The following is a 226,433-nucleotide window of genomic DNA, read 5'->3' as shown; positions in this document are numbered from 1 at the left end:
GTTCCTCTACCAGTTCCCCATCTTTTCCTCGCTTGCCGCGCCGATGACGAGCGTGGAGGAATCCGTCGCCGTGTGGCGCGGTCTGGCCGTCTGTTCAAGATAGACGGCGGCGGGCACGCCGAACCCAGCATGGTGAAACGCTATCCCGGCCTGTTCTCCTGGTTCCCCAGCGCCCAGAATGCCGACATCGAGTCGGCTGAAGAGGCGTGGGCGTTCTTCAAGGACAAGCGGGCCGCCATGGGCGATTAGCTCCATTTCATGGACAGCGACGTCGTCGTCGAATGGCAGCGACCACGCCGAGGCCTATCCTGCGGGCGAATTGAAGCACGGCCCGCTGGCGCTGGCGCCCTCTTTGACCTACTCGATAGCGCAGCAGCGCTGAAACATGGACCTGCCCGCCCGCTCGCCTGACCGCCCGCGCCGCTGCGTCGATCACAAAATCGATAAAAATAGCTTGCTATTATTTAGTGCGCTATTTATACTTCTTCACATGGATCGCAACACAAGAAACAAGTAACAAACAAGTAGCGCACTATATATTAGCTAACTAAATAACTCGTTGACGAAAGGATTCACCATGAAAGCCATCAAAAACATCGCCCTCGCCCTGTCGATCATCGGTGCCGCCGCAGCCCCTGCTATGGCAGCGTCCGCAGCGCCAGCAGCCAGCGCCAAGCCGACCGTCATCCTGGTGCACGGCGCCTTTGCCGACGCAACCAGCTGGAACGGCGTCGCGGCCAAGTTGCGCGCAGACGGGTACAACGTGATCGGCGCAGCAAATCCGCTGCGCAGCGTAAAAGGTGATGCAAATGCGGTGGCCAACATCGTGCAAAGCGTGAAAGGTCCGGTTGTGCTGGTGGGCCACTCCTACGGCGGCGCCGTCATCTCGGCAGCAGCGAACGGCCATCCGAACGTCAAGAGCCTGGTGTACGTGGCCGCGTTTGCACCGGAGCAGGGCGAGACCGCGCTTGAGCTGTCCGGCCGCTATCCAGGCGGCACGCTGGGCGGCGCGCTGGCCGAGCCGGTGGCCTTGGCCGACGGCGGCAAAGACTTCTACATCCAGCAAGACAAGTTCCACAAGCAGTTCGCTGCCGACGTGCCGAAGGCACAGGCCGATCTGATGGCGGTTGCGCAGCGTCCCATCGCCGAGGCGGCCTTGACCGAAGCGGCGGGTGCGCCGGCCTGGAAGAACGTGCCGTCCTACTTCGTCTACGGCACTGCAGACAAGAACATTCCGGCTGCAGCACTGGGCTTCATGGCGGAACGCGCCAACTCGCGCAAAACCGTCGCGATTCCAGGCGCCTCCCACGTGGTGATGACCTCGCATCCAGCAGCGGTCGCTAAACTGATCGAAGAAGCGGCGCAGGTCAAGTAAGCGGTTTGGCTGAGGGATGCCGCCGAAGCGGCGGCCGCCCTCGGTGCAGGGCTTGCGGGTGTGCGCAAGTGCAAGCAAATGATAAAGCCGTCTTACCGATTGAGTTCGGTAAGACGGCTTTTTTTATCCACGGCTAGCCATTGCGGCCAGCCCTTAAAGGCGTTCCGTTACTTTGCGTTCTTCTTTGCGCGGCGGCGGACGGCGCCCATCAGGCCCAGACCGGCGATCAGCGTCGCCAGGGTTGCCGGCTCAGGTACTTCGCCGGTTGGCGTGTAGGTGTAGGTGACCAGCACGTTACCGGATGCGGCGGTATTGAACTGGGTCAGCAGGTTGCCGGCTCCGGTACCGCTCGAATTGCCGACGGCGTTCAGGCCGAGGTTGATGGTACCGCCACCCAGGGCCGAGAACAGCGAGAAATCGCTGGCACTGCTGCTGACGAAGAAGTTCGAGCCGTTGGCCGAAACAACGCCGGTGCTGCCGCCGGAGGTGCCGCTGAAGTTGATGACGCCGTCGAAGGCGCTGAAATTGAACACCTGGCTAAACAGCGGGTTGGTCACCACCAGCGTGCTGCCGTCTGGACGGGTCAGGCCCAGCAGCGCACCCAGGCTCAGGGTAACGTCGGAAGCGGCCGCGTCCTGGCTCTCCGCATTGCCCGAACCCTGGACCAAGCCGCTCAGGTCGAACTTGATCGAGGTCAGGGTGCCCAGGCTGGTGTCGAATTTGCCGAAACTGAGGGCGTCGGACCAGTTCGTGGTGGCGATGGATTTGCTGTTGGAGAAGCTGATGGTGGAGGCTTGGGCGCTGGTAAGCGGGGTCAGGGCGGCGGCGATCGCCAATGCGGCAAATATTTTTTTCAAGATAATTCTCTGGCTGAGTAGAAATTGTCGGGATGTGCTACGGCTGTATCGTTATGGAAGCGAAGTCGTCCGGAAATCTAATTCTTAACGAATACATCCGTTACCGAAGAGCACAATTCATGCCAGAATGAAATGTTTGAGTAAAAACAAAGACTTAACTCTATCGCAAGTTATATGACCTCTGCCGATGTAAAATTTGCCGACAGTGCCGCTCCCCCTTTGCCAGGTTTCAGGCAGCCCCAGTGCCGATCGGACCTGAATGGAATGATCCCCCGGGGTACTGCTTGCACATGAATTCCACGAAAGCGCGAACTTTGGGGCTCTGCAGGCGGCGGGACGTGTGCAGGACCCACAGCTCGACTTCGTCGCCCGCAATGCCCCACGACACCAGCTCGCCCTTTTCAAGCTGGCTGCCGATGATGGACTGCGGCAGCATTGCCGCCCCTGCGCCGGCAGCGATGGCGTCGCGCACCATCAGCAGCGATGACAGGCGCAGAACCGGTTGCGGCGCGATGGTGAACTGGCCATTGCGCACCGACCAGACATCGCCGTCGCGATAGCTTGGCGTGACGACGGCGGGTACCCGGAAAGGCTGGTCGCCACTGCCTGTCGGCATCCGGACCGATGGTGCGGCCGCAAGCACCAGGCGGTCTTTGGCAAAACACCTGCCAACCAGCGTGCTGTCCTTGCTGGGATTGATACGGATGGAAACATCGAAGTGCTCGTCAACCAGATTGACCAGACGATCTTCGGCCACGGCCTCGATCTGTACTTCCGGATAACTCGCCAAAAACCCTGCAGCAATCCGTCCGAGCGCCACTTGCGAAAACAGAAGCGGTGCCGCAACCCGCAGACGGCCTCGCGGCGTGGCAAGGCTGTCGCGCGCCGCCGCTACCGCTTCGGCAACTTCGTGCATCGGCCCCTCGGTCCTGCTTAGCAGCAGGCGGCCGGCTTCCGTCAGTTCCAGGCGCTGGGTACCCCGCTCGATGAGCCGGATGCCCAGTGCTTCCTCCAGGTCGGCGACACGCCGCGACAAGGTCGCCTTGGACCTGCCGCTGGCGCGGCTGGCCTTCCCAAAACCGCCGTGAGCGGCGACCAGTTGAAAGTCTTCAAGTGCATTCAGATCCATGGCGTCTCAATTTTGATACAGAGTATCTAGATTTTATAGTCTTTGAATTAGATTTGAAACACCCTATTGTTAGGTCCTACGCAACCCAAACCTTAAAGGTGTTTCTTATGAATACAGTTCGTGCACTTGTACTGGGCGAATATGGCGGCCCCGGCGCCCTCAAGATTTCGTCGATCGAAGCGCCGGTGGCGGGAACGGGCCAGGTGCTGGTCCGCGTCCACGCCGCGGGCGTCAATGGACTGGACTGGAAGGTCCGCGAAGGCAACGTGCGGGATGCGTTTCCGCTGCAATTGCCGGCCGTCCTCGGCATCGAGCTGGCCGGCGTCGTCGAAGCGGTGGGCGCGGGCGTCACCCGGCTGCGCAAGGGCGATCGCGTAATGGGCGCGCCCGGCGTATTGGGCGCCTACGCCGACCTGGTAGCGGTCAACGAGGCCAATCTCAGCCCGATGCCCGGCGCGCTGACTTTCGTGCAAGCGGCAGCGCTGCCCGTGGCCTCGGTGGCCGCCTGGCAAAGCCTGAATTTTGCCGGCCCTGTCCGTGCCGGGCAGCGCATCCTGATCCATGGCGCGGCCGGCGGACTGGGCGGCTTCGCGGTGCAGTACGCCCACCAGGCAGGCGCCGTGGTGTATGCCACCGCCCTGGACAGCCACGCCGGCTATGTCCGCAGCCTCGGTGCGGACCACGTCATCGCGTATGACAAGGAACGGTTCGAAAGCCTGGTGAGCGATATCGACCTGGTGCTCGACTACGTTGGCGGCGAGGTGCTGAGCCGCTCGTGGTCCGTGCTGGCCGAAGATGGCGCCATCGTCAGTACCGCATCGCCCGCCATCCTGGCGGGCACGCCTGCGGGACGGCGCGGTCTCTGGTTCATGAACACGCCCGATGCCGCGCGCCTGCAAGCGATCGCAGAGGACGTGGCGCACGGCCGCCTGCAGTCCAAGGTCGGCGCCGTCGTGCCATTTGAAGAACTGCCGGCGGCAATCGAACGCAACAGAACCCAGCCACAACTCGGCAAGACCGTAGTGGCATTTAATCCCTGAACCAAGGAGCAATGATCATGACCATACTCGTTACCGGATCCACCGGCACTGTCGGCCGCCAGGTTGTTGAACAACTCGTCAAACGCGGCGCCGATGTGCGCGCGCTCGTCCGCGATCCCTCGAAAGCCAACTTCCCGGCTGGCGTCGGCGCCGTCCAGGGCGACATGCTCGACGTCGACTCGCTGCGTAGCGCCTTCTCTGGCGTCTCGACGCTGTTCCTGCTCAACGCCGTGGTGCCAGACGAATTCACCCAGGCGCTGGTCGCGCTGAATACCGCCCGCGAAGCCGGCATCGAGCGGATCGTCTACCTGTCGGTGATGCATAGCGACCGCTACGTGAACGTGCCGCACTTTGCGGGCAAGTTCGCCGTCGAGCGCATGATCGAGCAGATGGGGCTGAATGCCACCATCCTGCGCCCCGCCTACTTCATGAGCAACGATCTCACGATCAAGGACGTGGTGACCGGATACGGCGTCTACCCCATGCCGATCGGCAGCAAGGGCCTTGCCATGGCCGACACGCGCGACATTGCCGAAGTCGCGGCGATTGAACTCATCCGTCGCGAACAGGCTTCGGCCCCCCTCCCGCTCGACAGGATCAACATCGTCGGCCCGGACACGCTCACCGGCGCGGACGTCGCCGCGATCTGGACGGAAGTCCTGGGCCGTCCGATCGCCTATCCGGGCGACGACACCGCCGGGTTCGAGAACAACCTGCGGCAGTTCATGCCGAGCTGGATGGCCTTCGACATGCGCCTGATGAGCGAGCGTTTTCTCACCGAGGGCATGGTCCCTGAAGCTGGCGATACCGCGCGCCTGACCGCGCTCCTGGGCCGTCCTCTCCGCTGCTATCGCGACTTCGTCGCGGATCTGACGCCCGCAGTGAATTGAGCGGGCCCCGGTCAAGCCTGAGCGGCGCGGAGGTAGTCCAGCATGGCCGCGCTGACCCAGGTGCCCGTCAGCAGCGCCGGCTCGCGCTCGTGGGCGATGCGGATCCTGCCCAGCGTGGCGGGGTCGCCGCCGGCACGCAGACGGAATAGCCTCATCCATTCACAGGCCAGCGTCCGCGATGACGCGTCCGTGGCAGCAACGCCGCTGGCCATGTGGCGGTGTACCGTTACGATCAGCCCCATCCACTCGCGGAGATGCTTGCCGCCGTGCTCGCGCATGTGCTGAACTTCGTCGGCATGCAGATACTTCGCATACAGCGCCAGGCGGTGCGCGCCGAACGCTGCGCCCACGTACTGCTTGAGCTCCGGCGTGATGCGCGTGAGCCGCTGCGCCGACGCTTGCGCGATCTGCCGGTTGAGCGCCTCGATCTGCTGCGCGACGATGTCTGCGAACGACGCATCCGGGCTGGCCAGGAAGGCGCCGATATCCGCCAGCGGCATGCCGAATTTGCGCAGCGCCAGGATCTGGTGCAGGCGCGCGGCGTCGTCCCGGTTGTAGAGGCGATGGCCGGAATCGGCGCGCCCCGATGGCCGCAGCAAACCGATGCTGTCGTAGTGGTGCAGCGCGCGCACCGTGAGGCCGCAGCGCGCCGCCAGTTCGGTGCGCATGTCGCGCCGGTCGACGATCATGTCGATGGCACCGCGCTCCAGCAGGAACTCGGGCCGCTGATAGCCTTCCGGCAGCGTGACGCCCAGCGTGCTTTTGATCACGCGCGCGCCGGTAAAGGCAATCAGCGCCTTCGGCTCGGCGATCACCAGGTCGCCCAGAAAACAGAACGAGGCCGAGATGCCGCCGGAGGTCGGATCGGTCAGCACCGACACGAACGGCAGCCCCTTCTCCGCCAGCCTGGCCAGCATGGCGGTGGTCTTCGCCATCTGCATCAGCGACAGCAAGCCTTCCTGCATGCGCGCGCCGCCGCTGGCGGTAATGCAGATAAAGGGCACATGCTGGTCGATCGCCGCTTGCACGCCGCGCACGAAGCGCTCTCCCACCACCGACCCCATCGAGCCGCCCATGAAGTCGAATTCAAAGCAGGCCGCCACCACCGGCACGGACAGCATCGTGCCGCCGATGACGATCATGGCGTCGGTCTCTCCGGTGGCTTCCATTGCCGATTTCAGGCGCTCGGTGTAGCTCCTGCTGCCTTTGAATTTGAGCGTATCGGCCGGCAGCACTTCCTGGCCGATTTCGTAGCGGCCGCCGGCGTCGAGCAAGGCGTCCAGCCGGGCGCGCGCGGCGATCCGCATGTGGTGGCTGCACTTGGGGCAGACGTGCAGGCTGGCTTCCAGGTCCGCGCGGTACAGCACCGCGTCGCACGCCGGGCATTTGAGCCACAGGCCCGCCGGCACCGCCTGGCGCGCGCTGCCGCTCTTGATGCGCGGCGGCAGCAGCTTTTCAATCCAACTCATAGGTTCGCTCGCATGGTTTGGTCATGCAGAGCATCCTAAATCCTCACCTTACGTCAGGTTCAAGCGGAATTTCACTCGCTTGCAGCCTTCGGCCTGTACTGCTTCTGGTATTGCTGGAAAGGGACGGATTCGCGCGTGCGCCGCACGGCGTTCCAGAGCTTGTCGATGGCCGCCCGGTTCTCGGCGTAGTAGGCGGGATGGACGTGCAAGTAGATCGGCGTTGCATCGAACGGCTTGGGCAGCACTTCGATGCGGTCGGCGAAAACCCGGTCGATCAGGGGCTGCGATTCGCCCTCCAGCGCCACCACCGCCTGCACCCTGCCGGCCACCAGCTTTTGCAGGTTCTGTTCGATGGTCTTGGCGCCCTCGTCCACCGTCACGCCGGTCTGGCGCAGTCGCTGGGAGACGGCCAGCCCCACCTGCAGGCCGATAGGACGCTGGTCCAGGCCAGTGAAGGCTGCGCCGTCCCACTGCACCTTGCCGCCCTTCTTCCGGTAGATAACGAACCGCACCACGCTCACCGCGCGGGACGGGTCCGCGACCGCGCCCGCCATCGGAAATGCGCCGTACGCCATGCGTTCCGGCAGGAAGGCCGACAGCAGCGCATCCACCTCCCCAGCCTTGAGCTGGGCAATGCAGCGCAAGCGGGGAGCAAAGCTATTCTCGATGGCGATGCCTTCCTCTTTGCCGGCCTGGCGCAGCAGCTCCTGGGCCTGGCCGCTGCCGTCCGGCATGGTGTGCGGCGGGAATGGGTGGTCGAGGGTGCACATGCGCACCTTGAGTGCGTGGGCATCGCAGGCGGCGGCAAGCAGCAGGGGCAGCAGGAGGCGGCGCATGGCTATCGGTTATTGAGTAATGACAACCATTACTCTACAGCATGGACGATGCCATGGACAAACCGTCGCGGCTGCCCCAGGCCAGCGACGGTTCCGTCGGCGCGCGCCGGCTTACATGCGCGGCACGCCGTCCCTGTTCACGGGAATGTACTCGCCCGGCGCGGAAGCCAGCTGGGTGCGGTGTTCCACGCCCCGGTGCACATAAGTCACGTCCCAGTACTGCGGCGTGGCGTTGGCCACGTTTTCGCAGCGCCGCACGTCCTGGCCGTAGGTGTTGCCGCCGCCGCGTCCGGCGTTCGCGCCGATGGCGCCGCCGGCCAGCGCGCCGCCCACGGTGGCGATGTCGCGGCCCGAACCGCCGCCCACCTGGTGGCCCAGCACGCCGCCCAGGATGGCGCCGGCCAGCATGCCGCCGGCGTTGGGCCGGTTGTCCTGTGTTTGCACCTGCTGGCGCTCAACCCAGCAGCGCTGCTCCGGCGGCCCCACGACGGCACGCACCGATGTCACGCGTGCCTCGTAGATGCGTTCGTTGGGACGCTGGCGGTATTCGTAGCTGGCGCGCGGCTGCGGTGCCGGGGCTTCGTTATCGAAGCGGCGGTTGCCGCGCACCTGGCGCACCGACGAAATGCTGTTGTCCAAGCCCATGCCGGCCAGCGAGTCGTAACTGCCGCGCTTCAGGATGCGGCATTCGCCACGGAAGCCGGCGTCCTCGCACACCTCCCAACGGCCTCTTTCCACCACCGCCGACGAGGCGCGGTCGTTGAAGCCGGCCCGGCGCAAGTCGTCCGCCGTGGTGGAGATGGAGACGGCGCGTCCGCGCCAGCCTTCGCCCTGGTACAGCGTGATCTGAGCCATTGCTTGTCCGCCAAGCAGCATGGTGCATGCCGCGAGCGTTGTTTTTAATGGGAATTTCATGATGGTCTCCAAGTCAGCAGGCTCAACAGCCCGATATCATCAAGCTACCCGATAACAAACAGTTGGTCTGTGCGGCAGCGCTCTCTTGTGTTTGCCGGTGCTGTTGTGTAAAAAGTAAGCATGAGCGCACCGAAATACACATCCGTCGAGGAATACCTGGCTGCGCTGGAGCCGGTCAAGGCCGCGACCATCCGGGCCGTCATCTGTTTCATCCTGGCGGAATTCCCGGAGCTGGAAGCGAAGATTTCCTGGAACGTGCCCAACATTCACCGCAAGGGCCAGTATGTCGCGGGCCTGGCCGCCTACAAGCACCACCTGACCTTTGCCCCCTGGAGCATCTGGGTCGTGGAAGATTTCAAAGACCGGCTGCGCGGTTTCGTGGTGTTCAAGAATTGCTTTCAAATCCCAATCGACTGGGAAATCGACAAGGACCTGGTGCGCGATCTGGTCCGCGCCAGGCTGGCGGAGCTTGGGTAGCTGTATTCAAAGCCGGGTTGCCGGCACCGCCTCCCGGTTTTCCTCTTGACATCGGCCCCGGCGAGCAGCACGACGCCGGCGCGCTATCATTACCGAAAACGACTGAATAACAGCCAGGAGCCATCATCATGCCCAGCACCCGATCGGACTACATCCCCGTCAGCTGCGAGTTCCACGACCGGCTGGAGGACCTTGCCACCCTGCGCAAGCAGGCCGCCGTCAGCTACCTCGACGAAGACGGCGCGCCGCAGCAGCGCAGCGCCGTCATCAAAGATGTATTCGCACGCGAAGGCGCAGACTACCTGACACTGAGTTCGGGCGAAACGCTGCGGCTGGACCGCCTGGTCGAAGTCGACGGCTACAAGCTGGCCGACTTCCCGCCGCACTGCGAGTTGTAGTTGCGGCACGCCGTATTCAGCTCCAATCGCTTGGCGCCTGCCGGCTTGTCGGAGTTTCTGCGCTGGTCGTCCGCGCACTTCGCGCACAGCCGGACGCATTTCAGCGCCGCTTCTCCCCTGCCTTGAACGGTTTGCATCTGGCCGCAGAGGGTGTTTCGCTCGACGGTGAAGAAGCGTCAAGAAAAGGCGCGCGCCGTTTTCTCGGATGGTCGAGTACGGGCCATTGGCTGCTGGAAGATCAATGATGGCTGCAGGTCCGGCCCGCGCGGGGCCGGACGCTGGCTGTTTGCCGAGTGTTACTTCCGCAGCGGACGGAAACCGGCCCGCACTTCCTGCGTGAACAGCGCCGGCTGCTCCCATGCCGCGAAGTGGCCACCCTTGTCGAGCTTGTTGTAGTACACCAGGTTCGGGTACGCGCTCTGGGCCCAGCTCTTCGGCGGCTGGTACAGCTCGTCCGGGAACACGCTTACGGCGGCCGGGATCTTCACGCCCTTGACGGCGAAGAAGGGATGCTTGTTTTCCCAGTAGAAGCGGGACGAGGACACCGCCGTGTTGGTCAGCCAGTACAGCGTGATGTTGTCCAGCACGTCGTCCCGCGTCAGGCCTTCCGTCTTGCCGTTGAACACCCGGCTGATCAGTTCCTGGCTGGGGCCGTCGTGGTCCAGCAGGAAGGCCGCCAGGCCGACCGGCGAGTCCGTCAGGCCGGTCAGGGTCTGGGGACGCGAGCCCATCAGGCGGGCGTAGGCCACGTGGTCGTACACATAGGTCAGCTGGTCGGTCGCGCTTTTTTCCTCGGCGCTCAGGCCGGCCGGGAGAGGGTTGCCGGCCCACAGCGCCTTGTCGATGTCTTTCGGCACCGCGCCGGCCATATTGGTGTGGATGCCGATCAGTCCCGGCGGCGCTTGCACCGCCATCAGGTCGGTCACGATGGCGCCCCAGTCGCCGCCCTGCGCCGCGTATTTCTTGTAGCCCAGGCGCGTCATCAGTTCAGCCCAGGCGCGCGCGGTGCGGTCCGGGCCCCAGCCGGTTTCGGTCGGCTTGCCCGAGTAGCCATGGCCCGGCAGCGACGGGATCACCAGGTCGAACGCGTCCTCCGCCTTGCCGCCGTGCGCAGTCGGGTTGACCAGCGGATCGATGATCTTCAGCTGCTCCACCACCGAGCCCGGCCAGCCGTGCGTGACGATCAGCGGCAGTGCATTCTTGTGCTTGGAGCGCACGTGGATGAAGTGGATGTCCACGCCGTCGATCTTGGTGACGAACTGCGGCAAGGCGTTCAGCCTGGCTTCCACCTTGCGCCAGTCGTAGCCGGTGGCCCAGTAGTCGGCCAGCGCCTGGACGGTGGCCAGCTTCACGCCTTGCGTCGAGTCCGTGACGGTTTCGCGGTCCGGCCAGCGCGTCGCCTTGATGCGCGCGCGCAGGTCGGCCAGTTGCGCTTCCGGCACGTCGATGCGGAAGGGACGGATCTGGCTGACGTCGGCGCTTGCGGCGGCTGGCGCCGCAGCAAGCGCCGCGCCGGCAAAGCCAGGCGCGAAGGTGAAGGCGGCGGCCACGGCGAGGCTGGCGGCGGTCTTGAAGAAGTTGCGGCGGATGCTCATGTTGTTCTCCTGATGGGCGGTGGGCGTCCTGGGCTTACGCGGTAATGACGTTCAGTGCTACGTCGATATTGCCCTTGGTGGCTTTCGAGTAGGGGCAGATGGCGTCGGCGCCGTGGGCGATGGCGGTGGCCACTTCCGGGTCGAGGCCGGGCACGATCAGGTTGATGCGGGCCTGGATGAAGTACTCGTTGCCGCCCAGGCCCAGATCCACGTCCAGCTCCACTGCCGTGTCGGCAGGCAGGGTCACGTTCATTTGCTTGGCGACGATGCCGACCGCGCCGCTGTAGCAGGCCGACCAGGCGCCGGCGAACAGCTGCTCGGCGGTCGGGTGGGCTTCCACGGCGTCGAAGCGGTAGTCGCGCACGCCAGGGGTGCCCGGCGCGGTCAGGTGGATGTCCAGCTTGCCTTCGTGGTTGCCGGAGAAGATGGCGGCGTCGGTGCCGGTGGTGCGGGTTTTGCCGGTGGTCAGGACTGTGGTGATTTTGCTCATGATAATTCCTTTAAATGTGGTTGTTCGATCTGGTTTGATTCGCATGCGTTTGCATCGCATGCGATATGTATGTCAAAGTTTTAGGCGGTCACAACGTTGATTGCCACGTCGATGTTGCCTTTGGTGGCTTTCGAGTAGGGGCAGATGGCATCGGCGGCATGGGCGATTTTGGCGGCCACGTCGGCATCCAGGCCGGGCACGATCAGGTTGATGCGGGCCTGGATGAAGTAGGCGGCGCCGCCCAGGCCCAGGTCCACTTCGATTTCCACTGCGGTGTCGGCCGGCAGCGCCACTTTCAGCTGCTTGGCCGAGATGCCCACAGCCGCGCTGTAGCAGGCCGACCAGGCGCCGGCGAACAGCTGCTCGGCGGTCGGGTGGGCTTCCACGGCGTTGAAGCGGTGTTCCGGGGCGCCTGGGTTGCCCGGCGTGGTCAGGTGGATGTCCAGCTTGCCTTCGTGGTTGCCGGAGAAGATGGCGGCGTCGGTGCCGGTGGTGCGGGTTTTGCCGGTGACCAGGACTTTGGTGATTTTGCTCATGATGTTTCCTCTTCAAATGTGAGTGAGATTTGTATCGTACTCGTTTAGATCGGATGCGATGTGTGTATCTTAGGCGGCGAAACAGCAGCTGTCAACAATTATTTTCGGACCCGATTAAAGCGTTTGCGATTTAAATGCGGGAGGTACGCGGTCAAACGCCTGTCACAATCGGGCGCTACGATGCAAGCCGGCTCAAGAACACGGGCCACTACCAGCGCCACTCGATGGCTGCTCTACCGGCGCCGGCGGTCGGGAAACATACCGGCACCATACATGCTCAAGCCGCGCAGCGGCATCTCCACGCGCGTCGCTGATGCGCACACACCCGTAAAATATTTTCGCGACAATGTCGATTCCCGGCGGCGCCGGCCGTCGTGCCTGTGAAAGCCACCGAAATCCATTGAACCACCTAACCTGGAGACATCATGAACAAGCAAATTTTCGTCAACCTGCCCGTCAAAGACCTGCCCCGCTCGAAAACCTTTTTCGCTGCCCTGGGCTACACCTTCAACCCGCAGTTCACCAACGACCAAGGGGCTTGCATGGTGATCTCGGAAAACATCTACACCATGCTGCTGACGGAAGAGTTCTTCAAGACTTTCATCAACCGTCCGCTGTCGTCGGCGCACGAATCGGCGCAGGTGATCAACTGCCTGTCCTGCGAAAGCCGGGAGGAAGTCGACGCCACTGTCGCCAAGGCCGTCGCCGCCGGCGGCGCCACGCTGCGCGAGCCGCAGGACATGGGCTTCATGTACAGCCACGGCTTCGCCGACCTGGACGGCCACCTGTGGGAACTGGTGTTTATGGACCCATCCGCCGTCCCGCCGCAAGCCTAAGCTTGCAAGCCTAAGCCCGCAGCGCGTCCGCCGCCCGCATGCGCATGGCCAGCCAGGCGTGGCGGGCCACGGCGGCGGCGGCGATGGCCAGCGTGGCGGCCAGCGCCAGCAGCATGGTCCAGCCGCCTATCGGCGCGTGCTCGACGTACCCGGCCAGGTAGTGCCGGATGGCGAATGCGGCCGGCGGCAGGCCGATCAGCGCGGCCAGCAGCGCCAGCACGCCCACTTCCCTCACCACCAGCGCGCCGATGGCGCCGCGGCCCGCGCCGTACAGCTTGCGCAGCACGATCTCGCGCGCGCGCCGCTGCACCGTGTGCGCCGACAGCACATAGGTGCCGAACGCGGCAATGGCGAGCGCGATGCCGGTGGCCAGCGCCAGCAGGCGGGCCATGCGCGCGTCGTCGGCGTAGTTGATGGCCAGGATGTCGGCGGCCGGGCGGGTTTTCAGCATCGCGTCCGGAAAGAATTTGGGCCACAGCGCGCGCACCGCCGGCTCCAGCGCTGCGGCGCCGTTGCCACCTTCTGCGCGCACGCTGAGGGTGATGCCGGCGGTCCACAATTCATACGCCACCGCGCGCGGCGCGGCGCGCAGCGAGTGGAACCGCAACTCGGGCGCGATGCCCACCACGCGCTTGTGGACCACCTTGTTGTCGAAGCCGCTGAACAGCAGGGTTTGCCCGATGGCGGCGGCCGGGTCCGCAAAGCCCAGTTCGCGCGCGGCGATGGCGTTCAGCACCAGCGGCACCGGGTCGTCTTCCTTGTCCAGCTTGGAATCGAACAGGCGGCCCGCCTGCGGCTGGATGCGGTACTGCTCGAAGAAGTTGGCGCTCACCGACTTCATTTCCATGGCGGCGCTGCGGCCGTCCAGCCGCTTCAGGTCGCGGAACCAGGACACGTTGCTGCGCCCTACCGCGTCCTCCGAAATGGCCACGCCGGCCACGCCCGGCTGCGCCTTCAGCGCCGCCACGAAGCTTTGCGCCGTGGCGCTCATGCGCACCGGTTCCGGCAGGTCGACGATCAGCAGCGGCGCCGGATCGAAGCCGGGCGAGGCGCGCATGGCGAACGCGGTTTGCCAGGCGATGGCCACGGCCACGCTGGCCAGGCCCATGGCGGCGGCCACTTGCAGCACGGTCAGCACGCGCCGCGTGCGCAGTCCGCCTGCGGACTCGGTGTCGCCACGGCCCGCCAGCACCTGGCTGGGCCGCACGCGCAGCGCGATCCAGGCCGGGTAGATTGCCGTCAGCACGCCGAGCAGGCCGCCCAGCAGCAGCGCGGCGCCCACGTAGCCCGGCGACAGCACGCTGTCGAGCTTGCGGTTCACCAGCCCGGAGAACAGCGGCTGCGCCAGCCATGCCAGCAGCAGTCCGATGACGGTGGCCAGCATGGCCACCAGCATGGACTCGGCCAGCAGCTGCAGCGCGATGCGGCGCGCGCCGGCGCCCAGCACTTTGCGCATCGCCACCTCGCGCTGGCGGCGCAGCACGCGCACCGCCGCCAGGTTCACGTAGTTGACGGCCGCCAGCGCCAGGATCAGCAGCGCCACGGCGCCCAGCCCGGCAATCGCCGCCGGATGGGCGCGCGGGCCGGACGCTGCGACGAAGTTCTGCGCCACGTCCGTATCGAAATAGGCGTCCTGCAGCGGCGCCAGCGCCACGTCCATCACCTTGCGCTGGCCCAGGCGCTGGCGCACTTCCGGCGGCTGGGCCTGCAGGCCGGGATTGCTGTCCACCGCGCGCTGCAGCGCGTCCGTGACGGCGGGGACGGATGCGCCGGGCTGTACGCGCACCAGCATCTTGCCCCACCAGCCGCGCGAGCCGGTGGCCAGTTCGTCGCGCACCTCCGCTTCCACCAGCACCGAGCGGATGCCGAGCAGGGTTTCGAAGGGGATGGTGCTGCTGGGGGGAGGCGTGCGCAGCACGGCGCCCACGCGCAGCAGCTTGCCTTCGGCCAGCATGGTCTTGCCGAGCGCGCTGGCGCTGCCGAACAGGCGCTGCGCGGCTTCCTCGGTGATGGCGAAGCTGTCCGGGCGCTCCAGCGCGGAGGCCAGGTCGCCCTGCACGGCCTGCAGGCCCAGCATGGCGCCGAAGCCGGGCAGCACGGTCAGGCTGTCGAGCTTGCGCAATTGGCCGTCGATGCGCACCGTCAGGCCCATGCTTTCCGCGCGCGAGGGCAGGTAGCCGGTGGCGGCGGCCACGCCCGGCGTGCCGGCGGCGGCGGCGCGCAGCAGCAGCGGCGCCTGGTCGAACCAGGGCGCCTTGGGATCGACGTTGAAGCGCTGCTTTACCACGTAGACCTGCTCCACGCCGGGGATGTGGCGGTTGTACTGCCAGGAGTGACGCACCAGGCCGAGCAGCAGCAGCGCGGCAGCCAGCCCGACGCCCAGCCCGGCGATGACGACGAAAGAGTAAGCCGGGTCTTGCAGCAAGGTGCGCCAGCCGATACGGAAGTCCCGCAGTGTCATGATGGGAAAGAAGTAGTTGATCCGGGCTCCAAACTGCAACATCCGTGCCACGCGGCGGCGGCGCGCGGCTTTGCGGGCTTGGCGCCTGCCGGCGTTCGGAAGCGGACGATGGTGGTGTGCGTTTCCGGACAGTTCGCAGGCGGCGCCGCTACGGCAGCGGCGTCAGCAGCGGCTGGCCGGCGAAGTGGGCCAGCAGGTTGTCGACCGCCAGCTGGCCCATGGCGTGGCGGGTTTCCACCGTGAGGCTGCCGATATGGGGCGTGAGCACCACGTTGTCCAGCGCGCGCAGTGCGGGAGGCACTTCCGGCTCGTTCTCGAACACGTCCAGCGCGGCCGCGCCCAGGGTGCGGGCCTGCAGCGCGGCAACCAGCGCCGCTTCATCCACCAGCGCGCCGCGCGCGATGTTCACCAGCGTGCCTTCCGGGCCGAGCGCGTCCAGCACGGCGGCGTTCACCGCGTGGCGGGTGGCGGCGTTGGCCGGGGCGCTCAGCACCAGGTAGTCGCTCTCCTGCGCCAGCGCCAGCAGCGATTCGGCGCGCGGCGGCTCAATGCCCTGCACCGTCACGCCCCGCACCGGGCGTGGCTGGAAGTAGTGGATCTGCATGCCGAGCGCGGCCAGCCGGCCGGCAATCGCCTGGCCGATACGGCCGAAGCCGAAGATGCCGGCCACCTTGCCGCGCACGCTGCGCGCCGGCGCCAGCGGCTTGCGCGCGCTCCAGTCGCCGTCCCGCACGTAGCGGTCCATGGCGGGCAGGCGGCGCGCGGCGGACAGCAGCAGCAGCACGGCCAGGTCGGCCACGTCGTCGGTCAGCACGCCGGGCGTGTTGGTCACCGGGATGCCGCGCGCGCGCAGCGCCTCCAGGTCGATCTTGTCGTAGCCCACGCTGTTCAGGCTGACGATTTCCAGCTGCGGCAGGCGCGCGGCCAGCGCGGCGCTCACGCCCAGCGGGCCGGTGGTGACGATGCCGCGCACCCGGGCCGCCACGCTGTCCACGTAAGCCTCCTGTTCGGCGGCGGGGGCGGACCACACGTGGTGGCACTGGAAATGCGCGTCGAGCTGCTGCATGACGGAGGCCGACGGGCTGGGGGCAAATACGAGTATGTCTGGTTTCATGGGGCTTTTCAAAGTCAGGACAGGCCGTACTTGGCCAGGATGCGGCGGCTGGCGCCGTCGGCCGCCATGGCGGCCATGGTGCGCTGGAACTGCTGTGCTTCGTCCGGGCTGAAGTCGAGCGAACCGGCCAGCCAGGCGGTGGTGCTGCGCACCGGTGCGCTGAGCTCGAAATCGGCCTGCTCGCCCCGGTTGCGCAGCGAGGTGCGGATGATGTTGCGCTCGCCGAAGGCGGCGTCGGCGATGCCGGTCAGCAGGAAGCGGTGCACTTCGTCGATCGAGGCCGCCTCCACCAGGTTGCCGTAGCCCATCTCGCGCAGCACGGCGGCCTGGCCGGCGCCGCGCAGCAGGGCAATGCGGCGGGTTTTCATCTGCTGCGGACTGCGCACCTTGAATGCACCCTTGCGCAGCGCCAGGAACACGTAGTGCTCGTCGTACAGCGGCGCCAGCCAGCGGTACTGGGCTTCGCGCTCGGGCAGCCGGGTCAGCGGAAAGATGGCGGTGGCCGGCATGGTGGCGGCCAGGAAGGTGGCGCGCCGCCACGGCACGAACTGCGTCTCCGGCGCCAGCTGCATGCGCTTGCACAGCTCGGCCACCAGCTCCATCAGCGCGCCGGGGCGCTCGCCGCCATGCTCCAGCACCAGCGGCGGCAGATGCGCGGTAACGATGCGTATGTGGCCGGAGGCTGCCGGGCTTGCTGCCGCTGCGGCCCAGGCGCGGGGCGCCATGCCCAGGGCGGCGGCGGCTGCAATCACAAGTCGTCTGTTCATGCGGATAGTTTCACATACTTCGGCTTTTGTAGTATATTTCGATAATCGTTGAAATATCGAATTGGAGCGGAAATGGACACCAAACAAGTCTTGGCGGCGTTGGCGGCGCTGGCGCAGGAATCGCGCCTGGCGGCATTCCGGCTGCTGGTGCAGGCAGGGCCGGACGGCTTGGCGGCCAGCAAGATCGCCGAGCACCTGGACCTGGCGCCCTCCTCGCTGTCCTTCCACCTGAAGGAGCTGGCGCATGCCGGCCTGATCGCGGCGCGCCAGGATGGCCGCTACATCATCTACAGCGCCAGTTTCGACACCATGAACGGCCTGCTGGCCTTCCTCACCGAAAACTGCTGCGGCGGCGTGCCTTGCGCGCCGGACGCCGCCGCCCCGGCCTGCTGCGTGCCGGCCACCACCACCAAGGAAGCGTAAATGAACGTCTTAGTACTATGCACCGGCAATTCCTGCCGCTCCATCCTCGGCGAAGCCACCTTCAACCACCTGGCCCCTGAAGGCTGGCACGCCGTGAGCGCCGGCAGCAAGCCGGCCGGCTACGTCCACCCGCGCTCGCTGGCGCTGCTGGCCCGCGAAGGCATCTCCACCGAGGGCTACCACAGCAAGTCCTGGGACAATCTGCCGGTCACGCCGGACATCGTCATCACCGTCTGCGGCAGCGCCGCCGGCGAGGAATGCCCGGCCTACCTGGGCCCGGTGCTGCGCGCGCACTGGGGCGTGGAAGACCCGGCCCACGCCACCGGCACCGAGGAGGAAATCGACGCCGCCTTCATGCACGCCTACCGCGTGCTGCGCGCGCGCATCGAAGCCTTCTTCGCGCTGCCGCTGGAACAGCTGAAAAACGATCCGGTCCGCCTGAAGGCGGAGCTGGCCAAGATCGGCGCCCTGCTGCCATGACCTTGGCCAAGCGCATCGTGGCCGAAGGCCTGGGCACGGCGCTGCTGCTGGCCGTGGTGGTCGGCTCGGGCATCATGGCCGAGCGCCTGGCCGGCGGCAACGTCGCCATCGCGCTGCTGGCCAACGCGCTGGCCACCGGCGCCGGGCTGGTGGCGCTGATCCTGATGTTCGGCCCCGTCTCCGGCGCGCACTTCAATCCCGTGGTCACGCTGTCGGCCGCCTGGCAGGGCCTGCATGCCCCGCGCGAAGTGCTGCCCTACCTCGCGGTGCAGACGGCGGGCGCCTTCGCCGGCGTGGCCGCCGCGCACGCCATGTTCGGGCTGGAGGCGTTCACCGCGTCGGTCCATGCGCGCACCGGCGCGGCCCAGTGGTGGAGCGAATGCGTGGCCACCTTCGGCCTGCTGGGCGTCATCATCGGCTGCACCCGCAGCCGGCCCGGCGTCACGCCGTTCGCGGTGGCCGCCTACATCACCGCCGCCTACTGGTTCACCGCGTCCACCTCGTTTGCCAACCCGGCCGTCACGCTGGCGCGCAGCGTGACCGACACCTTCGCCGGCATCCGTCCGCTGGACGCGCCCGGCTTCATCGCCGCGCAGCTGCTGGGCGCGGCCGCCGCCACCATCTTGTTCCGCTGGCTGTACGCGGAAAAATAAGGAGCTACCATGAGCATTCCCAACCTGCCCAACATCAAACCCGAGCTGCTGGACATGCCCACCCTCGCCAAGCTGGCGCCGGTGGGCGAGCTGGACCATCCGCCGCGCATCCTCATGCTGTACGGCTCGCTGCGCGAGCGTTCCTTCAGCCGCTTCCTGGTGTACGAGGCGGCCCGCATCCTGGAGCAGTTCGGCGCCGAGGTGAAGATTTTCGATCCGATGGAGTTGCCGATGGCGGGCAGCGTGCCCGAGACCCATCCCAAGGTGGTGGAACTGCGCGAGCTGAGTTTGTGGTCCGAGGGCCAGGTGTGGTGCAGCCCGGAGCGCCACGGCGCCGTCACGGCCGTGATGAAGAACCAGATCGACTGGATCCCGCTGGAACAGGGCGCGCTGCGCCCCAGCCAGGGACGCACCTTGGCGGTGATGCAGGTGTGCGGCGGCTCGCAGTCCTTCAACGTGGTCAACACGCTGCGCCTGCTGGGCCGCTGGATGCGCATGTTCACCATCCCCAACCAGTCCTCGGTGCCGATGGCCTACAAGGAATTCGACGAGGAAGGCCGCATGCGCCCGTCCGCGTACTACGAACGGGTGGTGGACGTGATGGAGGAATTGTTCAAGATGACGCTGCTGCTGCGCGGCCGCACCGGCTATCTGACGGACCGCTACAGCGAGCGCAATGAACGGGCGGTCAAGGCCATCGACCGCCAGATTCAAAAGATCTGATTAGGCTTGGCCGGCCTTGCGGCGGCGCGCGGCCGGCGGGCCGGAGTCGAACGACACGGTCAACGTGTATATCAATGACTTACAGGAAGTTAATGTATTATTTGGCATCAAATATTTTGCTAATGTAAAGTCTTCCGAAGCCTTTCAAAACCCATGACCGTCATCCGTTCCGCCACTGCCGCCGACGCGGCCGCCATCGCCGCCATCTACAACCACTACATCGCCACCACCACCATTTCCTTCGAAGAGCAGCCGGTATCGGCCGAGGAGATGGCGGGCCGCATCGGGACGGTGGGCGCCAAGCTGCCGTGGCTGGTGTACGAGCAGGACGGCGCCGTCATGGGTTACGCCTACGCCACCCCGTGGCGGGTGCGCAGCGCCTACCGCTTTTCGGTGGAAAGCAGCGTCTACGTGTCGCCGGAGCATCCGCGCAAGGGCGTGGGCACGCGCTTGTATCGCGAGCTGCTCGACCAGCTGCGCGCGCGCGGCCTGCACATGGTGATCGGGGGCATCGCCCAGCCGAACGAGGCCAGCGTGGCGCTGCACGAGTCCATGGGCTTCAGGAAGGTGGCGCACTTCGCCGAAGTCGGCATGAAGTTCGGCCGCTGGATCGATGTCGGCTACTGGGAGCTGAAACTGGCCTAGGCTGGTCCCGTTCAGCACAGCGCGGCCAGGCTGGCGAAGGACAGCACGTTTTCCGGCCGCAGCATCGCCAGCCATGCCCAGCCGCACACGGCTGCCAGCACGGCCCACAGCAGCAGGTTGTGCAGCGGCCTCATGCCGGCTCCAGCCCGGCCACGGCGCGGTCGTCGATAGGCCAGTGCAGCAGCGCCGCCGCCAGGCCGATGCCGACCGAGGCGGCCCACACCAGGTCATAGGAGCGGGTGGCGTCGAACACCGCGCCGCCCAGCCACACGCCGAGGAAGCCGCCCAGCTGGTGGCCCACGAATACCAGGCCGAACAGCGTGGAAATGTATTTCACGCCGAACACCTGCGACACCAGTCCGTTGGTCAGCGGCACCGTGCCCAGCCACGTCAGTCCCATCGCGAACGAGAACAGGTAGATGCTGGCCGTGCTGATGGGCGCGGCCACGAACAGCAGCATGGCCGCCGAGCGCGCGCAGTACAGCCAGGCCAGCAGGTGCTTGCGCCGGTAGACGTTGCCCAGCTTGCCGCAGAAATAGGTACCCGCCACGTTGGCCAGCGCCACGATGGCCAGCGCCATCACGCCCGTGTTGGCGGAAAAGCCCTTATCGAGCAGATACGCGGGAAAGTGCCCGGCGATGAAGGCGAGCTGGAAGCCGCAGGCGAAAAAGCCCAGGTTCAGCAGCCAGAAGCCCCGATGCGACAGGGCCTCGGCGATGGCGCGCCGCATGGACTGGCCGGGCGGCTGCGGCGCGCTGGCGGCGGCGCTGTCGTCCATGGGGAAAGCTAGCGGCGCGGCCAGCGCCAGCACGAAGGCCAGCACGGCCAGGGCCGCCATCCAGCCGGCGCCGGCGATCAGCCCTTGCGCGGCCGGCACCATGGCGAACTGGCCCACGCCGCCCACCGCGCCCGCCAGCCCCAGCGCCCAGCTGCGCCGCGCCGGCGGCACGATGCGGCTCAGCGCGCCGTACACGGTGCCGAAGGCGGTGCCGGACAAGGCCATGCCGATCAGCAGGCCGCCGGTGAGCGCCAGCTGCATGCTGCTGGCCGCGTGCGCCATCAGGTACAGGCCGAGCGCGTACAGCAGGCAGGCGCCGGCCAGCACCCGGCGCGAGCCGTAGCGGTCGGCGATCATGCCGGTGAAGGGCTGGGCGATGCCCCAGACCAGGTTCTGCAGGGCGATGGCGAGCGCGAACTCTTCCCTGCCCCACCCGCGCGCCGAGGTCATGGGCAGCATGAACAAGCCCTGCACGTGGCGCACGCCCAGCGCCAGGCCCATGATGATGCCGCCGCACAGCACCGCCGCCAACGGCGTCTTCAGGAATTTCATCGCGTTTCTCCTTGATTGTGCTGCAGTTTGTGCTGCAAGCATAGCCAGACGGGGCTGGGCGCGCCAACGGTAAATCGGCATGCGACCCATGCGCTGAACGCATGGATGGCATGCCGGGATAACGTTTGTCGCCACGCCGCCGCAGGGCAACAATGCAGGCATATTCAAACCAGGGAGAATGTCATGCAAATAACCTTGCACCCAAGGGAAGGCGCCGTCATGGCGCCCGGCTTGCCAGTGCGTATCAGTTGCCTGGCGGGCGTGCTATGGATTACCAGCGAGCGCGACAGCAATGACCGCGTACTGGCGGCGGGCCAGAGCGCCGACTTGCCGGCCACGCATCGCCAGTACCTGTCCAGCGTGGGGCGCCACGAGATGGTGTCGTTCGACGTGAGCGGCGCTGTGGCCAATATCAGCGTGAACAGGAGCGGTGCCGGTGCCGGCGCGGTCAGCCCGGCCCGCACTCTGCGCAAGGGCTGGCGCGCACAGCTGCCCGGTACGCTGCCCGGGGCGTTGCGGCGATGGCTGGATCGCGGCCGCACGTGGTGGAGCCAGGCGCGCCTGGCGAAGGCGTGACGGGCTTGCCCGATGTCCATGTCACGGCCTCTCCCGGCCTAAGCCGCAGACTAAGCCACGGCCTTACGCCACTGCCTCGCAAGCCTGCGCCAGCTCCTGCGCCGTCAGCGCCGCCTGCTGCACCAGCCAGTCGCGGAAGGTGGCCACTTCCGCGCGCTGCGGGCCGGGCGCCTCCATCAGCCAGTAGCGGTAGTCGTCCACTTGCAGGCGCCGGTCCATGCGCGCGGCCAGGCGGCCGTCCTTGAGCATGGGCAGCAGCAGCGGCAGCCGCCCCACCGCCACCCCGTGTCCGCCCAGCGCGGCGTGGATCAACTGGTCGTAGTGGTTGAAGTGCAGCCGCCCTTTCGGCTTGCGCTGTTCCAGCCCTTGCTCCTGCAGCCAGTATTCCCAGTGCAGCCACGGCCCAACCTTGTCGTCCAGGTCCAGCAGCACGTGCTGCAGCAGCGCTTCCGGCTTGCGGAAGGCGCTGGCGGCCACCGCTGGACTGGCCACCGGCGCCACCACTTCGTCGAACAGCAACTGGCCGCCCTGCGTCGCATGCGAGGCGGGGCTGTAGCGGATGGCAAGGTCGATGCCGTCGCGTTCCAGGTCCAGCACGCGGTTGCTGGTGGCCACGCGCACGTCGATGTGCGGATGCGCGCTCTGGAACTCACCCAGCCGGGGCAGCAGCCACAGCGACGCCACGCCCATGCTGGCCGATACCGTCACCGGCCGCACGCGCTGGTGCTGCTGCAGCGACTCGGCCAGATCGAGCAGCCGGTCCATCCACGGCGACGCCAGCTGGAACAGCTGCTCGCCCGCCGCCGTCAGCGCGATGCTGCGGTTGCTGCGCGTGAACAGCGGCGTGCCGAGGCGTTCTTCCAGCGCCTGGATCTGGCGGCTGACGGCCGACTGCGTCAGGCACAAATCGTCCGCCGCAGCGGTAATGCTCATGCGCCGCGCCGCCGCGACAAAGCCGCGCAGCGCGTCCAGCGGCGGCAGGGAAACGAGGCGGTTCTGCATGGCGGCTCCGGCAAGGTGGATGCATGATTCTAGCGCATGGATAAGCTGCGTGCCGCTACGCCGGCGGGAAGGCCTGGTCCACCTCGGGATACAAATTGGGAATCAGGAATTGCAGCGCGTCCAGGGGCAGCGCAAAACGCACCGGCCCCAGCGGCGTATCGCTCGCCAGCAATCCAGCCGACAGCAGGCGCGCCAGCAGCGAACGCGCCGTGCGTTCGCCCAGCCCTGTCATCTGGCTGAATTCGCGCCGTGTAAGCGGACCGGCGGCAAAGGCGTGGTACAGCGGCAGGATGGCTTGCGGGCGGTAGGCCTTGTCCTGTGCCGCGCGGAAGGCGATCAGCGCGGCGATGCGCTGCTTCATACCGTCGAGCGCCAGCATGCCCGCCATGAAGGCGGCCTGGTCCTCGCAGACGCCGAGGAAGAAGCCCGCCCATTCAGCAAGGCCTGCAGCTGTCAGGTTGCCTCTGCCATCGAGGTCGCCGCGCCGGGGTGCGTCGGCGTTTTGCAGGCGGGCGTAGTATTCCAGCCGGGCGCGCGCCAGGCCCCTGCTGGGCGACCACAGCCCTTGCGACAGGGGCAGCAAGGCGCAATGGCTTTGCAGCCGCGTCGCCCGGCCATTGCCGTCGCGGAAGGGATGGACCCAGGCGGCGCGGTGATGCAAGCAGGCGGTATCGATCAGCAACTGTTCCCGTTCATTGGAATGGCCGTAGACCTCGTCCATCCGCGCGAGAAAGCGCGGCAGCGACGGCGCCACCGGGGCCACATGCAGGCCTACCGCAACTGGCTCCTGGCGAAGCTGGCCCGGCGCCACTACATGGCCGTCGCCGGTGCGGCGGTCGGCTTCGGGCAGCCTGCTGTACAGCGCCGCGTGGCAGGCCAGCAGGAAGCGCGAATTCAGCGCAGCGGGGCCGCCGGCACAGTGCTGCTCCAGTTCGATTTCCGCGTCGATATGGGCCAGGGCAATACGCTGCAGCCGGGCAACATCCGGCTGGGCGGAGAAGTCCTGGCGCAGCGCACGTTCGATGTTGCGTGGATGGGTGCCGTGCCCTTCAATCTGATTGCTGTAGTAGGAATTCATGCTGCGCACCAGCTGGCGAATGGCGGAGCGGCTGGTTTCATGCGCACAGCCGCTGAGCCGGATGGATGCGTCGGCCAGGCGCGCCGCCTGCGCCCGCAAGCCTTCATCCCGCGAGGCGGGCAGCAGCGGCTCGAACTGGTGTGTGGCGGAATACATTTGCCGACTTCTTTTCCGGCTTGGTGTCTATCCAAGCATATGATGTAAAAGCCGTTTTTGCAAAGCCGAGCCCCTGCAGCGCGGGCTCGTTTGCCGACTTACAGCGGCGTTTCGTATTGCAGGCGGATGCCGGTGGTGGTGGGCGCGGCGGTGCTGCGCGCGGTGCTGCCGAAGGCGTCCGCGTAGTACTGGGCGCTGCGGCGGTCCGGGTGCAGCGCGTTGGCCACGGACAGGCGCAGCTGGCTGGCTTTGCCGGGCTTCCACAGTGCATACAGGTCCAGGGTGCGTACCGGGCCGGTGTCGCTGCTGAGCATTTGTGTGATACGGGCGGGGCCGCCGCCCAGGTAGTTGAAGTTGAAACCGCTGCTCCACGCCGTGGTTATCCGGTAGTCGAGGCCGAGGTTGGCCGTCAGCGGCGTCTGCTCGGCCAGGCGGTTGTGCGGACCCGGCACGCTGTCCAGGCGCGACCAGTTGCGGCTGGCGTTGGCGCGCAGGTCGATGCCGGGTGCGCCGGCGTACAGCGCGGCCAGCGGGAATTTGGCGTCGAACTCGATGCCGTACGATGCGGCGCGGCCGCCGTTGGCGAAGGTGCTGACCCAGGTGGCGCCGTCCTGGAACAGGCGCTGCACGGTCACGTCGCTGATGCGGCGCGCATAGGCGGACACGCTCGCCACGCCGCCTTTGCCGAAGTAGTTTTCGTAGCCCGCGTCCACGCCCCAGGCCAGTTCCGGCTGCAGCTTCGGATTGCCTTCCACGTCCGGGTTGGTGGGGCCGTTGCCATTGTTGATGGTGTAGCGGCGCGGCACCAGGTTGCGCGTCAGCGGCGCCTTGTAGGTGCGCGACAGGGCGAAGCGCAGCTGGTCGCGCTCGCGCTCCGGGAGCCGCCACAGCATTTGCAGCACCGGGCTCCACACGCTGGAGCGGCTGCGCACCTTGTCCATGGCGCGGCCCACGGTGCCGGTGTCCAGCCCTTCCCAGCGCAGCCCGAGATAGGCTTGCAGGCGCGGCGTCACGTCCCATTCGTCCTGCGCATACAGCGCCAGGCGCTTCACGTCCGCCGTGTAGTCCTGGTCCAGCGCGTACAGCGGCGCGCCTTGCGGCGTACTGTCCTGCTGCAGGCGCGTTTCGCGGCGGCGCGTGAAGCTGCCGTCCCAGCCGGCGCCGAAGCTGTGGCCGGGCCAAAAAGGCGCCAGGTACTTGCCGCTACTGGCGGCGCTGTTGTCGCCGGCGCTGGAAGTCACTTTGCGCACCAGCCGGGGCACGCTGTTCGCGTCCGCGCCGCGGAAGACGTAGTCGATGTCGCGCTGGTTGATGTTGACGCCCGCCTTGACGGTGAGCTTGCCGTCCCCGTCGATCCCGTGCGTCCAGCTGGCGTCGCTGCGCAGCGCGTCGTTGTGGATGCGGGAGCTGTAGTTGCTCACTGGCGAGCGCGTGGCGCCGCCTTGCAGCGTGGTCTCGCGCGAGCCGCCGTGGTTGTCGATGCGCGCCACGTCCAGCAGGCTCTGCCAGGACACGGTGTCGCCGCCGTCCAGCGCCCAGTTCAGGCGCGGCGCCAGGCTGGCCTTGGCGATGCTGCCGAGGTAGCGCTCGTCGAACACGCGGCGCGTGGCGGCCGCGCGCTCGCCACCGTCTGAACCTCCTGATCCCTCCGCGCCGGCCAGCGTTTCGCGTATCTGGGCGCCGTTGTCGTAGCCGGTGCGCGACAGCGTGCCGGCCAGGGAATACGAATAGGCGCCGTCGCGGCCGGACAGCTGCAAGGTGGCGCTGGGGTTCCAGCGCTGGTCATGCCCGGCTTGCAGCTTCAGGTCGCGCTGGGCGCGGCTGGCGCCTTTCCTCAGCACGATGTTGACGCTGCCCGCCACTGCCTGCGCGCTGAACTCCGCCGACGTGGTGCGCAGGATCTCGATGCGTTCGATCAGCTCCGGCGCCAGCGTGTCGACGGCAAAGCCCGGCGGCGCCGGATCGCCATTGATGAGGATTTGCGTGTAGCCCGCGCCCAGCCCGCGCATGCGCACCTCGCTGCCGGAGACGGACAGGCCGGGCAGCCGTTTCAGCACGCCGGACAAGGCGCTGTCGCCATACTGCAGCAGCTCTTCCCGGCCCACCACGATCTTGCCCGCCGTGTCGTTGCGGCGCAGGTTCTCCGCGCCGGGTCCGGTGACCTCCACCCGTGCCATCTCCGCAGGCGCGGTATCGGCCGCGCCGGATGCGCCGGCGTGAAGCGCGCCGGCCAGGGCGCAGAGTTGAAGGCGGCGGAACTTGTTCATGTACGGCGTCTGTGAGGTTAGTCGAGGCTGCGAGTGTAGTGACACCGCTGCCGGCGCGCCTCTGCCATGTGACGAAGCAGCCCAGGCGCGGGACGAATTCCGGGGCATCGCCGCCGTTTTGGCCATGGCTGCAGGTATACTCCCCGCCCATGAATTCCTACCTCCATGCCGCCCGCGTTCTGGCGATTAATGCCGCCCTGTGGACCGCGCTGTGCGCACTGGGCGCCCTCGGCAGCTATAGCGACGGCCTGCGCGAGGGCATGGTGCGCTCCTACATCGTGCCGCTTTGGAACTGGTGCAGCACGCACTTGCTGATGGCGGTGTTCAGCACGGGCATGTATCTGCTGTTTTCACGGCGCACTGCCCTGCTGGGCCACGCCCGCCGCATCGCTGCGGTGTACGCGCTGGTAGTGCTGTTGTTCCTGCCGCTGGAGCTGATGTATGTCGGCGCGGTCTACGCCTTGCGGGCCGGCGCCGAACTGTCGCTCCCGAATGTCGGGGCCGCCGTGCAGCGCCTGCACAATTTCGACCTGTTCATGGAACTGGCTTGGACCAGCTTCACCTTTATCGCCGTGGTCGCCGTGTGCACTTGGCAGCAGGGCCGCGCGCGCGAGCGGGCCTGGCGCCAGGCGCAGACCGATAACCTGTCGCTGCGGCTGGAGCTGGAGCAGCAGCGCTTGCTGGCGCTGCGCAGCCAGCTGGAGCCGCATTTCATCTTCAACGCCTTGAACGCCATCAGTGCGCTGGTGCGCTCGGACGACAAGCGCGTGGCGCTGACCGGCATCAGCCGCCTGAGCGACCTGCTGCGCTACGCGCTTGCCGCAAGTTCGCGCGACTGGGTCAGCGTGGCCGAGGAATTGCAGTTCGTGCGCGATTATCTTGATCTTCAGCGCCTGCGCTATGGCGAACGCCTGCGCGTCAGCATCGAGGGCGGCAACGGCCCGGTGCTGGCTGCCGACTGCCCGCCATTGCTGCTGCAGCCGCTGGTTGAGAACGCGCTGCGCCACGATCTCGATTGCCACGACGGCGCGAGCGATATCCGCCTGGAGCTGGTGCGCGAAGGCGACTTGCTGGTGATCCGCATCAGCAATCCGCTGGCCCATGCGGCGGCGCCCAATCCCGGCCTGGGTCTGGGATTGCGCAGCACGCAGGCACGTTTGCGGATGGCGAGCGGCGGCGCGGCGTCGCTGCATACGCGGCGGGACGCGGGCCGCTTCGTGGCCGAGGTGCGCATGCCGATGGAGCGGGCGGCGTGATGCGGGAGCGTGAGCAGATACGACGCGCGCTGATCGTCGACGACGAGGAACCGGGTCGCATCACCCTGCGCTACGCGCTGGCCGAGCACGCGCAGTGGCAAGTGGCGGGCGAATGCGCCAGCACCGCTGCCGCGCGCACCGCGCTGGCGGAGAACGATATCGACCTGGTGTTCCTGGACATCCAGATGCCGAACGAATCCGGCCTGGCGCTGGCGCGCGAACTGGCGCGGCAGCAGGAGCCGCCGCTGATCGTGTTCGTCACCGCCTACAACGCCTATGCCGTGGAGGCATTCGAAGTGCATGCGCTGGACTATCTGCTCAAGCCCTTCGACGACCAGCGCTTTGCGCAAGCGGTGGAGCGCGCGCAGGCCATGCTGGCGCAGCGGCAGCGCGCCAATTACGGCGCGGCCTTGCGGGCGTATGCGCAGGAGCAGGCGTTGCCGGAGCCCGCGCGGCCGCAGTACTGGCGCCAGCTCAGCGTGCGCTCGGTAGGCCGCATCGAATGCGTGCGGTTGGAGGATGTGCTGTGGATGGAGGCGGCCGGCAATTACGTCGAGCTGCGCATGGCTTCGCGCCGCGTGCTGCACCGGGTGGCGCTGGGCCGCCTGGAGCAGCACCTGGACCCGGCCTGCTACCTGCGCGTGCACCGCAGCGCCATCGTGCGCGTGGAGCAGATCGCCCGGCTGGAAGCCTGTGGCGACGGCGGCTACCAGGCGGTGCTGCGCTGCGGGGATATCGTCCCCGTCAGCGACCGCTACCTGGCAGCCGTCAAGGCGCGCCTGGGCCAGGATGCTCAGGTGGTATAGCGCGCGGCCGGCTTGCTGCGCGAGAGGTTCGGGCCCATCGCCAGGCGCGCGGCCTCGAACTTGTCCCAGTCGGCGCGGTCCGGCAGCGACGGTATCGTCACCACTTCGCCCAGGTCCAGGCCGGCCAGCGCCGCGTCCACCAGGTCGTTCACGTTCATCACGATCTCGCTGGGCAGATGCGCCACCGGCACGCCCGCATGGTCCCAGAACTCGGTGCCGGTGGCGCCCGGCAGCACGGCCTGCACGCGCACGCCCTTGGCGCCCAGTTCGTGCTGCAGCGACTGCGTGAAGGCCAGCACATAGGCCTTGCTGCCGCCATAGGTGCCGTTCAGGACTTCCGGCGCCACCGCCACGATGGAGGCAATGTTGATGATGCTGCCATGCCCCCGCGCGGCGAAGCCCGGCGCCACGGCGCGCGTGAGGCGGGTCAGCGCGTGCACGTTCAGGAAGATCATGCGGTCCAGGTCTTCCTGCTTCGAATCGACCAGCGGCGCGGTGGCGCCCAGGCCGGCGTTATTCACCAGCATGGTGATGCTGGCGTCGTTCGCCAGGCGCTGCTGCACCAGTGCCAGGCCGTCCTCCTGCGTCAGGTCGGCGGGCAGGATTTCCACTTTGCGGCCGGTGGCGGCGGTGACGCCGGCGGCGACGGCCTGCAGGCGTTCGCGGTTGCGCGCCACCAAAATCAGGTCGTAGCCGCGTTCGGCCAGGCGCTGGGCGTAGCGCGCGCCGATGCCGGTGGAGGCGCCGGTGATGAGGGCAATGCCGGGATGTGCTTTGGTGTTCATGGTTGCTGTCCTTGGTTTTGGGTTGACAAGGACAGTGTAGGCGTCTAAATTGAGTCCCGTAAGCCGTATATACCTCGTTTTGGGACATCATCATGACACGCAAGATAGGACTGCTGCTCTTCCCCCGCTTCCAGATCCTGGACCTGGCCGCTACCACCGTGTTCGAAGTGGCGAATGAATTGACGGCGGAAAGCTGCTACCGGGTGGTGCTGCTGTCCGAGCATGGCGGCGCGGTGACCAGTTCCTCCGGCGTTCCGGTGATGACGGAGCCTTTCGGCAGCCATGGGCACAGCTACGACACGGTGCTGGTGGCCGGCGCGATGGAGCAGATCGTGTCCACCTCCGGCTTCATCGATTTCCTGCGTTCGGCCAGCGCGCTGTCGCGCCGCACGGCGAGCATCTGCACCGGCGCCTTCTTCCTTGCCGAAGCGGGCCTGCTGGACGGGCGCCGCGCCACCACGCACTGGTGCCAGGCACGCGCGCTGCAGCACATGTACCCCAAGGTGAAAGTGGAGGAGGACCGCATCTTCATCCACGACGGCCGCGTGTGGACCTCGGCCGGCATGACGGCCTGCATCGACCTGTGCCTGGCGATGGTGGAGGCGGACCACGGCGTGGAGCTGGCGAAGGCGGTGGCGCGCAAGATGGTGGTGTACCACCGCCGCAGCGGCGGCCAGTCGCAGTTCTCGGCGCTGCTGGAGCTGGAGCCGAAGTCGGACCGCATCCAGGTGGCGCTCACCTACGCCAAGAGCAATCTGCGCAAGCCGCTGTCGGTGGACGAGCTGGCGGATGCGGCGAACCTGAGCCGGCGCCAGTTCAGCCGCACCTTCCGCATCGAAACCGGGCAGTCGCCGGCGCGCGCGGTGGAGGTGCTGCGGGTGGAGGCGGCGCGCGCGCTGATCGAGGCGGGCACGCTGTCCATCGACGTGGTGGCGCGCGAGACCGGCTTCGCGGACCCGGAACGCATGCGGCGCGCCTTCCTGCGCGCTTACGGCCAGCCGCCGCAGGCGATCAAGCGCGCCGCGCGGGAGCAGGCATGATGCTCGCGATGCCTTAGCGGTCGGTCCGCTCCAGCCAGTCGGCCGCTTCCCGCAGCGTGGCCTCCAGCACGCCGCGCACTTCAGCGAAGTGGGCCGGCAGCTCGCCGCTGCGTTGCTGCGAGATGGCGCTTTCCGCTTCCAGCGTGACGCGGATCAGGCGCTTGGCGCCCAGTACGCCGATGGCGCCGCGCAGGCCGTGCAATACCTTGGCGGCTTCGCCGGCGCGGCCTTCGGCCAGTGCGCGGTCGGCGTCGTCCATCGGCTGCATGCCGCCGGCCAGCGCGCCGCGCACCATCTTGAACATGACCTGGCGGCCTTTCGGGTCCTTGCCCATCACGCGCATCAGGCTGTCCATGCTGAACAGCGGCTCGGCATCCGCATCGGCTTCGGCGGGGGCCGCTGCCATTACCGCTGCCGATGCCGGCGCCGCAACGGGCGCCGGCACTGCGTCGCCGGCGCGCTTGCCCGGCAGGTGGCGCTGTATCACCGCCATCATTTCCTCCACCACCACCGGCTTCGGGATGAAGTCCGTGATGCCCGCTTCCACGCAGCGGTCGCGTTCCGAGGCCAGCACGCCGGCCGTCATGGCGATAACGGGCAAGGTCAGCTTGAACTCGCGGCGCAGCATGGCGGTGGCGCTGAAGCCGTCCAGCACCGGCATCTGCATGTCCATCAGCACGATGTCGTAGCGGCTGGCGTGCTCGCGCATGATGTCCACCGCCTGCTGGCCGTCGCCCACCACGTCCAGCGTGGCGCCCGCCAGTTCCAGTATGCCGCGCGCCACCGCCTGGTTCAGCAGATTGTCCTCCACCAGCAGGAAGTGCCGGCCTTTCAGCCGGCCGGCGATGCCCTCCGCCTGCGCGGCGCTCTCCTCGCCGCCCTTGGCCACCAGCGCCTGGTGCAGGGCGTCGAACAGGCTGGAGCTGGTGATGGGTTTGACCAGCACCACGTCCGCTTCCGGCGCGCTGGAGATTTCCTCCAGCTGGCTGCGCGCGAAGGCGTTCACCATCACCACGATGGGCTGCGCCTGCGGCCCGGCTTCCTGCCGTATGGCCGCGGCGATGGCCACGCCGTTCATGCCGGGCATGTGCCAGTCGGCCAGCACCACGTCGTACGGCTGGCCGTTGCGCTGCTGCGCGCGGAAGCGCGCAATGGCTTCGGCGCCGGACGCCACCTCGTCCGCCGCCCAGCCCCAGGCGCGTATCAGCTGGCCCACCAGCTTGCGCGTGGTGCCGTTGTCGTCCGCCACCAGCAGGCGCAGGGCGCCCAGCGCGGGCTGGCGCTGGGCCGCCGGCGGCAGTACGGTGAACGGGAGGGTGAACCAGAAGCGGCTGCCTTCGCCTTCCCGGCTGTGCACGGAGATTTTTCCGCCCATGAGTTCTATCAGGCGCCTGGTGATGGCCAGCCCCAGCCCGGTGCCGCCGAAGCGCCGCGTAATGCTCTCGTCCCCTTGCGAGAAGGCGCCGAACAGCTGGCCCAGTTGCGCTTCGCTGATGCCGATGCCGGTGTCGCTGACGTCGAAGCGCAGCATGGCGCGTTCGCCGTGCGCGCTTGCCGCCTGCTCCACGCCGACCCGCACCACCACCTCGCCCTGCTGCGTGAACTTGACGGCATTGCCGGCCAGGTTGACCAGGATCTGCTGCAGCCGCAGCGCGTCGCCGTGCAGCAGGCGCGGCACGTCCGGTTCCACTGCGATGGCCAGCTCCAGCTCCTTGTCGCCGGCGTTCATCGTCATGGTGGTGGCCAGGGTGCTCATCACCTCGTCCAGATCGAAATCGGTGGGCGCCAGCTCCATGCGGCGCGCTTCGATCTTGGAAAAGTCCAGCACGTCGTTCAGGATGGCCAGCAGGGTCCGGCCCGAGGACTGCACCATGGTGAGGAATTTGCGCTGCTGCGCCGTCAGCGGGGTGTTGCCGAGCAGGTAGGCCATGCCCAGCACGGCGTTCATCGGGGTGCGGATTTCATGGCTCATATTGGCCACGAAGTCGCTCTTGGCGCGGTTGGCCGCTTCGGCGCGGTCGCGCGCCTGCTCCAGCTCCGCCGCGCGCGCCTCCACCTCGAGCTGCAGGCGGTGCCGCTCGGTGATGTCGGCGATCATGGCCAGCACCTTGGCGCCTTCGCCGGTCTGGATCGCGCTCAGGTTGACCTCGACCGGGAAGCGGCTGCCGTCCTTGCGCTGGCCGAACAACTGGCGGCCTGCGCCCATGCGCACAGGCTCCGGCGTCAGCTGCGTGGCCGAGAAGCCTTCCCGCAAGCGCACATGCGCGGTGCGTTCCACCGACGGCAGCAGCGTTTCCACCGCTTGTCCCAGCACTTCGCCGCGCTGGTAGCCGAAGTAGCGCTCGGCCTGGCGGTTGAAGGTTTCGATGCGGCCGTCCGCGTCCACCACCACGAAGGCGTTCGGCGCCAGCTCGATCAGGTCCTGCAGGCGCGTGTCGGCCGCCAGGCGGTCCTGCATCAGCGCGTTGAAGGCTGTCGCCAGCGCGCCGATTTCATCCTCGTGCCTGACCGCGATCGGCTGGTAGTCGGCGGCGTTGCCGCGCATGCGCTCGATGGCGCTGCGCAGCTGCGCCAGCGGCGACATCAGCCGCATGGTGAGCCAGCCGATCAGGGCGGCGGCCGCCAGCGAGGCCAGGCAGCTCCACAGCGCCAGCCGCACCAGCATGCCCTCGAAGGGCTCGAACGCCTCCTCCACCGGCAGCGAGGCGGCCAGCACCCAGTCCACCGACTTGAGGGTCTTGAAGCTGTTCAGCGCGCGCAGGCCGCTGCTGTTGGTGCTGATGACGGTGCCCTCGAAGCCTTCGTGGAGGGCGCGCGTGGTGGCCGGGTTGGCGTTGGCCGGGCGCGGCTTCATCAGCCGGTCCAGGTCCGGGTACAGCACGTACAGCGGCACCTCGGCGCGGGTGACGGCGAAGTAGTAGCCGGTGCGGCCCACCTTGGCGGTGCGCAGGTGGCCCAGCACATTGTCTTTGTACAGGCGCAGCACGCCGATCAGCACCGCCTGCACCTCGCCCTTGCGGTCCAGGATGGGCGCGGCCATCTGCACGATGGGCTGCTTGCCGGTGCGGCCGATTACCGGCTCGGCGATCAGCGGCTGGCGCGTGGCCATCACGCGCTTGAAATAGGCACGGTCGCTGGCGTCCACGCCCACGCGGCCGGGCACCACCGGCAGGTCGGAGATCACCCGTCCCTGCGGATCCAGTACCAGCACGTCGTCGAACAGGGACAATACGGCGCGGTCGGCGTAGTAGGCGCGCAGCGCGGCGGGGTCGCCGGCAATCTCCAGCGGCTGGTTTTTGGCCGACAGGGCGATAATCCCCAGCAGCATATTGAGCTTGTCGTCCAGCTCTTCGGCGGTGCGGTTGATCAGGGCGGTTTGCTGGGAGAACAGCACGCGCGTGAAGTCGGCCTCCATGCGCTGCATCTGCACCGCCGTCACGAGCACCACCATCACCACGGACGTGATGCTGGTGGCCAGCGCAACCTTGACTTTGATGCCGAGAGGTTTCATGTCTACCTTGAGAGGGGAGGCTGGGGAATTCTCCTATCAAAGTGGTTTTTTAGCAAGGTGCGCGCGGCCGGGCGCCGCCCAGGTGTCGCCTTTCAGGCCGTCGTGGCTTTTCAGGAAAGGTTGTTGTTCAGTTTATCCAGCCCACTCGCCAGCTGCTCCACGTCCTGGTGGGTGATGGCGCAGGCGTGGGCGAACTGCTGGCTCACGCGCAGGCCGGCCGCCCGCAGTTCCCGGCCCTTGGCGGTCAGGGTCAGCACGCGGTTGCGTTCATCCTGCGGATCGCGCCCGCGCAGCAGATAGCCTTCCGCCTCCAGCCGCTTCACCAGCGGCGTGATGGAGCCCGAGTCCTGCTGCAGGCGTTGGGCGATGTCCTTGATGCCCAGGCCTTCCTGCTCCCATAGCACCACCATCACCAGGTACTGTGGATAAGTGAGATTCAGCTCGGCCAGCAGGGGCTTGTAGTGCTGCGTCATCTTCAGCGATGTCGAATACAGCTTGAAGCACAGGTGCTGGTCCAGCGTAGGGGGCTTGGGATTGTTATTTTTCGCGCTCATGACGCGTAGCCTACCAAAATATTTTTGAATCCGCGAATCCAAACCCGGTTTGCCCGCCTCTTGGTAGACGAGGGACGTCCTCATGATGCAATCTACTGCCAAGGAGAGCAAAATGTTCTATGTTAAAAATGTACCAAACGGCGAGCGCGTGCTGCGCGTGGTGGCTGGCCTGGTGGCGGCGGCTATCAGCCTGATAGCGGTGGGCGGCACGCTGGGCGTGCTGCTGGCGGCATCGGCGGGCGGCATCGTCGCCTCCGGCCTGTTCGGCTTCTGCCCCATGTGCGCCATGGTGGGCCGCCGTCTCGACAAAGCGAAAAAGAATGGCACTCTCTGATCATCACCTGCCGGTGCTGGACGCCGCCCACCGCGGCGATCCGGCGGCGCTGGCCCAGCTGCTGCGCCTGTGCCAGCCCGACATCCGGCGCTACGCCCAGCGTTCCTGCCTGATCAGCGACGTGGACGACGCGGTGCAGGAAGCGCTGCTGGTGCTGTCGCGCCGGCTGGAAGCGGTGCGCATGCTGGCGGCGTTTTCCGGCTGGCTGTTCAAGGTAGTGCAGCGGGAATGCCGCCGCCTCGGCCGCGCCGCGCTCAAGTACGATCCCTACGACGAGGAACGCGCCGAGCAATGGCTGGCCGCGCAGGATACGGCGGGGCTGCGCAGGGACCTGGTCAACACTTTGGAGTCGCTGCCGGCGGAGTACCGCGAGGTGATATTGCTGCGCGACTTCGCGGAGATGAGCATTGCGGAAATCTCGGCGGAGCTGGGTCTGAGCGTGCCCGCAGCCAAGAGCCGCCTGCACCGCGCGCGCCAGATGGCGCGCGAATACCTGATCGCCTGAGTGCGGATTAGGCATCCTGCGGCGGGCTATCGATTACACTGGGGGCATGACTATAGAGCTCCCATCCCTGACCATTCCCGGCATGACGGTGGACGTGCTGCGCGCCAGCTGCGCCACTTGCAGCATGCACCAGCTTTGCCTGCCGATGGGACTGGGCGCCGCCGACATGGACCGCCTGGACGAGATCATCGGCCGCCGCCGCAAGGTGCCGCGCGGCGGAACGCTGTTCCGCATCGGCGACCCGTTCACCAGCCTGTACGCGATCCGCCTGGGGCACTTCAAGACCTACCAGGTGAACCCGGACGGCGTGGAGCAGATCACCGGTTTCCAGATGGCGGGCGAGCTGCTCGGCATGGACGCCATCAGCACCGACCGCCACCATTGCAACGCCATGGCGCTGGAAGACAGCGAGGTGTGCGAGATCCCGTTTGTCAGCCTGCAGCAGCTGCTGGCCGACATGCCGACCCTGCTGCGCCATTTCCACCGGATGATGAGCCAGGAGATCACGCGCGAGCAGAGCGTGATGCTGTTGCTGGGGAATATGCAGGCCACGCAGCGCTTCGCCGCGTTCATCGTCAACCTGTCCTCGCGCTATGAAGCGCGCGGTTACTCGCCGGCGCAGTTCCAGCTGCGCATGTCGCGCGAGGAGATCGGCAATTACCTGGGGCTGACCATCGAGAGCATCAGCCGCTTGCTGTCCAAGTTCAAGAAGGAAGGGCTGCTCAAGGTCAGCAACCGCGAAATCGAGCTGCTCGATTTGACAAGGCTGAAGGCCATCACGGCCGGCATGGACCGCTGCGCCTGATTTGGCGGGTGCTCAGTCGGCCCGCACGCTCACTTCGCGCTGCGCGGGCCACTGCCAGCTGCCTTCCAGGCGCCAGTCGCGCTGTTCGTTCTCCAGCAGCACCTGCCAGCGGCTGCGCTCCAGCATCGGCAACGCAGCCTCGAAGCTGCCGTCGGCGGCGGGCGTCACTACCAGTTTGATATCCCGCTCCGGCTGCGTGGCGTGCGCCAGGTGCAGCAGCACGCGCTGCGGCACGCCGGCGCGGTCGCCAGTGCCGGCCGCGCCGGCAACGGAGCCGGTGAGCATGCCGCGCGCCACGTCGTAACGCAGCGCTGCCGACAGCCCCAGCGCGCTGGCCGCGCGGTCGCGCCGCAGATCCTGGTTGATGGCCTTGCCCCGCTTGTAGTAGTCGCCCACCACCAGCGAATCGGGCTGCGAGAAGGCCAGCCAGCCGGTGTACAGGCCGGCCAGCAGCACGATGAATGGCCCCAGCATCAGCAGCCATGGCCAGCGCTGCGACCACCACGGCTGGGGCGCGGCGGAGAAAGTAGTCGATTGCATCATGCTTCCCTCAATTTATCAAGTTATCGCGGCACGATGAATACCGCGTCTTCCTTCACCCGCAGCGCGGGATCGTCCAGCGCCGTCAGTTCAATGGCTATCCTGTTCGAGCCTTTGGCGCCGTCGCCATGGGCGGCGCGAAGGCGGATCGGCACCGCGCGCGTTTCGGTGCCCGCCAGCGCCACCTCGCTATCCGTCACCACCGCCAGCGACGGCAGGCCGGACACGCTGATGCGGTAGCGGTGGGCCTGCTCGGAGGTGTTCATGATCTGCAGGCGGTACACATTCTCTATCATGCCGTCCTCCACCTCGCGGCCCATGGCGCCGCGGTCGCGGATCACGTCCATCTTCAGCGGCGTGCGCAGCCACAGCGCCGTGCCGGCCGCGCCGACGATGAACAGCAGGATGGCGCCGTAAATCAGCACGCGCGGCCGCAGCGCATGCTGCCGTATCTGCTGCGGGGTGTAGCGCTCGGCCAGCGCATGGTCGGTGCTGTAGAGCACCAGGCCGCGCGGCTGCCCTATCTTGTCCATCACGCTGTTGCAGGCGTCCACGCAGGCGGCGCAGCCTATGCATTCGTACTGCAGGCCCTTGCGGATGTCGATGCCCACCGGGCACACCTGCACGCACATCGAGCAGTCGATGCAGGCGCCGCCCTTGTTTTTGCTGAGCGGGCCGCGCGGCTCGCCGCGCTTCGCGTCGTAGGTGATGATCAGCGTGTCGCGGTCGAACATCGAACTCTGGAAGCGGGCGTAGGGGCACATGTACTTGCACACCTGCTCGCGCAGCCAGCCCGCGTTGCCGTAAGTGGCCAGGCTGTAGAACAGTACCCAGAACCATTCCCACGGCCCAAAGGTCAAGGTCAGCGCTTCATGCGCCAGCGATTTGATGGGCGTGAAATAGCCCACGAAGGTATAGCCGGTCCACAGCGCCACCGCGCCCCAGGCCAGGTGCTTGCCGCCCTTGCGCCAGGCTTTGTTGAAGGTGGCGCCCTCCTTGGCCAGCCGCATGCGCGCGCTGCGCGTGCCTTCGAACTTGCGTTCTATCCACAGGAAGATCTCGGTGTACACCGTCTGCGGGCAGGCGAAGCCGCACCACACGCGCCCCGCGATGGCGGTGGCCAGGAACAGCATGTAGGCGCAGATGATCAGCAGCGCCGCCAGGTAGATGAAGTCCTGCGGCCACAGCACCAGGCCGAAGATGTAGAACTTGCGCGCCGCCAGGTCGAACAGCAAAGCCTGGCGGCCGTTCCACGTCAGCCACGGCGTGCCGTAAAAGGCCAATTGCGTGAGCCAGACGAAGACCCAGCGCAGGCTGGCATAGCGGCCCGTCGTCTCGCGAGGATAGATCTCCTCGCGGGCGGCGTACATCTTAATGACTTGTTCCGGCGCGTTCATGTTCACTGCCTTCGGCCTTGGCTACGGCGGGTTGGTTCGACAAGCCCCACACGTAGGCGGCCAGCACATGCACCTTGCCTTCGCCGAGGAAGTCCGCGAAGGCCGGCATGGTGTTGCTGCGGCCCTTGCGGATGGTTTCCATGATGGTCTCGGCGCTGCCGCCGTACAGCCAGATCTTGTCCGCCAGGTTGGGCGCGCCCAGCGCCTGGTTGCCGGTGCCGGCGCCGGTGTGGCAGCCCATGCACGCGTTGAACTTGTTCTTGCCGAAGACGACCTTGATCGGATCGGCCGCGCCGCCGGAAAGGCTCAGCACGTAGTGCGCCACGTTTTCCACGTCCTTGTCCGAACCCAGCGCCGCGCCCATGGGCGGCATCACGCCGTGGCGGCCGTTCATGATGGTGGTCTTGATGATGTCCGGCGCGCCGCCGTACAGCCAGTCCTTGTCGGCCAGGTTGGGGAAGCCCTTGTTGCCGCGCGCGTCCGAGCCGTGGCACTGCGCGCAGTAGGTCAGGAACAGGCGTTCGCCGATGGCCTGCGCCTTCGGATCTGCCGCCACCGCCTGCAGGTCCTGCTTCAGGTACTGGCTGAACAGCGGGCCGTACTGGGCCTCGGCCAGCTTCAGCTCCTTGGTGTACTGGCCGCTGGACTGCCATCCCAGCTTGCCGGCGTAGTCGCCCAGGCCGGGGTACAGGAACAGGTAGGCCAGGCCGAACACGATGGTGATGTAGAACAGCCACATCCACCAGCGCGGCATGGGCGTATTCAGTTCGGTCAGGTCCTCGTCCCAGATATGGCCGGTGGTGCCGACCGGCGCATTCACATCCTTCAATGCCTTGACCTTGTGCTTGGACTGCGACCAGAGCAGCACCGCGCAGCCGAACACGCCGAGCAGCGTAAGCGTGACGATGTAGTAGTTCCAGAAGCCGCTGGTGAAGTCAGACATGGTCGTTCTCCTCGTCGGCGAACGGCAGTTGCGCGGCTTGCGCAAAGCCGGCCTGGTTGCGGCGCGCGTAAGCCCACGCAACGATGCCCATGAAGGTGATGAACGAAACCACGGTCATCACGCGGCTGGCGTTGTCAAACAGGTTTTCCATGTCAGTTCCTCGTCTTGATCTGGGTGCCCAGGCCTTGCAGGTAGGCGATCAGGGCGTCTTCCTCGGTCTTGCCTTCCAGTTCGGCCGGCGCGGCGGCGATCTCGGCCTCCGAGTACGGGTCGCCCAGGCGCTGCAGCGCGCGCAGGCGCGGCACGACGTCGGCCGGCTTCAGGGCGGCCTTGGCCAGCCACGGGTAGTTCGGCATATTCGACTCCGGCACCACGTCGCGCGGATTGGCCAGGTGGGTTTTGTGCCACTCGTCGCTATAGCGTCCGCCCACCCGCGCCAGGTCCGGGCCGGTGCGCTTCGAACCCCACTGGAACGGGCGGTCGTAGACGAATTCACCGGCCACCGAGTAGTGGCCATAGCGCTCCGTCTCGGCGCGGAACGGGCGCACCATCTGCGAGTGGCAGTTGTAGCAGCCCTCGCGCACGTACACGTCGCGGCCCATCAGGCGCAGCGGGCTGTATGGCTTCAGGCCAGCCACCGGTTCGGTGGTCGATTTCTGGAAGAACAGCGGCACGATCTCCACCGCTCCGCCAACCGACACCACCAGCGTCACCAGTACGATCAGCAGCCAGGGGTTCTTCTCTATCCATTCATGTGAAAATTTCATTTCTCGGCTCCGTAATTCATGCGGCTTTCAGTTCAGGGATGCGGGCGGTGGCGGTGGCGCGGCCGCGCAGGGTCATCCAGGTGTTGTAGCCCATCAGGCACATGCCGCCCAGGTACAGCAGGCCGCCGCCGAAGCGCACCACGTAGTAGGGATAGGTGGCTTTCACGCTCTCGACGAAGGTGTAGGTCAGCGTGCCGTCGGGGTTCACCGCGCGCCACATCAGGCCCTGCATCACGCCGGCGATCCACATGGCGGCGATGTACAGCACGATGCCGATGGTGGCCACCCAGAAGTGCAGGTCGATCAGCTTGACGCTCCACATTTGCTTCTGGCCCGCGAGGCGCGGCAGCAGGTAGTAGATCGAACCCATGGTGATGAAGCCGACCCAGCCCAGCGCGCCGCCGTGCACGTGGGCGATGCCCCAGTCGGTGTAGTGCGACAGCGAGTTGACGGTCTTGATCGACATCATCGGGCCTTCGAAGGTGGCCATGCCGTAGAACGACAGCGAGACGATCATGAATTTCAGGATAGGGTCGGTGCGCAGCTTGTGCCATGCGCCCGACAGCGTCATCATGCCGTTGATCATGCCGCCCCACGACGGCGCCAGCAGGATCAGGGAGAACACCATGCCCAGCGACTGGGTCCAGTCGGGCAGCGCGGTGTAGTGCAGGTGGTGCGGGCCGGCCCACATATAGGTGAAGATCAGCGCCCAGAAGTGGACGATGGACAGGCGGTAGGAGTACACCGGGCGCTCGGCCTGTTTCGGGATGAAGTAGTACACCATGCCCAGGTAGCCGGCGGTGAGGATGAAGCCCACCGCGTTATGCCCGTACCACCACTGGATCATGGCGTCCTGCACGCCGGTGTACATCGAATAGGACTTGGTCAGCGTTGCCGGCATGCTCATGCCGTTCACCACGTGCAGCAGGGTCACCGCCAGGATGTAGCTGCCGAAGAACCAGTTGGCCACGTAGATGTGCTCCACCTTGCGCTTGATGATGGTGCCGAAGAACACCACGGCGTAGGCGATCCACACCAGCGCGATCAGGATGGTGATGGGCCATTCCAGCTCGGCGTATTCCTTGCCGCGCGTGAGGCCCATCGGCAGCGTCAGCACCGCGCTCAGGATCACGGCTTGCCAGCCCCAGAAGGTGAAGGCGGCCAGCTTGTCCGAGAACAGGCGCACCTGGCAGGTGCGCTGCACCACGTAGTAGGAAGTGGCGAACAGGCCGGAGATGCCGAACGCGAAAATCACGGCGTTGGTGTGCAGCGGGCGCAGGCGCCCGTAGGTGAGCCAGGCGATATCGAAGTTGAGGCTGGGCCAGGCCAGCTGCGCGGCGATGATGACGCCGACCAGCATGCCGACTATGCCCCAGACCACCGTGGCGATCGCGAACTGCTTCACGATCTTGTAGTTGTACTGTGCTTGATCCACTTTGTGTTCTCCCAAGAACGCTTTGATGATATAGGTCAAAGGTTACGTGGGCGGGCACTAAAAAACTTTGATGTGGATCAAAATTGGCCGAACCAGGAAACGCTAGGAGTCGTCGTCCTGCAGCACGCGTAGCGCGGGGCCGACAAGGTCGTCGAACTGGCCGTTGTCGGAGGCTTTGAAGAAGATCCAGATTGCGCCGAAAACCAGGGCGACGCTCAAGGGGACCAGCAGGTATAAGGCTTCCATCGATTTATCCTCTGCGCAAACGGAGCGCGTTGAGCACCACCACGGCGGAACTGAGCGCCATGCCGGCGCCGGACAGCCAGGGATTCAGGTAGCCCAGCGCGGCGGCCGGAATGGCGGTGACGTTGTACAGCGTGGCCCACGCCAGGTTCTGGCGGATGACGGCCATGGTGTGCGCGGCGGCGCGCGCGGTGTCCGCCACGGCGCCAAGCCGGCCGTTCATCAGCACCGTGTCCGCGTGCGCCTGCGCCAGCGCGGCGCCGCTGCCCATGGCAAAGGACACATCGGCTGCGCTGAGCACTGCTGCGTCGTTGATGCCGTCGCCCACCATCGCCACTACTGCGCCTTCCCGCTGCAAGTCCTGCACGAAGGCCAGCTTCTGCTGCGGCAGGAATTCGCCGCTGGCCGCGTGGATGCCGAGGCTGCGCGCCACCTGCTGCGTGAGCGCCTCATTGTCGCCGCTGAGCAGCACCAGCTGCTTGCCTTGCGCGCGGAAGTAGTCGACCGTGTCTTGCGCGTCCGGCCGCAGCGCGTCGCTGAGCAGGAAGCGCGCGATCCATCCGCCGCTGCAGCCCAGGTACACCGGCGTGCCCTGGCTGCCACTGCCTGCGGCGTCCTTGCCGCCGGCAGGCTGCGCCAGGCTGGCCGGTCCCGCGATGCCGGCGACGAAGACGGCGTTGCCGAGGCGGTAGCGCACGCCTTGCACCAGGCCTTCCAGGCCCTGGCCCTGCAGTTCCTGCACCTCGGCCGCGTTCCAGCGCGCCATGACGGCGGCTTCGCCCGCTGCGGCCAGTATCGCGCGGCCTATCGGGTGCGCGCTGCTGGCCTCCAGTGCGGCGGCCACTTGCAGGGCGGCGCTGGCGGCGGTCTGGCCCAGCGGATCGACGCGCTGCACCGTGGGCTTGCCCTGCGTGAGCGTGCCGGTCTTGTCGAATACGATATGGGTGGCGCGGTGCAGCGTTTCCAGCACTTGCGGCCGCACCACCAGGATGCCTTTGCCGAGCAGGCGGTCGGTGGCGGCGGCCAGCGCGGAAGGCGTGGCGAGCGACAGCGCGCAGGGGCAGGACACCACCAGCACGGCGATCGCCACCGGCCAGGCGCGCGCGGCGTCGTGCCAGCTCCACCAGGCGAAGGCCGCCAGTGCGAATAGCAGCAAGGCGGCCACGAAGCGCGAAGCCGCGCGGTCGGCCCACTGCGCGATCTGCGGCTTGTCCGCACCGGCGTTTTCGATCAGCTTGAGCAGGCCGGAGAGCGTGCTGTCGCTGGCGGGCTTGACTACGCGCGCCACCACGGCGCTGCCGGCGTTGATGGCGCCGCCGGGAACGCCGGCGCCTGCGGCCATATGCTGCGGGGCGCTTTCGCCGGTCAGCAGCGACAGGTCGGCCGATGTGTGACCCTCCACTATGCAGCAATCCGCGGCGAAGGTTTCGCCGGGTTTGACCAGGATCACGTGCCCGGCGCGCAGCGCGGCCGCCGGTACGGTGACGGTGGCGCGGTTGAGCGGCCAGTCCGGCATGTGCGAGGCGGACGCGGGCAGGCCGTGCTGCATGCGCTCCAGCGCGGCGCTGGCTTTGCGCCGCGCCGCCAGCTCCAGGTAGCGGCTGCACAGCAGCAGGAAGATGAACATGGTGACGGAGTCGTAGTACACGTCGCCGCGGCCGCGCCAGGTGGCGATGCAGCTGGCCGTGAACGCGGCGGCGATGCCCAGCGCCACCGGCACGTCCATGCCCAGCGCGCGGGCGCGCAGGCTGTTCCAGGCGCCCCGGAAGAAGGGCTGCGCGGAGTAGCACACGGCGGGCAGCGTGAGCAGCAGGCTGGCCCACTGCATCAGCGCCGCCATGCCGGCGTCCAGCGTGCCGTCGTCGGCCAGGTAGGCGGGGGCGACGTACATCATCACCTGCATCATGGACAGGCCCGCAACGAACAGCTGGCGGCCCAGCGCGCGGCCGGCCCGCTGCAGCTGCTTGCCGTGGCGGGCCGCGTCGTAGGGCCAGGCCTGGTAGCCGATGCCGTGCAGCGCGCCGAGGATGTCGGCGGGCCGGCACCGGTCCTTGTTCCAGCGCACTTGCAGGCGCTCGGTGGCCACGTTCATGCTGGCGCGCTGCACGCCGGGCAGTTGCAGCAGGCGGCGTTCGATCAGCCACACGCAGGCGGCGCAGCGGATGCCTTCCACCAGCAGGGTCGCTTCGGCGTCGGCAGGACTGCCGTCGCGCGCATGGAAGCGGGGATCGGCGTTGTCGTACAGGGCCAGTTCGGGCGGCGCCAGTTGCGCTTGCGCGGCGGTGGCGGCGTAGCCGGTGCGGTCCTTGTAGTAGGAGGACTGGCCGGCGTCGGCGATGGCTTGCGCGACGGCGGCGCAGCCGGGGCAGCACATGGCATGTTCGACGCCGTCGATGCGTGCGGACCAGCGTTCGCCGGCGCTGCGCGGCAGCGGCAGGCCGCAATGGTAGCAGTCTTGCTCATGCGCGCTCTTCGCCGCAGCCGCAGCCTGCGGTACGCTGCGCGGGCCTTGCGCGTTGCCGGAACTGGCGTCGTTGCGGGCTGCGGGGGCGGCGTGCTGGCGGTTGTTCACGGCCTCGCTCCGATGCAAAGCGCGTCGAGCCAGCCGTGGGCGGCTGCGGCGTCGGGCAGCCCGAGCGCTTGCAGCAGGGGCGCGGCGGCGCCGCTGGCGCGCAGCAGGCCGAGCAGGCCGAAGGCCAGCACCAGCAGGCCGCAGGCGGTCCGCGCGGATGGCCGTTGCAGCAGTTGCCGCACTTGCGCGCCCAGCGCGCCGAGGGTGGCCAGCATGGGCAGGGTGCCGAGGCCGAAGGCCAGCATGACGGCGGCGCCGCGCGCGGCCGAGCCGCTCAGCGCTGCGGTCAGCAGCACGCTGTAGACCATGGCGCAGGGCACCCAGCCCCACAGGCCGCCCAGGGCCAGCGCCTTGGCCGGGGTGTCCATCGGCAGCAGGGAGCGCAGCAATGGCTGCAAGCGCCTCCACAGCGCGCCGCCGGCAGCTTCCAGGCGGGCCAGGCCGCGCCACGCGTTCATCAGGTACAGGCCGAGCGCCACCAGCATCAGGTTGGCCAGCCAGAATGCCGCGCTTTGCCACAGCGCGATTTTTGCCAGGCTGGCCGCGCCGCCCGCCAGCCCGCCGGCAATGGCGCCCGCCAGCATATAGCTGCCGATGCGCCCCGCGTTGTAGGCCGCCATGCGCAGCGCCGCGTCGCCGGCCACGGCTGGCGCAATCCTGATCACGCGCGCGGCGGGGCCGGCTGCGGCCGGACGCGGGGGGACGGCGGACAGCGCGCCGACGATGCCGCCGCACATGCCGATGCAATGCACGCTGCCGGCCAGGCCAACCAGGAATACCGGCAGCAGATTCACCCCGTCCATGGCAGTCTCAGATCGTCTTCGAGTAGCGCAGCGGCTGCACGCCCGCCGTGGCGGCGCCGCCGTCCGGCGCGCGCGGCAGGCCGAGGTAGCGGTCGAACACCATGCAGATATTGCGCACCAGCAGGCGGCCTTTCAAGGTCACCGACAGCCACTCGCTGTCGATGGTGATCAGCCCGTCCTGCTCCAGCGCGCGCAGCTGCGCCAGTTCGTTGGCGAAGTAGTCGGCGAAGCGCAGCGGGTAGGCCATCTCGATGGAGGAGATCGACAGCTCGAAGCTGCACATCAGCTTTTGGATAATGATCCGCCGCAGCAGGTCGTCGGTATTGAGCTTGATGCCGCGCGCCACCGGCAGCACGCCCTGGTCCAGTTTCTCATAGTAGGCCTCCAGCGTTTTCTCGTTCTGGCTGTAGGTATTGCCCACCGAGCTGATGGCCGACACGCCCACCGCCACCAGGTCCGCTTCCGCATGCGTGGAATAGCCCTGGAAGTTGCGGTGCAGCCGGCCCTGGCGCTGGGCCACGGCCAGGTCGTCTTCCGGCTTGGCGAAATGGTCCATGCCGATGTACACGTAGCCGGCCGCCGTCAGGTCGCGGATGCACAGCGCCAGCATGTCCAGCTTGACATCGGCCGGCGGCAAGTCGGCGTCGAGGATGCGGCGCTGCGGCTTGAACAGGTGCGGCAGGTGCGCGTAGTTGTACAGCGCTATCCGGTCCGGCGCGGCCGCGATCACCTTCGCCATGGTCTGGCGCATGGTGTCCAGGGTCTGCTTCGGCAGGCCGTAGATCAGGTCGATGCTGATGGAGCGGAAACCGGCGTCGCGCGCGGCCTGCATCACGGCCAGCGTTTCCGCTTCCGGCTGGACGCGGTTGACCGCCTTCTGCACCTCGGGATCGAAGTCCTGCACGCCCAGGCTGACGCGGTTGAAGCCCTGCGTGTGCAGCGAATGGACCCGCTCGCGCGACACGGTGCGCGGATCGATCTCGATCGAATACTCGCCCTCCTCGTCCGGCGCGAACTCGAAGTTCCTGCGCAGGTGGGCCATCAGCTCGTCCATCTGGCGGTCGCTCAGATAGGTCGGCGTGCCGCCGCCGAAATGCAGCTGGCCAACCTGGTTCATGCCGGAGAACAGCTTGCCCTGCATGCCGATTTCCTGCTTCAGGTAGCTTAGGTAGGTGGCTGCCTTGCTGCGGTCCCTGGTGACGATCTTGTTGCAGCCGCAGTAGTAGCACACCGTGTCGCAGAATGGCACGTGCACGTACAGCGACAGCGGAGCGCGCCCGCCGCCGCGCATCTTCAGGCCCGCCACCGCTTCCAGGTAGTTGCCGTAGCCGAAGTCCGCGCTGAAGCGGTCGGCGGTCGGGTAGGAGGTGTAGCGCGGGCCGGAAGTGCTCAGGCGGCGGATGGTGGCGGCGTCGAATTGCATGCTGCCTCCGCGCTCACGCGGCCAGGCGCTTGGCGCCGGCGTTTTTACCGTTGCCGCCGCTGCGGATCGGGCTCACCTTGGCGCGTTGCGGCGGCAGCGCGCGCTTGCCGAACTTGAACAGGCTCACCGCCTGCGTCAGGCCGCCCGCTTCCACCGCCAGGCTGTTGGCCGCCGCCGCCGCTTCCTCCACCAGCGCCGCGTTCTGCTGCGTCACCTGGTCCATGTGGGCGATGGCCTGGTTCACCTGGTCCACGCCGATGCTCTGCTCGCGCGAGGCCACCGAGATTTCATGCATGATGGCCGTCACCTGCTTGACCGAGCCAACCACCTGTTCCATGGTGGCGCCGGCGCGGTGCACCTGCGTCATGCCGGCGCTGACCTTGCCGACCGAGACGTCGATCAGGTGTTTGATGTCCTTGGCCGCCACCGACGAGCGCTGCGCCAGGTTGCGCACCTCGCCCGCCACCACGGCGAAGCCGCGCCCCTGTTCGCCGGCGCGGGCCGCCTCGACGGCCGCGTTCAGCGCCAGGATGTTGGTCTGGAAGGCGATGCCCTCGATCAGGCCGATGATGTCGACGATCTTGCGCGAGGACGCGTTGATGTCGTCCATGGTGGCGATCACGTCGGCCACGATCTCGCCGCCTTCCACCGCCACGCTGGACGCGGCCAGCGCCAGTTCGTTGGCCTGCACCGAGTTGTCGGCGTTCTGCTTCACGGTCGAGGCGAATTCCTCGATGCTGGACGCGGTTTGCTCCAGGCTGGCCGCCTGCGCTTCGGTGCGGCCGGACAGGTCGGCGTTGCCGGCGGCGATCTGGCGCGTGGCCACGGCCATGGTTTCCACGTTCACGCGCACGTCGCGGATGGTGGCGATCAGGTTGCTGTTCATTTGCTGCAGGGCGCGCAGCAGCTGGCCCACCTCATCGGTGGCGTCGGTGTCGAAGGAGCCCGACAGGTCGCCCGCGGCGATGGCGCGCGCGCCGTCCAGCGCCTTGCCCAGCGGCTGCAGCACGCTGGTGCGCAGGGTGTACCACAGGAATACATTGGCCAGCAGGCCGATGAAGGTGGCGCCGAAGATGCTGTAGCGGGTCGGCGCCGAGGCGCCGTCGCCGAACAGGCTGGCCAGGCAGACGAACAGCAGCAGCGTGTTGACGCCGCTGGTGGCGGCCCAGATGCGGGTGGCCAGCGAGGAGTGGCCCAGGCGCGCCAGCCAGTTGCCCACGCCGGGGTGGATCAGCTGGCCGTTCTTGATGACGATGCCGGCCGCCTTGCCGCCTTCGCGGATCTGGCGGTAGGCCTGCTCGGCCGCCTGCACCTGCTCGGGCGCGGCCTTGGTGCGCACCGACATATAGCCCAGCGTCTGGCCGTTTTCGCGGATCGGCGTGATGTTGGCCTTGACCCAGTAGTAGTCGCCGTTCTTGCAGCGGTTCTTCACCAGCCCGGTCCACGGCGCGCCGCTGCGGATCGACGCCCACAGGTCGGCGAAGGCCTGCGGCGGCATGTCCGGATGGCGCACGATGTTCTGCGGCGCGCCGATCAGCTCCTGTTCGCTGAAACCGCTGACCTGCACGAAGTAGGGATTGACGTAGACGATGTTGCCATTCAAGTCGGTCTTCGAGACGATGGCCTGGTCTTCCGCAATCTCGACTTCATGGTTGGTGACGGGTAAATTGGTGCGCATCCTGTGTTCTCCTGCTGGCTGGTTTGCTTGCTCTATCGCAAGACATATGGCCAGTGTAAGGAGAGCGGCGGGCAATTTTATTGATGTAGATCAAAAATGCCCGGATTGCGCCCGCTTCATTTCCCGGGGAGCGACTTCAGCAAGTTGTCGCGCAAGGCCACCACGCTTTTCTGCATTTTCGGAAACTCCTGGGCCGACAGGCCGCAGGCCTGGAACAGGTTTTTTCCCTCGGCGGCCTGCTGGCGCAGGCGTTTCCCCGTCTCGGTCAGGCTGACGATCACCTGGCGCTCGTCGGCCGAGTCGCGCCGGCGCGTCAGATAGCCCATCGCTTCCAGTTTCTTCAAAATGGGCGTCAGCGTGTTCGATTCCAGGAACAGCTTCTCGCCCAGGCCGCTGACGGTCTGGTTGTCCTGCTCGGACAGGGCGATCACGGTGATGTACTGGGTATAGGTCAGGCCCAGCTCGTCCAGAATGGGCTTGTAGGCCTTGCCGAACGCCAGGTTGGCCGAATAGATGGCGAAGCACAGGTAGTCGGCCAGCGGCAGGCTGGCGGCGTTGGGCGTGGCGGATTCGGCGGGTGCGGAAGTGTCCATGCGGGACTCCTTTCAAAGAAGTCCCCATTATACATCGGATGCGATCTAATCGCAGCTGCCGGACATGGGGCGCGGCAAGCCGACCGCGTGGCCCTGCGCATAATCCACTCCCAGCCCACGCACCAGGCTGAGCGTTTCGTCGTCCTCCACGTACTCGGCCACGGTCAGCATGCCCATCACGTGGCCCACCTCGTTGATGGCTTTCACCAGCGCGCAATTGATGGCGTTGCTCTTGATGTCGCGGATGAACATGCCGTCGATCTTCAGGTAGTCCACCGGCAAGGCCTTCAGGTAGGCGAACGAGGACAGGCCGCTGCCGAAGTCGTCGAGCGAGAAGCGGCAGCCCAGCGCCTTCAGGCGCGACATGAACACCTGCGCCTTGGGCAGGTTGGCGATGGCGGCCGTTTCCGTGATTTCGAAGCAGATCCGGGCCGGATCGATGCCGAATTCGGCGAACTGCTCCAGGATGTAGTCGTGCAGGCCTTCGTCGTTGAGCGAGGTGCCGGACAGGTTCACCGAGTACAGGGTGCCGTTGGCGCGCTGCGCCAGCCGCTCGCTGCGCACATAGTCGCACACGGCGCGTATTACCCAGCGGTCGATCGCCACCATCAGGTCGTAGCGCTCGGCGGCCGGGATGAAGGCGCCAGGCAGGATCAGGTCGCCCTTGTTGTTCTGGATGCGTATCAGCACCTCGTCGTGCTCCTCGCCGTGCGTGCCCAGGTGCACGATGGGCAGCGCGAACAGGCGGAAGTAGTTGTGCTCGAAGGCCTCGTTCAGGCGCGACACCCACTGCATCTCGCCCTGCCGCTGGGCCAGCTTCAGGTCGGACTCCATGTAGTGGTGCACCCGGTTGCGGCCCTGCTCCTTGGCCAGGTAGCAGGCCTGGTCGGCCGCCATCAGCAGCTCCGTCATCGACTTGCTGTCGTGGTTGATCTCCACCAGGCCGATGCTGGCGCCGATTTCGAAGCTGCGGCTGTCCCACACGAAGCGGAAATTCTTGATCGACAGGCGCAGCTGGTCGGCGATCATCACGGCCTGGTTGGGCGGACAGTGCGGCAGCAGCACGCCCAGCTCGTCGCCGCCCAGCCTGGCCAGCACGTCGCTGTCGCGCATCTGGGCTTGCAGCATCTTGGCCAGCAGCTGCAGCAGCACGTCGCCGGCGCCGTGGCCGCAGGTGTCGTTGACCACCTTGAACTGGTCCAGGTCGATGTACAGCAGCGCATGCGTATGGCCGTCCTGCTTGGAGGTGCGCAGCGCGGCGGCGATCTGGTGCTCGAATTCGCGCCGGTTCATCAGGCCGGTGAGCGTGTCGTGGCTGGCGTACCAGGATAGCTGCTGGGTCAGCTTGCGCTCGTGGCTCACGTCGCGGAACACCACCACCGCGCCCAGCATGTCGCCGGCGCCGGACCAGATCGGCGAGGCCGAATCCTCGATGGCGATGTGGCGCCCGTCGCGGGTGACGAGCTGGGTGCCGTCGCTGGTCGCGATCGACTGGCGCAGGCGCAGGCAGCGCGTGGCCACATGCTCGGCGGCCTGGTCCTGTTCCTCCGCCGACGCTTGCGGCAGCTGGGTGTCGCCCGGCCGCCGCGCCTCGTACACCAGTTTCATGGTTTGCTCGATCGGCAGGCCGCTGGCCAGTTCCTGGGTCCAGCCGGTCAGCTGCTCGGCCACGCGGTTCAGGAAGCGCGTGTTGCCCTGCGCATCGGTGGTGACCACGCCGTCGCCGATCGACGCCAGCGTGACCTCGGCCAGTTCCTTCTGCTCGGCCGTCTCCAGCTCCTGCAGCTTGCGCGCGGTAATGTCCCAGACGATGCCCAGCGTGCGCTCGGCCAAGCCCTGTGCATCGCAGTTGGCGTGGGCCTTGGCGGCCAGCCAGTGCACGCTGCCGTCCTGCCACACCACCCGGTACTCCAGCTCGTAGTCCGCGCAGTGGTTGGCCGCGTGCTGCATGGACTGGAACACGTAGTCGCGGTCGTCCGGATGGACGCACGCCAGAAATGCCCCGAAAGGCTGTTCGCACGGCTGGTCGGGCAGCCCCAGCAGCGCGGCCCCCTCGCCCGACCAGTACACCGTGCCCTCGGCGACTTTTCCGTTGGCCAGTACGGAATCCCAGATTGCCATGTGCGCTGCAGACATCGCCATGTGCAAGCGTTTTTGCAGGTCCGTCATCGCTGTTCTCCGCTACGCTGGTTTAGATGTGACCGTCGTGCTGGCGGAAAGTTCCGCCCCTTGCTAGCATGTTAGGAAATTGGCTTGTTTAGGACAAGGAGGCAGTGTGGCGTCGCAGCAAAGCACGGTGGATTTTTTGGTGGACCAGATGGCGGGGGCGGGCACCTTGTCGGCGCGCAAGATGTTTGGCGAATACGCCATCTACTGCGACGGCAAAATGTTCGCGCTGGTGTGCGACGACCAGCTGTTCATCAAGCCGGTGGCGGCCAGCCGCGCCTGGATAGGCGCGCCGCAGCAGGCGCAGCCTTATCCGCAGGCCAAGCCGTGGTTCGTGATACCGGGGGATGTCTGGGACGACCGCGAGTGGCTGACCGAACTGGCGCGGCGCACGGCGGCCGCTTTGCCGCTGCCGGCGCCCCGCAAGAAAAAGAAGGCTGCGTAGCTTCCGCAGCCGTGCCGGATCAGGCCTCGCCGGACTGCGGCGCGTCCTTGCTGCCGGCGCTGTCGCGCACGTTTTTCTGCACCGCCACCGCCGCAAACAGGCTCAGCACGAAGGACATGGCGTAGAAGCCCTTCTCGCTGGGCGCCAGCGTGGCGTTGAACAGGCCCACCGACAGCAGCAGCAAGGCCAGCAGCAGCGAGATCCAGCACAGGCCGAAATACATATTGGTGACCGGGATGCCTTCCAGCCGGTCGCGCACCGATTTCTGCAGCGACACGGCGGCGAACAGGCCGTAGGCCAGCAAGGTGAAGTAATAGCCCTTCTCGTTGAGCTGCATGGTGGCGTTCCACAGCCCGGTCAGGTAGGTGGCGGCGCCCACCAGCAGGGCCGCCCAGGAGGCACCCACGAAGGCGGCGGTCGGGCGTTGCGGCGTGTTCTTGTTCATGTTCTCTCCACTCTTATGGCCGGGCGCCGGCTGGCGCCCGTTGTGCTATCAGACCAGAAATTTCAATGCGAGCGCTTGAACAAGCGCAAGAAGCGGCCCGCCGCCATCACGCCCACCAGCACCAGGGCGCCGGCGATCACGCCGGCCACCGCGTCCAGCAGCGACGGCGTCACCGCCTGCAGCACGCCGCCCACGCCGGGCGTGGAACCGACGAACTCGGCCGCGTGATGGATCACGTCGTGCGCGGCGGGAATGCCGTGCGTCAGGATGCCGCCACCCACCATGAACATGGCCAGCGTGCCGGCCACCGACAGGAATTTCATCAGCATGGGCGCGGCGGCCAGCAGGAAGCGTCCCAGGCCGCGCTCGAAGGCGCTGGCGCCGGCGCGCTGCGCCAGGTACAGGCCGGCGTCGTCCATCTTGACGATGGCCGCCACCAGGCCGTACACGCCCACCGTCATCGCCACGGCGATGCTGGCCAGCACCGCCACCTGCTGCGAGAACGGCGCGTTGGCCACCGTGCCCAGCGCGATCACGATGATCTCGGCCGACAGGATGAAGTCGGTGCGGATGGCGCCCTTGATCTTGTCCTTCTCCAGCGCCACCATGTCGACGTCGGGATTGGCCACGGCGGCCACCAGCTCGGCGTGGTGCTGCTGGTCCTCGTGCTCGCTGTGCAGGTATTTGTGGGCGATTTTCTCGAAGCCCTCGAAGCACAGGTAGGCGCCGCCTACCATCAGCAGCGGCGTGATGGCCCACGGCGCGAACGCGCTGATGGCCAGCGCGGCAGGCACCAGGATGGCCTTGTTCTTCATCGAGCCGATCGCCACCGCCCACACCACCGGCAGCTCGCGGTCGGCGTTCACGCCGGCCACCTGCTGGGCGTTCAGGGCCAGGTCGTCGCCCAGCACGCCGGCGGTCTTCTTGGCGGCGACTTTGCTCATCGCGGCGACATCATCGAGGATGGTGGTGATGTCGTCGATCAGGGCCAGCAGACTGGTGCCGGCCATCTCAGCGGCCTCCCCGGGCAACGGTGGACAGGCGGGCGGGAACGTGTTTTTTCATGGTGCGTGGGAAATAAGTGGAAGCAGCGCTAATCTTACATCATAAGCAACTGCCTCCCGGCATGAGTTGACGCAACAGCGTGCCGCCCGCGCTACAATGGCCGCTCAAAAAACACGCACCGGAACTCAGCATGGCCTTCAGCACCTGGATCACCTTCGTTATCGCCGCCTCCATCATTGCCGTGTCGCCCGGCTCCGGCGCGGTGCTGTCGATGTCGCACGGGCTGTCCTACGGCGTGCGCAAGGCCAGCGGCACCATCCTCGGCCTGCAGGCCGGCCTGCTGCTGGTGCTGGCCATCGCCGGCGCCGGCGTCGGTTCGCTGCTGCTGGCCTCGGAACTGGCCTTCAACGTGGTGAAGACGGTGGGCGCGCTGTACCTGATCTGGCTCGGCTTCAGCCAGTGGCGCGCCAAGGTGCAGGACGCGCCGGCCGGCGCCGCGGGCGATGCCGGCGGCGCGCCGGCCAAGGCCGAGCTGCCCTCGCTGCAAAAACGCATGCTGACCGGTTTCCTCACCAATGCCACCAACCCAAAGGGCATCATCTTCATGGTGGCCGTGCTGCCGCAGTTCATTTCGCAAGACCACCCGCTGCTGCCGCAGCTGCTGATCCTGGCCGTCACCATGTGCACCATCGACCTGGTGGTGATGCACAGCTATGCCTTCCTGGCCGCCTCCATGCAGCGCTTCTTCCGCGACGCGCGCGCCGTCAGGCGCCAGAACCGGGTCTTCGGCGGCCTGCTGATGGCGGTCGGCGCCGCGCTGTTCTTCGTCAAGCGCGGCGGCGCGCACGCCTGAGAGTCACGTCTGCCGATGTAGCAGCGTTCTACAATGTGAAAAGATTTGTAACCGCCGTCGTCTGAAACCCAAATGCGGCGTTAAATGGTTTCATCACATACCGGAGTGCCGCCATGGGCCGCAAACTTGTTCATATCATCCTGTTGACTGCGCTGGTCGCCGTCAGCTCGCTGGCGCTGGCCGACGACGATCCGCCGGCCCGCGTGGGACGCATTTCCAGCGCCGAGGGCCAGGTGACGGTTGAGGCCGACGGCGAGGAAGCCAGCGGCAGCCTGCTGAACTGGCCGGTGGCCGGCGGCACCCGCATCACCGCCGCGCGCGGATCGCGGCTGGAATTCCGCATCGGCTCGGCGGCCATCCGCATGGACGGCGACTCCAGCCTGGAAGTGGAGGCGCTGGACGACAACAGCCTGCACCTGCGCCTGAACTACGGCACCGCCAGCGTGCGCCTGCGCAGCGGCGAAATGCTGGACGACTTTGAACTGACCACGCCGCAAGCGCGCATCACCCTGCTGGAGCCGGGCCTGGTGCGGGTGGACACCGAGCGCCAGCCGGACACCAGCACGGTCTCGGTGCTGCTGGGCGTGGCCAGCGTGGACGGCGGCGGCACGGCATTGACTTTGCGCGCAGGCAAGCGCGCGGTGGTGCAGGGCGACCGGGTCAGCACCGGCCAGGCGCAGCGCGACCGTTTCGACGAGTGGGTGATGGCGCGCGACCAGCGCGACGAGAATTCCCAGTCGCTGCGCTATGTCACGGCGGACGTCACCGGCTATGAAGAGCTGGACCATTACGGCACCTGGCGCGAGAGCGACGAGTACGGCCCGCTGTGGTCGCCGCGGTCGGTGCCGCTGGGCTGGGCGCCCTACCGCGACGGCCGCTGGACCTGGCTGGACCCGTGGGGCTGGACCTGGGTCGACGACGCGCCGTGGGGCTACGCGCCTTCGCACTATGGCCGCTGGGTGATGCTGGACACGCGCTGGTACTGGGCGCCGGGCCGCTTCAGCTCGCGCCCGGTGTGGGCGCCGGCGCTGGTGGGTTGGGTGGGCGGCAGCAACTGGAGCATCGCCTTCGCCAACCGGCATAACGGCCCCGGCGTGGGCTGGTATCCGCTGACCCCGCGCGACCGCTTCGTGCCCTATTACCGTGTGTCGCCCGAGTATGAGCGGCGCGTGGGCTGGCACCATCAGAACAGCGTGCGCTGGAAGCCGCAGCGCGAAGTGCGCCGCGAAGGCGTGACCGTGTTGCCGCGTGAACAGTTCGATGCGCGCCGCACCGTCAATGTCGGCAAGGCGCCGCGCGTGTCGCTGGCCCCGAACGACGCGCGCAACGTGCCGCTGTCGACCGCGCCGCTGCCGCTGACCCGCATGTCGCCGGGCGCGGTGACGCCGGGCCGCATCATCGAAACGCGGCGCGACCGGCGCGACGGCTTCGAGCGCCAGCCTAGGACCAGCATCAATCAGCCTTCAAATCAGCCCTTCGCCCAGCCGCCGGCCGCCGCGCCGCAGCCGCAGCCGCAGTTTGCCGCGCCGCGCCCGCAGGCCGACCGCAGCGGGGATGACGAACGCCGCATGCGCCAGCTGCGCGAGCGGGAACAGAATGACGAACGGCGTGACGCGGGCCAGCGCTGGAACCGCCAGTCCATCCAGACCCAGCAGCCGCAGGTGCAGCAAATGCCTCAGCAGCCGCAGCCTCCGGCCCAGCATACCTTCGCGCAGCCGGCGCAAGCTGCGCCGCAGCCGGGCGCGCAGTTCCGCCAGCGCGATGAGGGTGCCGAGCAGCGCGGACGCGAACAGCGCGAACGCATCCAGCGCGAGCAGCGGGATCAACGGGATCAACGGGAGCACCGCGAAGCGCCGGCTTTCCGGGCGCCGCCACCCCAGGCCCAGCCGCAAGCGCAGCCACAACCCCAGCCACAACCCCAGCCGCAAGCGCAGCCCGCGCCCCGGCCGCAGATGCAGGCGCCGCAAGCTCAACCGCAGCGCGACGACGGCGGCGGCCGCCGCCATAGGGAAGAACGCAGCAAGGAGCGATGATCAAGTAGCGGGAACGCCCTGCATTTCAGCCCGGGATTTTGCGCGTCCAGGGCGCGATTTATGCAGTTCATCACATTCCGATGGCAGGCTGGCCCCTGTTTTTATACAGTGGACCCAGTCAAAAGTTCCCGACTATTTTTTCTTTTCCCAATTAAAAATAGTGTTCGAGCCGGCCCTCCCAGCCGGCTCTTTTTTTGCCCGCTGTCACTTCCCACCGGCCAGATTTCTAATCCGCGCCCGCCATTCCCCCAGCGCCGACAGCGCGTCATGAAACTCGCGCTCTATCAGATCCGCCTCGGATGGTGTAATCTTGCCATCTAGCAAAGATTGTGAAACGGCCTCGGCCACGTCACCCACCTGGCTCATCACCCGGCACACCGTTTGCGACAGGTCGTCCTTCGCCACTTGCTCGGGCAGCGGCACCACGAAAGCGGCCATGCCGTGCCGTGTCAGCAGGGCGTGCAGGGGCAGCAGAGCGTCCTTCACCCCCGCCTTCTGGCACAGTTCTATGATGGCCGACACCTCCTCGAACGAGGGGTAATGCGAGGCAATCGTGGGTGACAATTTGTTACGCAATACGTTCACGGAAATACCCATGCATTGCGACAATGCCTCTATGCCGCCGGGATAGCCCCGTGCCACCGTGTAGAGCGCGTCGTGTTGATTCATATCAGAGTATTTGCGAGTCATGGTGAAGCGGGTCCTTTTTTACCGATGCATTTATTAAGCATCAACATTATGCTGTTATTTATTCAACTAGAGAGGTTGGGGAAATGAAGAAGTCTCTCCGCACTACGATAGCGCTGGTTCTGTCGATGACGCTGGCCCTGAACGGCGCGTATGCCGATACGCGCCCGGCCAAGAGCTCGGGCTCGTTCAAGAGCGGATTCTCGTCGCAAAAGAGCAGCCCTGCAAGAAGTAACACGTCTACAAGCAGCAAGCCCGACAGCGCGGCCAGCCGCAGCGGCAACACGTCTTTCGGCTCGTTCGGCTCGGCGCGCCGGGCGCCGGACAGCGCCGCCGGCTCGCGCAACCAGTCCGCCATGTCGCAGGACATGACGCGCCGCCAGGCCGAGGAGAACGCGCTGCGCACCATGGACAGCCGGCGCGCGTCCCGCGAAGCGCAGCAGCGCACCCTGCCTCCGCTGGATCCCGTGATGCCGCGCCAGCCGCAGCAGCCGCCGCCGCAGTACGGCCAGCAGGCGCCGCGCTATGACAACCGCGGCTACGACAGCCGTGGTTACGACAACCGGGGTTATGACCGTAGCGGCTACGACAACCGGGGCTACGACAGCCGGGGCTATGACCGCAACGGCCGCCTGGCCACCGCCGGCGCCGCAGCGGCGGGCGTGGTGCTGGGGTCCATCCTGAGCGCCCCGGCCCATGCCAACCGCGCCCCGGCACAGGCCCCGGCGCCGGCGCCAAGCGACGTTCCGGCCGACATCGGCGCGCTGGGCCCGGTGGATCCCGCCCCGGACGGCGCCGCAGCGGGAACCGCCGCCGGCGCCACGGCCACCGGCACCGCCACCAACATGGATGCGGCGGAAGCTGCGCAGCGCGAGGAATCGGGCGGCCTGGGCTGGTTCGGCTGGGCCATGATCCTCGGCCTCGGCTATGTCGGCTGGCGCTTGCTGCGCGGCCGCCTGATGAAGCCGAAAGCCGGCCGTAATTACTCTTTGGGAGATTGAGATGGGTTGGAAAGATGCAATGGATTACGTGCGCGGCGCGGCCAGCAAGCGCGGCCTGGCGGAAGCGCCGGCCGACCAGCAACTGCCGCTGGGCGCGCGCATCGGCAGCGTGGTCAGCCTGCAGCAGTCGCCGCTGCTGCGCGCCAGCGCGGCCGGCTCGCTGATCCGCATGCCGAACGGCAGCGACACGCGCATCCTGGCCGTCTCGCGCATCAAGCTCAACCTGTCCGGCAAGCTGTACCGCTACTACCTGGACAAGGGCGACGACGCCGACGACGAGAAGTTTCTGCAAGTGTATGTGAACGAGCAGGGCCAGGTGGCCGAGATCCTGTACTGCACCCAGCTGGCGCGGGTGATCCCGGAAACCGCCGAGGACCAGGAAGCCTACACCGGCGAAGCCGGCTACGGCCTGGGCGACGCCAGCTACACCCTGTGGCGCGCCCAGCTGGATGGCTACGGTCTGGATGAGCGCGACCTGGACCTGGCCTTCGGCGGCGGGGAAGGCCTGGAATACCTGCGCGACGCCGGCGATCCGGACGCGGAATTCGTGGCGCCGTTCAGCGGCACCGAAACCCGCATCGACGATGCCGGCGGCATGGGCGGCTTGCAGCAGGAAGTGTATTTGATGCCCTATGTGCGCCAGCTGGACGGCGCGGGCAAGGAATTTTTGCTGATCACGACGGAGATCCTCCGCAGCGTGAACGGCGATGCAGGGAAACGCGGTATCCATGTCGATTTTGTCATCGGCATACCGGTTGAGCAGGAACGTCTCGTCATCCAGTGAGGACGGCGGCACGCACAGGCAGTTTCAACTTACTGAAAGGAAGCACAACATGAGCACTTCGAATGGCTGGGGTTTAACCGCGCGTCTGATCACCAAACACTTCGGCGCCCTGGGCGACCGCGTCTCCGAAGCGATTGCCAATTTCGATCCTGAAACGGCGACCGAGGCCGACCGCGACCGCCTGGCCGACACGCTGCGCGCCACGGCCCAGAAGCTGGCCTCCGCCCGTTCCTCCTTCGAAAAGGAGCACGCCGACGTGGTCAAGCTGCAAGAGCTGATCGCCAACGACGAAAAGGCCGCCGAAACGCTGGGCGAGCGCCTGGCCTCGGGCCGCATCTCGGAAGCGACCATCAACCTGTTCTGCGACGAGCTGGAGTCCAACAAGGCGCGCCTGCCGCTGGAAATCCAGGAGCAGGCCGACGCCGAGGAATACATGAACGAGCTGCAGAAGATCGTCGACGCGCTGTCGCAGCAGCTGGCCAACTTCGACGCCGCCGCCAAGAAGGCGCTGCAGGCGCTGGCGCAAGCCAACGCGCAGCGCGACCTGCAGCAAGTGCGCGCCGAGCGCCAGGAGCAGCTCAACGGCCTGAAAGGCCTGCAAGGCAACTCCAGCGCCCTGAACGCGCTGACCCGCCGCGCCCAGTCCGTCAGCAATGAAGCGGCCGGCATGAAGATCGTGGCCGACATCGGCCAGCGCCCGCTCGACCAGGCCGCCGAGCTGGACGCCATCCGCAAGTCCGTCAGCAATCCGGGCGCGGCAGGCGGCGAGTCCGCGCTGGCCCGCCTGCAGCGCCTGTCCGGCAAAACCGCCGCCGCGTAATCCAGCCATGAATGCCGCCGACATTGTGACCGCGTTACAATGTCGGCTGGCATTCATTTTCTGGAATTATCATGGCTACAGCGATCCCACCGGGCGAGTCCCTCATCGAATACCCGAGCGATTTCCCCATCAAGGTGATGGGCCCCACGCATATCGACTTCGCTTCCACCATCCTGGAACTCGTGATCAAGCACGATCCGACCTTCCACAAGGGCAAGATGGAAGAGCGTCCATCGGCCAAGGGCAACTACACCGGCCTGACGGTGACCGTGCGCGCCACCAGCCGTCTGCAGCTGGACGCGCTGTACATCGAGCTGTCGGCGCATCCGATGGTAAAAATCGTGATGTAAGGCGCTTACTTGCAACTTTATACGCGGAGTTGCGCGGTGAACGCCGCCATCTCCGCCAGCATCCACGCGCGGAAGGCCCGCACCTGCGGCTTGGCCGCCGCCCCGGGCGGACTCACAAAGTAATAATCATTCGGGCTGGGCGCGGCGATATCGAACAGCCGCACCAGCTGCCCCGAAGCAATCTCCTGCATCGCCACCACGTGCCGCACCAGCGCCACGCCGTCGCCGTCCACGGCCGAGCGTATCAGCATCGACAAATCCTCGAACATCACCCCGCCGGAAGGCTCGGCCAGCTCCAGCCCGGCCGCGCGGAACCACGGCAGCCATGGCTCGTTGGAGCGCAGCAAGGTGGCCTGCGCCAGTTCGGCCGGCGTGGCCGGCAGCGCGCCGCCCCGGTAATGCGGGCTGACGGCGGGATAGTAAATGTCGCCCATCAGGCGGTCCACCACCATGCCCGGATACTGCCCGCGCCCGAAGCGGATGCCCACGTCGATGGCTTCCCGCTCCAGGTCCTGCATATGGCCGCTGGCCTGCAGCAGCACCTCCACGTTGGGATGGCGTTCGATGAAGTTGCCCAGCCTTGGCGCCAGCCAGCGCGCCGCGAAGGATGGAATGGCCGACACCGTCAGCCGCTGGGTGCCCTGGCCCGGGCGCAACGCATCGGCCCCGGCGGCGATATCGCCGAAGGCCTTGGCCAGCAGCTGCGCGAACTTCAGCGCGTCCGCCGTCACCTTCACATGGCGGCCGTTGCGCGCGAACAGCTGCGTGCCCAGTTCCTGCTCCAGTGCCCGCACCTGGTGGCTGATGGCGCCATGGGTCAGGTGCAGCTCGTCCGCCGCGCGCGAAAAGTTCTCATGCCGGGCCGCCGCCTCGAAAGCGCGCAGTTGCTGGAAGGTGGGCAGGCGCATGGTTTTTTGTGAATGAAATTAGCAAGAACAGTCAAAATATATCGTTATGTGGCCACATGGGCAAGCCTTACCATGTGTGGAAACCCTTACCAAGCCGGAGCGCATCATGAGCCTTACCCTGTACGTCGACAGCCAGTTCACCAGTCCCTACGCCCTGTCCGTGTTCGTCACCCTGAAGGAAAAGGGTTTGCCGTTCGAGCTGAAGACGGTGGACCTGGACGCCGGAGCCCAGCTGCAGCCGCCCTTCCGCGACCTGGCGCTCACCGCGCGCGTGCCCGCGCTGGTGCACGACGGCTTCGTGCTGACCGAGTCCAGCGCCATCAGCGAATACCTGGACGAAGTGTTCCCCGCGCCCGAATACCACGCCGTGCTGCCGCGCAACTCGCAGCGCCGCGCCCAGGCGCGCCAGATCCAGGCTTGGCTGCGCAGCGATCTGATGCCTATCCGGCAAGAGCGCAGCACCATCACCGTGTTCTACGAACCTGCCACGCAGCCGCTGTCGCCCGAGGCGCTGGCGGCCGCCGACAAGCTGATCCGCGCGGCCGGCAAGCTGGTGGACGGGCCCAACCTGTTCACCCGCTGGTGCGTGGCCGACACCGACCTGGCCATCATGCTGCTGCGCCTGATCAGGAGCGGCCACGAAGTGCCGCAGAAACTGAAGGACTACGCCGAGGCCCAGTGGCAGCGCGCGCCGGTGCAGGAGTGGCTGAAACTGCTGCCCAAAAAATAGGCGCGGCAAGAAAGTATTTCATCACTGACTTATAATGGCGGGATGTCTAACGCCCCGGCAATCATCCGCCACCTCGGCCAGGCCGAGTACGAACCCACCTTCGCCGCCATGCGCGCGTTCACCGACGCGCGCACGCCCGATACCCCCGACGAACTGTGGATCGTCGAGCACCCGCCCGTCTTCACGCTGGGCCTGGGGGCCGACCGCGGCCATCTGCTGGCCGGCGCGTCCGCCATCCCGGTGGTGCAGACCGACCGGGGCGGCGAAGTCACCTACCACGGCCCCGGCCAGGTGGTGATCTACCTGATGATGGACCTGCGCCGCAACAAGCCGGGCGGCAAGCTGTACGCCCGCCAGTTCGTCCATAAAATCGAGCAAGCCATCATCAATGTGTTGCAGGCGTATAATCTCGGCGGTGAACGCGTCGAGGGCGCGCCCGGCATCTATATCGCCGGCGGCCCGAAAAAAGGCGCCAAGATCGCCGCGCTCGGCCTGAAAGTGCGCGGCAACGGCTGCACCTACCATGGGGTGTCGCTGAATGTGGGAATGGACCTGGCCCCGTTCACCTGGATTAACCCTTGCGGCTATTCTGGACTGGAAACCATCGACATGCGATCCATGGGGGTTGAAGCGCCGCTTGCCGACGTGCAGCTGGCGCTGGCCAACGAACTGGTGCGGCTGCTGGAAGCAGCCGTCCCCGCCGAAGAAACTACTGTATCAATTTAAGCCTATGACCACCGAGACCCCTTCCAGCACCGCCCCCGCCGCCCCAGCTTACAACGCAAGCGAAAAGCAAAAAGGCGCCAGCAAGACCTCGCGCATTCCGATCAAGATCACGCCCATCGAGCAGATCGAGCGCCTGAAAAAGCCGGACTGGATCCGCGTCAAGGCCGCCTCGGCATCGACCCGCTTCTACGAAATCAAGGACATCCTGCGCGAGAACAAGCTGGTTACCGTGTGCGAAGAGGCGAGCTGCCCGAACATCGGCGAATGCTTCGGCAAGGGTACGGCCACCTTCATGATCATGGGCGACAAGTGCACCCGCCGCTGCCCGTTCTGCGACGTCGGCCACGGCCGCCCGGACCCGCTCGACACCGCCGAGCCGCAAAACCTGGCCAACACCATCGCCAAGCTGCGCCTGAGCTACGTGGTGATCACCTCGGTGGACCGCGACGACCTGCGTGACGGCGGCGCCCAGCACTTCGTCGAGTGCATCACCAAGACCAAGGAACTGTCGCCGAAGACCCAGATCGAAGTGCTGGTGCCGGACTTCCGCGGCCGCCTGCAAAAGGCGCTGGACATCTTCGCCAACGGCCTGCCGGACGTGATGAACCACAACCTGGAAACCGTGCCGCGCCTGTACAAGGAAGCGCGTCCGGGCTCGGACTATATGCACTCGCTGAAGCTGCTCAAGGACTTCAAGGCCATGTACCCGGGCGTGAAGACCAAGTCCGGCATCATGGTGGGCCTGGGCGAGACCGACGAGGAAATCCTGCAGGTGATGCGCGACATGCGCGAGCACGACATCGACATGCTGACCATCGGCCAGTACCTGGCGCCGTCCAACAGCCACTTGCCGGTGCGCCGCTACGTGCACCCGGACGTGTTCAAGATGTTCGAGGAAGAGGCTTACAAGATGGGCTTCAAGCACGCCGCCGTGGGCGCCATGGTGCGTTCCTCGTACCACGCCGACGAGCAGGCGCACAACGTACTGGAAGTGTGAGTAATCAGTAGTTGGTGAGACAATCCAGAAGTTGGTGAGACAATTTCAGAAGCTGATGAGACAATTTATGGTGGTTGCACGGTATTGAATCATAAAAAGTCTTTCATAAACAAAGAGTTGCCTAATATTGCAGCTCTTGCCAAAGGCGAAAATTCTTGGCGTATAGATTGGTTCGGCGATCTGGCTTTCCCGAACCGTCTATTTCGCCGGACACAGCCCTCGCTACTTGTTCATTTATCCAAGATCCTCAACGACAGTTTTCGTCAGGATCCTTCCGTCCTACTCTCCCCTGATTCGACAACGCCAGCCCGCTTCCAACGGAAGGTATGGGTCTCGGCCGGTACGCTGCCACTGCTACGCATCGGCGACGTCTGGCGCGACGGCAAATTAGAAGCGAGTCCCGATTACCAACTCGAACGCTTCATCGACCTGCAGATTGACGACAGCACCGTTCATCTGGTTAAGGCCGGATTGAACTTGGACGACAAAGGCTTCCTGCTGCCGCTGTCGGAACACCCATGGCATTTGAATTGCACACATTCCTATTGCGTGATGGTGGAGCTGCCAGGCGGCCGCCAGCTTCTTATTCCGTGCATCGAGCTGATCCGATTCTATTTTGGGTCGTCAAGTGGGTTGATCACCAAGCTGTTCCTGCCTCCATTGCAGCGTAAAACGCTATATGGCGATTCCCAGTTCGACCCAAGCACGAAGCGCCTCGTCCTCGGTTTAGCAGAAAAAATATCGGGTGCTTCAGCGGCGGATATTGGGAGGATGCATTTGGACCCTGTCGCCTGGCGGGCCGCGATGCATGTTGGCACGTCAGCATTGAAGGCATCGGTTGCCCGGCAGAGTATCTATCCACAGGGATTCTTTCCGTTCGAAGGCAAGACCACCCTGGCGGTCGCCGGAAAATGGTTGAGCTTGGGTGACCAGGCGGAAGCGACGTTTCTCGTCTATAGCCTTCGTTCTTGTTCTCACCCCTTCCCCTTCCGGTCGTTGCGCTACAAAGTGCAAAATGGGTTTGCTCGCGCGACCGGCATGGCTTCTCCGCGCCAAAGCCATACGGTATACCTTGTTGTCATTTGGATCACAGCTGCGTCAATGAAATCGTTGGAGGAGCTTGATGAGTTGGTACCCCTATCATAGGCAGCCCCAGGCGAAATTGTTGTTGATCTGAATCAACTTGATAGCCCATCGCTCGGTAACCTCGTTGTCGCTTTTCCCACATCCTGTAGAGCTGTGGATGATCCAACTCTACGTAGTCGTAAATCAGGATGTCGGTTTTGTTCGCATGGTCGCGATGTAAACGGCCGGCATACTGCTGCAGTGTTCCCGCCCACGAGATTGGCAACGTCAAGATCAAGGTATCCAATGGCGCATGGTCGAAGCCTTCGCCGACCAGTTGTGCACTGGCGAGTAATATGTGAGGAGCGTTTTCCGGCAATTCCGCCAGGGCCTTGATGATCGCTTGGCGCTCTTTGGATTTCATGCGCCCATGTAGCATGAAGCATGGATATTCGACATTCGCAAAATGAGCATGCAGTAGGTCGAGGTGTTCGGTTCGTTTGGTCAGTAACAATACCTTCCTTCCGTTTCTCAACGCACTGATCGCGTCGGCGACGATGCGTGCGTTTCGATCGTTGTCCTCGGCCAGAAGTCGGATGACTTCCTGAATGCTGGCGTGCGGTGAAATCGATGGTGTTCGAAGGTGCCGGACCCGGACCATGAGTTGATCCGGAACATGTGCTGGACTCTTGGCGATATGCCTGACAGGACCGGATTGCATGAAGATGATCGGGTGGTGGCCATTGCTGCGAACAGGCGTGGCACTGAGCCCGAGAACATAGTGTGAGCTAGCTTGCTTCAAGACGGCTTCGAATGTTTCTGCGGCTAAGTGGTGTGCCTCATCGATGATCACCTGCCCGTATTGGCTGAAAAGCTCAGGAAGGTCCTCGCGGCGCGCAAGGCTTTGAATGACCGCGATGTCGAGTAGCCCTGTCGGTTTCTTCTTGCCTGCGCCGATAAGGCCAATTTTTTGGTCATCCAATCGGATGAAACTTCCAAGTCGCTCCTGCCATTGCCGCATCAAGTCGGCGCGGTGGACAATGACCAAGGTACTCACCTTTCTTTTGGCGATAATGGCCGCTGCGGTGACCGTCTTTCCAAATGCGGTCGGCGCAATCAACATGCCGAAATCATGTTTTACGACGGCATCGAGAGCTTCCTGTTGATCCGGACGAAGCACGCCTTGGAACGTTGCGTCCATTGCCTTTCCCATCGAGCGTGCATCGCTCAGACGGAGTTCGATCTTGTTGACGGCGAGCAGAGCCTCAATATCGCTCAGACAGCCTCGCGGCAATGACACGAATTTTTCATGGTTTTCGGCGCGACTGATAATTCGAGGCGTATTCCAAGTGGACCTAAGCGTTGCCTGAAGCTTGTAGAAATCGGGATTTTGAAACGCCGCAATGCGGATCAGCCGGTTCATCAGCGATTGCGGCAGGCCAGCTTTTTCAATGAATAATTGCGCGGCAATTGTCGCCTTGATGGCTTTCGGCATGATGCCACTGAGTTTGACATCAGGCTTGGCAGGGCGGACCCACGGCGCATCGGCATTCTCTTCTGGCACCTCGGCGTAGGCGATGTCCAGCGGGTGGCGGTCGCCAACGAGCTTGGTCAATGCCGTTTCGATGCGGCTTTGCGGGAGGGGCTTAATGTTTTCTAGAAATGCCCATTGGTCCGGGAGTTGCTGCAAGTCCGCGTCGACGAAGACGCTGCGTCCGAGATCGCGAGGCTCCCGTTGTAGCGGTAAGGCTATCAGGTTGCCAAATCCGCCTTTCGGCATGGTGTCCTGGTTTGGGAAGAGACGGTCGTAAGATTTTAGAGTCAACTGCCGGGTGCGTGCGCAGGTCGCGCTAATTAGCGCGGCCCCAAGCCGCCGCACATCCCTTGCTGGGGTCGCGTTCGCAAAGAAAAGCCAAAGATGCGCGCCGGAGCCGGAGCGTGAAATTTCCAATGCTGCAGGGAGATCGTTTTCAACGCAGGTTTTCAGTACCGCGCGCGCGTCCTCACGCCAATCTGCGTCGTCGAAATCGATAGCAAGAAAGTAGCAGCGGTTATCGGGCAGAAGCGGGTAGACACCGGCGGTGATCTCACCCCTGAGATGCCGGAAAACGACGTAGTCGGTGACCGGCGCAAACAAGCTATGGCTGCACTCGCTGCATTTTATTCTTGGCTTTTCACAAACGCCGCGACGCCATTCATTCGCGCAGACGGGTGAGTATCCAGGTTTTTCCGTCGTCTTGCTTATCCAGCGGACCGGGTAGATGTCCTCTCGCCCACGAAAGAGCCGGCGGAAGAGCTTAACCTTAGCCTCGGGCGATAGTGGGCTGGCATCATATGGGATGACTGGCGCGGCGGCCACCATTGCTGGCGGCACCGTAATGCCATGCCTGGCCAGCAGCGCTTTTAGTGCCGCATTTTCAGCGCGTAGCTGGGCGATTTCCGCATCGGTCTTTGACATGCGAGGCTAGTTTTGCGACGATGAACATGGCACGTCCCGTCTAACAATTAAGGTCGACTGGGGGCGCTCTCAGGTGCTGGCACAACATCAAGGAAATTGTCTCACCAACTTCTGATTGTTGTCTCAACAACTTCTGGACAAATATACGCCAAAATGACCAAGTTGTCTCACCAACTACTGACTGTTCACAGGAAGCCGTGTAAGCATGGCGGAGGTGCGCATCGAGCCGTCCTGGAAGCTGCAGCTGCAGGACCAGTTCGAGCAGCCGTACTGGTCCTCGCTGAGCGCTTTCGTGAAGGCAGAGTACGCGGCGGGCCACTGCTGCCCACCGGGCCGCGACATCTTCCGCGCCTTCGACCTGACGCCGTTCGACGACGTCAAGGTGGTCATCCTGGGCCAGGACCCTTACCACACGCCGGGCGCGGCCCAGGGCTTCTGCTTCTCCGTGCCGGATGGCAACCGTCCGCAGCCCAGCCTGCAGAACATCTTCAAGGAGCTGGGCGAGGACGTGGGCGTGGCGCGCAGCCGCACCGACCTGTCGGACTGGGCGGAGCAAGGCGTGTTCCTGCTCAACAGCGTGCTGACGGTGCGCGCCCACGCGGCCGGCTCGCACGCGGGCAAGGGCTGGGAGCAGTTTACCGACAGCGCCATCCGCCGCCTGTCGCAGCAGCGCGAAAACCTGGTGTTCATCCTGTGGGGCAGCTACGCCATCGCCAAGAAGGCCCTGATCGACAGCAGCAAGCACCACATCATCACCTCGCCCCATCCATCACCGCTATCGGCCTACCGTGGCTTCTTCGGCAGCAAGCCCTTCACGCGCGCCAACGGCTACCTGGCCGCCAAGGGCAAAACGCCGGTCAGCTGGGTCTGAACTGGTCTGCCAATGCCATTCGCCTCAATCGAGGCGGGCGGCCGGGACTTTTTTCAATGCGGCGTCGAATTCGGCGGGCGTGTAGCCCCGGATTTTTCTGTCGCCGATCAGCACCATGGGCACGCCGCCGCCGCCCAGTTCGGCGAATTGCCTCGCGGCCGCCGGCGATTTCTCGATGTCCTGCTCGTCGTACCGGATATTATTGTCCGCGAAATACGCGCGCGTTTTCGCGCAGTATCCGCACCAGCTGGTGCTATACAGGACCACCCTGGTTTTTTCATCCGGATAATATGCACTGTAATTGCCGGCCACGTGGCCCGGCTTCAGCCATCCGGGTATGCGCGGCAGTGCGTACCCTATGCCGATACCCGAAACGATAATAGCTGCGTAAAAGAATGTGGAACTGAAGATACGCTTCATCGTCTATGCGGTGTGAATGGTTGCGGCGTGCGCGGCGGGGAATGCGGTAGCGGCAGCCCCGCCGTGCCAGGGATTTACAGCGGGATGTTGTAGATGCGGCACACGCGGCTGAACGTGGTGCAGGCGTTGCTGTCGCCATCCAGGCACGCATCGCGCATTTCTACGCAGGTGTCGTAGTCGGGGATGGCGAAGGCCGAAAACGAAGCGCCCAGACCGAGGCCCAGGCAGGCGGCGAATATTATTTTTTTCAAGCCAGTCATCTTAAAATCACTTTCAATATTGTAGTTAAAGTGAAAAAGCCGGATATCGAACTATTTGAAGGTTGTGCCGACCAATAGCCGAGGCAATAATACCACCAACATTAATATTAAAAGAAAAATATCATAGCTATTAAATGGCTATTTAATAAATCCGGCTAGCCGCGCGCAGCCGCCAGGATGCGGTACATCGCGTCCGCGCCCAGCGCACCTTGGCGGCCCTGCTCCGCGGCAGTGACCAGCTCGGTCATGCGGCGGTTGACGGGCGCGTCCGTGTTCAGCGTGGCGGCCAGCGCGGTGATGGCGCCGTTCAGGTAGTGCACTTCGGTCTTGCGGCCCGCCTGCAAGTCTTCCCACATCGATGAACGCGCTTCCGGGTCTATCTTCAGCATGGACGCCGCCACCCGCGCGAACAGCGCGTCCGGCAGCCGCAGGATCAGCGAGAAGGCGCGCGGGCCGACGCTGACCACCTTGGCCGGCACGATGCCCGCCCTGGCCAGCACGGCGCGGCCCTCGTCCACCATCAGCGCCAGCGAGCGCCGGTAGCCGCGCTGGCGCAGCTGCTGCACCAGCGGCACGCCGGACAGCGCGTTCACGGAGTTGTTCAGGTTGATGAGCAGCTTGCCCCACTGGATGGACGCGAAATCCGCGCATCCGGTGACCGGCAGGTGCGCCGCCGCGAACGCGGCCAGCCATGGCTGCAGCGCGGGCGACGCTTCCGCCATCAGCTCCCCGGCCGTGCCCCGGTGCAGGCGGCCGTCGGGCATCTGCACCACGTTGAACGGCACCATGCCGCCCAGCACCGTCCAGCCGGGCAGGATGCGGCGCAGCGTGTCCGCATTGCCGACGCCGTTCTGCAGGCTGAGCACCAGCGCCGACGGATGGGCATGCGCGCGGATGGCTTCGGCGGCCGCCGCCGTGTCCGCGCTTTTCACCGTCACCAGGATCAGCGCGGCGTCGGCCAGCACGGCGGCCTGTTCCGCCGCCTCGGCATAAGGAACGCGCGCGCCGTCCAGCAGCAGTTCGCGGCCATGCAGGTCGGTCAGGTGCAGACCATGCCCGGCGATGCGCTGGCGCATGCGCGCCCGGCCCAGCAAGGTCACGTCCGCTCCGGCGCCCAGCAGCGCGCCGCCGACATAGGCGCCGATCGAACCGGCGCCGAAGACCGCCACCGCGCCGGGGCGGACCGGAATGGGATTATTCATAGTTACGCAAATCCTGTGGTGAGCCAGGCATCAATATGAACACAATCCGCGCGCGAGACCGTAAAAATAGCGACAATCCTGCCGGGTTTCTCTATGATTCGCCTATGACAAAGACGAATGGAAGACCGCATGGACGCTCCAAAATTTAGCATCGAACAGTTCAACGAACGCAGCCAGGGCAAACTGCCCGGGCACATGGGTATCCACTTCACGGCCATCGCCCCGGGCGAAGCCAGCGCCGAGCTGACCGTGGCGCCCCACCACCTGGCGCCGAACGGCTACCTGCACGCGGGCACCGTGGTCACCCTGGCCGACACCGCCTGCGGCTACGGCTGCATCGCCAGCCTGCCCGAAGGCGCGGTGAATTTCACCACGCTGGAACTGAAGTCCAACCATCTCGGCACCGCGCGCGAAGGCGTGGTCGCCGTCACCGCCAAGGTCGCCCACATGGGCCGCACCACCCAGGTCTGGGACGCCACCGTGGTGCACAAGGACACCGGCAAAACCATCGCCATGTTCCGCTGCACGCAGATGATTTTGTATCCGAAGTAAAGCGCCAAGGACCGCCTATGATCCAAGCCGCCCGCGTTGCGACGCTCGGCCTGCTGCTGGCGTCCTCGCTCGCCTGCGCGCAGACCCCGTACACCGACGATTCCACCTACCGGGGGCTGGGCGGCAAGGAAGGCATCAAGAACATCACCGATACCTTCGTCGCGCTGGTGCTGGCCGACCCCCGCATCAAGGAATCGTTCGACGACTTCGATATCCCGCAGCTGAACCTGCGCCTGCAGGAGCAGTTCTGCGAATTCGCGGGCGGCCCGTGCCGGTACACCGGCAAATACCGCGACAAGACCATGGACGGCGTGGGCACGGTGCGCGACATGAAGTCGGTCCACATCGACCTGAAGATCACCAACGCCCAGTTCAACGCGCTGGCCGAGGACCTGCAGATCGCCATGGAGCGGCACGGCGTGCCCACCGGCGTGTCGAACAAGCTGATCGCCAAGCTGGCGCCCATGCAGCGCGACATCGTGACCTTCTCGCCCGGCGTGCAAGGCAAACCGGACATGGGCAAATTCCTGGCCACCGGCGGCGTGAGCCAGCTGGAAGGAGCGGGCGGCGGCGGCCTCACCCCGTGGGCGCTGATCACCGGCTATGGCTCGCGCGACAGCTGGGGCGCCAACGCCCACTACACGCACGTGAAAACGCAGGACTATTCGCTGGGAACTTACGGCGTGGCGCTTGGCGTGGGCGACCGGCTGGAGTTGTCGCTGGCGCGCCAGGACTTCAAGGGCGGCCTGGCGCCGCTGAACGCGCTGCGCATCCGGCAGGACATCGTCGGGCTGAAGGTGCGCCTGATGGGCGACGCCGTCTACGAGCAGGACTCGTGGCTGCCGCAGGTGGCGGCCGGCATCATGTACAAGAAGAACAAGGGTGTCGGCGGCCTGGGCGCGCTGGGCGTCACCAATGTGACCCAGTTGGGCGCCAGGGACGACAGCGGCTACGATTACTACGTGGCGGCCACCAAGGTGCTGTTCGAGCAGAGCCTGCTGGCCAATGCTACTCTGCGCGCCACCAAGGCCAACCAGATGGGCATCCTCGGCTTCGGCGGCGACCAGGGCGACCACGCGCGGCTGATGCCGGAAGCGTCGGTGGCCTACCTGCTCAACCGCAAGCTGGCGCTGGGCGCCGAATACCGCCACAAGCCGCACAACCTGGGCGTGGATCCGGAAAAAGCGTACTGGGACGCCTTCGTGGCCTGGTTCCCTACCCGCAATGTGTCGGTCACGGCGGCCTACGCCAACCTGGGCGAGATCACCGTGTTCAACAAGAAGAAGCAGAAGGGCTGGTACTTGTCGGTGCAAGCCGGCTTCTAAAACGAAAAGGACGCCGCGGCGTCCTTTTTTTATCCCTGCAGCGCTTTCTCAAGCAGCTTGTGCAGCGCCGGGAATTCCGGCTCGCCCACGTAGCGCTTGATGATGCGGCCTTCCTTGTCGATGACGAAGGTGGTGGGCGTCATGGCCACGTTGCCGTAGGCCTTGGCCGCGTCGCCCTTCACGTCCAGCGCCACCTTGAACGGCAACTGCCGCGTTTCCGCGAAGTTCAGCACGTAATTGGGCGGATCTTCCTTCATCGCCACCGCCACGAACTCCAGGCCCTTGTCCTTGTACTTGTTGTACGTGTCCACCATCTGCGGCATTTCCTTCACGCAGGTGACGCAGGACGTGGCCCAGAAGTTCACCATCACCACCTTGCCGCGCAGGCTGGCCGGCGTGATCTGCTCGCCCTTGATGCCCAGGAAGGTCACGTCCGGCGCGCTGCTGTGTTGGTTCAGCGAGAAGTAAGCAGTCACTCCCAGGCCGGCGATAACAGCGGCGGCCAGGGCGGGTTTGATCCAGGCGGTGGAGGAGGACATGATTAGTTGGCGGCAGGTTTAGGCTGGTACTGTTTCCATTCTTCTTCACTAATATACTCGAAAACCTTGACCACCTTGTAGACGCCGCTCACGCCGCGCGCCACGTCGGCCGCGATGGTGCCTTCGCGCTGCGTCACGCGGCCCATCAGGTAGACGTTGCCGCGCTCGGTGACCACCTTGAAGGAGTTGGCCGAGATGTCTTTCATGTCCACCAGGCTGGCTTTCACCTTGGTAGTGATGAGGGCGTCGTTCGAGCGCGAGGTGTAGCTGGCCGGGCCGGCGATTTCCAGTTCGTTGGTCACCGACAGCACGCCTTCGACGGCGCGCACTTCGCGTTCCACGTTGTCCTTCATGGCCTGGTCGCGCACTTCGCCGGTCAGCAGCACGCGGCGGTTGAAGCTGGCCACGTTCACGTGGCCGGCGTCGCCCACCAGGTTGGGCAGCTTGAGCTCGACCTTGACGGCGATGGCCTTGTCCTCGGTTTGCGCGCCGAAGGTGCGGCGGTCGGATGCGGCCAGGGTGCCGCCCACGGCGCCGCCCACCACCAGCGGAACGCAGGCGGACAGCGAGGACAGCAGGACTGCGCCAAATACCACGCGGCGGACTACGGTGCCGGCTTTACTCATTCACATCTCCTCCGAATAGTGCGACGTCGATGCCGTCGCACAAAGCATGTATGGTCACCAGGTGCACTTCCTGGATGCGGGCGGTGCGGTCGGCCGGCACGCAGATGTGCACGTCGGCGTCGGTCAGCATTTTGCCGATGGCGCCGCCGCCCTTGCCGGTCATGGCGATCACGCGCATTTCGCGTTCCAGCGCCGCCTCGATGGCCGCCATCACGTTGGCCGAATTGCCGGACGTGGAGATGGCCAGCAGGATGTCGCCCGCCTGGCCGAAGGCCTGCACCTGTTTCGAGAAGATTTCGCGGTAGCTGTAGTCGTTCGCCACGGCGGTCAGGATGGAAGTGTCGGTGGCCAGTGAAATGGCCGGCAGCGGGAAGCGCTCGCGTTCGAAGCGTCCCACCAGCTCGGCGGCGAAGTGCTGCGCGTCGGCAGCCGAGCCGCCGTTACCGCAGGCCAAGATCTTGTTGCCGTTGGACAAAGCCGAAAACATCAGTTCAATAGCCTGCCCGATCGGCTGCGCCAGCACGGTCGCGGACTGGATCTTGATTTCGGCACTTTCGTGGAAGTGGGAGAGGATGCGTTGAGTATTCATGGTGTGGGATTATAGTGCAGTCGCCCGCCGGACCGGACAAGCGCTGTTAAAAATGCTTACATATCAAGCAGAGGAAGCTGCGTAGCAGCGATCCGATAGCCGGAATCGCCCTGCGATAAGACACAGATCAAGCTGCCGTCTGGGTTCCTGTGCCATTCTGGCCAGCACACGTGCCTTGCGATTATTCGCTTATAAGCTAATATGTACACGGTCCTTCACTATGTGGATGTGCATGGCAAAGACCACTTTCAGGACTGGCTTGATGCGCTACGTGATCGGGAAGCAAAAATAGCAATTATCCGTCGCGTAGCGCGGTTGGCGGCCGGCTTGGCTGGTGATCGTCAGTCTGTACGCGGCGGAATTCAGGAACTCCGTATCGATATCGGCCCGGGTTACAGGGTTTACTTTGCATTTGTTGGTAAAGCCGTCGTCCTCCTGACTTGCGGGGGCACAAAGCGAGCACAGACTCGAGATATCACAGCGGCTATCGACATGCTGCGAGACTGGAAGAATCGAAATGGCTAATACACACCGCTCTCATGATGATGCAACGATAGAGATGTTCCAGAAGGATCCTGGCTTGGCGGCGGACTATCTCAACGACGTGCTCGCGACAGGGGACGAAGTCGATCTGATGATGGCGCTGAGATACTTGAGCAGTGCTTTCGGCGGCGTGCAGGAAGTGGCGCGCCGGGCGGATGCTAATCCCAACACGATGTATCGCACCTTATCCACGCAGGGCAATCCCTCGTTGAAGACCCTGCGTGCGATTTTGAACACGATGGGGCTGCGCTTGGCGGTTCAACGCATCGACTAGCATTATGCAGGTGCGTCTATTACATTCCTTAGCCAGCTTAATTTTCCGGCATCGATGGCCACCAGGTCGAAGCGGCACGGCGGCAGCGGTTTCACGCGCAGCAGGTAGAACTGGGCGGCGTGGATCAGGCGGCGCTGCTTGGCGGGCGTGACGCTGGCCACCGCTCCGCCGAAGCCGCCGCCGGCCCGCTGGCGCACCTCGACGAACACCAGCGCCCCGCCGTCGCGCATGATCAGGTCGATTTCGCCGCCCTTGCAGCGGAAATTGCGCTCCACCAGCACCAGGCCGTGTTGCTGCAAGTGGGCCAGCGCCTCGTCCTCGCCCGCGTTGCCCTGCAATTGCCGCGTGGTGAGGGGCATGGCTCCCGCCCTAGGGTTGCAGCGGCGCCGGCACGCCGTTCTTGTAGACGGCCGGCAGCGCGCGCCGCTCGAAGGCGGCCGGGCCGTCGCCGAAGCGCACCTTCAGCTGCCCGGTCACGCCGTCCAGCTTGAAGTCGGCGCCCTGCTTGCGCTGCGCGTTGCGGGCGATTTCATGCGCGATGCGGAAAGCGTCGATGCCCAGCGCATACAGGCGTTCCATGTCCGCATCCCTGCCCACCGTTTGCGGGTAGACCATCACCGCCGGGTGGTCGCGCTGTATCTGCCAGGGCAAATCCAGCAGGCGCACGCCGTCCAGCTCGGGGCCGGGCAGCTGCTTGGCCTTGCCGGGATTGAGCGACGAGGTGCCGTAGACGGGAATCTCGCCCAGCGGCGGCGCCTGCAGCGCCACGCGCAGCTGGCGCGTCTGGTCCGCATCCAGCGCGGCGAACACCAGGGCCGACGGCTCGCTTTGCAGCCGCGCGCGCAGCGCCACCAGTTCACCGTCGCTCAGGTAGCCGTTCAGCACCATCATTTCCGCTGTCTTGGCGGAGCGGCCCAGGCGCTGCCACTGCGCGGCGAAGGCGTTGGCGCTGCGGCGCTGGTACTGGGCCTGGTTGGACAGGATGTAGGCGATGGCGCCGGGCTGCTCGCGCGCGGCCCAGTCGGCGGCCTGGCGCGCCTCGTCCTCGATCGACAGGCCGATCACCATCATCTGCGGGGGCAGCGTGGTTTCGCCGCGCCCGTCCGGGTGGTTGAGGGCGATGGTGGGTTTCAGCACCAGCGGGCTGGCCGCCACGGCGGTGACCGCCGAACGGGCCAGCGGGCCGACGATCATGTCCTGCTGTTCCAGCGCGCCGGCGTAGGCGGCCAGCACGTCCTGCGCCACGTCGCCGGTTTCGATCACGGTGACGGCGATGCCCGCGCGGTCGCGGTCCCAGGCGGCCAGGAAGCCGTCGCGCACCGCCTCGGCGGCCAGGCGCAGCGGTTCGGAGCGCAGCGGCAGCATCAGGCCGATGCGGTAGCCGGGGGCGGCATCGGCTACGGCGGCAGCGGGCGCGTCCATGCTGGCGCCTGTCGGCAGCAGCGAGGGTGTTTCCATTTGCGTGCCCGGCATCGCCACGGCAAAGGTTTCCACCACGGGCTTGGGTTCCGGCGCGCGTTCCGGCGCCGCCCGGGGCGCGGCGGGCACGGCCTGCGCGTGTTGTGGCATCGGACTTGTAATTGACGTCACAGGCGCGCACAATTTGCCCGGCGCGTCGCAAGGCGTGCTGCAAGCGCTGGTCAGACCGGCTGCCAGGCACAACAGCAGCATTTTCACTCTTATAGGCAGCATCCAACCTCCATGACAGACCAAGCAACCAGCATCGCCACCCTGCCCGTACTGGGCGAGACAGCCAACCAGACCTATCCTATCGCAACATTGTACGTAGTGGCGACCCCGATCGGTAATGTCACTGATATAAGTCTTAGGGCGTTGCATGTTTTGAGCCTTGTGGATGCGGTGGCCTGCGAGGACACCCGCAACACCGCCCAGCTGCTGACCCGCTTCGGCCTGCACAAGCCGCTGATCGCCGCCCACCAGCACAACGAGCGCGAAGCGGCCGAAACGCTGATCGCGCGCCTGCAGGCGGGTGAACGCATCGCCCTGGTGTCGGATGCCGGCACGCCCGCCGTATCCGACCCCGGCGCGCGCATCGTCGACGCGGTGCGCGCGGCCGGCCTGCGCGTGGTGCCGCTGCCCGGCGCGTCGGCGGCCGTGACGGCCATCTCCGCCAGCGGCCTGCTGAATGACCAGTTCCACTTCATCGGCTTCCTGCCGTCCAAGGCCAAGCAGCGCGAAACCACGCTGCTGCAATTGCGCAACGTCACCGCCACCATGGTGTTCTATGAAGCACCGCACCGCATCGTCGAATGCGCGGCGGCGCTGGCGGCGGCGTTCGAGCCCACGCGCCAGGTGGTGTTCGCGCGCGAGCTGACCAAGCTGTTCGAGGAAATCCACCGCTGCCCGCTGTCCGAGGCCGTGGCCTGGCTGGGCGCGGACGCGCACCGCGAAAAGGGCGAATACGTGGTGCTGGTGGAAGGCGCGGCCGAAGCGGAGGATGCGCAGGACGCCGAAGCCGAGCGCATCCTGGCCCTGCTGGTGGCCGAGCTGCCCGTCAAACAGGCAGCCGCGCTTACCGCGCAAATCACCGGCCGCAAGAAAAACGCGCTGTACGAGCGCGCCTTGCAGATGAAAGCCGGCGCCGGCGACGCCTGAGCGCGGAACTTGCCAACGCCGCTACCATTTGCAGCCGTGGTCCTTCTTGTCCATGGCCAGCAATAGCGGCGCCAGCAAGCCGCCCGGGATGCCGTCCTTGCAGTCGGCGCGCGCCGCCCGCGACATCTTGCGCGCCAGCGGCGTCTCGCTGGCCAGCGGCTTTTCAGGAAACTGACCCACCGCCGTTCCCGCCTTGGCAGGATCGCGCTCGTTCGCCACTTTGCGCGCCGAGCGCCGCGCCGCATCCATATCGAACTTTGGCGCCGCCTCGGCCTGTGCCGGCTCTGCGAACGGATCGGCCGGCGCCGATGCGGCCGCAGGAGCAGGGGCGACCCAAGTCATGCCCGGCGCTTCGCTTGCCGGCGCCGGCGTGACGTCCGTGGGAGTTGCCGGCGCTGGTTTGCGCGGCGTGCGTTCCTTGCGGATGTCCTTTTTCGGCGGCGGCGGTTCGGCTTGCACCGTCAGCGGCACGCGCGGCGGCGGCAGTGGCTGCAGGACGGGCGGCGCGACAGGCGCCGGGCGCAGCCAGACCGTGATGGTTTCCTGCTGCGGCAGCGCGGGCGCCGGCGGCGTCAAGCCGAAACGGGACTGATACAGCAAGATCGCATGCAGCACGATGGAAATCGCCACGCCGATGGCAATGCCGCCCGGCCTGCTGGCCGGCGAACCATACCGCTCCACTGCGTAGGAAGTGTGCAGGTGCATGATGTTTTGCTTAATTAGTATGCAGCCAGTGTCCCATATTGAAGAAAAACCTGCATTTCTGAAGTTTTTTCGTTCCTGCCCTTGACCGAAGAAAACCCAGCTTGTATTATCTTGCTTCTTCGGAGTGTAGCGCAGCCCGGTAGCGCACCTGGTTTGGGACCAGGGGGTCCAAGGTTCGAATCCTTGTACTCCGACCAAAATTTAAAAACCCGCTTGATGGCAACATCAAGCGGGTTTTTTCTATTCCGGCCCCCTCAGCCTGCGCGTTTCGCTGCGATGGCGTTGCCGGCGCGGCTGGCGCCTTTGCGGCCCAGCACTTGCGAGATGTACTGGCCCGCGTCCACCACGATGTCGAGGTCGATGCCGGTGTGGATGCCCAGGCCGTTCATCATGTACAGCACGTCTTCCGTGGCCACGTTGCCGGTGGCGCCCTTGGCGTACGGGCAGCCGCCCAGGCCCGATACCGACGAATGGAAGATCGAGATGCCCAGCTCCAGGCTGGCGTAGATGTTGGCCAGCGCCTGGCCGTAGGTGTCGTGGAAGTGGCCGGACAGCCCGTCCAGGCGGAACGCGCCGATGGCCGTTTCCATGACCGCCTGCGTCTTGCGCGGCGTGGCCACGCCGATGGTGTCGGCGATGTCGATTTCGTCGCAGCCCAGGTCGCGCATGCGGCCCACCACGTCCGCCACCGCGTCCAGCGGCACATCGCCCTGGTACGGGCAGCCGAACGAGCAGCTGATCGAACCGCGCAGGCGCAGGCCGTTGTCCTTGGCAGCCTTGGCCACGTCGACGAAGCGCGCGATCGATTCGGCGATGGAACAGTTGATGTTCTTTTGCGAGAACGCTTCCGAGGCCGAGCCGAAGATCACCACCTCGTCCGCTTTGGCCGCCAGCGCCGCTTCGAAGCCCTGCATGTTGGGCGTGAGCGCGGAATAGATGGTGCCCGGCTTGCGCGCGATGGCGGCCATCACTTCCTTGCTGGTGGCCATCTGCGGCACCCACTTGGGCGACACGAAGGACGCCGCTTCGATATTGGCGAAGCCGGCGCTGGTGAGGCGGTTCACCAGCTCGGTCTTCACCTCGGCCGAGATGGTTTCCTTCTCGTTCTGCAGGCCGTCGCGCGGGCCGACTTCAACGATTTTGACTTGCTTGGGCAGTGCGTTCATGTTGGTTCCCTTGTTCAGTATCCATGCAGGCGGTTGATGACGTCGGCCACCGGCTCGCCGCGCTCCATCTGGCGGATCTTGCCGGCGATCTGCTGCACGCTTTCGCGCCGCAGCGTCAGCGCCGAAATGTGCGGCGTGATGGTGATGCGCGGCTCCTGCCAGAACGGGTGCTGCACCGGCAGCGGCTCGTTGCGGAACACGTCCAGCGTGGCCGCCGCGATATGGCCGGACTTCACCAGCGTGAGCAGGTCCGGCTCGGCCAGGTGCGCGCCGCGCCCCACGTTGACCAGGTAGGCGCCTTGCGGCAGCTTGCACATATTGGTGCGGTTGAGGATGTTGGCGGTGTCCTGCGTCAGCGGCAGCAGGCACACGGCCACGCGCGCGCCGCGCAGGAAGGTGTCCAGGCCATCGGCGCCGTGGAAGCACTGCACGCCGTCCATGGTCCTGGCGCTGCGGCTCCAGGCGCGCAGCGGGAATCCGAATTCCTTCAGCGCCTGCAGCACGCGCGCGCCCAGCACGCCCATGCCCAGCACGCCCACCGAGAAGTCTTCGCGGTTGTGCTGCGGCAGCGGCGTCCACTGCCCTGCGCGCGCCTGCGCTTCGTACTCGTCGAAACGGCGGTAGTAGCGCAGCACCGCGTGCGTCACGTACTCTGCCATCTGCACGCCCATGCCGGCGTCGCCGAGGCGCACGATGGGCACGTTGTGCGGAAGCCGCGCATCGAACTTCAAAATGCCGTCGGCGCCGGCGCCGGTCAGGAACACAGCCTTGACTTCGGCCAGGTTGCGCAGCATGGCTTCCGGCGGCGCCCAGGTGACCGCGTAGTCGCAGGGCGGCAGCGCTTCATCCGCCCGCCACACCACCACTTCCGCCTCCGGCAGGTGCCGCGCGAAGTCCTTGATCCAGGGCTCGGTCTGGCCGTCGGCCCTGTGCAGCAAAATTCGCATGCCGGTCTCCTTCTCAGGCGGCCTTGAATGCCAGCAGCGGAGCGCCGTCGGCAACCTGGTCGCCAACAGCATACAGCACGTCTTCCACCAGGCCGTCGTGCGGCGCGGAGATGGTGTGCTCCATCTTCATCGCTTCCATGATGACCAGCGCGTCGCCCTTCTTCACTTGCTTGCCCTTTTCGGCAAGCACCGCCACCACCTTGCCCGGCATCGGCGCGGTCAGGCGGCCGCCATCGGCTTCGGCCTCGCCGGCGTGCGCCATCGGGTCGTTGTAGGCCAGCGCGTAGTGCGCGCCGCCGGTGAAGACGTGGAACATATCCCCGTCGCGGCGCACGCTGCCGTGCCAGGCGGTGTCGCCCAGCTTGATGCTGAAGTCCGTGCCCTGCTGCGACATCAGGCTGAGGCGCTCGGGCTGCGCCTCGGCGCAGCCCGGCAGGTTGAACACCCAGTCCGCGTCGCGGTAGGTGATCTGCACGTTGTAGGCCCTGGACGGCAGCGCCGCCGCGTAGTCGTCCGTGAAGGACAGGCTGCGCGTGTAGGCGTTGTTCATGCGCCAGCCCAGCGCCTGCCCCCACGGGTCGGCCGCATTGGCGCCGGACTGCGCGGCCGATGCGTCCTTCTCCGCTTCGATCAGCGCCACGGCGGCCAGCGCCAGCGCGCCTTCGGCTGCCGGTTGCGCGGCCGGGAACAGCGCGTCGTGGTTGCGTTCAATCAGGCCGGTGTCCAGGTCGGCCGTGGCGAAGGCTTCGCCTTCCACCAGGCGTTTCAGGAAGGCGATGTTGGCCGCCAGGCCCACGATCTGGTACTGCGCCAGCGCCTGCGACATGCGGGCCAGCGCCTGCTTGCGGTCGGCGCCCCAGACGATCAGCTTGGCGATCATCGGGTCGTAGAACGGCGAAATGGCGTCGCCTTCGCGCACGCCGGAATCGATGCGCACGCCGGACGGGTGGCCTGGTATACCGCCCAGTTCGAAGTTGACGGCGCCGGGCGTCTCCAGGTGGCGCAAGGTGCCGATCGACGGCAGGAAGCCCTTCTCCGGGTTTTCGGCGTAGATGCGCGCTTCGATGGCGTGGCCGTGGATGCGCAGCTCGTCCTGTTTCTTCGGCAGCGGCTCGCCTGCGGCAACGCGCAGCTGCCATTCCACCAGGTCGGTGCCGGTGATCATTTCGGTCACCGGGTGCTCCACCTGCAGGCGGGTGTTCATCTCCATGAAGTAGAACGAACCGTCCTGGTTGGCGATGAACTCCACCGTGCCGGCGCCCACGTAGCCCACGGCCTTGGCGGCGGCAACCGCCGCTTCGCCCATGGCGGCGCGGCGTTCGCCGGTCATGTTCGGGGCCGGCGCTTCCTCCAGCACTTTCTGGTGGCGGCGCTGCACCGAGCAGTCGCGCTCGAACAGGTAGATGCAGTTGCCCAGCGTGTCCGCGAACACCTGGATTTCGATGTGGCGCGGGCGCTGCAGGTATTTCTCGGCCAGCACCTTGTCGTCGCCGAAGGAGCTGATCGCTTCGCGTTTGCAGGAAGCCAGCGCCTCCTTGAATGCTTCGGAATTTTCAACCACGCGCATGCCTTTGCCGCCGCCGCCGGCGGAAGCTTTCAGCAGCACGGGGTAGCCGATGCGGTCGGCTTCCCGGTTCAGGAAATCGGCATCCTGATTGTCGCCGTGGTAGCCGGGAACCAGCGGCACGGCGGCCTTTTCCATCAGCGACTTGGCGGCGGACTTGGAGCCCATCGCGCGCATCGCCGAAGCCGGCGGGCCAATGAACACCAGGCCCGCTTCGGCGCATGCGTCCGCGAACTCGGCGTTCTCGGACAGGAAGCCGTAGCCGGGGTGGATGGCCTGCGCGCCGGTGGCTTTCGCCACGGCGATGATCTTGTCGCCGCGCAGATAGCTTTCCTTGGCGGCGGCGGGGCCGATCAGCACCGCTTCGTCGCACACGGCGACGTGCTTGGCGTTGGCATCCGCTTCCGAATAGACAGCGACAGTCTTGATGCCCAGGCGGCGCGCGGTAGCGGCGACGCGGCAGGCAATTTCACCACGGTTGGCAATCAGGATTTTCTTGAACATGTGGTCTCTCTCTATTCAGCTCGTGGCTTTAGATTTTTTGAGTTCGATTGCTGCTGCAGCGGCTGGGAATCAGCAGGCGCAGCTTTCCTTCTGCACCGATTCCAGCGTGTTGGCGCGGGTCGTCAAGCCCAGCTTGGCCAGCAGCGCGCGGTCGTCGTTCGCTTCCGGGTTGTCGGTGGTGAGCAGCTTGTCGCCGTAGAAGATCGAATTGGCGCCGGCCAGGAAGCACATGGCCTGCACCGCTTCGCCCATCTGGCGGCGGCCTGCGGACAGGCGCACGCGCGCTTTCGGCATGGTGATGCGGGCCACGGCGATGGTGCGCACGAATTCGAACGGGTCCAGCGGGTCCATGCCGTGCAGCGGCGTGCCTTCCACCTGCACCAGGTGGTTCACCGGCACCGATTCCGGGTACGGGTTCAGGTTAGCCAGCTGCGCGATCAGGCCGGCGCGCTGCAAGCGCGTTTCGCCCATGCCGACGATGCCGCCGCAGCAGACCTTCAGGCCGGCGTTGCGCACGTGGCCCAGCGTGTCCAGGCGGTCCTGGTATTCGCGGGTGGAGATCACGTTGTTGTAGAACTCGGGCGCGGTGTCCAGGTTGTGGTTGTAGTAGTCCAGGCCGGCGGCCTTCAGGCGTTCTGCCTGCTGCTCTTCCAGCATGCCCAGCGTGGCGCAGGTTTCCAGGCCCAGCGCCTTCACTTCGCGCACCATTTCCTCAACCTTGTCCATGTCGCGCTCCTTCGGGCTGCGCCATGCCGCGCCCATGCAGAAGCGGGTGGCGCCGTTTTCCTTGGCCTGGCGCGCCGCTTCCAGCACGGTGTCGATGCCGAGGATCTTCTTGGCTTCCACGCCGGTGTCGTAGCGCGCGGCCTGCGGGCAGTAGCTGCAGTCTTCCTCGCAGCCGCCGGTCTTGATCGACAGCAGCGTGGCCAGTTCCACGTCGCCCGCCGGGAAGTTGGCGCGGTGGGTTTCCTGGGCGCGGAACATCAGCTCATTGAACGGCAGCTCGAACAGCGCCATCACGTCGTCCAGCGGCCAGGTGGCCGCTTCCGGCAGCTTGATGGCAGGGCTTGGGCGGTGCAGTTCTACGGTCTTTGGTTCTTGCAGGGACATCATGTTTCCTTCACGTTCAGGTATTGTTGCGGCGGGCAGGCCAGTTCGGCAGGCCCGTAAAATCCAGGTGCGCGGCTGCCGCTGCGGCAGTCGGCTGTTCCAGGCGCGGAATGCGGCCCAGCAGCGGCGCGGCAATGCGCTGCTCCAGTGCGGCCACGTTCTCGTCGGCGAAATTCATCTCGGTTTGCAGCTCGTTGGCCACCCAGCCCACCAGTGTCAGGCCGCGCGCTTCGATGGCTTCCACCGTCAGCAGCGCGTGATTGATGCAGCCCAGCCGCAGGCCCACTACCAGGATCACCGGCAGGTCCAGCTGCTGCGCCAGGTCGGCGGTGTCGAAGCTGTCGTTCAGCGGCACGCGGAAGCCGCCCACGCCTTCCACCACCACCGCGTCGGTGGCGGCGGCGATCTCCAGGTAGGCGGCCAGGATGGGCACCGCGTCGATGGTCACGCCTTCCATGGCGGCGGCGATGTGCGGCGCGGCCGGCTCCGTCAGCATGTAGGGCGTGGTCAGCGATTGCAGCATGGTGACGTTGCCGGCGGCGGTCAGCTGGTCGGCATCGTCGTTATGCAGCTCGCCGTCGCGCAGTTCGGCGCCGGCCGCCACCGGCTTCATGCCGCAGGCGCGCACGCGCTGCTTCACCAGCGCGTGCAGCAGCGCCGAGGAAGTGAGGGTCTTGCCGATTTCAGTGTCGGTGCCGGTGACGAAGCAGGCGAAGCGCGGCGGCAAGCCGGCCATGGCCGGCGCCGGCGATGGGCTGGCTTGCGGCGCGGCCGCAGCTGCGGCGGGGGTGGCCACGCCGACGGCAAGATCCGCGTCGGGCGCGGCCACGATCACGTCCGGCGCGTCGGCGGTGGGCGCGATGGTCGAATTTTCAGGGCGCATGGCTGGTCCTTTCCAATGCGTTCAGTGCTGCGATAAGCTGATCCACTTCGGCTGCGGTGTGGCCTGCGGCCAGTGTGACGCGCAGGCGCGAGGTGCCTTGCGGGACCGTGGGCGGGCGGATGCCGCCTACCCACAGGCCTTGTGCATACAGGGCCGCCGCCGCGCGCATGGTTTCCGGGTTCTCGCCGATGATGATGGGTTGCACCGCCGTGTCGGACGGCATGTGCTGCCAGCGCTGCAGCTTCAGGCCTGCGCGCAGCTGTTTCACCAGGCTTTGCACATTGGCGCGGCGCGCGCGGCCCTCTTCGCCGGCGATGATGTCGATGCTGGTCAGCAGCGCGTGCGCCAGCGCGGGCGGCGCGGCGGTGGTGAAGATGTAGGGGCGGGCTTTCTGGATCAGCGTTTCGATCACCACTTCGTGCGCGGCGACGAACGCGCCGCCCACGCCGGCGGCTTTGCCCAGCGTGCCCATGTAGACCAGGTAGGGCGAGCGCAGGTTGAAATGCTCCAGTGCGCCGCGTCCGTTTTCGCCCAGCGTGCCGAAACCGTGCGCGTCATCCACCACCAGCCAGGCGCCATGCTGTTCGCACAGCGCCAGCAGTTCCGGCAGCGGCGCCAGGTCGCCGTCCATGCTGAACACGGAATCGGTGACGACGATCTTGTTGGCGGCGGTGCTGGCGGCCAGCAGGCCGGCCAGCGCTGCCACGTCCGCATGGCCGTACACCTTGATGCTGGTGCGCGACAGGCGCGCGCCGTCGATCAGCGAGGCGTGGTTCAGCGACTCGGAGAAGAACTCGGTGTCCTTGTCGCCCGCCGCCAGGCCGGTCAGCACGCCCAGGTTGGCCATGTAGCCGGTGCAGAAGTACAGCGCGCGCGGCGACTCGATGTACGGCCCCACGAATTCGGCCAGACGTTCCTCCAGCTGCGCGTGCGCGCGGCTATGGCCGCTGATCAGGTGCGATGCGCCGCTGCCGGCGCCGTATAGTGCCACGCCCTCCTGCAGCGCCGCCATCACGCGCGGATGGCTGGCCAGGCTCAGGTAGTCGTTGCTGCTGAAGCACAGCACTTCGCGACCGTCCACCGTCAGGCGCGGACCGGTGGCCGAATCGACGGTGCGGCGCTTGCGTATCAGGCTGCGTTCTTCCAGCACGTTGAGCTGGGACTGGAGTTTGTTCAGCAGTTCCATCATGCCCCCCCTCCGGCCAGCGTTGCTTCGAACACGGACAGCGTGCGGGCGGCCAGGCCGTCGATTTCCTCGTCGTCGAGAATGTACGGCGGCATCAGGTAGATGGTGGGGCCGATGGGGCGCAGCAGCAGTTCCTGGCGCGTGGCTTCGGCGAAGTAGCGGCGCGAGAAGGTGGGGCCGGCATCGATGGCGTCGAAGGCCCAGATCATGCCCTGGTGGCGGGTGTTCTTGATGCGTTCGTGGTTCGCCAGCGGCTCCAGCGCTTTCGTCAGGCGCGCCGCGCGCAGCTTGTTCGCTTCCAGCACGTTGTCCTGCTCGAAGATGTCCAGCGTGGCCAGCGCGGCGCGGCAAGCCAGCGGGTTGCCAGTGTACGAATGCGAGTGCAAGAAGCCGCGCGTCACGTCGGCGCTGTAGAAGGCCTGGTAGATCTCGTCGCGCGACAACACCAGCGACAAGGGCAGGTAGCCGCCGCTGATGCCTTTCGACAGGCACAGGAAGTCCGGCCAGATGCCGGCCTGTTCGCAGGCGAAGAAGGTGCCGGTGCGGCCGCAGCCGACCGCGATTTCGTCCAGGATCAGGTGCACGGAATGCCGGTCGCACAGCGCGCGCACCAGTTGCAGGTAGAGCGGGTCGTGCATCGCCATGCCGGTGGCGCATTGCACCAGCGGCTCGATGATGATGGCGGCGATCTTGTCGCCGCGCTCATTGAACAGCCGCTCCACGTCGGCGGCGGCGCGGCGGGCAACGTCTTGCGCGGTATCGCCTTCGGCAGCCTGGCGCGCGTCCGGCGACATCACCGTCTGCGTGGCGCGCAGCAGCGGGCCGTAGGCATCCTTGAACAGCGCCACGTCGGTCACGGCCAGGGCGCCGATGGTTTCGCCGTGGTAGCTGCCCTTGAGGCAGACGAATTCCTGCTTCTCGGACTGGCCCTTGTTGCGCCAGGAGTGGAAGCTCATCTTCAAAGCGATTTCGACGGCGGAGGCGCCGTCCGATGCGTAGAACGCGTGGCCCAGGTTGTGGCCCGTCAAGGCGGCCAGCCGCTCGGACAGCTCGATCACCGGTTCGTGCGTGAAGCCGGCCAGCATGGCGTGTTCCAGCGTGTCCAGCTGCTCCTTCAGCGCGGCGTTGATGCGCGGGTTGGCATGGCCGAACAGGTTCACCCACCAGGAGCTGATCGCGTCCAGGTAGCGGCGGCCTTCATGGTCGTACAGCCACGCGCCACGGCCGTGCTTCACAGGTATCAGCGGCACAGTCTCATGGTGCTGCATCTGGGTGCACGGATGCCATACACTGCGCAGGCTGCGTGCTACCCAATCATTTTGTAAATTCGATTCCAAACATACTCCATTAGTTTAGCCACGCCGGCTTGCGCTTCTCCAGGAAGGAAGCGACGCCTTCGCGGCCCTGCTCCGATGCGCGGATGTGCGCGATGCGCAGCGCCGTATCGGCCAGCAGCGCGTCGCTGACCGGCTGTCCGGTCACGTCGCGCACCAGCGTCTTGGCTTCCTTCACCGCGTTCGGGCTGTTACCCAGCAGCGCCTTGACGATCTCCGCGACTTTCGCGTCGATCGCCTCCGCCGGCACCACCTCGTGGGCGAAACCGATGCGGTAGGCTTCCGCCGCGCCAAAGCGCTCGGCGGTCAGGAAGTAGCGGCGCGCAGCCTGCTCGCCCATGGCTTTGATCACATAAGGTGAAATGGTGGCCGGGATCAGTCCCAGCTTCACTTCGCTCAGGCAGAAGTTGGCCACATCGGCCGCCACCACCACGTCGCATGCGGCCACCAGGCCCATGCCGCCCGCGTAGCAGTCGCCGTGCACCTTGGCCACCACGGGCTTCGGGCACAGGTAGATGGTGCGCAGCATTTGCGCCAGCTGCATGGCGTCTGCATTGTTCTCGGCGTGCGTGTAGCCCGCCATTGCTTTCATCCAGTTCAAATCGCCGCCGGCGCAGAATGCGGCGCCATTGGCGGCCAGCACGACCGCGTGTACCAGCTCGTTGCGGCCCAGCTCATCGAAAGCCAGGGCCAGCTCGTTGATGGTCTTCTCGTTGAACGCGTTGCGCACGTCCGGGCGGTTCAGTGTAACGGTCGCCAGTTTACCCGCGATTGTCACTTCCAGGGTTTCGTAAGTCATATATGTTCCCCCTTACATGCGGAATACGCCGAACTTGGTGTCCGGGATTTCCGCATTGAGCGCGGCGGACAGGCCCAGGCCCAGCACCATGCGGGTGTCGGCCGGATCGATCACGCCGTCGTCCCACAGGCGCGCGGTGGCGTAGTAGGGGTGGCCCTGGTGCTCGTACTGGTCCTTGATCGGCTGCTTGAAGGCCGCTTCCTCGTCGGCGCTCCACTGGCCGCCCTTGGCTTCGATGCCGTCGCGCTTGACGGTGGCCAGCACGGACGCGGCCTGGTCGCCGCCCATCACCGAGATGCGCGCGTTCGGCCACATCCACATGAAGCGCGGCGAGTAGGCGCGGCCGCACATGCCGTAGTTGCCGGCGCCGAAACTGCCGCCGATGATGACGGTGAACTTCGGCACGGCGGCGGTGGCCACTGCCGTCACCATCTTGGCGCCGTTGCGGGCGATGCCTTCGTTTTCGTACTTGCGGCCCACCATGAAGCCGGTGATATTCTGCAGGAACACCAGCGGTATCTTGCGCTGCGCGCACAGCTCGATGAAGTGCGCGCCCTTCAGCGCGGACTCGGAGAACAGGATGCCGTTGTTGGCGATGATGCCGACCTTCATGCCGTAGATATGGGCGAAGCCGCACACCAGCGTGGCGCCGTAGCGCGCCTTGAATTCATCGAAGTCGCTGCCGTCCACGATGCGCGCGATCACTTCGCGGATATCGAACGGCTTGCGGGTGTCGACCGGGATCACGCCGTACAGTTCCTGGGGCGGATATTTCGGCTCCACGGACTCGCGCAGTGCCATCTGCTGCGGCTTGGTGCGGTTCAGGTTGGAGACGATGGTGCGCGCCAGCGACAGCGCGTGCAAGTCGTTCTGCGCCAGGTGGTCGGCCACGCCGGACAGGCGCGTGTGCACGTCGCCGCCGCCCAGGTCTTCCGCCGTCACCACCTCGCCGGTGGCGGCCTTCACCAGCGGCGGGCCGCCGAGGAAGATGGTGCCCTGTTCCTTGACGATGATGGACTCGTCGCTCATGGCCGGCACATAGGCGCCGCCGGCGGTGCAGGAACCCATCACCACCGCGATCTGCGGGATGCCCTTGGCCGACATATTGGCCTGGTTGTAGAAGATGCGGCCGAAATGGTCGCGGTCGGGGAACACGTCGTCCTGGTTGGGCAGGTTGGCGCCGCCCGAGTCCACCAGGTAAATGCACGGCAGGTTGTTCTGGTCGGCGATCTCCTGCGCGCGCAGGTGCTTCTTCACCGTGACCGGGTAGTAAGTGCCGCCTTTGACGGTGGCGTCGTTGCACACGATGACGCACTCCTGGCCGGACACGCGGCCGATGCCGGTGATGATGCCGGCAGCCGGCGCCGCATCGACGCCCTTGGCGTCCTGGTACATGCCGTAGGCGGCCATTTGCGAGAATTCGAGGAAGGGCGTGCCGGGATCGAGCAGCATCTGCACGCGGTCGCGCGGCAGCAGTTTGCCGCGCGCCACGTGCTTGGCGCTGGCCGCCTCGCCGCCGCCCTGGGCGATCCTGGCCACCTTGTCGCGCAGGTCATCGACCAGGGCTTGCATGGCCGCCGCGTTGGACTTGAAGTCTTCGCTGCGCGGATTGAGTTTGCTTTCGATGTGCGGCATTCGGGTTCCTCTTGTTCTGATCGCGCTGTCTCCGGCGCGTGCTGTCTATTCGGGGAAAGTACCGTCTACGTAAAACCAGCGCAGGCCCTCGGGGGAGGGCTCGCGCAGAAAGCGGCTGACTTCGTGCAGGCGCTGGCCGCGTCCGTTGACGCGAAAGCGTGCCACAAATTCAACAAAATCCTCGTTGTCTGCTTTACGTTGACGTAAACGTAAAGAAGATTTTACCTCAAGTCCCAGCCATTGCAATTTTTCATCGCTGCTGATGATGGGTTCCTGCGGGCGGGTGCTGGCGTGCCAGGTGGCTTGCAGATAAGGCTCAATGCCCAGGCTGTAGGCACTGTAGCGCGAGCGCATCAGCGCCTCCGCCGTGGGCGGCAGGGCCGCGCCCTCAATGTAGGGGCCGCAGCAGGTGGCGAACGACGGCCCGCCGCAGGGGCAGGCTGCTGGAGATTTGGACTTGGACATCCCGCAATTATCCGCCATAACGGCTACTGCGGTACGTCTTGGGGCCGATGTCAGGCGGCGAGTGTCAGGCCGTCGAGGGCGAAGGGGGTGGATTTGCCGCGCATCAGGTCGGCCAGCAGGGCGGCGGTGCCGCAGGCGAAGGTGAAGCCGAGCGGGCCGTGGCCCACGTTGAGCCACAAATTCGGATAGCGCGTGGCGCCGATGATGGGCGAGCTGTTCGGCGTGGCCGGACGCAGGCCGGCCCAGGCTTCGGCGCGGCTGTAGTCGGCCGCGGTCGGCATGGCGGCGCGCGCCAGGCGCTTCAGGCCGGCCACGCGGTCCGCGTCCAGGCTGGTGTCTTCGCCCACCATGTCCACCATGGCGGCGATGCGCAGGCTGCCGCCGATGCGCGCGTACAGCACTTTGCGCTCGAAGTCGGTGACGCTGATTTCCGGCGCGCAGTCCTGTTCCCGGATCGGCGCGGTCAGGCTGTAGCCTTTCAGCGGGTAGATCGGCAGGTAGATGCCGGCGCTGGCGGCCAGGTCGCGGCTCTGGATGCCGGCGGCCAGCACGAACTGGTCCGCCGAAATCCAGCCTTCGCTGGTGTCGATCGCGGAGATGCGGCCATTTTCGGCGAAGATGCCGCGCGCTTCGGCATGGATCACGCCCTGGAAGCGCGGATGCGCGCGCAGGCGCTGTTCCAGCGCCAGGCAGAACGCGTGGCAGTCGGCCACCGCCTCTCCCTTGTTGTAGATGCCGCCCGCCAGTTGCGGACTGAGTTCGGCCAGCGCCGGTTCCACGCGCGCGGTGTCGGCCGCCGTCAGCACCTGGCGGCTGCCTTCCGCGTCGGGCCGCGCCACGGCGGCGTCGAAAATCTTTTGGGAACGGTACACCACCAGCTTGCCGGCGTCGCGCCAGTCGAACTCGGACAGCGGCAGCGCCAGTTCCAGCTGGGCCATGGCGTTGCGGCTCAGCTCGCCCAGCTCCAGCAGCTTGGCGGTGGTGCGGTGGTTGCTGGCGGCGTTGCAGTTGGCCAGGAAGCTGGCCAGCCAGCGCCACTGGCGCAGGTCGGCTTCGGGACGGAAGCGCAGCGGGCCGTCCTGCTGGAACAGCCATTGCAGCGCTTTCAGCGGCACGCCGGCGTCCGCCAGCGGCGCCACGTAGCGGTAGCTGAGCTGGCCGCCGTTGCGGTAGCTCGAGGCGCTGCCCACGGTGGGCGCGCGCTCCAGCAGCGTGACGCGATATCCGGCCTCCAGCAGCCACCAGGCGGATGCCAGCCCAACGACGCCGCCGCCGATGACCACTACCTGCTGTGCGTCTTGCTGTGTACCCTGCTGCATCTGGAGAACCGTTTAATGAAGATGTTTCAGAGTGTGGCGTCAGGCCCCGCTTCTTTCCAATGAATCGTCATGCGCAGGCCATAACCTTGGGTGATGTCTAATCCGCGCAGGCTAGTCCGCCTTGCCCAGCACGGCGCGCCGGTACAGCGCCGTCAGGATCAGCTCTTCGGAACGCACCAGCGCCGAGTACTGGCCGGGGTACTGTTCCGGGTCGGTGCCGAAGCCGCCGATCAGCGATACCAGGCCGTTGCGCCCGGCCATGTCCAGCGCGAAAGTGGACACCAGGCCATAGGCTTCGCCCAGGTGGCCCACGGCGCTGAAGCCGCCGCCCAGCACCAGGCGGTTGCCGCTGCCGGGCGCGTCGGCGAAGCGCTGCGTGCCCAGGCCCCAGCTGTGGTACAGGCCGTGCAAGGTGTCGCCGTTGTTGCCCTCGCTGCTTTCTTTATATGTCCATTGTTCGCTGAACATCAACTGGATCGTGTCCGGCTTGAGGATCTGCTTGCCTTCGTGCTTGCCGTGGTTAATCAGCATCAGCATGATCTTGCCCATGTCCGGCGCCGAGATGCGCATGCCGCCGGTGGGGCTGAACAAGGTGCCGTTGCTGCCGACGACGTAGCCTTCGATGCCGGCCGGGGCGGCGGGCGGCGCCACGCCGTAGTTGTCCACCTGGGCGATCCACGGGCCGGCCGGGTTCCAGATCTCGGTGTCCGTGGTGCGCTTGCGGTACAGCGTGGCCGTGTCCGCCACTTCGGCGGGCAGGAATTCGGAGGTGTTGTAGCCGCCGCGCAAGCCCATCGGCGCCAGCAGCAGCCGCTTCATCAGGCGGTCGAAGCGTTCGCCGCTGACGCGTTCCATGATGGTGCCGATCACGCCCCAGTTCAGGTTGCAGTAGGTGAAGTAGGCGCCGGGCGCCGCGTTGCCGCCTTGCGCCGACATTGGTTGCGCCCACATGGCGCCGCTGCCGTATTTATTGCCGCCGGGCACAAGCACGTCGCTCAGCCTGGTGTCCGTGCCCCAGGAGTAGCCGGCGTCGTCGCGCAGCGAGGAGGTGTGGGTCAGCAGGTGGCGCAGCGTGATGGCCCGGTCCGGGTAGTGCGGATTGCGCAGCGGGAAGCCGAGGTAGGCGGTGACGTCGGTGTCCAGCTCGAGGCGGCCCTCCTCCACCAGCTTCATGAGGCCGAAGGTGGTCATCATCTTGGAGATGGAGGCGATGCGGAACATGGTGGCGGGCGTCACCGCCGCAGTGCCGCCGGTGCCCGTGGTGTCGATGCGGCGCAGGCCGAACTGTTGTTGATACGCTACCTTTCCGTCGCGGATGGCCAGCACCGACAGGCCGGTCAGCGGATGCTGCGGGTCGTTGACGACTGCGGCCAGCTCGCGGTCCAGCTGCGCGGCCGCTGCTGCAGCGGGGGCTGGAGGGGCCGCCGGCGCGGCCGGGGCCGCTGCCATCGCCTGCATCAGTCCGCCGCCCATCAATGCCCATCCCAGCAGTGCGCGCATGCCCAGTTTCATTGCCTGATCCCTGTCGTGTTGTTGTTGGAATAAGCATACGGGGCGGCTTTGGCCGCGCCTAATGAAATCGTTTCATCCGCGCATAACTTGGCGCTATGCGATGCCGGTATATTTTCATGCAACCAAAAATGAGCGCAAATTGGCCATCGCTATTACACTAGAAGCCTTAGGAGATACCGTATGAGCCAGACCAGCGTTGAATTTCAAGCCGATGCAAAAGACAATTCGCCGCTGTATATGCAAATTGCACGCAAGTTGAGCGACGATGTGCGCAATGGACGCTACCAGGTCGACCAGGCGCTGCCGTCCGAACGCACCCTGTCCGAATTGTTGAACGTATCGCGCGTTACCGCCCGCAAGGCTATCGACCAGCTGGTGGAGCAGGGCCTCGTGGTGCGCCGCCGGGGTTCCGGCAACTATATCGCCCCGCGCATCGAACAGCCGCTGTCCAATCTCACCAGTTTTTCAGAGCAGCTGCAGCAGCGCGGCTACAAGCCCGGCTCGCGCTGGCTGAAGCGCGCCATCGTCAGCGCCAGCGCGGACGAGCAGATGAGTTTGGCCCTCTCGCCCAACAGCAAGGTGGCGCGCCTGGAGCGCCTGCGCCTGGCGGACGACGTGGTGATGGCCTACGAGGTCAGCGTGCTGCCGCAAAGCGTGGTGCCGCGCCCGGAAGCGATCGGCGATTCCCTGTATGAATTCCTGGACGCGTCCGGCAAGTCGCCGTCGCGCGCGCTGCAGCATATCCGCGCCATGAACGCCTCGGGCGAACTGGCACGCCAGCTGGACGTGCCGGAAGGCCAGGCCGTGCTGTTCATTACCCGCATCGCCTATCTGGAATCGGGCGAAGCGGTGGAGCTGACCCATTCCTATTGCCGCAGCGACCATTACGATTTCGTCGCTGAAATGCGGCGGGCGCCGGCATAACTCGTTGTATAACTTTTACGCATGCCCGCGCATCGAGCTTTCATGGGTGGGGCATGCAGCGCAGGCGCTGTTTTGGTATTACACTGGTCTGATCGTATCACTACTGACAGATGACGATGTTAAAAACCGAAACACCTAGCCAGCAACACGCGCTGCTGGACCAATACCTGGACATCGAGCTGGTGTCCGCCTTCATCGACGACCAGTTCAACGCCGTGCGCGCCGTGCAGGCGGCCGCGCCGCGCATCGCCGCCGCCGTCGCCGCTGCCGTGCCGCGCATGCAGGCCGGCGGACGCCTGATCTACGCCGGCGCCGGCACTTCGGGCCGGCTCGGCGTGCTCGACAGTGTGGAACTCAATCCCACCTTCTCCTGGCCCAACGAACGCGCGCTGGCCCTGCTGGCCGGCGGCAACGGCGCCATGTTCCAGGCCGTGGAAGGCGCCGAGGACGACCGCGAACAAGGCGCCGCCGACCTGCTGGCGCTGGCGCCCGGCCCCAACGACGTGGTCTTCCTGCTGGCGGCCTCGGGCGGCACGCCCTACGTGCTGGGCGCGCTGCACGCGGCCCGCCAGGCCGGCGCGCTGACCGTGGGCCTGGCCAACAACGCCGACGCCCCGGTCGCGCTGGAAGCCGAAATCGGCATCACACTGGACACCGGCGAGGAAGTCATTTCCGGCAGCACGCGCCTGAAGGCGGGCACTTCGCAAAAGATCGCACTGAATACCATCTCCAGCGCGCTGATGGTGCGTTTGCACAAAGTCTATGGCAACCTGATGGTAGACTTGAAGCCCACTAACGCCAAGCTGGTGCAGCGCTCCGTGCGCCTGACCATGCACGCCACCGGCGTGGAGGAAGCCGCCGCCCGCGCCACGCTGGAGCAGTGCAACTTCCACGTCAAGGTCGCCATCGTCGCGCTGCTCAACCGGCAGACCGTAGCCCAGGCGCGCGCCGCGCTGGAAGTGGCGCACGGCAGTGTGAGGGCGGCGCTGGCAAAATAACACGACACAAAGGACGGAATGAAAGACGCGCATCAACGTAGCCCCTGGTGGTGGATCCCCAGTTTGTATTTCAGCCAGGGCATTCCGTATGTCGTAGTGATGACGCTGTCGGTGGCGATGTACAAGAACACCGGCATTTCCAATACCGATATCGCGCTGTACACCGGCTGGCTGTACCTGCCCTGGGTGATCAAGCCGCTGTGGTCGCCCGTGGTGGAACTGCTGGGCACCAAGCGCATGTGGATCGTGGCGCTGCAGCTGGTGATCGGCGCCTCGCTGGCCATGGTGGCGTTCACCATGCACCTGCCGGACTTCTTCCGCGCCAGCCTGGCCGTGCTGTGGCTGATGGCTTTCAGTTCCGCCACGCACGACATTGCCGCCGACGGCTTCTACATGCTGGGCCTGCGCCAGCAGCAGCAGGCCGCGTTCGTCGGCGTGCGCTCCACCTTCTACCGGCTGGCCATGATCGCCGGCCAGGGCGGCCTACTCTACCTCGCCGGCCAGCTCACCGACCAGCTGGGCGACCCGCGCGTGGCCTGGTCCATTGTGCTGTTCATCCTGGCGGCCCTGTTCGGCGTGCTGTTCGTCTACCATTTCTTCCTGCTGCCCAAGCCGGCCGCCGACGTGCGCGCGCCGGCCGGCGGCGACCTGTTCCGCGAATTCTTCGCCACCTTCGCCTCCTTCTTCCGCAAGGAAGGCATCCTCGTCACGCTGGGCTTCCTGCTGCTGTTCCGACTCGGCGAGGCGCAGCTGCTGAAGCTGGCCGTGCCCTTCCTGCTCGACCCGGCCGACAAGGGCGGGCTGGGCCTGAGCAACCAGGAGGTGGGCCTGGTGTACGGCACCATCGGCATCATCGCGCTGACCCTGGGCGGCTTGGCGGGCGGCGTGGTGATTTCGCGCTTCGGCCTGAAGCGCTGCCTGTGGCCGATGGCCTTCGCGGTGCACGTGCCGGACCTGGTGTTCGTTTACCTGTCCAGCGCGCTGCCCGAGAATATCTATCTGATTTCCGTGCTGATGGCGGCCGAGCAGTTCGGCTACGGCTTCGGTTTCACGTCCTACATGCTGTACATGATCATGGTGTCGGACGGCCCGCACAAGACCGCGCACTACGCCATCTGCACCGGCTTCATGGCGCTGGGCATGATGCTGCCGCAAATGGCTAGCGGCTGGATCCAGCAGATGCTGGGCTACCAGCACTTCTTCATGTGGGTGTGCCTGGCGACAATACCGGGCTTCATCATGACCGCACTGGTGAAGGTGGACCCGGCGTTCGGCCGGGAATGAGGCAGGTACAATACGGCCGCTTCAATTGAATCGAGGATACGGATTTGGCTTTTGACCCGAAAAAGCGGCGCACCCTCGCCGCCGCCGCTACCACCGCCGCCGCCGCCGCAGTGGCGGCTTTCCTGGGCGCCTGCACCAGCACGCCGCTCACGCCCGCAGCGGGCAGCGGCCCGGTGATGCCGTCGGCGCCCGGCGCGGGACCAGCCGTCGGTCCAGGCCCCGGCCCGGGCCTGGTCCCACCGGCCAGCCTGACCGGCCCCGTGCCGCCGCCCGCGCCGCGCGAGTTCCGCGCCGCCTGGGTTTCCACGGTGGCCAATATCGACTGGCCCAGCCGCGCCGGCTTGCCGGTGGTTAAGCAGCAAGCGGAAGCCATCGCCATTTTGGACCGCGCCAAGGCGCTCAACCTGAACGCCATCGTGCTGCAGGTGCGCCCCAGCGCGGACGCGATCTACCCGTCCGAGCTGGAGCCGTGGACCGAGTACCTGACCGGCCAGCAAGGCAAGGCGCCGTCGCCCATGTACGATCCGCTGAAATTCTGGATCGACCAGGCCCATGCGCGCGGCCTGGAGCTGCACGCCTGGTTCAATCCTTACCGGGCGCGCCACGCCACCGCCAAGTCGCCCAACTCGCGCGACCATATTTCCAACACCAAGCCGCAGACGGTGAAAACCTACGGCCGCTACCAGTGGATGGACCCGGGCGAGGCGGAGGCGTCGAAGCACACGCTGGACGTGATCCTGGACGTGGTGAGACGCTACGACATCGACGGCGTGCACATCGACGATTACTTCTATCCCTACCCGATCGAAGCGCCCGGCGCGGCGGGCGAAGCGGCCGCGCTGGAAGCCGGCAACGGCGGCAGCAACGGCGCGCCGCGCCCGGAACTGGAATTCCCCGACCAGCCGGCCTGGCAGCGGTACCAGGCCGGCGGTGGCCAGCTGGACCGCGCGTCCTGGCGCCGCCAGAATGTGAACCAGCTGATCGAAGCGATGTACACCGGCATCCGCCGCGAAAAATCGTGGGTGCGTTTCGGCATCAGCCCATTCGGCATCGGCCGGCCGGACCGCCGCCCGCCCGGCATCCTCGGCTTCAGCCAGTACGACAAGCTGTACGCCGACGCCGAGCTGTGGCTGAAAAACGGCTGGCTGGACTACCTGGCGCCGCAGCTGTACTGGGCCATCTCGCCGCCGCCGCAGGCCTTCGATGTGCTGCTCGATTACTGGCTGCGCGAAAACACGCGCGGCCGCCACGTGTGGCCGGGGCTGTACACCAGCCGCATCGACGGCAGCGGCAAGTCCTTCGAGCCGGAAGAAATCGTCAAGCAGATCGGCGTCACGCGCAGCCGCGCCGGGCGGGGCGTCAACAGCATCGGCCATGTGCACTTCAGCATTGCCGCGCTGATGCAAAACCGCAAAGGCATCAGCGACCAGCTGAAGTCGATCAGCTACCAGAGCGCCGCGCTGATCCCGGCCACGCCGTGGCTGGGTTCGGAGGCGCCGGGTGCGCCGAAAGTGGGCGCGCGGCGCGGCTCCGCCGGGCTGGACCTGAAACTGAGCGCCGGCAAGAGCGCGATCCAGTACGCCATCTGGGCCCGCTATGGGGACGAGTGGCGCTTCACCACCGCCCCCGCCGGGCGCGGCGACGTCACACTGGCCGACGAGGCGGGCGTGCCGGCCGGCGCGGTGGTGGTCAGCGCGGTGGACCGGCTGGGCAACGAGAGCGAGCGGGTGTCGGTGCCGGCGCCCGGGCAGCCCACGGCGCAGCTATAACCTTTGGGCATGGTGTGCGGCCAAGGTTTCATTAAATCCTGGCCGCATTTCAATTTACACTCAGGCACTATGGGTAAATCTGATACAGACACGACGCTGGGCCTGGGCATCGACGCCGGCGGCACGCAGACCCGCTGGGCATTGGCCGGGGCGGACGGCGCCATTGTCGCCGAAGGCAGCGTCGCGGGCTTGTCGGCTTTACAGATGGGCAACGCGGCGGGCCGCAGCGCGGTGCGCGCCACCTTCTCCGCGCTGGCGCAGGACGTGCTGGCCAGCGGGCGCCCGCAGCGCGTGTGCGCCGGGCTGACCGGCTTCGGCGGCGACAGCGAACTGCTGGTCGAATGGCTGGCCGAGCTGCTGGGCATGGACCCGGACACCGTCATCGTTTCCAACGACATCGAAATCGCCTACCTGGACAGCTTCCAGCCGGGCGAAGGCTACCTGGTCTACGCCGGCACCGGCTCCATCGCCGCCTTCATCGACGACAGCGGCGTGTTCCACCGCGCCGGCGGCCGCGGCGTGACGCTGGACGACGGCGGCGGCGGCTTCTGGATCGCGCGCGAGGCGCTGCGCCGCATCTGGCGCCGCGAGGACGAGGAGCCGGGCGCCTGGGAGGATTCGGCCATGGCGCGCACCGTGTTCGATTACGTCGGCGGCAGCGACTGGGCCTTTTCGCGCCAGTTCATTTACGGCCGCGAGCGCGGCGAAGTGGGCAAGCTGGCGCTGGCGGTCGCCGCCAGCGCCGAGCACGACCAGGCCGCCCGGTTGATCCTGCAGCAAGCCGGGCGCGAACTGGCGCGGCTGGCCACGGCCCTGGTGTCGCGCTTCGGCGTGCGCCCCGTGGTGCTGGCGGGCCGCGCCGCCGAGCTGCACCCGCTGATCGCGGAAACCATGCGCGCCACCTTGCCGCCCGAAGTGCCGCTGCGCCGCAAGACCGCCCAGCCCCATTACGCCGCCGCCCGCATGGCCGCGCAACCCAAACACTAGCAGTACATTACTAGCCGTACATTACTCAGCCTCTGGAGACCGTTGTGAAAAAAATCCTGCTCATCATCCTGGCCGCCGTGCTGGCCGGTTGCGCCGCGCCGCCGCCGCGCCTGGACAACAGCCTCAGCGCGCGCAGCCAGAGCAGCCGCGTCAAGTTCATCATCATCCACTACACGGTGGCCGACCTGCCGCGCTCGATCAAGATCCTCACCGAGCAGGAAGTGAGCAGTCACTATCTGCTGACCGACGAAGCCGAGCCGAAGTTCTACACCTTGGTGGACGAAGCGCGCATGTCCAACCACGCCGGCGTGAGCAGCTGGAAGACGTACAGCAACCTCAATCCGATGTCGATCGGCATCGAGATCGTCAACCCGGGCTTCAAGGAAACTCCTCAAGGCCGCGTCTGGTATCCCTTCCCGCAGTCGCAGATGGACCAGCTGATTCCGCTGCTCAAGCAAATCGTCGCCCGCCACAATATTCCGCCGCAGAACATTCTTGGCCACAGCGACATCGCGCCGCAGCGCAAGCAGGACCCGGGCCCTCTGTTCCCGTGGCACCAGCTGGCCGCAGCCGGGCTGATCACCTGGCCGGACGCCGCCCAGGTGGCGGCCCAGCGCGCCGTGTTCGAGAACCAGCTGCCGGACGTGGCCTGGTTCCAAAAGCGCCTGGCCCAGCACGGTTACGCTGTGCCGCAGAATGGCGTGCTGGACGAAGCCACCCGCAACGTGATGTTCGCGTTCCAGTCGAAATACCGCCCGGCCCGCTTTGACGGCAACCCGGACGCCGAATCGGCCGCCATCCTGCAAGTGCTGGCCCCGACGCCCAAGAACGAGATCATCAATCCGGCCGTGCCGCTGCTGCCGGGCTCGCCGGTTGCCGTCCCTGCCGCACCGGCAACGCCGGCGGTGGTTCCAGTGCAGCCAACCGAAAACCACTAAGCGCCATGGCATTGCGCCGCACCCTGCTTTCCCCTATCCTGCACGGATTCCGCAGGGACGGCTCTGCGGCGCTGGATCGAGGATAGAGCAATGCGGCTGCGCCATATAGAAGTGTTCCACGCCATCATGCAGGTCGGCACCATCAGCGGCGCCGCCCAGGTGCTGCACATCTCGCAGCCCGCCGTCACCAAGGTGTTGCAGCACTGCGAATTGCAGCTGGGCATGCCGCTGTTCGAGCGCGTGCGCGGCAAGCTGTATCCCAAGCCAGAAGCGCACCGCCTGTTCGCCGAAACCGAAAAACTGAACCGCGACCTGCAAGGCATCCGCCGCCTGGCGGCCAGCCTCAAGGGCCGCGCGCTGGAAACCATCCGCCTGGTCTCCACGCCCACAGTGGCCATCAGCGTGCTGCCGCAGGCCGTCACCGCCTGGCGCAAGGAATTCCCCGGCGCCCGCTGCGAGCTGGCCACCCACCACACCAGCGAAATCGTCAATACCCTGCGCCTGGGCGAAGCGGACCTGGCCCTGTCGCTGCAGGACCCGCGCCACCCCGGCATCGTCGCCGAGCCGCTGGCGCAAGGCGTCATGACCGTGATCGCCCCCGCCGGCACCTGGAGCGCCGCCGACTGCGCCACGCCGCTGGCCGCGCCCGGCCTGGCGGGCGAGCTGATCGGCCACGCCGACAACGACCCGCTGGGCGAAATGGTGGTGGCCGCGTGCGAAGCGCAGGGTTTGCACCCGGTGTTCCAGACCGTGGTGCAGACTTACCAGATCGCCCGCTCGCTGGTGGAAGCGGGCGGCGGCATGGCCGTGGTCGACCCGTTCACGGCCGCCTCCGCGTCCAGCGCGCTGGTGCAGCGTCGCCCGTGGGCGCCGGCCATCCCCGTGCAACTGTATCTGCTGACGGCAGGCCACGCGCCGCTGTCGCACGGCGCGCGCCAGCTGGCCGGCTGCATCGCCGCCGCCGCGCGCGCCTGCCTGGAAAAGAAAGCGTAACAATGAACACCATCCGCAACGAAGATGTGCCGTCCAGCCCGGACTACCGGCATCTGAGCAGCATCGCCGGCATCGCCATCGACTTGCGCTACGCCACGCCCGACAACTTCGTCGGCCGCGACCTGTATTCCCCGCACGACTGCGCCTGGCTGCACCGCGACGCGGCAGCGGCGCTGGAAAAGGCCGTGGCCTGGCTGGCCGAACGTCGTCCCGGCTGCAAGCTGCTGGTGCTGGACGCGCTGCGGCCGCAGCGCGTCCAGGAAGAGTTATGGGCCGCGCTGCAAGGCACGGAACTGCTCGGCTACCTGGCCGACCCCGCGCGGGGCTCCATCCACTCCTTCGGCATGGCGGTGGACATCACCATCGTGGACGAACAGGGCCGCGAGCTCGACATGGGCACCGGCTTCGACGACCTGACCGAACTGTCCCATCCCGCGCTGGAGCCGCAAATGCTGGCGCGCGGCGCGCTGACCGCCGCGCAGATCGCCAACCGCGAACTGCTGCGCGGCGCCATGTTCCAGGCCGGCTTCGCCGGCATCAACAGCGAATGGTGGCACTTCGACTGCGGCGACCGCGTGCAGGTCCGGGCCAGCTTTACGCGCGTGCTGTAGCGCGCTTGTCCTCGGCCGCGTCCACATACGCCACGAAGGCGTCCACCGCCTCGCCGTAACGCCTGGCTTCCTCCGTATCCAGCGTCACTTCGCCGCAAGCATTGCAGAACTCGCCCGTCACATCGGGAATGGTGGCGGTTTGGCCGTGGTAGTTGTACTGCAGGTTTCTCGTATCGCGAACCAGTCCAGGGCCGCCGCAAACTGGGCATTTCATGGTGGTCTCCTTGAGGTGTGGGATAGCTTGAAGGTAGCCCACTTGCCGGTCCGTGGCAAGCACCCGCGTGTCGCAACAGCGTGGCCAAGGTTGCGAAGGGCGACAGCGGGTGATACCTTGAAAATTCCCCAAGGAGCTATCGTGCCAGTCCCCAAACGGCCTATCCAATCTGCTATCGAAGATGCGTTGAGCAACTCGCACCAGGCACCTATCGTCACGGAGCAATTACAGCGGTTTTTTGCCGAGCATCCTGAACTCATTGCGGATGCCAATGGCAAGATTTGACATCTATGCGCCATCCCCTTGGACGGATGTCGCCGAGCGATCAACTGGCGGCAGAATCCCGTATAGATTTCATGCTGCGCGGATATTGATATTCCTCAGCCGTAGTTAGTGGCCAAACGCGGTGTCACAGGATGCGAACCACCGACACAAGGATTTTCAATCCTGATGCCGGGGAGGTTCTTCACTTTCCGCTCTGTGCCACCCAGTCCAGCAGCGCGTCGATGGCTTTGCGGCCGTTGCCGTTGCCGGTCAGGTCGTGGTTGATCATGGCCACCACGATGCACAGCTCGCCGTTCGCGTCCGGCACGTAGCCGGCGATGGTGACCACGTTTTTCAGCGTGCCGGTTTTCACGCGCGCGCGCGCGGCGGCGGCGCTGTCCTTGAGGCGCCGCTTCATGGTGCCGTCCACTGCCGCGATAGGTAGGCTGGTGAGGAATTCGGGCATCCATAAACTCTTTTGCGCCGCTTGCAGCAGCCCGGCCATTTGCACCGGACGCACGCGCTCCAGGCGCGACAGGCCGGAACCGTTTTCCAGCACCAGGCCGGTGTCGTCGATGCCGTGGCGCTGCATCCACGCGCGGATCACCTGTTCGGCACGGGCGGCGGTCTGCGCCGTATTCGCGGCGGCAGGGACAGCTTCACCGCCGCCTGGAATCATGGCGCCGTCCGGCGCCGGGGCTGCGGCGGGAGCAACGGCGTCGCTGCTCAGGGAGTCGCCGGGCAGTACAGCGGGACTGGCTGTGCGCGCCGCGAGGTGCAGCGCGGGGATGGGACGGCTGCCCAATACCGGGTCCGGCTCCAGCGAGCCCAGGGTCAGGAACAGCGTGCGCGCCAGGCCGTTGTCGGACGGCTTGTTGATGTCGCGCAGCACTTCGGCCAGCGGACGCGAGACATGCTCGGCCAGCAGGCGCGTAGTGGGCGCGGCGGTGGCGTTGGGCGGCGTCGCCGGCACCGCTGAAGTTGCTTCGCGCGCCACGCCGGTGAAGGTGCCGCCCAGGCGCGCCCAAGTGCTGCGGAACAGGCGCTCCGTGTAGTCGTTGCGCTCCAGCACATTGATCACCGTGGTCTTACTGCAATTCTTCGGGAAGGTGCCGTGCAGGCGCACGATGATCTTGCTGCCCTTGCGCGTGTAGTCCGGCAGCTTCCAGCCGTCTTCCCACTTGGCGCATTCGGCGTCCACCAGCGTCATGTCCGATTCGATGGTCACGCGTTCGAGCTGCGGCAGCATGCCCAGCTTGAGCTTGCTGCCGGTGGACGTCATGTCCACGCGCAGCAGATTCATGTTCAGCAGCAGCGCGTCCGGGATGATGTTGTAGTACGCCTCGGGCGACTCGTCGAACGGCGCCGCGCCCAGGTCGGTGCGGGTGGGCTGGAATAGCTGGCGGTCCAGCACCAGGTCGCCCTGGATCTTGCGGATGCCTTGCGTGCGCAGCTTTTCCAGCATGTGCACCAGCACGTCCTCATTGAAGTCCGGGTCGGCGCCGCCGCGCAGGTGGAGGTCGCCCCGCAGCACGCCGTTCACCACGTCCGCGCTGCTGCGCAGCTCGGTGCGCGCCTTGAACACCGGCCCCAGCTGGTCCAGGCCCACCATGGTGGTCACCAGCTTCATGGTCGAGGCGGGCTGCATCGGGCGGTCCGGGTTGTGCGACACCAGCGGCGTGCCGCCGCGCAGCACGATGGCGCCCACCGCGTCCTCGGGGATGCCGGCCGCTTGCAGCACGCGCGACATGGGTTCCGGCAGTTGGGCGTGGACGTTCGTGCTGGCAGCGGCAGCGGCCAGCAGGGAAACCAGGAGCAGGCGACGGAACATGATTAACCTTGGTGGAAGAACACGTAGGAAACGGCGATGGCGGTGATCACGCCGGCCAGGTCGGCGATCAGGCCGCAGGAGATAGCATAGCGCGTCTTGCGGATGCCCACCGAGCCGAAGTACAGCGCCACGATGTAGAAGGTGGTGTCTGCCGAACCCTGGAACACGCAGGCCAGGCGGCCGACGAAGGAATCCACGCCGTAGGTGTTCATGGCGTCGATCATCATGGCTTTCGAACCGCTGCCGCTGAGCGGCTTCATCAGCGCGGTCGGCAGCGCCGGCACGAAGTCGGTGTTCATGCCGAGCGCGGTGAAGATCCAGTTGAAGCCGCCCACCACAAAGCTGAACACGCCCGCGTTGCGGATCACGCTGATGGCCACCAGCATGCCCACCAGGTAGGGGATCACGGTCAGCGAAGTCTGGATGCCGCCCTTGGCGCCCTCGATGAAGGCTTCGTACACGTTCACCTTCTTGCGCAGCGCGCCGACGATAAAGATGGTGATCACCCCGATCAGCACCGCGTTGCTGACCACCTTGGACACGGTGGCGATTTCGGCCTTGCTCAGGTATTGCGTGAAGTACCAGATCAGCGCGACGATGGCGGACGTCATGCCGCCCAGCCAGGACAGCACCACGCTGTCGAACAGGTTGATGCGCTGGCGGATCGACACGGCGATGATGCCGGCCACCGTCGCCACATAGGTCGCGATCATGCAGGGAATGAAAATGTCGGACGGGTCGGCCGCGCCCAGGATGGAGCGCTGCGCCATGATGGCCAGCGGGATCAGGGTCAGGCCCGAGGTGTGCAGCACCAGGAACATGATCTGCGCGTTGGTGGGCTCGTCCTTGTTCGGGTTCAGCGTCTGCAGGCTTTCCATCGCCTTCAGGCCGAACGGGGTGGCCGCGTTGTCCAGGCCCAGCAGGTTGGCCGAGAAATTCATCACCATGTGGCCGTTGGCCGGGTGGTCCTTCGGCACGTCCGGGAAGATGCGCGAGAAGAACGGCGCGATCACTTTCGCCAGCCAGCCCACCACGCCGGCCTTCTCGCCGATGTTCATAATGCCCAGCCACAAGGTCATCACGCCGGCCAGCGGCAGCGCAATGTCCATCACGCCCATCTTGGCCGATTCAAACGTGCCGTCGATCACTTTCTTGAAAATTTCGTTATCGCCCAGGAACAGCCACTGCGCGAAGGCAGCGGCAAAGCCGACCAGGAAGAAGCCAGACCAGATGTAATTGAGCGACATAGGAGGAAATTTCCAATAACAGGGTGACAGAATGATTTTGCAGGCAAAGTATAGAGCCACGGCATTATGCCGCGATGAAAGAATGCAGGCCGCGCATGCAAAAAAGTTATAAGCTGCGGGCCCGATTTCATGGTCGGGCAACGGCGCGATGGCTTATCCTGTGGCGGTTTCGATAGAGCGAGGAAAGAAGATGGCAGGCAACATGGCAAGGAAGTGGAAACTGGCGCTGGGGGCGGCCGTGCTGGCGCTGGCTGCCGCGCAGGTCCCCGTGGCGGCCGCCGCGCCCGGCACTGCCGCCGCGCCGAAGGTGCTGCACGCCTTCCTCTCCACCGGCGAGACCGGCCTCGACCCGGCGGTGGCCTCCGACATCGCCACCCTGGCCCTGCTGGAAAACCTGTACGACCCGCTGCTGCGCTACGACTACCTGGCGCGCCCGGTCAAGCTGCAGCCCAACACGCTGCGCGCCATGCCGCAGGTGGACCAGGCCGGCCTGACTTACACTTTCCACCTCACCCCCGGCATCCGCTTCACGCCCGACCCCGCCTTCAAGGGCAAGCAGCGCGAAGTGACCGCCGAAGACTACGTCTACAGCCTGAAGCGCCTGTACGACCCGGAGCTGAAATCGCCCTGGCTGTTCCTGCTGGAAGGCAAGCTGGCGGGCGACGAGGCCTTGAAAACCAAGTTCAGCCACGCCACCGCCATCCCCGGCCTGCAGGCGGTGGACAAGTATACGCTGCGCATCCGCCTCAGCGCGCCCGACCCCAACTTCCTCTACTACCTGGCCATGCCCGCCACCGCCGTGGTGGCGCGCGAAGTGGCCGAAGCCTACGGCAGCCAGATGGGCAACCACCCGGTCGGCACCGGCCCCTTCATGGTGGGCGAATGGAAGCGCAGCGACAAGATCACGCTGCTGGCCAACCCCGACTTCCGCGCCACCGTGTTCCACGCCGGTGCCGAGGCCGCCGCCAACGCCACGCCCGAAGCGCGCGCCGCCGCCGCCGCGCTGGAAGGCAAGCGCCTGCCGCTGGTGGACCGTATCGAAGTCAAGATCATGGAGGAATACCAGTCGCGCATGCTGGGCTTCCTGAACGGCGAATTCGACTACATCGAGCAGGTGCCCGAGTCGATGAAGGACATGGTGCTGCGCACCGATACCGCCGCGCCCGAGCTCAAGCCCGAGCTGGCCAGGAAAGGCATGCGGCTGTCGCCCTTCCCGGTGCTGCAGACCTACTACATGTGGATGAACATGGAAGACCCGCTGATCGGCGGCTACAGCAAGGACAAGGTGGCGCTGCGGCGCGCCATCGCGCTCAGCTACAACGGCCCGGAGGACGTGGCGCTGCTGAAAAAAGGCCTGGCGCTGCCGGCGCAGTCGCCGCTGCCGCCCAATGTGCTGGGCTACGACCCGGCATACCGCAGCCCCATCGCCTACAACCCGGCGCTGGCGCGCGCGCTGCTGGACCGCTACGGCTACCGTGTCGGCAAGAACGGCTACCGCACCCTGCCCAACGGCCAGCCGCTGCTGCTGACCATGCATTCCGAACCGTCCATGGTGGGGCGCCTGCGCGACGAATTGTGGCGCAAGGGCTTGAACGCCATCGGCCTGCAGGTGCAGTTCAAGAGCGACAAGAAGACCGAGATCATCAAGGCTTCGCGCCTGGGCAAGGTGATGATGTTCGAAACCAACTGGATCGCCGACTTCCCGGATGGCGATAACTACTTGCAATTGTTGTACGGCCCCAACAGCGGCCGTGCGAATTATGCGCGCTTCAACCTGCCGGAGTACAACCGCCGCTACGAGCAGGCCCGCACCTTGGGCGATACGCCAGAGCGCCGCGTGCTGTACCGCGAGATGAACCAGCTGATCCACGCCTACAACCCGTGGGTGCTGCTGACCCACCCGATTTCCGCCGATATCCGGCAACCGTGGCTAAAAAACTACATCCGCCACCCGGTTGAGTTCACAAATTGGCGCTATCTCGATTTGGACGTTGCAGAGCGGAACCAGCTCACTAAAATGGCGCCCTGATTGAAAATCTCCTATTCATTCCTAAAAGTTATGGTTAAGTGAGGTATTTTCATTGGATAGCGTGGAGTGCAAAGCGCTACTCTGAATTTTCCAGGCGGCGCGCAAGACGCCGCGCCCGGTGCCGGGCAGTCAAGAGTTCGTTCAAATCAAGGGAGAGTACGTTGAAGGTTAAAAAACTCGCGCAGATGATTGCGCTGATAGGTGTAGTGGGCCCCGTGATGGCTCAGCAAGCTGCCCCGCAGCAAATCCAGCGGGTGGAAATCACCGGCTCCAGCATCAAGCGCGTGGCCAAGGAAGGCGCGCTGCCGGTGCAAGTGGTGACCTTCGACGCGATCGAAAAAGCCGGCATCACCGACACCGAGCAGCTGCTGCGCACCATTTCCGCCAGCGGCACCGGCGCCGACAATATGACTTCCGGTAATAACGTGTTCGGCGCCGACGCCGACCGCGTGTCCGGCGGCGCTTCCTTCGCCTCGCTGCGCGGCCTGGGCCCGAACGCCACGCTGGTGCTGCTGAACGGCCGCCGCGTGGGCAACCACGGCGCCTCCGGCAAGGCGGTGGACTTGAACTCGATCCCGCTGGGCGCCATCCAGCGCGTGGAAATCCTGAAAGACGGCGCTTCGGCCATCTACGGCACCGACGCCATCGGCGGCGTGGTCAACTTCATCCTGAAGACCGACTACAAGGGCCTGGAGCTGTCCACCACGCTGAACGGCACCGAGGCGGGCGGCGGCATGAACCGCCGCGTGTCGGCGCTGGGCGGCTTGGGCGACCTGCACAACGACGGCTGGAACATCATGGCCTCCGTCACGCACGACAACAACGACAAGCTGAGCTCGAGCCAGCGCGACTTCGCCAACGGCTTCCAGCCCTCGCGCGGCCTGTCGCCGGACACCACCGGCACGCCGTTCGCCAATATCCTGACCGGCGCCGGCACCGCGCTCGGCACCGGCTTCAAAATGCCGGGCGACAACACGACCTATCTGCAGGCCGGCCTGCTGAGCCTGCAAGGCAAGTGCGACACCATCCCCGGCATGTCGCAGTACCAGAGCGATCTGTGGAAGGACGTCACCGCCGTCACCCGCTCGAAATATTCCTGCGCCTACGACTACGGCGCCGACTACGTGATCAGCTTCCCGGTCGAACGCACCAATGCCGTCTCGCGCGGCACGCTGAAGATCAACGACGATCACAAGGTGTTCTTCGAGCTGCTCGGTTCGCGCACCGAAGCCACCGCCTCCTTCACGCCGGTGCAGATCTCCACCAGCCTGGCCAACGGCGCGGCTTACCCGGTCAATGGCCCGTACTACCAGGACCTGTCGCAGTACATCCCGAGCTACGACAAAACCAAGCCCATCATCTACAAATGGCGCAGCACGCCGTGGGGCGACCGCACCCAGAACAACGTGACCGAGAACTACCGCCTGCTGGTGGCCGCTGAAGGCCAGCTGATGGGCCAGTGGGACTACAAGCTGGGCCTGTCGCGCGCGGAAAGCACCACCAAGACCGCGCTGACCGACGGCTACGGCTACACCGACAAGATCTACGCAGCCCTGGGCAGCGGCAAGATCAACCCATGGCTGGCGCCGGGCCAGACCCAGACCGCCGAAGCGATGCAGCTGATCGAATCGACCAAGTACAAGGGCGCCTTCCAGCACGGTAAAACCACCATGACCCAGCTGGACGGCTCGGTCTCGGGAGAAGTGCTGCAGCTGCCGGCCGGCGCCATGTCGATGGCGGCGGGCTTCGACCTGCGCAAGGAAACCTACGGCTTCGCGCAGGACGTGGACGCCACCAAGATCCTGCTGTCGCCGGGCAATGCCGCGCTGAGCGGCGCCTCGCGCAATGTGCGCGCCGTGTACGCCGAGCTGCTGGTGCCGGTGCTGAAGGACCTGGAAGTGCAGCTGGCCGTGCGCCGCGACGATTACAGCCTGATCGGCGCCACCACCAACCCGAAAGTGTCGTTCCGCTACCAGCCGACCAGCAACCTGGTGCTGCGCGGTTCGGCCAACAAGGGCTTCCTGGCGCCAAGCTTCACCCAGCTGTACGCGGGCCGCCTGTCGCAGGAACTGCCGAACGGCATCATCGACCAGGAAGGCTGCGCCAAGAACCCGGGCAACCCGCTGTTCTGCGCCATTCCGCGCCTGAACTACAACACCGGCGGCAACCCGAACCTCAAGCCCGAGACCTCCAAGCAGGGCACGCTGGGCATCGTGGTGGAACCGGTGCGCGGCTTCTCGGCCTCGCTGGACTTCTGGGCCATCAACATCCAGGACCGCATCCTGAACCGTACCCCGCAAGTGGTGCTGGCCAACTGGCAGTTCCTGCCGGAGTACATCGTGCGCGACCCGGCCACCGGCGTCATCGACCACGTGGAAGCGGGCTGGATCAACGCCGCCGGCCTGAAAACCCGCGGCGCCGACCTGGGCCTGCAGGCCGACGGCAAGGTCGAAGGCTACAAGTGGGTCGCCAAGCTGGACGGCACCTACATGAAGAGCTTCAAGTTCGCCGAGTTCGAAGGCCAGCCGTACAAGGAGCAGGTCGGCATCTTCAACAGCCGCGACATCTACCTGCGCTGGAAGCACAACGCCAGCATCAGCGTGGCGAAAGGCGACTGGAGCGCGCTGTTCACGCAGAACTTCTCCACCGGCTACAACGACCAGGTGCCGAACGGTGGCAAGGGCACGCCGCCGGCCGGCTTCGTGCCGCGCGTGAAGCACTACGAGAAGTATGACCTGACCGGCACCTACACCGGCTACAAGAACGCCACCATCACCGTGGGCATTTTGAACCTGTTCGACAAGACCCCGCCGTTCACCGCGCACAACGTGGATGAAGTGGTGGGCGCCGGCTGGGATCCGCGCGTGGCCGACGCGCGCGGCCGTTCGTTGTCCGTCAACCTCAAGTACAAGTTCATGTAAGCGGATAGCGGTGCCGACGTCTTCTCCCCTCAGCCGGCGCCGCTTCGGCGGCCTGGTGGTTTCGGCCGCCGGCGCCGCCCTGGCCGCCGCAGCGCTCCCCGCTGCGGCGGCCGGCCGTCCCAAGCATGCCCCCTCCCAAGGAAACAAAGCCATGAGCAAGCTGCAGCTGACCAAGCCGCCGCGCCTGGAGCCCGGCGACCTGGTCGGCATCATCGCGCCCGGCGGGCACACCAGTCCCAAGTCCATCGAGAAAGCGGTGCGCAACATCGAGTCGCTCGGCCTGCGCGTCAAGCTGGGCGAGCACATCAACGCGGTGCACGGCAATTACGGCGGCACGGTGGCGCAGCGCCTGGAAGACTTGCACGGCATGTTCGCCGACCCGCAAGTGAACGCCATCTGGGCCATCCGCGGCGGCTCCGGCTGCATCTCGCTGCTGCCCCACATCGATTACCAGCTGATCCGCGCCAATCCCAAGGTGCTGATCGGCTATTCCGACATCACCGCCCTGCACCTGGCCATCAACAAGCATGCCGGGCTGGTCACCTTCCACGGGCCGGTGGCTTCGTCCACCTTCTCGGAATACGCGGTGACGCAGCTGAAGAACGTGCTGATGACGCCGCACGAGCGCTATACCATTTCCATGTCGCAGGACAACGCCCACAAGGCGGTGGCCGAGCCGCAGTACACCGTGCGTACCGTGCACGGGGGCCAGTGCACGGGCCACCTCACCGGTGGCAACCTGTGCCTGGTCAGCGCGCTGGAAGGAACGCCGTACGCGGCCGACATCAAGGGCAGCATCCTGTTCCTGGAAGAAGTAAACGAAGCGCCCTACCGCATCGACCGCATGCTGATGCAGCTGCAGCTGAGCCAGGGCTTGAAGAACACCGCCGGCGTGATGCTGGGCATCTTCGAGAACTGCGAAAACCAGGACGACGACATCTCGCTCACCCTGAACGAGACCGTGGACCAGCATTTGCTGCCATTGGAGCAGACCGCCGTGGCCGGCTATTCCTTCGGCCACATCCGCCACCAGTTCACCATCCCCATGGGCGTGCAAGCCACGCTGGACGCCGGGCAGCAGACGCTGACCTTGCTGGAGCCGGCGGTCAGCTAAGCCCCGGGCTGTTGCGCGCCAGCCAACTGGGGCTCTGCGTAGAATGGGCCCATGCGTATGCTCACAAGCAAGGCCGCCGCCTGGGTGGCCAGCCATCCCCTGGACTTCGCGCTGCAGTGCGTCCGCGGCTTCCGGGCCAACCAGGGGCTGCTGCTGGCGGGCGCCGTCGCCTATTACTCACTGCTGTCCATCGTGCCGCTGCTGATGCTGGTGGTGGTGGTGCTGTCGCACTGGGTGGACCCGGCCGAGCTGCTGGGCACCATCGGCCATTACCTCGAATGGCTGGTGCCCGGGCAGTCGAACGCCATCGTGGCCGAGGTGGGCCAGTTCCTGGCCCAGCGCAGCGTGATCGGCTGGCTGCTGGCGCTCACCATGCTGTTCTTCAGTTCGCTCGCCTTCACGGTGCTGGAAAACGCCATGTGCGTCATCTTCATGCACCGGGTGGCGATACGGCGCCGCCATTTCCTGGTCTCGGCCATCCTGCCTTACTGCTATATCCTGTCGCTGGGCATCGGCGTGCTGCTGGTGACGCTGGTGGCCGGCGGCCTGCAGGTGATCGGCGAGGAGGAACTGCAATTCCTCGGCTACCGCTGGTCGCTGCACGGCGTGTCCGGCGTGCTGCTGTATACGCTGGGCGTGCTGGGCGAGGTGCTGATGCTGACCTCGATCTACCTGGTGATGCCGGTGGGCCGGCTGTCGTATGCGCACGCGCTGATCGGCGGCGTGACCGCCACGGTGCTGTGGGAGCTGGCGCGCCACGTGCTGGTCTGGTACTTCAGCACGCTGTCGCAGGTCAACATCGTGTACGGCTCGCTGACCACCGCCATCGTGGTCATGTTCAGCCTGGAGATCGCCGCCGCCCTGCTGCTGTTCGGCGCGCAGGTGATCTCGGAGTTCGAACGCGTGGGGCGCCACGAGCAGGGCCAGGAGGCCCCGCCCCTGCGCACCACTGCGGCCAAATAGGCCTACAGCGCGCGCGCGATCAGCAGCTTCTGGATGTCGCTGGTGCCTTCGTAGATCTGGCACACGCGCACGTCGCGGTAGATGCGCTCGACCGGGAAGTCGGACACGTAGCCGTAGCCGCCGTGCACCTGGATCGCGTCCGAGCACACGCGTTCCGCCATTTCGGACGCGAACAGCTTGGCCATGGCCGCTTCCTTCAGGCAGGGCTGGCCGGCGTCCTTCAGCGAGGCCGCGTGCAGGATCAGCTGGCGCGCCGCTTCGATCTGCGTGGCCATGTCGGCCAGCTTGAACTGCACCGACTGGTGCTCGAAGATGGCCTTGCCGAAGGTTTCGCGCTCGCGCGCGTACTTCAGCGCCGCCTCGTACGCCGCGCGCGCCATGCCCACCGACTGCGAAGCGATGCCGATGCGGCCGCCCTCCAGGCCGGACAGCGCGATCTTGTAGCCCATGCCCTCTTCGCCGATCAGGTTTTCGGCCGGGATGCGGCAATTTTCGAACAGGATCTGCGCCGTGTCCGACGAATGCTGCCCCATCTTCTGCTCCAGGCCCGCCACGACATAACCCGGTGTATTGGTCGGCACCCAGAACGCGCTGATGCCCTTCTTGCCGGCCGCCTTGTCGGTGACGGCCATGACGATGGCCACGTCGGCGTATTTGCCGCTGGTGATGAACTGCTTGACGCCGTTGATCACGTAGCCGTTGCCGTCATCGTCCGTGACCCGCGTGGCGGTGGTGCGCAGCGCGGCCGCGTCCGAGCCGGTGTGCGGTTCGGTCAGGCAGAACGCGCCCAGCATCTCGCCCTGCGCCAGCGGGCGCAGCCACTGCTGCTTCTGCCGCTCGTTGGCGTACATCATGGCGATGCTGCACACCGGGCAGTTGTTCACCGAAATGACGGTGGAGGTGCCGCCGTCGCCTGCCGCGATTTCTTCCAGCACCAGCGCCAGCGACACGTAATCCATGCCGGCCCCGCCCAGTTCCTCCGGCACCGCCACGCCGAACGCGCCCAGCGCGGCCAGCTCCTTCAGTTCTTCCTTGGGGAAGTGGTGTTCCTTGTCCCAGCGCGCCGCGTTGGGCGCCAGGCGTTCCTGCGCAAACGTGCGCAGGGCGTCTCGTATCATTTGGTGTTCTTCGCTCAGTATCATTCTGTGCTTTCAATGCGGGGTTACCAGGCGATGGGGGTGCCATCGTAGTTGCGGAACACGGCCTGGGTGGAGCCGGGCAAGGTGTCCAGCGTGTGGCGGATGCCGCTGGCGCTTTCTTCCACCGTCAGGTCGGCGCCGCCGCCGCCCATCTCGGTGCGCACCCAGCCCGGGTGCAGCGCCACGCAGGTGACGCCCTTGGCGCCGAAGGTGAGCGCGGTGTCGATCAGCACGGAATTGAGCGCGGCCTTGCTGGCGCGGTACAGCGAGCCGCCCGCGTGGCCGCGCTCGCTGAGCGAACCCATGCGCGAGGACAGCACCGCCAGCTTGCCGCCGGCGGGCCGGCCGCGCGTGGCCGCCACCAGCGGCGCCAGGATGGGCAGCAGCCGCATCGCGGCCAGCACGTTGGTGTGCATCACCTGGTCGAAGTCGGTCTGCAGCGGGAAGCCGTCGTGGCGCGGGCCGTACACGCCCGCGTTCAGGATGGCCACGTCCAGCTGCTCGCCGTCCAGCTTCCAGCCCAGGCCGGCCACCGCTTCCACGTCGGTCACGTCCAGCGCGTGCGTTTCCGCACCCATGTCGGCCAGCTCGGCGATGTCGTCCGGCTTGCGCGCGGTGGCGATCACGCGCCAGCCGTCGTGCAGGTACTGGCGCGCCAGCTCGTGCCCGATGCCGCGCGAGGCGCCGATGATGAGTGCGGCCGGCATGCTTACACCAGCTCGATGGCCATGGCGGTGGCTTCGCCGCCGCCGATGCACAGTGCCGCCACGCCGCGCTTGCCGCCGGTGCGCTTGAGCGCGCCGATCAGCGTGACGATGATGCGCGCGCCCGAGGCGCCGATCGGGTGGCCCAGCGCGCAGGCGCCGCCGTGCACGTTCACTTTGCTGTGCGGGATGTCCAGGTCGCGCATGGCGGCCATCGGCACGGCGGCGAACGCTTCGTTGATCTCGAACAGGTCCACGTCCTTGGCGGCCCAGCCGGTTTTCCTGAACAGCTTCTCGATGGCGCCGATCGGCGCCACGGTGAACTGGTCCGGCGCCAGCGCGTTGGTGGCGTGGCCCAGCACCTTGGCGATCGGGGTCAGGCCCTGCGCCTTGGCGGTCGATTCGCGCATCATCACCAGCGCGGCGGCGCCGTCGTTGATGGACGAGGACGAGGCGGCGGTGATGGTGCCGTCCTTCTTGAAGGCGGTGCGCAGGGTCGGGATCTTGTCGATCTTGGCCTTCAGCGGGCCTTCGTCTTTTTCAATCACGGTGTCGCCGGCGCGGCTGGTCACGGTCACCGGCGCCATCTCCCACTTGAACCAGCCCTCGCTGGTGGCGGCCTGCGCGCGCTTGACGGACTCGATGGCGAACCCGTCCTGCTCTTCGCGGGTGAACTGGTACTTGGCCGCGCATTCTTCGGCGAAGGTGCCCATGGAGCGGCCTTCGCCGGTCTTCTCGTTGCGCGAGTAGGCGTCTTCCAGGCCGTCGTACATCATGTGGTCGAACAGCATGCCGTGGCCGATGCGGTAGCCGCCGCGCGCCTTCGGAATGATGTAGGGCGCGTTGGTCATCGATTCCATGCCGCCGGCCACGATCACGTCGGCGCTGCCGGCCGCCAGCGCGTCGTAGGCGTAGATCGCGGCCTGCATGGCCGAGCCGCACATTTTCGACAGCGTTACGGCGCCGGTGGAGGTCGGCAGGCCGGCTTTCAGCAGCGCCTGGCGCGCAGGCGCCTGGCCCTGGCCCGCCATCAGGCAGTTGCCGAAGTAGACGTGCTCGACGGCGGCAGGCGCGACGCCCGAACGCTCGACGGCAGCCTGGATCGCCACGGCGCCCAGGTCGTGCGCGGCCTTGGCCGAGAAGTCGCCCTGGAAGGCGCCCATGGGGGTGCGGGCAGCGCCCACGATAACGATAGGATCATTCATTTTCACTGGTCTCCAAAAGAGTAGGCGCAACATGCGCCGCAGGGGGGATGGCGGGGGTGCCCTGATACGAAAAACGGATGTGCTGCGGATACGGGAACACGTCTTCCACGATGCCGGCCTCGATGCGCTCCTTGCGGCGCTGCCAGAATTCGCGCGTCAGCAGGTCGGCGTGGTGCTGCATGAAATACTTGCGGATCTTCGCGTTGCCCAGCAGGAAGCGGCCGAACTGCTCGGGGAACACGTCGTGCTTGCCGACGTGGTACCACGGCTCGGCCGACATCTCCTCTTCCTCGGTGCGCGCTTCGGGGATGTCGCGGAACACGCAGTCGGTGATGTATTCGATTTCGTCGTAGTCGTAGAACACCACGCGCTTGTGGCGGGTGACGCCGAAGTTCTTGTACAGCATGTCGCCGGGGAAGATGTTGGCCGCCACCAGTTCCTTGATGGCGTTGCCGTATTCCAGCACGCCGTGCTCGATGCGGGCGTCGTCGCCCTGCTGCTCGGCGTTGCTCAGCCAGATATTCAGCGGCACCATGCGGCGCTCGATGTACAGGTGCTTGATGACGATGTTGTCGCCCTCCTCCTCCAGCAGCGAAGGCGCGTAGCGGCGGATCTCGTCGATCAGCTCTTCCTTCATGCGGTGGCGCGGGAAGGCCACGTTGGAATACTCCAGCGTGTCGGCCATGCGGCCCACGCGGTCGTGGTGCTTCACCAGCAGGTACTTTTCCTTCACCAGCGCGCGCGTGGTGTCCTTGGGCGCCGGGAAGAAATCCTTGATCACCTTGAACACATAGGGGAAGGACGGCAGCGCGAACACCAGCATCACCAGGCCGCGGATGCCGGGCGCCACGTCGAACTGGTCGGACGAATGCTTCAGGTGCTGCAGGTAGTCGCGGTAGAACAGCGTCTTGCCCTGCTTCTGCAGGCCGAGGATGGTGTAGATCTCGCTGCGCGGCTTGCGCGGCAGCAGCGTGCGCAGGAACTGCACGTAGGCCGACGGCACTTCCATGTCCACCAGGAAGTAGGCGCGCGTAAACGAGAACAGGATGATGATCTGCTCCTGCTCGAACAGCACCGTGTCCAGCACCAGCTGGCCGTGGCGGTTGTGCAGGATGGGCACCACGAACGGATACTCGCGCGCGCCGTTGATGCCCTTGCCGACGATGTAGGCGCCCTTGTTGCGGAAGAACAGGCTGGACAGCACCTGGATCTGGTGGTTGGGCTCCAGCGTCTCGCCGCCGAACAGCTGGCGCAGGCGCGCCTCGACTTGCTCGACGTCGCGGTCCAGGTTGGCGAAGCTGGTGTTCAGTTGGAAATTGGTGACGATGCGCTTGAGCGTGAAGCGCAGCCCGTCCGTGCCCGGGTAGTACATGCGGTAGGTGGGCGCCGGCTCCTCGGTTTCGATGTACTCGGTGGACACCACCGGCCGCACGAAGATGAACTCGTTGTGGAAGTAGCTGCGGTGCAGGATGTTGCAGCAGACCGAGTTGAAAAACGTTTCCGCCAGCTCCGGCTGCTTGTGGCCGGACAGCAGGCCGATGAAGTGCAGCTTGCATTCGCGCCACACCTCGTCGCTCAAGTCTTCCGGCACGTACTCGTCCTCCAGCATGTGCACGCATTCCTGCACCCGCTTGTCGTAAAAGCCGATGCGCTCGCGCGCCGCCTGCTGCGCCACTTTCCAGTCGCCGCGCTCGAAATGCTCCTTGGCTTGCTGGCTGGTTGCGCGGAACAGGCGGTAATGCTTGTCGAAGCCGTCGCGGATGGTGAGCGCGATGTCGAACGCTATCTGGGAAGACAGCAGTTTGGGGAATGCAGCCTGGTTCATCATGGAAGGGCCGGCATCGCGCTCACGGTGTCGCGGACTGCGCTTACTTGGTTTCCGCGAACAGTTCGCGGCCGATCAGCATGCGGCGGATCTCGCTGGTGCCGGCGCCGATCTCATACAGCTTGGCGTCGCGCCACAGGCGGCCCACCGGGTACTCGTTGATGTAGCCGTTGCCGCCCAGGGTCTGGATCGCCTCGCCGGCCATCCAGGTGGCTTTCTCGGCGCTGTACAGGATGGCGCCGGCGGCGTCCTTGCGCAGCTGGCGCACCGCTTCCGGCGTGGTGGCGCGGTCGCAGGCCTGGCCCACGGCGTAGACGTAGGCCTTGCAGGCCATCATGGTCGAGTACATATCGGCGATCTTGCCCTGCATCAGCTGGAACTCGCCGATCGGCTGGCCGAACTGCTTGCGGTCGTGGATGTAAGGCACCACCGCGTCCATGCACGCCTGCATGATGCCCAGCGGGCCGCCGGACAGCACGGTGCGCTCGAAGTCCAGGCCGGACATCAGCACGTTGACGCCCTTGCCCAGGCCGCCCAGCACGTTCTCGGCCGGCACTTCGCAGTCCTCGAACACCAGCTCGCCGGTGTGCGAACCGCGCATGCCCAGCTTGTCCAGTTTCTGCGCCACCGAGAAGCCCTTGAAGCCTTTTTCGATCAGGAAGGCCGTCATGCCGCGCGGGCCGGCTTCCAGGTCGTTCTTGGCGTACACCACCAGCACGTCCGCGTCGGGGCCGTTGGTGATCCACATCTTGGTGCCGTTCAGCACCCAGCGGTCGCCCTTCCAGTCGGCGCGCAGCTTCATGCTCACCACGTCGGAACCGGCGTTCGGCTCGGACATGGCCAGCGCGCCCACGTGCTCGCCCGAGATCAGCTTGGGCAGGTATTTGTGTTTTTGCTCTTCGGTGCCGTTGCGCTTGATCTGGTTGACGCACAGGTTGGAGTGGGCGCCGTAGGACAGGCCCACCGACGCCGAGGCGCGCGAGATTTCTTCCATCGCCACGATGTGGGCCAGGTAGCCCATGTTGGCGCCGCCGTATTCCTCGCTGACGGTGATGCCCAGCAGGCCCAGGTCGCCCATCTTGCGCCACAGGTCCATCGGGAACTGGTCGCTGCGGTCGATCTCGGCGGCGCGCGGCGCGATCTCGGCGGCGGCGAATTCCTGCACGGCGGAACGGAGGGCGGCGATGTCTTCGCCGTGGTCAAAGGTCAGGCCTGGGAGATGGAGCATGTCGTCCTCATTCTTCTGGTTGGGGTGTTGAAGCCCTCATCATACCGCGATGTGACGTTAACGTAAACGTCAAGTGGCGCTCGTTTGCGGCTCCGCGATCGCCGCCAGCATGCGCTTGCAGTCTTCCTCGTGGGCGGTGATTTCGGCCAGCGTCATGTCGATGTCCTCGCGCTGCTGTTCCAGCATGTCGCGGTGCTGCTGCAGCACGCCGAGGAAGCGGTGCATCTGCGCGCTGGTGTCCTTGGGGGACTCGTACATGTCCACCAGGCCCTTGATTTCGGACAGCGACAGGCCCAGGCGCTTGCCGCGCAGGGTCAGCTTGAGCCGGGTGCGGTCGCGCGGCGTGTAGACGCGGTTGCGGCCGCCGGCGCCTTCGCGCGAGGGACTCAGCAGGCCCTGGTCTTCGTAAAAGCGGATGGCGCGCGCCGTGATGTCGAATTCACGGGCCAGTTCGGTGATGGTATAGGTTGGCATTTTATTAAAATGGGCAGCGGCGTTGGCTTAAGCTTACGCTTAGCTTCCGTTTACGTAACGTTAAATATATTGTAGCCCATGACAGGACGGACAGTTGGTGGCAATTGATGACCACGAATGGCGTATCGTGCGACGGCCTTGCGCGGCGGGCGGCATCATATAGTATTGGCATAAAAGCAGCATGGATCAGCCCGGAGTCCCGCATCTGTCCTGAACGAACGTTCAGTCCAAAAAATTGCCCTCTAAATTCAATTTGCCGTATCATGTCATATCAGAAATAAAATTTGGACGTTATGCGCGCGAAAGCGCGCAGCAATGAGGGAAAAATGTTAAATCTTAAATTCTTGATTGTCACAGTTTGTCTGACACTGCGAGAGACTGACTTTCATTGCATGACATGAAATAGTGCAACTATGAATTCTTCTAACGAACGCGAAAGCTTTAGCCAGCGCTTACAGCAGGCTCTGAAAAACGCCCACTACTCCCCCGATAGCCCGACCCGACTGGCACGCGAATTTAACATTCGTTTCGACGGACGCCCCATAACGGTGCACGCAGCGCGCAAGTGGCTGGTTGGCGAAGCCATTCCCACGCAGGAAAAGCTGCGCATGATCGCTCAATGGCTGGGTGTGCCGGCCGACTGGCTCCGTTTCGGCGGCCCGGAAGCGGCCGCGCCGGCCGGCGAAAGCAGCAACGGCCTGTCCCGTTTCGAGTCGGCCGACGTCAAGCTGATCGCCGATTTGCAGCGCCTGGACGAGCATCACCGCCAGATCGCGCGTGAATTTATTCGCATGCTGGTGCGTGTGAACTACCAAAAGTAACAAAATCGCACGGCCGTTCTTGATACATTGCCAAATATACGAACGGACGTGCCACAAACCCGCCAGGGCGCATGTTTCCGCCGAATGTTCGGCTCCGATAGCAAATTGTCACAGTTCCGAAACGGATTTGGTGCACAATAGGGTTGCGCAATGCACGCGCTATTTCAGGAGTCCGGATTGAGCCGCTTGATGAGAAACAACTACAGCAATGTAGCGCAGCTGAAAGACCTGATGACCGCCCCGCCGATGACGGCAGCCCGCCACGCTGAGCTGATGCGCAAGCGCATCGCGCAGCGCCGCATGCTGGAAGAAGCGAGGGAATTGAAGCGTGCCAGCAGCAGCTTCGAGAAAACCTAGCGGAAGCCGGATGACAGGCTAGTTCAGGCCGTTCCAGCGCGGCGCCAGCTGGTGTTCCAGGCCGAACAGGTCGATCACGCGGGCCACCGTGTGGTCCACCATCTCGGCGATGCTCTGTGGCTGGTGGTAGAAGCTGGGCAGGGGCGGAAAGATGATGCCGCCCATTTCGGTGACGGCTGTCATGTTGCGCAGGTGCGCCAGGTTGAAGGGCGTTTCGCGCACCATCAGCACCAGGCGGCGGCGCTCCTTGAGCACCACGTCGGCCGCGCGCGCGATCAGGTTGTCCGACAGGCCGTGCGCCACGGAGGCCAGCGTCTTCATCGAGCAGGGCGCGATAATCATGCCGTCCGACTGGAACGAGCCGCTGGCGATGGCCGCGCCGATATTGTGCTGCTTGTGCACCACGTCGGCCAGCGCTTCCACTTCCTTGCGCTGCAGGCCGGTTTCCTGGTGCAGCGTGAGCACGGCCGCGTCCGAGACCACCAGATGGGTCTCGGTGGATTGCATTTCTTTCAACACCTGCAGCAGCCGCACCCCATACACCGCGCCCGTGGCGCCGGTGATGGCGATGACGATCCGCTGCGGGCGGTCAGGCATCCAGCAGGGCCTTCAGTTCGCCCGATTCAAACATCTCGTTCATGATGTCCGAGCCGCCGATGAATTCGCCCTTGATGTAGAGCTGGGGAATGGTCGGCCAGTTCGAGTATTCCTTGATGCCCTGGCGGACTTCAGGATCGTCCAGCACGTTCACGGTGGCAATGTTTTCCACGCCGCAGGCCTTCAGGATCTGGATGGCGCGGCCGGAGAAGCCGCACTGCGGGAACTGGGCGGTGCCCTTCATGAACAGGACCACAGGCGTGTTGGTCACGGTTTCTTTGATCCAGGTTTGTACGTCGCTCATTTGCTGCCTCGGGGGAAAAGATGAAAGATGCCGACATTTTATAAGAAAACGCCCGGCGGGGTACTGCCGGCGTTTCCAAGCCACTGCCAATTCATGCGCGTCATGCAGGGTCGGTCTCATGCGGGGTCAGTTCCGGTCTCATGCGGGTCTCGTGCGGGGTCAGTTCCGGCATCGCGACACGGCCTCAGCAGCGTTACTGCAGTGTTCGTGTCGCGATGCCGGAACTGACCCCGCTGTGGGAACTGACCCCGCTGTGTTGCTGATCCCGCTGTGTTAGCCGCGCAGCTTGGCGAAGGCGGCCGCCATCGAGCCGCCCATGGCCGGCTCGCGGGTCTGCGATTTTTGCTGTTGGCCCATGGCGCGGCGGTCGTTACGGTCGGCGCGCTGCTCGGGCTTGCTGCCGGCGGCCGGCGCGCTGTCGCTCAGGCGCATGGTCAGGGCGATGCGCTTGCGCTTGGGGTCGACTTCCAGCACTTTCACCTTTACCACCTGGCCTGCCTTGACCACCGTGTGCGGGTCTTTCACGAAGGTGTTCGACAGCGCCGAGATGTGCACCAGGCCGTCCTGGTGCACGCCGATGTCGACGAAGGCGCCGAAGGCGGCCACGTTGGTCACCACGCCCTCCAGGATCATGTCCGGACGCAGGTCCGAAATTTCCTCCACGCCGTCCTTGAAGGTGGCGGTGGTGAACTCGGGGCGCGGGTCGCGGCCCGGCTTTTCCAGTTCCTTCAGGATGTCGGTCACGGTCGGCACGCCGAACTTGTCGTCGGCGTACTTGGCCGGGTTCAGGGTCTTGATCAGGCCGCTTTCGCCGATCACGCCCTTGATGTCCTTCTTGATGTCGGCCAGGATCTTTTCCACCAGCGGGTAGGATTCCGGGTGCACCGCCGAGGCGTCCAGCGGATTGTCGCCGCCCATCACGCGCAGGAAGCCGGCCGCCTGTTCAAAAGTCTTGTCGCCCAGGCGCGGCACTTGCTTGAGGCCGGCGCGCGAGGTGAACGCGCCCTTGCTGTCGCGGTAGGTGACGATGCTTTGCGCCACGCTGGCCGACAGGCCGGACACGCGCGCCAGCAGCGGCGCCGAGGCGGTGTTGACGTCCACCCCCACCGCGTTCACGCAATCCTCGACCACCGCGTCCAGCGTGCGCGCCAGCTGCGACTGGCTCACGTCGTGCTGGTACTGGCCCACGCCGATCGATTTCGGGTCGATCTTCACCAGCTCGGCCAGCGGGTCCTGCAGGCGGCGCGCGATCGACACGGCGCCGCGGATCGACACGTCCAGGTCCGGCAGTTCGCGCGAGGCGAATTCGGACGCCGAGTACACGGAGGCGCCCGCTTCGGAGACGACGATCTTGGTCAGCTTCTGTTCCGGCAGCATCTTGATCAGATCCTGCGCCAGCTTGTCGGTTTCGCGCGAGGCGGTGCCGTTGCCGATGGAAATCAGCGAAACGTTGTGCTTGGCGGCCAGCTTGGCCAGCGTGTGCAGCGCGCCGTCCCAGTCGTTGCGCGGCTGATGCGGGTAAATGGTGGCGTGTTCGACCACTTTGCCGGTCGGATCGACCACCGCCACTTTCACGCCGGTGCGCAGGCCGGGGTCCAGGCCCATGGTGGCGCGCTGGCCGGCCGGGGCCGCCAGCAGCAGGGCTTTCAGATTGGTGGCGAAGACGTTGATGGCGTCCGTTTCCGCACGCTCGCGCAGCGCGCCCATCAGTTCGCTTTCCAGGTGCATGAAACTTTTCACGCGCCAGGTCCAGCGCGCGGTGTCGGCCAGCCATTTGTCGGCCGGGCGGCCGGCGCTCTTGATGCCGAAACGGGCCGCGATGCGGCTTTCGCACGGGTTGTGCGGCGCGTCCCACTTCGGCTTCTCGGCTTCGGTGTCCAGCCGCAGGGTCACGTCCAGGATGCCTTCGCGGCGGCCGCGCAGCAGCGCCAGGGCGCGGTGCGAGGGCACGGTGCCGATGGTTTCCGAGTAATCGAAGTAATCGGCGAATTTTTCGCCTTCCTCCTGCTTGCCTTCCACCACTTTGGACTCAACTATACCGTGGTCCGTCACGTATTCGCGCAGCGACTGCAGCAGGGTGGCGTCCTCGGCGAAGCGCTCCATCAGGATCTGGCGCGCGCCGTCCAGCGCGGCCTTGGTGTCGGCCACGCCCGGATTGTTGCCGTCCGGGGTGGTGAAGGCTTCGCGCAGATAGGCGGTGGCTTCCGTTTCGGGAGTCAGTTCCGGGTTCGCCAGCAGGGCGTCGGCCAGCGGCATCAGGCCAGCTTCAATCGCGATCTGGGCCTTGGTGCGGCGCTTTTGCTTGTAGGGAAGATACAGGTCTTCCAGGCGGGTCTTGTCCTCGGCGTGCATGACGGCGTCCAGCAGTTCCGGCGTCATCTTGTTCTGCTCGGTGATCGAGGCCACGATGGCGGCGCGGCGGTCTTCCAGCTCGCGCAGGTAGCGCAGGCGCTCCTCCAGCAGGCGCAGCTGGATGTCGTCCAGGCCGCCGGTCGCTTCCTTGCGGTAGCGCGCGATGAATGGCACGGTGGCGCCCTCGTCCAGCAGGGCGACGGCGGCGGCCACCTGGGCCGGTTTGGCGGCCAGTTCGATGGCAAGGCGTTGTTCGATGGTAGGCAGCATGAGCGTGATTTCCGTGGTGACCAGGCCGGAATCATACTCAAACCACGGCAATGCGCCAACTTGCTTCGCCCTATGTTGGAAGAAACACAAACAAGAGTTACGCTAAACCGGATAATATTGCATGTTGCAGTTTTTGAACCGTCTTCAAACCGTCATCGATCAGTAACAAATGCGCAATATGGATTTGACCCGCGACGAAACCCGCGAAACGACCGCGCCGGCCCAGGCACCCGCCCCGGCGTCGGCACCCGCCCCCCAACTGCCCTACGCCGTCGCGACGTGGCTGCAGCGGGTGGACGCTGCTGCGCACCCGAAAGCCAAGCTGCTGGCGGCCGAGCCCGACCCCAAGGCGGCCCAGCCGCAATACAAGCTGATCTACGTGCTGGCGCCCACCAGCGGCGGACGCCACGTGGCGCTGTGCCTGTACAAGGCGCGCCTGCGGCCGAACGGCGACGTGGCCGCCGCCACTCCGGTCAGCGAAGTATTTTCGCTGCTGTCGGCCCCGCCCAGCTTCCTGGCCGCCGGCGACGACGATCTGATCCGTTTCTTCGTGGCCATGCGCAGCGGTCCCAACTCGCAGACCGGCACCGCCACCGAGCCGCGCGGCAAGATCGGCGCGGCCCTGCTGACCATGCTGGCCGAGCAGGACAAGCTGCTGTGGGCCAATTCCTGGGCCGACGTGGGCAACGGCCTGGTCTACCCGATGAAATTCGGTCCCTTGCGCCAGGCCAACCTGGCGTGGCGCGAGGAGGGCAAGGGTTTGCGCCTGGGCTGGGCGGTGGAGCCGCCCGAGGGCGCGCGCCACCACGGCGCCGACCAGATCGACTACATGTTGCCGACCGAACCGCCGTGGTATATCGACAATCTGTCGTGCGGCGAGCTGTTCCTGAACCAGGGCGGCGCCGAGATTCCGCTGGCCGACCTGCAGGCGCTGGTGGCGCAGGCGCCGCTGCTCACCAGCAATGACAAGCTGCGCGTGTCGCAGCTGCTGCTGGCGCACGGCCTGCAGCAGCTGATGCCGCTGCCGCAGCCCTTGCCGCAGCGCATACGCCAGGACGTCAAGCCGCGCCCCATCCTGGTGCTGGACGCGGCCATGCTGGCCGACGGCAGCCTGCAGCGCTGGCACGACTTCGCCGTGCTGTCCTACGACTACGACGGCGAGCGCGTCTCGTTCGATCCCTCGCAGCGCGTGGTGCGCCAGCGCGGCGACGTGACCGAGGTGATACAGCGCGACGAGCAGGCCGAGGCGGACGCGCTGGCCACCCTGGTGGCGCTCGGCTTCCGCAAGCCCGGCGTGCTGCCGCTGTCGAGCGTGCGCGGCGGCCTGCTGCTGGCCGGCCAGGCCGACTGGCTGCGCTTTGCCGCCGACGGCGTGAATGAACTGATCGCGCATGGCTGGCAGGTGGAAAAATCGGCCAAGTACCGCTACGACGTGACGGCCGTGGAAGGCTGGTACGCCGAAGTGGAGCCGGACGACGCCGACGGCGGCAACGCCTGGTTCGACCTGGAGCTGGGCATCACGGTGGAAGGCGAGCGCATCCCGCTGCTGCCGGTGCTGGTGCAGATGATACGCAACGCGCCGCTGGACTTCAGCCCGAAAGCGCTGGCCGCCCACGCCGAGGAAGACCAGATGCTGGCCACCCTGGGCGACGGCACCCGCGTGGCGCTGCCGTGGAACCGGGTCAGGCCCATCCTGGCCACCCTGGGCGAGCTGTACTTCAACGACAAGATCAAGCACGCCGTCCACATGGCCACCCTGGACGCGGCCCGCCTGGACGAGCTGGCCCGCATGGTCGACTTCGACTGGAGCGGCGGCGAGGAATTGCGCGAAATGGGCCGCAAGCTGAACCAGTTCAGCTCGGTGAAGCGGGTGCCCACGCCGCCCGGACTGCGCGCCACCTTGCGCGACTACCAGGCCGACGGCCTGGCGTGGATGCAGTTCCTGCGCGAATACGGCCTGGCCGGCATCCTGGCCGACGACATGGGCCTGGGCAAGACGGTGCAGACCCTGGCCCACATCCTGGTGGAAAAGGAGGCCGGGCGCCTGACGCACCCGGTGCTGGTGATCGCGCCCACCAGCCTGATGGGCAACTGGCAGGACGAGGCCGCCCATTTCGCGCCCGACCTGCGCGTGCTGCTGCTGCAAGGCAAGGACCGCATGCAGCAGTTCGAGCAGATCCAGCAATCCGACCTGGTGCTGACCACCTATGCGCTGCTGCCGCGCGACGAGGAAAAGCTGCGCGAGCAGGAATTCCACATGGTGATCCTGGACGAATCGCATTACATCAAGAACACCCGCTCCAAGGCGGCCCAGAGCGCCGGCCTGCTGAAGGCCAAGCACCGCTTGTGCCTGTCCGGCACGCCGCTGGAAAACCACCTGGGCGAATTGTGGTCGCAGTTCCACTTCCTGCTGCCGGGCCTGCTGGGCGACGAGAAATCCTTCAACGCCCAGTTCCGCCACCCGATCGAGCGCCAGGACGACCCGCAGCGCCGCGCGCTGCTGAACCGCCGCATCAAACCCTTCCTGCTGCGCCGTACCAAGGACAACGTGGCCAAGGAATTGCCGGCCAAGACCGAGATGGTGCGCAAGGTCGAGCTGACCGGCGCCCAGCGCGACCTGTACGAAACCGTGCGCCTGGCCATGGACCAGAAAGTGCGCGAGGAAATCGACCGCAAGGGCGTGGCGCGCAGCCAGATCGTGATCCTGGAAGCGCTGCTCAAGCTGCGCCAGGTGTGCTGCGACCCGCGCCTGGTGAAGTCGCTGCCGTCGAAAAAGCAGACCGCCGGTTCGGCCAAGCTGACCGATTTGATGCAGATGGTGGAGGATTTGCTGGAAGAAGACCGCAAGATCCTGGTGTTTTCGCAGTTCACCTCGATGCTCGAACTGATCGAGGAAGAGCTCGAGCTGCGCGACATCCCCTATGCGCTGCTGACCGGCGAAACCAAGGACCGCAGCGCCCAGGTGGCGGCCTTCCAGCAGGGCGCGGTGCCGATCTTCCTGATCAGCCTGAAAGCCGGCGGCGTCGGCCTGAACCTGACGGCGGCCGACACCGTGATCCATTACGACCCGTGGTGGAACCCGGCGGCCGAGAACCAGGCCACCGACCGCGCCTGGCGCATCGGCCAGGACAAGCCGGTGTTCGTCTACAAGCTGATCGCCAAGGGCACGCTGGAGGAAAAAATCCAGGTGCTGCAGCAGAAGAAATCCGACCTGGCGCAATCCATCCTGGCGGAAGGCGAATCGCAGAAGATGGCGCTGACGCAGGAAGACCTGCAGCAGATCTTTGCCCCGCTGGCGGACTAGCGCATGGACGACACGGACTTCAACCACGCGCTCTACAAGCAGATCCTGGACAACAGCAGCGAGGTGCATTTCCTGCTGGACTGCGAAAGCGGCCGCATCCAGTACCTGAGCCCGGCGGCCGGGCGCCGCTTCGGCTACAACCTGGAGCGGGCCCAGGCGCTGTCGGACGTGCTGGTGGCCGATTTGCCGCAGCGCCTGGAGCGCTTCGCGGCCGGCGAGCGCAGCCGCTTCCGCGTGCGCCGCGAGCTGGAGGTGCCGCACGCCGACGGCCACATGATCCCGGTGGAAATCGAATCGACGCTGGTGCTGAACGATATCGGCACCGCCGTCGCGCTGTCCGGTTCGGTGCGCGACGTCAGCGAGCGCCAGGAATGGCACAAGCAGCAGAAGAAGTTCGCTTCCATGCTGTCGCACGAATTCCGCACCCCGCTGTCGACCATAGACGGCGCCATCCAGCGCCTGGAAATGACCGGCGCCCACCACGACGAAGCCACCCGCAAGCGCTACACCAAGATCCAGACCGCGGTCGACCGCCTGCTGGCCATGCTGGACGAGTACCTGTCGCCCGAGCGCATGGCCAGCATCGGCCGCCGGCGCCAGCCCAACGAGGTGTCGCCGCTGGCGCTGCTGGAGAATGCCGCCGAGCAGGCGCAGGCCCGGCGCGCCGCGGTGCGCGTGGTGGAGGACGGCTTGCCGCAGTGGATGCGCTGCGATCCGGCCGGCATGCGTCTCGTCCTGGACATTTTGCTGGACAATGCCATTAAGTACACAGATGATAGCGACGAGATAACGCTTGTCGGCAAAAAAGCAACAGAAGGCGGGATAGAGTTGTCGGTATCGGACCTGGGGGCTGGCATACCTGCCGATGAAATAGGTAAGCTGTTCGACAGGGGCTTTCGCGGCCGCGCCGCCGCCGGCATTCCGGGTTCCGGCCTGGGCTTGTATATGGCGCGCGCGGTGGTGGAAGTGCACGGCGGCACGCTGACAGTGGAAAATTTTTCTGAAAGCGGCAAGAAATTTCGGATTTGGCTGCCTATACCGGCGTGAGCCGGGAAATACCTTGCGCCGCGCGATTGCAACCGTGATAATTCTCGCACGCAAGCTTCGGCTTGCAACTAATTTGAGATTGGCGCATCAATGACGCAAATACTGATCGTGGAAGACAATCTGGACTATGCCGAAGAAATGGCGGAGTTCCTGACTGAGCTTGAACACGAAGTCCACATCACCAACAATGCCGGCGAAATGTGGTCGGCGCTCAGCCAGGGCAACGTTGGCGTGGTGGTGCTCGACCTGGGCCTGCCCGACGAGGACGGCTTCAACGTCATCCCGCGCATGCGCCAGCTGTATCCGCAGATCGGCCTGCTGGTGCTGACCGGCCGCGTGGCCTTCGACAACCGCATCCTCGGCCTGCGCCTGGGCGCCGACCATTACCTGACCAAGCCCATCAAGTTCCCGGAGCTGGCCGCCCATATCGAGGCGCTGGACCGCCGCGTCGGCCCGCAGGAGCCGGTGCAGCTGCCCAACAAGTGGACCCTGAAAGTGAGCGCCCGCCTGCTGGAACTGTCGGGCCAGGCCATCACCCTGACGGAAAAGGAATGCAACTTCCTGCACCTGCTGACGATTAACACCCGTCCCGTGCCGCGCCAGGTCATCGTGGCCGGCATCGGCGGCGACGACCCGGACGCCGGCCGCCGCGTCGACATGCTGGTGTACCGCCTGCGCAAGAAGGCGCGCAGCGGCCTGGGCGAAGACCTGCCTCTGCGCAGCGCCTACGGCGAGGGCTACAGCCTGTCCGCCAGCTTCAATCTGTCCTGACTTGAGGCCGAGCGCCGCCGCCATGCGTGGCTGGCCCGTTGCGCGCTTGTGACTATTCGATAGTTTACGGCCGCCGCATTTCACCTACTATGGATTTCCAGCGCCGCCCGCAGCGGCGGCGCGTCCACAGCGGGAGAAATGCGATGAAATTCCAGAACTGGAAGATAGGAGCGCGCCTGGGCGCGGGCTTTGGCGTGGTGATGCTGATGATGGCCATGATGGCGGCGGCCGGCATCTGGCGGCTGCAGGCGGTCGGCCAGCTGAGCGAGGAAATGGTCGGCAGCGCCATGCTCAAGGAGCGCCTGACGGCCGAATGGCACGGCCTGATCAGCATCAGCGGCGTGCGCGTGATCGCCTTTGCCCGCAACACCGAGCAGGCTGAATCGCAAGGCGAGGCCGACAAGGCCGCGGCCACCCGCGAGCGCGTCAACGCGATTCAAAAGCAACTGGAATCCCTGCTGGCCGGCGGCGAGGAAAAGCGCCTGTTCGATGCGGTGGCGCCGGTGCGCAAGCAATACGCCGCCACGCGCGACGCGGTGTTCGCCCTGAAGAAGGGCGGCGACGCGGACGGCGCCCGGCGCATGGTGGACGAGAAGCTGGAGCCGCAGTTCGCCGCCTACCAGCAGGCGGTGAACCTGATCGGCGCGCACGAGGCCGGCGTCGGCCGCGCGCTGGCGGCCCAGGTGCAGCAGCAGTACCGCGACGGTCGCTGGTTCCTGCTGGCCATGGCCGGCGGCGCGCTGCTGCTGGGTTCCTGGTTCGCTTACGTGCTGACGCGTTCGATCACGGCGCCGCTGCAGCAGGCGGTGCAGGTGGCGCAGACCGTCGCCGCCGGCGACTTGAGCAGCCGCATCGTGGTTGGCCGCAGCGACGAGGCCGGCCAACTGCTGCAGGCGCTGAAAGACATGAACGCCAGCCTGGTGCGCATAGTCGGCCAGGTGCGCGGCGGCACGGAAACCATCGCCACCGCGTCCAGCGAAATCGCCAGCGGCAATATGAACCTGTCCGCCCGCACCGAGCAGCAGGCCAGCTCGCTGGAGCAGACCGCCGCCTCGATGGAGCAGATGACCGCCACCGTCAAGCAGAACGGCGACAATTCGCGCCAGGCGCACACGCTGGCGCTGTCGGCCTCGGACGTGGCGCAGCGCGGCGGCGCCGTGGTCAGCCAGGTGGTCGACACCATGGGCCAGATCAACGCGTCCGCGCACAAGATTGTCGACATCATCGGCGTCATCGACAGCATCGCCTTCCAGACCAATATCCTGGCGCTGAATGCGGCGGTGGAGGCGGCCCGCGCCGGCGAGCAGGGACGCGGCTTTGCCGTGGTGGCAACCGAGGTGCGCACCCTGGCCCAGCGCAGCGCGGCCGCCGCGCGCGAGATCAAGGTGCTGATCGACGATTCGGTGGAAAAGGTGTCGACCGGCGCCAGGCTGGTTGACCAGGCCGGCGGCACCATGGAGGAAATCGTGCTCAACGTGCGGCGTGTCACCGATATCATCGGCGAGATCACCGCCGCCAGCGCGGAGCAGACCAGCGGCATCGAGCAGATCAACCGCGCCATTTCGCAGATGGACGAGGTCACCCAGCAGAATGCCGCGCTGGTGGAGGAGGCTGCCGCGGCGGCGGCGGCACTGCAGGACCAGAGCCAGGCGCTGGCGCAGGCCGTCAGCGTGTTCCAGCTGGCCAGGCCGGCCGCCGCCGCCAGCGGCGCCCCCGCACTGAGCTACTCCCGGTAAACAGGGACAGAGCCGGGGCGGATTTCATTCCGTGGGAAATAATGAGGGACAGAGTGGCTGAAATGGGTTAGCATCGCGCTTCCAGTCACCCTTTCCGTCCTGCCATGGCCCGCCTTCCCCGCCTTATTGTCCCCTTTCAACCTCACCACGTGGTCCAGCGCGGCCTGAACGGCCAGGCCATGTTCCAGGACGCCGACGATTACACGGCTTTTCTGGGCTGGCTGCGCAGCGCCGCCAAAAACTGGAAAGTGGCCGTGCATGCCTATGTATTAACGCCCGGCCAGCTGCATTTGCTGCTCACGCCCAGCGATGAAGACGGCCTGGGCCTGATGATGCAGTGGATCGGCCGCTACTACGTGCCTTACTTCAACCAGAAATACGGCCGCTCCGGCACCCTGTGGCAGGGCCGCTACAAGACCTCGGTCATCGATGCCGAGTCATATCTGATGAGCAATAGCCGCTATATCGAGTTCCTGCCGGTGCGCAACGGGCTGGCCGGCCAGCCTGAGCAGTACGCCTGGTCCAGCTACGCCCACCACGTCGGCCTGCGCTCCGATCCGGTGGTGACCGACCACGCGCTGTACTGGGCGCTGGGCAACACGCCGTTCCAGCGCGAAGCCGCCTACAAGGAGCTGGCCGGCTCCGACCTGTCGGCCGAGCAGATCGCCACGGTGGAGAAGGCCGTGCTCAAGGGCTGGCCGCTGGGTTCGGAGCGCTTCAAAACCGAGCTGCAAAACCGCGTCCAGCGGCAGGTATTGCCGGCCAAACGGGGCCGCCCGTTCAAGAAAACCGCGCCCGCCGAGCGCGGGGATTGACTGTGTCCCTATTTAAAATTCAAAGCGACAGGAAAAAATTTAATTCGACTCCGACCCTAATTATTCTTGTTGAGTTTTTTTGTGCGTTGCACTACTCTGACTTTTCGATAGTTTTCAGCAGTGGAGAAACGCATGATTGCGCAAGGCTTGTACGACCCAGCTAATGAACATGACGCCTGCGGCGTCGGTTTCGTCGCCCACATCAAGGGCAACAAGAGCCATTCCATCGTGGAGCAGGGTCTGCTGATCCTGAAGAACCTGGACCACCGGGGCGCAGTCGGCGCGGATGCGCTGATGGGCGACGGCGCCGGCATCCTGATCCAGATCCCGGACCAGTACTACCGCGACGAAATGGCCAAGCAGGGCGTGGAACTGCCGCCGCCAGGCGAATACGGCGTGGGCATGGTGTTCCTGCCGAAGGAAAACGCGTCGCGCATCGCCTGCGAACAGGAAATCGAGCGCGCCGTGCGCATCGAAGGCCAGGTCGTGCTGGGCTGGCGCAACGTGCCGGTGGACTACGACATGCCGATGTCGCCCACCGTGCGCGCCAAAGAACCGATCATCCGCCAGATCTTCATCGGCCGCGGCCCGGACATCATGGTGACCGACGCGCTGGAGCGCAAACTGTACGTGATCCGCAAATCGTCGGGCCACGCCATCCAGGCGCTGAAACTGCTGCACGGCAAAGAATTCTTCGTGCCGTCGATGTCGGCCCGCACCGTGGTGTACAAGGGCCTGCTGCTGGCCGACCAGGTCGGCGTCTACTATAAAGACCTGCAGGACCCGCGCTGCATCTCGGCGCTGGCGCTGGTGCACCAGCGTTTCTCCACCAACACCTTCCCCGAGTGGCCGCTGGCCCACCCGTACCGCCTGATCGCCCACAACGGCGAGATCAACACGGTGAAAGGCAACTTCAACTGGATGCGCGCCCGCGAAGGCGTGATGAAGTCGGCCGTGCTGGGCGAGGACCTGCAGAAACTGTTCCCGCTGATCTACGAAGGCCAGTCGGACACCGCCTGCTTCGACAACGCGCTGGAACTGCTGCTGATGGCGGGCTACCCGCTGGCGCAGGCGATGATGATGATGATCCCGGAAGCATGGGAAAACCACACCCTGATGGACGACAACCGCAAGGCGTTCTACGAATACCACGCGGCGATGATGGAGCCATGGGACGGCCCGGCCGCCATGGCCTTCACCGACGGCCGCTACATCGGCGGCACGCTGGACCGCAACGGTCTGCGTCCTGCGCGCTACATCATCACCGACGACGACCTGGTGGTGATGGCGTCCGAATCCGGCGTGCTGCCGATTCCGGAATCGAAGATCATCCAGAAATGGCGCCTGCAGCCGGGCAAGATGTTCCTGATCGACCTGGAAGCGGGCCGCATCATCGACGACAAGGAGCTGAAGGACACCTACGCCAACGCCAAGCCTTATAAAGCCTGGATCAACGCGGTGCGCATCAAGCTCAACGAAATCAAGCTGTCCGAAAGCCAGCAGGCCCACAACCGCATCAAGTACAGCGCCGCGCCGGGCGAAAAAGCCGTGGCGTCGGTGCTGGACCGCCAGCAAGCCTTCGGCTACACCCAGGAAGACCTGCGCTTCCTGATGGCGCCGATGGCCGCCGCCGGCGAGGAAGCCACCGGCTCCATGGGCAACGACTCGCCGCTGGCCGTCATGTCCAACAAACTGAAGCCGCTGTACAACTACTTCAAGCAGCTGTTCGCCCAGGTAACCAACCCGCCGATCGATCCGATCCGCGAAGCGATGGTGATGTCGCTGGTGTCCTTCATCGGCCCGAAACCGAACCTGCTGGACACCAACAACGTCAATCCGCCGATGCGCCTCGAAGTGTCGCAGCCGGTGCTGGGCTTCGACGACATGGCCCGCCTGCGCGGCATCTCGCTGCACACCGGCGGCAAGTTCAAGTCGTACGAGCTGAACATCTGCTACCCGCTGGCCTGGGGCAAGGAAGGCGTGGAAGCCTGCCTGGCTTCGCTGTGCGCGGAAGCCGTCGATGCGGTCAAGTCCGGCCACAACATCCTGATCGTGTCGGACCGTTCCATCGGCCCGGACCGCGTGGCGATCCCGGCGCTGCTGGCCACCTCCACCATCCACCAGCACCTGGTGTCGAAAGGCCTGCGCGCCTCGACCGGCCTGGTGGTGGAAACCGGCTCGGCCCGCGAAACCCACCACTTCGCGCTGCTGGCCGGCTACGGCGCGGAAGCCGTGCACCCCTACCTGGCGATGGAAACGCTGATGGAGCTGGCCCACGAAATGTCGGGCGAGCTGTCCGGCGAACAGGCCATCTACAACTACACCAAGGCCATCGGCAAGGGCTTGATGAAGGTCATGTCCAAGATGGGCATCTCGACCTATATGTCCTACTGCGGCGCGCAGATCTTCGAGGCCATCGGCCTGAACAAGTCGCTGGTGGACAAGTACTTCAAGGGCACCGCCTCCAACGTGGAAGGCATCGGCGTGTTCGAAGTGGCGGAAGAAGCGCTGCGCCTGCACAACCTGGCTTTCGGCAACGATCCGCTGCTCAAGGAAGCGCTGGACGCGGGCGGCGAGTACGCCTTCCGCATCCGCGGCGAAGACCACCTGTGGACGCCGGACGCGATCGCCAAGCTGCAGCACTCGACCCGCGCCAACAACTACTCGACCTATAAAGAGTACGCGCAGATCATCAACGACCAGAGCAAGCGCCACCTGACCCTGCGCGGCCTGTTCGAGTTCAAGCTCGACCCGGCCAAGGCCATCCCGCTGGACGAAGTCGAGCCGGCCAAGGAAATCGTCAAGCGCTTCGCCACCGGCGCCATGTCGCTCGGTTCGATCTCGACCGAAGCGCACGCCACGCTGGCCGTGGCGATGAACCGCATCGGCGGCAAATCGAACACCGGCGAAGGCGGCGAGGATCCGGCCCGCTACAGCATGGAACTGAAGGGCATCCCGATCAAGCAGGGCGACACCATGGCCTCCGTGGTGGGCAAGCAGCAAGTGGTGGTCGACATTCCGCTGCAGGCGGGCGACTCCATGCGTTCGCGCATCAAGCAGGTGGCGTCGGGCCGCTTCGGCGTCACCGCCGAGTACCTGAACTCGGCCGACCAGATCCAGATCAAGATGGCGCAGGGCGCCAAGCCGGGCGAAGGCGGCCAGCTGCCGGGCCATAAAGTGTCCGAATACATCGCCCAGCTGCGCTTCTCGGTGCCGGGCGTGGGCCTGATTTCGCCGCCGCCGCACCACGACATCTACTCGATCGAAGATCTGGCGCAGCTGATCCACGACTTGAAGAACGTCAATCCGCGCGCTTCGATCTCGGTCAAGCTGGTGTCGGAAGTGGGCATCGGCACCGTGGCCGCCGGCGTCACCAAGGCCAAGGCCGACCACGTGGTGGTGGCCGGCCATGACGGCGGCACCGGCGCCTCGCCGCTGTCCTCGGTCAAGCACGCCGGCACCCCATGGGAGCTGGGCCTGGCGGAAACCCAGCAGACGCTGGTGCTGAACGGCCTGCGCAGCCGCATCCGCGTGCAAGCGGACGGCCAGATGCGCACCGGCCGCGACGTGGTCATCGCCGCCATGCTGGGCGCCGACGAGATCGGCTTCGCCACCGCGCCGCTGGTGGTGGAAGGCTGCATCATGATGCGCAAGTGCCACCTGAACACCTGCCCGGTGGGCGTGGCCACGCAGGATCCTGTGCTGCGCGCCAAGTTCCAGGGCAAGCCCGAGTACGTGGTGAACTACTTCTTCTTCGTGGCTGAAGAAGCGCGCCAGCTGATGGCCCAGCTGGGCATCCGCACCTACGACGAGCTGATCGGCCGCGTGGACCTGCTGGACAAGTCCAAAGCCATCACCCACTGGAAGGCGCAGGGCCTGGACTTCAGCAACATCTTCTTCCAGCCGCAAGTGCAGGGCGAGCAAGCCATCCGCCACGTGGAAGACCAGGACCACGGCCTGGACAAGGCGCTGGACCACAAGCTGATCGCGCAGGCCAAGGCCGCGCTGGAGAAGGGCGAACGGGTGTCCTTCATCTCGCCGGTGAAGAACTTGAACCGCACCGTGGGCACCATGCTGTCGGGCGAAGTGGCCAAGCGCTACGGCCACGCCGGCCTGCCGGACGACACCATCCACATCCAGCTGCAAGGCACGGCCGGCCAGTCCGCCGCCGCCTTCCTGGCGCACGGCATCACGCTGGACCTGGTGGGCGAGGGCAACGACTACGTCGGCAAGGGCTTGTCGGGCGGCCGCATCATCGTGCGTCCGAACACCGAGTTCCGCGGCTGGGCCGTGAACAACATCATCATCGGCAACACCGTGCTGTACGGCGCGATTGCCGGCGAAGCCTTCTTCAACGGCGTGGCCGGCGAACGCTTCGCGGTGCGCAACTCGGGCGCCACGGCCATCGTGGAAGGCGTGGGCGACCACGGCTGCGAATACATGACCGGCGGCACCGTGGTGGTGCTGGGCGCCACCGGCCGCAACTTCGCGGCGGGCATGTCGGGCGGCATCGCCTACGTGTACGACCCGGACGGCGATTTCGCGCAGAAGTGCAACCCCGCCATGGTCAGCCTGGAGTCGGTGCTGCCTGCCGCCGAGCAGAAGCTGGATAAGAACACCTGGCACGCGCAGCACCGCGACGGCGAACCGGAGGCCGACGAGGTGATCCTGAAGCGCCTGATCGAGCGCCACTTCAAGCACACCGGCAGCACCCGCGCCCGCCTGTTGCTCGACAACTGGGCCGACGGCCGCGCCAAGTTCGTGAAAGTGTTCCCGAACGAGTACAAGCGCGCCCTGATCGAGATGGCGGACAACGCCGCGCTGGAAATGGAAACCCAGGCCATCGCCGCCTGAACTGGACAAGAATAAGGAATCATCGTGGGTAAAATCACCGGCTTCATGGAATTCAAGCGTCAGGAAGAGAGCTATCTGGCTCCCGAGACGCGCCTGAAAAACTACAAGGAATTCGTCCTGCACCTGAGCAACGACCAGGCCAAGGTGCAAGGCGCGCGCTGCATGGACTGCGGCATCCCGTTCTGCAACAACGGCTGCCCGGTCAACAACATCATCCCGGACTGGAACGACCTGGTCTATCGCGGCAACTACCGCGACGCGCTGGACGTGCTGCACTCGACCAACAACTTCCCCGAGTTCACCGGCCGCATCTGCCCGGCGCCGTGCGAAACGGCCTGCACCCTGGGCATCAGCGACGACCCGGTCGGCATCAAGTCGATCGAGCACAAGATCATCGACGAAGGCTGGGCGCACGGCTGGGTGGTTCCCCAGCCAGCGGACGCCAAGACCGGCAAGAAGGTGGCCGTGGTCGGTTCCGGCCCGGCCGGCCTGGCGGCGGCCCAGCAGCTGGCCCGCGTGGGCCACGACGTGACGGTGTTCGAGAAGAGCGACCGCATCGGCGGCCTGCTGCGCTACGGCATTCCCGACTTCAAGATGGAAAAGTCGCACATCGACCGCCGCGTCGAGCAGATGCAGGCCGAAGGCGTGACCTTCCGCACCAGCGTGCTGATCGGCAAGGACTTCCCGGCCAACGTCAACAACTGGGCCAAGGAAACCATCTTCCCGGAGGACCTGGAGAAGGAATTCGACGCCGTGATCCTGGCCGGCGGCGCCGAGCAGCCGCGCGACCTGCCGGTGCCGGGCCGCGAGCTGAAGGGCGTGCACTTCGCCATGGACTTCCTGCCGCAGCAGAACAAGGTCAACGCCGGCGACAAGGTGAAAGACCAGATCAAGGCCACCGGCAAGCACGTGGTGGTGATCGGCGGCGGCGACACCGGTTCCGACTGCGTCGGCACCTCGAACCGCCAGGGCGCCGCCTCGGTGACCCAGTTCGAACTGATGCCGATGCCGCCGGAACAGGAAAACAAGCCGCTGGTGTGGCCGTACTGGCCGACCAAGCTGCGCACCTCGTCCTCGCACGAGGAAGGCTGCGAGCGCGACTGGGCGGTGGCCACCAAGCGCCTGGAAGGCAAGGGCGGCAAGGTCGAGAAGCTGATCGCCTGCCGCGTAGAGTGGAAGGACGGCAAGATGCAGGAAGTGCCGAACTCCGAATTCGAAATGAAAGCCGACCTGGTGTTCCTGGCCATGGGCTTCGTATCGCCGGTGCAAAACATCCTGGACGCCTTCAGCGTCGACAAGGATGCGCGCGGCAACGCCAAGGCCAGCACCGAAGGCGAGCAGAGCTACAAGACCTCGGTATCGAAAGTATTTGCCGCCGGCGACATGCGCCGTGGCCAGTCCCTCGTGGTCTGGGCCATCCGCGAAGGCCGCCAGTGCGCCCGCGCAGTCGATGAATTCCTGATGGGTTCGTCCGTCCTGCCGCGCTGATTCCCAAGTAGTAGTTTCACTCCCACCGGAGCACGACGGGCGATCCTCGACGGCTCCGGTTTTTTTTACTTGCCGTTGCTGCATCGCAGCAATTAACAAACCTTTCCAGATGTAAATTACTGACTTTCTAGTTATTAATGTTGTATTATTTGCCTCTTGCCTCCCCCTCCCGAGGGGGCTCTCAGCAGAGGTTGGCGTTTCTGCACTACAATACGGGATTCAAAAAAGTGAGCGTGGTCGTGCCGAATCTAGTCGAAATCCGTGATTTACACTTCTCCTATGGAAAAAGGTCCATCCTGTCGGGCCTCCAGATGGACTTCCCGCGCGGGAAGGTAGTGGCGGTCATGGGCGGCTCGGGCAGCGGCAAGACCACGGTGCTGCGCCTGATCGGCGGCCAGATCCGCCCGTCCAAGGGCCACGTGTCGGTGGACGGCCAGATCGTTCACAAATTGAAGACCGATGACCTGTATCTGCTGCGCCGCAAAATGGGCATGCTGTTCCAGCACGGCGCGCTGTTTACCGACCTGTCCGTGTACGAAAACGTGGCGTTTCCGCTGCGCGAGCACACCGACCTGCCGGAAGAACTGATCCGCGACCTGGTGCTGATGAAGCTGCACGCGGTGGGCCTGCGCAACGCCGCCAGAATGAAGCCGGGCGAGATCTCCGGCGGCATGGCGCGCCGGGTGGCCCTGGCGCGCTCGATCGCGCTGGACCCGCAACTGATTATGTACGATGAGCCGTTCGCCGGCCTGGACCCGATATCGATGGGCGTGACCGCCAACCTGATCCGCAACCTGAACGACGCGCTCGGCTCGACCACCATCCTGGTCTCGCACGACGTGAAGGAATCGTTCCACATCGCCGACTACGTCTACTTCCTGTCGCAAGGCAAGGTGGTGGCGCACGGCACGCCGGACGAGATGATGGCCTCGTCCGACCCCTACGTGAAGCAGTTCGTGCACGCCGAGGCCGACGGCCCCGTGCCCTTCCACTACCCGGGCAAGACCCTGGCGGCCGATCTCGGCCTGAAGGAGCGCGCATGATCGCCGGCCTGCTGGAACGCCTGGGCAACTGGGTGCGCGAACACGTCGAAGGCGTGGGCTACAGCACCCGCACCTTCTTCTACCTGCTGGGCGTGTCGCCCGGCTTGCTGCGCCGTCCGCGCCTGATCGTCGAGCAACTGCACTTCATCGGCAATTATTCCATGCTCATCATCACGCTGTCCGGCCTGTTCGTCGGCATGGTGCTGGGCCTGCAGGGTTATTACACCCTGAACAAATACGGCGCCGAGCAGTCGCTCGGCCTGCTGGTGGCGCTGGGCCTGACGCGCGAACTGGGCCCGGTGATCACCGCGCTGCTGTTCGCCGGCCGCGCCGGCACTTCGCTGACGGCGGAAATCGGCCTGATGAAGGCCGGCGAGCAGCTGTCGGCCATGGAAATGATGGCGGTCAACCCGGTGCAGCGCGTGCTGGCGCCGCGCTTCTGGGCCGGCGTGATCGCCGTGCCGGTGCTGGCCTCGATTTTCAGCGCGGTCGGCATCTTCGGCGGCTACCTGGTCGGGGTGCAGCTGATCGGCGTGGACGAGGGCGCGTTCTGGTCGCAGATGCAGGGCGGCGTGGACATCTGGAAAGACGTGTTCAACGGCTTTGCCAAGAGCATCGTGTTCGGCATCGCCATCACCTTTATCGCGCTGTACCAGGGCTATGAAGCCCGCCCCACGCCGGAAGACGTGGCCGGCGCCACCACCCGCACGGTGGTGATCTCGTCGCTGATGATCTGGTGGCTGGACTTCATGTTGACGGCGCTGATGTTCAGCAAGTAACGGCATTGTGCGCCGCAGAAATAAAAACAAGTTAGGATAGTGTCATGCAACGTAAATCTCTGGATCTGTGGGTCGGTTTGTTTGTCGTGCTGGGCGTGGCCGCGCTGGCCTTCCTGGCGCTGAAGGCGGGCAACGCCAGTTCGCTGTCGTTCGCCCCGACCTATGAAGTGACTGCCAAGTTCGACAACATCGGCAGCCTGCGCGAGCAGGCCGCGGTCAAGGCGTCCGGCGTGGTGGTGGGCCGCGTGGCCAAGATCCGCTTCGACGACAAGTCTTATAAGGCGCTGGTAACCCTGAATATGGAAACCAGCTACGCATTCCCGAAAGACAGCTCGGCTAAAATCCTCACGGCTGGCTTGCTGGGCGAGCAATACATCGGCATCGAAGCCGGCGGCGACACCAACAACCTGGTGGCGGGCGACAAGATCGCGCGCACCCAGTCCGCCGCCGTGCTGGAAGACCTGATCAACCAATTCATCTACAGCAAAGCAGCTGAAGGAAAGGATAGCAACTAATGAGTGCATCAATGAAGTTCCGTCACCTGGCCTTGGCTGTAGCGGCTGCCGCCGCATTGACCGGCTGCGCCGGCCCCAACCCGCGCGACCCGTACGAGGGTTTCAACCGCAGCATGTTCAAGTTCAACGACGCGGTCGACCAGGCGGCCCTGAAGCCGGCCGCCACCGCCTACAAGAACGTGCTGCCGACGTTCGTGCAGACCGGCGTGAACAATTTCTTCGGCAACCTGTCGGACGTGTGGAGCGCCGCCAACGGCTTTATGCAGGGCAAGGGCGAGCAGGGCATGTCGGACGTGATGCGCGTGGCGCTGAACTCCACCTTCGGCCTGCTGGGCGTGCTCGACATCGCCTCCGAGGCCGGCTTGCAGAAGCACAACGAGGACTTCGGCCAGACCCTGGGCTACTGGGGCGTGCAATCCGGTCCCTACCTGATGCTGCCGCTGCTGGGCCCGTCCACCGTGCGCGACACCGTGGCGCTGCCGCTGGACATCAAGGCCGACCCATGGGGTTACAAAGATCCTGTCAACGTGCGCAACATCGGCAGCGTTACCCGCATCATCGACAAGCGTGCCGGTCTGCTGGACGCCACCAGCCTGATGGAAGAGGCGGCGCTGGACCGTTACGAGTTCGTGCGCGACAGTTTCCTGCAGGCGCGCGAAAGCAAGGTATTCAATGGCGAGTCGGGCCCGCGCGGCGGCAAGGACGCGGACAAGAAAGAAGAGAAGAAAGAGGCCAAGCCGGCCGCCGCCGATGCCGGCAATGGCAACGATGCGGCCCTGGTGACGGGCGAGGCTATAATGGCGGCACCGGCTGCGGAAAAGAACGCCAGCCTGTAACCCTGAAGCAACTAAAATAAGGTTAAACAGAGATGAAATTGATTAAACAACTTTTCGCTTTCGCCACGGTGGCTTTCGCCTCCGCAGCGATGGCCGCCACCGCCGCACCGGCCCCGGCCGGCAATGAAGCGCCGGACGTGCTGGTCAAGCGCATCAGCCAGGACGTGCTGGACACCGCCAAGGCCGACAAGGAAATCCAGGCCGGCAACCAGAAGCGCGTGATGGACCTGGTGGAAACCAAGATCCTGCCGTACGTCGACTTCCAGCGCATGACGTCGCTGGCGGCCGGCCGCTACTGGCGCGAAGCGAGCCCGGAACAGCAAAAGCAGCTGTCCACCGAGTTCCGTTCGCTGCTGATCTTCACCTACTCGGGCGCGCTGTCCCAGGTGAAAAACGAAACCATCGAATTCAAGCCGCTGCGCGCCGACCCGTCGGACACCGAAGTGGAAGTGCGTTCCCAGGTGAACGTGGCGCGCGGCGAGCCGATTCCGCTGAACTACCGCGTGGCCAAGTCGCCTACCGGCTGGAAGATCTACGACATCAACGTGCTGGGCGCGTGGCTGGTCGAGACCTACAAGGGCACGTTCGCCTCGGAAATCAGCAAGGGCGGCATCGATGGCCTGATCAAGACCTTGTCCGAAAAGAACAAGAAGCTGGCCAGCCGCCCCATCAAGGCAGCTTCCGCCAAGTAATTGCTTAGAAACAATTGATCGAAAAACCATGTCCGCATCCACCGACAATATGCAATCCCTCACGTCCCTGACCGTGTCCAACGCCACTGCGGCGCTGGAGCAGGGCGTGGCGGCGATCGCCGGCGGCCAGTCCGTGTTCGACCTGCGCAACGTGCAGGCGGTGGATTCGGCTGCCGTGTCGGTGATGCTGGCATGGCAGCGCGCCGCGCAGCAGGCGGGCCTGCAGCTCGAGCTGAAGAACCTGCCCGCCAACCTGAAAAGCCTCACCAAGCTGTACGGCGTTTGCTCGCTGGTCTCGCCCTCGCTGGCCGAATGCGGCGAAGCAAGCTCCCCAGCGGCCGCAGCGCCGCAGCAGCATCACCATCATTGACCCCCGCCCCACCCCCGCAGCAGTTTCCGGTCCGGCGTAGCCGAATCAAATTTCCAATATAATTGACCGTTGCCGTTGCCAGAGTGCCACGGCATATCGCACCTCCGGGTCCTGTGCCCTTCCCGCGACGGTCATAGTGCCGTAGCCAACTTAAAGCCAAGCATGACAGCAATCCAAATCAGCAATGTCGAAAAGCGCTACAAGTCGCTCCAGGCACTGGGCGGCGTCTCCCTCACCATCGAGGAGGGCGAATTCTTCGGCCTGCTCGGACCGAACGGTGCCGGAAAAACCACACTCATCTCCATTATCGCGGGCCTGATCCGGCCGGACGCGGGCAAGGTCAGCATCCACGGCCACGACGTCACGGGCGACTTCCGCGCCGCGCGCCGCAAGCTCGGCGTGGTGCCGCAGGAACTGGTGTTCGACCCCTTCTTCACGGTGCGCGAAACGCTGCGCCTGCAGTCCGGCTATTTCGGCCTGCCGAACAACGACAAGTGGATCGACGAGGTGATGGAAAACCTCGACCTGACCAACAAGGCCGACGTCAACATGCGCGCGCTGTCGGGCGGCATGAAGCGCCGCGTGCTGGTGGCGCAGGCGCTGGTGCACAAGCCGCCCGTGATCGTGCTCGACGAGCCGACCGCCGGGGTGGACGTGGAACTGCGCCAGACGCTGTGGAAATTCATCTCGCGCCTGAACCGCGAAGGCCACACCGTGGTGCTCACCACCCACTACCTGGAAGAGGCGCAGGCCATGTGCAAGCGCGTGGCCATGCTCAAACTGGGCCAGGTGGTGGCGCTGGACACCATGTCCCAGCTGATCCGCCGCATTTCCGGCTCGCAGCTGATCCTGCACCTGAAGCAGGGCGCGCTGCCGGAGGACCTGCGCCACCTGGTCACGCACCCGGAAGAGGCGGCGCAGGGCAAGTACAGCCTGCGCATCAACGAGTACTCGGAAGTGGAGCAGATCCTGGCGCGCGTGCGCGCGAGCGGCGCCGTCATCGACGAGATGCAGCTGCAGCAGGCCGACCTGGAAGACATCTTCCTGCAGATCATGGACAAGGGGGCAATATGATATCGACCGGCTTCCGCACCCTGGTCTACAAAGAGACGCTGCGCTTCTACAAAGTGGCCACCCAGACCGTGGCCGCGCCCATCCTCACCGCCATGCTGTACCTGCTGATCTTCGGCCACGTGCTGGAAGGCCGCGTGCAGGTGTATCCGGGCGTGACCTACACCGCCTTCCTGATCCCCGGCCTGGTGATGATGAGCGTGCTGCAGAACGCCTTCGCCAACTCCTCGTCCTCGCTGATCCAGTCCAAGATCACCGGCAACCTGGTGTTCGTGCTGCTCACGCCGCTGTCGCACTGGGAGATCTTCTCGGCCTACGTGATCGCCGCCATGGTGCGCGGCGTGGTGGTGGGCGCGGGCGTGTTCGTCGTCACCGCCTGGTTCGCCGACATGAGCTTCGTGGCGCCGCTGTGGATACTGGTGTTCGCGCTGCTGGGCGCCGCCATCCTCGGCACCATGGGCCTGATCGCCGGCATCTGGGCCGAGAAATTCGACCAGCTGGCCGCGTTCCAGAACTTCCTGATCATGCCGCTGACTTTCCTGTCCGGCGTGTTCTACTCGATCCACTCGCTGCCGCCGTTCTGGCTCACCGTGTCGCACCTGAACCCGTTCTTCTACATGATCGACGGCTTCCGCCACGGCTTCTTCGGCCAGAGCGACGTCAACCCCTTCATCAGCCTCGGCATCGTCGGCGCCTTCCTGGCCGTGCTGTCGCTGCTGGCCATACGTTTATTGAGCAGCGGTTATCGTCTGCGCCACTGATAGGAACTACCATGACCACTACCCCTGAAGCGATCCACGGCTACATTTCCGCCGGCCTCGAATGCACCCACCTGGAAGTGGAGGGCGACGGCCAGCATTTCCAGGCCGTGATCGTTTCGCCGGCGTTTGCCGGCAAGCGCCCGATCCAGCGCCACCAGCTGGTGTACGCGGCATTGGGCGACCGCATGCGCGAGGAAATCCACGCGCTGTCGATGAAAACGCTGACCCCAGAAGAATACAAAGGCTAAGGACACACACCATGGACAAACTCCTCATCACGGGCGGCAAGCGCCTGGTCGGCGACGTCACCATCTCCGGCGCCAAGAACGCGGCGCTGCCCATCCTGTGCGCCGGCCTGCTGACGGCGGGCGACGTGGTGCTGGACAATGTGCCGCACCTGCACGACGTGGCCACCATGCTGAAACTGCTGGGCCAGACCGGCCTGAAAGTGACGCAGGAGGGCGACAAGGTGGTTCTGAACGGCAGCGCCATCGACAAGCTGGAAGCGCCGTACGAGCTGGTGAAGACCATGCGCGCCTCGATCCTGGTACTGGGCCCGCTGCTGGCGCGCTTCGGCGAAGCGAAGGTATCGCTGCCGGGCGGCTGCGCCATCGGCTCGCGCCCGGTGGACCAGCACATCAAGGGCCTGCAGGCGCTGGGCGCCGAGATCAGCATCGACGCCGGCTACATCTACGCCAAGTGCAAAAAACTGAAGGGCGCCCGCATCGTCACCGACATGATCACGGTGACCGGCACCGAGAACCTGCTGATGGCGGCCACCCTGGCCGAAGGCGAAACCATCCTGGAAAACGCCGCGCGCGAGCCGGAAGTGACCGACCTGGCCAACCTGCTGGTGGCCATGGGCGCCAGGATCCAGGGCATCGGCACCGACCGCCTGGTGATCCAGGGCGTGCCTGAACTGCATGGCGCCTCGCACGCCGTGATCTCGGACCGCATCGAAGCGGCCACCTTCCTGTGCGCCGTGGCAGCCACCGGCGGCGACATCACGCTGCGCAACACCCGCACCGACATCATGGACGCCGCGCTCGACAAGCTGCGCGAGATCGGCCTGCAAATGACCATCGGCAAAGACACCATCCGCGCGCAAATGGATGCGCGTCCGAACCCGGTGACTTTCCGTACCACCGAATACCCTGGCTTCCCGACCGATATGCAGGCCCAATTCATGGCGGTGAACACCATCGCCAATGGCGCCAGCCGCGTGACCGAAACCATTTTCGAGAACCGCTTCATGCACGTCCAGGAGATGAACCGCCTGGGTGCAGCAATTGAAACCGACGGCAACACGGCCTTTATCAAAGGCGTGGACCAGCTGATAGGCGCGCCCGTGATGGCGACCGATCTGCGCGCTTCGGCTTCGCTGGTGATCGCAGGCCTGGCCGCCAAGGGCGAAACGCTGATCGACCGCATCTACCACCTCGACCGCGGCTACGACCGCATGGAAGTGAAGCTGCAGGCGATCGGCGCCAACATCAGCCGAATCAAGTAAAGAGACCATCATGAGCGGATTTAACAGCGACGCCAATTCCCAGCTGATCCTTGCGCTGTCGAAGGGCCGTATTTTCGAAGACACCTTGCCGCTGCTGGAAGCAGCCGGCATCACCGTCACCGAGAATCCGGAAACTTCGCGCAAGCTGATCCTGGCCACCAACGACCCCAATGTGCGCGTGCTGATTGTGCGCGCCACCGACGTGCCGACCTATGTGCAGCACGGCGCGGCGGACTTCGGCGTGGCCGGCAAGGACGTGCTGATCGAGCACGGCGGCGAGGGCCTGTACCAGCCCGTGGATTTGAACATCGCGCAGTGCCGCATGTCGGTCGCTGTGAAATCCGGCTTCGACTACGAAGCGGCCGTGCGCCAGGGCGCGCGCCTGCGCGTGGCCACCAAGTTCACCACCACCGCGCGCGAGCACTTCGCCGCCAAGGGCGTGCACGTGGACCTGATCAAGCTGTACGGCTCGATGGAGCTGGCGCCGCTGGTCGGCCTGTCGGACGCCATCGTCGACCTGGTGTCGACCGGCAGCACGCTGCGCGCCAACAACCTGGTCGAAGTCGAAGAGATCATGGACATCTCCTCGCGCCTGGTGGTCAACCAGGCGGCGCTCAAGCTCAAGCGCCAGCGTCTGCAACCGATTATCGAGGCCTTTGAGCGCGCTTCGAAAAAGGTGAAGTAATGGCGATCCAGATCCGCAAACTCGATTCCTCCGCCGCAGACTTCAAGCCGGCTTTGGACGCGCTGCTGGCCTTCGAGGCGTCCACCGACGACGCCATCGAAACCGCCGTGGCCAAGATCCTGGCCGACGTGAAAGCGCGCGGCAACGCCGCCGTGCTGGAATACACCAACCGCTTCGACCGCCTGCCGGACGGCGGCGCCGCCTCGGTGGACACGCTGGACCTGCCGCAGGCCGAACTGCAAGCCGCGCTGGACGCGCTGCCGGCAACCCAGCGCGCCGCGCTGCAGGTGGCGGCCGACCGCATCCGCGTGTTCCACGAGCGCCAGAAGCAGGAGCTGCAAGGTTTCACCTACACCGAACCCGACGGCACCGTGCTGGGCCAGCGCATCACGCCGCTGGACCGCGTCGGCATCTACGTCCCGGGCGGCAAGGCCGCCTATCCCTCGTCGGTGCTGATGAACGCGATTCCCGCGCAGGTGGCGGGCGTGGCCGAGATCATCATGGTGGTGCCGACCCCGGACGGCGTAAAGAACCAGATGGTGCTGGCCGCCGCCGCGCTGGCCGGCGTCACCCGCGTCGTCACCATCGGCGGCGCGCAGGCGGTCGGCGCGCTGGCCTACGGCACCGAGACCATCGCCGCCGTCGACAAGATCGTCGGCCCCGGCAACGCCTACGTGGCCGCCGCCAAGCGCCGCGTGTTCGGCACCGTCGGCATCGACATGATCGCCGGCCCGTCCGAGATCCTGATCGTGTGCGACGGCACCACGGACCCGGACTGGGTGGCCATGGACCTGTTCTCGCAGGCCGAGCACGACGAGCTGGCGCAAGCCATCCTGCTGTGCCCGGACGCGGACTACATCGCGCAGGTGGAAGCGAGCATCAACAAGCTGCTGCCCACGATGCCGCGCCAGGAAGTGATCCGCACCTCGCTCAACGACCGCGGCGCGCTGGTCAAGGTGCGCGACATGGACGAGGCCTGCGCCATCGCCAACAGCATCGCCGCCGAGCACCTGGAGATCTCCGCGCTCGAACCGCAGCAGTGGGCCGACAAGATCCGCCACGCGGGCGCCATGTTCCTGGGCCGCTACTCGTCCGAATCGCTGGGCGACTACTGCTGCGGCCCGAACCACGTGCTGCCGACCTCGCGCACCGCGCGCTTCTCGTCGCCGCTGGGCGTGTACGACTTCCAGAAGCGCTCGTCCATCATCTTCGTGTCCGAAGCGGGCGCGCAGACCCTGGGCAAGGTGGCGGCCGAACTGGCCTACGGCGAAGGCCTGCAGGCGCACGCCCGCAGCGCCGAGCTGCGCATCAAGGCCGGCGGAAGCAACTGATGAGCGACTGGCTGAACCAGGTCTTCTGCGAGGATGCGCTGTCCGGACTGGCGCGCATCCCGGACGGCTCCGTCGATCTGATCCTGACCGATCCGCCCTACAACCTGGGCAAGGACTACGGCAATGCATCGGACCAGCAAACGGTGGAGGAATACCTGCGCTGGACCGAGCAGTGGATAGACGCGGCGCTGCCCAAGCTGAAACCGAACGGCAGCCTGTACATCTTTTTGACCTGGCGCTTTTCGCCGGAAATCTTCGTCATGCTGAAACAGCGCATGACGATGATGAACGAGATCATCTGGGACCGCCGCGTGCCGTCCATGGGCGGCAGCGTGCGCAGCTACTCGTCGGTGCACGACACGGTGGGCTTCTTCGTCGGCCGCAAGGATTACTACTTCGACCTGGACGCCGTGCGCATCCCCTACGACGCCGAGACCAAGAAAGCGCGCTCGCGCTCCATCTTCATCGGCGCCAAGTGGCTGGAAGTGGGCTACAACCCGAAGGACGTGTGGAGCGTGTCGCGCCTGCACCGCGAGCACCCGGAACGCGCCAACCACCCGACCCAGAAGCCGCTCGAGATCATCGAGCGCATGGTCAAGGCCTCGTGCCCGCCGGGCGGCGTGGTGCTGGACCTGTTCATGGGCAGCGGCACCACCGCGCTGGCCGCGCGCCGCTGCGGGCGCCAGTTCGTCGGCTTCGAGCTGAACCCGGAATATTGCGCCATCATCAACGAGCGCCTGGCCGCGCTGGAAACCATCGAAGCCTTGGCGATTGCCGCAGCGCCGGATGCGCCGGCCCGGCCGGCCAGGGCCAAGACCAAAGCGAAAGCCGCGCCGAAGGCCAAGCCCAAGGCTGCCGTGAAAGCCGCCGCGCCGAACAAGAAGACCGCAACAAAGAAAACCGCCGCCGCCCCCAAGGCAGCCGCGCCCAAGCGATCACGGGCCGTGAAAAAGGCGCCCCCCGAAGAAGTTACCATTTGACTTAAGGAGTGCAGCAAGATGTCCATCGACAGTCTCATCCGCAACACCATCCGTTCCGACGTACTGGCCGTTCCCGGCTACCACGTGGCAGATGCAAGCGGTTTTATCAAACTGGACGCGATGGAAAATCCTTACCCGCTGCCCGCGCATCTGGCCACCGAGCTGGCCGGCCGCCTGGCCGCCGTGGCGCTGAACCGCTATCCGGTGGCCTCCTACGCCAGCGTCAAGGAACGCATCTGCAGGCAGCTCGGCGTGCCGGCCGGCTACGACGTCCTGCTGGGCAACGGCTCCGATGAGCTGATCTCCATCCTGGACATGGCCTGCGCCCGCCAGGACCGCCGCGCCGTGGTGCTGGCGCCGGTGCCCACCTTCGTCATGTACGCCCGCTCGGCGCAGTTCGCCGGCATGGACTTCGTCGGCGTGCCGCTGAAGGACGACCTGACGCTGGACCTGCCGGCCATGCTGGCCGCCATCGCCCAGCACAAGCCGGCGCTGGTCTACCTGTCGTATCCCAACAACCCCACCGGCAACCTGTTCGATGCGGACGACATCGTCGCCATCATCCGGGCGCTGGGCGACACCGGCATTGCCGTGGTGGACGAGGCCTACGAGCCCTTCGCCCAGCAGAGCTTCATGAGCCGCCTGCCGGAATTCGACAACCTGGTGGTGATGCGCACCGTGTCGAAACTGGGCCTGGCCGGCATCCGCCTCGGCTACATGTCGGCGGCGCCGAAACTGCTCGAGCAGCTGGACAAGGTCCGTCCGCCGTATAATGTGAACGTGCTGACGCAAGTCGCCGCCGAATTCGCACTCGACAACCTCGACGTGCTCAACCAACAAGCCGCCATTCTGCGCGAACAACGCGCACTGCTGGCAGAGGCCTTGGCCGCCGTACCCGGCGTGCAAGTGTTCCCCTCCGCCGCCAATTTCATCCTCGCCCGGGTGCCCGACGCCGACGCCGCCAATACCTATCTGCTGTCCCGTAAGGTACTGGTGAAAAATGTGGGTAAAATGCACAGTGTACTGGCCAATTGTCTGCGTATCACGGTCAGCACTCCGGAAGAGAACGCCGCTTTCCTCGAAGCATTTAAAGCCTCGCAGGCAGCCTAAGACCAACGTAGAGCTTTCCATGAACCGCACCGCAGAAATCACCCGCAACACCAACGAGACCCAGATCCGTGTCGCCATCAACCTGGACGGCACCGGCGTGCAGAAGCTGAACACGGGCGTCCCTTTCCTGGACCACATGCTGGACCAGATCGCCCGCCACGGCCTGTTCGACCTGGAGGTGGAAGCCACCGGCGACATCCATATCGATAACCACCACACGGTGGAAGACGTGGGCATCACGCTGGGCATGGCGTTCGCCAAGGCCATCGGCGACAAGAAGGGCATCGTGCGCTACGGCCACTCCTACGTGCCGCTGGACGAGGCGCTGTCGCGCGTGGTGATCGATTTTTCCGGCCGCCCAGGCATCGAGTACCACATCCCGTTCACCCGCGCCATGATAGGCGGCTTCGACGTCGACCTGACGCTGGAATTCTTCCGCGGTTTCGTCAACCATGCGCTGGTGACCTTGCATATCGACAACTTGCGCGGCACCAATGCGCACCACCAGTGCGAAACCGTGTTCAAGGCCTTCGGCCGCGCGCTGCGCATGGCCACCACGCTGGACGAACGCGCCGCCGGCACCATACCGTCGACCAAAGGTAGCTTGTAATCAATCGCAGCGCGGATAGCCCTTGCGGGGGACGCGCTGTCTCTGCTTGAATGGCACTATGAAGAAAATTGTTGTTGTGGATTACGGCATGGGCAACCTGCGCTCGGTGGCGCAAGCCCTGCGCGCCGTGGCGCCGGAAGCCGATATCGTCATTTCCGGGCAAGTGGCCGACATCGAGCATGCCGACCGCATCGTGCTGCCCGGCCAGGGCGCCATGCCGGACTGCATGCGCAGCCTGCGCGAGTCCGGCGTGCAGGACGCGCTGCTGCGCGCGGCGGAAAGCAAGCCGCTGATGGGCGTGTGCATCGGCGAACAGATGCTGTTCGACTCGTCGGAAGAGGGCGGCGCGCTGGGCCTGGGCTTGTTGCCGGGCAAGGTGGTGCGCTTCCAGCTGGACGGCCAGCTGCAGGAAGACGGTTCGCGCTTCAAGGTGCCGCAGATGGGCTGGAACCAGGTGCGCCAGCGCGCGTCCCACCCCATGTGGGCCGGCATTCCGGACAACAGTTATTTTTATTTTGTGCACAGCTACTACGTGCAGCCGGGCGACCCAGCGCACAGCGTGGGCGAAACCGTGTACGGCACGCCGTTCTGCTGCGCCGTGGCGCGCGACAACGTGTTCGCCACCCAGTTCCACCCGGAGAAGAGCGCCGCCGTGGGCCTGCAGCTGTACAAGAATTTCGTGCATTGGCAACCGTAAGCAAAGTCATCCTGTCATCTTCGGCAACCCTAAACTTTCAACTCAAACCTACTATGCTGCTCATTCCTGCCATCGACCTGAAAGACGGTCACTGCGTACGCCTGAAGCAAGGCGATATGGAACTTGCCACCGTATTCTCCGAAGACCCGGCCGACATGGCCCTGCACTGGCTGAAGCAGGGCGCGCGCCGCCTGCACCTGGTGGACCTGAACGGCGCTTTCGCCGGCAAGCCGAAAAACGAAGGCGCCATCAAGGCCATCCTGAAAGCCGTGCAGGACTTCGCCGAGGAAAACGACATCGACGAGATCCCCGTGCAGCTGGGCGGCGGCATCCGCGATCTCGACACCATCGAGCGCTACCTGGACGCCGGCATCACCTACGTCATCATCGGCACCGCCGCCGTGAAGAGCCCGGGCTTCCTGCACGACGCCTGCGGCGCCTTCCCCGGCCACATCATCGTCGGCCTGGACGCCAAGGACGGCAAGGTCGCCACCGACGGCTGGAGCAAGATGTCGGGCCACGAGGTGATCGACCTGGCGCAGAAATTCGAAGCCTACGGCGTGGAAGCTATCATCTACACCGACATCGGCCGCGACGGCATGATGGGCGGCGTGAACATCGAAGCGACCGTGAAACTGGCGCAGGCGGTGAAAATCCCTGTGATCGCCTCCGGCGGCCTGCACAACATTTCCGACGTGGAAGCGCTGTGCGCGGTGCAGGACGAAGGCATCGAAGGCGTGATCTGCGGCCGCTCGATCTACGAAGGCACGCTCGACCTGAACGAGGCGCAACTGCGCGCCGACGAACTGACGGAAGGCAGTCTGGAAGACTGATCCCACCATGCTTGCAAAACGCATCATCCCTTGCCTGGACGTGACCGACGGCCGCGTCGTCAAAGGCGTCAACTTCACCGAGCTGCGCGACGCCGGCGACCCGGTGGAAATCGCCCGCCGCTACGACGAGCAGGGCGCCGACGAACTGACCTTCCTCGACATCACCGCGTCCTCCGACAACCGCGGCCTGATCCTCGACATCATCGAGGCGGTGGCGTCGCAGGTCTTCATTCCGCTGACCGTGGGCGGCGGCGTGCGCGAGGTGGCCGATGTGCGCCGCCTGCTCAACGCCGGCGCCGACAAGGTCAGCATGAACACCTCGGCCGTGACCAATCCGCAACTGGTGTTCGACGCCTCGCAGAAGCACGGTTCGCAGTGCATCGTGGTGGCGATCGACGCCAAGCAGGTGCAGCCGGGCCGCTGGGAAGTGTTCACGCACGGCGGCCGCAAGGCCACCGGCCTGGACGCGGTCGAGTGGGCCAGGAAAATGGAATCGCTGGGCGCCGGCGAACTGCTGCTCACCAGCATGGACCGCGACGGCACCAAGTCCGGCTTCGACCTGGGCCTGACCCGCGCCGTCTCGGACGCGGTGGGCATCCCGGTGATCGCCTCGGGCGGCGTGGGCGGCCTGCAGGACCTGGCGGACGGCATCAAGCTGGGCCGCGCGGACGCGGTGCTGGCGGCCAGCATTTTCCACTATGGCCAGCATACCGTGCAGGAAGCCAAGCGTTTCATGGCGCAGCAGGGCATTCCGATGCGCCTGACCTGAAGCCTGTGTCCAGAACATAAGGAACCTATCATGATGCCGACCCAGACGCCCAGCGTGGCGAAGGCCAAGTGGCTGAACAAGATCAAGTGGGACGAACACGGCCTGGTGCCGGTGATCGCGCAGGAGGCGGGCAGCAACGACGTGCTGATGTTCGCCTGGATGAACCGCGACGCCCTGTATAAAACGGTGGAGCTGGGCGAGGCGGTGTACTGGAGCCGCTCGCGCAAGAAGCTGTGGCACAAGGGCGAGGAATCGGGCCACGTGCAGAAGGTGCTGGAAATCCGCCTCGACTGCGACGAGGACGTGGTGCTGCTGAAGATCGAACAGGCCGGCGGCATCGCCTGCCACACCGGCCGCCATTCCTGCTTCTTCAACAAGTTCGACGGCGACGCCAAGGAAGGCGACTGGCAGGCCCGTGAGCCGGTGCTGAAAGACCCGGACACGATTTATACGGAAGCGAAAAGCAAATGAGCACCATCCTGGACCGCGTGGCGGCCACCATCGAGTCGCGCAAGCCCGCCAACGGCGGCGACCCGGCCACGTCTTACGTGGCCAAGCTGTTCGCCAAGGGCGACGACGCCATCCTGAAAAAGGTCGGCGAGGAGGCCACCGAGTTCGTGATGGCCTCGAAAGACGCGCGCCACGGCGGCGATACCTCCAAAGTACTGTACGAATGCGCCGACTTGTGGTTCCATTCGATGGTGATGCTGGCCCAGTTCGGTTTAACGCCGCAACAGGTGCTGGACGAGCTGGGCCGGCGCGAAGGCGTTTCCGGCATCGAGGAAAAAGCGTCCCGTAAAGAATAATCTACTGGAGTTGTTGTGGAAAACTGCCTGTTCTGCAAAATTGCGAAGAAACAAATTCCATCGACCATTGTCTACGAAGACGAGGAATTGCTTGCCTTCAAGGACATCCACCCGCATGCGCCCGTGCACCTGCTGGTGATCCCCAAGATCCACATCGGCACCCTGTCGGACTGCAGCGCCGGCCACGCGCCGTTGCTGGGCAAGATGCTGGCGCTGGCCCCCCGCCTGGCCGAAGAGCACGGCGTGGCCGTGGCCTACGACGAGGACGGCGCGCCGCTGCGCGGCTACAAGACCGTGATCAACAGCGGCCCGGATGGCGGCCAGGAAATCTACCACCTGCACCTGCACGTGATCGGCGGCCCGCACCCGTGGCGCCACGAGCGCTGATCCGGTCGGCAACGAGCTGTTACGGTAGCAATAAATCTTGCTACTACTTCATGACAAGCACATGACAGGCGCGCTTCGCGTATACTGTCCGCACTAACCGCAATTTTTTGGGGCGCGTTGCGTTCCGCAAGGGGAATATGATGGGTTCGATGAGCATCTGGCACTGGCTGGTGGTACTGGTAATTATCATGCTGGTCTTCGGCACCAAAAAACTGGGCAATATCGGCTCGGACGTGGGCAAGGCCGTCAAAGGCTTCAAGGATGGCGTGAAGGGCGGCGAAGAAGAGAACAAGGCTGCCCCGGGCACGCCGGCCAGCACCCAGCAGGTGGCCGACAAGTCCACCATCGACGTGGAAGCCAAAGAGAAAAACAAGCTGTAATGCGTTGCAGCTAAGGCGCTTATGATCGATCTCGGTCTCTCCAAACTTGCCATCATCGGCGTGGTCGCGCTGATCGTCATCGGTCCGGAAAAGCTGCCCAAGGTGGCGCGCATGGTCGGGACGCTGTACGGTCGCGCCCAGCGTTACCTGCATGATGTGAAATCCGAAGTCAGCCGCGAAATCGAACTGGAGGAGTTGCGCAACCTGCAGAAGGAAGTGCAGGAGACCGCGCAGTCGATCAAGCAGGGCGTGGAGCAGTCCATCTCGGACAGTGTGGCCGAGGTGCAGAACGCCTGGCAGGACAGTCCAAGCCACGATTACGCGCAAGTGCCGCCCAGCACCGAGCACCTGGCGCGCAAGGCCAAGGAATTCCGCCGCAAGCGCCTGGTGCGCACCTCGGCGCTGCCGGCCTGGTACAAGCAGCAGCACGGCACGCGCATGCATGTCACGTCCGGCGCCGCGCGGGTCGCGCGCTTCCGCCCCAGCAGCAAACCTCCTGCATCGTTTTACTAATGAGTGAACAAACCCCGGTCGAGGAGACTTTCATCTCCCACCTGATCGAGTTGCGCGACCGCCTGGTCAAAGCCTCGATCGGTATCGCCATCGTGTGCGCCGCGCTGATGTTCTGGCCGGGCCCGGCGGCCATCTACGACATCATCGCCGCGCCCATGCTCGCTTCGCTGCCCACCGGCTCGAAGATGATCGCCACCGGCGTGATTTCGCCCTTCCTGGTGCCGATGAAGGTGACCTTGCTGCTGGCCTTCATCCTGTCCTTGCCGTGGGTGCTGTACCAGCTGTGGGCCTTTATCGCGCCGGGCTTGTACGCGCACGAGAAACGCCTGATCGCGCCGCTGGTGATCTCGTCCTCGCTGCTGTTCGCGGCCGGCGTGGCGTTCTGTTACTTCTTCGTGTTCGGCCGCGTGTTCCACTTCATTTCCGACTTTTCGCCGTCGTCGATCGCGGTGACGCCGGATATCGAGAACTATCTCGATTTCGTCATGTCCATGTGCCTGGCCTTCGGCGCCACCTTCGAGGTGCCGGTGGTGGTGGTGGTGCTGGTGCGCATGGGGATCGTCTCGGTGGCCAAGCTGAAGGAAGTGCGGCCCTACGTGATCGTGGGCGCCTTCGTGATTGCCGCCATCGTCACGCCGCCGGACGTGGTCAGCCAGTTCTCGCTGGCGATCCCGATGTGGCTGCTGTTCGAGCTGGGCCTGCTGGTGGCGCCGATCTTCGTCAAGGCGACGCAGGCGCCGGAAGAACCGGTTTAAGCAAAGAGCTTGAACAGGATCACGGCATCCACCACGAACTGGATGCCGAACAGCAGATATAATCTGGTTTCGAGGCCGGCTATCCTCCGCTCCAGGGCATCAAGCCTCAGCTCCAAGGCATCGATCCTGCTGTAAATTTCTTGCTTGAGCAGGTCCATCTTGCCGTAAATTTCCTGCTTGAGCAGGTCCATCTTGCCGTAAATTTCCTGCTTGAGCAGATCCATTCGGTCAAAGACTTCCTGCTTGAGCAGATCCATTCGGTCGTAAAGTTCCTGTTTCAACAGGTCCATCCGGGCCAGCAGGTCGCTGCGTTGGATCACGAGGTCGGACTCGACGGCGACGTGGCATTCGTTGAGCACGGTGCCGAGCGCCTCGGCTTGCAGCTCAGCCTGCTCTGCGGACAAACCACTTTCCTTCAGCAACTGCGCATATTTCAGGGTGTCAATCCGGATAGGCATGGTCATGATCGCTCCCAGGTTCATAGTAGCAGAACGGGGGCAAAGCCCCCGTCCCCATCGTACCCGGTCGCGCACGCAGCCCCTTGAGGCCGCGCAAAGAGCTTACTGCGTCATCAGTTCGCGGATCACGCGCACCGGCGCGCTGCCGTAGCTGAGGAACTTCTCGTTGAACTCCTTCAGCACGAACTTGCTGCCCAGCGCCTGTTTGCGCTCTTCGCGCAATTCCATGATCTCGCTGTAGCCGCTGAAATAGCTGGCCAGCTGCACCGACGACAGCTGCGCCCGGCGCCATTTCTCGGCCGCTTCGCGCTGCGTCTGGAAGGCCTGCCGCGTCAGCAGATCGATCGCCTCGGCTTCCTGCATGCCCAGCACGTGGACGCTGTAGTCGAGGATGGTGTTGGTCACGCTGCGCAGGTTCCACTTCGAGTACATCAGCCACATCTCCGGCGCGTTGTCGCCGTAGCCGGACTCCAGCATCATGCGCTCGCCGTACACCGCCCAGCCCTCCACCATGGCGCCGTTGCCGAAGATCGACTTCACGATCGACGGCGACTTGTTGGCATACACCAGCTGCGCGTAGTGGCCCGGAATCGCCTCGTGGATGTTGAGGATCTGCAGGATCCAGTGGTTGTACTCGCGCAGGCTGCTCTCGGCCTGCTCGGCCGATACGCCGTCCAGCGGCGTCACGTTGTAGTAGGTGCGATCCTGCGGACGGTACGGCCCCGGCGCCTCGATGCTGGCGCCTGCCACGCCGCGCTGGTAGGCCGGCGTTTCGCGCACCTGCAGCGGCTTGTTCGGGTCCAGCGTCAGCAGGTTCTTCTGGATCACCCAGTCCTGCAGCACCGGAATCTGGCGCCGGATCTCGGGGAAGAAATCCTCACGCTTCACGTGGTTGGCCGACAGCGTATCGATCATCAGGCCGATCTTCGCGGTGCGGTCGGCCGGCTTGGCGGTGCCGCTCATGTATTTCGGCCACAGCTCGTCGGACAGCCGGTCCATATTCGCCAGCAGCTGCTCGCGCGCCGCCAGCGCCTTGTGGTAAGTCTGCTCGCCGCTGCTGCCGGCCTGGATGTCGAAGGCGAACTTGGCCTCGTACAGCTCCTTGCCGATGCGGAAGGAGCGCCCGCCGCCGTTCTGCGCCATGGTCTTGTCCAGCTCACCCAGCCAGGCGGCATAGCCGTCCACCGCCATTTTCGCCTGGCTCACGCGCTGCGCGAACAGCTGCTTTTCCATCGGCGACAGGATCGACGCCTGCGCTTCCTTGTCCAGGTCCGCCAGCAGTCCGATCACGCCCGGCGCTTGCGCGATGGCCAGCTGCGTGTGCTCGCGCGTCGGGTTGCTGATGTTGGCGCGCGCCGCGTCGTAATAGGCCGGCACGCCGGCGATGCGCTTGAGCAGGGTGCGCAGGCGCTGCGGCTTGGCCGCGTATTCCGTGTTGAGGATGAAGTCGATCGGGCTGGCGATGTTGTACAGCGCCGGATTCCATTCGAATTCGCGGAAGGTGGTCAGGTACCAGCGGTCCGAATTGAGCTTGTTGACCAGCAGCTCCAGGTCGGTGCGCTGCTTGGCGGACAGCTGGCGCGCGTCGGTCTTGGCGAAGCGGCCCAGCCAGTCGTCGATGAAGGCCAGCTGGCTGGCGCGGGTGGCCGCGTCCGGGATGGTCATGCTGGCGGCGGTGTCGTATTTGCCCACCGAGATCGCGGTCTCGGGATCGATTTTCCACAGCGCGCCCAGGAACTGGGTGGACAGCGCGTCCATGCGGCGGTCCTGGCTGCGCTCGGACGGCGCCTGCTTGATCATCGGCGTGGCGGCGGCTGCGGCGGCCGCACCCTTGCCGGACTTCTTGGCGGCGCTTTTGCTGCTTTTTCCGCCGGACTTGGGGCCGGACTTGGACTTGGACGACTTGACGGTCTTGCTGGACTTGGCCTTCTGCGGCGCGTTGGCGGCGCTGGCCGGCGTCAGCGCGAGGCAGGCCAGGACTGCGGCCAGCGCGATTTTGGTTCTGATCATGTGAATTTCAACCCTCAAAGTAATGCGGGCGCCCGGCCAGACAGGCCCGGCGCACAGATGCAGCGTGGGAGATTATCACTATTCAGGCTGCTTGCGCAGCCTGTTACATGCCGCTACACGTCAGTTGACCGCGTTGTTGCGGATCAGTTCCTGGTGGCGGGCGTTCAGTTTGGCCACCGCGTCCTTGCCGTTGGCCATGCGCGTCAGCAGGATCTCGCTGCCCTTGGTGTAGCGGTGGCCGATGCGGATCGAATAGGAGCGGAACAGCCAGCTGAAGAAGGATTGCACAAACGTGGCCTCGTCCATGTCGCGCCATTTCACGCCCTGCACGCCCTTGGACCAGGGCAGGATGCCGGAGTACAGCCACACGCCCACGTCGTCGTAGTACAGCTGCACGCTGCGGATCGCCAGGATGCGGTAGCCCACCACCACCACCGCGAACACCATCACGCCGGCGGCAATCAGCTCGCTGTAGCGGAACGCCAGCGGCAGCGCGAAGCCGAACAGCAGCAGCGCGAGCAGGATGGTGTTCAGGTAGGCGGTCCAGGATTTCACGCACAGCAGCGTGCCGTGGCCTTCCGGGCGGGATGCGTTGTCTTCTTCCATGTTCTTGTCCTTAAAGTTTGAGGCCTTCCTGCAGCATCGCCAGCATCTCGCCGGCCGACATGCGGGCCGCCATGTCGCTGCCGTCGAGCAGGCTGTCGGCCAGGTCGCGCTTGTGCTGGTGCAGGTCGACGATGCCCTCTTCGATAGTATGGCGGGCCACCAGGCGGTAGATGGTCACCGGGCGCAGCTGGCCCATGCGGTGCGCGCGGTCCGAGGCCTGGTCTTCCACCGCCGGGTTCCACCACGGGTCCATGTGGATCACGTAGTCGGCCGCCGTCAGGTTGATGCCCATGCCGCCCGCCTTCAGGCTGATGAGGAAGACATCGCCCTCGCCGGCCTGGAAGGCGTCCACGCGCTGCTTGCGCGCGGCCATGGGCGTGCTGCCGTCCAGGTACTGGTAGGCCACGCCCTCGCGCTCCAGGTGCTCGCGGATCAGCGTCAGGTGGTCCACGAACTGGCTGAACACCAGCACCTTGTGGCGGTTTTCCAGCAGGCCGGACAGCAGGTGGGCGAACGCGGCCAGCTTGCTGCTCGGCAGCTTCAGGCCCGGCGCCACCAGGTTCGGGTTGCAGCACGCGCGGCGCAGCTTCATGATCTCGGCCAGGATCTGGATCGACTTCTTCTCGGCCGGGCCTTCCACCGTCGCCAGGTTCTCCAGCGCCTCGCGCCGCAGCGATTCGTACAGCGCCGTCTCTTCCTGCGACAGGTCCACTTCCAGCACGATCTCGGTGCGCGGCGGCAGCTCGGTCAGCACCTGGGTCTTGGTGCGGCGCAGGATGAAGGGGCCGATCAGGCGCCGCAGGCGGTTGCGCGCGCCCACTTCGGCGCGGTGGTCCTGCGGCTTCTCGATCGGCCCCGCGAAGCGCAGGCTGAACTGCTCGATGCTGCCCAGCAGGCCCGGATTGATGAAGCGGAACAGGTTCCACAGCTCGCCCAGGTGGTTTTCCAGCGGCGTGCCGGTGGCCACCATGCGGAACTCGCCTTTCAGCGCCATCACGGCCTGCGAGCGCTTGGTGGCGCCGTTCTTGATGGCCTGCGCCTCGTCCAGCACGATGGTGTGCCACTGCTTCGCGGCGAAGCGCTCGGCCTCCTGCTGCAGCAGGCCGTAGCTGCACACCACCAGGTCGAAGGCGCCCGCCTCCGATATCATCCCGGCCCGGTCGCCGCTGCCGAATACCTTCACGTTCAGCGTGGGCGCGAAGCGCGCCGCCTCGCTCACCCAGTTCAGGCACACCGAGGTCGGCGCGATCACCAGGGTCGGCCCCTGCGGCGCGCGCGACAGGATCAGCGCCAGCGCCTGCAGCGTTTTGCCCAGGCCCATATCGTCGGCCAGGCAGGCGCCCACGCCCCAATGCGCCAGGCGCGCCAGCCAGTCGTAGCCGTCGCGCTGGTAGTCGCGCAGCTCGGCCTGCAGGGTGCTCGGCACCTGCGGCGTGAACGCGGTGCTGGCCTCCATGCGTTTCAAATGGTCGCGCCAGGCCGGGTCGGCATCGACTTCGCCCGCTTCCGCCGCCAGGTCCTCCAGCGCGAACGCGGCCAGCGGATGGATGCGGATGCCGTCCGCGCTGATGTCGCCATAGGCCTGCAGCTCGTGCAGGCGGCGGTGCAGCTCCTCGGTCAGCGCCAGGTACTGGTTGTTCCCCAGCTCCACGAAGCGGCTCTTGTTGGCCTGCATCATCTCCAGCAGCGCGCGCAAATCCATCACCTGGTTCTCGTCCACCTGCAGCTGGCCGCTGGCCGCGAACCAGTCCTTCTCGGTCTTGATATTCAGGCGGAATTGCTTGCCGCCGATGCGCTGGGTGACGCGGAATTTCTCGCCCTCCGGCCACGCCACCACCACGAATTCCGGCGCCAGTTCCTGCAGTTCCGACAGCAGCTGCAGGCACAGCGCGGGCTGGCCCAGCAGCCATTCGCCGTGCTCCTGCTCGGCCTGTTCCAGCACCAGGCACTTGCCGACCAGGCGCCGCTCCGCGTCGCGTTCGCCGCTCAGGCTGCGGCGCGTCTGCACCGGCTTGCCGTCCACTTCCGCGCTCATGCTCTCGGCGCCGCTGCCCGGCGTGTAATAGGCGCCGCCCGCCAGCGGGCGCACCATGATCTGCATTTTGAGGCCCTGCTGGTAGGGCAGCAGGTGCACGTGCAGACGCGTGTCCGCCTCCACCTGCTCCGCGTTGCCGGTGCTGCCGCCGATGTCCGACTGCACCGTCACCAGCGAGGACACCGCGCCGATGGCCTGCAGCACCTGCTCCTCCGCGCTGGCCGGCACTTCCAGGCCGTCGCCGACGATGGCGGCGATGCGCCGGTGCTCGTCTTCGATGCTCACCACGCGCAGGCGGGTCGGCGTTTCGCGCACCACCATCACGCTGGCGTTGAGGTCGGTCAGCGCCGGCTGCAGGGTCAGGCGCAGGTCGCCGCGCGGGTCGCTGCTCTTTTTGCGTATCAGCAGCTCCGGCGTGCCGGCCAGCAGTTCCACGCGCGTGTCCGGCGCTTCCAGCCAGTAGGCGTGCGGATGGCCAACCAGCGCGAGCGCGGCCTGTTCATGGTCGATGTCGTAGCGCAGGCCGGACGAATAAGCCTGGCGCGAAGGCGAGATGGTGCTGCTGATGCGGATGTCCTGCGGCGTCAGGAACTCCATCTGCGCCGCGTCCTCGCGCAAACGCTTCAACGCCAGCGGACGCCCCTTGCCCCAGGCGCCCTTGGCGTCGCGCTTCTGCTCGCGCGGTTCGATCTCGGTGATGCCGTGGCGCGCATCGAACGTGATCATCCACACCAGCCGCGCTTCGCCGCTGGCCGTTTCCGGCACGCCCTGCTGCAGGTTGATCAGGGCGGAGAGCTGGCGCTGCCAGGCTTCCTGCCGCTCGAACCAGCTGCTCATGTCGACGAAGCCGCCGCGCTCGCGCAGCGCGGCGGCGTGGGTAGCCATGTCGGCGTCGCCGTGGTGGCCCAGCAGGCTGGCGGTCTGCGCGGCGATGAATTTATAGCCCAGCGTTTCGGCTTGCTGCACCAGCGCGTGCAGCTGTTCGCGCTTGCCCTCCAGCTGCGGCAGCGCCAGCCAGAACCACAGCAGCGCCTGGAACATCTGCGGCTGCATTGCCGTTTCCCATGTGCGCGACAGCACCACGTCGGTCTGCATGGTGCCGGCGCGGATCTGGCGCAGCATGCTCAGTTGCGCGTACACCGCGCTGTCCGGGTTGGCCTGCGCGTGGATGGCCAGCTCCAGGTAGCTCTCGGCCGCCTTCTGCATTTTCGGATCGGCGCTGCGCAGCATGGCCAGCACGTACAGGTGGCCGCCCATGCCCTGGAACAGCAGCTTGCGCTTGCCCGACTCGCGCCGCAGCGATTTCAACGCCGCTTCGAATCCCTGCAGCGATTTATCCAGTTCGCCGCGCAGCAGCAGGATCACGCTCAGCAGGAATTGCGGCAGCGCGCCGTCCAGGCCCTCCAGGTAGACCACGGCCTGCTTCAGCTCCCCGCACAGGATGGCGTCTTCGGCCAGCGCCATGCGGAAGGTTTCTGTGATGTATTCGTTCTTGGCCAGGCGGCGCTGCACGTGGCGCCCGGTCAGGCCGCGCACCGTGGGCGCCAGCGACGGGTCGCGCTGGCAGTGCTGCAGCAGCAAGGTGAACACGTCGTCCACCAGCAGCGGGTGCACCAGGATCAGCATGCCCGCTTCCAGCGGCCTGGTGAAAATGTCCACCACCGGATGCAGCTGCGCCGCTTCGTAGCACACCATGCAGGCCTGCAGCAGCGGCAGCACCTGCTGCGGCGCCTGGCCACGCAGCAGCGCCATGCGCAGCCGTGCCACGGCCTGGCGGTAGCTGCGCGCTTCCAGCGCGCCGTTCCAGCCCTGGCGCATCGGGTTCAGCGTTTCGTAGGCGGTGCACAGGTCGCCCAGCAGGTGCGCGCCGATGGCCGCGCGGATCGCCGGCCAGCGCAGCTTGGCGTTGCAGATGTAGCCGCGCGCGGTGACCACGGTGGTGAAGGCCAGGCGTTCCAGCTTGCGCAGCGGCTCGTCCAGCGTGTCCACGTTGAACATGAAGCCGCGCGCGTCGCGCACGCCGGCCTTGTTCATCAGGTCCAGGATGGCCGTGCGGCCGGTGGCGTCGCCGATCAGGGCGAGCAGCGCCAGTATCATTTTTTCGTCGAGGCTGAGCGCCTCGAATTCCGCGAGCAGTTGCTGGTCCGTCATCGTGCTTTACAGGTTGTGGATCTCGAGCGCGGCTTGCGCATCGGCCGATGGCAGGCCGAACATGCGCTGGTAGAAGGCCAGTTCCGCCTCCAGCGTGCGGATGATGTTTTCGGCCTTGCGGAAGCCGTGGCCTTCGCCCTCCAGCGGCACGTAGGCCACCGGCACGCCGCGTTCCTTCAGCGCCTGCACCATCGCTTCGGACTGTTGCGGCGGCACCACCTTGTCGTCCAGGCCCTGGAAGAAGATCATGGGGCGCGCCAGGCGGTCCGTGTGGTTGATGGGCGAGCGCGCCTGGTACAGGGCTTCCGCATGCGGCGCCGGGGCGATCAGGTATTCGTTGTAGTGCGATTCGAACTTGTGCGAGTCCTGGTCCAGGCCCTTCAGGTCGGACACGCCGTAGTAGCTGGCGCCGAGCTTGAACACGTCGTGGAAGGTGAGGGCGCACAAGGTCGTCAGGCCGCCGGCGCTGCCGCCCCGGATGATCAGGCGTTCGCCGTCGGCCATGCCGTGCCGGACCAGGTACTGCGCGCCGGCGATGCAGTCTTCCACGTCGACGATGCCCCACTGGCCCTTGAGCGTGTCGCGGTAGGCGCGGCCGAAGCCGGTGCTGCCGCCGTAGTTCACGTCCAGCACGCCGAAGCCGCGGCTGGTCCAGTACTGCGTGGCCAGCTTGAGCGTATTGACCGTCAAGCCGGTAGGGCCGCCGTGGCTGATGACGATGACCGGCGGCTTTGCGCCGGGGTTGCCGTCGCCCTGCGCCTGCATGTCTTTATTGGCTGGCGGGTAGAAGAAGGCGTGCGCGGTGCGGCCGCCCGCGCTGGCGTAGCTGATGCTTTGAGGGACGGACAGATAGCCCAGGTCCGGCGTGTCGGAAATCGAATGCGCCAGCACTTCCAGTTCGCCGCTGGACAGGTCGATGCGCGCCAGCTCCAGCGGGATGGTCGGACCGCCGCCCAGCAGCGCAAGGAAGCCTGCGCCCCGGCCCGGCCACACGCGCAGTTCGCGGATTTCCTCGTAGGGATTGTCGATGGCGGCCAGCCTGCCGCTGGCGATATCGAGCCGCGCCAGGCGGCTCACGCCCTTGTCGATATAGGTGCAGACGATTTCTCCGGCGCTGGCAAAGCCGTACATCGCATTGCCGAAGGTCCAGTGCGGCGACCCGAATTCGGCTTCCATCGGGCACACCGCGTGCGCCGCGCCGCCATCGCCGTGGCGGTACAGGTTCCAGAAGCCGCTGCGGTCGGACACGAAGTACAGCCGCCCGTCCGGCGCCCACTCGGGCTGGCAGATGGATTCGTCCGGGCCGCCCGCGATGCACAGCGGCGTGCCCAGCGTGCCGTCCGCCAGCACGGCGGCCAGCCACAGCTCGGTGCCCTGCCACGGCATGCGCGGATGGTCCCAGGTCAGCCAGGCCAGCATGCGGCCGTCCGGCGACAGGCGCGGCGACGAGTAGAAGTCGTGGCCGGAAGCCAGCACGGTCTCGGCGCCGGGTGCAGCGCCGCCCGGCAGGCCCACCGCGCACAGCGTGTTGACGGGCTGCGCGTGAGAGTCCGGATCGTCCGCATGCAGCTCGCGCACCGCGATCAGGCGCGCGCGCCCCGCGTCCACCACGAAATCGGCGAAACGCTGGCGGCCCGCCGCCGTGAAGGGCTCAGCGGCGGGTGACGCAGCGTCCCCGCCGCTGCGGCGATACAGCCGGTTGTCGGCAAAATGCGAAAAATAGACGGTATCGCCATGCACCGCGTAGGCGCCGCCGCCGTATTCGTGTACGCGGGTGCGCACGTTCAGCGGCAGCGGCGTGAGCTCGTCCGTGCGCGCGCCGTGGCGGCGCTGCAAGGTCTGGCGCCCCGCCTCGCTGGCGCGCCCCGCCAGCCAATAGATGTCGCCGTCCGCGCCCAGGGTCAAAGAGGACAGCGGCGTGGCGCCGGCCGCCACCAGGGCGGCACTGATCGGGGACGCCCATGCGCCGTACGGCGCCGGGCTGGCAGGGGACTGCGGCGTGGTGGACATAGCTTTGCTCCGTAAATATCTGCCGAATGATACAGACAGGCGTATGGCCTGCGCAAAAAAGGCGGCAGGGGATGCGATAATAGCCCCTTTCCTTCGCTTTTTGATTGCATTCCATGCCACAATTTGCCCCGCTGAAGAACGACACCTTCCTGCGCGCGCTGCTGCGCCAGCCCACCGAGTACACCCCCGTGTGGCTGATGCGCCAGGCCGGCCGCTACCTGCCGGAATACCGCGCCACGCGCGCCAAGGGCGGCTCCTTCATGGGCCTGGCCACCAATCCCGACCTGGCCACCGAGGTCACGCTGCAGCCGATCGACCGCTACCCGCTGGACGCGGCGATCCTGTTCTCGGACATCCTGACCGTGCCGGACGCCATGGGCCTGGGCCTGCATTTCGTGGAAAACGAAGGTCCGAAGTTCGAACGCCCGCTGAAAACCGAGGCCGACGTGCTGGCGCTGCGCGCGCCGGAACCGGGTTCGCTGGACTACGTGTTCAAGGCCGTCACCCAGATCCGCACCGAACTGAATGGCCGCGTGCCGCTGATCGGCTTCTCCGGCAGCCCATGGACGCTGGCCTGCTACATGGTGGAAGGCCAGGGCTCGCGCGAGTTCCACACCATTAAGAAAATGCTGTACGGCCGTCCCGACCTGATGCACCGCATTCTGAGCATCAACGCCCGGTCGGTGGCCGATTACCTGAACGCCCAGATCGACGCCGGCGCGCAAGCCGTGATGGTGTTCGACTCCTGGGGCGGCGCGCTGGCCGACGGCGCCTTCCAGGAATTCTCGCTGCAATACATGCAGCAGGTTGTTTCCCTGCTGAAACGGGAAAAGGACGGCGTGAAGATCCCCGCCATCGTCTTCACCAAGGGCGGCGGCCACTGGGCCGAGGAAATCGCCGCCATCGGCGCCGACGCCATCGGCCTGGACTGGACCGCCAACCTGGGCAAGATCCGCGCCCTGGTGGGCGATAAGGTGGCGCTGCAGGGCAACCTGGACCCGGCCATCCTGTTCGCCGGCCCGGAGCAGATCCGCGCCGAGGTGGTGAAGGTGCTGAACGCCTACGGCAGGCACGATACCGGCCACGTGTTCAACCTGGGTCATGGCATCTCGCAATTCACGCCGCCGGAGTCGGTTGCCGCCATGGTCGATGCTGTACATGCGCATAGCCGCACGCTGCGCAGCGCCTGATGTAGTTTCATGACAAAGGGCGCGTTTCCTGCGGGGCGCGCCCTTTTTTCATGTCTGCACGCACCAAAGCAGAGCGACTTATGCACAATTTTTTTTGCTGCGGAAATAACAGGCAGTGAATTTCGGCCACCTTGGAAGCCACTCCCAAGTAACTGATTTAAAACACTTTATTTTCAGTGTCCCAGAGGGGGCAAGAGGCCAAAGTAAACTTTATCCCAAGGCAAAAGTGGTCTTATCGGCGCATTCTCCACAAAGTTATCCACAAAAACTGTGGATAAAAACGAAAAGTACTTAGTAAACCGTGACTTAGTCACATTACCAAGATTTCCGAGCAAGAAATGTTGCGCTGCATGATATTTAGATAAGTTTTTCTTGCCTCAAATACATTGCGTTTCCACAAACTCCAGCATGCCAGAATGTGTAGAATGCGCCGGTCCCTGCGCGCGGCTTGCATGCTGTACTGCACAAGGGGGCGGCCGGCCTGACCGGTCCGCAAAAAGTACTTGATTTCAGCAAAAAAGTCGGCCCTAAATACTTCACTTATGCACAGCAAGAGGAAAAGTGGTATGGTTTTCCGGCCCTCTGGGAAGGGGTTTGCAAGCCGTTGATTTTAAAGGTTAAAAAAGATCGAACTTCACGGCGGTTAGGTGAATTTCCCACTGCCGGTTATCGGTTTCCTGAAATTAAGTATCCGTTGTTCACAAAGTTATCCACAAACCGGTGGATAGATTATCTGGTCCGAAAACTGCAGCATATTCGGGCCGTTTTTGACCAAGTTAGGACCAGATGGCGCAGTGCATACTGAAAATCGCGCTCGACACCCCGTTGAACGCTGTCTTCGACTACCGCTGGCAGTACCAGGATGGCGAGGGCGGCGGGGACGGCGCGCATGCCGCGCGTCCCCAGGTCGGCCAGCTGGCGCTGGTGCCGTTCGCGCGCCGTGAAGTGATGGGCCTGATCGTCGGCCTGGCCGAGCACAGCGACGTGCCGGCGGAAAAACTCAAGGACGCGCTGGCCGTGCGCCACCAGCTGGCGCCGCTGTCCGCGCAATGGCTGGCGCTGGCCGGCTTCGCGGCCGACTACTACCAGCGTCCGCTGGGCGAGGTGGCGCTGCCCGGCCTGCCGAAGAACCTGCGGGTGCTGACCACGGTGGCGCTGGACCGCGCCATCAAGAAGCTGGGCAAGCTGGAAGACAGCCACGACCACACGCCGCTGAACATGCCCCGGCTCAACCCGGAGCAGCAGGCGGCGGCCGACTTCATCGGCGGCGCGCAGGGCTACCAGCCGGCGCTGCTGTACGGCGTCACCGGCAGCGGCAAGACCGAGGTCTACCTGCAAGCCTGCGCCCAGGTGCTGGAGCGCGAGCCGCAGGGCCAGATCCTCATCATGGTGCCGGAGATCAACCTCACGCCCCAGCTGGAAGGCAATATCCGCGCGCGCTTCCCCGGCGTGATGCTGGCCACCTTGCACAGCAGCCTGTCCGAAGGCGAGCGCATGCTGCACTGGCTGGCCGCGCACCAGGGCCAGGCCCGCATCGTGCTCGGCACGCGGCTGGCCATCCTGTCCTCGCTGCCGAAGCTGAAGCTGATCGTCATCGACGAGGAGCACGACCCGTCCTACAAGCAGCAGGAAGGCCTGCGCTACTCCGCGCGCGACCTGGCCGTGTGGCGCGCCTGGCAATTGAAGATCCCGATCGTGCTCGGTTCGGCCACGCCGTCGCTGGAAAGCTGGCACCACGCGCAGGGCGGGCGCTACCAGCTGCTGGAGCTGCGCGAGCGCGCCGTGAAGGCCGCCGTGCTGCCGGCGGTCAAGCTGGTCGACATGGAGCGCGACAAGCCGCGCGACGGCCTTACCGGCGCCCTGGTGGCCGCCCTGAAGCTGCGCATGGAACGCGGCGAGCAGTCGCTGCTGTTTTTGAACCGGCGCGGCTATGCGCCCGTGATCTGCTGCGAATCGTGCGGCTGGATCAGCGACTGCACCCGCTGCACCTCCTTCATGGTGCTGCACAAGCCCGAGCACCGGCTGCGCTGCCACCACTGCAGCCTGGAGATGCGCATCCCGCACCATTGCCCGACCTGCGGCAACGTCGACCTGCAGCCGGTGGGGCGCGGCACGCAGCGGGTGGAAGAGGGCTTGCAGGCGCTGTTCCCCGAAGCGCGCATCCTGCGCATCGACGCCGACAGCACGCGCAAGAAGGGCAGCGCGCAGGAAGCGTTCGACACCGTGCACCGGGGCGAGGTGGACATCCTGATCGGCACGCAGATGGTGGCCAAGGGGCACGACTTCAAAAAGCTCACGCTGGTCGGCATCATGAACCCGGACACGGCGCTGTTCTCGCAGGACTACCGCGCCAGCGAGCGCCTGTTCGCCCAGCTGATGCAGGTGGCCGGCCGGGCCGGGCGCGCCGCGCAGACCGAAGGCGGCAGCGCGGCCGAAGTGCTGATCCAGACCCGCTACACGCAGCATCCGCTGTACTCGGCCGTGGTGAACCACGACTACGACCATTTCGCCTCCGCGCTGCTGGACGAGCGCAAGCAGGCCGGCCTGCCGCCCTACCTGTTCCAGGCCCTGCTGCGCGCCGAAGCGCCCGAGCTGGCCACGGCGATCGAATTCCTGGAAATCGCGCGCGACTGCGTGCTACACCCCGGCATCACCATCAACGACCCGATACCGATGACGATGACGCGCATCCACAACGTCGACCGCGCCCAGCTGCTGGTCGAATGCGCCTCGCGCCCCAACCTGCAAGTGTTCCTGAAGGAATGGATGGACACCCTGCGCAGCCTGAAAACCCGCGTCAAATGGTCGCTAGAAGTCGACCCCCTCGACATCTAGCCCAAGCAGCCTGAGCCGCATTCGGGGTCAGACCCCGAATGCGGCTCAGGCTGCTTGTAGGGATAGGACTATAGTTGTAGGAGGTAGCGGCGGGCGCTGGTGATGATTTGCTCGGCCAGCGCGCGCGTGAACGGGGTGTCGAGGTTCCACGCGTGCCAGTCGAGCGGCACGTCCAGCACGCGGCCGGGCGCGACATCGACCAGGCGCTCGCTGTCGATGGCGCCCGCCACGTGCAGCTGCGGCAGCAGGCCGTAGGCCAGGCCGCCGTCGATGCATTCGTACAGCGCCGGCGACACCGGCAGCGTGTGGTGCGGGAAGCCGCCCTGCTGGCCCACGGCGCCGGCCAGGAAGCGCGCCATGGCGGCCCGCTCGCTGACCACCGCCGGCGCCAGCTGCACCGCTTCGGCCGAGAAGCCGTCGCCGAACCAGTGGCCGGCGAACACCGGCGTGGCCACGCACACATAGCGCATCACCCCCAGCGGCGTGCTGGCGGGGCCGTTCAGCGGCGCCGCGCCGCCATCGTCCCTGCGCGCGGCAATGGCGCCGAACACGCTGCCTTCCTGCACCATGTGCAGCGCCTGTTCGCGCCCGGCCTGGTGCACGTCGAGCTGGCAGCGCGGCGGCGTCAGCAGCGGCGGCAGGGCCAGCGGAAACCAGGTGGCCAGGCTGGCGGCGTCCACCGCGAGCGAAATTTCCGGCATGCTGACCCGGTTGCCCAGGTCGATGTCCAGCGACGCTTCCATCAGCCGCACGTTGCGATGATGGGAAATCAGGCGCTGGCCCAGGCCGGTGGGCACGCAGGGCACGCCGCGCACGATCAGCAGGCGGCCGCTGCTGTCCTCCAGCGCCTTGATGCGCTGGGACACGGCGGACTGGCTGATGCCCAGCGCGCTTGCGGCCTTCTCGAAGCTGCCATGGCTGGCCACGGCGTCCAGCACCGCCAGCGCCTTGTAATCCAGAGTTGCCATAAGTTGTATTAGCGGCGCTTATAGAAATTTAAAATGATAAGCAATACTAATGTGTTTTCTCCTGTTCATGCTTGAAATTTCGCAAGAGAGTAGTATTTCCCGATAAAAATGATTGGAGTGTGCACATGAAGACCATCCGTACCGATGTGGCCGTGATCGGCGCCGGCAGCGCCGGACTGAGCGCCTACCGCGCCGCGCGCGCCGGCGGCAAGCGGGCCGTGCTGATCGAAAGCGGTCCCTACGGCACCACCTGCGCCCGTGTCGGCTGCATGCCCAGCAAGCTGCTGATCGCGGCGGCCGAGGCGGCCCACGCGCTAGCCGCCGCGCCCGCTTTCGGCGTGCATCCGGGCCAAGTCCGCATCGACGGCCAGGCCGTGATGGCGCGCGTGCGCAGCGAACGCGACCGTTTTGTCGGCTTCGTGCTGGAAGGCATGGAGCACATCCCCGAGGAAGACAAGCTGCGCGGCCACGCCCGTTTCACCGGCCCGCGCGAGCTGCAGCTGGACGAGCACACCGTGGTGCAGGCCGAGCGCATCGTCATCGCCACCGGTTCCAGCCCCATGGTGCCGCAGGAATGGCAAAAGGCCGGCGAGCGCGTCATCAGCAGCGACGCGGTGTTCGACTGGACCGACCTGCCGGCATCGGTGGCGGTGGTGGGCACCGGCGTCATCGGCCTTGAGCTGGGCCAGGCGCTGCACCGGCTGGGCGTGCGCGTGGCCATCTTCGCGCGCGGCGGCAGCGTGGCGCAGCTGGGCGACCCGCAAGTGCTGGCCGAGGCCGCCCGCGTGCTGGGCGCCGAGCTGGACATCCGTTTCCAGACCCAGGTGGCGGCGGTCGAACGCGACGGCGACGAACTGCTGCTCACCAGCCGCGACGCCACCGGCCAGGAGCGCCAGGAGCGCTACCAGTATGTGCTGTCGGCCATCGGCCGCAAGCCCAACGTCCACGCGCTGAACCTGGAGTTGGCGCAGATCGCGCTGGACCGGCGCGGCATCCCGTTGTACGACCGCCACACCATGCAGTGCGGCAGCAGCGCCATCTTCATCGCCGGCGACGCGGACGACGAACTGCCGCTGCTGGGCGAGGCGGCCGACCAGGGCAAGATCGCCGGCGCCAACGCGGCGCGCTTCCCGGCCGTGCAGCCCGGCCTGCGCCGCACGCCGCTGACGGTGGCCTTCTGCGAGCCGCAGATCGCCACGCTGGGCGCCGGCTACCAGGCCTTGTGCGCCAGCCACAGCGGTCGTTTCGCGGTCGGCATGGTGTCGTTCAGCAACCAGGGCCGCAGCCGCGTGATGCTGCAAAACCACGGTATGCTGCGGGTCTACGGCGAATTCGGCAGCGGCCGCTTCCTGGGCGCCGAGATGATAGGCCCGCGCGCCGAGCACCTCGGCCATTTGCTGTCCTGGGCCTGCCAGGCCGGGCTGACGGTGGACGCCATGCTGGACATGCCCTTCTACCACCCGGTGGTGGAGGAGGGCGTGCGCACCGCGCTGCGCGACCTGGCCCAGCAGCTGGCCAAGGAGCCGCCGGCGCCGCAGCCTTGCCCGGACTGCACGCCAGGAACCTGACCTGCTTTGATCCGACTTGATGTACGGCAACAATGTAAAATGAGCGCCACGTAGTTAATAGCAGGCGGAGACCAGCAGTGAAGATTCGGAAGATCAGCCCTGGCGAACTGCAGGTCGGCCAGCTGCTGCCCTGGGACGTGTACGGGGACGGCGGCGGCCTGATGGCGCGCAAAGGCCATCCGGTCGCCAACCGCAGCCAGCTCGACAGCCTGACCGAGCGCGGCGTGGTCGAAGACTGGAGCGAGGCGCTGCCGCAGTCGCGCGCGCCGCTGTCGGCGCTGCGCCTGCTCAACGGCGCGCAGCTGGAATTGCAGAACGTGCTGCAGCAGATCGCCACCGGCGTGCCCTTCGGCAATGCGCAGCGCATGCTGGAAGACATCGCCGCGCTGGTCGCCTCGGCTGTGCAGCTGAACGCGGACGTGGCGGTGGCCGGCATCCTGCACAGCCATTCCAGCGTGCCGTATTCGGTGCGCCACTGCGTGGACACGGCGGTGGTGGCGCAACTGATGGCCCACGCCCTGAAGAAGCCGGACGATGATATCCAGACCGTCACCCTGGCCGCGCTGACCATGAACGTCGGCATGCTGGGCGCGCAGGACCGGCTGCAGCAGTCCAGCGCGCCGCTCTGCGAGGCCGATCACCGCCTGGTCCAGTTCCATCCGCAGGCCGGCGTGGTGCGGCTGCGCCAGGCCGGCATCGAGCATGCGGGCTGGCTGGCCTGCGTGCTGGCGCACCACGAGAATGAAGACGGCACCGGCTATCCGGGCGGCAAGCCCGGTCCCTATGTGCCGGAGTCGGCCAAGCTGGTCGCCTTGGCGGACCGCTACTGCGCCCGCCTGGCGCCGCGCCGCTACCGCAAGAGCATGACGCCCAACGCCGCCCTGCGCGACCTGCTGCTCGATGCGCGCAGCACGCTGGACAGCCTGCTGCCTGCGGTGCTGATACGCGAACTGGGGATTTATCCGATCGGCACTTGCGTGCGGCTGCTGAACGGGGAAGTGGGCGTGGTGTCGCGCAAGGGCTTGAGCGCCACCACGCCGTGGGTGACGTCGCTGCTGGGGCCGGACGGCGTGCCGCTGGCGGCGCCGCTGCAGCGCGATACGCGCAGCGAACTCAGCTCCATCCGCGAGGTGCTGGACGTGCGCGAACTGGAGCCAGCCGGGCTGCACTTGCGCATGGAACAGGTGTGGGGCCGCGCCGCGGCGCAATAGGCGGGCCGGCCCCCTCAGTTCAGCAGCGAATCGAGCCGGCCCTGCTCGGCCAGGTCGCGCAGCACGCGGATGGTGTCGATGTCCGATTCCTGGTAGGCCGACTTGCGGAATTCGTCGTACATGGCGTTGGCCTGGTCGGTGGCCGCGTCGTGGCCGTCGTCGTACTCGAAGCGCACCCACAGCGTGCCCGGCTGCGGCGTTTCGATGGTCATGGTCAGGCTGGACGCGCTGATATCTTGCTGGGGTGCAACCTCGTAGCGCACGCGGCGCATCGGGTCCAGCAGCACCTTGTCGGTGATCACCAGTTCGCCGTAGCGCAGCTTGCGGCTGAAGCTGTTTTCCCGGCGGTCGTCGATCTGGCAGTCATCCAGGTGCGGCACGAACAGCTTGGGCGATTCGGCGCGCAGCACCAGGCCGCGCCACAGCTGTTCGTGGCTCAATTCGTCGATCAGCGGGTTCAGCGGATCGTTGATTTCAATCAGGTGTTCAAATTTCATGATGCTGCCTAAAAAGGGAAGGTCTGATGACACTATATTCTGCCGCAGCGTGAATTATCAATGCTTGCGCTGCTACAATGACCGGCTTGTTTCGCCCCTCCCGCCTGGAAATCATGTCTAACGCACCACAGTTCGGTCTCAACGCTCCGCAAAGCGAAGCCGTGCTCTACCTGGACGGCCCCTGCCTGGTGCTGGCCGGCGCGGGCTCGGGCAAGACCCGCGTCATCACGCAGAAAATCACCCACCTGGTCGAGGACCGGGGCTACGACCCGCGCACCATTGCCGCGCTGACCTTCACCAACAAGGCCGCGCTGGAAATGCAGGAGCGGGTCGCCAAGCTGCTCAAGCAGCCGCGCCAGGCCAAGCTGCTCACCGTATCCACCTTCCACTCGCTGGGCGTGAAAATCCTGCGCCAGGAAGCCAACCACCTGGGCCTGAAGGACCGCTTCTCCATCATGGACAGCGACGACTGCTACTCGCTGGTGCAGGACCTGGCCATCACCACCGACAAGCAGATCATCCGCGGCATCCAGAACGATATTTCGCTGTGGAAAAACGGCCTGGTGGAGCCGGCCGAGGCGTTGCGCAACGCCAAGGACGAGGACGAGGCGCAGTCGGCCCGCATCTACGGCAGCTACGTGTCCACCCTGGCGGCCTACCAGGCGGTCGATTTCGACGATTTGATCCGCCTGCCGGTGGAACTGTTCCGCGAGAACGGCGCCGTGCGCGACAAGTGGCAGCGCCGCCTGCGCTACCTGCTGGTGGACGAATACCAGGACACCAACACCTGCCAGTACGAGCTGGTCAAGCTGATGGTCACCGGCATCGGCAAGAAGCCCATGTTCACCGCCGTGGGCGACGACGACCAGGCCATCTACGCCTGGCGCGGCGCCACGGTGGAAAACCTGGCCAACCTGAAGGTGGACTTCCCGGACCTGAAGCTGATCAAGCTGGAACAGAACTACCGCTCCACCACGCGCATCCTGCAGGCCGCCAACGCGGTGATCGGCAACAACCCGAAGCTGTTCGAGAAATCGCTGTGGTCCGAGCACGGCCTGGGCGAGCCGATCAAGGTGCACGCCATGCCGAACGACGAGCAGGAGGCCGAGCAGGTGGCCATCATGATCTCGGCCGACCACTTCGAACGCAAGAACCAGTGGACCGATTACGCCATCCTGTACCGGGGCAACCACCAGGCCCGCATCATCGAGCAGGCGCTGCGCAACCAGCGCATCCCGTACACGATCTCCGGCGGCCAGAGTTTCTTCGACAAGGCCGAGATCAAGGACATCATCGCCTACCTGCGCCTGCTGGCCAACCAGGACGACGACCCGGCCTTCATCCGCGCCGTCACCACGCCGCGCCGGGGTATCGGCCAGTCCACGCTGGAAGTGCTGGGCGCGTTCTCTGGCCAGTGGCAGTGCTCGCTGTTCGAGGCGGTGTTCAAGGGCGGCATCGAAGCCAAGCTGCCGGACCGCCAGCTGCTGCCGCTGCGCGAGTTCTGCAACTTCATCAACAACCTCGAAGCGCGCGCCAGCCGCCCCGGCGCGGCCGGCTCCGGCGACAACGCCGCGCAGGTGCTGGACGACCTGATGGAAGCCATCCACTACGAGTCTTACCTGTACGACAGCTTCGAAGAGCGCGCCGCGCAGGGCAAGTTCCAGAACGTGATGGAATTCGTCAACTGGCTGAAGGACCGCGGCCGTGGCGGCAAAGACCGCGAAGGCGAAGAAAAGAACGTGCTGGAGCTGACCCAGATGGTGGCCCTGATGACCATGCTGGAAGGCAAGGACGAAGAGCCGGACGCGATCCGCATGTCCACCCTGCACGCCTCGAAGGGGCTGGAGTATCCGCACGTGTTCCTGGTCGGCTGCGAAGAAGGCATCCTGCCGCACAAGGGCGACCCGGACGCGCCGGTGGAAACGCTGGCGCAGCGCATCGAGGAAGAGCGGCGCCTGATGTACGTCGGCATCACGCGCGCCAAGCGCACCTTGCAGATCACCTGGTGCAAGAAGCGCAAGCGCGCCGGCGAGCAGGTGCATTGCGACCAGTCGCGCTTTATCAAGGAGATGGAACTCGACGTGGGCGACGCGGTGCCGAAGGAATCCGAAATCATCAGCCCGCGCGAACGCCTGGCGCGCATGAAAGAATTGCTGGCCACGCCGAAAACGCCGGTGGCCTAACGTTAATCAAGGAAGCAAGTGAGCACTACCGAAGACCGTTTCGTCGATATCGAAATCAAGATCGCCCACCAGGAAGACCTGGTGGAGTCGCTGAACCAGCGCATCTACGAGCAGCAAAAGCAGATCGACAAGCTGGAGCAGATGCTGCACGCCCTGGCGCAGCACCTGCGCGACAATCCGCAAGGCGGGCAGGGGCCGCTCAACGAGCGTCCGCCCCACTACTGACACCGCCGGCGCCGCCGGCATCCACCGCCAGGCCGGACGCGGCGATCAGCATCGGCATGCCTTGCTGGCGCTGGCCGGCCGCCGCGCCGCCGGCGAGATGCTGCCCCAGGCGCTGGCCCAGGCATAGCAGCGTGAGCGTGGGCGGCAAGCCCCACGGCCCCGGCAGCACCGACGCGTCGCACACGTACAGGCCCGGCGTGGCCGTGCGCAGATCGCTGTCCACGCCCTGGCCGATGCGCACGCTGCCGCCGGGATGGGCGGCGAAGTGCCAGCTCCTGAACACGTGTTTCGCGCCGGCCGCCGCTAGGATGCCGCGCGCGATGTGCTCGCCCCGATTCAGTTTTTCCTTGTCCGCCGGCTGCAGCCGCTTGTCCACCCAGTGCGGGCCGATGCCGCCGCCGATCTGGTCGCGTATCTTCACCATGATGCTCAGCGTGCGCGCATGCGCCGCCACGCGGCCGAAGCGGCCCACCTGCAGGGCGAAGGCCTGGTACATGGGCTTGGGCAAGGTCAGGTCGGCCAGCGCGATGCCGTCTTCGTGCAGATGCATGCCGGCCGCCATCGGCACTTCGGCGCCGGCGCTGGGCGCATCCAGGTCGTCCACGCTTCCCATCACCGCCACCACCGGGTCGCTGAAGAAAGGCGCGCTGCGCGGCGCCAGGCCCGAGCTGTGCAGCAGGCGCGGGCTGCCGATGCCGCCGCTGGCCAGCACCACCGTGCCGGCCAGCAGCGTGCGCAGCTCGCCGCCCACCACCGCTTCCACGCCGGCCGCGCGGCCGTCGCGCAGCAGCACCCGCGTCACACGCGCATCGTCCACCAGCGTCGCGCCATGGGTGCAGGCCTGGTCGAGAAAATCGCGCGCCGTCCACTTGGCGCCGTAGGGGCAGCCGTACACGCAACGCCAGCAGCCGCTGCGGCAAGTCTGCGGGCGTATCATCTTGTCGAGTTTGTGCCAGTCCAGGCCCAGCGAGCGCGCCGCCTGCATGATGCGCGCCGCCATCGGGCCCACCAGCGTGTCCGGCAGCGGCGCCAGCGGCAGCTCGGCGCGCAAGGCGGCCAGCTGCGGTTCCAGGTCGATGCCGTGCGCGGCGAACATGGCTTGCGGCGGCGGCGCGGCGGTGGCGAAATTGATGGCCGAACTGCCGCCCGCCACCAGCCCGCGCACCAGCAGCGAGGCGTCGCTGTGGATGAAGGCCCCCTTGCCGGGAATGGCCGCGATGGCCGCCATCTGGCCCAGCGTGCCCGCCAGCGGCGCAGCGCTGCCCTGTTCCAGTATCAGCACGCGCATGCCCCGCAGCGCCATGGCGCGCGCCACGCTGGCGCCGCCGGGGCCGCTGCCTGCCACGATGGCGTCGTACCGGATAAGGGAAGAATTGGCCATGCGGCGATGGTAGCACGCGGCTTGCGCCGTTTTAGCGCCGCTTTGGCCCCGTTTCGTCGCATGCCGGTTGCCGCCCTGGCCATTTTGCTCTATCGTCAAGCCATCTTGAACATGGGGCGACGCGATGACTATCCTGGTGCTGGGCTTGCTGATTTTCCTTGGTATCCACTCGGTGCGCATCGTGGCCGACCCGTGGCGCAGCGCCATGCGCGCGCGGCTGGGCGAGAACGCGTGGAAAGGCCTCTACTCGTCGCTGGCGCTGGCCGGCTTCGCGCTGCTGGTGTGGGGCTATGGCCTGGCGCGCCAGGCGCCGGTGGTGCTGTGGACGCCGCCGGCGGGCATGCGCCACCTGGCCGCGCTGCTCACCGTATTCGCCTTCATCTTCCTGGCCGCTGCCTACGTGCCGCGCAACGCCATCAAAGCGCGGCTGCGCCACCCCATGCTGCTGGGCGTGAAAACCTGGGCGCTGGCCCACCTGCTGGCCAACGGCACCCTGGCGGACCTGCTGCTGTTCGGCGCCTTCCTGGCGTGGGCCATCGTCTGCTTCGCCTCCTCGCGCCGCCGCGACCGCGCCGCCGGCACCGTCTACCCGCCCGGCACCGCAGCCGGCACCGCCATCACGGTGGCGGCCGGCCTCGCCGCCTGGTTTGCCTTCGCTTTCTGGCTGCACGGTCCGCTGATCGGCGTGCGCCCGTTCGGCTAAGGCTTGCCTCTCTCCGAAGACCGGCTGGGACATGCACGCGTTGTTTGCTAATATGAGATGACTATCTGGATAGTCATGAGGTTGCCATGCATACATTCACAGTGGCCGAGGCCAAAGCCCAGTTGAGCCGCCTGATTGCGATGGTCGAAGCGGGCGAGGACGTGACCATTACGAAGCGCGGCCAGGCCGTGGCACGGCTGGTGCGCAGTACGCCGCCTCGTCAACAAATGCCCAGCCTGGCCGAACTGCGGGCGAGGTTGCCGCAGCAATCCGAGCCGGCCGGGGAATTCATGCGCAAGCTGCGGGACAGCGACCGCTACTGATGCGCTACGTCGACACCAGCGTGCTGATCGCGTATCTGATGCCTGAGCCAGCCAGCGCGGCAGCGGAGCAATTCATGCTGAGCGCCGGCGCGCCACTGGCTATCAGCAGCTGGACCGAGGCCGAACTGTTATCGGCGCTTGGCATCAAACTGAGGACAGGCAAGCTGGACATGGCTGCAGCCGGCGATGTCATCGACACCTACAGCCGCCTGGTGGCGCCCAACTTTACGCGGCTGGCCATCGACGAAGCGGACCATCGCCAAGCCATCGTATTGCTGGAAGGCTGGCGCGCGTCGCTGCGGGCCGGGGATGGATTGCATCTGGCGATTGCGGCGGCGCATGGAGCGACTGTCTGCACATTGGACCGGGGAATGGCGGCTGCGGGCAAAACGCTGGGCATTCCGGTGACTTTGCTGTGACAATGCAGCGCGTAGCGACTTAATCAACTTGGAATCAGTCAGGATAGCAAATGGGCAAGGGCAGGCTGGAAGCATTTAGCGATGGCGTGATCGCCATCATCATCACCATCATGGTGCTGGAACTGAAGGTGCCGCATGGGGCGACGTGGGACACGCTGCTGCCGCTGGCGCCGGTGATGCTGAGCCATGTGCTGAGCTTTGTCTATGTCGGCATCTATTGGAACAACCACCACCACATGATGCACGCCGTCAGCAAGGTCAACGGCAGCGTGCTGTGGGCCAATCTGCACCTGCTGTTCTGGCTGTCGCTGATCCCCTTCGTCACCGGCTGGATGGGCGAGAACCATTTCAGCACCATCCCGGTGGCCATCTACGGCGTGGTGCTGACCATGAGCGCGCTGGCCTACATGCTGCTGGAGAAAGTGCTGATCAGGCTGCACGGCGCCAATTCCGCGCTGGCGCTGGCGGTGGGCAAGGAGCGCAAGCTGTGGCTGTCGATCGCAATGTATGTGCTCGGCATCGCGGTGGCGGCGCTGCATCCCTGGCTCAGCGTGAGCCTGTACGCGGCGGTGGCGATCGTGTGGTTCATCCCCGACCGCCGCATCGAAGCCCGGCTCTCTCCCTAAAGTCCTAGTCCTTCTGCAACGCGCCCCGGCGGCTTCAAATGGCTTTATGCTAACGGCGCACGCTGTGCTGGCGCGTGCCTGATTAGTCATCCCACATGGAGAAAGCTATGTCGAAGGTACTTGTTCTGTATTACTCGTCGTACGGCCATATCGAGTCGATGGCCGAAGCTATGGCGGACGGTGCGCGCGCCGAAGGCGCCACGGTGGACATCAAACGCGTGCCGGAAACCGTGCCGGACGAAGTGGCCACCAAGTCGCATTTCAAGCTGCAGCAAAGCGCGCCGGTGGCCACCGTGGCCGAGCTGGCCAACTACGACGCCATCATCGTCGGCGCGCCGACCCGTTTCGGCCGCATGCCGTCTCAGATGGCGGCTTTCCTGGACCAGGCCGGCGGCCTGTGGATGAGCGGCGCGCTGAACGGCAAGGTGGGCGGCGCGTTTACGTCCACCGCCACGCAGCATGGCGGGCAGGAAGTGACGCTGTTCTCCATCATTACCAACCTGATGCACTTCGGCATGACGATCGTCGGGCTGCCATATAGCTACCAGGCGCAGATGACGCTGGATGAGATCGTGGGCGGCAGCCCGTATGGCGCCACCACCATAGCCGGCGGCCAGGGACAGCGGCAGCCGAGCCAGCTGGAGCTGGACGGCGCGCGCTTTCAGGGCGGGTTGATCGCGAAGACGGCCAACAAGCTGTTCGGCTGACCGTCCCGCTTGCTTCAGGCTGCTACGCGGCCTGGGGCGGCAGTCCTGGACGCTTTGGCGTCCAGGCTGTAGGCGCCGGCGCCGAAGGCCACCACTTGCAGCAGGCCGCCGGCCATGGCCAGGTTTTTCATCAAATGGATCATCTGGTTCTGGTCGCCGACGGCGCTGTGGAAGACCAGGCCGGTCACTACCGAGAACGCGGCCAGCACCAGCGCCACCAGGCGGGTCTTGTAGCCCAGGGCCAGCAGCAGGCCGCCGCCCAGTTCCACCACGATGGCGGCCACCAGTCCGGCGCTGGCCAGCGGCAGCCCCATGGCCTGGATGTAACCGATGGTGGCGGCCGGCGCCATCAGCTTGCCGACGCCGCTCATGACGAAAATGGCAGCCAGCAGGATGCGGCCGACGACAGGTACAGCGGAAGTATTGTGGTTGATGTTCATGGCGATTCCTTTCAAAGTTAAATTAAACCTGCGGTGCGCAACTGGCTGCCGATGCGGCTGATCTCGTTCTCGCCCTGCACCAGGGCGGCCGCGCTGGTGTGCACCGAATACATGCCCGTCACCAGCGGATAGGGATGCTTCGTGGCCGAGCCAAGCACGAATTCCGTGTCGCCGCGCGCCGTGAACAGCAGCGCGCCGCCGCCTTCATCGAACACCGCCACTTCGCTCTCCAGCAGCGCGTCGTCCACCGCCAGTGCGCCCTTGCCTACCGCTGCCCAGGCCACGTCGTGCCCGGCCGGCGGCGTATAAGTCCACTGTTCGCCGTCGCGCAGTTTCACGTGCAGATAGGTGACCGGTGCGCGCGGCTGGATCAGGCTGGCCACGCCTTCGTAGTTGCCGAGGATGACGCGCGCCGGGCCGCTGGCCTGCACTTGCTCCGGCGCCAGGTACTGGCTGTGCGCCGGGCCGTTCTCGTCTTCCGCAGGCAGCGCCAGCCACATCTGGAAGCCCGCCACGCCGGCGTCGCCGTGCGGGCTGCCGCCGTGCCAGACGCCGCCGCCGGCGTTCATGAATTCCACGCCGCCTGCGCTCAGCACGCCTTGCTGGCCGGTGGTCTCGCGGTATTCGATCGCGCCTTCCATCACCACGGTCACGGTGGCGATGCCCGAGTGCGGGTGCATGCCCATGCCGCCCATGCCGTGGCTGGCGCCCATGCGGAACAGGTCCAGGAACACAAAGGGTTTGATCAGCTCGCCCAGGTCGCCGGGGCTGACGAGGCGGGTAATGCCGCGATGCCCACGGCCCTGGGTGCGGGCCACGATGTCGCGCTGGACGGCCGGGGCCGGTTGCGCTGGCTGGATTGCCTGGTTCATCTGCTGCTCCTTGAATATGCGGTTGGTATGGATGCATCTTAGGCCCGGCCTATCCATCGTGGAAGCCTATATAATTGGATGGATACTATCTAGGGAGTGGATGGATGCTTGATGCAATGTCGCTGGACCAGCTGCGCACCTTTATCGCCGCAGCGGACGAAGGCAGCTTTTCGGCGGCCGGCCGCAAGCTGCGCCGCGCGCAGTCGGTGGTCAGCACCACCCTGGCCAACCTGGAACTGCAGGTGGGCTTTGCTCTGTTCGACCGCAGCGGCCGCTACCCGAAGCTGACCGAGGAGGGCAGGGCGCTGCTGGACCAGGCCCGTTCGGCCGTGCTCGGCATGGACGCCTTCAAGGCCAAGGCGCGCACCCTGGCGGAAGGGCTGGAGCCGGAACTGGCGGTGGCGGTGGACGTGATGTATCCGATCGCCACGCTGACGGCGGCGGTGCAGGCGTTCCACCGGCAATTCCCCGGCACGCCGCTGCGGCTGTTCGTGGAAGCGCTTGGGGCAGTGGTGCAGCCGCTGCTGACGGGGCAGTGCCGCATCGCCGTGATCGGTTCGCTGCCCGAAGTGCCGGCCGGCTGCGCCTCGCAATTCCTGCTCAGCGTGCCCGCCGTGACGGTGGCGGCGCCGGCGCATCCGCTGGCGGCCATCGAGGGCATGGTGCTGCGCTCGGACGCCGCCCGCCACGTGCAGCTGGTGCTGACCGACCGCTCGCCGCTGACCGAAGGCCGCAACTTTGGCGTGCTGGCGGCGCAGGCGTGGCGGCTGGCGGACATGGGCGCCAAGCACGCTTTCCTGAAAGCCGGCCTGGGCTGGGGCCATATGCCGCTGCACATGGTGCAGGACGATCTGGACGCCGGCCGGCTGGTGCGCATTGCGCTGGAAGGCATGACCGGCCTGGGCGCCGGCTTTTCCATGCACGCCATCCACCTGCGCGACCACCCGCCGGGCCCGGCCGGGCGCTGGTTCGTCGAGCACCTGAAGCACGGCGCCAGGGGCGATTAGCGCAAGTTCGGGGCGCCCTGGCGCGGCGCCGGCCCGGGCGGCAGCGCGTAGGGGCTGTTGCTGAACAGCTCCATCATCCATGCCACGAAGGCGCGGGTGCGCGCGCTCAGGTGGCGGTTGGCGGGATAGACGATGTGGATGGGGATCGGCGGCGCACTCCACTCTTCCAGTAGCGGCTGCAGCATGCCGGCCGCCGTCTGCGGCCCGGTGATGAAGGCCGGGGCGTGCAGCACGCCGAGGCCGGCCATCGCGGCGGCCAGCAAGGCGTTGCTGTCGTTCAGGCCAAGGAAGTAATGGCCGCTCACGGTGACCGGGCTGGCCGGGTCGGAAGGATGCGCCAGCACCACCGGCGACTGGCGGGTCGAGCCGGCGTAGAAATGGCGTATCAGCGTGTGGCCGGCGGCCAGATCGGACGGGTGCCGCGGCACGCCGTGGCGCGCCAGGTAAGCGGGCGCGGCGCAGGTGGCCAGCGGCAGGCTGCCGATATGGCGCGCGATCAGCGACGGGTCGCTGACGGCGCCGGCGCGCACCACGCAATCGATGCCTTCGCTGACCAGGTCGGCCGGGCGGTCGCTTACGCCGAAGTCGAGCTGCATGTCCGGATAGCGGTCGCGGAATCCGGCCAGCGACGGTATCACCAGCAGCGCCGCGAGCGCCGTGCTCATGTCCACCCGCAGCCGGCCGCGCGGCGCGTTGCGCGCCTGCGCCACCTCGGCTTCGGCCTCCTGCCACTCGTCCAGCAGGCGCGACATGCGCTGGAAATAGGCCGCGCCGTCGTTGGTGGGCGACACCCTGCGCGTGGTCCGGTGCAGCAGCTTGACTTGCAGGTGCGCTTCCAGTGCCTGCACCAGCTTGGTGACCGTGTTGCGCGGGCACTGCAGCGTATCGGCCGCCCGGGCGAAGCTGCCCGCCTCCACGACCCGCACAAAGGCCCGCACTGCGGTGAAATAGTCCACTGTTGCCCCTTTCGTTCAGTTTGCAGGATTGTAGCGTGCGGTGCAGCATGTGCATTGCACCATCAATAGCAAGTGACGTTGTATAGACTGCCTGCTATCATCATTGGCTTCCGTCCTGCCGCCGGTTTGCAGCTTGTTGCAGGGTAGTCCTTGGCCCACTTAGAAAGATGCTATGTCCCGTCCTCAGATGCTCGTACTCGCAGCCAGCCTCGGCCTGGCGCTGACCCCGTTCGCTTACGCCGCGCAAAGCGCCGCCGCCCCTGCGGCCGCGGCCGCAGGGACTGCCGCAGCAGCCCAGGCCGGCAATCCTTTCTTCAAGCTCAGCCCGCTGCCCTTCCACTATCCACAGTTCGACCTGATCAAGGACGAGCACTTCCTGCCCGCGTTTGCCGAAGGCATGGCGCAGAACCTGAAGGAAATCGAGGCCATCGCCAGTAACGCCAAGCCCGCTACCTTCGACAACACCGTCGTCGCCATGGAGCGTTCCGGCCAGCTGCTGACCCGCGTGTACACCACCTTCAGCAACCTGCAGGGCGCCAACACCAATCCCCAGCTGGATGCGATCGACACCGAGATGTCGCCCAAGCTGGCCGCGCACAACGACGCGATCTACCTGAACGCCAAGCTGTACGCGCGCGTGAAAGCGCTGTACGACAAGCGCGCCAAGCTGGGCCTGGACGCCGAATCGAAGCACCTGCTGGAGCGCTACCACACCGACTTCGTGCGCGCCGGCGCCAGGCTGTCCGCCGCCGACAAGGAAAAACTGAAAGTGCTGAACGGCGAGCTGGCCACGCTGCAAACCGCCTTCCAGCAGAACGTGCTGAAGGAAATCAACGCCAGCGCGCTGGTGGTCGACACCCGCGCCGAACTGGCCGGCATGTCCGAAGCGGCCATCGACGCGGCCGCCGCCGCCGCCAAGGCGCGCGGCCAGGACGGCAAGTTCGCCGTCGCGCTGACCAACACCACCGGCCAGGCGCCGCTGGCCGTGCTGACCAATCCCGCCACCCGCAAGCGCATGATGGAGCTGTCGCTGGCGCGCGGCAGCCACGGCGGGGAGTTCGACAACCGCGCCAACGTGCTGAAGATCGCCAAGCTGCGCGCCGACAAGGCCGTGCTGCTGGGCTACCCGAACTACGCGGCCTACTCGCTGGAAGACCAGACCGCCAAGTCCACCAGCGCCGTCAACACGCTGCTGGCCGAGCTGGCCAAGCCGGCCGTCACCAACGCGCGCAAGGAGGCGGCCGACCTGCAAGCGGTGGCCGACGCGGAAAAAGCCGGCCTGCAGATCGGCGCGGCCGACTGGTCCTACTACACCGACAAGGTGCGCGCCCAGCGCTTCAGCTTCGACGGCAACCAGCTCAAGCCGTACTTCGAGCTGACCAATGTGCTGGAGAAGGGCGTGTTCTTCGCCGCCAGCAAGCTGTACGGCCTGTCGTTCAAGGAACGCAAGGACCTGCCGGTCTACCATCCGGACGTCAAGGTGTACGACGTGTTCGACGCCGACGGCAAGCAGCTGGCCATCTTCCTGGCCGACATGTACGCCCGCCCATCGAAGCAGGGCGGCGCATGGATGAACGAATACGTGTCGCAATCGGCGCTGATGGGCACCAGGTCGGTGGTGGCCAACCACCTGAACATTCCCAAGCCGCCGGCCGGCGAACCCACGCTGCTGACGGTGGACGAGGTGAAGACCACCTTCCACGAATTCGGCCACGCGCTGCACGGCATGTTCTCCAACGTGAAGTACCCGCGCTTCTCCGGCACCAGCGTGCCGCGCGACTTCGTCGAGTACCCGTCGCAAGTGAACGAAATGTGGATGGTGCAGCCGGAAGTGCTGGCCAACTACGCGCGCCACTACAAGACCGGCGAGCCGATGCCGAAAGAGCTGCTGGAAAAAGTGGCCGCGTCGAAGAAATTCAACCAGGGCTTCGCCACCACCGAATACCTGGCCTCGTCGCTGGTGGACCAGCGCTGGCACCAGCTGACCGCCGCGCAGATCCCGAGCGACGTGCTGGCCTTCGAAGCGGCCGCGCTGAAGGACGCCGGCATCGACTACGCGCCGGTGCCGCCGCGCTACCGCACCACCTATTTCTCGCACACCTTCTCGGGCGGCTACGCGGCCGGCTACTACGCCTACCTGTGGAGCGAAAAGCTGGACGCCGACACCGTGGAATGGTTCAAGGAAAACGGCGGCCTGCAGCGCAAGAACGGCGACTGGTTCCGCAAGACGCTGCTGTCGCGCGGCGGCACGGCGGACGCGTTGGACCTGTTCCGCAACTTCCGCGGCCGCGACGCGAAGATCGAGCCGCTGCTGGACCGCCGCGGCCTGAGCGGCAAGTAAGCCGGCATTACCCGGCCCTGCCCGGCGCTGAGCCGGGCTGGGCAGAGGTATCATGTTGCTATGCGCACTTTCGGAGAGACATGATGGAGCAACTGCTGGAGAAACTGGCGCAGGCGATGAACCAGCTGGACCACCTGGACCAGGAGGCCTTCGTCGGCCTGGTCGGCGAGGCGCTGGAAGCGTATCCGGACCTGGGCTGGGTGCTGGCGCCGGACCCGGCCGACAGCGCGCTGCTGCGCCTGAGCCTGGCCGTGCGCAACGCGCCCGAGTTCCGCGAGCGCGCCGCCGCGTCGGGGCTGTTGCCGCTGGCCGGCGACGGCTGGGAAATCGGCCTGGGCGTGCCGCCGCGCGACGGGCCGATCTACCTGGAAGCGCAGGCCGGCGACGAGGTGCTGGCCATCGACGGCGAGCTGATGGGCTGGCAGATGCGGGCCGCCGACGGCATGGTGGACCTGGTGCTCGGCATCGCGCCGGGGCCGCTGCGCCAGCTGGGCCAGGCCGAACTGGAAGAGCTGGCCGACATCTTCACGCTGAGCGAGCTGGGCGAGCTGAACATGATGGACCACGTCAATTCCGTCAGCGTCGAGCAGATCGACGGCCTGTCGCGCGACTGGCCGTCGCTGGCCACGCTGCGCGCCGGCTTTGCCGACGCTTTTCCCTCCTGCGAGTACGCCGAATGGCTGCGTAGCGCCAGATCATAGCTGGCCGCGGCAATTGGGTGTATAAATCCGGTATAGCGATCACTAAGGGGACGGGACTATGGACAGCAATCTGAAGGCATCGTTGAAGACCCTGCACACGGAACTGGCCAGCGCGCCCGGCCCGGTGGATGAGGAGCTGCTGGACTTGCTGGCGCAGCTGGACGGCGATATCAAGCAATTGCTGGAGCGCCGGGTGGCGCAGCAGGAGGCGGGCATGGGCGGCGAGGACACCACCACCTACGGCCTGGCCGAGCGCACGCAGGAAATCTCGGCGAAATTCGCTGTCAAGCATCCCACGCTGGAGCCGGCGCTGCGCGAACTGGGCCGCATCCTGGGCAATATGGGCATATAGGGAGTGGACCCGGGGCCGCCGGCCTTGCTAGGACCGGCTCCCGGGCAGCCGGCGTTACGGAAACGCCAGCATAGGCGGTTCAATACCGCCAAAGCTGATTTCGGGATGACGCTTGGCGATCATCTCCTCGATCTCCTGCACGCGCCGGGGCGGCACGTCCACGATCATCAATACCTGCCCGCGCTCGATGGCCGGCGCGAACTTTTCCAGTTTCTTGTTCGGCACGGCCGCCGCGTTCATGCCGGAGGCCCACGCGCCGAACAAGGCGCCGCCCAGCGCCACCAGCAGGATGGCCGCGGTGCGCAGGGTCACGCCGTCGAACGAGACCATGGTCAGGAAAATGCCCGCTGCCAGGCCCACGATGCCGCCGATGATCATGCCCAGCTGCGCGCCGTGGACCAGGTCGGTGCGCTGCAGGAAGCTGCAGTCCGGCATGTCGTCGGGCAGCGTGCCTTCCTTGGCCATGAATTTCATGTGACGCTCTTCGATCCGGGCCAGCAGCATTTCATCCAGCATGGCGCGGGCGCTGGGAACATCGGGAAGCATGAAGTAGAGGCGGCGGCGCATGGTGTTCTCCTGGAGGGTTGTTCTTCTCTTTATAGCAAAAATGACAGCAAAGGCAATGTCGCCGCCGTAATATTTGTCTCGGCGACAGCTTTGCCCGTCGTTCACAAGTTATTGAAAATTAAAAGATTTTCCAATTGATTGTGCCTATCGCTTGAGCAGAGGGCGCGCATTTCCGGTACAATCCCGTCCCTATGACCCCCACCAATTTATTTGCGACCGTCCCCAAGCGGTCTGCCCGCGCTGCCACTGCGCCCTTCCTGCCCATGTCCCGCGCCGAAATGGACGCCTTGGGCTGGGAGCAGTGCGACGTCATCCTCGTCACGGGCGACGCCTATATCGACCATCCGAGTTTCGGCATGGCCCTGGTCGGCCGCCTGCTGGAAGCGCAGGGCTACAAGGTCGGCATCATCAGCCAGCCGGACTGGCATTCGGCCGACGCCTTCCGCGCGCTGGGCAAGCCGCGCCTGTACTGGGGCATCACGGCGGGCAATATGGATTCCATGGTCAACCGCTACACCTCGGACCGCAAGATCCGCTCGGACGACGCCTATACCGCGAACGCCGAGCCCAACAAGCGCCCGGACCGCGCCGTCACCGTGTACTCGCAGCGCGCCCGCGAAGCCTATCCGGACGTGCCGGTGGTGATCGGCAGCATCGAGGCTTCGCTGCGCCGCATCGCCCATTACGACTACTGGTCGGACAAGGTGCGCCGCTCGGTGCTGCCGGATTCCAAGGCCGACCTGCTGATCTTCGGCAACGCCGAACGCGCGCTGGTGGACCTGACGCACCGCCTCAACGCGGGCGAGCACATCAAGGACATCAAGGACTTGCGCGGCACCGCCTTCATGGTGCCGCTGGGCTGGCTGCCGGGCGACGACTGGGGCGTGCAGAACAGCAGCCGCGTGGACGTGCCCGGCAAGGTGGACGCCCACCCGGACCCGTACGCCATGGCCAAGGAAGACAAGGCCGCCTGCGCCACGGATAACGCGGCCAGCGCCCTGGAAGTGGTCAAGCCGATCCGCATCATGACGCGCGAAGAGCGCCAGCAGATGCTGCGCGAGCAGCACATGCGCACCGTGGTGCGCCTGCCGGCCTACGAGGTGGTGAAGGACGACCCGGTGATGTACGCGCACGCCTCGCGCGTGTTCCACCTGGAATCGAACCCCGGCAACGCGCGCGCGCTGGTGCAGGCGCACGGCGAGCGCGACGTGTGGATCAATCCGCCGCCGCTGCCGCTGGCCATGGACGAGATGGACGGCGTGTACGACATGAACTACGCGCGCGCCCCGCACCCGAGCTACGGCAAGGCCCACATCCCGGCCTGGGAAATGATACGGTTCTCGGTCAACATCATGCGCGGCTGCTTCGGCGGCTGCACCTTCTGCTCGATCACCGAGCACGAGGGCCGCATCATCCAGAGCCGCTCCGAGCCGTCCATCCTGCGCGAGATCGAGCACATCCGCGACAAGACCAAGGGCTTCACCGGCACCATCTCGGACCTGGGCGGCCCCACCGCGAATATGTACCGCCTGGCCTGCAAGGACAAGAAGATCGAGGAATCGTGCCGCCGCCTGTCGTGCGTGTACCCGTCGATCTGCGTCAACCTGGGCACCGACCACAGCAAGCTGATCCAGCTGTACCGCAAGGCGCGCGCGATTCCCGGCGTGAAGAAGATCCTGATCGGTTCCGGCCTGCGCTACGACCTGGCGGTGCGCTCGCCCGAATACGTCAAGGAACTGGTGACCCACCACGTGGGCGGCCTGCTGAAGATCGCCCCCGAGCACACCGAATCGAACGTGCTGTCCAAGATGATGAAGCCGGGCATCGGCGCCTATGACGAGTTCAAGGCCATGTTCGAGAAGTTCTCGCTGGAAGCGGGCAAGAAGCAGTACCTGATCCCCTACTTCATCGCGGCCCACCCCGGCACCACCGACGAGGACATGCTGAACCTGGCGCTGTGGCTGAAGAAGAACAACTTCAAGCTGGACCAGGTGCAGACCTTCATGCCGACCCCGATGGCCATGGCGACCACCATGTACCACTCGCGCAAGAACCCGCTGAAGAAGGTCACCGAGGATTCGGAAGTGGTGGAGACCGCGCGCAGCGGCAAGGTGCGCAAGGCGCACAAGGCCTTCCTGCGCTACTACGACCCGGAAAACTGGCCCATCCTGCGCGAAGCGCTGGTGAAGATGGGACGCGGCGACCTGATCGGCAACGGCGAGAAGCATCTGATCCCCGCATGGACCGCCGGCGAGGAAAACCTGAAGGCGGCGCCGGATGGCAAGCGCGCCATGCCGATGGCCGCGCCGGGCGCCAAGCCGCGCGGCGCGGGTTCCGGTATGCCAGGCGTGCCGGGCACGCGCGGCGGCCGGGCCGCCGTGGCGGCGCCGGTGGGCCGTGGCGGCCGCGCCAACGCGCTGACCGGCTCGCTCACCGCGCGCGACACCGTGGAAACCAAGGTGCGCGCCTCCATCCTTGACACTATCAAGGTGAAAGCCAAGCCGTCCGCCGCGCCCGTCAAGGGCGCCCGCCCGGCCGGCGCCGCGCCGCGCGGCCGCAAGTAAGATGCAAATAAGCTGCAAATAAGCGCCGCTCGCCACGCGTTTCCCGGCGCTCACGACACCGCCCACTGGGCGGTGTTGTTGTTTTCTTTGCTCATCTTTCTTAAAAGCATGATAATTCATCCTAGTTCCCTGGATCGCGGAGCGCGGGTTGCGGCTACACTAGTGGCTGACTCGCGCCTTGCGTTCGCGACATCGACTGGATGAAAATGAAAATGACCCTGAGCTTGAAATCCCTGTTCCTGGTGCCGGTGCTGGCGCTGCTGGCCGCTTGCGGCGGCGGCGGCGACGACGCCCCCGCTCCGACCACCCCCACCACGCCGGCCGCGCCGACCGTGGTCTCCATCGCGGTAACGCCCGCCAACCCGGTCCTGTCCATCGGCGGCACCCAGAAAATGGTGGCCACCGGTACCTATTCGGACGGCAAAGTGAGCGCCATTACCACCGGCCTGACCTGGACCGTCAAGGGCCCGGCCCTGAGCGTGGCCGCAGACGGCACCATCACCGCCAAGACCCTGGGCACCGACACCGTGACCGCCGCGGTCGGCACCGTCACCGGCAGCGCCAACGTGACGGTCAAAGGCCAGTGGGCGGCCATGGCCGCCGGCGGACGGCACAGCGTGGCGCGCCACCTGGACGGCAACCTGTACGCCTGGGGCAGCAACCTGCAAGGCCAGCTGGGCTTCAACACCACCATCGCCAGCAACAAGCCGTCCGTGGTGTCCGGCGCCAACACCACCTGGCGCCAGATCGCCACCGGCGAGTTCCACACCCTGGCGCTGCGCGCCGACGGCACGCTGTGGGCCTGGGGCTTCAACCAGAACGGCCAGCTGGGCGACGGCACCTCGGTCGACAAGCTGGTGCCGACCAAGATCGGCACCGGCAAGTGGCTCTATGTGGCGGCCGGCAAGGCGCACAGCATCGGCATCGACGACAAGGGCGCGCTGTGGGCCTGGGGCCGCAACTTCAACGGCCAGCTGGGCGACGGCACCGTGCTGCCGCGCCTGGCGCCGGTGAAGATCACCGTAGCCGGCACCGCTACCTGGACCGCCGTGGCGGCCGGCGATACCCATTCGCTGGGCCGCCGCAGCGACGGCACGCTGTGGGCCTGGGGCGGCAACGCCAGCGGCCAGCTCGGCAACGGCGACGCCACCGGCGCCGACGTCAACGCGCCGGTCCAGATCGGCACGCAGAGCTGGGCCAGCATCTCGGCCGGCGGCAGCCATTCGGCCGCCATCCGCACCGAAGGCACGCTGTGGACCTGGGGCGACAACGCCAGCGGCCAGCTGGGCCTGAGCAGCACCACCAAGTCGGCCGAGCCGGCGCAAGTGGTGCTGGCGGGCAGCGCCAACAACTGGTCCGTCGTGTCGGCCGGCCTGAAGCACACCGTGGCCATCCGCACGGACGGCACGCTGTGGACCTGGGGCTCCAACAGCAACGGCCAGATCGGCAACAACACGCTGCTCGACCAGACCGCGCCGGTGCAGATCGGCACCTCCACCGGCTGGACCTCGGTGGCGGCCGGCGGCCAGCACAGCATCGGCATGATGCTCGACAACACGCTGTGGACCTGGGGCCTGAACGCCGACGGCCAGCTGGGCAACAGCCAGAACACCGACCAGCGCGTGCCCGTGCTGGTGGTGCAGTAAGGTTACGGCGTACCGGACCGGAGCCGCCTTGCCGCGCCTGTCGTCCTGCTTGCTGCTTGCACTGCTGGCCTGGCTGGCTGCGGCCCTGGCCTGCGGGCCGGCGCTGGCGCAGGACAAGGTGGTGCTGCAGCTCAAGCATAGCCACCAGTTCCAGTTCGCCGGCTACTACGCGGCGCTGGAGCAGGGCTATTACCGCGAGGCCGGGCTGGAGGTGCGCATCCTGGAGGGCATGGACGGCAAAGAGCCCGAGCGCAACGTGCTGGCCGGCAAGGCCCAGTACGGGGTGGGCGACAGCAGCCTGCTGCTGGCGCGCCTGAAGGGCAAGCCGCTGGTGGTGCTGGGCGTGGTGTTCCAGCATTCGCCCTATGCGCTGGTGATGGCGCAAGCCGCGGGCGCGCCGGACGTGCACCGCGTGGCCGGCAAGCGCGTGATGATAGGCCCGCTGTCGGACGACCTGAGCCAGGGCGACGAGCTGATCGCCTACCTGCGCAAGGAGGGCATCGCGCCGTCCAGCCTGCAGCGCCTGGAACACAGCTACAACCCGGACGACCTGGTCACCGGCAAGGTGGACGCCATGGCCGTCTTCACCACCAACGAACCGGACCTGCTGGACCGGGCAGGCTTCCCCTACGACATCTACACCCCGCGCAACGCCGGCATTGACTTTTACGGCGACAACCTGTTTACCAGCGAGCAGGAAATCAGCAGCCACCCGGAGCGGGTCAAAGCCTTCCGCGCCGCCAGCATGCGCGGCTGGCAGTACGCGATGAGCCACCAGGAGGAAATCGCCGACCTGATCCTGAACAAGTATTCGCGCCGCAACGACCGCCGCCACCTGCTGTACGAGGCGCGCGCCATGGTGCCGCTGGTGCAGCCGGTGCTGGTGGAAGTGGGCTATATGAACCCGGACCGCTGGCAGCACATCGCCGACGTGTATGCCGACTTGGGCATGGTGCCGCGCGGGGCCAGCTTCGACGGCTTCCTGTACCAGGCCGACGGCGGCCGCGCGCTGGCCTGGCTGTACCGCGCGCTGGCGGCCGGCGGCGTGCTGCTGGTGCTGGGCGCTGGCGTGCACGTGGCCCTGCTGGCGCGCGAGCGCCGCCGCGCGCAGGAAGCCATCCGCAAGGGCGAGGCGCGCTTCCGCACCATGTTCGAGGCGGCGCCCATGGGCATCGCGCTGATCGACACGGCCAGCGGCCAGTTCCGCGACATCAACCCGCGCTACCTGGAGATCGCCGGCCGCACGCTGGCCGAGATGAAGGCCAGCAGCTGGCGCGACATCAGCCACCCGGACGACGTGGACGCCGAGCAGGAGCAGGTGGCGCGGCTGCAGGAGCAGCAGGTCGCCGGCTTCAAGCTGGCCAAGCGCCTGCTGCGCCCGGACGGCTCGGTGGTGTGGGTGGACGCCTCCATCACCGCGATCGACGCGGGCAGCAAGGCGCACCACCTGTGCATGATCGAGGACATCACCGACAAGAAGCAGACCGAGGCGCTGGTGTGGCAGCAAGCCAATTTCGACACCCTGACCCAGCTGCCGAACCGGCGCATGTTCCAGAACCGGCTCGATCAGGCCATCGTCAAGAGCCGGCGCGACGGCAGCCGGGTGGCCATCCTGTTCATCGACCTGGACCACTTCAAGGAAGTCAACGACACCCTCGGCCACCACCAGGGCGACGTGCTGCTGGTGGACGCGGCGCACCGCATCGGCGCCTGCGTGCGCGAGTGCGACACCGTGGCGCGCCTGGGCGGCGACGAATTCACCGTCATCCTCAGCGAGCTGGACGCGACTGGCCTGGGCCGCGTCGACACCATCGCCCAGACCATCCTCGACAGCCTGCGCGCGCCCTTCCCGCTGGGGCAGGAGCAGGCTTTCGTGTCGGCCAGCATCGGCATCACGCTGTACCCGGACGACGCCGCCTCCATCGAAGACCTGCTCAAGCACGCCGACCAGGCCATGTACGCCGCCAAGGACGCCGGCCGCAACCGCTTCAGCTATTTCACGCCGGCGCTGCAGGTGGCCGCGCTGAACCGCATGCGCCTGACCAACGACCTGCGCGGCGCCGTCAAGGGCCAGCAGCTGGAACTGTACTTCCAGCCCATCGTGCACCTGCAGAGCGGCCGCATCCACAAGGCCGAGGCGCTGGTGCGCTGGCGCCACCCGGTGCGCGGCCTGGTCAGCCCGATGGAATTCATCCCGCTGGCCGAAGCGAGCGGGCTGATCATTGAAATCGGCGCCTGGGTGTTCCGCGAAGCGGTGCGCTGGCTGCGGCGCTGGCGCAGCGAGGTGGATCCCGCGTTCCAGCTCAGCGTCAACCAGTCGCCGCTGGAATTCCAGCGCGAGGGCGGCTACCGGAGCTGGCTGGCGCTGCTGGACGAGCTGGGCCTGCCCGGCCAGGCGGTGGTCATCGAGATCACCGAAGGCCTGCTGCTGGACGCCAGCAACAGCGTCGCCGACCAGCTGCTGCAGCTGCGCGACGGCGGCATCCAGGTGGCGCTGGACGACTTCGGCACCGGCTATTGCTCGCTGTCTTACCTGAAGAAATTCGACATCGACTACCTGAAGATAGACCGCAGCTTCACCCGCAACCTGGCGCCGGAGTCGAGCGACATGGCGCTGTCGGACGCCATCATCGTCATGGCCCACAAGCTGGGCCTGCACGTCATCGCCGAAGGCGTGGAAACCCCCGAGCAGCGCGACCTGCTGGCCGCTGCCGGCTGCGACTACGGCCAGGGCTACCTGTTCGCCCGCCCCATGCCGGCCACCGAATTCGACGCGCTGCTGCGCAGCAGTGCCGATACGGCAATCGTAACCAGTCAATAACGCTCCGGCCCCGGAACGGGGATAATAGGGGTTCGGCGCAGTCTGCCGATAGTCAAAGCCAATTGAAACAATTGGAACAATCAATTTTTCAAATGGTTGCAAAAGCTCTACACTGGCATCTCATTGATACACAACCTCACGAGGAAACCACAATGTCTCTCATTAACACCCAAGTAAAACCATTCAAGGCAACCGCTTACCACAATGGCAAGTTCATTGACCTGAGCGAAGAATCGCTGAAGGGCAAGTGGTCCGTCTTCATGTTCTACCCAGCCGACTTCACCTTCGTGTGCCCAACCGAACTGGAAGACCTGGCCGACTTCCAGCCTGAATTCGCCAAGCTGGGCGTGGACGTGTACGGCATTTCGACCGACACCCACTTCGCCCACAAAGCATGGCACGACACCTCGGACGCGATCAAGAAAGTGAACTACCCGCTGATCGGCGACCCAACCGGCACCCTGTCGCGCAACTTCGAAGTGATGATCGAAGAAGAAGGCCTGGCACTGCGCGGCACCTTCGTCATCAATCCTGAAGGCCAGATCAAAGTGATGGAAGTGCACGACAACGGCATCGGCCGCGACGCTTCCGAGCTGCTGCGCAAAGTCAAAGCCGCCAAGTACGTGGCCGAGCACCCAGGCCAGGTTTGCCCAGCCAAGTGGACCGAAGGCGCAGCCACGCTGACCCCTTCGCTGGACCTGGTAGGCAAGATCTAAGCATTAGCTAAGCATTGAGTAGTAAGGCGCCGGCGCATTTGCCCGGCGCCAACCGAAAAAAAGGAAAACACCATGTTGGACGCAACCCTCAAAACCCAGTTGAAAACCTATTTGGAAAAGGTCGTGCAGCCGATTGAGATCGTTGCTACGCTGGATGATTCCGCCAAAGCCCGCGAAATGCAGGCCCTGCTCGCCGACATCGTCGTGCTGAGCGACAAGATTACCCTGGTCGAAAAGACCGAAGGCGACGTGCGCAAACCGTCGTTCGCCATTACCCGCCCCGGGACCGATATCGCCGTGACCTTCGCCGGCATCCCGATGGGCCATGAATTCACGTCGCTGGTGCTGGCGCTGCTGCAAGTGGGCGGCCACACCATCAAGTTCGACGACGCCGTGATCGAGCAGATCCGCAACCTCGACGGCGAATTCCACTTCGAGACCTTCATCTCGCTCACCTGCCACAACTGCCCCGAGGTGGTGCAGGCGCTGAACGCGATGTCCGTCATCAACCCGCGCATCAAGGTCACCACCATCGACGGCGGCGTGTTCCCGAAAGAAGTCGAGGAACGCCAGATCATGGCCGTGCCGATGATGTTCCTGAACGGCGAGCACTTCGGCCAGGGCCGCAGCAGCGTGGAAGAGATCCTCGCCAAGCTGGACACCAACGCCGGCGCCCGCCAGGCGGCCGAGCTGAGCAAGAAGGACGTGTTCGACGTGCTGATCGTCGGCGGCGGCCCCGCCGGCGCGGCAGCGGCCATCTACGCGGCCCGCAAAGGCATCAAGACCGGCGTGGTGTCGGAGCGCTTCGGCGGCCAGGTGCTCGACACGCTGGCGATCGAGAACTTCATCTCGGTCACCGAAACGGACGGCCCGAAATTCGCCGTGGCGCTGGAGCAGCACGTGAAAGCCTACGACGTCGACATCATGAACACCCAGCGCGCCGCCCAGCTGACGCCGGGCAAGCTGGTGGAAGTGACCACCGCCAGCGGCGCGGTACTGAAGAGCAAGACCGTGATCCTGGCCACCGGCGCCCGCTGGCGCGAGATCAACGTGCCGGGCGAGAAGGAATACCGCAACCACGGCGTGGCCTACTGCCCGCACTGCGACGGCCCGCTGTTCAAGGGCAAGCGCGTGGCGGTGATCGGCGGCGGCAACTCCGGCGTGGAAGCGGCGATCGACCTGGCCGGCCTGGTCAAACACGTGACCTTGATCGAGTTCGGCGCCGAACTGCGCGCCGACGCGGTGCTGCAGCGCAAGCTGCGCAGCCTGCCGAACGTGACCGTGATCGTCTCGGCGCAAACCACCGAGATCCACGGCGACGGCAAGATCGTCAACGGCCTGAGCTACAACGACCGCGTCAGCGGCGAAGCGAAGAAGGTGGAGCTGGAAGGCGTGTTCGTGCAGATCGGCCTGGTGCCCAACACCGAGTGGCTGAAGGGCACGGTCAGCCTGTCCAAGCACGGCGAGATCGAAGTCGATGCGCGCGGCCAGACCTCGATCCCCGGCGTGTTCGCCGCCGGCGACGTGACCACCGTGCCGTACAAGCAGATCATCATCGCCACCGGCGAAGGCGCGAAGGCGGCCCTGTCGGCCTTCGACCACCTGATCCGTTCGGGCGACGAGGAAGAAGTGGTGGCGGCGCCGGTCGCCGTCGCAGCCTGAAGCGCCGTAATGCCCAAGGCCGGCGTCAGACCGCCAGGTCTGCGCTGGCCTGTTTCTCGCGCAGCGCCTTGGCGTTGCGGTGGCGGGCGCGCAAACGCGGGTTGGTGATCAGCCGGCCCAGCGTTTCGCCCACCACCATTACCACGCCCAGCAAGGGCAGCACCAGCATCAGCCCCGCCACCCCGGCCACCGAGCCGCCGATAAAAATCATCAGCACCGTGATCAATGGATGCATGTGCAGGCTGCGCCCCAGGGTCAGCGGCATGAACACGAAATCGTCCAGCAGCCGCACCAGGATGAACACGCCGATCGCGCTGTAGGCCACCAGCGGCGCGCCCGGCGCGTCGGTCGAGGCCACCATCACCACCATGCAGCAGCCGACGATGGAGCCCACGTAGGGCACCCACGCCAGCACGGCGGCGATCAGCCCCAGCAGCACCGGCGAGGACACGCCGATGGCCCACAGGCCGAAGGCCAGCACCGCCGTGTCCAGCACGGTCAGCTTGAGCATGCCCTGGAAGTAGGCGTGCGCGGTCTGGTCCACCTCGTGCAGCAGGCACAGCGTCCTTTCAAAGAAGGCGTTCGGCACCGCGCGCGCCAGGAATTTCTTGAACAGGTGGCCGTCGCGCAGGAAGAAGAAGGTCAGGAACGGCGCCAGCAGCAGGGCCGGCAGCCAGCCCGCCACCGACACCACGATGGCCGTCAGGTGGCTTTGCATGAAGTCTTCCATGTAGGCGGCGAACTGGGCGTCGACCACCTGGCTCAGGTGCATGTCGCGCAGCAGCGGAAACTTGTCTTCCAGCCCGCGCAGCAGGCCGCGCACGAAGTCCAGGCCGCCGCCCACGTAGCGCGCCAGCATGTCCTGCCACGACTCGGACGGCGCCGGCAGCCACAGGTTCAGCGCCAGCGCGCCCAGCGCCACCGCCACGGTGAAGCAGCCGCCCACCAGCAGCGCGGCCGCGCCCTGGCTCATGCCCAGGCGCAGCAGGCGCTGCATGGGCGGCAGCAGCAGGTAGTACAGGATGATGGCCAGCAGGAAGGGAATCGCCAGCCACAGCATGTGCTGCAGCACCAGCAGCAGGCCGCAGGTGGCCGCGATGATGCCGCTCCATACCACCGGCCCGGACGCCTGCTGCGGGCCGCCGCCGTAATGGTTCATCACAGCGCCTCGATCTGCGGCCGGCCCGACATCCACTCGCGCAGCCGGTGCGCAATGTGGCGCGCCAGCGCGAGCGAAATCTTGTAGCCGACCACGGCGTCGGTTTCCATCAGCCCCATGAAGTCGGCGCGGAAGAACACCGCCACCTCGCAATTGTCGAGCGCGCGCGCCTGGGCGTTGCGCGGCGAGTTGTCGAGCAGGGCCAGGTCGCCGAAGAAGGAACCGGGGCCGACCTCGGCCACCACTTCGGTGCTGTTGTCGAGCGCGCGCGTGATGATCACGCGGCCGGCCGTCACCAGGTACAGCGCCTGGCCTTCCTCGCCCTGGTCGAAGATGATTTCGCCGGACAGGTAGCGCCGTTCATGCAGCATGCCGTCGACGATCTTCAGCTCCAGCGGGGTGAGCGAGGAGAACAGCGCCGACTGCTTCAGCCGGTGCAGGCGCGGGGACATGGTGTGCGTTTTGAGGAAGCCGAACATCGGGGAGTGCTCCGTGGAGGTTTGTGCAAAGCAACATCATTGTCGCCGGTTTCCCGGCCGGCGGCGCGTTCCTTACTGCCGCGCGCCGCGCGCCTGTTGCTAGGGAATCACAACTCGACCGTTTGCGCCAGCGGCAGGCCGGGTTCCAGGTGGCTGGTCAGCACGATGCACTGGCGCGCGCGGCGCGCCGGATCGGTCAGCTGCGCGCGCAGGTAATCGACGGCGGCGGCGTCCAGGCCGTTGAAGGGCTCGTCGATCAGCAGCAGCGACACGGGCAGCGCCAGGGCCAGGCTCAGCTGCATCTTCTTGTGCTGGCCCAGCGACAGCGTGGTCACCGGCTGCTCCAGCGCGGCGAGCAGGCGGAAGGCGCGCAGTTCGGTCTCCAGCAGGGCCGCGTCGGTGGCCGGGTAGAGCGCCACGTGCAGGTCCAGCAGTTCGCGCACGGTGAGCCAGGGCAGCTGGGGCGTGTCGCCGCCGCAGTAATAGCTTTGCAGGCGGTAGGCCAGCGGCTGGGCCGCGCTGCCGATGCCGGCGCCGCTGCCCGGCGGCGCCAGGGAAATCGTGCCCGCGTGCGGCTGCAGCGCGCCTGCGGCCAGTTTCAGCAGGGTGGTCTTGCCGGCGCCGTTTTCGCCCCGCAGCCAGGTGATGCCGGCGCCGAAACGCAGGCTCAGCCGGCGGAACAGGGGGCGGGTGGCGTATTCGAAGTCCAGGCTTTCAATGTGCAGCATCAGAATTCGCTTCCTATGGCGGTCAGGATCAGGATGGACAACACCACCAGCACCACGCGGCCGCGCGGTCCCAGGTTGAGCGCCACGATGGCGCCGCAGGCCGTGCCGGCCGTGGCTAGCCACACCAGCGCGGCTTTGGGGCTGGGGCCGGCTGCCGCTGCGGCTGTTGCTGCATCGGTGGCTGCATCAGTTGCTGTGGCTGCGCCCGGCGCGCCGAAGGCCAGCGCGGCAAAGGCGGCCAGCACGGCCGTCGCCGGCAGCAGGGCGAACAGGCGGGCGCACAGCAGCAGGGGCGCGGCGTCCAGCGGCCACAGCGCCAGCACCGGGCGCAGCAGGGCGGCTTGTTCGCGCACCGCCTTGTCGCCGCGGTCGGTCAGCAGGACCAGCATGGCCGAGGCGAGGCCGCCCATGGCCGCGCCGGGCAGCGGCAGCCCCAAGCCAGGCCCCTGCAGCCACGCGGCGGTGCAGCCCAGCGCGCTTGCCAGCAGCAGGCATTGCTGCACGCCGACCCGGTTTTCGGCGCGCCAGAACGGCAGCCAGAACAGCCGGTGCCACAGCGCGGGCAGCAGCGGCCGCAAGGTGCGTGGCGCGTAGCCGGCCGCAGTCGTCCCGGTGCCGGCATGCGCCGTCCCGGCGCTGCCTGTTGCAGCAGCGGCTGGGCCGGCAGGCAGGGCGGCGGCGCGGAATGGGAAAAACGGGGCGGCGAGGGCAGGACGCAGGCGACGGCGGGCCAGCGCCAGGGTGGCGAGCGCCCAGCCCAGCAGCAGCGACAGCACGGTGGCGGCAATGGCCTGCGGTGCCACCGGGCGCAGCCAGTCCGGCCACTGGTAGAGCCAGATGCAGGCGGACACCGCGTACAGTCCGGTCAGCGGTCCGGCGATCAGGCCTGCGGCCAGCGCGTCCGCGGCCCAGCCCAGCGCGGGCGGCACCGGCAGCGGGCGGGCCCAGGCCACCGCGTCGGCCGGATGCAGGCGCTGGCGCAGCAGCACGGCCGGCAGCGCGGCGAACAGGGCCTGCGCGGCCAGGATGGCCAGCATGGCCGGCCGGTCCAGCGTGACGGCCAGCATGCCGGGCAGCGCAATCGCAGCGGCCAGGCCGAGCAGCACCGGGCCGAAGCCGAGCAGGGTGATTTCAAGGGAATTGGCCAGGCTGGCAAGGAATTGCCGCAAGCCGTGGCGCGCCATGCGCAGGCGGAATTGCAAATAGGGATGAACCATGTTTTGCTTCCGAAATAGAAAAAGGCCTGACGAATCAGGCCTTTCTCAGTATAGCTGGCGGAGCGGACGGGACTCGAACCCGCGACCCCCGGCGTGACAGGCCGGTATTCTAACCAACTGAACTACCGCTCCGTTGCTTGCGCAACTGGTGGTGCATGTCCGGGATGGTGGGCGCTGAGAGGCTCGAACTCCCGACCTAAGCCTTGTAAGGGCTCCGCTCTACCAACTGAGCTAAGCGCCCATCTGGACCATGCTCGATATGTGTCAGCATATCGTTTTACTACTCAAACTGGCGGAGCGGACGGGACTCGAACCCGCGACCCCCGGCGTGACAGGCCGGTATTCTAACCAACTGAACTACCGCTCCGTGCTTTCGCAACTGGGCTTCATTTATCCGTGTTCTGTAGATGGTGGGCGCTGAGAGGCTCGAACTCCCGACCTAAGCCTTGTAAGGGCTCCGCTCTACCAACTGAGCTAAGCGCCCATCTGGAACACTTCGACGTGTGTCACTACGTCTGAAGGAGGCCGAATTATAGACGCCCCATTCTTGTTGCGCAAGAATTTTTTACATCCTCACTGCGTGATGCCCCATTGCGACAGCATCCAGGCCTGCAGGAAGGCGGTTTCGCCGATGGCGTTGTAGCGCCCGGAAGCGCCGCCGTGGCCCGCGCCCATATTGGTCTTGAGCAGCAGCGGGTTGGCGTCGGTCTTGTGCGCGCGCAGCTTGGCCACGTATTTGGCCGGCTCCCAGTACATCACCTGGCTGTCGTTCAGGGCGGTGGTCACCAGGATGGACGGGTAGGCCTTGCGCTCGATGTTGTCGTACGGCGAGTAGCTGCGCATGTAGTCGTAGGCCGCCTTCTGGTTCGGGTCGCCCCATTCCAGGTATTCGCCGGTGGTCAGCGGCAGGCTGGCGTCCATCATGGTGTTCATCACGTCGACGAAGGGCACGCCCACGTGGGCCGCGCGGAACAGTTCCGGGCGCATGTTGAGCACCGCGCCCATCAGCAGGCCGCCGGCGCTGCGGCCGTCGATCACCAGGCGTTCCGGGCTGGTCCATTTTTCGCGCACCAGGTAGTCGGCGCTGTCGATGAAGTCGGTGAAGGTGTTCTTCTTCTTCATCAGCATGCCGTCCTTATGCCATGCCTCGCCCATGTCGTTGCCGCCGCGAATCTGCGCGCCGACGTAGACCACGCCCCGTTCGAGCAGGCTCAGGCGCGCCAGCGAGAAGCGCGCGTCGTTCGGCGCGCCGTAGGAGCCGTAGCCGTACAGCAGCAGCGGCGCCTTGCCGTCCAGCGGCGTGCCCTTCTTGTAGACGATCCACAGCGGCACCTGCACGCCGTCGCGCGCCGGCGCCCACAGGCGGCGGCTTTCGTACTGGCTGAAGTCGAAGCCGCCCACCACTTCCTGCTGCTTGAGCAGGGTGCGCTTGCCGCTGTTCATGTCCACGTCCAGCACTTGCGGCGGCGTCAGCGGCGACTGGTAGGACAGGCGGAACTGGCCGGCCGTGTATTCCGGCGTGCCGGCGCCCTCGGCGGCGTACACGGCGTCCTGGAACTGCACGGTTTTCCACGTTTTGGCGGCGAAGCTGTACAGGCGGACGCGGTTCAGCGCGCGCGTTTTTTCGGTCACCACCAGGTGGGTCTTGAACACATCGGCCGAGCTGACCAGCACGTCCTTGTCGTGCGCCACCAGTTCGACCCAGTTCTTCGGCTGCGGCGCCGCCAGCGGGGCCGTCACGATGCGGAAATTCTTGGCGTCCTTGTCGGTGCGGATGTAGAGCAGGCCGTCGCGGTGCGTGACGCCGTAGCGGTGGCCCTTCTCGCGCGGCAGCACGGCGCGGAAGGCGCCGTTCGGCTTGGCCGCGTCCAGCAGGCGCACTTCGCTGGTGTCGGTGGCGCGCATGGTCAGCAGCAGGTGCTTGCCGTCGCGGTCGCGGTGCACGTTGATCGCGAACTGCTCCACCGGCTCGTGGTAGCGCTGCACCGGCGCACCGCCCGCGGCGGCCAGGCTGAACAGGCGGTCGGAGCGCTTGGTGGTGGCGTCTTCCTGGGTCACGAACAGCGTCTTGTTGTCGCTGGCCCAGGCCATGGAGGTGACGCGCGGCATGCTGGCCGGCAGCAGCTTGCCGGTCTTCAGGTCCTTCACATGCATCTGGTACTGGCGGAAGCCGGTCTCGTCCGTGGCGTAGGCCATCAGGCGCTCGTCCGGGCTGACCACCATGGCGCCGACCGCGAAGAACTTCTTACCCTGCGCCATCTCGTTCTGGTCCAGCAGGATCTCTTCCGGCGCCTGGTCGTCGTAGGCCAGGTTGGCGCCGGCGCGGCGGCGGCAGTTGAGCGGGTACTGCTTGCCCGCTTCGGTGCGCGAATAGTAGTAGTAATTGCCGCGCCGCGTGGGCACCGACAGGTCCACGTCCTGCATCCTGCCTTTGATCTCTGCGTACAGCTTGTCCGTCAGCGGCTTGCTGGCGGCGGTGGCCGCTTCGGTGTAGCCGTTTTCGGCGTTCAGGTAGGCGATAACGGCCGGGTCTTCCTTCTTTTGCAGCCAGCGGTAGTCGTCGGTCACGACTTCGCCGTGGCGCGTTTCCTGCCATTGGGTTTTGGCGGCAACGGGGGCCACGTCTGCTGCAAAGGCCGGGCTGGCGGCGAGCGCGCAGGCCGGCAGGATGCGGGACAATTTCAAGGTCACTCCTTTGTGGTTATTTGTGCAAGGATTCTACACGGGCCGGGAGGTCCTGCGTAATCCGTACAGCAGGCCCAGCCCGGCCAAGAGCATCGGGATGCCGTCCGGCTCCGGAATCGGGCTGAGTAGTACGCCGAAGCACGCGGAGGAGTTCCGCTCGCACGCCGAGCCGACGATCTGGCCGCTGTCGTTGATGTCGCTGACGCTGGTCAGGCGGTAACCGGAATCGCGCGGTATCAGCGTGGCAAGGTCGTAGGTGACACCGTCCGCATACAGGAAGGTGTCGCTGTAGTCGCCGACGCCGATCACTTGCCCGGCATTGTTGATGTCCACCGCCATGCTGTGCTCGTATTCGCCGAACTCGCCAAGCGGGGCGGCCGTGCCGTTCTGGAAGATGGCTGCGCGGTAGCGGCCCACCGAGGTGAGCCAGGAATGGCCCACGGCCACCCCGAAATCATTGACGGCTTCCGCCGCCGCGCTGCCTGACGGGTCCAGCGTGCCCAGGTCCACCATGGCGCCGCCGGTGTACAGGAAGGCGTGCGCCTTGCCGCTTGCCGGCGCCGACTCGCCCACCACCATGCCGGCCTCGTTCATCCCCCTGGCGAAGCTGTGGTTGCCGCCCAGCGTGCCCAGCGCGGTGCTGACGCCGTTATGCGCGATGTAGGCCATGCTGTGGCCGTTGATAGATTGGCTGCCGGCCACCATGCCTGCGCTGTTGATGCCCGCCGCATAGCCGTTCATCGGCGTGCCTTGCAGCGGCGGCAGGAAGGTCGTGGCGCCGTCGGCGTAGAACGCCGGCCGGGTCTGGAAGTCCTCGGCGTTGAAGTTGGAGATATTGCCGGCGATTTTGCCGTCCGCGCTGATGGCCTGGACCTGGTTGATGGGCGTATCGAGCAGGGTCTGGGCGCCGTTCTGCCACAGATAAGCGCGCATGGCGCCGCTGGACGGGTCGAGCGTCATGCCGGCCACCTGGCCGGCGTTGTTGATCACGTTGGCGAAACCGCCGGCCGCGCTCAGTCTCGTAATGCTGTAGCGGGGTCCCTCGGCCAGCGCGGGCGCGGCCAGCAGCGGACAAAGCAATAACGTCAGCAAGCATGTTGATGGTTGCATGGTATGCCTCTCGGGGCCGATGTCAGATGGCCGCATGGCGGGACTGCGCGGAGGCCGGCCGCAGCGGTTTGCGCAAGCGGTACAGCAGGCCCAGTCCGGCTAGCAGCATCAGGCCCGTGCCAGGCTCGGGTACCGGGCTGAGCAGCATGCCGAAGCAGCCCTGGCCGGCTCCGCAGACGGTGCCGGTGATCTGGGCGCTGTCGTTGATGTCGTAGACCGCGTCCACGTAAAGGCCGCTGTTGGCCGGCAGCAGGTGGTTCAGGTTGTAGGTGACACCGTCGCTGACCAGGAAGCTGAAACTGCCGTTGCCGATCACTTGTCCCTGGTTGTTGATGGCCATCGCCCAGCTGTCCACGCCCGGCGCGAACGTGCCCAGGGGCTGCATCACGCCGTCCTTGTAAATAACGGCGCGTTGACGTGTGGACGCATCTTCGCCCGTCAGGTCGGAACCGACCACCACGCCGGCGTCGTTGATGTCATTGGCTGCGGCAAAGCGGCCGTCGCTGAGGACGCCCAGGTCCACCATGCCGCTGCCGTCGTGGCGGAACATGTGGAAGTCGCCGTCGGCGGTTTGCGCCGAGCCCACCACCACGCCGGCTTCGTTCATCCCGCCGAGGTAACTGTGGGTGCCGCCCAGCGCGCCCAGCAGCGTGCTGACGCCGTTGACCGATGTGTAGGCGTAGCCTTCGCCGTTAAAGTACTGGGTACCCGCCACCTTGCCGGCGTTGTTGATGCCGCTCAGGTAGTTGTATTTGCTCGGCGGCGTGATCGGCGACGGCACCATGGTGGTCACGCCGTTGGCGTACACCGCCGGCTGCGCCATGTAGGTTTCGTACCTGAAGTCGATCAACTCACCGGCGATTTTTCCATCGGCGCTGATGGCCCCCACGCGGTTGATGGGCGTGTCGAGCATGGTGTGGACGCCGTCCTTCCACTGGTAGGCGCGCAGCGCGCTGCTGACCGGATCCACCAGCACGCCGACCACCAGGCCGTCGTTGCTGATGCGGGTGTTGATGGCGTTGACGGTGTTGGCTTTGCCGAGCAGCGTCAGCTTGTATTGCGGCGCGGCGGCCAGGGCTGGCGCGGAAAACAATGGGCAAAGCAGTAGCAGTAGCAATCCTTTTGGTAGTTGCATGGTAAGCCTCGAGGCGAATGGGGTTGGCGCCGGACGGACGCCCGGCCTTCCGATGCTAGCCGCGAATCCGGCGCCGCAGCGCCACGCTGACCTAACGCAACCGTGCGGAATCGATACCGTTTTGCAAGGCCTCTACACGGACTGCGCGGTCCGGCGCAAGCGGTACAGCAGGCCCAGTCCGGCCAGCAGCATCAGGCCTGTGCCCGGCTCGGGAACCGGGCTGAGCAGCATGCCGAAGCAGCCGGCGCCCACGGCGCAGGCGGTGCCGGTGATCTGGCCGCTGTCGTTGATGTCGTGCACCGCGTCGATGCGGAAACCGTAGTTGGCCGTCAGCAGGTCGCTCAGCTTGTAGGTCACGCCGTCGCTCACCAGGAAGCTGTAAGTGCCGTTGCCGATGACCTGTCCCTGGTTGTTGATGGCCGTCGCAGTGCTGTTCTCGCCCGGCGCGAATGTGCCTAGGGGCTGCAGCACGCCGCCCAGGTAAATCAGGGCACGGGAGTAGCCGTTCGAGTCGGGGCCCGCCAGATCGCCCCCGACCACCACGCCGGCGTCGTTGATGTCATTGGCGGCGATGTAGCGCCCGTCGCTGAGGGCGCCCAGGTCCACCATGCCGCTGCCGTCGTGGCGGAACATATGCCAGTCACCGTTGGCGATTTCCGCCGCGCCCACCACCACGCCGGCCTCGTTCATCCCGCCGACGAAGCTATGGGTGCCGCCCAGCGCGCCCAGCGGCGTGCTGACGCCGTTGAACGAGGTGTAGGCGTAAGCCTGGTAGTCGATGTACTGGGTGCCCGCCACCTTGCCGGCGCTGTTGATGCCGCTCAGGGAGTAGCTTGGCTCCGCTTGCGCGATTGGCGGCGGCACCATGGTGGTGGTGCCGTTCGCATAGATTGCCGCCCGCGCCAGACGGTTTTCGGAACCGTAGTCGATCACCTCGCCGGCGATTTTGCCGTCGGCGCTGATCGCGCCGACGTGGTTGATGGACGTGTCGAGCATGGTGTAGACGCCGTCTTTCCACAGGTAGGCGCGCAGCGCGCTGGTGACCGGATCCTGCCGCACGCCGGCCACCAGGCCGTCGTTGTTGATGCGGGTGTCGATGAAGTAGCTGGTGTCGCTGGTGTTGCCGGTGCCTAGCAGCGTCATTTGGTATAGCGGTGCGGCGGCCAGTGCAGGGCCGGTGAACAGCGGGCAAAGCAGTAGCAGTAGCAATCCTTTTGGTAGTTGCATGATAAGCCTCGTGGCGGAAGGAGTTGACGCCGGACGGAGGCCCGGCACCATCGATGCTAATCCTGAACACGGCGCTTCAGCGCCACGCTGCCTTAACGCAACCGTATGGAGTGTGCCATCATTGCGCATGGATAAAATCGCCCCCGACACCCTGTACGGCAAGGTCAGCCTTCGCCTGGTTCCCTTCCTGTTCCTGTGCTACGTGGCCGCCTACCTGGACCGGGTGAACGTGGGTTTCGCCAAGCTCGGCATGCAGGCCGACCTGCAGTATTCGGACACCGTGTACGGCCTGGGCGCCGGCATTTTCTTCATCGGCTATTTCCTGTTCGAGGTGCCGTCCAACCTGCTGATGGCCAAGGTCGGCGCGCGCGTGTGGATCGCCCGCATCATGATCAGTTGGGGCCTGATTTCGGCCGCGCTGATGTTCGCCACCACCCCGGCCAGCTTCTACGTGCTGCGCTTCCTGCTGGGCGTGGCGGAGGCCGGCTTCTTCCCCGGCATCATCCTGTACCTGACCTACTGGTATCCGGCCGAACGCCGCGCCCGCATCGTGGCGCTGTTCATGAGCGGGGTGGCGGTGGCGGGGGTGGTGGGCGGCCCGCTGTCGGGCTGGATCATGCGCGCCTTCGACGGCGACCTCGGCCTGCAAGGCTGGCAGTGGCTGTTTCTGCTGGAAGGCATCCCGTCCGTGCTGCTGGGCGCGTGGACGCTGTTCTACCTGGACGACGGCATCCGCAGCGCGCGCTGGCTCAGCGAGGACGAGAAGCAGTACCTGGAGCGCGCCATCAGCGCGGAGGCCAGCGGCAAGCAGCGCTTGCCGCTGGGCCAACTGTTCGCCAGCGGCAAGGTGTGGCTGCTGGCGCTGGTCTACTTCCTGTTCGTGATGGGCTTGTACGGCGTGAGCTTCTGGCTGCCGCAGCTGGTGCGCAACACCGGCGTGCAGGACGTGTTCCAGGTCGGCCTGCTGACGGCCATCCCCTACGGCGTGGCGGCGCTGGCCATGGTGCTGGCGGCGCGCCACTCGGGCCGCAGCGGCGAGCGGCGCTGGCACGCCGCCATCGCCGCCTTTCTGGGCGCGGCCGGCCTCACAGCGTGCACCTGGTACGGCCACGACACCCTGCTGGCCATGCTGGCGCTGAGCTTGGCCACGGCCGGCATCCTGTCCACTTTTCCCATCTTCTGGAGCCTGCCGACCGGCATGCTGGGCGGCACGGCGGCGGCGGCCGGCATCGCGCTGATCAACTCGGTGGGCAACCTGGCCGGCTTCGTCAGCCCCTACCTGGTGGGCGCGGTGAAGGACGCCACCGGCAGTCCCGCCATCGGCATCTACCTGGTGGCGGCCAGCCTGGCGCTGGGCGGGGTGGTGGTGCTGGCCGGCGTTAAACGGGCTTGACTGCGGACTTGATTACCTGGGACGTAATCGCCGCGCGGCGCCGCTTTCGGGAGAATGGTTCTGTCGATAACGACATAACCCACAGGAGAGCATCATGCACAACGCTACGCACATCGCCGAACAATACCTGTCCGCCTGGAACGAGCGCGACCCTTCCGCCCGCCGCGCCAAGGTGGCCTGCGCCTTCACGCTGGACGCCAGCTACCTCGATCCGATGATGCGCGGCGACGGCCACACCGGCATCGACGCCATGATAGGCGCGGCGCAAGGCCATTTCCCAGGCATGCAGTTCGTGTTGGACGGTACGCCTGACGGCCACAACGACGTGGTGCGCTTCTCCTGGTCGCTGGGCTTGCCCGGTGCCGAGCCGGTGGCGCGCGGCACCGACGTGGCCACCGTCAGCAACGATGGCCGGTTGGTGAAAGTCACCGGCTTCCTGAACCAGGCCTGAGCCCGCAGACAAGACCAGGAGACGATCATGAGCAACGCCAACGCCGCCCACATCGTCATCGCGGAGCCCGCATGAGCGCCGCCGCACCCGGCCAGTACTTCAGCGATTTCGCGGCCGCGCTGCGCTACTGGCGCGGCAAGCGCGGCCATAGCCAGCTGCGGCTGTCCATTGAAAGCGGCATTTCGCAGCGCCACATCAGTTTCCTGGAAAGCGGGCGCTCGCAGCCCAGCCGCGAGCTGATCCTGAAGCTGGGCGTGGTGCTCGACATCCCGCTGCGCGAGCGCAACGTGATGCTGCTGGCGGCAGGTTACGCGCCGGCCTACCAGGAGCGCAAGATGGACGACCCGGAACTGCGCGCCGTCAAGCAGGCGCTCGATTTCATGCTGGCCCAGCAGGCGCCGTACCCGGCGCTGGTAGTGGACCGGCTGTGGAACCTGGTGATGAGCAACGAGCCGGCCAACCGTTTCTTCAAATGGCTGCTCGGCATGCCGGACGACGCGCCGATCCCGCGCGACGGCAGCATCAACGTGCTCAAGCTGACCCTGGCGCCGGACGGCCTGCGGCCCTGGCTGCAGAACTGGGAAGAGGTCGGCGCCGACCTGCTGCACTGGATACAGCGCGAAGCCATGAGCGACGGTCCCGGCAGCGAGGCCAGCGCGCTGCTGTCCGAGCTGCGCGCGCTGGCGGGCATGCCGGGCGCCGGCGCCGGGCCGGCCGGGCTGGTCCCCAACCTCGACCGCCGCACCTTGCCCTTCCTGCCGCTGACCGTGCGCAAGGACGGCGTGGAGCTGAACCTGTTCACCACCATCACCACGCTGGGCACGCCGCACGACGTCACCGTGCACGAACTGCGGCTTGAAGCCTTCTTCCCGGCCGATGAGGCGAGCGCAGCCTGGTTCCGCGCGCGCCATGGTTGAGCTTGGTTGAAAGTTTATTGTCGGCTGGTCTGCCGTTTTTCATCGTGGTACTGCCACAGCACGTTGATGATTTTCCACTCGCTGCGCTGGTTCTTGTACAGGTGCATATAGTCGATCCACTCGTCGGCCGTCAGTTTCACCGTCGCCACGCGCTTGTCGATGTCCAGGATCTTGATGTCCACGCGCGGGGACGGCGGAAACTTGTTGCCGTTCTTGTTGTAAGTCCTGGCCACTTTCAGCATGGTCTCGTAGTCCGTCTGCATGACGAATTCGGTCCCGTCCGCCGCTTGCCAGTAAGTCCGCTTGGCCAGCTGCCGGTCCAATCCCCGCTCCATCAGCGCGGGGTCCGCCTTGTGCTGCGATTCGATATAGTCCAGCACGGCCCGTTCGATCGCCTGCTGGTCCGCAGCATCCGCAGCGTGGGACAGGAGGGGCAAGAGCGCCAAGGTCAACAGCATCAGAACACGTTTCATAAGGTCCGGCCCTTCTTGAATAGTTGGCAAGAGAGCCCCATGAGAACACGAACCCGGCCATCGTGGCAATGGCGCCGGATACTGTATATAATTACAGTATCACAATTTTTGCCCCGCCCAGTCACGCCATGGCCGAAACGCACCGCATTGCCCACCTCGACATGGATGCGTTCTACGCGTCCGTGGAGTTGCTGCGCTACCCGGAACTGCGCGGCCAGCCGGTGGTGATCGGCGGCGGTTCGCGCCACCAGCCGGTGCTGCAGCCGGACGGCACCCGCAAGTTCTCCCGCCTGCGCGACTACGTGGGCCGGGGCGTGGTCACCACCTCCACCTACGAGGCGCGCGCGCTGGGCGTGTTCTCCGCCATGGGCACCATGAAAGCGGCCGCGCTGGCGCCGGACGCCGTGCTGCTGCCCACCGACTTCGACTCCTACCGCCGCCTGTCGCGCCAGTTCAAGGCCGCCGTGGCCGAGATCGCGCCCCATATCGAAGACCGCGGCATCGATGAAATCTACATCGACCTGAGTGAACATGAAGAGGACACGCGCGCGCTGGCGCTGCGCATCAAGCAGGCCGTCAAGGACGCCACCGGCCTGTCCTGCTCGATCGGCATCGCGCCCAACAAGCTGCTGGCCAAGATCTGCTCCGACCTGGACAAGCCCAACGGCCTGACCATCGTCTCGCACGACGACGTGCCCACCCGCATCTGGCCGCTGGCGGTGCGCAAGGTCAACGGCATCGGCCCCAAGGCGGACGCCAAGCTGGCCGCGCTCGGCATCGAGACCGTGGGCCAGGTGGCCGCCGCCGACGAGGCGCTGCTGCAGGAGCACTTCGGCCTGAACTACGCCAGCTGGCTCAAGCGCGTCGCGCACGGGCTGGACGAGCGCGCCGTGGTCACCAGCCACGAGCCTAAATCCATCAGCCGCGAAACCACCTTCGAGCGCGACCTGCACGCCAGGCACGACCGCGAAGCGCTGTCGGACATCTTCACCCGGCTGTGCCAGCGCCTGGGTGAGGACCTTGAGCGCAAGCGCTATGTCGGCCGCACGGTGGGCATCAAGCTGCGCTACTCGGACTTCAGCAGGGTGACGCGCGACGTCACCCTGCCGGCCCCCACGGCGGACGCGGCCGTCATCCGGCGCGCCGCCGGCGAATGCCTGCGGCGGGTCCCGCTGGACCAGCGTCTGCGCCTGCTGGGCGTGAAAATCAGCGCCCTGTCCAGCATGGACGATCCCGGCCTGCTCCAATCCGCAACACGCAAGCCGCAGCAGGGCGATCTTTTCGCGGACCTGTAACGCGCGCGTGTAAAATGTCGTTCCCCCAGAATTTAGTTGAACAAAGGCAAACTCAAATATGTGGTTCAAGAATCTGCAAATCTACCGTCTGCCCGCGCCCTGGGCATTTACTCCAGAACAACTCGAAGCAGCGCTGAGCACCAATGCGTTCTCGCCGGCCAGCAGCAATGAATTGCTGCGCCAGGGTTGGGACAAGCCGCGTCCGAACGGCGGCCTGGTGCACGTGGTCAACAATCAGATGCTGATCCTCCTGGGCACCGAGAAAAAACTGCTGCCGGCCACCGTCATCAACCAGGTGGCCAAGGCCCGCGCGGCCGAGATGGAAGAAGCGCAAGGTTTCGCTCCCGGCAAGAAAGCCATGAAGGAACTGAAGGAACGCGTGGCCGACGAGCTGCTGCCGCGCGCCTTCTCGATCCGCGGCAACGTGTGGACCTGGATCGACCCGGTCAACGGCTGGCTGGTGGTGGACGCCGCCAGCCCGGCCAAGGCCGACGAAGTGATCAAGCTGCTGCTGAAAGCGGTCGACCGCATGCCGCTGGAAAGCCTGCGCGTGCAGCGCTCGCCGGTGGGCGTGATGACCGAATGGCTGCAGGCGGACGATTCGCCGGTGGGCTTCACGGTGGATATGGACACCGAGCTGCGCGCCACTGGCGAGAGCAAGGCCGCCGTGCGCTATGTGCGCCACACGCTGGAAGCGGACGAAGTGCGCCGCCACATCGCCGCCGGCAAGCAGTGCACCCGCCTGGCCATGACGTGGGAAAGCAAGATCTCCTTCACCCTGACCGAGTCGCTGGCGCTGAAAGGCATCAAGCCGCTGGACGTGCTGAAGGAAACCGAATCGAGCACCCGCAACGACGACGAGCGTTTCGACGGCGACTTCATGCTGATGACCGGCGAACTGAGCAAGATGATGGCCGACGTGGTCGAAGCCCTGGGCGGCGAAGCGAAAGCCTAAAAAAATAAACCCGCGCAAGCGGGTTTATTTTTGGGGTTGGTATTTTTAAGCGGCGATGCCCATGCCCAGCAGGATGGGCAGGGTGTACTCGGCGAAATTGTCGGCCAGGCGGCGCAGTTCGGCCAGCTGCGCCTCCGGTTCCATCGGCCGGCCCTCCTTCTGCAAGCGCTGGTTCTGGCTCAGCAGCACGTCATTGGCGTACGCCACCCATTCGCCCGGCTCGGTCTTGCCCTGCTGGCGCGCCAGCAGGAACAGCTGGCCGAAGCGGTCCACCGCAAAGCCGCCGCCCGTCACGGGCGAGGCCAGGAAGCTGACGTCGGTGCCGGTCACTGCGGTCTGGCACAGGTGGCGGTTCAGGCGTTCGGCTTGCGGCCGCGCGCCGGCAATGGCGACCTCGTCCTGCACCGCTTGCACGTAGCCGTAGGCCGCCAGGATGAACACGGCCTGGATGATCTTCCCGGTATTCAAGCCCTGGTCCGCGCACGCGGCTTCGATGTCGGCAATCGAGTGCGGCAGATGGTCGGCCAGCGCGTCCAGCACCGGCACGTACACGGCGTCCTGCAGGGTGATGTCGCCCAGCGGGCCCTTCACTTTCAGTACCGCGTCCTTGCGCGGCACGGCCAGCAGCACCTGCTGCTGGCGCAGCAGGCCGATGCGGGCCGGGTCGCTCAGGCGGCGCGGCCCGCGCACCCAGTAGTCGCGCCGGAACTGCTGGTTGACCATGAAGTCGCGCACGGTTTCGCGGAACACGGCATCGGGGATGTCGTTCAGCAGGGCCTGCTGCTCGGCGGTCAGGCTGAGCATGTCCATGTGGTCAAGGTAGTGCGCCGAGCAGGCGAAACTGAGCTTGGCCTCTTCCAGCTGCTGCGCCATGGCGGCAAACGACATCGGCACCCAGTCGCGGTTGAAATACTCGTGCGCCACGTAGTTGCGGTTCATGCCCTTCAGGCGCTCGATGCGGTCGGCCACGCCGGGATTTTGCTGCAGGAAGGCGGGCTGGGTGGCGAACAGTTTCTCCACGAACGCGATCGACTCGTCGATGCGCGGCACGATGCCCTTGCCCAGGCTGCCCATTACGTGGCTGTGCTCGGTGAGCAGGTCGCGTACCGGCGCCATCGCGGCCCAGCCCGGCTGGGTGTTGTAGCTGATGTAAAGCACGCCGCCCGGCTTGAGCTTGCGGCGCACGAAGTCGACGATGACAGCGCGGTTGGCGTCGGAGATCCAGCTCCAGATGCCGTGCAGGCCGATGAAGTCGAAGTCGGGCAGGCCGGGGCGGTTGCAGAATTCGGCGAAGGACTGGTCGTGCAGCTGGGCGTGCGCGTCGGAGGCGGTGGCCAGCTCCTGCGCGAAGGCGGCCTGCGACGGGTTGAAGTCGGTGCCGTGCCACTCGGTCACGGAAGCGGCGGCATGCATGTTGATACTGACGCCCTGGCCGAAGCCCAGTTCGCAAGCGGTGCCCACTTCCGGGAACGCCAGGCCGGCGTTGAGGAAGGCCAGCTTGATGCGCAGCGGATTCAGTTCCGAATACAGGCCATAGGTATAGCCGATGTTGGACACATAGCCGGAAGACCATTCAGACATTGCGGTTCCTATCGTGAGAGTAATGAAGCTTATTTTACAGAGGCTGGAACACGCCGGCCGCACGGTTCTTCTGCACGTTGTCCCAGCTGAAAATGCGGCCGTTCATGGCCACGTACACGCCGGCCGGCAGGGTCTGCGCCACGCCGCAGGCGAAGCCCAGGTTGAACAGCGCGTCCGAATTGGCGATTTCGTAGGGAATCATGGCGCCGGTCAGTACGATGGTCTGGCCGAGCGCGGCCGCGCCCAGCACGGCGGCGGTTTCCTTCATGGTGTCGGTGCCGTGCACGATGACGATGGCCTTTTCCTCGGCCGCGCGGCAGGATTCCAGCACGCGTTCGCGGTCGGCGTCCTGCATGTCCAGCGAGTCCAGCAGCGGCAGCAGCTCCAGTGCGGCGCCGACCGTCATGCGCGACCGCGCGATGGCTTGAGGCAGATGGCTGTCGGCGAAGGCCAGCGTGCCGTTCAGTTCGTTGTAGTGCTTGTCGAAAGTGCCGCCGGTGGCGATGATGCGCAAGGTCATGATGGATCCGTGATAGGGAATGAGCAAGAGAATGGCGCATGATAACTTGATCGACACTCATCTGGAAACTTCGGCATACTGCGACTACACTGGTTTCTTTTGTTCGGCAGGCATCCATGAAAGCGCTCGCACCCGGTACTGTTATTTTCCACCGCCATCGCGGCTATGGCGTGATCACGGCCGTCAATTTGCTGACCGGCTGGATCGCCGCGCGCTTTGGCAGCGAGTCGCGCACGCTGGACCTGAACCTGTCCACCGACGAAGTGCAGTTTGCCGACGGCGAGGCCATCCTGTTCCGGCGCGCGCCGCCGGACCGCATGCCGCACGCGCGGCTGATGGCCATGGTGCGCGAGCTGCACCGGGCCGGCTATCAAAAGCTGTACCTGTACTCCTGGCCCAAGCCGTCCGGCCTGCACTGGCGCTGGCACTTGTTCACCGGCCCGCGCGACTGGATGCAGCGTTCCTGGCGCGAAGGCTGGTACGGTTCGGGCGCCGACTACAACGTCAACCCGGTGATGGGCTGGGGCGACACGCCGGGCGCCGGCACCAGCGAGCTGATCGACGCGCTGGCCCGTTTCGACCCGCAAGGCCTGGCGCAGGCGCTGGGCCGCGACGAAGACCACGCCGCCTGGTTCGCCCACGTCTGCGACAAGCTGCTGCCGGGCTATATGTACAGCCTGGACATGGCGCGACCCGACGGCGGCCCGCTGACGGACATGCCGCCGGTGCCGGTGATCCCGGTGCGCGCCACGCTGCCGCCGTACAGCGGCCCCGACCTCGCCTGGCCGCCCGGCTGGGCCGGCCTGTGGACCAAGGTCCACGCCATGCCCATGCCCCGTCCCAACCTCACCGGCATCCCCGAAACCTGAGAGCCGTCAGCTGTTCCCGATTAGGCGAACTGAGCCGCATTCGGGGTCTGACGGGGACGCCGAGTCCCCGAATGCGGCTCAGTTCGCTTGGCGGGGATGGGCGGCGTAGGCGGGGTTGAGGATGGTCTTGCAGTTGCCGTTGGTGAAGTCGAGCAGGTTCTGGAAGGCGTGCTGGAAGTACAGCTCGTAGCTGTCCTTTTCCACGTAGCCGAGGTGGGGCGTGGCCAGCACGTTGGGCATGCGCAGCAGCACGTTGTCCTGCGGCAGCGGTTCGTCCACGTAGACGTCCAGCGCGGCGGCGCCCGGCGCGCCCAGCTTCAGCGCCGCTTCCAGCGCGCCGTCGGCCACCAGCTCGGCGCGGCTGGTGTTGACGAACAGCGCGCCCGGCTTCATGCGCGCCAGGTCTTCCGCCGTGACGATGCCGCGCGTGCCGTCGGCCAGCCGCAGGTGCAGGCTGAGCACGTCCGCCTCGGCGAAGAATTGCTCGCGCGACGCGGCCGCCGTGTAGCCGTCCGCCACCGCCGCGTCGCGGCTGGCCTGCCCGCCCCAGACCATCACTTTCATGCCGAAAGCCTTGCCGTAGCCGGCGATCAGCTTGCCGATCTTGCCGTAGCTCCAGATCGCCAGCGTGCGGCCCTTGAGCACCGTGCCCACCGTGTTGTATTCCGGCAGGTTGGACACGGTCTGCCACAGCCCGGCCCGCAGGTTGGCCGCGTACGGCACGATCTTGCGCTGCGCCGCCATGATCAGCGCCCACGTCAGCTCGGCCGGCGCGGTGGGCGAGCCGACGCCTTCGGCGATGGCAATGCCCAGCTCGGTGGCGGCGGCCACGTCGATGTGGCCGCTGACCTTGCCGGTCTGCGAAATCAGCTTCAGATTGGGCAGCTTGGACAGCAGCGCGCGGGAGAATTCGGTGCGCTCGCGTATCAGCACCAGCGCCTCGAACGGCGCCAGCCGGGCCGCCAGCTGGCCCACGCCGCGGCTGGAATTGTTGAATATTTTGACATCATGGCCGTCCAGCAAACGGAAGCAGTCCAGGCTGCGCGCGGCGTCCTGGTAGTCGTCGAGAATTGCTATCTTCATAATTGTGCAAGGGTTTTTGACAGGGTTTCGTAGCGAAATAACGGGTTTGATAATTTCCAGAATAGCTTACTACTTCAGTCAACCAATTTTCCTACAAATTTGGCTGAATCGCGGGGGCCCGGGTGTACAATCCCCAGCAATTTGGAGCCCGACAGTGGGTTCCCGCAATACGTTCCATCAGCACTGTTACATAATTGGTGCTGCGCGCCCGGTGAGGGCGCACCGACATGACCGCCGTACCGCCGAAGCATTAAAGAATGCCTTTCCGAGCGCAAGCCACAAGCTGACGACGATCTGCCGTGCCGGGACAAGACAAGAATTCTTTATTGGCATTGGAGGTACTATGAATCAGCCCGTTATGACTGGCGTTGCAGCACTGAACGTCCCAGCTTACATCAAACACCAGAAACTCATCGACTGGGTGGCCGAAGTGGCCGCGCTGACCCGTCCGGCCCGCATCTACTGGTGCGACGGCTCGCAGGAAGAGTATGACCGCCTGTGCGGCGAAATGGTGGCCGCCGGCACGATGAAAAAGCTGAACCAGGAACTGCGTCCGAATTCCTACGTGGCCTGCTCGGACCCCACCGACGTGGCGCGCGTGGAAGACCGCACCTTCATCTGCTCGAAAACCAAGGAAGAGGCCGGCCCCACCAACAACTGGATGGCCCCGGCCGAAATGCGCACCACCCTGAACGGCCTGTTCGACGGCTGCATGGCCGGCCGCACGCTGTACGTGGTGCCGTTCTCGATGGGCCCGCTGGGCTCGCCGATCGCCCACATCGGCGTCGAGCTGTCCGATTCGCCCTACGTGGCCGTCAACATGCGCATCATGACGCGCATGGGCAAGGCCGTGTACGACGTGCTGGGTACGGACGGCGACTTCGTGCCTGCCATCCACACCGTGGGCGCGCCGCTGGCCGAAGGCCAGAAGGACGTCGCGTGGCCATGCAACGCCACCAAGTACATCGTGCATTTCCCGGAAACCCGCGAAATCTGGTCCTACGGTTCCGGCTACGGCGGCAACGCGCTGCTGGGCAAGAAATGCTTCGCGCTGCGCATCGCGTCGAACATGGGCTTCCAGGAAGCGCAGTCCGGCAACAGCGCCGGCTGGCTGGCCGAGCACATGCTGATCCTGGGCGTGGAGTCGCCGGAAGGCAAGAAGCACTACGTGGCTGCCGCCTTCCCGTCGGCCTGCGGCAAGACCAACTTCGCCATGCTGATCCCGCCTGCCAGCTTCAACGGCTGGAAAGTGACCACCATCGGCGACGACATCGCCTGGATCAAGCCGGGCGCGGACGGCCGCCTGTACGCCATCAACCCGGAAGCGGGCTACTTCGGCGTGGCCCCCGGCACCAACACCAAGACCAACTCGAACTGCATGGCCTGCCTGGGCGAGAACACCATCTTCACCAACGTCGCGCTGACCGACGAAGGCGACGTGTGGTGGGAAGGCCTGACCAAGGAAGCGCCTGCGCACCTGGTCGACTGGCAGGGCAAGGACTGGACCCCGGCCTCCGGCACCAAGGCCGCCCACCCGAACGCGCGCTTCACCGTGGCCGCCACCCAGAACCCGGTCATCGACCCGGCCTGGGACGACCCGGCCGGCGTGCCGATCTCGGCCTTCATCTTCGGCGGCCGCCGCTCCACCACCGTGCCGCTGGTGACCGAAGCGCGCAGCTGGGTGGAAGGCGTGTACATGGCAGCGACCATGGGTTCCGAAACCACCGCCGCCGCCGCCGGCCAGATGGGCGTGGTGCGCCGCGACCCGTTCGCCATGCTGCCGTTCATCGGCTACAACATGAGCGACTACTTCCAGCACTGGCTGAACCTGGGCCGGAAGGTCGGCGCCAACGCACCGAAGATCTACTGCGTGAACTGGTTCCGCACTGACGCCGACGGCAAGTTCGTCTGGCCCGGCTTCGGCGACAATATGCGCGTCCTGAAGTGGATGCTGGAACGCATCGACGGCCAGGCCAGCGGCGTGGAAAACGTGTTCGGCGTGACCCCCGAGTTCAAGGACCTGAACTGGGACGGCCTGAACTTCACGCAGGAGCAGTTCGACCAGATCACCTCGATCGACAAGAACGCCTGGACCGAAGAACTGAAGCTGCACGCCGAGCTGTTCGAGAAGCTGGCCTACCACCTGCCGCAGGAACTGGTGGCCACCAAGGCTGAAATCGAGAAGCGCCTGGCCAACTAAGCAGGCAGCATCCCGAAAAATGGCGCGTCTTCGGACGCGCCATTTTTTTTGCTTATTTTGTTTACATTTCGCACAGGTGTGCTAAAGTTTGGGCATGAACACTCTTTCCAGCAAAAGCGAAGCCACTTACACCACCATCCTGGGCACCGCCTACCAGATGGCGGCGGCCGACGGCATCGGCAAGCTGTCGCTGGGCGAGGTGGCCAAGCGCACCGGCATCAGCAAGAGCGGCGTGTTTTCCCGCGTCGGCTCGCTGGAAGCCTTGCAGGGCGACGTGCTGGACGAGTACGACCGCCGCTTCGCCGAGGATGTGTTCATGCCCTCGCTCAAGCTGGCGCCCGGCTTGCCGCGCCTGGTGGCGCAGGTGGAGCGCTGGATCATGCGCTGCCGCGACACCGGCCCGGGCTCCGGCTGCCTGTACACGGCGGGCGCGTTCGAGTTCGACGACCTGGACGGCGCGCTGCGCGACCGCCTGCAGCAAGGCGTGGAACGCTGGCGCGCCTCGCTGCGCAAGACCGTGCGGCAGGCCATGGAACTGGGCCATCTGCGGCCCGATACCGATGCGGAACAGCTGGTGTTCGAGATTTCCTGCCTGATCGTGGGCTTGCTGCACGATACCCGCTTCATGCGCGACCCGGCCGCGCCGGACCGCATGATGCTGGCGTTCAGCCGCCTGATTTCAACGTATAAAAGCTTCACCTACCACGGATGACGGCCGCAGCCGACAACGCGGTGGCCGGTTGCGCCGCCGTTTTTTTTCAACTAGTTTCGCACACCCGTGCGAAAAAGGAGAGCATCATGACCAAAGCCATCTTCCTCACCGTCGTCGCCTGCTGCCTGCTGTTCAGCCCCCGGCTGGTGGATGCGCTGCGTGCGCTGCCGGACAGTAACGACGAATTCGGCCTGTGCTGAGAGGGCCGCCATGGAACCGATAGATTTCTACTTCGACTTCGGCTCGCCCTACGGCTACTTCGCCGCCACCTGCATCGATGAGCTGGCGGCGCGCCACCGGCGCGAAGTGCGCTGGCATCCCATCATGATGGCGGCGGTGTTCGAGACCACCGGCGGCATGCCCTTGCCGATGGTGCCCATCAAGGGCAACTACGTGCAGCACGACATGGACCGCACCGCGCGCCAGCACGGCATCGTCTACCGCCAGCCGGCCACCTTCCCGCAGCTGCTGCTGGGCGCGCCGCGCGCCATGCTGTGGATACGGCAGGAATTCGGCGATGAACTGGCGGTGCGCTTTGCCAAGCGCTGCCTGCAGGCCTATTTCGCCGACCGCGTGGACGTGGCGGACGACGAGGGGCTGGGCGGTATCGCGGCCGGCCTGGGCGTGCCTGCCCAGGCCTTGCTGGCCGCCATCCGCACGCGCGAAGTGAAGGAGCTGCTGAAGCAGGAAACCGCCGCCGCCATGGCGCGCGGCGTGTTCGGCTCGCCCTTCGTCATCGCCGACAAGGAGCCGTTCTGGGGCTTCGACCGTTTCGGCCAGCTGGAAGCGTGGCTGGCCGGCGGCGGCGTGTCGTGGAGCTATTGGGCGCGCAAGCCCAAGGTGGTCTCCAGCCTTGGTCACCGCACCGCGCCGCGCGTGCAGGCTTAGCGGCCTAGGCGTACAGGTCAGGCGTGCAGGTCAGGCGTATTGCGAGGCCTCGCCCAGGATGGCCTTCGGCTCCAGGTAGGAGTCCAGCCCGTACGGCCCGAACTCGCGGCCGATGCCGGACTGCTTGAAGCCGCCGAACGGCGCGATCAGGTCGTCGTGCACGCCGTTGATGTGCACCCGCCCCGCCACCAGCTGCGCCGCCACGCGGCCGGCGCGCGCCAGGTCGGTGGAGCTGACGTAGGCTTGCAGGCCGTAAGGCGTGTCGTTGGCCATGGCGATGGCCTGCTCCTCGGTGTCGTAGGTGAGGATGGACAGCACCGGCCCGAAGATCTCCTCGCGCGCAATCGTCATGTCCGGCGTCACGTTGGCGAACACGGTGGGCTTGACGAACCAGCCTTGCTCCAGGCCCGCAGGCTGGCCCGGGCCGCCCGTGAGCAGCTCGGCGCCTTGCTCGATGCCGCTGCGGATGTAGTGCTGCACGCGCTCGAACTGCTTGCGCGTGACCATCGGCCCCAATGTGACGGCAGGATCGCGCGGATCGCCCACCACCACCGCTTCGGCGGCGGCGATGGCCAGCTGCTTCACCTGTTGCAGGCGGTGCGCGGGCACCAGCAGGCGCGAACCGGCGATGCAGGCCTGGCCGTTGTTCATATAGCAGGCCTGGATCGCCGTAGGCACCGCCTTGTCGAAGTCGGCGTCGTCCAGCAGCACGTTGGCGCTTTTGCCGCCCAGTTCCAGCGTCACGCGCTTCATGCTGTCCACCGCGGCGCGCGCGATGGCCTTGCCCACGGCGGTGGAGCCGGTGAAGGAAATCTTGCTGATGTCCGGGTGCGCGCTGAGCTCCGCGCCCACCACGTCGCCGCGCCCGTTGACGATGTTGAACACGCCCGGCGGCAGGCCGGCCTGGTGCAGGCATTCGGCCAGGATCTGCGTCTGCCGGGCGCTCAGTTCACTGGGCTTGATCACCAGCGTGCAGCCGGCGGCAATCGCCGTGGCCAGCTTGTTGGCCACGAACCACGCGCTGGAATTCCACGGCGTGATCACGCCCACCACGCCCACCGGCTCCAGCACCACGGTGGCTTTGCCCACGGTTTTCACGAACGCGTGTTCTTCCATCACCCGCTTCACGTCCAGGAACATCTTCGCCGTGTACTGCGAGCGGCCGATGCTGCTGGCGCAGGTGCCGCCGTATTCCTCCATCAGCGCGGCGGCCGCTTCGTCCGCGCGCGCCAGCACCGCGTCGTGCAGGCGCTGCAAATACTCGCCGCGCTGCGCGATGCTGCTGCGGGAGAACGAGGGGAATGCCGCTTTGGCGGCGGCGATGGCGCGCCGCGCATCCTCCGCGTCGCCCAGCCGGACCCGGCCCGCCAACTGGCCGGTGCTGGGATTGACCAGGTCTGCCAGCTCTGTGCCGTGCGGGGTGGTGAACTGGCCGTTGATGTAGATTTTGTCGATGATGCGCATGCTGTCCGCTCCTGTTGAATGTCGTGCAGCCATTCTAGGAAGCGCAGGCCGCGTGCGGCAGTGCCATTCCTGCCGCATGTTTGCCTGATTCTGCCGGTCCCGCCATTGTGCAATCCATGCCTTTGTTTTAACGTTTCGTCACAAACCGCCCGCTGCCGGCGGTTTGTGCATTTACAGTGCACGCTCACCCTTTTTTTCGTAGGCCACCATGACCAAAATGAACCGCCTCGGCGCCGCCAGCGCGCTGCTGTTTTCCCTCATCCTCGGCCCGGTCCACGCCCAGGCGCCCGACCTGGAAAACCGCCGCGCCGCGCTCAACAGCCTGATCAAGGAGCAGTGGGAATACACCATGCGCAACAGCCCGGAGTGGGCCTCGCTGCTGGGCGACAAACGCTACAACGACAAGTGGTCCGATTTTTCGCAAGCCGGCATCGAAGCCGACACCAGGGCCACGCTGGAATTCCTGAAGCGCTTCGAAGCCATCGACAGTTCCGGTTTTCCGCTGCAGGAGAAGCTCAATCATGAGTTGATGCTGCGCCAGTTGCGGGAGAGTGCCGAGGGCGCGCGCTTCAAGGACTGGCAAATGCCGCTGGCGCAGAACTCCGGCGTGCACATCGATCTGCCGCAGATCGTTTCCGCGCTGCCGTTCGAGACCGTGAAGGATTACGAGGACTACATCAAGCGCCTGCGCACGCTGCCGGCCCTGTTCGAGCAGACCCGCGTGCAGATGGAGAACGGCGTGCGCGAGGGCCTGATGCCGCCCAAGTTCCTGATCCCGAAAATCGTCAAGCAGTGCGAAACCGTGGCCGCCATGAAGGCTGGCGCTTCGCCGTTCGCCGAGCCGCTGAAGAAATTCCCGAAAGACTTCTCCGCCGCCGACAAGGCGCGCCTGAGCAAGGAGATCCTGGCCGCGATCCAGAAGGACGTGGCGCCTTCCTACAAGAAGCTGGCCGTGTACGTGAAGACCAAGTACCAGCCGCATGGCCGCACCGAGGTGGGCATGTGGTCGCTGCCGGACGGCGCTGCGCGCTACAGCTTCAAGGCCAAGTCCTCCACCACCACCGACATGGCGCCGGAAGAGATCCACCAGCTCGGCCTGGCCGAGGTGGCGCGCATCGAGGCGCAGATGCTGGGCGTGGCGCAGAAGCTGGGTTTCAAGGATCTGAAGAGTTTCAACAAGGCGCTGGCCGCCAATCCCAAGCTGCATCCGAAATCGCGCCAGGAGATCGTCGACCTGTACCAGAAATACACGGATCAGATGTACACCCAGCTGCCGCAGCAGTTCGGCATCCTGCCCAAGGGTAAGGTCGAGATCCGCCGGGTAGAGGAGTTCCGCGAGAAGGGCGAAGCCGCCGCTTCCTATATGCCCGGTTCGCCGGACGGCAAGCGCGCCGGCCGCGTGATGGTCAACACCGGCGACTTCGCCAAGCGCTCCACCATCGGCATCGAGACCACGGCGCTGCACGAGGGCGTGCCGGGCCACCATATGCAGATCGCCATCGCGCAGGAAATCGAAGCGCTGCCGAGCTTCCGCCAGCAGGGCAACTACACCGCCTACGCCGAAGGCTGGGCGCTGTATTCGGAGCGCCTGGGCCAGGAGCTGGGCTTCTTCAAGGATCCCTATAGCTACTACGGCCACCTGCAGGACGAAATGCTGCGCGCGATCCGCCTGGTGGTGGACACCGGCCTGCATTACAAGAAGTGGAGCCGGCAGCAGGTGGTGGACTTCTTCCACGACCATTCCGGCATCGAGGAAGTGGACGTGCAGAGCGAGACCGACCGCTATATCGTCTGGCCGGGCCAGGCGCTGGGCTATAAGATCGGCCAGCTGAAAATCCTGTCGCTGCGCGACTACGCAAAGAAGGAACTGGGCGGCCAGTTCGACATCCGCAAGTTCCACGACCAGGTGCTGGGCGCGGGCGCCTTGCCGATGGACGTGCTGGAGTCGCACATCAAGGAGTGGGTGGAGACGGAGAAGAAAGGCGCCACGCGCATTACCGCGCAATAACCCGCCATCACACCGCCGAGCGCAGCCTCTTCACATCCTGCATCGGCGGCGCCCCGAACAGGCGCCGGTACTCGCGGCTGAACTGGGACTGGCTCTCGTAGCCCACCTGGTAGGCCGCCGTGGCGGCGTCGGTGTCGCCGTTCAGCAGCAGGCTGCGCGCCTGCTGCAGGCGCAGCTGCTTCTGGTACTGCATCGGCCCCATGGTGGTTACCGCCTTGAAGCGGTGGTGCAGGGTGGAGACGCTCATATTGGTGGCCTGCGCCAGCTCCTCCACCAGCACCGGCTGGTTGTAGCGCTCCTTCAGCCAGGCGATGGCCTTGCTGATGCCGCGGTCCTGCTGGTCCAACACCACGTTCTGATACAGCTGGCGGCCGTGCGGACCGGTCAGCAGGCGGTAGATGATTTCCCGTTTCAGGCCCACCGCCAGGAAGGCCGCTTCCTGCGGCGGGGCGTCCTGCGCGTCCAGCAGGCACACCAGCTTGCACAAGGCGTCCTGCAAGGCCGCGTCGCAGGTGCCGACGAAAGCGCCGCGCACCGGCTGCGCGCCGTCGTGCATGTCGATGCGCGCTTCCAGCACCACGGCGGCGATTTCCGCCGGGTCGAATTCGATATTCATTAACAGGTAGGGCTGCTGCGGCGTGGCGCTGACCACGTGGCCGGAAGCGGGCAGGTCGACCGACACGGCCAGGTACTGGCCCGGGCCGTAGTCCAGCACTTCGCTGGCCAGGTGCACCCGCTTGTGCCCTTGCAGGATCACGCAGCACGAGGGCTTGAGCACGCCGCGCGTGACGGGCGTGGGCTGGGAGGAGCGCAGCAGCGACAGGAAGGGCACCGCCGTTTCGGCGCGGCCGTCGTGCGGCAGCAGCCGCGCCACGACGGCGATCATGCGATCGAGCAGTGGCGCGGCGCTTCCTTCCATGGCTTTACTTCTTCCTGGCCGGCTTGAGCAGCGGGATCAGGTATTTGCCCGTCACGCTGTCCGGATTGGCCGCCACGTCTTCCGGCGAACCGGCGGCGATGATCTGGCCGCCGCCGGCGCCGCCTTCCGGCCCCAGGTCCACGATCCAGTCCGCCGTCTTGATGACGTCCAGGTTGTGCTCGATGATGGCCAGCGTGTTGCCCTGGTCGCGCAGGCGGTGGATCACCTTCAGCAGCAGGTCGATATCGTGGAAGTGCAGGCCGGTGGTCGGCTCGTCCAGGATGTACAGCGTGCGGCCGGTGTCGCGCTTGGACAGCTCCAGCGACAGCTTGACGCGCTGCGCCTCGCCGCCGGACAGCGTGGTGGCGCTCTGCCCCAGTTTGATGTAGCCCAGGCCCACGTCCAGCAAGGTGTGCAGCTTGCGCGCGATGACCGGCACCGGCTTGAAGAACTCGTGCGCGTCCTCCACCGTCATGTCCAGCACTTCGGTGATGTTCTTGCCCTTGTAATGCACCTCCAGCGTTTCGCGGTTGTAGCGCTTGCCGTGGCAGACGTCGCACGGCACGTACACGTCCGGCAGGAAGTGCATCTCCACCTTGATCACGCCGTCGCCCTGGCACGCTTCGCAGCGGCCGCCTTTGACGTTGAAGGAGAAGCGCCCGGCGCTGTAGCCGCGCTCCTTGGCGGTCGGCACGGTGGCGAACAGGTCGCGGATCGGCGTGAACAGGCCGGTGTAGGTGGCCGGGTTCGAGCGCGGCGTGCGGCCGATCGGCGCCTGGTCCACCGCGATCACCTTGTCGAAGTGTTCCAGGCCGCTGATCGAATCGTGCGGCGAGGGTTCGGTCTGCGAACCGTACAGGTGGCGCGACAGGGCGGGGTAGAGCGTGTCGTTGATCAGCGAGGACTTGCCCGAGCCGGACACGCCGGTGATGCAGGTCATCAGGCCGACCGGCAGCTGCAGGGTCACCTTCTTCAGGTTGTTGCCGGTGGCGCCGGTGATCACCAGCTGGCGCTCCTCGTCGAACGGGTGGCGCTTCTTCGGCACTTCGATTTTCTTCGCGCCGCTCAGGTACTGCGAGGTCAGCGAGTCCTTGTTCTTCAGGATGTCCTTCAGCGAGCCGGAGGCGATCACGTCGCCGCCGTGCACGCCGGCGCCCTTGCCCATGTCGACGATGTAGTCGGCGGTGCGGATCGCGTCCTCGTCGTGCTCCACCACCAGCACGCTGTTGCCGATGTCGCGCAGGTGCTTCAGCGTGTCGATCAGGCGGTCGTTGTCGCGCTGGTGCAGGCCGATGGACGGCTCGTCCAGCACGTACATCACGCCGGTCAGGCCGGAACCGATCTGCGAGGCCAGGCGGATGCGCTGCGCTTCGCCGCCGGACAGGGTGTCGGCGCTGCGGTCCAGCGACAGGTAGTCCAGGCCCACGTTGTTGAGGAACTTCAGGCGCGAGATGATCTCCTTGACCACGCGGTCGGCGATCTCGCGCTTGGCGCCGGTCAGCTTCAGCGTTTCGAAGTATTCCAGCGAATCGCGCAGCGGCTTGCGCGACAGCTCGAAGATGGCGCGCTGCTGCTTGCCGGTGCCCACCTTCACGTAGCGCGCTTCGGTGCGCAGGCGCGCGCCGGCGCAGGACGGGCACTCCTTCTCGTTGATGAACTTGGCCAGTTCCTCTTTCACCGCCATCGAATCGGTTTCGCGGTAGCGGCGCGACAGGTTGTTCACCACGCCCTCGAAGGTGTGCTCCTTGACCACCGTGCGGCCGCGCTCATTGATATAGGCGAACGGAATGGACTGCTTGCCGGAGCCGTGCAGCACGGCTTCCTGCGCATTCTTCGGCAATTGCTCGAACGGCGTGTCCAGGTCGAACTCGTAGTAGGCCGCCAGCGCGGTCAGCATCTGGAAGTAGAACTGGTTGCGGCGGTCCCAGCCCTTGACGGCGCCCGAAGCCAGGGACAGGTTGGGGAAGGCCACGATGCGCTTCGGATCGAAGAACTCGATATGGCCCAGGCCATCGCACTCGGGGCAGGCGCCCATCGGGTTGTTGAACGAGAACAGGCGCGGTTCCAGCTCCTGCAGCGAGTAGCCGCACTCGGTGCAGGCAAACTTGTTGGAATAGACATGCTCCTGCGCAGTGTCCATTTCATAGGCCACGGCGCGGCCGTCGGCCAGGCGCAGCGCGGTCTCGAAGCTCTCGGCCAGGCGTTGCTTGATTTCCGGCGTCACCTTGACGCGGTCGATCACCACGTCGATGGTGTGCTTTTCGGTCTTCTTCAGCTTGGGCAGGTCGTCCACTTCGTAGATTTTTGCGTCATGCGTACCGCTTTGCACCCGGAACCTGACGAAACCCTGGGCCTGCATCTGCTCGAACAGGTCCACATGCTCGCCCTTGCGGTTGGCCACCACCGGCGCCAGGATCATCAGCTTGGTGCCCTCGGGCATGGCCAGCACCGCGTCCACCATTTGCGACACGGTCTGCGCGGCCAGCGCGTGGGTCGGGTGGTTGATGCAGTAGGGCGTGCCCACGCGCGCGAACAGCAGGCGCAGATAATCGTGGATCTCGGTCACGGTGCCCACCGTCGAGCGCGGGTTGTGCGAGGTGGCCTTCTGTTCGATGGAGATGGCCGGCGACAGGCCCTCGATCAAGTCCACGTCCGGCTTTTCCATCAGTTGCAGGAACTGGCGCGCGTAGGCCGACAGCGATTCAACATAGCGGCGCTGGCCCTCGGCGTACAGGGTGTCGAACGCCAGCGAGGACTTGCCGGAACCGGACAGCCCGGTAATCACGATCAGCTTGTTGCGCGGCAGATCGAGGTTGATGTTCTTGAGGTTGTGCGTACGTGCGCCGCGGATGCGGATCTGTTCCATTGTCTGAGCCTTGGGTAAAGGTAGCTAACTGCAGGGGCAAGCGGGTGAACCCGTTACTATAGCGGGGTTTGGTCCGCGCCGCCTTGCGCTGTTTGACGCAGGTCAAGGCCGCCGGACATTTATACTGTATATAATACCAGTATTCTGAAAAAATGGGCGCGGGTGGGGCCCTGCCTTGGCTTATAATCATCCTTTAGGTCAACGTCAGCCCGCTACGTGCGGCCGCAGTTCAACAGGAGTTATACATGGCATCAGTCAACAAAGTCATCATCGTCGGCAATCTGGGCCGCGATCCGGAAATTCGCTACATGCCTAGCGGTGATGCGATCGCCAACATTGCCGTTGCGACCTCGTACAAGTCGAAAGACCGCAACACCGGCGAGCAAAAAGAGCAAACCGAGTGGCACCGTATTTCCTTCTTCGGCCGCCTGGCTGAAATCGTCGGCCAGTACCTGAAAAAAGGTTCCTCTGTCTACGTCGAAGGCCGCCTGCAGACCCGCAAGTACACCGACAAGGACGGCGTCGAGAAATACGCCACCGACATCATCGCCGAGCAGATGCAAATGCTGGGCGGCCGCCAGGGCATGGGCGGCGACGCCGGCATGGACGACGGCGGCAGCTACGACGCCCCGGCCCCGCGCCAGGCGCCAGCACCACGTCCGGCACCAGCCCCGGCTCCGGCCCCGCGCCCGGCTCCGCGTCCTGCGCCGAACTTCTCGGACATGGACGACGACATCCCGTTCTAAGATCCCCAGTCCCGCCCGCTGCTGCGGGCAACATGTCAAAAACCCCATAACGTATTGAAGTTATGGGGTTTTTGCTTTTTGGTCAGCATTTTTGTGCCCACAAACAACACTTGGCGCGCGCCCTGCGCACGGGCCGCCATTGCGCATTGTGATATGCGTCCGGTTTACCCCTGTACTTTCCCCATGAGAGCCTCTTCAAGCTGCTTACTATGCTGTCTACAAGCAATTTTAATCTTGTCTTTTGAACACATGAAATGCGTTTGAGATAGCGAAAATAAGTGCAGCAGGGAAATTAAGTACGATATACTTGCCGGTGAGAATCGTAATTCCTAGGCTGGCCCGCAGACTGGCGACGGAAAAAATACCAGTCTGCAGACGCCTCAAGTGGTTTTTGCCTCACCCCGCAAAGTTTACTTAACGAAACAGTGTTTAAGGTCGCTTTGCACATAAGCCTGCTGAAATTGTCTGCCCGGATGGGGCGGCGGATAAAGCCGGCGAGCACTAAAGGTTTCGCCCAAAGTTGACGTTAAGAACGTAAACATGGGCACTTGCCGTCAAGGCTGGTAGGGCGCGAGGCGCTTGGCACCGGCTGGTAGTAGCAGTACCAACTTAGCTTGAGCTGCCCCCGACGTACTGGTCACGGTGCTGCTTTCATAAATTTTTTGCTGTCTGTAGTTCCAAGGAGAATGGAAAATGTCCAACATCGGTCTTTTAGACTCATCGCAGATTCGCGCCCTGTCGACTGAATATATTGCGGGGTTGACTACTGATGACGTCCGGACATTGACGTCCGATCAGATCTCCTGGCTCACCACGCAGCAAGTTGCGGTCCTGACCACCGCCAACATCAATGTGGCGCTGACGACCAACCAGATCCCTTCGCTGACCAGCTCGCAAGCGGCTGTGCTGAGTTCCAGCCAGCTGGCGGCCATGACCACCGCCAACCTGTCGGTCCTGGAAACGAAAGATTTCGCGGCCCTGAAGACCTCCGCCATCGGCGGCCTGAGCACGGCTCAGTTCACCAACCTGACTTCCAGCCAGGTTGGCGCCATGACGTCCGGCCAGTTGGGCGCCCTCACCACCAGCGTCATCGCCAGCGCGCTGACCACCACCCAGGTGCTGGGCCTGACCAGCAGCCAGGTCGCTGGCCTGACCTCGGCGCAAGTCGGCGCCTTCACCACGGCCAACCTGGCCGCCATGGAAACGGTTGACTTCCAGGCTCTGAAGACCAATGCCATCGCCGGCCTGAGCACCAGCCAGTTCGCTGCGCTGACCACCACCCAGATCGGCGCGCTGACCAGCTCGCAGATGGGCGCGCTGAGCACCAACGTCATCGCCAACGGCCTGACCACCGCGCAAGTGGTGGCCCTGAGCAGCACCCAGGCCGCCGGCCTGACCTCGCGCCAGATCGCCGCCCTGTCGACCGCCAACCTGGCCGCCATGGAAACGGTGGACGTGGCCGCGCTGAAGACGGGCACTATTGCCGCGCTGACCTCGTCGCAGATGGCCGCGCTGACCTCGGCGCAGGTGATCGGCCTGACCACCGCCCAAGCCGGCGCCCTGACTTCCGGCCAGCTGGCCGGCATGGAAACGGTGGATCTGGCAGCGATGGAAACGGCGGACTTCGTGTCCCTGAAGACCAGCGCCATCGCCGGCCTGAGCACCAGCCAGTTCGCCGGGCTGACCACCACCCAGATCGCCGCGCTGACCAGCTCGCAGATGGGCGCGCTGAGCACCAACGTTATCGCCAACGGCCTGACCACCACCCAGATCGTCGCCCTGAGCAGCACCCAGGCGTCCGGCCTGACCTCGCGCCAGATCGCCGCCCTGTCGACCGCCAACCTGGCCGCCATGGAAACGGTGG

General features: G+C 65.8%; 211 protein-coding genes, 5 tRNA genes and 2 pseudogenes (1 of these 218 running past the window's edge). 117 read left to right on the top strand and 101 right to left on the bottom strand.

Translation table 11 applies throughout. From position 1 onward, the window contains the following. Positions 1–103 carry the end of a CE1 family esterase gene (locus AC56DV_RS14175; protein WP_496314924.1) on the top strand. Its footprint begins 608 nt before the window's first position, so the window shows 103 of its 711 coding nt (coding positions 609–711); the start codon falls outside the window, past its left edge; the stop codon is at positions 101–103. Between the two features lie 474 nt (positions 104–577). Beyond that, positions 578–1,375: an alpha/beta fold hydrolase gene (locus AC56DV_RS14170; RefSeq protein WP_496314923.1), complete on the top strand. Its 798-nt coding sequence runs from the start codon at positions 578–580 to the stop codon at positions 1,373–1,375. Between the two features lie 167 nt (positions 1,376–1,542). On the opposite strand, the gene AC56DV_RS14165 is transcribed toward AC56DV_RS14170, so the two are convergent. Together AC56DV_RS14165 and AC56DV_RS14160 are read right to left on the bottom strand one after the other, a co-directional pair. Further along, positions 1,543–2,232 (bottom strand): choice-of-anchor E domain-containing protein, encoded by a 690-nt coding sequence (locus AC56DV_RS14165; protein WP_496314922.1) that lies wholly within the window; start codon positions 2,230–2,232, stop codon positions 1,543–1,545. Positions 2,233–2,461: 229 nt separating this feature from the next. Continuing rightward, the gene (locus AC56DV_RS14160; RefSeq protein ID WP_496314921.1) at positions 2,462–3,361 is read right to left on the bottom strand and encodes a LysR family transcriptional regulator; all 900 of its coding nucleotides are present in this window, start codon (positions 3,359–3,361) and stop codon (positions 2,462–2,464) included. Between the two features lie 107 nt (positions 3,362–3,468). On the opposite strand from AC56DV_RS14160, the gene AC56DV_RS14155 reads away from it, so the two are divergent. Together AC56DV_RS14155 and AC56DV_RS14150 are read left to right on the top strand one after the other, a co-directional pair. Beyond that, positions 3,469–4,401, top strand: a complete 933-nt coding sequence (locus tag AC56DV_RS14155; protein ID WP_496314920.1) for an NADP-dependent oxidoreductase — start codon at positions 3,469–3,471, stop codon at positions 4,399–4,401. Positions 4,402–4,418: 17 nt separating this feature from the next. Then, positions 4,419–5,291, top strand: a complete 873-nt coding sequence (locus AC56DV_RS14150) for an SDR family oxidoreductase (protein WP_496314919.1) — start codon at positions 4,419–4,421, stop codon at positions 5,289–5,291. Between the two features lie 11 nt (positions 5,292–5,302). On the opposite strand, the gene accD is transcribed toward AC56DV_RS14150, so the two are convergent. The 3 genes from accD to AC56DV_RS14135 all read right to left on the bottom strand — a co-directional run bounded on the left by accD (position 5,303) and on the right by AC56DV_RS14135 (position 8,511). Continuing rightward, positions 5,303–6,760: an acetyl-CoA carboxylase, carboxyltransferase subunit beta gene (gene accD, locus AC56DV_RS14145; RefSeq protein ID WP_496314918.1), complete on the bottom strand. Its 1,458-nt coding sequence runs from the start codon at positions 6,758–6,760 to the stop codon at positions 5,303–5,305. Between the two features lie 71 nt (positions 6,761–6,831). Further along, the gene (locus AC56DV_RS14140; RefSeq protein ID WP_496314917.1) at positions 6,832–7,596 is read right to left on the bottom strand and encodes a substrate-binding periplasmic protein; all 765 of its coding nucleotides are present in this window, start codon (positions 7,594–7,596) and stop codon (positions 6,832–6,834) included. Between the two features lie 111 nt (positions 7,597–7,707). Beyond that, a complete protein-coding gene (locus tag AC56DV_RS14135) occupies positions 7,708–8,511 on the bottom strand; it encodes a beta/gamma crystallin-related protein (protein WP_496314916.1) in 804 nt (267 codons plus the stop codon). Between the two features lie 120 nt (positions 8,512–8,631). On the opposite strand from AC56DV_RS14135, the gene AC56DV_RS14130 reads away from it, so the two are divergent. Next, the gene (locus AC56DV_RS14130; RefSeq protein WP_496314915.1) at positions 8,632–8,988 is read left to right on the top strand and encodes an iron chaperone; all 357 of its coding nucleotides are present in this window, start codon (positions 8,632–8,634) and stop codon (positions 8,986–8,988) included. 128 nt (positions 8,989–9,116) lie between these two features. After that, positions 9,117–9,386, top strand: coding sequence for a hypothetical protein (locus AC56DV_RS14125; RefSeq protein WP_496314914.1), 270 nt, complete (start codon positions 9,117–9,119; stop codon positions 9,384–9,386). A 296-nt stretch (positions 9,387–9,682) separates the two neighbouring features. Here AC56DV_RS14125 and AC56DV_RS14120 read toward each other — a convergent pair whose 3' ends face one another. The 3 genes from AC56DV_RS14120 to AC56DV_RS14110 form a co-directional block, all read right to left on the bottom strand. Then, positions 9,683–10,981 carry an epoxide hydrolase family protein gene (locus AC56DV_RS14120; RefSeq protein ID WP_496314913.1) on the bottom strand — a complete coding sequence of 433 codons (1,299 nt, stop codon included), beginning with the start codon at positions 10,979–10,981 and terminating at the stop codon, positions 9,683–9,685. 34 nt (positions 10,982–11,015) lie between these two features. After that, positions 11,016–11,471 carry an Ohr family peroxiredoxin gene (locus tag AC56DV_RS14115; RefSeq protein WP_496314912.1) on the bottom strand — a complete coding sequence of 152 codons (456 nt, stop codon included), beginning with the start codon at positions 11,469–11,471 and terminating at the stop codon, positions 11,016–11,018. Between the two features lie 80 nt (positions 11,472–11,551). Beyond that, positions 11,552–12,007, bottom strand: coding sequence for an Ohr family peroxiredoxin (locus AC56DV_RS14110; RefSeq protein WP_496314911.1), 456 nt, complete (start codon positions 12,005–12,007; stop codon positions 11,552–11,554). Between the two features lie 425 nt (positions 12,008–12,432). Between AC56DV_RS14110 and AC56DV_RS14105 the strand changes: the two genes are divergently transcribed. After that, a complete protein-coding gene (locus AC56DV_RS14105; RefSeq protein ID WP_496314910.1) occupies positions 12,433–12,843 on the top strand; it encodes a VOC family protein in 411 nt (136 codons plus the stop codon). Positions 12,844–12,853: 10 nt separating this feature from the next. On the opposite strand, the gene AC56DV_RS14100 is transcribed toward AC56DV_RS14105, so the two are convergent. The 3 genes from AC56DV_RS14100 to AC56DV_RS14090 all read right to left on the bottom strand — a co-directional run bounded on the left by AC56DV_RS14100 (position 12,854) and on the right by AC56DV_RS14090 (position 17,185). Further along, entirely contained in the window at positions 12,854–15,304 is a 2,451-nt protein-coding gene (locus AC56DV_RS14100; RefSeq protein ID WP_496314909.1) for an FtsX-like permease family protein, read from the bottom strand. Positions 15,305–15,452: 148 nt separating this feature from the next. Then, the gene (locus AC56DV_RS14095; protein WP_496314908.1) at positions 15,453–16,418 is read right to left on the bottom strand and encodes a 2-hydroxyacid dehydrogenase; all 966 of its coding nucleotides are present in this window, start codon (positions 16,416–16,418) and stop codon (positions 15,453–15,455) included. Between the two features lie 14 nt (positions 16,419–16,432). Next, positions 16,433–17,185: a substrate-binding periplasmic protein gene (locus tag AC56DV_RS14090; protein ID WP_496314907.1), complete on the bottom strand. Its 753-nt coding sequence runs from the start codon at positions 17,183–17,185 to the stop codon at positions 16,433–16,435. 72 nt (positions 17,186–17,257) lie between these two features. Between AC56DV_RS14090 and AC56DV_RS14085 the strand changes: the two genes are divergently transcribed. The 5 genes from AC56DV_RS14085 (at position 17,258) to AC56DV_RS14065 (ending at position 20,109) form a co-directional block, all read left to right on the top strand. After that, positions 17,258–17,608, top strand: a complete 351-nt coding sequence (locus tag AC56DV_RS14085; RefSeq protein WP_496314906.1) for an ArsR/SmtB family transcription factor — start codon at positions 17,258–17,260, stop codon at positions 17,606–17,608. Next, entirely contained in the window at positions 17,609–18,088 is a 480-nt protein-coding gene (locus AC56DV_RS14080; protein ID WP_496314905.1) for an arsenate reductase ArsC, read from the top strand. It abuts the gene before it with no gap. Further along, entirely contained in the window at positions 18,085–18,741 is a 657-nt protein-coding gene (locus AC56DV_RS14075; RefSeq protein WP_496314904.1) for an aquaporin, read from the top strand. The genes AC56DV_RS14080 and AC56DV_RS14075 overlap by 4 nt, the downstream gene beginning before the upstream one ends. Positions 18,742–18,750: 9 nt before the next feature. Continuing rightward, on the top strand, positions 18,751–19,464 hold the full coding sequence (gene arsH / locus AC56DV_RS14070; protein ID WP_496314903.1) for an arsenical resistance protein ArsH: 714 nt from the start codon (positions 18,751–18,753) through the stop codon (positions 19,462–19,464). Between the two features lie 153 nt (positions 19,465–19,617). Further along, on the top strand, positions 19,618–20,109 hold the full coding sequence (locus AC56DV_RS14065) for an arsinothricin resistance N-acetyltransferase ArsN1 family B (RefSeq protein WP_496314902.1): 492 nt from the start codon (positions 19,618–19,620) through the stop codon (positions 20,107–20,109). An 11-nt stretch (positions 20,110–20,120) separates the two neighbouring features. Here AC56DV_RS14065 and AC56DV_RS14060 read toward each other — a convergent pair whose 3' ends face one another. After that, the gene (locus AC56DV_RS14060; protein ID WP_496314901.1) at positions 20,121–20,243 is read right to left on the bottom strand and encodes a hypothetical protein; all 123 of its coding nucleotides are present in this window, start codon (positions 20,241–20,243) and stop codon (positions 20,121–20,123) included. Then, on the bottom strand, positions 20,240–21,439 hold the full coding sequence (locus AC56DV_RS14055) for an MFS transporter (protein ID WP_496314900.1): 1,200 nt from the start codon (positions 21,437–21,439) through the stop codon (positions 20,240–20,242). The genes AC56DV_RS14060 and AC56DV_RS14055 overlap by 4 nt, the downstream gene beginning before the upstream one ends. A 183-nt stretch (positions 21,440–21,622) precedes the next feature. Here AC56DV_RS14055 and AC56DV_RS14050 point away from each other — a divergent pair, with 183 nt between their 5' ends. After that, positions 21,623–22,015: a DUF2917 domain-containing protein gene (locus tag AC56DV_RS14050; protein WP_496314899.1), complete on the top strand. Its 393-nt coding sequence runs from the start codon at positions 21,623–21,625 to the stop codon at positions 22,013–22,015. A 63-nt stretch (positions 22,016–22,078) separates the two neighbouring features. On the opposite strand, the gene AC56DV_RS14045 is transcribed toward AC56DV_RS14050, so the two are convergent. From AC56DV_RS14045 to AC56DV_RS14035, 3 genes are all read right to left on the bottom strand, one after another. After that, a complete protein-coding gene (locus tag AC56DV_RS14045) occupies positions 22,079–23,017 on the bottom strand; it encodes a LysR substrate-binding domain-containing protein (RefSeq protein ID WP_496314898.1) in 939 nt (312 codons plus the stop codon). A 55-nt stretch (positions 23,018–23,072) separates the two neighbouring features. Then, on the bottom strand, positions 23,073–24,251 hold the full coding sequence (locus AC56DV_RS14040; RefSeq protein WP_496314897.1) for a Fic family protein: 1,179 nt from the start codon (positions 24,249–24,251) through the stop codon (positions 23,073–23,075). A gap of 98 nt (positions 24,252–24,349) precedes the next feature. After that, positions 24,350–26,518 carry a TonB-dependent receptor plug domain-containing protein gene (locus tag AC56DV_RS14035; protein WP_496314896.1) on the bottom strand — a complete coding sequence of 723 codons (2,169 nt, stop codon included), beginning with the start codon at positions 26,516–26,518 and terminating at the stop codon, positions 24,350–24,352. A 149-nt stretch (positions 26,519–26,667) separates the two neighbouring features. On the opposite strand from AC56DV_RS14035, the gene AC56DV_RS14030 reads away from it, so the two are divergent. Both AC56DV_RS14030 and AC56DV_RS14025 read left to right on the top strand, forming a co-directional pair. Continuing rightward, entirely contained in the window at positions 26,668–27,774 is a 1,107-nt protein-coding gene (locus AC56DV_RS14030; RefSeq protein ID WP_496314895.1) for a sensor histidine kinase, read from the top strand. Then, complete coding sequence (locus tag AC56DV_RS14025) at positions 27,774–28,580, top strand: LytR/AlgR family response regulator transcription factor (protein WP_496315631.1); 807 nt, start codon at positions 27,774–27,776, stop codon at positions 28,578–28,580. The genes AC56DV_RS14030 and AC56DV_RS14025 overlap by 1 nt, the downstream gene beginning before the upstream one ends. Here the strand turns inward: AC56DV_RS14025 and AC56DV_RS14020 are convergent. Beyond that, positions 28,568–29,365, bottom strand: coding sequence for an SDR family NAD(P)-dependent oxidoreductase (locus AC56DV_RS14020; protein ID WP_496314894.1), 798 nt, complete (start codon positions 29,363–29,365; stop codon positions 28,568–28,570). The two genes, AC56DV_RS14025 and AC56DV_RS14020, sit on opposite strands and share 13 nt — an antisense overlap. 92 nt (positions 29,366–29,457) lie before the next feature. Between AC56DV_RS14020 and AC56DV_RS14015 the strand changes: the two genes are divergently transcribed. Then, positions 29,458–30,405, top strand: coding sequence for a GlxA family transcriptional regulator (locus AC56DV_RS14015; protein ID WP_496314893.1), 948 nt, complete (start codon positions 29,458–29,460; stop codon positions 30,403–30,405). A 13-nt stretch (positions 30,406–30,418) separates the two neighbouring features. On the opposite strand, the gene AC56DV_RS14010 is transcribed toward AC56DV_RS14015, so the two are convergent. Both AC56DV_RS14010 and AC56DV_RS14005 read right to left on the bottom strand, forming a co-directional pair. Continuing rightward, positions 30,419–33,916, bottom strand: coding sequence for a response regulator (locus AC56DV_RS14010; protein WP_496314892.1), 3,498 nt, complete (start codon positions 33,914–33,916; stop codon positions 30,419–30,421). Between the two features lie 110 nt (positions 33,917–34,026). Beyond that, on the bottom strand, positions 34,027–34,470 hold the full coding sequence (locus AC56DV_RS14005) for a MarR family winged helix-turn-helix transcriptional regulator (protein ID WP_496314891.1): 444 nt from the start codon (positions 34,468–34,470) through the stop codon (positions 34,027–34,029). Positions 34,471–34,582: 112 nt separating this feature from the next. On the opposite strand from AC56DV_RS14005, the gene AC56DV_RS14000 reads away from it, so the two are divergent. From AC56DV_RS14000 to fnr, 3 genes are read left to right on the top strand one after another with little or no spacing between them, the layout of a single operon-like run. Beyond that, the gene (locus AC56DV_RS14000; RefSeq protein ID WP_496314890.1) at positions 34,583–34,804 is read left to right on the top strand and encodes a YgaP family membrane protein; all 222 of its coding nucleotides are present in this window, start codon (positions 34,583–34,585) and stop codon (positions 34,802–34,804) included. Next, positions 34,791–35,309 carry an RNA polymerase sigma factor gene (locus tag AC56DV_RS13995; protein WP_496314889.1) on the top strand — a complete coding sequence of 173 codons (519 nt, stop codon included), beginning with the start codon at positions 34,791–34,793 and terminating at the stop codon, positions 35,307–35,309. The genes AC56DV_RS14000 and AC56DV_RS13995 overlap by 14 nt, the downstream gene beginning before the upstream one ends. A gap of 46 nt (positions 35,310–35,355) precedes the next feature. Continuing rightward, a complete protein-coding gene (fnr, locus tag AC56DV_RS13990) occupies positions 35,356–36,114 on the top strand; it encodes a fumarate/nitrate reduction transcriptional regulator Fnr (RefSeq protein WP_496314888.1) in 759 nt (252 codons plus the stop codon). Positions 36,115–36,126: 12 nt separating this feature from the next. Here the strand turns inward: fnr and AC56DV_RS13985 are convergent, their stop codons facing one another. The 13 genes from AC56DV_RS13985 to AC56DV_RS13925 form a co-directional block, all read right to left on the bottom strand. Then, a complete protein-coding gene (locus AC56DV_RS13985; RefSeq protein WP_496314887.1) occupies positions 36,127–36,657 on the bottom strand; it encodes a FixH family protein in 531 nt (176 codons plus the stop codon). 20 nt (positions 36,658–36,677) lie between these two features. Next, positions 36,678–38,051, bottom strand: coding sequence for a cytochrome c oxidase accessory protein CcoG (gene ccoG, locus AC56DV_RS13980; RefSeq protein ID WP_496314886.1), 1,374 nt, complete (start codon positions 38,049–38,051; stop codon positions 36,678–36,680). Next, positions 38,026–38,994, bottom strand: coding sequence for a cytochrome-c oxidase, cbb3-type subunit III (gene ccoP / locus AC56DV_RS13975; protein WP_496314885.1), 969 nt, complete (start codon positions 38,992–38,994; stop codon positions 38,026–38,028). The genes ccoG and ccoP overlap by 26 nt, the downstream gene beginning before the upstream one ends. Next, on the bottom strand, positions 38,987–39,145 hold the full coding sequence (locus AC56DV_RS13970; RefSeq protein ID WP_496314884.1) for a cbb3-type cytochrome oxidase subunit 3: 159 nt from the start codon (positions 39,143–39,145) through the stop codon (positions 38,987–38,989). Before AC56DV_RS13970 ends, ccoP begins: the two co-directional genes overlap by 8 nt. 1 nt (position 39,146) lies before the next feature. Then, on the bottom strand, positions 39,147–39,761 hold the full coding sequence (gene ccoO, locus AC56DV_RS13965; RefSeq protein WP_496314883.1) for a cytochrome-c oxidase, cbb3-type subunit II: 615 nt from the start codon (positions 39,759–39,761) through the stop codon (positions 39,147–39,149). 16 nt (positions 39,762–39,777) lie between these two features. Beyond that, entirely contained in the window at positions 39,778–41,196 is a 1,419-nt protein-coding gene (ccoN, locus tag AC56DV_RS13960) for a cytochrome-c oxidase, cbb3-type subunit I (RefSeq protein WP_496314882.1), read from the bottom strand. 102 nt (positions 41,197–41,298) lie between these two features. Then, positions 41,299–41,442 carry a cbb3-type cytochrome oxidase assembly protein CcoS gene (gene ccoS / locus AC56DV_RS13955; protein WP_496314881.1) on the bottom strand — a complete coding sequence of 48 codons (144 nt, stop codon included), beginning with the start codon at positions 41,440–41,442 and terminating at the stop codon, positions 41,299–41,301. 4 nt (positions 41,443–41,446) lie between these two features. Next, complete coding sequence (locus tag AC56DV_RS13950) at positions 41,447–44,011, bottom strand: heavy metal translocating P-type ATPase (protein WP_496314880.1); 2,565 nt, start codon at positions 44,009–44,011, stop codon at positions 41,447–41,449. Next, a complete protein-coding gene (locus AC56DV_RS13945) occupies positions 44,008–44,814 on the bottom strand; it encodes a sulfite exporter TauE/SafE family protein (RefSeq protein ID WP_496314879.1) in 807 nt (268 codons plus the stop codon). The genes AC56DV_RS13950 and AC56DV_RS13945 overlap by 4 nt, the downstream gene beginning before the upstream one ends. Positions 44,815–44,821: 7 nt before the next feature. Next, positions 44,822–46,237, bottom strand: coding sequence for an oxygen-independent coproporphyrinogen III oxidase (hemN, locus tag AC56DV_RS13940; protein ID WP_496314878.1), 1,416 nt, complete (start codon positions 46,235–46,237; stop codon positions 44,822–44,824). 13 nt (positions 46,238–46,250) lie between these two features. After that, positions 46,251–47,915 carry a methyl-accepting chemotaxis protein gene (locus AC56DV_RS13935; RefSeq protein ID WP_496314877.1) on the bottom strand — a complete coding sequence of 555 codons (1,665 nt, stop codon included), beginning with the start codon at positions 47,913–47,915 and terminating at the stop codon, positions 46,251–46,253. Between the two features lie 116 nt (positions 47,916–48,031). Next, a complete protein-coding gene (locus AC56DV_RS13930; protein ID WP_496314876.1) occupies positions 48,032–48,508 on the bottom strand; it encodes a MarR family winged helix-turn-helix transcriptional regulator in 477 nt (158 codons plus the stop codon). A 45-nt stretch (positions 48,509–48,553) separates the two neighbouring features. Next, positions 48,554–50,629 (bottom strand): EAL domain-containing protein, encoded by a 2,076-nt coding sequence (locus tag AC56DV_RS13925; protein WP_496314875.1) that lies wholly within the window; start codon positions 50,627–50,629, stop codon positions 48,554–48,556. 154 nt (positions 50,630–50,783) lie between these two features. Between AC56DV_RS13925 and AC56DV_RS13920 the strand changes: the two genes are divergently transcribed. Further along, positions 50,784–51,119, top strand: a complete 336-nt coding sequence (locus tag AC56DV_RS13920; RefSeq protein ID WP_496314874.1) for a TfoX/Sxy family protein — start codon at positions 50,784–50,786, stop codon at positions 51,117–51,119. A gap of 19 nt (positions 51,120–51,138) precedes the next feature. On the opposite strand, the gene yiaA is transcribed toward AC56DV_RS13920, so the two are convergent. Both yiaA and AC56DV_RS13910 read right to left on the bottom strand, forming a co-directional pair. Beyond that, the gene (yiaA, locus tag AC56DV_RS13915) at positions 51,139–51,564 is read right to left on the bottom strand and encodes an inner membrane protein YiaA (protein WP_496314873.1); all 426 of its coding nucleotides are present in this window, start codon (positions 51,562–51,564) and stop codon (positions 51,139–51,141) included. Between the two features lie 62 nt (positions 51,565–51,626). Further along, positions 51,627–52,574 (bottom strand): DUF808 domain-containing protein, encoded by a 948-nt coding sequence (locus AC56DV_RS13910; protein WP_496314872.1) that lies wholly within the window; start codon positions 52,572–52,574, stop codon positions 51,627–51,629. 185 nt (positions 52,575–52,759) lie between these two features. On the opposite strand from AC56DV_RS13910, the gene AC56DV_RS13905 reads away from it, so the two are divergent. Next, the gene (locus AC56DV_RS13905; RefSeq protein WP_496314871.1) at positions 52,760–53,422 is read left to right on the top strand and encodes a LysE family transporter; all 663 of its coding nucleotides are present in this window, start codon (positions 52,760–52,762) and stop codon (positions 53,420–53,422) included. A 113-nt stretch (positions 53,423–53,535) separates the two neighbouring features. Further along, the gene (locus AC56DV_RS13900) at positions 53,536–55,455 is read left to right on the top strand and encodes a DUF6600 domain-containing protein (RefSeq protein ID WP_496314870.1); all 1,920 of its coding nucleotides are present in this window, start codon (positions 53,536–53,538) and stop codon (positions 55,453–55,455) included. A gap of 204 nt (positions 55,456–55,659) precedes the next feature. On the opposite strand, the gene AC56DV_RS13895 is transcribed toward AC56DV_RS13900, so the two are convergent. After that, positions 55,660–56,145 carry a phage regulatory CII family protein gene (locus AC56DV_RS13895; RefSeq protein ID WP_496314869.1) on the bottom strand — a complete coding sequence of 162 codons (486 nt, stop codon included), beginning with the start codon at positions 56,143–56,145 and terminating at the stop codon, positions 55,660–55,662. An 83-nt stretch (positions 56,146–56,228) separates the two neighbouring features. Between AC56DV_RS13895 and AC56DV_RS13890 the strand changes: the two genes are divergently transcribed. The 4 genes from AC56DV_RS13890 (at position 56,229) to AC56DV_RS13875 (ending at position 59,097) form a co-directional block, all read left to right on the top strand. Further along, positions 56,229–57,143, top strand: a complete 915-nt coding sequence (locus tag AC56DV_RS13890) for a hypothetical protein (protein WP_496314868.1) — start codon at positions 56,229–56,231, stop codon at positions 57,141–57,143. Positions 57,144–57,162: 19 nt separating this feature from the next. Beyond that, entirely contained in the window at positions 57,163–57,927 is a 765-nt protein-coding gene (locus AC56DV_RS13885) for a DUF2491 family protein (protein ID WP_496314867.1), read from the top strand. Positions 57,928–57,976: 49 nt separating this feature from the next. Continuing rightward, the gene (locus tag AC56DV_RS13880; protein ID WP_496314866.1) at positions 57,977–58,747 is read left to right on the top strand and encodes a hypothetical protein; all 771 of its coding nucleotides are present in this window, start codon (positions 57,977–57,979) and stop codon (positions 58,745–58,747) included. Positions 58,748–58,818: 71 nt separating this feature from the next. Continuing rightward, entirely contained in the window at positions 58,819–59,097 is a 279-nt protein-coding gene (locus AC56DV_RS13875; RefSeq protein WP_496314865.1) for a DUF493 family protein, read from the top strand. Between the two features lie 17 nt (positions 59,098–59,114). Here the strand turns inward: AC56DV_RS13875 and gcvA are convergent, their stop codons facing one another. Beyond that, entirely contained in the window at positions 59,115–60,005 is an 891-nt protein-coding gene (gene gcvA, locus AC56DV_RS13870) for a transcriptional regulator GcvA (RefSeq protein WP_496314864.1), read from the bottom strand. A gap of 106 nt (positions 60,006–60,111) precedes the next feature. Here gcvA and yfcF point away from each other — a divergent pair, with 106 nt between their 5' ends. The 4 genes from yfcF to AC56DV_RS13850 all read left to right on the top strand — a co-directional run bounded on the left by yfcF (position 60,112) and on the right by AC56DV_RS13850 (position 63,604). After that, complete coding sequence (gene yfcF / locus AC56DV_RS13865; protein WP_496314863.1) at positions 60,112–60,735, top strand: glutathione transferase; 624 nt, start codon at positions 60,112–60,114, stop codon at positions 60,733–60,735. 42 nt (positions 60,736–60,777) lie between these two features. Next, positions 60,778–61,461, top strand: a complete 684-nt coding sequence (lipB, locus tag AC56DV_RS13860) for a lipoyl(octanoyl) transferase LipB (RefSeq protein ID WP_496314862.1) — start codon at positions 60,778–60,780, stop codon at positions 61,459–61,461. A gap of 4 nt (positions 61,462–61,465) precedes the next feature. Then, complete coding sequence (gene lipA / locus AC56DV_RS13855) at positions 61,466–62,458, top strand: lipoyl synthase (protein ID WP_496314861.1); 993 nt, start codon at positions 61,466–61,468, stop codon at positions 62,456–62,458. An 84-nt stretch (positions 62,459–62,542) separates the two neighbouring features. After that, complete coding sequence (locus AC56DV_RS13850) at positions 62,543–63,604, top strand: hypothetical protein (protein WP_496314860.1); 1,062 nt, start codon at positions 62,543–62,545, stop codon at positions 63,602–63,604. Here AC56DV_RS13850 and AC56DV_RS13845 read toward each other — a convergent pair. Beyond that, entirely contained in the window at positions 63,546–65,981 is a 2,436-nt protein-coding gene (locus AC56DV_RS13845; protein ID WP_496314859.1) for a TOTE conflict system archaeo-eukaryotic primase domain-containing protein, read from the bottom strand. The genes AC56DV_RS13850 and AC56DV_RS13845 overlap by 59 nt on opposite strands. 205 nt (positions 65,982–66,186) lie before the next feature. Here AC56DV_RS13845 and AC56DV_RS13840 point away from each other — a divergent pair, with 205 nt between their 5' ends. Then, positions 66,187–66,852 carry a uracil-DNA glycosylase gene (locus AC56DV_RS13840; RefSeq protein WP_496314858.1) on the top strand — a complete coding sequence of 222 codons (666 nt, stop codon included), beginning with the start codon at positions 66,187–66,189 and terminating at the stop codon, positions 66,850–66,852. A gap of 24 nt (positions 66,853–66,876) precedes the next feature. Here AC56DV_RS13840 and AC56DV_RS13835 read toward each other — a convergent pair whose 3' ends face one another. The 3 genes from AC56DV_RS13835 to AC56DV_RS13825 all read right to left on the bottom strand — a co-directional run bounded on the left by AC56DV_RS13835 (position 66,877) and on the right by AC56DV_RS13825 (position 68,734). After that, a complete protein-coding gene (locus AC56DV_RS13835; protein WP_496314857.1) occupies positions 66,877–67,272 on the bottom strand; it encodes a glutaredoxin family protein in 396 nt (131 codons plus the stop codon). Positions 67,273–67,346: 74 nt separating this feature from the next. Then, a complete protein-coding gene (locus AC56DV_RS13830) occupies positions 67,347–67,523 on the bottom strand; it encodes a hypothetical protein (protein WP_496314856.1) in 177 nt (58 codons plus the stop codon). Positions 67,524–67,687: 164 nt separating this feature from the next. Next, positions 67,688–68,734 carry a 2-dehydropantoate 2-reductase gene (locus tag AC56DV_RS13825; RefSeq protein ID WP_496314855.1) on the bottom strand — a complete coding sequence of 349 codons (1,047 nt, stop codon included), beginning with the start codon at positions 68,732–68,734 and terminating at the stop codon, positions 67,688–67,690. A 129-nt stretch (positions 68,735–68,863) separates the two neighbouring features. Here AC56DV_RS13825 and AC56DV_RS13820 point away from each other — a divergent pair, with 129 nt between their 5' ends. Continuing rightward, positions 68,864–69,286: a PaaI family thioesterase gene (locus AC56DV_RS13820; RefSeq protein ID WP_496314854.1), complete on the top strand. Its 423-nt coding sequence runs from the start codon at positions 68,864–68,866 to the stop codon at positions 69,284–69,286. Positions 69,287–69,303: 17 nt separating this feature from the next. Beyond that, the gene (locus AC56DV_RS13815; RefSeq protein ID WP_496314853.1) at positions 69,304–70,611 is read left to right on the top strand and encodes a DUF3034 family protein; all 1,308 of its coding nucleotides are present in this window, start codon (positions 69,304–69,306) and stop codon (positions 70,609–70,611) included. A gap of 29 nt (positions 70,612–70,640) precedes the next feature. On the opposite strand, the gene AC56DV_RS13810 is transcribed toward AC56DV_RS13815, so the two are convergent. Genes AC56DV_RS13810 through AC56DV_RS13800 form a run of 3 tightly spaced genes read right to left on the bottom strand, consistent with a single transcriptional unit; the run spans position 70,641 to position 72,365 of the window. Beyond that, positions 70,641–71,150, bottom strand: a complete 510-nt coding sequence (locus tag AC56DV_RS13810; RefSeq protein ID WP_496314852.1) for a TlpA disulfide reductase family protein — start codon at positions 71,148–71,150, stop codon at positions 70,641–70,643. Between the two features lie 2 nt (positions 71,151–71,152). Next, the gene (locus tag AC56DV_RS13805) at positions 71,153–71,776 is read right to left on the bottom strand and encodes a BON domain-containing protein (RefSeq protein WP_496314851.1); all 624 of its coding nucleotides are present in this window, start codon (positions 71,774–71,776) and stop codon (positions 71,153–71,155) included. Then, complete coding sequence (locus AC56DV_RS13800; protein WP_057154186.1) at positions 71,769–72,365, bottom strand: phosphoheptose isomerase; 597 nt, start codon at positions 72,363–72,365, stop codon at positions 71,769–71,771. The genes AC56DV_RS13805 and AC56DV_RS13800 overlap by 8 nt, the downstream gene beginning before the upstream one ends. 201 nt (positions 72,366–72,566) lie before the next feature. On the opposite strand from AC56DV_RS13800, the gene AC56DV_RS13795 reads away from it, so the two are divergent. Both AC56DV_RS13795 and AC56DV_RS13790 read left to right on the top strand, forming a co-directional pair. Beyond that, positions 72,567–72,890, top strand: coding sequence for a type II toxin-antitoxin system RelE/ParE family toxin (locus AC56DV_RS13795; protein ID WP_496314850.1), 324 nt, complete (start codon positions 72,567–72,569; stop codon positions 72,888–72,890). Further along, complete coding sequence (locus AC56DV_RS13790; RefSeq protein WP_496314849.1) at positions 72,883–73,182, top strand: helix-turn-helix domain-containing transcriptional regulator; 300 nt, start codon at positions 72,883–72,885, stop codon at positions 73,180–73,182. The genes AC56DV_RS13795 and AC56DV_RS13790 overlap by 8 nt, the downstream gene beginning before the upstream one ends. Positions 73,183–73,184: 2 nt before the next feature. On the opposite strand, the gene AC56DV_RS13785 is transcribed toward AC56DV_RS13790, so the two are convergent. Both AC56DV_RS13785 and AC56DV_RS13780 read right to left on the bottom strand, forming a co-directional pair. Continuing rightward, positions 73,185–73,541: a YraN family protein gene (locus tag AC56DV_RS13785; RefSeq protein ID WP_496314848.1), complete on the bottom strand. Its 357-nt coding sequence runs from the start codon at positions 73,539–73,541 to the stop codon at positions 73,185–73,187. A gap of 10 nt (positions 73,542–73,551) precedes the next feature. Beyond that, positions 73,552–74,751 (bottom strand): penicillin-binding protein activator, encoded by a 1,200-nt coding sequence (locus AC56DV_RS13780; RefSeq protein ID WP_496314847.1) that lies wholly within the window; start codon positions 74,749–74,751, stop codon positions 73,552–73,554. Positions 74,752–74,883: 132 nt separating this feature from the next. On the opposite strand from AC56DV_RS13780, the gene rsmI reads away from it, so the two are divergent. Then, a complete protein-coding gene (rsmI, locus tag AC56DV_RS13775) occupies positions 74,884–75,798 on the top strand; it encodes a 16S rRNA (cytidine(1402)-2'-O)-methyltransferase (protein ID WP_496314846.1) in 915 nt (304 codons plus the stop codon). Positions 75,799–75,819: 21 nt separating this feature from the next. Here rsmI and AC56DV_RS13770 read toward each other — a convergent pair whose 3' ends face one another. Further along, a complete protein-coding gene (locus tag AC56DV_RS13770) occupies positions 75,820–76,503 on the bottom strand; it encodes a hypothetical protein (protein ID WP_496314845.1) in 684 nt (227 codons plus the stop codon). Positions 76,504–76,623: 120 nt separating this feature from the next. Between AC56DV_RS13770 and AC56DV_RS13765 the strand changes: the two genes are divergently transcribed. After that, positions 76,624–76,700, top strand: a tRNA-Pro gene (locus tag AC56DV_RS13765). Between the two features lie 57 nt (positions 76,701–76,757). Here the strand turns inward: AC56DV_RS13765 and AC56DV_RS13760 are convergent. The 12 genes from AC56DV_RS13760 to AC56DV_RS13705 all read right to left on the bottom strand — a co-directional run bounded on the left by AC56DV_RS13760 (position 76,758) and on the right by AC56DV_RS13705 (position 90,927). Then, a complete protein-coding gene (locus AC56DV_RS13760) occupies positions 76,758–77,669 on the bottom strand; it encodes a hydroxymethylglutaryl-CoA lyase (protein WP_496314844.1) in 912 nt (303 codons plus the stop codon). Positions 77,670–77,683: 14 nt separating this feature from the next. Continuing rightward, a complete protein-coding gene (locus tag AC56DV_RS13755; protein WP_496314843.1) occupies positions 77,684–78,616 on the bottom strand; it encodes a 2-hydroxyacid dehydrogenase in 933 nt (310 codons plus the stop codon). A gap of 13 nt (positions 78,617–78,629) precedes the next feature. Beyond that, positions 78,630–80,684: an acetyl/propionyl/methylcrotonyl-CoA carboxylase subunit alpha gene (locus tag AC56DV_RS13750; protein ID WP_496314842.1), complete on the bottom strand. Its 2,055-nt coding sequence runs from the start codon at positions 80,682–80,684 to the stop codon at positions 78,630–78,632. A 69-nt stretch (positions 80,685–80,753) separates the two neighbouring features. Continuing rightward, a complete protein-coding gene (bioB, locus tag AC56DV_RS13745; RefSeq protein ID WP_496314841.1) occupies positions 80,754–81,797 on the bottom strand; it encodes a biotin synthase BioB in 1,044 nt (347 codons plus the stop codon). 13 nt (positions 81,798–81,810) lie between these two features. Then, on the bottom strand, positions 81,811–82,530 hold the full coding sequence (bioD, locus tag AC56DV_RS13740) for a dethiobiotin synthase (protein WP_496315630.1): 720 nt from the start codon (positions 82,528–82,530) through the stop codon (positions 81,811–81,813). A gap of 136 nt (positions 82,531–82,666) precedes the next feature. Further along, positions 82,667–83,863, bottom strand: coding sequence for an 8-amino-7-oxononanoate synthase (gene bioF / locus AC56DV_RS13735; RefSeq protein WP_496315629.1), 1,197 nt, complete (start codon positions 83,861–83,863; stop codon positions 82,667–82,669). After that, positions 83,863–85,200, bottom strand: coding sequence for an adenosylmethionine--8-amino-7-oxononanoate transaminase (gene bioA, locus AC56DV_RS13730; RefSeq protein ID WP_496314840.1), 1,338 nt, complete (start codon positions 85,198–85,200; stop codon positions 83,863–83,865). Before bioA ends, bioF begins: the two co-directional genes overlap by 1 nt. 10 nt (positions 85,201–85,210) lie before the next feature. After that, on the bottom strand, positions 85,211–85,996 hold the full coding sequence (locus AC56DV_RS13725; RefSeq protein WP_496314839.1) for an enoyl-CoA hydratase/isomerase family protein: 786 nt from the start codon (positions 85,994–85,996) through the stop codon (positions 85,211–85,213). A gap of 12 nt (positions 85,997–86,008) precedes the next feature. Further along, on the bottom strand, positions 86,009–87,631 hold the full coding sequence (locus AC56DV_RS13720; RefSeq protein ID WP_496314838.1) for a carboxyl transferase domain-containing protein: 1,623 nt from the start codon (positions 87,629–87,631) through the stop codon (positions 86,009–86,011). A 45-nt stretch (positions 87,632–87,676) separates the two neighbouring features. Next, positions 87,677–88,096 carry a YchJ family protein gene (locus tag AC56DV_RS13715; RefSeq protein WP_496314837.1) on the bottom strand — a complete coding sequence of 140 codons (420 nt, stop codon included), beginning with the start codon at positions 88,094–88,096 and terminating at the stop codon, positions 87,677–87,679. 50 nt (positions 88,097–88,146) lie between these two features. Further along, a complete protein-coding gene (locus AC56DV_RS13710) occupies positions 88,147–89,415 on the bottom strand; it encodes a D-amino acid dehydrogenase (protein ID WP_496314836.1) in 1,269 nt (422 codons plus the stop codon). A gap of 111 nt (positions 89,416–89,526) precedes the next feature. Beyond that, positions 89,527–90,927: a serine hydrolase domain-containing protein gene (locus AC56DV_RS13705; protein ID WP_496314835.1), complete on the bottom strand. Its 1,401-nt coding sequence runs from the start codon at positions 90,925–90,927 to the stop codon at positions 89,527–89,529. Between the two features lie 180 nt (positions 90,928–91,107). On the opposite strand from AC56DV_RS13705, the gene AC56DV_RS13700 reads away from it, so the two are divergent. The 8 genes from AC56DV_RS13700 (at position 91,108) to AC56DV_RS13665 (ending at position 99,431) form a co-directional block, all read left to right on the top strand. Beyond that, a complete protein-coding gene (locus AC56DV_RS13700) occupies positions 91,108–91,851 on the top strand; it encodes a GntR family transcriptional regulator (protein ID WP_496314834.1) in 744 nt (247 codons plus the stop codon). 116 nt (positions 91,852–91,967) lie between these two features. Further along, the gene (locus AC56DV_RS13695; RefSeq protein WP_496314833.1) at positions 91,968–92,849 is read left to right on the top strand and encodes an N-acetylmuramic acid 6-phosphate etherase; all 882 of its coding nucleotides are present in this window, start codon (positions 91,968–91,970) and stop codon (positions 92,847–92,849) included. An 18-nt stretch (positions 92,850–92,867) separates the two neighbouring features. Then, positions 92,868–94,133 carry an MFS transporter gene (locus AC56DV_RS13690; RefSeq protein ID WP_496314832.1) on the top strand — a complete coding sequence of 422 codons (1,266 nt, stop codon included), beginning with the start codon at positions 92,868–92,870 and terminating at the stop codon, positions 94,131–94,133. A gap of 44 nt (positions 94,134–94,177) precedes the next feature. Beyond that, a complete protein-coding gene (locus AC56DV_RS13685; RefSeq protein WP_496314831.1) occupies positions 94,178–95,902 on the top strand; it encodes a glycoside hydrolase family 10-like protein in 1,725 nt (574 codons plus the stop codon). Between the two features lie 69 nt (positions 95,903–95,971). After that, entirely contained in the window at positions 95,972–96,889 is a 918-nt protein-coding gene (locus tag AC56DV_RS13680) for an N-acetylglucosamine kinase (RefSeq protein ID WP_496314830.1), read from the top strand. A 44-nt stretch (positions 96,890–96,933) separates the two neighbouring features. Then, positions 96,934–97,827, top strand: a complete 894-nt coding sequence (locus AC56DV_RS13675; protein ID WP_496314829.1) for an N-acetylmuramoyl-L-alanine amidase — start codon at positions 96,934–96,936, stop codon at positions 97,825–97,827. A 90-nt stretch (positions 97,828–97,917) separates the two neighbouring features. Next, positions 97,918–98,820: a LysR family transcriptional regulator gene (locus tag AC56DV_RS13670; protein WP_496314828.1), complete on the top strand. Its 903-nt coding sequence runs from the start codon at positions 97,918–97,920 to the stop codon at positions 98,818–98,820. A 2-nt stretch (positions 98,821–98,822) separates the two neighbouring features. Further along, on the top strand, positions 98,823–99,431 hold the full coding sequence (locus AC56DV_RS13665) for a M15 family metallopeptidase (RefSeq protein WP_496314827.1): 609 nt from the start codon (positions 98,823–98,825) through the stop codon (positions 99,429–99,431). On the opposite strand, the gene AC56DV_RS13660 is transcribed toward AC56DV_RS13665, so the two are convergent. Then, entirely contained in the window at positions 99,415–99,645 is a 231-nt protein-coding gene (locus AC56DV_RS13660; protein ID WP_496314826.1) for a type II toxin-antitoxin system MqsA family antitoxin, read from the bottom strand. The two genes, AC56DV_RS13665 and AC56DV_RS13660, sit on opposite strands and share 17 nt — an antisense overlap. A gap of 141 nt (positions 99,646–99,786) precedes the next feature. Here AC56DV_RS13660 and AC56DV_RS13655 point away from each other — a divergent pair, with 141 nt between their 5' ends. Beyond that, the gene (locus AC56DV_RS13655; RefSeq protein ID WP_496314825.1) at positions 99,787–99,930 is read left to right on the top strand and encodes a hypothetical protein; all 144 of its coding nucleotides are present in this window, start codon (positions 99,787–99,789) and stop codon (positions 99,928–99,930) included. A gap of 181 nt (positions 99,931–100,111) precedes the next feature. Here the strand turns inward: AC56DV_RS13655 and dacB are convergent, their stop codons facing one another. Continuing rightward, positions 100,112–101,740, bottom strand: a complete 1,629-nt coding sequence (dacB, locus tag AC56DV_RS13650) for a D-alanyl-D-alanine carboxypeptidase/D-alanyl-D-alanine endopeptidase (protein ID WP_496314824.1) — start codon at positions 101,738–101,740, stop codon at positions 100,112–100,114. 2 nt (positions 101,741–101,742) lie between these two features. Then, the gene (locus AC56DV_RS13645; protein ID WP_496314823.1) at positions 101,743–102,987 is read right to left on the bottom strand and encodes a nucleoside recognition domain-containing protein; all 1,245 of its coding nucleotides are present in this window, start codon (positions 102,985–102,987) and stop codon (positions 101,743–101,745) included. A gap of 190 nt (positions 102,988–103,177) precedes the next feature. Between AC56DV_RS13645 and AC56DV_RS13640 the strand changes: the two genes are divergently transcribed. The 4 genes from AC56DV_RS13640 to AC56DV_RS13625 all read left to right on the top strand — a co-directional run bounded on the left by AC56DV_RS13640 (position 103,178) and on the right by AC56DV_RS13625 (position 110,014). Continuing rightward, entirely contained in the window at positions 103,178–105,016 is a 1,839-nt protein-coding gene (locus AC56DV_RS13640; RefSeq protein ID WP_496314822.1) for an ABC transporter substrate-binding protein, read from the top strand. Between the two features lie 161 nt (positions 105,017–105,177). Then, entirely contained in the window at positions 105,178–107,937 is a 2,760-nt protein-coding gene (locus tag AC56DV_RS13635; RefSeq protein WP_496314821.1) for a TonB-dependent receptor, read from the top strand. A gap of 10 nt (positions 107,938–107,947) precedes the next feature. Then, positions 107,948–109,051: a S66 peptidase family protein gene (locus AC56DV_RS13630; protein ID WP_496314820.1), complete on the top strand. Its 1,104-nt coding sequence runs from the start codon at positions 107,948–107,950 to the stop codon at positions 109,049–109,051. Positions 109,052–109,102: 51 nt separating this feature from the next. Continuing rightward, positions 109,103–110,014: a YihY/virulence factor BrkB family protein gene (locus AC56DV_RS13625; RefSeq protein WP_496314819.1), complete on the top strand. Its 912-nt coding sequence runs from the start codon at positions 109,103–109,105 to the stop codon at positions 110,012–110,014. A gap of 2 nt (positions 110,015–110,016) precedes the next feature. On the opposite strand, the gene AC56DV_RS13620 is transcribed toward AC56DV_RS13625, so the two are convergent. The 6 genes from AC56DV_RS13620 to AC56DV_RS13595 all read right to left on the bottom strand — a co-directional run bounded on the left by AC56DV_RS13620 (position 110,017) and on the right by AC56DV_RS13595 (position 116,589). Continuing rightward, complete coding sequence (locus tag AC56DV_RS13620; protein WP_496314818.1) at positions 110,017–111,156, bottom strand: acyl-CoA dehydrogenase family protein; 1,140 nt, start codon at positions 111,154–111,156, stop codon at positions 110,017–110,019. Positions 111,157–111,176: 20 nt separating this feature from the next. After that, positions 111,177–111,860, bottom strand: coding sequence for an SDR family oxidoreductase (locus tag AC56DV_RS13615; RefSeq protein ID WP_496314817.1), 684 nt, complete (start codon positions 111,858–111,860; stop codon positions 111,177–111,179). 2 nt (positions 111,861–111,862) lie between these two features. Then, positions 111,863–113,062, bottom strand: coding sequence for an acetyl-CoA C-acyltransferase (locus AC56DV_RS13610; RefSeq protein WP_496314816.1), 1,200 nt, complete (start codon positions 113,060–113,062; stop codon positions 111,863–111,865). After that, positions 113,055–114,887 (bottom strand): bifunctional isocitrate dehydrogenase kinase/phosphatase, encoded by a 1,833-nt coding sequence (aceK, locus tag AC56DV_RS13605; protein ID WP_496315628.1) that lies wholly within the window; start codon positions 114,885–114,887, stop codon positions 113,055–113,057. Before aceK ends, AC56DV_RS13610 begins: the two co-directional genes overlap by 8 nt. Positions 114,888–114,930: 43 nt before the next feature. Continuing rightward, complete coding sequence (locus AC56DV_RS13600) at positions 114,931–116,115, bottom strand: isovaleryl-CoA dehydrogenase (protein WP_496314815.1); 1,185 nt, start codon at positions 116,113–116,115, stop codon at positions 114,931–114,933. Positions 116,116–116,184: 69 nt separating this feature from the next. Continuing rightward, positions 116,185–116,589 carry a MerR family transcriptional regulator gene (locus AC56DV_RS13595; RefSeq protein WP_496314814.1) on the bottom strand — a complete coding sequence of 135 codons (405 nt, stop codon included), beginning with the start codon at positions 116,587–116,589 and terminating at the stop codon, positions 116,185–116,187. Positions 116,590–117,002: 413 nt separating this feature from the next. On the opposite strand from AC56DV_RS13595, the gene AC56DV_RS13590 reads away from it, so the two are divergent. Both AC56DV_RS13590 and AC56DV_RS13585 read left to right on the top strand, forming a co-directional pair. Next, positions 117,003–117,410 carry a hypothetical protein gene (locus AC56DV_RS13590; protein ID WP_056400088.1) on the top strand — a complete coding sequence of 136 codons (408 nt, stop codon included), beginning with the start codon at positions 117,003–117,005 and terminating at the stop codon, positions 117,408–117,410. Positions 117,411–117,599: 189 nt separating this feature from the next. Next, the gene (locus AC56DV_RS13585; RefSeq protein ID WP_165917882.1) at positions 117,600–117,767 is read left to right on the top strand and encodes a hypothetical protein; all 168 of its coding nucleotides are present in this window, start codon (positions 117,600–117,602) and stop codon (positions 117,765–117,767) included. A gap of 18 nt (positions 117,768–117,785) precedes the next feature. Here AC56DV_RS13585 and AC56DV_RS13580 read toward each other — a convergent pair whose 3' ends face one another. The 3 genes from AC56DV_RS13580 to AC56DV_RS13570 form a co-directional block, all read right to left on the bottom strand. After that, positions 117,786–118,364 (bottom strand): UbiX family flavin prenyltransferase, encoded by a 579-nt coding sequence (locus AC56DV_RS13580; protein ID WP_496314813.1) that lies wholly within the window; start codon positions 118,362–118,364, stop codon positions 117,786–117,788. After that, positions 118,357–118,668, bottom strand: coding sequence for a Grx4 family monothiol glutaredoxin (gene grxD / locus AC56DV_RS13575; RefSeq protein WP_057154144.1), 312 nt, complete (start codon positions 118,666–118,668; stop codon positions 118,357–118,359). Before grxD ends, AC56DV_RS13580 begins: the two co-directional genes overlap by 8 nt. A 273-nt stretch (positions 118,669–118,941) precedes the next feature. Further along, complete coding sequence (locus tag AC56DV_RS13570) at positions 118,942–121,290, bottom strand: Tex family protein (protein ID WP_496314812.1); 2,349 nt, start codon at positions 121,288–121,290, stop codon at positions 118,942–118,944. A 178-nt stretch (positions 121,291–121,468) separates the two neighbouring features. Here AC56DV_RS13570 and AC56DV_RS13565 point away from each other — a divergent pair, with 178 nt between their 5' ends. The 31 genes from AC56DV_RS13565 (at position 121,469) to tatC (ending at position 152,738) form a co-directional block, all read left to right on the top strand. Next, positions 121,469–124,594, top strand: a complete 3,126-nt coding sequence (locus AC56DV_RS13565; protein ID WP_496314811.1) for a DEAD/DEAH box helicase — start codon at positions 121,469–121,471, stop codon at positions 124,592–124,594. A gap of 3 nt (positions 124,595–124,597) precedes the next feature. Next, positions 124,598–125,641 carry a PAS domain-containing sensor histidine kinase gene (locus tag AC56DV_RS13560; RefSeq protein ID WP_496314810.1) on the top strand — a complete coding sequence of 348 codons (1,044 nt, stop codon included), beginning with the start codon at positions 124,598–124,600 and terminating at the stop codon, positions 125,639–125,641. 90 nt (positions 125,642–125,731) lie between these two features. Beyond that, entirely contained in the window at positions 125,732–126,412 is a 681-nt protein-coding gene (locus AC56DV_RS13555) for a response regulator transcription factor (protein ID WP_496314809.1), read from the top strand. Positions 126,413–126,555: 143 nt separating this feature from the next. After that, entirely contained in the window at positions 126,556–128,148 is a 1,593-nt protein-coding gene (locus tag AC56DV_RS13550) for a methyl-accepting chemotaxis protein (protein ID WP_496314808.1), read from the top strand. Between the two features lie 104 nt (positions 128,149–128,252). After that, entirely contained in the window at positions 128,253–128,963 is a 711-nt protein-coding gene (locus AC56DV_RS13545; protein WP_496314807.1) for a transposase, read from the top strand. Between the two features lie 132 nt (positions 128,964–129,095). Then, a complete protein-coding gene (locus tag AC56DV_RS13540) occupies positions 129,096–133,817 on the top strand; it encodes a glutamate synthase-related protein (protein ID WP_496314806.1) in 4,722 nt (1,573 codons plus the stop codon). Between the two features lie 24 nt (positions 133,818–133,841). Further along, a complete protein-coding gene (locus AC56DV_RS13535; protein ID WP_496314805.1) occupies positions 133,842–135,305 on the top strand; it encodes a glutamate synthase subunit beta in 1,464 nt (487 codons plus the stop codon). A 239-nt stretch (positions 135,306–135,544) separates the two neighbouring features. Then, positions 135,545–136,348, top strand: a complete 804-nt coding sequence (locus AC56DV_RS13530; RefSeq protein ID WP_496314804.1) for an ABC transporter ATP-binding protein — start codon at positions 135,545–135,547, stop codon at positions 136,346–136,348. Beyond that, complete coding sequence (gene mlaE, locus AC56DV_RS13525; RefSeq protein ID WP_496314803.1) at positions 136,345–137,127, top strand: lipid asymmetry maintenance ABC transporter permease subunit MlaE; 783 nt, start codon at positions 136,345–136,347, stop codon at positions 137,125–137,127. Before AC56DV_RS13530 ends, mlaE begins: the two co-directional genes overlap by 4 nt. Positions 137,128–137,171: 44 nt before the next feature. Next, positions 137,172–137,642: an outer membrane lipid asymmetry maintenance protein MlaD gene (gene mlaD, locus AC56DV_RS13520; protein WP_056400019.1), complete on the top strand. Its 471-nt coding sequence runs from the start codon at positions 137,172–137,174 to the stop codon at positions 137,640–137,642. Between the two features lie 11 nt (positions 137,643–137,653). Then, entirely contained in the window at positions 137,654–138,478 is an 825-nt protein-coding gene (locus tag AC56DV_RS13515; protein ID WP_496314802.1) for an MlaA family lipoprotein, read from the top strand. A 32-nt stretch (positions 138,479–138,510) separates the two neighbouring features. After that, a complete protein-coding gene (locus tag AC56DV_RS13510; RefSeq protein ID WP_496314801.1) occupies positions 138,511–139,170 on the top strand; it encodes an MlaC/ttg2D family ABC transporter substrate-binding protein in 660 nt (219 codons plus the stop codon). 28 nt (positions 139,171–139,198) lie between these two features. After that, complete coding sequence (locus AC56DV_RS13505; protein ID WP_496314800.1) at positions 139,199–139,540, top strand: STAS domain-containing protein; 342 nt, start codon at positions 139,199–139,201, stop codon at positions 139,538–139,540. Between the two features lie 162 nt (positions 139,541–139,702). Further along, positions 139,703–140,614 carry an ABC transporter ATP-binding protein gene (locus AC56DV_RS13500; RefSeq protein WP_496314799.1) on the top strand — a complete coding sequence of 304 codons (912 nt, stop codon included), beginning with the start codon at positions 139,703–139,705 and terminating at the stop codon, positions 140,612–140,614. Next, entirely contained in the window at positions 140,611–141,372 is a 762-nt protein-coding gene (locus AC56DV_RS13495) for an ABC transporter permease (protein ID WP_496314798.1), read from the top strand. Before AC56DV_RS13500 ends, AC56DV_RS13495 begins: the two co-directional genes overlap by 4 nt. A gap of 11 nt (positions 141,373–141,383) precedes the next feature. Further along, positions 141,384–141,620, top strand: coding sequence for a BolA family protein (locus tag AC56DV_RS13490; protein WP_107869491.1), 237 nt, complete (start codon positions 141,384–141,386; stop codon positions 141,618–141,620). An 11-nt stretch (positions 141,621–141,631) separates the two neighbouring features. Continuing rightward, on the top strand, positions 141,632–142,882 hold the full coding sequence (gene murA / locus AC56DV_RS13485) for a UDP-N-acetylglucosamine 1-carboxyvinyltransferase (protein WP_496314797.1): 1,251 nt from the start codon (positions 141,632–141,634) through the stop codon (positions 142,880–142,882). Positions 142,883–142,892: 10 nt separating this feature from the next. Next, positions 142,893–143,567, top strand: a complete 675-nt coding sequence (gene hisG, locus AC56DV_RS13480) for an ATP phosphoribosyltransferase (RefSeq protein ID WP_057154125.1) — start codon at positions 142,893–142,895, stop codon at positions 143,565–143,567. Further along, positions 143,567–144,898 carry a histidinol dehydrogenase gene (hisD, locus tag AC56DV_RS13475; protein ID WP_496314796.1) on the top strand — a complete coding sequence of 444 codons (1,332 nt, stop codon included), beginning with the start codon at positions 143,567–143,569 and terminating at the stop codon, positions 144,896–144,898. Before hisG ends, hisD begins: the two co-directional genes overlap by 1 nt. Then, positions 144,898–145,878 carry a DNA-methyltransferase gene (locus tag AC56DV_RS13470; protein WP_496314795.1) on the top strand — a complete coding sequence of 327 codons (981 nt, stop codon included), beginning with the start codon at positions 144,898–144,900 and terminating at the stop codon, positions 145,876–145,878. Before hisD ends, AC56DV_RS13470 begins: the two co-directional genes overlap by 1 nt. Positions 145,879–145,896: 18 nt before the next feature. Continuing rightward, on the top strand, positions 145,897–146,988 hold the full coding sequence (gene hisC, locus AC56DV_RS13465) for a histidinol-phosphate transaminase (RefSeq protein ID WP_496314794.1): 1,092 nt from the start codon (positions 145,897–145,899) through the stop codon (positions 146,986–146,988). A 19-nt stretch (positions 146,989–147,007) separates the two neighbouring features. Then, complete coding sequence (gene hisB, locus AC56DV_RS13460; protein ID WP_056399982.1) at positions 147,008–147,598, top strand: imidazoleglycerol-phosphate dehydratase HisB; 591 nt, start codon at positions 147,008–147,010, stop codon at positions 147,596–147,598. 58 nt (positions 147,599–147,656) lie between these two features. Further along, positions 147,657–148,295 (top strand): imidazole glycerol phosphate synthase subunit HisH, encoded by a 639-nt coding sequence (hisH, locus tag AC56DV_RS13455; protein ID WP_496314793.1) that lies wholly within the window; start codon positions 147,657–147,659, stop codon positions 148,293–148,295. Between the two features lie 53 nt (positions 148,296–148,348). Further along, the gene (hisA, locus tag AC56DV_RS13450) at positions 148,349–149,128 is read left to right on the top strand and encodes a 1-(5-phosphoribosyl)-5-[(5-phosphoribosylamino)methylideneamino]imidazole-4-carboxamide isomerase (RefSeq protein ID WP_496314792.1); all 780 of its coding nucleotides are present in this window, start codon (positions 148,349–148,351) and stop codon (positions 149,126–149,128) included. Between the two features lie 7 nt (positions 149,129–149,135). Beyond that, entirely contained in the window at positions 149,136–149,897 is a 762-nt protein-coding gene (gene hisF / locus AC56DV_RS13445; protein ID WP_496314791.1) for an imidazole glycerol phosphate synthase subunit HisF, read from the top strand. Between the two features lie 33 nt (positions 149,898–149,930). Beyond that, a complete protein-coding gene (hisI, locus tag AC56DV_RS13440) occupies positions 149,931–150,368 on the top strand; it encodes a phosphoribosyl-AMP cyclohydrolase (RefSeq protein WP_057154315.1) in 438 nt (145 codons plus the stop codon). Next, positions 150,365–150,703 (top strand): phosphoribosyl-ATP diphosphatase, encoded by a 339-nt coding sequence (locus AC56DV_RS13435; RefSeq protein ID WP_496314790.1) that lies wholly within the window; start codon positions 150,365–150,367, stop codon positions 150,701–150,703. The genes hisI and AC56DV_RS13435 overlap by 4 nt, the downstream gene beginning before the upstream one ends. 15 nt (positions 150,704–150,718) lie before the next feature. Further along, positions 150,719–151,090 (top strand): histidine triad nucleotide-binding protein, encoded by a 372-nt coding sequence (locus tag AC56DV_RS13430; RefSeq protein WP_496314789.1) that lies wholly within the window; start codon positions 150,719–150,721, stop codon positions 151,088–151,090. Positions 151,091–151,230: 140 nt separating this feature from the next. Continuing rightward, positions 151,231–151,470 carry a Sec-independent protein translocase subunit TatA gene (gene tatA / locus AC56DV_RS13425; RefSeq protein ID WP_496315627.1) on the top strand — a complete coding sequence of 80 codons (240 nt, stop codon included), beginning with the start codon at positions 151,231–151,233 and terminating at the stop codon, positions 151,468–151,470. A gap of 21 nt (positions 151,471–151,491) precedes the next feature. Beyond that, positions 151,492–151,983 carry a Sec-independent protein translocase protein TatB gene (gene tatB, locus AC56DV_RS13420; protein WP_496314788.1) on the top strand — a complete coding sequence of 164 codons (492 nt, stop codon included), beginning with the start codon at positions 151,492–151,494 and terminating at the stop codon, positions 151,981–151,983. Continuing rightward, on the top strand, positions 151,983–152,738 hold the full coding sequence (gene tatC / locus AC56DV_RS13415) for a twin-arginine translocase subunit TatC (RefSeq protein WP_496314787.1): 756 nt from the start codon (positions 151,983–151,985) through the stop codon (positions 152,736–152,738). Before tatB ends, tatC begins: the two co-directional genes overlap by 1 nt. On the opposite strand, the gene AC56DV_RS13410 is transcribed toward tatC, so the two are convergent. From AC56DV_RS13410 to AC56DV_RS13390, 5 genes are all read right to left on the bottom strand, one after another. Continuing rightward, a complete protein-coding gene (locus AC56DV_RS13410) occupies positions 152,735–153,202 on the bottom strand; it encodes a CCDC90 family protein (protein WP_496314786.1) in 468 nt (155 codons plus the stop codon). The two genes, tatC and AC56DV_RS13410, sit on opposite strands and share 4 nt — an antisense overlap. Before the next feature lie 96 nt (positions 153,203–153,298). Next, positions 153,299–155,206, bottom strand: coding sequence for a DUF885 domain-containing protein (locus tag AC56DV_RS13405; protein WP_496314785.1), 1,908 nt, complete (start codon positions 155,204–155,206; stop codon positions 153,299–153,301). Between the two features lie 120 nt (positions 155,207–155,326). Next, the gene (locus AC56DV_RS13400) at positions 155,327–155,812 is read right to left on the bottom strand and encodes a hypothetical protein (protein WP_496314784.1); all 486 of its coding nucleotides are present in this window, start codon (positions 155,810–155,812) and stop codon (positions 155,327–155,329) included. Between the two features lie 10 nt (positions 155,813–155,822). Next, positions 155,823–159,998, bottom strand: a complete 4,176-nt coding sequence (locus AC56DV_RS13395; protein ID WP_496314783.1) for an SNF2-related protein — start codon at positions 159,996–159,998, stop codon at positions 155,823–155,825. Positions 159,999–160,004: 6 nt separating this feature from the next. Continuing rightward, positions 160,005–162,008, bottom strand: coding sequence for a dipeptidyl-peptidase 5 (locus AC56DV_RS13390; protein ID WP_496314782.1), 2,004 nt, complete (start codon positions 162,006–162,008; stop codon positions 160,005–160,007). 113 nt (positions 162,009–162,121) lie between these two features. Between AC56DV_RS13390 and hemE the strand changes: the two genes are divergently transcribed. The 3 genes from hemE (at position 162,122) to AC56DV_RS13375 (ending at position 166,033) form a co-directional block, all read left to right on the top strand. After that, positions 162,122–163,198: a uroporphyrinogen decarboxylase gene (gene hemE / locus AC56DV_RS13385; protein ID WP_496314781.1), complete on the top strand. Its 1,077-nt coding sequence runs from the start codon at positions 162,122–162,124 to the stop codon at positions 163,196–163,198. A 448-nt stretch (positions 163,199–163,646) separates the two neighbouring features. Continuing rightward, a complete protein-coding gene (locus tag AC56DV_RS13380) occupies positions 163,647–164,003 on the top strand; it encodes a hypothetical protein (RefSeq protein WP_496314780.1) in 357 nt (118 codons plus the stop codon). Continuing rightward, a complete protein-coding gene (locus AC56DV_RS13375) occupies positions 163,985–166,033 on the top strand; it encodes a primosomal protein N' (protein WP_496314779.1) in 2,049 nt (682 codons plus the stop codon). The genes AC56DV_RS13380 and AC56DV_RS13375 overlap by 19 nt, the downstream gene beginning before the upstream one ends. Positions 166,034–166,101: 68 nt before the next feature. Here AC56DV_RS13375 and AC56DV_RS13370 read toward each other — a convergent pair whose 3' ends face one another. Next, complete coding sequence (locus AC56DV_RS13370) at positions 166,102–167,001, bottom strand: ArgP/LysG family DNA-binding transcriptional regulator (protein ID WP_496314778.1); 900 nt, start codon at positions 166,999–167,001, stop codon at positions 166,102–166,104. A gap of 125 nt (positions 167,002–167,126) precedes the next feature. Here AC56DV_RS13370 and AC56DV_RS13365 point away from each other — a divergent pair, with 125 nt between their 5' ends. Further along, the gene (locus AC56DV_RS13365) at positions 167,127–168,569 is read left to right on the top strand and encodes a dihydrolipoyl dehydrogenase (RefSeq protein ID WP_496314777.1); all 1,443 of its coding nucleotides are present in this window, start codon (positions 167,127–167,129) and stop codon (positions 168,567–168,569) included. 77 nt (positions 168,570–168,646) lie between these two features. Next, positions 168,647–169,780 carry an HD-GYP domain-containing protein gene (locus AC56DV_RS13360; protein WP_496314776.1) on the top strand — a complete coding sequence of 378 codons (1,134 nt, stop codon included), beginning with the start codon at positions 168,647–168,649 and terminating at the stop codon, positions 169,778–169,780. Positions 169,781–169,794: 14 nt separating this feature from the next. Here the strand turns inward: AC56DV_RS13360 and AC56DV_RS13355 are convergent, their stop codons facing one another. Beyond that, the gene (locus tag AC56DV_RS13355; protein ID WP_496314775.1) at positions 169,795–170,277 is read right to left on the bottom strand and encodes an SRPBCC family protein; all 483 of its coding nucleotides are present in this window, start codon (positions 170,275–170,277) and stop codon (positions 169,795–169,797) included. A 113-nt stretch (positions 170,278–170,390) separates the two neighbouring features. Here AC56DV_RS13355 and AC56DV_RS13350 point away from each other — a divergent pair, with 113 nt between their 5' ends. Together AC56DV_RS13350 and AC56DV_RS13345 are read left to right on the top strand one after the other, a co-directional pair. Then, positions 170,391–172,460 (top strand): UvrD-helicase domain-containing protein, encoded by a 2,070-nt coding sequence (locus AC56DV_RS13350; RefSeq protein WP_496314774.1) that lies wholly within the window; start codon positions 170,391–170,393, stop codon positions 172,458–172,460. Positions 172,461–172,478: 18 nt separating this feature from the next. After that, entirely contained in the window at positions 172,479–172,685 is a 207-nt protein-coding gene (locus tag AC56DV_RS13345; protein ID WP_496314773.1) for a SlyX family protein, read from the top strand. On the opposite strand, the gene AC56DV_RS13340 is transcribed toward AC56DV_RS13345, so the two are convergent. Next, on the bottom strand, positions 172,660–174,066 hold the full coding sequence (locus AC56DV_RS13340; RefSeq protein ID WP_496314772.1) for a GMC family oxidoreductase N-terminal domain-containing protein: 1,407 nt from the start codon (positions 174,064–174,066) through the stop codon (positions 172,660–172,662). The two genes, AC56DV_RS13345 and AC56DV_RS13340, sit on opposite strands and share 26 nt — an antisense overlap. A gap of 124 nt (positions 174,067–174,190) precedes the next feature. Here AC56DV_RS13340 and AC56DV_RS13335 point away from each other — a divergent pair, with 124 nt between their 5' ends. From AC56DV_RS13335 to wrbA, 5 genes are all read left to right on the top strand, one after another. Then, positions 174,191–174,769, top strand: coding sequence for an NnrU family protein (locus AC56DV_RS13335; RefSeq protein ID WP_496314771.1), 579 nt, complete (start codon positions 174,191–174,193; stop codon positions 174,767–174,769). An 86-nt stretch (positions 174,770–174,855) separates the two neighbouring features. After that, positions 174,856–175,092 carry a type II toxin-antitoxin system Phd/YefM family antitoxin gene (locus AC56DV_RS13330; RefSeq protein ID WP_496314770.1) on the top strand — a complete coding sequence of 79 codons (237 nt, stop codon included), beginning with the start codon at positions 174,856–174,858 and terminating at the stop codon, positions 175,090–175,092. Then, positions 175,092–175,511, top strand: coding sequence for a type II toxin-antitoxin system VapC family toxin (locus tag AC56DV_RS13325; RefSeq protein WP_496314769.1), 420 nt, complete (start codon positions 175,092–175,094; stop codon positions 175,509–175,511). Before AC56DV_RS13330 ends, AC56DV_RS13325 begins: the two co-directional genes overlap by 1 nt. Before the next feature lie 50 nt (positions 175,512–175,561). After that, positions 175,562–176,137 carry a TMEM175 family protein gene (locus tag AC56DV_RS13320; RefSeq protein WP_496314768.1) on the top strand — a complete coding sequence of 192 codons (576 nt, stop codon included), beginning with the start codon at positions 175,562–175,564 and terminating at the stop codon, positions 176,135–176,137. Positions 176,138–176,244: 107 nt separating this feature from the next. Beyond that, on the top strand, positions 176,245–176,844 hold the full coding sequence (gene wrbA, locus AC56DV_RS13315; protein ID WP_496314767.1) for an NAD(P)H:quinone oxidoreductase: 600 nt from the start codon (positions 176,245–176,247) through the stop codon (positions 176,842–176,844). A gap of 14 nt (positions 176,845–176,858) precedes the next feature. Here the strand turns inward: wrbA and AC56DV_RS13310 are convergent, their stop codons facing one another. After that, a complete protein-coding gene (locus AC56DV_RS13310; RefSeq protein WP_496314766.1) occupies positions 176,859–177,284 on the bottom strand; it encodes a DoxX family protein in 426 nt (141 codons plus the stop codon). Positions 177,285–177,301: 17 nt separating this feature from the next. Continuing rightward, entirely contained in the window at positions 177,302–178,156 is an 855-nt protein-coding gene (locus AC56DV_RS13305; protein WP_496314765.1) for a pirin family protein, read from the bottom strand. 104 nt (positions 178,157–178,260) lie between these two features. On the opposite strand from AC56DV_RS13305, the gene AC56DV_RS13300 reads away from it, so the two are divergent. Then, complete coding sequence (locus AC56DV_RS13300; protein WP_496314764.1) at positions 178,261–179,163, top strand: LysR family transcriptional regulator; 903 nt, start codon at positions 178,261–178,263, stop codon at positions 179,161–179,163. On the opposite strand, the gene AC56DV_RS13295 is transcribed toward AC56DV_RS13300, so the two are convergent. Next, complete coding sequence (locus AC56DV_RS13295) at positions 179,160–180,119, bottom strand: LysR substrate-binding domain-containing protein (RefSeq protein ID WP_496314763.1); 960 nt, start codon at positions 180,117–180,119, stop codon at positions 179,160–179,162. The genes AC56DV_RS13300 and AC56DV_RS13295 overlap by 4 nt on opposite strands. Positions 180,120–180,291: 172 nt before the next feature. Here AC56DV_RS13295 and AC56DV_RS13290 point away from each other — a divergent pair, with 172 nt between their 5' ends. The 3 genes from AC56DV_RS13290 (at position 180,292) to AC56DV_RS13280 (ending at position 183,513) form a co-directional block, all read left to right on the top strand. Then, positions 180,292–182,460 carry a M3 family metallopeptidase gene (locus AC56DV_RS13290; protein WP_496314762.1) on the top strand — a complete coding sequence of 723 codons (2,169 nt, stop codon included), beginning with the start codon at positions 180,292–180,294 and terminating at the stop codon, positions 182,458–182,460. Between the two features lie 80 nt (positions 182,461–182,540). Next, the gene (locus tag AC56DV_RS13285) at positions 182,541–183,161 is read left to right on the top strand and encodes a hypothetical protein (RefSeq protein ID WP_496314761.1); all 621 of its coding nucleotides are present in this window, start codon (positions 182,541–182,543) and stop codon (positions 183,159–183,161) included. Between the two features lie 58 nt (positions 183,162–183,219). Next, entirely contained in the window at positions 183,220–183,513 is a 294-nt protein-coding gene (locus tag AC56DV_RS13280; protein WP_057154090.1) for a DUF4404 family protein, read from the top strand. Between the two features lie 54 nt (positions 183,514–183,567). On the opposite strand, the gene AC56DV_RS13275 is transcribed toward AC56DV_RS13280, so the two are convergent. Further along, a complete protein-coding gene (locus AC56DV_RS13275; RefSeq protein ID WP_496314760.1) occupies positions 183,568–184,080 on the bottom strand; it encodes a DUF1269 domain-containing protein in 513 nt (170 codons plus the stop codon). Positions 184,081–184,271: 191 nt separating this feature from the next. Here AC56DV_RS13275 and AC56DV_RS13270 point away from each other — a divergent pair, with 191 nt between their 5' ends. The 5 genes from AC56DV_RS13270 (at position 184,272) to ahpF (ending at position 193,489) form a co-directional block, all read left to right on the top strand. Continuing rightward, positions 184,272–186,644, top strand: coding sequence for a YgiQ family radical SAM protein (locus AC56DV_RS13270; RefSeq protein ID WP_496314759.1), 2,373 nt, complete (start codon positions 184,272–184,274; stop codon positions 186,642–186,644). A 206-nt stretch (positions 186,645–186,850) separates the two neighbouring features. After that, positions 186,851–188,290, top strand: a complete 1,440-nt coding sequence (locus tag AC56DV_RS13265) for an RCC1 domain-containing protein (RefSeq protein WP_496314758.1) — start codon at positions 186,851–186,853, stop codon at positions 188,288–188,290. A gap of 28 nt (positions 188,291–188,318) precedes the next feature. Further along, complete coding sequence (locus AC56DV_RS13260) at positions 188,319–191,111, top strand: EAL domain-containing protein (protein WP_496314757.1); 2,793 nt, start codon at positions 188,319–188,321, stop codon at positions 191,109–191,111. A 152-nt stretch (positions 191,112–191,263) separates the two neighbouring features. Further along, positions 191,264–191,827: an alkyl hydroperoxide reductase subunit C gene (ahpC, locus tag AC56DV_RS13255; RefSeq protein WP_056399876.1), complete on the top strand. Its 564-nt coding sequence runs from the start codon at positions 191,264–191,266 to the stop codon at positions 191,825–191,827. A 72-nt stretch (positions 191,828–191,899) separates the two neighbouring features. Then, entirely contained in the window at positions 191,900–193,489 is a 1,590-nt protein-coding gene (gene ahpF, locus AC56DV_RS13250) for an alkyl hydroperoxide reductase subunit F (RefSeq protein WP_496314756.1), read from the top strand. Between the two features lie 25 nt (positions 193,490–193,514). Here ahpF and AC56DV_RS13245 read toward each other — a convergent pair whose 3' ends face one another. From AC56DV_RS13245 to AC56DV_RS13190, 12 genes are all read right to left on the bottom strand, one after another. Continuing rightward, complete coding sequence (locus AC56DV_RS13245) at positions 193,515–194,648, bottom strand: AI-2E family transporter (RefSeq protein WP_496314755.1); 1,134 nt, start codon at positions 194,646–194,648, stop codon at positions 193,515–193,517. After that, entirely contained in the window at positions 194,648–195,127 is a 480-nt protein-coding gene (locus tag AC56DV_RS13240; protein ID WP_496314754.1) for a cyclic nucleotide-binding domain-containing protein, read from the bottom strand. The genes AC56DV_RS13245 and AC56DV_RS13240 overlap by 1 nt, the downstream gene beginning before the upstream one ends. A gap of 107 nt (positions 195,128–195,234) precedes the next feature. Next, the gene (locus AC56DV_RS13235; protein ID WP_496314753.1) at positions 195,235–195,855 is read right to left on the bottom strand and encodes an ABC transporter ATP-binding protein; all 621 of its coding nucleotides are present in this window, start codon (positions 195,853–195,855) and stop codon (positions 195,235–195,237) included. Further along, positions 195,855–197,072 (bottom strand): hypothetical protein, encoded by a 1,218-nt coding sequence (locus AC56DV_RS13230; protein ID WP_496314752.1) that lies wholly within the window; start codon positions 197,070–197,072, stop codon positions 195,855–195,857. Before AC56DV_RS13230 ends, AC56DV_RS13235 begins: the two co-directional genes overlap by 1 nt. Positions 197,073–197,127: 55 nt before the next feature. Further along, a tRNA-Asp gene (locus AC56DV_RS13225) sits at positions 197,128–197,204 on the bottom strand. 33 nt (positions 197,205–197,237) lie between these two features. Continuing rightward, positions 197,238–197,313: transfer RNA gene (locus AC56DV_RS13220), tRNA-Val, on the bottom strand. Positions 197,314–197,362: 49 nt separating this feature from the next. Continuing rightward, positions 197,363–197,439 (bottom strand) — tRNA-Asp (locus AC56DV_RS13215). A gap of 41 nt (positions 197,440–197,480) precedes the next feature. Continuing rightward, positions 197,481–197,556, bottom strand: a tRNA-Val gene (locus AC56DV_RS13210). 89 nt (positions 197,557–197,645) lie between these two features. After that, positions 197,646–199,763 carry a S9 family peptidase gene (locus tag AC56DV_RS13205; protein WP_496314751.1) on the bottom strand — a complete coding sequence of 706 codons (2,118 nt, stop codon included), beginning with the start codon at positions 199,761–199,763 and terminating at the stop codon, positions 197,646–197,648. A 27-nt stretch (positions 199,764–199,790) separates the two neighbouring features. Next, complete coding sequence (locus tag AC56DV_RS13200) at positions 199,791–200,867, bottom strand: hypothetical protein (protein WP_496314750.1); 1,077 nt, start codon at positions 200,865–200,867, stop codon at positions 199,791–199,793. Between the two features lie 22 nt (positions 200,868–200,889). Continuing rightward, the gene (locus AC56DV_RS13195; protein WP_496314749.1) at positions 200,890–202,002 is read right to left on the bottom strand and encodes a DUF3466 family protein; all 1,113 of its coding nucleotides are present in this window, start codon (positions 202,000–202,002) and stop codon (positions 200,890–200,892) included. Positions 202,003–202,134: 132 nt separating this feature from the next. Further along, positions 202,135–203,229: a PEP-CTERM sorting domain-containing protein gene (locus AC56DV_RS13190; RefSeq protein WP_496314748.1), complete on the bottom strand. Its 1,095-nt coding sequence runs from the start codon at positions 203,227–203,229 to the stop codon at positions 202,135–202,137. Between the two features lie 127 nt (positions 203,230–203,356). On the opposite strand from AC56DV_RS13190, the gene AC56DV_RS13185 reads away from it, so the two are divergent. The 3 genes from AC56DV_RS13185 to AC56DV_RS13175 all read left to right on the top strand — a co-directional run bounded on the left by AC56DV_RS13185 (position 203,357) and on the right by AC56DV_RS13175 (position 205,990). Then, the gene (locus tag AC56DV_RS13185) at positions 203,357–204,622 is read left to right on the top strand and encodes an MFS transporter (RefSeq protein ID WP_496314747.1); all 1,266 of its coding nucleotides are present in this window, start codon (positions 203,357–203,359) and stop codon (positions 204,620–204,622) included. A gap of 94 nt (positions 204,623–204,716) precedes the next feature. Further along, positions 204,717–205,073 carry a nuclear transport factor 2 family protein gene (locus tag AC56DV_RS13180; RefSeq protein WP_496314746.1) on the top strand — a complete coding sequence of 119 codons (357 nt, stop codon included), beginning with the start codon at positions 204,717–204,719 and terminating at the stop codon, positions 205,071–205,073. A 71-nt stretch (positions 205,074–205,144) separates the two neighbouring features. Next, positions 205,145–205,990, top strand: coding sequence for a helix-turn-helix domain-containing protein (locus tag AC56DV_RS13175; RefSeq protein WP_496314745.1), 846 nt, complete (start codon positions 205,145–205,147; stop codon positions 205,988–205,990). A 14-nt stretch (positions 205,991–206,004) separates the two neighbouring features. Here the strand turns inward: AC56DV_RS13175 and AC56DV_RS13170 are convergent, their stop codons facing one another. Next, positions 206,005–206,463, bottom strand: coding sequence for a nuclear transport factor 2 family protein (locus AC56DV_RS13170; protein WP_496314744.1), 459 nt, complete (start codon positions 206,461–206,463; stop codon positions 206,005–206,007). Positions 206,464–206,591: 128 nt separating this feature from the next. Here AC56DV_RS13170 and dinB point away from each other — a divergent pair, with 128 nt between their 5' ends. Then, a complete protein-coding gene (gene dinB / locus AC56DV_RS13165; RefSeq protein WP_496314743.1) occupies positions 206,592–207,758 on the top strand; it encodes a DNA polymerase IV in 1,167 nt (388 codons plus the stop codon). Positions 207,759–207,816: 58 nt separating this feature from the next. Then, on the top strand, positions 207,817–208,713 hold the full coding sequence (locus AC56DV_RS13160; RefSeq protein WP_056399834.1) for a recombination-associated protein RdgC: 897 nt from the start codon (positions 207,817–207,819) through the stop codon (positions 208,711–208,713). A 45-nt stretch (positions 208,714–208,758) separates the two neighbouring features. On the opposite strand, the gene AC56DV_RS13155 is transcribed toward AC56DV_RS13160, so the two are convergent. Continuing rightward, positions 208,759–210,294 carry a class I SAM-dependent methyltransferase gene (locus AC56DV_RS13155; RefSeq protein WP_496314742.1) on the bottom strand — a complete coding sequence of 512 codons (1,536 nt, stop codon included), beginning with the start codon at positions 210,292–210,294 and terminating at the stop codon, positions 208,759–208,761. 34 nt (positions 210,295–210,328) lie between these two features. Beyond that, complete coding sequence (locus AC56DV_RS13150; protein WP_496314741.1) at positions 210,329–210,814, bottom strand: asparaginase domain-containing protein; 486 nt, start codon at positions 210,812–210,814, stop codon at positions 210,329–210,331. Positions 210,815–210,930: 116 nt separating this feature from the next. Here AC56DV_RS13150 and AC56DV_RS13145 point away from each other — a divergent pair, with 116 nt between their 5' ends. Further along, positions 210,931–211,683, top strand: a complete 753-nt coding sequence (locus AC56DV_RS13145) for an L-asparaginase (protein WP_496314740.1) — start codon at positions 210,931–210,933, stop codon at positions 211,681–211,683. 78 nt (positions 211,684–211,761) lie between these two features. On the opposite strand, the gene AC56DV_RS13140 is transcribed toward AC56DV_RS13145, so the two are convergent. Then, entirely contained in the window at positions 211,762–212,766 is a 1,005-nt protein-coding gene (locus AC56DV_RS13140; protein WP_496314739.1) for a D-2-hydroxyacid dehydrogenase family protein, read from the bottom strand. 343 nt (positions 212,767–213,109) lie between these two features. On the opposite strand from AC56DV_RS13140, the gene AC56DV_RS13135 reads away from it, so the two are divergent. The 3 genes from AC56DV_RS13135 to AC56DV_RS13125 all read left to right on the top strand — a co-directional run bounded on the left by AC56DV_RS13135 (position 213,110) and on the right by AC56DV_RS13125 (position 216,566). Next, a complete protein-coding gene (locus AC56DV_RS13135; RefSeq protein WP_496314738.1) occupies positions 213,110–214,966 on the top strand; it encodes a phosphoenolpyruvate carboxykinase (GTP) in 1,857 nt (618 codons plus the stop codon). Between the two features lie 94 nt (positions 214,967–215,060). Further along, positions 215,061–215,678, top strand: coding sequence for a TetR/AcrR family transcriptional regulator (locus AC56DV_RS13130; RefSeq protein ID WP_496314737.1), 618 nt, complete (start codon positions 215,061–215,063; stop codon positions 215,676–215,678). Positions 215,679–215,888: 210 nt separating this feature from the next. After that, positions 215,889–216,566 (top strand): 2-hydroxychromene-2-carboxylate isomerase, encoded by a 678-nt coding sequence (locus AC56DV_RS13125; protein WP_496314736.1) that lies wholly within the window; start codon positions 215,889–215,891, stop codon positions 216,564–216,566. A gap of 30 nt (positions 216,567–216,596) precedes the next feature. On the opposite strand, the gene AC56DV_RS13120 is transcribed toward AC56DV_RS13125, so the two are convergent. Further along, positions 216,597–218,030, bottom strand: coding sequence for an aldehyde dehydrogenase family protein (locus AC56DV_RS13120; RefSeq protein WP_496314735.1), 1,434 nt, complete (start codon positions 218,028–218,030; stop codon positions 216,597–216,599). Positions 218,031–218,238: 208 nt separating this feature from the next. On the opposite strand from AC56DV_RS13120, the gene AC56DV_RS13115 reads away from it, so the two are divergent. Beyond that, positions 218,239–220,038: a DUF885 domain-containing protein gene (locus AC56DV_RS13115; RefSeq protein WP_496314734.1), complete on the top strand. Its 1,800-nt coding sequence runs from the start codon at positions 218,239–218,241 to the stop codon at positions 220,036–220,038. A gap of 7 nt (positions 220,039–220,045) precedes the next feature. Here AC56DV_RS13115 and AC56DV_RS13110 read toward each other — a convergent pair whose 3' ends face one another. Beyond that, positions 220,046–220,957: an AraC family transcriptional regulator gene (locus AC56DV_RS13110; protein WP_496314733.1), complete on the bottom strand. Its 912-nt coding sequence runs from the start codon at positions 220,955–220,957 to the stop codon at positions 220,046–220,048. A 4-nt stretch (positions 220,958–220,961) separates the two neighbouring features. Continuing rightward, positions 220,962–223,823 (bottom strand): excinuclease ABC subunit UvrA, encoded by a 2,862-nt coding sequence (gene uvrA, locus AC56DV_RS13105; protein ID WP_496314732.1) that lies wholly within the window; start codon positions 223,821–223,823, stop codon positions 220,962–220,964. Positions 223,824–224,068: 245 nt separating this feature from the next. On the opposite strand from uvrA, the gene ssb reads away from it, so the two are divergent. From ssb to AC56DV_RS13090, 3 genes and pseudogenes are all read left to right on the top strand, one after another. Further along, positions 224,069–224,569, top strand: a complete 501-nt coding sequence (ssb, locus tag AC56DV_RS13100; protein ID WP_057154034.1) for a single-stranded DNA-binding protein — start codon at positions 224,069–224,071, stop codon at positions 224,567–224,569. A 693-nt stretch (positions 224,570–225,262) separates the two neighbouring features. After that, positions 225,263–225,337 (top strand): annotated as a pseudogene (locus AC56DV_RS13095) (hypothetical protein); the annotation flags it as partial. A gap of 15 nt (positions 225,338–225,352) precedes the next feature. Next, a pseudogene (locus tag AC56DV_RS13090) lies at positions 225,353–226,433 on the top strand (heme utilization protein); the annotation flags it as partial.

Source organism: Massilia sp. BGA-UO-ETr-WB1, assembly GCF_059567845.1.
The sequence above is the reverse complement of the archived record's forward strand: the minus strand, read 5'-3'. Positions and strand labels throughout refer to the sequence as shown.

Coding starts and splice junctions, on each gene's coding strand:
- AC56DV_RS13810 (WP_496314852.1), bottom strand. CDS start 71,150: ATGTCCTCCTCCACCGCCTGGATCAAACCCGCCCTGGCCGCCGCTGTT.
- AC56DV_RS13285 (WP_496314761.1), top strand. CDS start 182,541: ATGATGGAGCAACTGCTGGAGAAACTGGCGCAGGCGATGAACCAGCTG.
- AC56DV_RS13500 (WP_496314799.1), top strand. CDS start 139,703: ATGACAGCAATCCAAATCAGCAATGTCGAAAAGCGCTACAAGTCGCTC.
- AC56DV_RS13175 (WP_496314745.1), top strand. CDS start 205,145: ATGAGCGCCGCCGCACCCGGCCAGTACTTCAGCGATTTCGCGGCCGCG.
- AC56DV_RS13760 (WP_496314844.1), bottom strand. CDS start 77,669: ATGAACGCACTGCCCAAGCAAGTCAAAATCGTTGAAGTCGGCCCGCGC.
- AC56DV_RS14015 (WP_496314893.1), top strand. CDS start 29,458: ATGACACGCAAGATAGGACTGCTGCTCTTCCCCCGCTTCCAGATCCTG.
- AC56DV_RS13780 (WP_496314847.1), bottom strand. CDS start 74,751: ATGCCACAACACGCGCAGGCCGTGCCCGCCGCGCCCCGGGCGGCGCCG.
- AC56DV_RS14140 (WP_496314917.1), bottom strand. CDS start 7,596: ATGCGCCGCCTCCTGCTGCCCCTGCTGCTTGCCGCCGCCTGCGATGCC.
- ccoO (WP_496314883.1), bottom strand. CDS start 39,761: ATGAAATTTTCACATGAATGGATAGAGAAGAACCCCTGGCTGCTGATC.
- AC56DV_RS13565 (WP_496314811.1), top strand. CDS start 121,469: ATGGATTTGACCCGCGACGAAACCCGCGAAACGACCGCGCCGGCCCAG.
- AC56DV_RS14030 (WP_496314895.1), top strand. CDS start 26,668: ATGAATTCCTACCTCCATGCCGCCCGCGTTCTGGCGATTAATGCCGCC.
- AC56DV_RS13405 (WP_496314785.1), bottom strand. CDS start 155,206: ATGATCAGAACCAAAATCGCGCTGGCCGCAGTCCTGGCCTGCCTCGCG.
- AC56DV_RS14135 (WP_496314916.1), bottom strand. CDS start 8,511: ATGAAATTCCCATTAAAAACAACGCTCGCGGCATGCACCATGCTGCTT.
- AC56DV_RS13725 (WP_496314839.1), bottom strand. CDS start 85,996: ATGACTTACGAAACCCTGGAAGTGACAATCGCGGGTAAACTGGCGACC.
- AC56DV_RS13305 (WP_496314765.1), bottom strand. CDS start 178,156: ATGAACCAGGCAATCCAGCCAGCGCAACCGGCCCCGGCCGTCCAGCGC.
- fnr (WP_496314888.1), top strand. CDS start 35,356: ATGACTATAGAGCTCCCATCCCTGACCATTCCCGGCATGACGGTGGAC.
- AC56DV_RS13845 (WP_496314859.1), bottom strand. CDS start 65,981: ATGTCAAAGACCGATGCGGAAATCGCCCAGCTACGCGCTGAAAATGCG.
- AC56DV_RS13600 (WP_496314815.1), bottom strand. CDS start 116,115: ATGCTCCATCTCCCAGGCCTGACCTTTGACCACGGCGAAGACATCGCC.
- AC56DV_RS13200 (WP_496314750.1), bottom strand. CDS start 200,867: ATGCAACCATCAACATGCTTGCTGACGTTATTGCTTTGTCCGCTGCTG.
- AC56DV_RS14085 (WP_496314906.1), top strand. CDS start 17,258: ATGGACACCAAACAAGTCTTGGCGGCGTTGGCGGCGCTGGCGCAGGAA.
- AC56DV_RS13690 (WP_496314832.1), top strand. CDS start 92,868: ATGAAAGACGCGCATCAACGTAGCCCCTGGTGGTGGATCCCCAGTTTG.
- AC56DV_RS14045 (WP_496314898.1), bottom strand. CDS start 23,017: ATGCAGAACCGCCTCGTTTCCCTGCCGCCGCTGGACGCGCTGCGCGGC.
- dacB (WP_496314824.1), bottom strand. CDS start 101,740: ATGTTCCGTCGCCTGCTCCTGGTTTCCCTGCTGGCCGCTGCCGCTGCC.
- AC56DV_RS13595 (WP_496314814.1), bottom strand. CDS start 116,589: ATGCCAACCTATACCATCACCGAACTGGCCCGTGAATTCGACATCACG.
- AC56DV_RS13505 (WP_496314800.1), top strand. CDS start 139,199: ATGTCCGCATCCACCGACAATATGCAATCCCTCACGTCCCTGACCGTG.
- AC56DV_RS14060 (WP_496314901.1), bottom strand. CDS start 20,243: ATGAGGCCGCTGCACAACCTGCTGCTGTGGGCCGTGCTGGCAGCCGTG.
- AC56DV_RS13300 (WP_496314764.1), top strand. CDS start 178,261: ATGCTTGATGCAATGTCGCTGGACCAGCTGCGCACCTTTATCGCCGCA.
- hemE (WP_496314781.1), top strand. CDS start 162,122: ATGCCACAATTTGCCCCGCTGAAGAACGACACCTTCCTGCGCGCGCTG.
- AC56DV_RS13145 (WP_496314740.1), top strand. CDS start 210,931: ATGAAAGCGCTCGCACCCGGTACTGTTATTTTCCACCGCCATCGCGGC.
- AC56DV_RS13970 (WP_496314884.1), bottom strand. CDS start 39,145: ATGGAAAACCTGTTTGACAACGCCAGCCGCGTGATGACCGTGGTTTCG.
- AC56DV_RS14040 (WP_496314897.1), bottom strand. CDS start 24,251: ATGTATTCCGCCACACACCAGTTCGAGCCGCTGCTGCCCGCCTCGCGG.
- AC56DV_RS13510 (WP_496314801.1), top strand. CDS start 138,511: ATGAAATTGATTAAACAACTTTTCGCTTTCGCCACGGTGGCTTTCGCC.
- AC56DV_RS13335 (WP_496314771.1), top strand. CDS start 174,191: ATGACTATCCTGGTGCTGGGCTTGCTGATTTTCCTTGGTATCCACTCG.
- AC56DV_RS14120 (WP_496314913.1), bottom strand. CDS start 10,981: ATGAGCATCCGCCGCAACTTCTTCAAGACCGCCGCCAGCCTCGCCGTG.
- hisH (WP_496314793.1), top strand. CDS start 147,657: ATGAAGAAAATTGTTGTTGTGGATTACGGCATGGGCAACCTGCGCTCG.
- gcvA (WP_496314864.1), bottom strand. CDS start 60,005: ATGCGCCTGCCCACCTTCCAGCAACTGCGCGCTTTCGAGGCGGCGGCC.
- hisD (WP_496314796.1), top strand. CDS start 143,567: ATGGCGATCCAGATCCGCAAACTCGATTCCTCCGCCGCAGACTTCAAG.
- AC56DV_RS13240 (WP_496314754.1), bottom strand. CDS start 195,127: ATGTTCGGCTTCCTCAAAACGCACACCATGTCCCCGCGCCTGCACCGG.
- AC56DV_RS14155 (WP_496314920.1), top strand. CDS start 3,469: ATGAATACAGTTCGTGCACTTGTACTGGGCGAATATGGCGGCCCCGGC.
- AC56DV_RS14100 (WP_496314909.1), bottom strand. CDS start 15,304: ATGACACTGCGGGACTTCCGTATCGGCTGGCGCACCTTGCTGCAAGAC.
- bioB (WP_496314841.1), bottom strand. CDS start 81,797: ATGATGTCCCTGCAAGAACCAAAGACCGTAGAACTGCACCGCCCAAGC.
- ahpC (WP_056399876.1), top strand. CDS start 191,264: ATGTCTCTCATTAACACCCAAGTAAAACCATTCAAGGCAACCGCTTAC.
- AC56DV_RS13340 (WP_496314772.1), bottom strand. CDS start 174,066: ATGGCCAATTCTTCCCTTATCCGGTACGACGCCATCGTGGCAGGCAGC.
- AC56DV_RS14035 (WP_496314896.1), bottom strand. CDS start 26,518: ATGAACAAGTTCCGCCGCCTTCAACTCTGCGCCCTGGCCGGCGCGCTT.
- hisB (WP_056399982.1), top strand. CDS start 147,008: ATGAACCGCACCGCAGAAATCACCCGCAACACCAACGAGACCCAGATC.
- AC56DV_RS13890 (WP_496314868.1), top strand. CDS start 56,229: ATGAAGAAGTCTCTCCGCACTACGATAGCGCTGGTTCTGTCGATGACG.
- AC56DV_RS13290 (WP_496314762.1), top strand. CDS start 180,292: ATGTCCCGTCCTCAGATGCTCGTACTCGCAGCCAGCCTCGGCCTGGCG.
- AC56DV_RS14160 (WP_496314921.1), bottom strand. CDS start 3,361: ATGGATCTGAATGCACTTGAAGACTTTCAACTGGTCGCCGCTCACGGC.
- yiaA (WP_496314873.1), bottom strand. CDS start 51,564: ATGAACAAGAACACGCCGCAACGCCCGACCGCCGCCTTCGTGGGTGCC.
- AC56DV_RS13515 (WP_496314802.1), top strand. CDS start 137,654: ATGAAGTTCCGTCACCTGGCCTTGGCTGTAGCGGCTGCCGCCGCATTG.
- AC56DV_RS13190 (WP_496314748.1), bottom strand. CDS start 203,229: ATGCAACTACCAAAAGGATTGCTACTGCTACTGCTTTGCCCGCTGTTC.
- AC56DV_RS13375 (WP_496314779.1), top strand. CDS start 163,985: ATGGCGCAGTGCATACTGAAAATCGCGCTCGACACCCCGTTGAACGCT.
- AC56DV_RS13900 (WP_496314870.1), top strand. CDS start 53,536: ATGGGCCGCAAACTTGTTCATATCATCCTGTTGACTGCGCTGGTCGCC.
- AC56DV_RS14010 (WP_496314892.1), bottom strand. CDS start 33,916: ATGAAACCTCTCGGCATCAAAGTCAAGGTTGCGCTGGCCACCAGCATC.
- AC56DV_RS13800 (WP_057154186.1), bottom strand. CDS start 72,365: ATGAATACTCAACGCATCCTCTCCCACTTCCACGAAAGTGCCGAAATC.
- AC56DV_RS13135 (WP_496314738.1), top strand. CDS start 213,110: ATGAATCAGCCCGTTATGACTGGCGTTGCAGCACTGAACGTCCCAGCT.
- murA (WP_496314797.1), top strand. CDS start 141,632: ATGGACAAACTCCTCATCACGGGCGGCAAGCGCCTGGTCGGCGACGTC.
- AC56DV_RS13895 (WP_496314869.1), bottom strand. CDS start 56,145: ATGACTCGCAAATACTCTGATATGAATCAACACGACGCGCTCTACACG.
- AC56DV_RS13945 (WP_496314879.1), bottom strand. CDS start 44,814: ATGGACGGGGTGAATCTGCTGCCGGTATTCCTGGTTGGCCTGGCCGGC.
- AC56DV_RS14150 (WP_496314919.1), top strand. CDS start 4,419: ATGACCATACTCGTTACCGGATCCACCGGCACTGTCGGCCGCCAGGTT.
- AC56DV_RS13995 (WP_496314889.1), top strand. CDS start 34,791: ATGGCACTCTCTGATCATCACCTGCCGGTGCTGGACGCCGCCCACCGC.
- AC56DV_RS13235 (WP_496314753.1), bottom strand. CDS start 195,855: ATGCTGCACATTGAAAGCCTGGACTTCGAATACGCCACCCGCCCCCTG.
- AC56DV_RS13275 (WP_496314760.1), bottom strand. CDS start 184,080: ATGCGCCGCCGCCTCTACTTCATGCTTCCCGATGTTCCCAGCGCCCGC.
- AC56DV_RS13640 (WP_496314822.1), top strand. CDS start 103,178: ATGGCAGGCAACATGGCAAGGAAGTGGAAACTGGCGCTGGGGGCGGCC.
- AC56DV_RS13195 (WP_496314749.1), bottom strand. CDS start 202,002: ATGCAACTACCAAAAGGATTGCTACTGCTACTGCTTTGCCCATTGTTT.
- AC56DV_RS13270 (WP_496314759.1), top strand. CDS start 184,272: ATGACCCCCACCAATTTATTTGCGACCGTCCCCAAGCGGTCTGCCCGC.
- AC56DV_RS13670 (WP_496314828.1), top strand. CDS start 97,918: ATGCGGCTGCGCCATATAGAAGTGTTCCACGCCATCATGCAGGTCGGC.
- AC56DV_RS13365 (WP_496314777.1), top strand. CDS start 167,127: ATGAAGACCATCCGTACCGATGTGGCCGTGATCGGCGCCGGCAGCGCC.
- AC56DV_RS13170 (WP_496314744.1), bottom strand. CDS start 206,463: ATGAAACGTGTTCTGATGCTGTTGACCTTGGCGCTCTTGCCCCTCCTG.
- AC56DV_RS14005 (WP_496314891.1), bottom strand. CDS start 34,470: ATGAGCGCGAAAAATAACAATCCCAAGCCCCCTACGCTGGACCAGCAC.
- AC56DV_RS13115 (WP_496314734.1), top strand. CDS start 218,239: ATGACCAAAATGAACCGCCTCGGCGCCGCCAGCGCGCTGCTGTTTTCC.
- AC56DV_RS13815 (WP_496314853.1), top strand. CDS start 69,304: ATGATCCAAGCCGCCCGCGTTGCGACGCTCGGCCTGCTGCTGGCGTCC.
- hemN (WP_496314878.1), bottom strand. CDS start 46,237: ATGCAATTCGACGCCGCCACCATCCGCCGCCTGAGCACTTCCGGCCCG.
- AC56DV_RS14110 (WP_496314911.1), bottom strand. CDS start 12,007: ATGAGCAAAATCACCAAAGTCCTGGTCACCGGCAAAACCCGCACCACC.
- AC56DV_RS13545 (WP_496314807.1), top strand. CDS start 128,253: ATGGCCCGCCTTCCCCGCCTTATTGTCCCCTTTCAACCTCACCACGTG.
- AC56DV_RS14050 (WP_496314899.1), top strand. CDS start 21,623: ATGCAAATAACCTTGCACCCAAGGGAAGGCGCCGTCATGGCGCCCGGC.
- bioD (WP_496315630.1), bottom strand. CDS start 82,530: ATGGCCGGCTTGCCGCCGCGCTTCGCCTGCTTCGTCACCGGCACCGAC.
- hisF (WP_496314791.1), top strand. CDS start 149,136: ATGCTTGCAAAACGCATCATCCCTTGCCTGGACGTGACCGACGGCCGC.
- AC56DV_RS14125 (WP_496314914.1), top strand. CDS start 9,117: ATGCCCAGCACCCGATCGGACTACATCCCCGTCAGCTGCGAGTTCCAC.
- AC56DV_RS13905 (WP_496314871.1), top strand. CDS start 52,760: ATGGCCTTCAGCACCTGGATCACCTTCGTTATCGCCGCCTCCATCATT.
- AC56DV_RS14170 (WP_496314923.1), top strand. CDS start 578: ATGAAAGCCATCAAAAACATCGCCCTCGCCCTGTCGATCATCGGTGCC.
- AC56DV_RS13645 (WP_496314823.1), bottom strand. CDS start 102,987: ATGTCGCTCAATTACATCTGGTCTGGCTTCTTCCTGGTCGGCTTTGCC.
- AC56DV_RS13110 (WP_496314733.1), bottom strand. CDS start 220,957: ATGGAAGGAAGCGCCGCGCCACTGCTCGATCGCATGATCGCCGTCGTG.
- AC56DV_RS13580 (WP_496314813.1), bottom strand. CDS start 118,364: ATGCCTGACCGCCCGCAGCGGATCGTCATCGCCATCACCGGCGCCACG.
- AC56DV_RS13355 (WP_496314775.1), bottom strand. CDS start 170,277: ATGAAATTTGAACACCTGATTGAAATCAACGATCCGCTGAACCCGCTG.
- ccoG (WP_496314886.1), bottom strand. CDS start 38,051: ATGAACGCGCCGGAACAAGTCATTAAGATGTACGCCGCCCGCGAGGAG.
- AC56DV_RS13185 (WP_496314747.1), top strand. CDS start 203,357: ATGGATAAAATCGCCCCCGACACCCTGTACGGCAAGGTCAGCCTTCGC.
- ahpF (WP_496314756.1), top strand. CDS start 191,900: ATGTTGGACGCAACCCTCAAAACCCAGTTGAAAACCTATTTGGAAAAG.
- AC56DV_RS14080 (WP_496314905.1), top strand. CDS start 17,609: ATGAACGTCTTAGTACTATGCACCGGCAATTCCTGCCGCTCCATCCTC.
- AC56DV_RS13795 (WP_496314850.1), top strand. CDS start 72,567: ATGTACACGGTCCTTCACTATGTGGATGTGCATGGCAAAGACCACTTT.
- tatB (WP_496314788.1), top strand. CDS start 151,492: ATGATCGATCTCGGTCTCTCCAAACTTGCCATCATCGGCGTGGTCGCG.
- AC56DV_RS13680 (WP_496314830.1), top strand. CDS start 95,972: ATGGGTAAATCTGATACAGACACGACGCTGGGCCTGGGCATCGACGCC.
- AC56DV_RS14000 (WP_496314890.1), top strand. CDS start 34,583: ATGTTCTATGTTAAAAATGTACCAAACGGCGAGCGCGTGCTGCGCGTG.
- AC56DV_RS13660 (WP_496314826.1), bottom strand. CDS start 99,645: ATGAAATGCCCAGTTTGCGGCGGCCCTGGACTGGTTCGCGATACGAGA.
- AC56DV_RS13125 (WP_496314736.1), top strand. CDS start 215,889: ATGGAACCGATAGATTTCTACTTCGACTTCGGCTCGCCCTACGGCTAC.
- ccoP (WP_496314885.1), bottom strand. CDS start 38,994: ATGTCTGACTTCACCAGCGGCTTCTGGAACTACTACATCGTCACGCTT.
- AC56DV_RS13390 (WP_496314782.1), bottom strand. CDS start 162,008: ATGTCCACCACGCCGCAGTCCCCTGCCAGCCCGGCGCCGTACGGCGCA.
- lipA (WP_496314861.1), top strand. CDS start 61,466: ATGACCACCGAGACCCCTTCCAGCACCGCCCCCGCCGCCCCAGCTTAC.
- AC56DV_RS13910 (WP_496314872.1), bottom strand. CDS start 52,574: ATGGCCGGCACCAGTCTGCTGGCCCTGATCGACGACATCACCACCATC.
- ccoS (WP_496314881.1), bottom strand. CDS start 41,442: ATGGAAGCCTTATACCTGCTGGTCCCCTTGAGCGTCGCCCTGGTTTTC.
- AC56DV_RS13885 (WP_496314867.1), top strand. CDS start 57,163: ATGGATTACGTGCGCGGCGCGGCCAGCAAGCGCGGCCTGGCGGAAGCG.
- AC56DV_RS13770 (WP_496314845.1), bottom strand. CDS start 76,503: ATGCACCTGCACACTTCCTACGCAGTGGAGCGGTATGGTTCGCCGGCC.
- AC56DV_RS13155 (WP_496314742.1), bottom strand. CDS start 210,294: ATGTCTGAATGGTCTTCCGGCTATGTGTCCAACATCGGCTATACCTAT.
- AC56DV_RS13560 (WP_496314810.1), top strand. CDS start 124,598: ATGGACGACACGGACTTCAACCACGCGCTCTACAAGCAGATCCTGGAC.
- hisA (WP_496314792.1), top strand. CDS start 148,349: ATGCTGCTCATTCCTGCCATCGACCTGAAAGACGGTCACTGCGTACGC.
- AC56DV_RS14090 (WP_496314907.1), bottom strand. CDS start 17,185: ATGAACAGACGACTTGTGATTGCAGCCGCCGCCGCCCTGGGCATGGCG.
- AC56DV_RS13160 (WP_056399834.1), top strand. CDS start 207,817: ATGTGGTTCAAGAATCTGCAAATCTACCGTCTGCCCGCGCCCTGGGCA.
- AC56DV_RS13625 (WP_496314819.1), top strand. CDS start 109,103: ATGCGTATGCTCACAAGCAAGGCCGCCGCCTGGGTGGCCAGCCATCCC.
- AC56DV_RS13495 (WP_496314798.1), top strand. CDS start 140,611: ATGATATCGACCGGCTTCCGCACCCTGGTCTACAAAGAGACGCTGCGC.
- AC56DV_RS13265 (WP_496314758.1), top strand. CDS start 186,851: ATGAAAATGACCCTGAGCTTGAAATCCCTGTTCCTGGTGCCGGTGCTG.
- mlaE (WP_496314803.1), top strand. CDS start 136,345: ATGATCGCCGGCCTGCTGGAACGCCTGGGCAACTGGGTGCGCGAACAC.
- AC56DV_RS13710 (WP_496314836.1), bottom strand. CDS start 89,415: ATGCAGCAGGGTACACAGCAAGACGCACAGCAGGTAGTGGTCATCGGC.
- grxD (WP_057154144.1), bottom strand. CDS start 118,668: ATGAGCGACGTACAAACCTGGATCAAAGAAACCGTGACCAACACGCCT.
- AC56DV_RS13695 (WP_496314833.1), top strand. CDS start 91,968: ATGTTAAAAACCGAAACACCTAGCCAGCAACACGCGCTGCTGGACCAA.
- yfcF (WP_496314863.1), top strand. CDS start 60,112: ATGAGCCTTACCCTGTACGTCGACAGCCAGTTCACCAGTCCCTACGCC.
- bioF (WP_496315629.1), bottom strand. CDS start 83,863: ATGGAACTGCTGAACAAACTCCAGTCCCAGCTCAACGTGCTGGAAGAA.
- AC56DV_RS13700 (WP_496314834.1), top strand. CDS start 91,108: ATGAGCCAGACCAGCGTTGAATTTCAAGCCGATGCAAAAGACAATTCG.
- AC56DV_RS13880 (WP_496314866.1), top strand. CDS start 57,977: ATGAGCACTTCGAATGGCTGGGGTTTAACCGCGCGTCTGATCACCAAA.
- lipB (WP_496314862.1), top strand. CDS start 60,778: ATGTCTAACGCCCCGGCAATCATCCGCCACCTCGGCCAGGCCGAGTAC.
- AC56DV_RS13245 (WP_496314755.1), bottom strand. CDS start 194,648: ATGAACCATTACGGCGGCGGCCCGCAGCAGGCGTCCGGGCCGGTGGTA.
- AC56DV_RS13400 (WP_496314784.1), bottom strand. CDS start 155,812: ATGGAAGAAGACAACGCATCCCGCCCGGAAGGCCACGGCACGCTGCTG.
- AC56DV_RS13370 (WP_496314778.1), bottom strand. CDS start 167,001: ATGGCAACTCTGGATTACAAGGCGCTGGCGGTGCTGGACGCCGTGGCC.
- wrbA (WP_496314767.1), top strand. CDS start 176,245: ATGTCGAAGGTACTTGTTCTGTATTACTCGTCGTACGGCCATATCGAG.
- dinB (WP_496314743.1), top strand. CDS start 206,592: ATGGCCGAAACGCACCGCATTGCCCACCTCGACATGGATGCGTTCTAC.
- tatA (WP_496315627.1), top strand. CDS start 151,231: ATGGGTTCGATGAGCATCTGGCACTGGCTGGTGGTACTGGTAATTATC.
- AC56DV_RS13570 (WP_496314812.1), bottom strand. CDS start 121,290: ATGCTGCCTACCATCGAACAACGCCTTGCCATCGAACTGGCCGCCAAA.
- AC56DV_RS13805 (WP_496314851.1), bottom strand. CDS start 71,776: ATGAGTAAAGCCGGCACCGTAGTCCGCCGCGTGGTATTTGGCGCAGTC.
- AC56DV_RS13820 (WP_496314854.1), top strand. CDS start 68,864: ATGGACGCTCCAAAATTTAGCATCGAACAGTTCAACGAACGCAGCCAG.
- AC56DV_RS13785 (WP_496314848.1), bottom strand. CDS start 73,541: ATGCCCCTCACCACGCGGCAATTGCAGGGCAACGCGGGCGAGGACGAG.
- AC56DV_RS13590 (WP_056400088.1), top strand. CDS start 117,003: ATGAATTCTTCTAACGAACGCGAAAGCTTTAGCCAGCGCTTACAGCAG.
- accD (WP_496314918.1), bottom strand. CDS start 6,760: ATGAGTTGGATTGAAAAGCTGCTGCCGCCGCGCATCAAGAGCGGCAGC.
- AC56DV_RS14105 (WP_496314910.1), top strand. CDS start 12,433: ATGAACAAGCAAATTTTCGTCAACCTGCCCGTCAAAGACCTGCCCCGC.
- AC56DV_RS13310 (WP_496314766.1), bottom strand. CDS start 177,284: ATGAACATCAACCACAATACTTCCGCTGTACCTGTCGTCGGCCGCATC.
- AC56DV_RS13840 (WP_496314858.1), top strand. CDS start 66,187: ATGGCGGAGGTGCGCATCGAGCCGTCCTGGAAGCTGCAGCTGCAGGAC.
- AC56DV_RS13610 (WP_496314816.1), bottom strand. CDS start 113,062: ATGAATGATCCTATCGTTATCGTGGGCGCTGCCCGCACCCCCATGGGC.
- AC56DV_RS13320 (WP_496314768.1), top strand. CDS start 175,562: ATGGGCAAGGGCAGGCTGGAAGCATTTAGCGATGGCGTGATCGCCATC.
- ssb (WP_057154034.1), top strand. CDS start 224,069: ATGGCATCAGTCAACAAAGTCATCATCGTCGGCAATCTGGGCCGCGAT.
- AC56DV_RS13280 (WP_057154090.1), top strand. CDS start 183,220: ATGGACAGCAATCTGAAGGCATCGTTGAAGACCCTGCACACGGAACTG.
- AC56DV_RS13350 (WP_496314774.1), top strand. CDS start 170,391: ATGTCTAACGCACCACAGTTCGGTCTCAACGCTCCGCAAAGCGAAGCC.
- AC56DV_RS13620 (WP_496314818.1), bottom strand. CDS start 111,156: ATGATACTGAGCGAAGAACACCAAATGATACGAGACGCCCTGCGCACG.
- uvrA (WP_496314732.1), bottom strand. CDS start 223,823: ATGGAACAGATCCGCATCCGCGGCGCACGTACGCACAACCTCAAGAAC.
- AC56DV_RS13470 (WP_496314795.1), top strand. CDS start 144,898: ATGAGCGACTGGCTGAACCAGGTCTTCTGCGAGGATGCGCTGTCCGGA.
- AC56DV_RS13875 (WP_496314865.1), top strand. CDS start 58,819: ATGGCTACAGCGATCCCACCGGGCGAGTCCCTCATCGAATACCCGAGC.
- AC56DV_RS14115 (WP_496314912.1), bottom strand. CDS start 11,471: ATGAGCAAAATCACCACAGTCCTGACCACCGGCAAAACCCGCACCACC.
- AC56DV_RS13120 (WP_496314735.1), bottom strand. CDS start 218,030: ATGCGCATCATCGACAAAATCTACATCAACGGCCAGTTCACCACCCCG.
- AC56DV_RS14055 (WP_496314900.1), bottom strand. CDS start 21,439: ATGAAATTCCTGAAGACGCCGTTGGCGGCGGTGCTGTGCGGCGGCATC.
- AC56DV_RS13935 (WP_496314877.1), bottom strand. CDS start 47,915: ATGCGCACCAATTTACCCGTCACCAACCATGAAGTCGAGATTGCGGAA.
- AC56DV_RS13825 (WP_496314855.1), bottom strand. CDS start 68,734: ATGAATAATCCCATTCCGGTCCGCCCCGGCGCGGTGGCGGTCTTCGGC.
- hisI (WP_057154315.1), top strand. CDS start 149,931: ATGCCGACCCAGACGCCCAGCGTGGCGAAGGCCAAGTGGCTGAACAAG.
- AC56DV_RS13150 (WP_496314741.1), bottom strand. CDS start 210,814: ATGACCTTGCGCATCATCGCCACCGGCGGCACTTTCGACAAGCACTAC.
- AC56DV_RS13615 (WP_496314817.1), bottom strand. CDS start 111,860: ATGCCGGCCGCACTCATCATCGGCGCCTCGCGCGGCATCGGGCACGAG.
- AC56DV_RS13755 (WP_496314843.1), bottom strand. CDS start 78,616: ATGCGAATTTTGCTGCACAGGGCCGACGGCCAGACCGAGCCCTGGATC.
- AC56DV_RS13140 (WP_496314739.1), bottom strand. CDS start 212,766: ATGAAGATAGCAATTCTCGACGACTACCAGGACGCCGCGCGCAGCCTG.
- tatC (WP_496314787.1), top strand. CDS start 151,983: ATGAGTGAACAAACCCCGGTCGAGGAGACTTTCATCTCCCACCTGATC.
- AC56DV_RS13750 (WP_496314842.1), bottom strand. CDS start 80,684: ATGTTCAAGAAAATCCTGATTGCCAACCGTGGTGAAATTGCCTGCCGC.
- AC56DV_RS14025 (WP_496315631.1), top strand. CDS start 27,774: ATGCGGGAGCGTGAGCAGATACGACGCGCGCTGATCGTCGACGACGAG.
- AC56DV_RS14065 (WP_496314902.1), top strand. CDS start 19,618: ATGACCGTCATCCGTTCCGCCACTGCCGCCGACGCGGCCGCCATCGCC.
- AC56DV_RS13985 (WP_496314887.1), bottom strand. CDS start 36,657: ATGATGCAATCGACTACTTTCTCCGCCGCGCCCCAGCCGTGGTGGTCG.
- AC56DV_RS13715 (WP_496314837.1), bottom strand. CDS start 88,096: ATGTCCAAGTCCAAATCTCCAGCAGCCTGCCCCTGCGGCGGGCCGTCG.
- AC56DV_RS13790 (WP_496314849.1), top strand. CDS start 72,883: ATGGCTAATACACACCGCTCTCATGATGATGCAACGATAGAGATGTTC.
- AC56DV_RS13550 (WP_496314808.1), top strand. CDS start 126,556: ATGAAATTCCAGAACTGGAAGATAGGAGCGCGCCTGGGCGCGGGCTTT.
- arsH (WP_496314903.1), top strand. CDS start 18,751: ATGAGCATTCCCAACCTGCCCAACATCAAACCCGAGCTGCTGGACATG.
- AC56DV_RS14075 (WP_496314904.1), top strand. CDS start 18,085: ATGACCTTGGCCAAGCGCATCGTGGCCGAAGGCCTGGGCACGGCGCTG.
- AC56DV_RS13490 (WP_107869491.1), top strand. CDS start 141,384: ATGACCACTACCCCTGAAGCGATCCACGGCTACATTTCCGCCGGCCTC.
- AC56DV_RS13585 (WP_165917882.1), top strand. CDS start 117,600: ATGAGAAACAACTACAGCAATGTAGCGCAGCTGAAAGACCTGATGACC.
- hisC (WP_496314794.1), top strand. CDS start 145,897: ATGTCCATCGACAGTCTCATCCGCAACACCATCCGTTCCGACGTACTG.
- AC56DV_RS13925 (WP_496314875.1), bottom strand. CDS start 50,629: ATGGCAATCTGGGATTCCGTACTGGCCAACGGAAAAGTCGCCGAGGGC.
- AC56DV_RS13540 (WP_496314806.1), top strand. CDS start 129,096: ATGATTGCGCAAGGCTTGTACGACCCAGCTAATGAACATGACGCCTGC.
- AC56DV_RS13705 (WP_496314835.1), bottom strand. CDS start 90,927: ATGAAACTGGGCATGCGCGCACTGCTGGGATGGGCATTGATGGGCGGC.
- AC56DV_RS13395 (WP_496314783.1), bottom strand. CDS start 159,998: ATGACGGACCAGCAACTGCTCGCGGAATTCGAGGCGCTCAGCCTCGAC.
- hisG (WP_057154125.1), top strand. CDS start 142,893: ATGAGCGGATTTAACAGCGACGCCAATTCCCAGCTGATCCTTGCGCTG.
- AC56DV_RS13180 (WP_496314746.1), top strand. CDS start 204,717: ATGCACAACGCTACGCACATCGCCGAACAATACCTGTCCGCCTGGAAC.
- AC56DV_RS13720 (WP_496314838.1), bottom strand. CDS start 87,631: ATGCCGCACATCGAAAGCAAACTCAATCCGCGCAGCGAAGACTTCAAG.
- AC56DV_RS13665 (WP_496314827.1), top strand. CDS start 98,823: ATGAACACCATCCGCAACGAAGATGTGCCGTCCAGCCCGGACTACCGG.
- AC56DV_RS13410 (WP_496314786.1), bottom strand. CDS start 153,202: ATGACCATGCCTATCCGGATTGACACCCTGAAATATGCGCAGTTGCTG.
- mlaD (WP_056400019.1), top strand. CDS start 137,172: ATGCAACGTAAATCTCTGGATCTGTGGGTCGGTTTGTTTGTCGTGCTG.
- AC56DV_RS13835 (WP_496314857.1), bottom strand. CDS start 67,272: ATGAAGCGTATCTTCAGTTCCACATTCTTTTACGCAGCTATTATCGTT.
- aceK (WP_496315628.1), bottom strand. CDS start 114,887: ATGAACCAGGCTGCATTCCCCAAACTGCTGTCTTCCCAGATAGCGTTC.
- AC56DV_RS13435 (WP_496314790.1), top strand. CDS start 150,365: ATGAGCACCATCCTGGACCGCGTGGCGGCCACCATCGAGTCGCGCAAG.
- AC56DV_RS13555 (WP_496314809.1), top strand. CDS start 125,732: ATGACGCAAATACTGATCGTGGAAGACAATCTGGACTATGCCGAAGAA.
- AC56DV_RS14095 (WP_496314908.1), bottom strand. CDS start 16,418: ATGAAACCAGACATACTCGTATTTGCCCCCAGCCCGTCGGCCTCCGTC.
- AC56DV_RS13130 (WP_496314737.1), top strand. CDS start 215,061: ATGAACACTCTTTCCAGCAAAAGCGAAGCCACTTACACCACCATCCTG.
- AC56DV_RS13930 (WP_496314876.1), bottom strand. CDS start 48,508: ATGGACACTTCCGCACCCGCCGAATCCGCCACGCCCAACGCCGCCAGC.
- AC56DV_RS14020 (WP_496314894.1), bottom strand. CDS start 29,365: ATGAACACCAAAGCACATCCCGGCATTGCCCTCATCACCGGCGCCTCC.
- AC56DV_RS13325 (WP_496314769.1), top strand. CDS start 175,092: ATGCGCTACGTCGACACCAGCGTGCTGATCGCGTATCTGATGCCTGAG.
- AC56DV_RS14130 (WP_496314915.1), top strand. CDS start 8,632: ATGAGCGCACCGAAATACACATCCGTCGAGGAATACCTGGCTGCGCTG.
- AC56DV_RS13230 (WP_496314752.1), bottom strand. CDS start 197,072: ATGGTTCATCCCTATTTGCAATTCCGCCTGCGCATGGCGCGCCACGGC.
- rsmI (WP_496314846.1), top strand. CDS start 74,884: ATGACAGACCAAGCAACCAGCATCGCCACCCTGCCCGTACTGGGCGAG.
- AC56DV_RS13330 (WP_496314770.1), top strand. CDS start 174,856: ATGCATACATTCACAGTGGCCGAGGCCAAAGCCCAGTTGAGCCGCCTG.